We start from the raw sequence: 230686 nt of genomic DNA on the forward strand, positions 1-230686 counted from the left end.
GTGGCCCTGCTGGTCACGACCCCGGACGTGATCGCGGTGCGCGGCGCGAAACGCATCGTACGGATGTGGGAACGGCTCCAGATCCGCAAGGCCGAGGAGACGATCACCCTCGTCAACCGCTTCACCCGCAACACGGAGATCCAGCCGCCGCTGATCCAGAAGATCACCGGCACCCGGGTCGCCTCGGCGGCGATCCCCGCCAACTTCAAGGAACTCCAGGCGTCCATCGACTCCGGACGCCTGCACGAACTGGACGCCAAGAGCACGGTCAAGCAGGCGCTCTGGGGCCTGGCCGGAGAGCTGGGCATCGTCAAGGAGAGCGCGACGGCGAAGAAGAGCGGCAGCGCCCTGGTCAAGCGGAACAGCGGCGCACCGAAGAACGACCGGGGCTCGATCGGACGCCCGCGCCGCCGGCGCGACGGCTCCGGCCGTGGACTCGGAGACTCCGAGGGGACACGTTGAGCGATGACCACCACAAGGACGGCACGAAGCGGCATACGGGGGCGGATCACCGCCCTACATGACCGCCGGTACGGGAACGGGGCCGGGGACCGCTGGCCCGGACCCGGGACCGGTATCCGGATGAGGGACCGGGACCGCGGGCAGACCGCGATCGAGTTCCTGGGCATGACCCCCTTCATCATCCTGATCATGCTCGTGCTCTGGGAGTGCGCCCTGATCGGCTACACCTTCAGCCTCGCGGGCAACGCGGCCGACGTGGGCGCGCGCAAGGGCAGCGGAGCGGAGTACGGAGCGAGGGCGGCGTGCCGGGAAGGTGCGATGGAGGACCTCCCCGACGCCTGGGTGGACGAGGCGTCGGTGCGGTGCGGCGGCGGCAGCGGGCTGTACGAGGCCACCGTGAAGCTGAAGGTCCCGGTGCTGGTGCCAGGCCTGTTCGACCTCGACACCGAGATCACCGGCAAGGCCGGATCCCCGAGGGAGGACCAGCGATGACGACGCAGCCGTACAGCGGGCGCACCCGTTCCGGACGCGCGAGGGGCGACCGGGGCCAGGTCGCCATGGAGTACCTCGGCTTCCTCCCCCTGCTGCTCCTCGTCGCGATGGCGGCCATCCAGCTGGGCCTGGCCGCGTACGCCGCCAACCAGGCGGGCACCGCCGCGCGCGCCGGGGCCCGTACGGAAGCCAGCGTGGACGCCCGGGGCAGCGGGCGGTCCAACGCCCGGGAGGCCGTGAGCGACTGGGTGGAGGAGGGCGGATTCCGCTACCGCAGGAGCGGCGGCCAGGACATCACGGTCACGGTCCGGGTCAAGGTGCCGTCCGTCGTGCCCGGATTGGACGACTGGTGGGCCGAGCGGAGCACGACCATGCCCAACGAGAAGTCCCGGATCGATTTCTGACCCACCCCACCCGACCCCACCCCACCCGACCCCACCCCACCCCACCCCGACCCCGGGGCCGACCTGACTTGACCTGCCGGACCTGCCGGACCTGCCGGACCTGCCGGACCTGCCGGACCCGGACCGTCCGCGAACACCGAGGAGAGCTACGCCGATGAGCCTGCGGGCACGCATGACCGCTCCTGAGGAACAGGGCGGCTCACGGGAGGACGGCCACATGGTGGCCACCTACCGGGCCAAGCTGCTGGAGGAGATCGACCTCGCGGAGATGTCCTCGCTGGCCGCCGCCGACCGGCGGGCCCGGTTGGAGCGCGTCCTCGGCCACATCATCAGCCGCGAGGGCCCGGTCCTCTCCACCGTCGAGCGCTCGCAGCTGATCCGCCGCGTCGTCGACGAGGCGCTCGGACTCGGCATCCTGGAACCGCTCCTGGAGGACGCGTCCATCACCGAGATCATGGTCAACGGCCCCGACCAGATCTTCGTCGAGCGCAACGGCAGGGTCGAACAGCTCCCGATGCGCTTCGGCTCCCACGAACAGCTGATGCAGACCATCGAGCGGATCGTGTCGACCGTCAACCGCCGCGTCGACGAGTCCAACCCGATGGTCGACGCCCGCCTGCCCAGCGGTGAACGTGTCAACGTGATCATCCCGCCGCTCTCGCTGACCGGCGCGACGCTCACCATCCGGCGGTTCCCCCGCTCCTTCACGCTCCAGGAGATGATCGGCTTCGGTTCGCTGGACGAACAGATGCTGGTCCTGCTCGCCGGACTGGTGCAGGCCAAACTCAACATCATCGTCTCCGGGGCCACCGGCACCGGCAAGACGACCCTCCTCAACGCACTGTCCGGACTGATCCCGAACATCGAGCGCATCGTCACCATCGAGGACTCCGCCGAACTCCAGCTCCAGCAGAGCCACGTGATCCGGCTGGAGACCCGCCCGGCGAACGTCGAGGGCAAGGGCCAGATCACCATCCGGGACCTGGTCCGCAACTCGCTGCGTATGCGCCCCGACCGCATCGTCGTCGGTGAGGTCCGAGGCGGCGAGTCCCTCGACATGCTCCAGGCGATGTCCACCGGTCACGACGGTTCGCTGGCCACCGTCCACGCCAACAGCGCCGAGGACGCGCTGATGCGTCTCCAGACCCTCGCCTCGATGTCGGAGGTCGAGATCCCCTTCGAGGCGCTGCACGACCAGATCAACAGCGCCGTCGACGTGATCGTCCAGCTCACCCGGCACGCCGACGGCACCAGGAAGATCACCGAGATCGCCGTCCTCGACTCGCACGGCCGCGACCCGTACCGCATCGTCACGGTCGCGCGGTTCAACGCACAGCCGATGGCCCCCGACGGCCGCATCTACGGCGACTTCCAGTACCTCCCGCTGCCCCGGAAGCTCGCCGAGCGCCTCTACCTGGCCAGTCAGCCCATCCCGCAGGCGTTCGGCGTCGCCCAGTCCGCCGAACAACTCGCCACCCGAGAGGCCAACTAGGTACCGAGCCATGGACAACGTCAACCTCCCCCTGGTGACCGTCGGCGTCACGCTGCTGGCCTGCGTGCTCGGCGTGATCGGCCTGCACGCCTACTCCGGCGGCAAGGCCGACCGCGACGCCCTCGTCGACCGGCTCTCCCACGTCGGGCAGCTCCCGGAGACGGGCCGCCGCCGCCGCTTCAAGCGTTTCGACCGGCAACTGCGCGCCACCGCGCTCGGCCGGAGACTGGAGCTGAAGCTCGCGGCGACCGGCATGGACATCACGCCCGGCGAGTTCTTCGTCTACGCGCTCGCCGCGATGGCGGGGCTCTGGATGATCGCCTCCGCCATGCTCGCCGCGTTCTTCGGCCCGGTCGCCGCCCTGATCGGCCTCTGGGGCACCAACGCGTTCCTCAACTGGCAGCGGGTCAAGCGCACCGAGCGCTTCATCAACCAGCTCCCCGAGCTCTCCCGGATCCTCGCCAACGCCACCCAGGCGGGCCTGGCCCTGCGTACCTCGCTGTCGATGGCGGCCGAGGAACTGGAGGACCCGGCCGGCGAGGAGCTGGCCCGGGTCGCGAGGCGGCTGGCCGTCGGCGAGCCCCTGGAGGACGCCCTCAGCGAGCTGACCGACCGCCTCCCGTCCCGGGAACTCGTGGTCCTCGTGACCACGTTGGTCCTCTCCAACCGGGCCGGCGGTACGGTCGTCAGCTCGCTGCGCAACCTCACCGAGACCCTGGAGGAGCGCAAGGAGACCCGCCGCGAGGTCAAGACCCAGCTCTCCCAGGTCACCGTGACCGCCTACGCGGTACCCCTCTTCGGAATCGGCGCGATGCTGCTGATGAACGCGGTCATGCCCGGCGCGCTGGACCGGATGACCGGGGCGTTCTTCGGCCAGGTGGCGGTGGTCGTGTCCATCGTCCTCTACGCCATCGGTTTCGTCGTCATCCGCCGCTTCTCCCGTATCGATGTCTGAACCGATGTCTGAACCGATGCCTGAACCGATGTCTGAGACCACGACCCAGGAAGAAGGGGGACGGACATGGACCTGCTACTAGCCCTGGTCGTCGGCCTCGCCGTCTACGGGGCCATTCACGGCATCCGGATGTACCGGGCCGACGCCAAACTCCCCGGCGACCTGGCCGTGGCCCTGGAGTCCGGGGCCTCCCGCACCAGCGCGGTCGGCTCCGGTATCGACCGCCTCGGCATCCGCTGGGCCCCCATGGTGCTGCGGATGATGGGCCCCAAGGCCGTCAACAAGAAGCGCCGCCAGATCGACCTGGCGGGTAACCCCGGCGGCCTCACCCTCGACCGTTACGCGGCCCGCCGCGCGGTCTACGGCGCGCTGGGCGTCCTCGGCGCGTTCTCTATGCTCCTGCGCGGCCAGCTGTTCCTGGCCCTCCTGATGGTCGCCTTCGGCCTGTTCTGGGTGGAGGCCGGGATCTGGTCGGCGATCCGGGTGCGCCGCGAGCACATCGAGCGGACCCTGCCGGACTTCCTGGACGTCCTGGCCGTCGTCGTCTCGGCCGGGCTCGGCTTCCGGCAGGCGCTGGACCGGGTCGCGGAGAAGTACGAGGGCCCCTGGTCGGACGAGCTGCGCATCACGCTCCGGCAGATGGACATGGGCGTCAGCCGCCGCCAGGCCTTCGAGGAACTCCGCAGACGCAACGACTCCGAACAGGTCGCCATGTTCGTCACGACGCTCCAGCAGGGCGAGGAGCTGGGCGCGCCGATCGTCGAGACGCTCATCCAGATCGCCAACGACATGCGCCGCACCGACGCCCAGAACGCCCGCCGCAAGGCGGCCAGGGCGGTCCCGAAGGCCACGTTCGCGGTGACCACGTTCCTCCTCCCGGGCACCCTGCTCCTCCTCACCGTCGGATTCGTTTACGGAGCCGACGTCGACCTCACGTCCCTCACGGGCGGATGACATGAACGACGGCCCGGATGGGGACGGAACTCGTACGTTCCGGAACGCCCGCTGAACTGATTGGCCGAAGGAGCGGGCCCTACGGGGATGCGAGCGGTACGGAGCACGAGCGCGACCAGCACGAGCGTTACGGGGTTGAGACGGAGGTGACAGGCGCATGGCATTCCAGCTCAGCGGAGCCCAGCCCGGACTGACGGCGGAACTGACCCGCGCCCACACCGGCGCCCCGGCCCGCCCGGCCTTCGCCATCCAGGTCAACGCCCTCCAGGCGATGTGCCGCCAGGTCTTCGGCTTCCGCCTGGCGATGATCGCGATAGCGACCCCGTACGCGATCGACCGTACAGCTCCCGGCCTGCCCACCTGGTTCATCGGCTCGGCGATCCTGGTCACCTTCATGGGCTCGTACCTGCTGTTCCGGGACTGGGAGCGGTTCGGCCCGGTGCTCCTGCGGCACCCCTGGCTCCTGGCCGTCGACGCGTTCTTCGGCGCGCTGCTGTTGATCACGGCGACCCCCGAGTCGACCCTCGCGTACGTCACCGTCTGCACCCCGCTGCTGGCCGGCCTGGTCCAGGGCTGGCGCGGTGCTGCGGTCTTCGCGGCGCTCCAGGTGGTCATCGTCTTCGGTGTGTACGCGAGCGTCCCGAAACTGGAGCCGGGCGGGGCGCCGGCCCTGCTCCTGCCCGGCTTCTGCGTGATCGCCGGGGCGGTCGGGGTCACCCTGCGCAACCTCCTCCTGCGCTTCGGGACAGCCACCCAGGCGCTCACCGAGACCCGGGCGCGGCTGGCGGTGAACGAGGCGGTGGAGGGCGAGCGCACCCGCCTGGCCCGGGAGATGCACGACTCGGTCGCCAAGACCCTGCACGGTCTGGCGCTGGCCGCCGACGGACTGGCGGGCTCGGCCGGGCGCATGGACCCGCCCACCGTGAAACGCCAGGCGGAACTGGTGGCCCGGGCCGCCCGCCGGGCCGCCGCCGAATCCCGGGAACTGCTCACCGACCTGCGCCGTGAACAGGGCCTGGAGGGAGGCGTCGACCTGGTCGCGGAACTGGCGGCCCACGCCCAGCACTTCACCGACCGTCACCCGGTCACAGCCACCTTCCGCCGCCTCGCCGAGGAGACCCCGGTCCCGCCCGTACCGCAGGCGGTCGCCCGGCAACTCCTCACCGTCGCCTCCGAGGCCCTGGAGAACGCCCACCGCCACGCGGGTCCTTCCTACCTGATCGTCCTCGCGGGCGTGCAGGGCGACATGCTCCGCATCAGCGTGTACGACGACGGGCGCGGCCTTCCCGCCGGAACGACGCTCGACACCCTCCGCAGGGCCGGTCACTTCGGCCTCGTCGGCATGGTGGAGCGGGCCGCCTCCATCGGAGCCCGCATCCGGATCGGCCGCGGGAACGCGGAGAAGGGCACGGAGGTGCGTGTGGAGCTCCCCCTGGCGGCGCTGGCAGGCCCTGCCACCGGGGAGACGACCCCGTCGTCGTCCCCGCCCGCCCCCGTGCCGCAGACCTCACCACCGCTCTCGCCGTCGTTCGCGCCGCCCGAGAACGTCACGACCCCCCACCCATGACTCCGATCCTGAGAGGAGGTCGCAGCATGCCGGACGATGTCTCCCCCGTGCCCAACCGCGTTGGGGCGTCGGCTCACCACGACGCCACCCAGCACACGTCGTCACACATCCCGTTCGCACAGGCCCCCGGCCCCGCCGGCCGGCCCGGCTATCAGCGCACTGCGATCCACCACCCGGCCACCCCGACGCCGCCCCCCGCGCTCGGAGGGCCCACCACGTCCCCCTTCCCATCGACTCCCGCGGTTCCCGAACCGGCCCGGCTCCGGGTGGTGGTCGCGGACGACAACCCGGTGGTCCGGGCGGGGCTGGGCGTCCTTCTCTCCGGCCGCGCCGACATCCAGGTCGTGGCAGAGGCGGCGGACGGCCGCGAGGCCTACGAGAGGACGCTCCAGCACCGCCCCGACGTGGTCCTGCTCGACGTCCGGATGCCCGGCGTGGACGGCATCTCGGCCCTGCCGCACCTGGTCGGACTCGCGCCCGTGCTGATGCTGACGTACAGCCGCGAGAGTGAAATCGTCCACGAGGCGCTGCGCCTGGGCGCGGGCGGCTACCTGGTGCACGGAGAGTTCACGGCGGACCAACTGGTCCGTGCGGTGCGCGACACGAAGGACGGCCGCGCGAACTTCACCGCCACGGCCGCCGACGCCCTGCTGGCCCACATGCGGCTGGGATCGGCTCCGCCCCGGGGCCCCCTGCCGGAGGGGCTCGGATCGGCCCTGACGCCGGAGCTCCTCCCCGCGCACCTGGCGCCACACCTCCGCGAAACCTCGGAAAGTCTTTCGCAACTGCAACCTTCTGTGGGACAGTCTTCTCTGTCCGGGGGCCCGGTACCTGTCCCCAACAGGCGGCAGTACAAGCTGAGTTCGCGGGAGGTGGAGGTTATGGACCTGATTGCGTCCGGAATGAGCAATCAGCAGATCGCCGCCACCTGCTTCATCAGTGAGAAGACGGTCAAGAACCACATCAACCGCATCTTCACGAAGCTCCACAGCACCACCCGCAGCGAGGCGATCGCCCACTGGCTCGGCACCGCGCCCCGGAACACCGGGCGGCAGCCATGACCGAGCGATCGTGCAACGAGGGGGCCCGAGGAGCCTTTTGGGCCCGGGAATGGGCCCACGGGCCCTCTGGGACGGCACCGGTTCCCCCCTATGTTTCTCACGTCGTCAACGGCACCGGCCGGGAGGAAGCCGGTATCGAGGGCGGCACCGCAGGAACGTGCGAGTCGGCCGGCAACCGGTCGGCCGAACCCGGAGGGGAACACCATGTCGGACATCACCCTGAAGACCGTCGTCCGCGTCAACGGCTGGGCCAACACCGCCGTCGGCAGCATCCAGAAGCGCTACGCGGCGAAGGACCGGGGACAGACGGCGTTCGAGTACCTGGGCATCATCCTGGTGGTCGTGGCCATCATCGGTGCGGTCGCCGCCTCGGACATCGGAGACAACATCTCGCAGCGCATCGACGGACTGGTGACCGCCATCGTCTCTGGCTGATGCGTACACGTCCACGCGGCGACGCAGGGCAGGCCTTCCCCATCTACATCATGATGGTGGCGGGCCTGCTCTTCCTTGCGTTCGCCTTCTTCGCTGTCGGCAAGGCCTCGGCCTTGCGCAATGGTTCCCAGGGCGCGGCGGACGCCGCCGCGCTGGCCGCCGCCCAGAAGGCACGCGCCAACTTCGGGCCCGGATTCCTCGGCTCGCTGCCCGGCAACGCGCTGGACGCCTTCCTCCTCGCAGACTTCGCCCCGCCCTGCGCCGAGGCGCAGCGACTTGCCGAGGCCAACGACGCGAAGAGGGAGCTCTGCTATCCGACCTCCGGATACCTGCGCGACAAGATCACGGTCGAGGTCGAGGGGCACGAATCGGTGGACTCGCCGGTGATCCCAGGTTCACAGAACAAGAAGGCCGAGGCCAAGGCCACCGCACTCATCGAGTTCCGCTGCCCCAACCCGACGGCCGTCGACGCCAACAGTGACGGCTCGCCGGAGCTTTTCATCTTCACGTGCCTGAGCGGCGATGTCATCAAGATCGCGACGGCCGAGATCGGGCGGCCCGGACTGTGGGAGAGCGTGAGCAGAACGCTCTTCGACGTGCGGTTGGTCGACCAGTGACAGCGAAGCGAACGACGAGTAGAGGAATCGGACCATGAGCATGCGGCGGATCACGACGACCAGAAGGGCGATGACAGCTGTCTCGGTGACGGCTGCTCTCGCCCTCGCGCTCGCCGGCTGCGGTGACGACGGAGGCGAGGAGCCCGGCAACGAGGGTTCCAGCGCGCCGTCCGCCCCGGCCAGCCCCTCCGCGGAGGACAAGGGAGAGCCGCAGCAGGAGGACACCGCGGCGGGGGCGGCCGTCGACCCAAATGTGAAGCTCGCGGAGGCACGGGGGCAGGGCGGGCTCGTCCTGGTCTTCAATGAGGCCAAGCGGGACTCCGGGGGATTCCTCACAGTCCAGGGCGAGATCACCAACGAGGGAGACAAGGTACGGACCGCGTCGGCTTGGGCCGGTTCCGAGACCAGCATCGTTCAGAAGAACCCCAACTCCGTCGCCGGTGCGACCCTCGTGGACAAGGTGGGGAAGAAGCGCTACTACGTGCTCCGCGACACGGACTCCCGCTGTCTGTGCACGACGGCGATCTCATCCCTCGCCCCGGGCAAGTCCGCGCCGATCTTCATGCAGTTCCCCGCCCCGCCGCAGGGCACGACCGAGGTCGACTTCACTCTCCCGACCTTCGCCACCACCTCGCTGAAGATTTCTGGGTGAGTGCGGCCATGAAGACCACCAAGCGCCCCCGGGGGGCCCGCAGCATGGGGCAGGCCGTCGCGGTCGCCGTGCTGATCGCCGGCACCACGCTGCTCGGAGCCTCGCCCTCGTACGCCGACGACGGGCCGAGCGTCCCGCCCGGGACGGAGGCGACGTCGGAGCCGCCCGTTCCCGTCGACCCGAACGACCCGGACCTGAAGATGCCGGAGGGCGGCACCCTCGCTCCCGGCCGGGTTCTGGACATCGTCCAGGTCGTGGAGGACCTCGGTGGCGAGGAACGCCGCGAGGACAGCAACGCAGACATCAAGTTCGCGCTCCAGGCCGAAGTCCTCTTCGGCAAGGACAGCGCGAAGCTCGGTTCGGCGGCCAACGCCCGTATCGCCGCGATCGCGGCCGAGATCAAGAAGCAGAACGCGACCAAGGTCCGCGTCTTCGGCTTCACCGACAACCTCGGCTCCTCGGCCCACGGCGACGTCCTGTCCAAGCAGCGCGCCGACGCCGTGCACGGGGTCCTCTCGAAGGAGCTCGGCGCCACGATCACGTACGAGATCCGGGGTTACGGCGAGCAGTACCCGATCGCCAGCAACAGCAACGAAGAGGGCCGCAAGAAGAACCGCCGCGTGGAGGTCTCCTTCCCGCGCGGCGCGGGGTCCTGACCTCCTCCGCACCCCACGGGAGACGGCCCGGTCCGGCGCGCGACGACCATCGCGTGCCGGGCCGTTCGTCATTACGGTGGACGGCCTGCCCGAGGGCCCGTCAGGGCCGTAAACCGGCCATATTCCCTCCGAGCCCGTCACCCGAACGGCGGACCGTCGTTTGCGTTGTGGATCAAACGCATCCCCTACGGACAAGAACACGGTGGGCCCGTACGGACAAGAACACGGTGGGCCCGTCGTGCGGCCGGGACGGGATCAGGACCGGCGGCAGGCGCGGCGGGATGCGCCACACAGCGCGCCGCGGAGGCATGGGGTCGGCGGGGGTGCCGGGGTGCACGGACGAACAGGCGTCGAGGAGGGTGTGATGGGTGTGGAGGCCCACGCGACGAACGAGCGGGTGACGGGACGCACATGGACGGTGCGGCTGGACCCTGTCGGCCGCGGTCGGGCGGACGTACGCGTCTCGTGCAGCCGCCCGGCCTGTGCCGCGCAGGTGCTGCCCTCTGCGGCCGTCGGCCGTACGGCGGCGGTCGATCACCTCAAGGCCCACCTGCGCGCGGGCCCGGCCCCCAGCCCGTCGGCGTACTGTGCCTGCCGGGCCGCGGAATGCCACACCCACATCCGCCCCGCCGGACCGCGTGAGCGTCCCACGCCCTGGAGGTGTGGCGGCGCGGTCGTCCTGGCCGTCGTCACGGACCGGGAAGGGCGCTGGTGGCAGGTGATGGAGTGCTGCTCGCGCTGCGCTGCCGCGCATCCCACCGCGAAGATCGCCGCGACCGCCCCGGCTCCCGACCGGACGGCTCCTGCCTCCGCCTCCCGGCCCTCGACGGTCCCCGCGCCGACGGTGTCGGCCGTCGGCCCCCACTTCTCGCACATCGCTTCCGGGGCTTCCGGGGCAGCCGCCCCGCACGAGGTACCGGCTCCCCGGCCCGAGAGGTCCTCGCGGCCCCCGCGGCCGGCACGGCAGCGTGCCCGGCGGGGGAGGATCGCGCAGCGATCCGTCCCGCACGACCTGCGGCCCGTCGCGCTGCGGGACGAACTCACCGAACTCGGCGAGCTCTTCCGCGCCTACCAGCAGCGCGCCGAACCCGACCTCGCGATGCTCGCCGACCTCCACGCCCGCAAGGCGAAGGCCTTCAGCGCCTGGGCCGAAGTCACCGCCGACACCGGACTTCGCCTCGACGCCCAGCGAGCCGAACAGGCCGCCGCCACCGCCCGTCTCCAGCATCTGCACCGCATCGGTGAGGCCCCGGAAGGCGAAGGCCCCGCTGTGGCCCGGCTGCTGACCGCGCCCGCCCAGTGGGATCACGCACGGGCCGTCCTCGCCCACGTTGCCGACCATGCGCCCCTGCCGGGGCCGGAGGCCCGCCTCCTGGTGGTGATGCTGACGCTGCGCACCGCGCAGTCCGGTACCGGCAACCTCGTCGGGCAGGACCTCAAGGGGCTGCCCCTGACGGAACCCGAACACCTGGTGGAGCAACTGCTGGAGTGCGGCTGGCTGAAAATCGCGGGTACGGTCGAGGAGTTGATCGCCTCCCGCCCGGAGAACCCCACCCGTATCGACGTGCCGTCCCTGACGCCTGGCGAGAGCGACCCGGGCCCCTTCACCTTCGGCAGGAAGATGCGCCCCAAGCTCAGCGGCTGGGCCCAGCGAGTCGTCGGCGACAAGAAGCTCCGCAAGGCCAAGACGACGGCCGACGCCCGCCTGCTCGCCCTGGCCCTGGCCACCGGCGTCACAGCCGATGGACGACTGGGGCCCGAGGGCGAGGGTCTCGACGTGGAAGCCCTCTCCTCCTGGTGCGCCATCGCCCCCGGCGACCTCCGTGAGGTGGTGGACCGCCTGATCGCGGCGGACTGGCTGACGGAGGCGGTCCCCACCGACACGGACACCGACACGGACACCGACACGGACACCGACACGGACACCGACACGGACACCGACACGGACACCGACACGGACACCGACACGGACACGGACACCGACACGGACACCGACACCGACACGGACACCGGCACCGGCACAGACGCGGACACCCGCACCCGCACCTGCGCCGACACCGTGCTCACCGGTCAGCTGACCGAACGCGTCCTCCCCCTCACCTGCCCGCTGCTGCCCTGAGAAGCGGGAGGGGAAGCGGAAGGGGAAGCGAGCGATAGCGGCTTGGGGCTTCGGCCACCCCCTAGTCCACCCCGAGCTGCTCCGCCAGATCCGCCAGCCCCTCCGCGTACAGGTCGAACCGGTCCGAGGAGGAGGGCGGGTCGCCGACCGGGCGGGCCACATAGGCCGTGCGCAGGCCCAGCGCCTGCGCGCCGCGCAGGTCCCAGGCGTGGGCGGCGACCATCAACAGGCGCTCCGGCGGCGCCCCGGAGCCGGTGACGGCCAGCCGGTAGACCGCCGGGTCCGGCTTGTAGGCGCGGGCGTCCTCGGCGGACAGCGCCTGGTGCCAGCGCAGTCCCGCGTGGGCGTTCAGCTCCAGCAGCGCCGTCCGGCTCGCGTTGGAGAGGCCGATCAGCGGGAAGCGCCCGCCGATCCGGGCGAGCCCCGCCACGGTGTCGGGCCATGGCGGGAGGCGGCGGGCCGACCGGGCGAGGGTCTCCACCGCAGCCGGATCCTCGACCCCGGCGGCCTCCGCGACGAGCCCGGCGGCCTCCCGGTCGAGGAGATCGCTGGGCAGGTAGGGCCGGTCGCCGTCGAGGACGCGGCGCTGCTCGCGCTCGATGTGCCGCTGCCACAGCAGCAGGAGCCGCTCGGTTCCGGCGGCGCCCGGGCTGTTCGGCGGCTCCGGGGCGTCCTGGCTGCCGGGGATGCCGGGGGTCCCGGGGGCCCCGGGGGACGGGGCGGGCGCGCGGACGCCGGTGCGGAGTCCGGCGGGTTCGTCGACGAGCGCGCGGATGCCGGTGCGGAGTCCGGCGGGTTCGTCGACGAGCGTGCCGAGTACGTCGAACACGACGGCGTCGATCGTCAGGTCTGCCATGGTGAGGGTCTCCTCCAAGGTGGGCGGCGGTCCGAACAACACCACAAGGCCCGCGTCACATCCCCTACTTGACCGTGATCGATGCCACGAGCGCGTCCAGGTCCTCCGCGTCGACCGCGCCCTTCGCCGCGTTCGGACGCCCCACGAGCGGAGCGCCCTTCGCTGCCCAACGCCCGCGACCAGGACCCCGAAGAGGTACGCGAACGGGGCTGTGCCGTTCTGGGAGCCGTCCATCCCCTGTTCGGCCACGCCCTGTGCGGCCACGCCCTGCTTGGCCTCCCTGTTCGGCGACGCCCCGCTTGGCCTCCGTGTCCGCGTCCGGGCCCTTGCCGAAGACGACCGAGTGCGTCACCAAGTCGGCTTCGCCTCGGGGTCCTGGCCGCCGATCGAGCACGGGCCGCCGCCACCGGCCGGCGAGCTGATCGCGCACCGCAGGCGCTCCCCGATCTCTCCGCCGGCCCCGGCCATCGCCATCGCGCCGATGAGCAGGGCGACGAGGGCGACGCGGCCCAGGTACTCCACCGCGGTCGCGCCGCAGTCCCGCCAGTCGTACGTGTACCGGGGCGGCTCCGGGCTTCGGGTGGCGCGCTCCTCCAGGAGCCGGTCCACGGCCACCCCCGATGCCGCACCGGCCGCCAGCGAGACGCCGGGCATGAGGACGGCCTCGATGCCGACGACGTCCCCGGCGACGGCGAAGCCGTACAGCAGCCCGGCCAGCGGTACGGCGAGGGCGGCGAGCAGGTACAGGACGCCGGAGGACTCGCGGTACTCCTCGGGCAGAATCCGGGCCGAGGCCAGGACCGTGAGGAGCGTCAGGACGAGGGCGGGCAGATGGAGCAGGGCCAGCCGCCAGCCGAAGGTCTCCAGGCGCTCCTCGGTGCCCAGCAGATCGAGGAGGACCCGGCGCATGACGAACCCGAGGGCGAGATGGACGAGGCCGCCGGTCACCCAGCTCCGGGTCAACGCGAAGAAGCGGCTGCCCCGGCGGGCGTGGCATGGGGTGCCGTACCCCGCGATGTCGTGGCGTCCCGACGGTGTGCGGCCCGCGCTCCGGTCCCCCCGGCCTCCGTCACCGCTCACGGTTCACCTCTCCTCGACCCCGCGCGTGTTGCCCGACGGCTGGGAGCGTACGGCCGAGAAGCGGCCCCGGCTCGGGCCCCCGGCCCCCAACCCGGGCCCAAGTGCGCGGTGGGTCAGCTGTGTTGTGCCGAGGCGCGCCGACCGCGCCGCTTGGGGCCGCCCGTGGGCCCGTGGGCCCACGCCGCACCGGCCGCGCCTCAGTACCCTCGGATGTGCCGGTGGTCGCCGACCACGACGCCGCGAAGAACCGCGATGGGGGTGGGCGTCGATGGATGCCGGATTCTTCTACTCGTACCACCTGGGCTGGACCCGGCTGGACGCCCGGACCCTGCTGGGCGACCTGGAGGCCGAAGGGCTCCGCCCGACGCACCCGGTGTCGGGCCGCACCGTGCTCGTCAGCCTCGACTCCGCGTCCCTGGACGCCCGTTCGCCCGTCACCCGGGAGCAGCTGCTGTCCATCGCCGGACTCCAGCGGCTCCGCGAGGTGGGGTTCCGGTTGTGGACCGACGGGGGCCTCGACCTCCTGGTACGCATCCGGCAGGCCCGGGCCGGCGTCGTCGCCCTGGAGTTCTCCGTGGGGGAGCTGCCCGAGCCGCAGCGGGAACACGCGGTGAGCGCCATCCGGCGGACCGTCGGACGGGCCTCCGTGCTCTGTATCGGCTTCGTCGTCGACCGGAGCGGGGCGACGGCCGCCACCGACTGGGACGGCGTCGTCATCGAGGGCGACGCGCACCTCCACTCCTGGCCGGACGCCGTCGCCGTACGGGACGAGACGGCCGCCCGCCACCCGCAGCTGGCCGTCATGGACGGGGTGGAGATGTCACCGTGGAAGGTGTACGGGAACGAGGTGCTCGGCGTCTGAGCCGGGCCGCCGCGAACCCCCGGACACCTCCCGGACACGACCCGCACCCCGGCCCCCGGTGCGGAGGGATGCCCGCCGCCGACGTCATAATCGGCCGTATGTCCGATCACCAGCTCCGCGCCCGGCCGCCCGCCGGTCCGGCCCCGGGCCCCCGCGCCCCCGGCTCCCGGGCCGCCGCCGCGCTCCGGGCCGCCGCGCCCGCGCTCGCGGTCTACGCCGGCGCCCGGGCCCTGGGGCTCCTGGCCTTCTGGGCAGCCGCGTCGGCCGCCGGGAAGGATCCCCTGGGGCCGCTCAGCGGACGCTGGGACTCCGTCTGGTACCAGCGCATCGCCGAGAACGGCTACCGCTACACCGTGACCCTCCCGGACGGCTCCGTCCACTCCGACCTGGCGTTCTTCCCCCTGCTCCCGGCCCTGGAACGCTCCCTCTCCGAGGTGACCCCGCTCACCCTCGGCGGCGCCGGACTCCTGGTCGCCTGGACGGCCGGGCTGCTCGCCGCCTGGGGCATCTTCGCCGTCGGCGCCCAGCTGCGCGGACGGCGTACGGGCGTGGTGCTGGCCGCCCTGTGGGGGGTGTACCCGACGGCGTTCGTCCAGTCGATGGCGTACACCGAGACCCTGTTCACCGCGCTCGCCGCCTGGGCGCTGTACGCCGTCCTCAGGGGCCGTTGGATCGTGGCGGGCGCGCTCTGCGTCCTGGCGGGGCTCACCCGGCCCACGGCGGCGGCGCTCATCGCGGCCCTGGCGATCACCGCGGCCGTCACCCTCGTACGGGAGTACCGCGAAGAGCGCCGCGCCGGCCCGGTGCTGCGCCGCAACGCCCGGATGGTCGCGGGCGTGGCGCTCGCACCGCTGGGCTGGCTGGCGTACGTGGTGTTCGTGGCCGTCCGCGAGGGCAGCCCGTTCGCCTACTTCGACGTCCAGGCGCAGTGGGGCAACAACATCGACGGCGGTCGCGCGCTCGCCGCCTTCATCGCCGGCCTCCCGTGGCCCGCCGCCCTCGGCCTCTGCGCGGCGCTCGGGCTCCTGGGGTGGCTGGTGGTGCTGTGCGTACGGCAGCGGCAGCCGCTCCCGGTGCTCGTCTACGCCCTCACGATCGTCGTCATCTCGCTGATCGGCGCCGGGTACTTCGGATCCCGGCCGCGCCTGATGATGCCCGCGTTCCCCTTGCTGCTGCCGCCCGCCGTCGCCCTGCTGCGGCTGCGCACGACCGGGCGTACGGCCGCCGTCCTTGCCGTCCTGGCCTGCGCGTCCGCCGCCTACGGGGCCTGGACCCTGCTGGGCGCGGGCCCGCCGTAGCCCAGTCCCGGCGGCCTCGCCGCGTTCTCAGGCTCCGGAACCCGACGCCCCTGACGCCTTGGGTGCCCCGGAGGCGCGGACCGTCGCTCTCGGCTCCACCCGTACGCCCGGCCGTACCCCCCACCGCTCCATCGCCCCGGCCTCCGCCTCCACCACGTGCCGCGCCCGGAGCCGGGGCAGCCCGAGGCGGCCGGGCTTCATCGTGCGGACGGCCAGGACCGTGAACTTCCGGTCCAGGTACGCCACATCGATGGGGAACCGCATCCGGAAGGTGTGCACACTCCCGCACGGGGTGAGCATCATCGCCCCTTCGATCCCGTCCCGTCCGAGCAGCCCTTTGCTACGGGCCCGGTACGAGGCCGCTATCCGCAGCGGCACCTCCCGGGCCCCGGAGCCCGTGCCGGCCGTGAGCGTCCCGTCGCCATCGCGCCATGTCCTCATGGGCACCGACCGTAGCCCGCGGCGGACCCGTCCGGGGCCGATACGGCCGCGCTTGGGCCCCCGGGCCCAAGACCCCTTTTCTCACGGCCCATTAGGGTCGTTTCGTGGACGCCGTACTGCTCTCCCTCGCCGCGGTCTGGGGTGCCGTCACCGGACTGCTGATCCCGCGCGCCGCGTACCGGTTCGCCGTCGAGCCGGAGGAGCCCTGGCGTACGGCGTGCCCCGCGGGGCATCCGCTCACCGGCCCGGTCCGCGGCTGGCTGGGACCGGCCCGGTGCGCGCCCTGCGTCGCCGCCCCGGGAACGCCGGCCGCGCCCGGGGCCCGCACCGGCACGGACGCCGGGACCGGCCTGCCCGGCGTCGGTCGGCCGGGCGCCGGGTCCGGCGCGGCCTCCGCCGAGGCGGGGTGCGACACGGGGCCTCCCGGCTCCGCCGAGGCGGGGTGCGACACGGGGCCTCCCGGCTCCGCCGAGGCGGGGTGCGACACGGGGCCTCCCGCTTCCGCCGAGGCTGGACGCGACACCGGAGCCCCCGCCCCCGCCCCGTCCGCCGCTTACGCCCCCGGGGCCCTCGCCCCCCTGATCACCGTGGCCGCCTGTGTCGCGCTCGCCGCCGCCACCGGGGCCAGGCCCGAACTCGTCGGATGGCTGGCACTGACCCCCGTCGCCGTGCTCCTCGCCGTCGTCGACCGGCGGGTCCACCGGCTGCCCGACCCGCTCACCCTGCCCCTGGCCGCGGCGGCCGTCCTGCTGCTCGGCGGCGCCGCGCTGCTTCCCGGGCACGCAGGGTCCTGGACCTCCGGACTGCTGGGCGGCCTGGCCCTCGGCGGCTTCTACTTCCTGCTCTTCCTGATCAACCCGAACGGCATGGGCTTCGGGGATGTGAAGCTCGCCCTCGCCCTGGGCGTGGCCCTCGGCTGGTACGGCTGGACCGTGCTGTTCGTGGGCGGGTTCGCCGGGTTCCTGTTCGGGGCGGCGTACGGACTCGCGCTGGTGCTCCTGCGCAGGGCGGGGCGAAGGACCGGCATCCCGTTCGGCCCGTTCATGCTCGGAGGGGCGCTGACCGGTCTGCTGCTGGGGGCTCTGGCCGGGTGAGACCGGGGCCCCTCGTGCGGGCGTCCGCACGGGCGCGGAATCCGTTCGCGTGCTCCGGGTCAGCCTGACACGATTCCCGTATGTCCGAACCATCCGAAGCCGCCCCCGGCCCTGCCCCCGCCCCCGCTCCTGCCCCCGCCCCCCTCCCCTTCGACTCCGCGGCCTCCCGCGACCGGTTCGAGGCCCTCGTCGCCGAGGCCGACACCGTGTCCGTCGACGGCTGGGACTTCTCCTGGCTGGAGGGCCGGGCCACCGAGGAGCGTCCCTCCTGGGGGTACGCCCACGCGATGGCCGACCGCCTCGGCCGGGCCCACGCCGCTCTCGACCTCCAGACCGGGGGCGGCGAGGTCCTGGCCGCCGCGCCGAAGCTCCCTCCGGTCACCGTGGCCACGGAGGCCTGGCCGCCCAACATCGCCCGCGCCACCGCCCTCCTGCACCCGCTCGGGGCGGTCGTCGTCGCCGACGCGGACGAGCCGCCGCTGCCCTTCGGGGACGCCGCCTTCGACCTCGTGGTCAGCCGCCACCCGGTCACCACGTGGTGGGAGGAGATCGCGCGGGTCCTCGCACCCGGCGGCACGTACTTCTCGCAGCAGGTCGGCCCGGCCAGCGTCTTCGAACTCGTCGAGTACTTCCTCGGCCCCCAGCCGCCCGAGGTCCGCCGCGGCCGGCACCCGGAGGACGCGCGGGCCGCCGCGACGGCGGCCGGACTCGACGTGGACGACCTGCGTTCCGAGACCCTGCGCACCGAGTTCCACGACATCGGCGCGGTGGTCTACTTCCTGCGCAAGGTGATCTGGATGGTCCCCGGCTTCACCGTCGAGCGGTACCGGCCCCAACTGGCCGCACTGCACCGGCAGATCGAGGCGGAAGGACCGTTCCGCGCCCGCACCGCCCGCTTCCTGATCGAGGCCCGCAAGCCCCGGTGACGGCGGCGGGGGCCCGTCCGCCGGTCAACCAGCCTCCCCCGTACGCCAGTTCAGCCTTGCCCCCGAGGCAACGGGAACGTGCGGGCGGCCGTCCTACTCGACGGGACGCACGCACAGCGAAGGGCACAGAGAGGGAGGGGGGCGGCCATGACCCTGGAGAGGGAAGACTGCGCGGCGCCTGCCGGGCGCGCGCGGCACGGCAACGCCGACTGGCTCACGGGGGCAAGGATCACCGCGGTCCTCGGGGTCTACTACCGGCCCGAGGGTCGGGCGGGCGAGCCGGAGGCCGTCGAGTTCGTCCTCTCGGACGGCCAGTCCATCCTGCTGACCTGCGCCTCAGACCGGACGCTGCACGTCACCCCGGGCGCCTGGCCGAGGCTGCCCGACTGGTGCGTACCGGCGAGCCGGTGGCAGCACACCCCGCCCGCCCTCCTCCCGCCGGTGCCACCCGGGGGAGCGTGGACGGTCGTGGGCACTCAGGAGACGAGGGACGCCGGCGGGGAGGTGCTCCAGGCCGTCATCCGGTGCGAGGAAGGGGACTTCGTGGTGGTCGCCGGGGACACGATGGCCATCCGCTTCGACCTCCGCCCCTGACCCGCGATCCCTCGTCCCGCCCCCAGGAGCTCCACCCCTGACCCGCGAGCCGCGTCCTGGCCCCGCCCGCGCCATGCACCCCCGTACACCCCGAGTGGCCCCCGGCCCAGCCCCCGGCGCCTACGCGTGCGGCCCCACCGTCACCGGGCCGACCGTCAGTTCCGCCGTCCCCTCCATGATCGCGGCGACCCGCTCCACCTGCTCCTCCAGCGCGCGCAGCCCGGCCGGCGGCAGGGGCTCCAGCGGCTCCACCGTCACCGTGATCCGGCGGCCCGAGCGGCGCAGGTGCCAGACGCCGGCCACCGTGCCGTCCACCAGCAGCACCGGGAAGTTCCCCGCCTGTCCGCCCGCGAGAGCCCGCTCGTACGCCGCCCCCGGGAACAGCCGCTCACGGGGCTGGGAGGCGATGGTGAACGCGTCGAAGTACGGAAGCAGGCGCACGCCGCGCACCGGCGACGCCGGGAAGTCCGTGTCGCCCGCGACCACCCACGCCGGGCCCGCGTCCGCGAAGGCGACCTCCTCGATGGCCCCCGCCGCCGCCAGCGCGGCGAACCGGTCGGCCGCCCAGGGCTTCGGCGCGGCGAGCCAGCGGGCGAAGTGGGCGGAGGTGGCCGGCCCGTACGCGTGCAGATACCGCTCGATCAGCGCGGCTGGCGCCCCGGGGCCGGGCAGTGGGGTGCACCCGGGGTTGGTGTACGTCGCCTTCCGCCCCCGGTTCGGGGCGTAGACGAGGGCGCCGCGATGGCCGGCCAGGTGCAGGACCTGCCGCCAGCGCGGCCACATCGTCCGGAATCCGGGCATCACCAGGTCCCCGGCCCACGGCCCGGTCCGCGCGACGACCTCCTCGGAGAGCTCGTCGATGGTGAGCTCCGCCCCGGTCAGCGCCTCCGCGACGGCCGCGACGACCGCCTCCACCTGGTCCGGGGTCATCCGGGCGTCCTTGGAGAAGGGGTTCTTGCCCGCCGGCACGGCGGACAGGGCCCCGGTCCACAGCGGCAGGTCCGCTGCGGGCAGCAGGTGGACCGTGCCGCGCGGTCCGAACGTCTTGACCAGGGTCCGGTCGGTCCACAGGGCCGTACGGACGTCCGTGCGGGTCAGCCCGTCCCCGCGCAGCCCCACGGACAGCTCGGCCGCCGACAGCACCTGGGCGTGCGCGCCGAGCATCGAGGCCACCGCCGCGCCGGGGGTGGTGGCGCCGGGCGACGCGGTGGCGGCGGCGTCCGGGTGGAGGTGCTGGCGGGCCAGCCTCCGGGCGTTCGCCCCGGTCCAGCTCACGGTCGCAGTCGCACGGGTTCGCGTCGTCATGCCTCGAACCTAGAACCCTCAAAGGTCAGGTTCCGTCCTCTGCCACGTACGGCGTCAAGCCGACGCCGTACCGCACCCCCTCGACACCGAGGCCGACCCCGAGGCCGACCCCGGGGGCGTGCCGGGCGGCTCCGGTGCCCGGAGGGCGTCCGTCGGCCTGCCCGGAGCGCAGTCCCGCGCATCCGGAGAGTAATGGTGGAGTGGCGCGGCACGCGACACTACTTACGAAGGGTTATGGTGGAAACCCCCCCTCGGGCCGGTCCGTATCCCCCCCCACGGACCGGCCCGTTTTTTGCGGGCCGACGGTGGCACCGCCGCGCGGCCCCGGGGCGCTCCCGTTCTTCCCGGCGCGCAGGCCCCGTTGAGCCGACGTCAGCTGCGACCGGCCCAGATGTTCGTGCCCGCCGTGTCCACCGCGAAGGCGTCGATCTCCTTCAGCTCGTCGGCGGTCAGCGCCGGGCCGGCGAGGGCCGCCACGTTCTCCTCCAACTGCTTCACGCTCGACGCGCCGATCAGCGCCGAGGTCATCCGGCTGTCGCGCAGCACCCACGCGATGGCGAGCTGGGCGAGCGACTGGCCGCGGCCGCGCGCGATGTCGTTGAGGCCGTTGAGCCGGCGGACCACCTCGTCGGAGAGCAGACCCGGGTCGAGGGACTTGCCCTGGGTGGCGCGCGAGCCCTCCGGAATGCCCTTCAGGTACTTGTTGGTGAGCAGGCCCTGGGCGAGCGGCACGAAGGAGATGCAGCCCATCCCGGCCGCCTCCAGGGTGTCGAGCAGCCCGTCGTCCTCGATCCAGCGGTTGATCATGGAGTAGGACGGCTGGTGGATCAGCGCGGGCACCCCCATCTCCTTGAGCAGCCCGGCCGCCTCGGCGGTCTGCTCCGCGGTGTACGAGGAGACGCCCACGTACAGCGCCTTGCCCTGCCGCACGGCGGACGCCAGGGCGCCCATCGTCTCCTCCAGCGGGGTGTGCGGGTCGAAGCGGTGCGAGTAGAAGACGTCGACGTAGTCGAGGCCCATCCGCTTCAGGGAGGCGTCGAGCGAGGACAGCAGGTACTTCCGGGAGCCCCACTCGCCGTACGGGCCGGGGTGCATCAGATAACCGGCCTTGGTGGAAATGACCAGCTCGTCGCGGTACGGGGCGAAATCCTGGGCGAAGAGCTTGCCGAAGTTCAGCTCGGCCGAGCCGGGCGGCGGGCCGTAGTTGTTGGCCAGGTCGAAATGGGTGACCCCGAGATCGAAGGCGCGGCGCAGGATCGCCCGCTGGGAGTCCAGGGCCCGGTCGTCGCCGAAGTTGTGCCACAGGCCCAGCGAGAGGGCGGGCAGCTTGAGGCCGCTGCGCCCGGTCCGGCGGTACTCCATGGAGTCGTAGCGCGAACCGGCGGCGCGGTAGTACAGGTCGGGGGAGAGGTAATCAGTCACGTTTCATTCCTTATCACGGAGTTGTGACAGACCGGGTTGGGCCCCCGTGACCCGATCGCAGTAATGTGGCGGCTTCGGGGAATGCCGATGTGCGGCGCGGCGAAGGCCCGCGCGGCCGTGCCAGTGGTAGGGGCGCGGACCGCCGAGGGATCGTGCGGGCGGCGCAGACCGCGCGGCGATCCCCTGCGGGGGACGGCCCCCGGACCCCCGGCGACGGGGAGGGCGGGCCCCGGGCCCGTACGGAACCGAGAGGGTGAACGCAGTGAACTTCCGCGACCTGGTGTACAGGCTCTACGCGCGCCGGGTGGGGGGCCGCCTGGACCACGACCAGGTGCCGAAGCACATCGGGGTCATCCTCGACGGCAACCGACGCTGGGCCAAGGCGTCCGGCGGATCGGCCGTGCAGGGCCACCAGGCCGGTGCGGACAAGATCTCCGAGCTGCTCGGCTGGTGCAGCGAGACCGAGGTCGAGGTCGTCACCCTCTGGATGCTGTCCACGGACAACTTCGACCGGCCCGAGCACGAGCTGAAGCCGCTGCTCGGCATCATCGAGAACACCGTACGCAACCTCGCCGCGGACGGGCGCTGGCGCGTTCACCACGTCGGCACACTCGACCTGCTTCCGCCGGAGACGCAGTCGGTGCTCAAGGAGGCACAGGAGGCGACGTCCGACATCGACGGAATCATCGTCAATGTCGCCGTCGGCTACGGCGGTCGCCAGGAGATCGCGGACGCGGTGCGCTCCCTGCTCCTGGAGCACTCGGAGAAGGGCACGACCTTCGAGGAGCTGGCCGAGGTCGTCTCCACCGACCTGATCTCCGAGCACCTCTACACCCGGGGGCAGCCCGACCCCGACCTGGTGATCCGGACGAGCGGCGAGCAGCGCCTCTCGGGCTTCATGCTCTGGCAGAGCGCCCACTCGGAGTACTACTTCTGCGAGGTGTTCTGGCCGGCCTTCCGCAAGGTCGACTTCCTCCGGGCGCTGCGCGACTACGCCGCCCGCCACCGCCGCTACGGGGCCTGAGGCGTCCTGAGCACCCCTCCCGCCCGCGCGTCCGTCGATGGCTCCCCTATATAGGGGAGCCATCGCGTATGTACGGGGGTCATCGCGCGTCCACCGGGACTTCTCCACACCGTGTCATATGCGGCGGCATGGCTTCGCCGCGAAAAGGGAATACCCCTGTCAGGTCGACGTCCGGTCATCAACCAGGCGGATGTCGCGTCCAAGTGAGCGGTGCCAAGGCCGCTCGCCCGGGAGGCCCTTTGCACACGAAGGACCGTAGACAGTCTGCGGCCGACGCGGTGGCCGCGGTCCGGCCCGCGCACAGGGGCCCGATCCCGGTCCGTCCTCTCCCTTCGGGAAGCTCCGCGACCGTCCGTCGCACTCCCCGACCTCGTCCGAGGGGGTACGTCCTTCCGTGGTGACCAGCAGCAAGCGCCGCATGCCCGACCGGCGCACATACGTTCTCGACACCAGCGTCCTGCTGGCCGATCCCGGTGCCATGGCCCGCTTCGACGAGCACGAAGTCGTGCTCCCGATCGTGGTGGTCACGGAACTGGAGGCCAAACGGCATCACCCCGAGCTCGGGTACTTCGCCCGGCAGGCCCTGCGCCTGCTGGACGACTTCCGGGTCCGGTACGGCCGGCTGGACGCCCCGATCCCGCTCGGGGACCTGGGCGGGACGCTCCGCGTCGAGCTCAACCACTCCGATCCCGGCGTCCTGCCCGCCGGCTACCGGTTGGGGGACAACGACTCACGGATCCTCGCGGTCGCACGCAATCTCCAGGCCGAGGGATATGACGTCACGGTCGTCTCCAAGGACCTGCCGCTCCGCATCAAGGCCTCCTCCGTCGGCCTCCTCGCCGAGGAGTACCGCGCGGAGCTCGCCATCACGGACTCCGGCTGGACCGGCATGAGCGAACTGTCCCTCGCCGGGGAACAGATCGACCTGCTGTTCAGTGAGGAGACGCTGTACGTCCCCGAGGCCGCCGAACTGCCCGTGCACACCGGCCTGGTCCTCCAGTCCGAGCGCGGCAAGGCGCTCGGCCGGGTGACGGCCGAGGGCAACGTACGACTCGTGCGGGGCGACCGGGAGGCCTTCGGTATCCACGGGCGCAGCGCGGAGCAGCGGATCGCCCTCGACCTCCTCCTCGACGCCGACGTCGGCATCGTGTCGCTGGGCGGCCGGGCCGGCACCGGCAAGTCGGCGCTGGCCCTGTGCGCGGGCCTGGAGGCGGTGCTGGAGCGCCAACAGCACAAGAAGGTGATGGTCTTCCGCCCGCTGTACGCGGTGGGCGGACAGGAGCTCGGCTATCTCCCCGGCAGCGAGGCCGAGAAGATGAGCCCCTGGGCGCAGGCGGTCTTCGACACGCTCTCGGCGGTCGCCGGGCGCGAGGTCATCGAGGAGGTGCTCGGGCGCGGGATGCTGGAGGTCCTGCCGCTCACCCACATCCGCGGCCGGTCCCTGCACGACGCGTTCGTGATCGTCGACGAGGCGCAGTCGCTCGAACGGAACGTCCTGCTGACCGTGTTGTCCCGCATCGGGGCGAACTCGCGTGTCGTGCTCACCCACGACGTGGCCCAGCGGGACAACCTCCGGGTCGGCCGGTACGACGGAGTCGTCGCCGTCGTCGAGAAGCTGAAGGGTCATCCGCTGTTCGCCCACGTCACGCTCACGCGGTCGGAGCGCTCGCAGATCGCGGCGCTGGTGACCGAAATGCTGGAGGAAGGCCACATCTGACACGCATGTCCCTTTGATGCCGCCCGGCGAGCCAAGGAGCTTAGCCGGGCGGCATTGTGCTGCGCCGTCATTTCCGGAAAACGGGAGGGCCGAACGGGGTGTGACCTTTCCCACGCGAGACAGAATTGCCTCCCGGCGCTCCCGTCCGGCAGAGTCTTGCTTCCGTCAGGCCCCGCATACGGCACTTGGGCACCTCCAGAGGCGCCACGCACCACACAACTCAACACGAGACGCCCGTATGCCGCCCGCGAGCACCACGCGGCAGCCCCCTCACCGGGGTTGCCCATCGGGCCCGCGCCTCCCGTGACCCACGCAGTAGGGAGGCCAGTGTCAGGGGCACGAACGCGCCCGCGAGGTCACCTAAGCGGGCGATGCTGGAAGGACACCATGTGAGCCGGATCTCGGTCCGGGGGTTCGCCGTGGCATCCGCCACCGCGGTCACCACCGTTGGCGCCGTCGTAGGCGTTGCTGCGGGCGGCACACCTGCCGCCGACGACAACAACAACTTCGAGGCGGCCGCAGCCGACACCACGCTGCTCGCAGACCTCCCCGCGGGCCAGCAGGCCCAGGTCCAGACCGCTTCGCTGACGCAGCAGGCCGATGCCCAGGCCTCCGCCGCCGACGCCGCCGCGAAGAAGTCGGCCGAGGAATCGGCCCGCATCCAGGCCGCCAAGGACGCCAAGTCCAAGAAGCAGGCGGCCGAGGACCGGCTAGAGGCCGAGCGTGCGGCGGAGAAGAAGAAGGCGAAGGAGAAGGAAGACGCCGAGCGCGCCAGCCGTTCTTCCGTCCGCGACGCCGCCTCGTTCTCCGCGCAGGGCTCCTACAGCGTGGCCGACGTCAAGGCAATGGCCCGTCAGATGGTCCCCGCCGACCAGTTCCAGTGCTTCAGCAACATCGTGAACCACGAGTCGACCTGGAACTACCGCGCGACCAACCCGTCCTCCGGGGCGTACGGACTCATGCAGGCGCTCCCGGGCCACAAGATGTCGTCCGCCGGCGCCGACTGGCAGACCAACCCGGCCACCCAGATCAAGTGGGGCCTCAGCTACATGGACGGCCGTTACGGCAGCCCGTGCGGCGCCTGGTCCTTCTGGCAGGCCAACAACTGGTATTAGAGGGAGCGGGCGAAGTCCACGGGCCGCCCTCTCAACCTCGCGAGGCCCCCCACCGTCCAGACGGTGGGGGGCCTCGCGCGTGTACGGTCGCCTTCTGGCGGGGCGGGGGAGCGTGGCGAGAGGCCGCGGAGCGCTGGGTGGCGAAGATGGGGGAAGGAAAGCAAGCATGTCGAAACTACCGGGCTGGCTGGGCCGCTTCGGGTCCGAACTGACGGAGCTGGGTGCGCGACTGGACGAGCGGCGGGCGCGAGCCGCCGCCGACGACGAGGACCCCCTCGTGGCGCGCGGGACCCCCGCCGTCCCGGAGGACGACGACGCCGGGCAGGTGCCCGCGCCGCCCTCGTACGCCCCCTCGGTCGCCGCCAAGCCGGATCCGGTGGCGGCGATCCCGTGGGGGATGCGGGTCGCCGCCGAGGCCGGCTGGCGCCTCCTCGTCCTCGCGGGGACGCTCTGGGTGCTGATGCGGGTGATCAGCGCGGTCCAGCTGGTGGTGCTGGCCTTCGCCGCCGCGCTGCTCGTCACCGCGATGCTCCAGCCGACCGTGGTCCGGCTCAGGCGGTTCGGACTGCCCCACGGGCTCGCCACCGCCGTGACCGCCGTCCTCGGGTTCGTCGTCATCGGACTGGTCGGCTGGTTCGTGGTGTGGCAGGTGATGGAGAACCTCGACACGCTCTCCGACCGGGTCCGCGACGGCATCGACGAGTTGAAGCGCTGGGCGCTCGACAGCCCCTTCCACGTCACCGAGTCGCAGATCAACGACCTCGCCAAGAACCTCAACGACACCATCGGCACCAACACCGAGGAGATCACCTCCGCAGGGCTCCAGGGCGTCACCGTGATGGTGGAGTTCCTCACCGGACTGCTGCTGGCGATGTTCTCCACGCTGTTCCTGCTCTACGACGGCCGGCGCATCTGGGAGTGGTCGCTCAGGCTGGTGCCCGCCGCGGCCCGCCCCGGGGTCGCCGGCGCCGGGCCGCGCGCCTGGCGCACCCTGACCGCGTATGTGCGCGGCACGGTGCTGGTCGCCCTGATCGACGCCATCTTCATCGGGTTCGGCCTCTACGTCCTCAACGTGCCGCTCGCGGTGCCGCTGGCCGTCTTCATCTTCCTGTTCGCCTTCATCCCGCTCGTCGGCGCCGTGGTCTCCGGGGCGCTCGCGGTGGTCGTCGCGCTGGTCACCGAGGGAGTGTGGACCGCGCTGTGGGCGCTGGTGGTGGTCCTGGCGGTGCAGCAGATCGAGGGCCACATCCTGCAGCCGTTCATCCTCGGCCGCGCCGTCCGGGTGCATCCGCTCGCGGTGGTCCTCGCGGTGGCGACCGGCGGTCTGGTCGCGGGCATCGGCGGCGCGGTGGTCGCCGTACCGCTGGTCGCCGTGATCAACACGGTGGTCGGCTATCTGCGCTCGTACGGGGAACCGGGCGAGCGGGGCGGCCACCACGGGGCCACCGCCCTGTCGATGAGCCCGGCGCACGCGGCGCCCGCGCCCCCGGGTCCGCAGGAACCGCCGGGCGAACCCGCGAGGGAGAACAAGCCTCCGCAGGAGTAGGGACACGAAAAGAAGAGCCCCGGGGACGGTCGGTCGTCCTCGGGGCCCTTCTCGTATCAGGGGTGGTGCGGTGTCACTACTCGGCGAGTACGGCCTCGGCGTCGAGGGTCACACCGACCGCCTGGATCACCGAAGCGACCTTGACGGCTTCCTGAATGGTCTCACGGTCCACGCCGGCCTTGCGCAGCACCTGCTCGTGGGAGTCCAGGCACTGGCCGCAGCCGTTGATCGCGGAGACGGCGAGCGACCACAGCTCGAAGTCGACCTTCTCCACGCCCGGGTTGCCGATGACGTTCATCCGCAGGCCCGCGCGGAGCGTGCCGTACTCCGGGTCCGACAGCAGGTGCCGGGTCCGGTAGAAGACGTTGTTCATCGCCATGATCGCGGCCGCCGACTTCGCCGCGGTGTACGCCTCGGCGGAGAGGTTGGCCTTCGCCTCGGGCTCCAGCTCGCGCAGCACCTTCGGCGAACGCGAGGCGATCGCGCAGGCCAGCACGGTGCCCCACAGCTGCTGCTGCGGGAGGTCGCTGTTGCCGATGACCGAGCCGAGGTTCAGCTTCAGGTCCTTGGCGAAATCCGGTATGGCGGACTTCAGTTCGTCGAGAGCCATGTCGGTATCAGCTCACTCGCCCGAGAGGAGCGCGACCGGGTCGAGGGTGTTCTCGCCCTTGGTCCAGTTGCACGGGCACAGCTCGTCGGTCTGGAGGGCGTCGAGGACCCGCAGGACCTCCTTGGGGTTACGGCCCACGGAACCGGCGGTCACCATCGTGAACTGGATCTCGTTGTTCTGGTCGACGATGAAGACGGCGCGCTGCGCGAAGCCGTCCTCGCCCTCGATGCCGAGGTCACGCATGAGCTCGTGCTTCGAGTCGGCCAGCATCGGGAAGGGCAGGTCGGTCAGGTCCGGGTGGTCCTTGCGCCAGGCGTGGTGCACGAACTCGGAGTCACCGGAGAAGCCGAGGACCTGGGCGTCGCGGTCGGCGAACTCCTCGTTCAGCTTGCCGAAGGCGGCGATCTCGGTGGGGCACACGAAGGTGAAGTCCTTCGGCCACGCGAAGACGATCTTCCACTTGCCCTCGTAGGTCTTGTGGTTGATCTGCTCGAACTCCTTGCCGCTCTCCAGCGAAACACAAGCAGTCAGGTCGAACTCGGGGAACTTGTCACCGACAGTGAGCACGCGCTCTCCTTGCAACGTCTGGAATTCCCTTTTTGGGGGCGTTCCTGAGGGTTGGACGGACTCCACCTTGGCACAGAGTGCATTGATCGCGGAAATAGCTACACTCGGTCGAGGTGATCGGAGGTGCCTATCAGTGGGTCAGGGTAATCAGGGCATACGCCCCAAGCAGTCCGGTAAGCAGCCCAGCCTGTCGCAGCTGCGCGCCTTCACGGCGGTCGCGGAGCATCTGCACTTCCGGGACGCGGCGGCAGCAATCGGGATGAGTCAGCCCGCACTCTCCGGAGCGGTCTCCACCCTGGAGGAGGCACTGGGTGTCCAGCTCATCGAGCGTACGACGCGCAAGGTGCTGCTCTCGCCCGCGGGGGAGCGGCTCGCGGTGCGGGCCGGTGCGGTGCTGGAGGCGGTCGCCGCGCTGATGGAGGAGGCGGAGGCGGTCCGGGCCCCGTTCACCGGAGTGCTCCGGCTCGGCGTGATCCCGACCGTCGCCCCGTATCTGCTGCCCACCGTGCTCCGCCTCGTCCACGAGCGGTACGTGGACCTCGACCTCCAGGTCCACGAGGAGCAGACCTCCTCGCTGCTGGAGGGTCTCGCCGCCGGGCGGCTGGACCTGCTGCTGCTCGCCGTGCCGCTCGGCGTGCCGGGCGTCACCGAGATCCCGTTGTTCGACGAGGACTTCGTGCTGGTCATGGAGCAGGACCACTGGCTCGGTGGCCGGGCGGACATCCCGCGGGACGCGCTGCGCGAACTGCCGCTGCTGCTCCTGGACGAGGGGCACTGCCTGCGCGACCAGGCCCTGGACATCTGCCGGGAGGCGGGCCGCACCGAGGGCGCGCCGGTGACCACGACCGCCGCCGGGCTCTCCACCCTGGTCCAGTTGGTGGCCGGCGGGCTCGGGGTGACGCTGCTGCCCCGGACCGCGGTGACGGTGGAGACCGGCCGCAGCGAGGCGCTGGCCACCGGGTACTTCGCTGACCCCGCCCCCACCCGGCGGGTGGCGCTGGCGATGCGGACCGGGTCGGCGCGGGGCGGCGAGTTCGAGGAGTTCGCCGCCGCCCTGCGCGAGGCGATGGAACCCCTGCCGGTGCGGCTGGTGGCGGAGAGCCCGTAGAGCGCCCCCGCACGAAACGCAGGCCGGGGCCCCTGCCCCCGGGAGCCCCGGCCGTACGCGGATCAGGCGGGTGTCACTCGGTGCGCAGCCCGTCCGGGCGCATCATGCGCCACAGCGGCGGCAGCGAGAACAGGGTGACCAGCAGGATCAGCGCGCCCCCGGCCCCTGCCATCGGCCAGAACAGCCACCAGTCGGAGACCTCCTTCTCGATCAGGTGGACGAGCATCGCCCCGAGGCCCAGACCGCCCGCGACCGCCACCGCCAGACCGAGCGCCACCGGCACGGCGGTCTGCCACAGCACCGACCAGCCGAGCGTGGAGCGCCGGGTGCCGAAGGCCACCAGCACCGACAGCAGCCGCCTGCGCTCGCGCAGCTGTTCCAGCTGGGAGACCAGCATCGACAGGGCGATGAGCAGGAGCACCGCGCTCGCGCCCACCTGGAGCCCGGTCTGGATGCTGGCGTACTGGCGGTCGCGTTCCACCGAGTCGATCGTGACGAAGCGCATCCCGGGGTCGACCTTCGCCGCCGTGTTGCGCACGTACTCGGCGACGTCCGGCACGCTCCGGTCGACCCGGATCTGGACGGTGATCGTCGCTCCGGGCAGCTTGCCCGCGTCGACCGCACCGGTGGTGGCCATGATCCCGTAGTGGGTCTCGCCCATCGGGTCCTCGCGGCCCCGCACGGTCGGGGAGTCGGCGGGCAGCGTCCACCGCACCAGCTTGTTCCCGTAGCCGATCTCGACCACCTCGCCCTTGCGGGCGGTCTCGTCGATCCAGGCGGACATGTCCTTGTCGCCCGGCGGGTGGGCGACGAACGTGTCGCCGTCCTCGCAGGCGCCGATCCGGGCCAGCTCGCGCAGGGTCTCGCAGGTGCCGACGGTCAGCGAGGTGGTGGGCTGCACGTCCTCGTCGGCGAAGACGCCGGGCTTGGACGCGTAGGCCGCCACCGATCCGATGACCACCTCCACGCCCTTGGTGGCGCGGAACTGCTCGATGGCCGAGGTGGCCGCCTCGCCGGTGACGTCCTCGGAGTACCCGGCGAACTGGGCCCGCGTCGGGTCCTGGCCCGTCATCCGGTTGAAGTCGGCGTTCATCGAGGCGAACAGCATCTGCAGGGCGATCGCTCCCGCCACCGCCACGGTGACCCCGCTGACCGCGCGGGACGCGGCCCCGCTGCTCAACTGGAGCCTGCGGGTGGCGAGCTGCCAGGGCACCGGGCCGCCGCGCAGCCGGTTCACACAGGCCTCGACCAGCCAGGGCAGCAGCAGGGCCAGCCCGAACAGCACCAGCACGGCGCCCGCGGTGATCGGGAACGGGTTCACCGGGGCGTACTCCTCGACCCGGCCCCAGAGCGCGAGCACCACGAGACCCGCCAGCGGCACCGGCAGCCGCCACCACAGACGGCGTCCCCGCTCGCGACCCCGGCGCACGACGCCGAGCGGCTCGATCACCACGGACCGCATCGCCACCAGGGTGACGAGGACCGCCGTCAGCGGCACGGCCACCGAGATCAGCGAGGCCAGCCGGAGGTCGGGCGCCAGGTCGGCCGGGAACGCGCTGACGTCCCAGATCTCCACCGCGCCGACGAACTGCCGACCCACCAGGAAGAACGCCAGGCCGAACAGCAGCCCGAGCAGCGCGCCGAACAGCGCCTCCCCGGCGGCGATCCGCCGGGTCGTCCGGATGTCCGCGCCGACCAGGCGCAGCGCGGCCAACCGCCGGTCGCGCCGGTCGCCGCCGAAGCGCACGGCGGTGGCGATGAAGATCGCGACCGGGGCCAGCAGGACGACGCAGACCATGATGACGAGCACGATCAGCAGGGGCGGGAGGGGATCGCCCTGGCGGTCGTCGCCGTACGCGGCGATCCGGTGGCCGCCGTTGGCCGGCGTCAGGGTGTCGCTGCCCGCGTAGTAGAGGAGTTCACCCGGGGAGCGCAGCCCGGCATCCCCGATCGTGCCGGTGATCTCGTACGGGAGCCGCTCCCGCAGCAGCTCGTTGCCGGGATCGTCGAGCAGCTCCCGCAGGGCGGGGGAGACGACCATCGTGTCCGGCGCGGGAAAGCGGTCGATGCCCGGCGGCAGGACGGGCTTCGAGCCGTCGGGGCGCATCAGATAGCCCTCGACGGTCCGGTCGTGGTACTCGGTGGTCGTGTTGATCCGCAGCACCGAGCTGTCCGACTTCTTGGCGTTCGCGTCGGGCGAGTCGGAGATCCGGGCCTCGCTGCGGGCCTGCTCGCGCGCGTTCCGCTCGTCGAGCAGATGCGGTACGGAGGAGGCGAGCAGCAGGAGGGCGACGCCGAGGCCGACGCCGACGGCGGTCAGCAGCGTACGGATCCAGCCCTCGCGGCCCCCGGCGGCGGCGAACCGGATGCCGAGACCGAGGTCGCGGAGGGTCACCGCACCCCGCGAGGGCGCTGCCGGACGCGGTGGCGCCACGGGCCGCCTTTCTTCGAGCAGCGTCATACGGCGTGCTCCATGTCGCGGGCCCGGCCGTCGCGCACGGTGACGTCACGGTCCGAGTAGGCGGCGACGCGGGCCTCGTGGGTCACCAGGACCACGGCGACGTTGGCGGAGCGGGCGGCCTCGGTGAGCAGCTCCATCACCCGCTCGCCGTTGAGGGAGTCCAGGGCGCCGGTCGGCTCGTCGGCGAAGATCACCTTCGGCGACGCCGCCAGCGCGCGGGCCACGGCGACCCGCTGGCCCTGTCCGCCGGAGACCTCGCCCGGGCGCTTGGCCCCGAGGTCGTCGACCTCCAGGCGCTCCATCCACTCCAGGGCGGTGCGCTCGGCGGCCTTGCGCCGGACGCCGTTCAGCCGCAGCGGCAGGGCGACGTTCTCCACACAGGTCAGCTCCGGGACGAGCTGGCCGAACTGGAAGACGAAGCCGAAGTCGCTGCGCCGCAGGGCGCTGCGCTCGGCGTCCGACATCGCGGACAGCTCGCGGCCCGCGTAGGTGATGGTGCCGGAGTCGGGCGTGATGATCCCGGCCAGGCAGTGCAGCAGGGTCGACTTGCCGGAGCCGGAGGGACCCATCACGGCGACGACCTCGCCGGGGTGCACGGAGAACGACGCGCCGTCCAGGGCGGGCGTCGAGCCGTAGGTCTTGCGCAGATCGTGCGCGGCGAGAAGGGAGCCTTCGGGAATCACGGAGCCACCACCTTGGCGAGCTGGTCGAGACGGGCAGAGGTCAGTTCCAGCCAGCGCAGATCGGCTTCCAGGTGGAACAGGGCGTGGTCGCAGATCAACTGGTCGGCGAGGTCGCCCTTGCGCTTGCGGTCGGTGAGGACGCGCATCATCCGCAGGTGCGCCGAGCGCTGGGTGTCCAGCAGATCGGCCGCGCTGCGGCCGGTCAGGAGCGCCAGGACGACCTTGGTGTAGAGGGTCGACTGGAGGTAGGGCTCCGGCTTCTCCGGCTGGGCCAGCCAGTGCGAGACATCGGTGATCCCGGCGTCGGTGATGGCGTACCGCTTGCGCTCGGGGCCTCCCTCGCTCTCGACGCCGTCGACCTCGACGAGTCCGTTCTTCAGGAGCCGGGACATCGTCGAATAGACCTGGCCGTAGTGGAGCGGGCGGTCCTGGCCGAACTTCTCGTCGAAGGTCCGCTTCAGGTCGTAGCCGTGTCGGGGGCCGGACTCCAGGAGCCCGAGGAGGGTGTGACCGATAGACATGAGCGGAACTGTACACGGCGTGTATACCTACGGTGTATATGCGTCCGGAAAGCGACCCCGGCCCTGGGAGCGGGCCGGGGTCGCGGTGCTACGGGGCGCCCTGGGCGTCGGCCCCGGGCGGGGGCTACGGCTTGCTCGCCCCCTGCGGCGGTGTGCTCGTCCCGGGGCTACGGTGTGCTCCCCCCGGGCTCCGGCGGGGTTTCCGGTCCCTCCGGCGGCTGCTTGGGCGGCCGCCCCCGGCGGGCGATCGGACGCGCGGCCCCCGGCAGCCGGCCCGCCTCCGCGAGCGCCCGCCGCAGCAGGAACTCGATCTGCGCGTTGGCGCTGCGCAGTTCGTCGGAGGCCCAGCGGGCGAGTGCGTCGTGCACCGCGGGGTCCAGCCGCAGCAGCATCTGCTTGCGCTGCCGCGACCGGGACGCCGGTGTCCGCCGGGGAGGCGTCTGGTCGGTCACTGGTAGAGGGAGCCCGTGTTGAGGACCGGCTGGGCCGCGCGGTCACCGCACAGCACCACCATCAGATTGCTGACCATGGCCGCCTTCCGCTCGGAGTCCAGCTCCACGATGTCCTGCTCGGCGATCCGGGCCAGGGCCATCTCGACCATGCCCACCGCGCCCTCGACGATCTGCTGGCGGGCCGCGACGACCGCGCCGGCCTGCTGGCGCTGGAGCATGGCGGAGGCGATCTCGGGGGCGTACGCGAGGTGGCTGAAGCGCGACTCGATGATCAGGACGCCGGCGGCCTTGACCCGGGCGGTCAGCTCGACGGCCAGCTTCTCGGTGATCTCCTCCGCGTTGCCGCGCAGCGAGAGGCCGTCCTCCTCGTGGGCGTCGTACGGGTACTCGATGGCGATGTGCCGCACGGCCGCCTCGGTCTGGGTGGCGACGAACTCCAGGAAGTCGTCGACCTCGAAGAGCGCCTGGGCGGTGTCCTCGACCTTCCAGACGACGATCGCGGCCAACTCGATCGGGTTGCCGTAGGCGTCGTTGACCTTGAGGACGGCGGTCTCGTGGTTGCGGACGCGGGTGGAGATCTTGCGGCTGGAGGTCAGCGGGTTGACCCAGCGGAGCCCGTCCGTGCGGATGGTGCCGACGTAACGGCCGAAGAGCTGGATCACCCGGGCCTCGCCCGGAGCGACCATCTTCACACCGCTCATGCAGAAGAACGAGACGAGCGCGAGGAGAGGGCCGAGGACGAGGAGCGTGACGCCGAGAGGGCCGGCGCCGCTCCCGTTCAGCACGCCGCCGACGATGACGAGGCCGATGCCGGCGATCACCCCGAGGATCGTCAGCAGCAAGCCGATCCCGCCCCCGATGGAGTGCGCGGTGACCTCCCTGACCTGGGGGGCGGGCATGTCGGGGGCGTCGATCGCGAGGTCGTCGGCCGGGGCGCCCGGGCGGTGGTCGTCCTGGTGTGCGGTCATGGGATCCCCCGTTCGGCGCGGTCTCGTGCCGCGCTATCAATGTGATTACACATTAATGGTTCTCGCAACCTTGTCCACCTCTGGGGAGTCGGTTCCTAGGGAACGGGTGCTGATTCTCACGTCCGTAAAAGACCGGATCGCTTGTCTTTTGTCCCCGTCGGCGGTGTTAGCTGGCAGGTCTGAGCAGACTGAGGAAACCGAGCGAGCCGGTCGAACAGAGAAGCGGGAGCAACACACCAATGGGTCGAGCGGATGCGCGACGAGCCCAGGCGCGGGAGGCGCGCCGGGCCCCGAAGAGCGGCGGCATACGCAGACTCTTCACGTGGAAGAAGCTGCTGGGCGCGTTCTTCGGGATCGTCCTGCTGGGCATGGGAGCCTTCGGGGCGCTCTACGTGTACGTCGACATCCCCGCCGCCAACGCCATGGCGGAGCGGCAGAGCAACGTCTACCAGTACAGCGACGGCACGGTCCTCGCCCGGACCGGCAAGGGCGTCAACCGCCAGATCGTCGACCTGGACGAGGTGCCCAAGGAGGTCCAGCACGCCTTCGTCGCCGCCGAGAACAAGTCCTTCTACAAGGACCAGGGCGTCGACCTGAAGGGCACCACCCGCGCCCTCCTCAACACCGTCAGCGGCAAGGGCAAGCAGGGTGGCTCGACCATCACCCAGCAGTACGTCAAGAACTTCTACCTGACGCAGGACCCCACCGTGAGCCGCAAGCTCAAGGAACTGGTGATCTCGCTCAAGATCGACCAGGAGAAGTCCAAGGACGAGATCCTCGCCGGGTACATCAACACCGCCTACTACGGGCGCGGCGCGAGCGGTATCCAGGCCGCCGCCCAGGCGTACTACGGCATCGACGCCAAGGACCTGGACGCCTCCCAGGGCGCCTACCTCGCCTCCGTCCTCCAGGCCCCCAGCCAGTACGACTGGAACTCCGCCACCGACACCGGCAAGAAGCTCGTCAAGGAGCGCTGGGCCTACACCCTGCGCAACATGGTCGAGATGGAGTGGCTGACCGAGTCCGAGAGGGCCGGCCTGGAGTTCCCCGTCCCCCAGAAGCCCAAGCCCGCCCAGGGCATGGAAGGACAGGCCGGCTACCTCGTCGAGGCCGCCAACAAGGAGCTGGACAAGCAGGGCGTCTCCGCGGCGGACCGCGACGCGGGAGGCTGGACCTTCACCCTCACCGTCGACAAGAAGCGCCAGAAGGCGCTGGAGAAGGCGGTGGACGACCAGCTGGAGTCCAAGCTCGACCGCGAGGGCAACAAGGTCGACGCCACCGTCCAGGCCGGCGCCACCTCCGTCGACCCGAAGACCGGCAAGGTCGTCGCCCTGTACGGCGGCGAGGACTACATCAAGCACTACATCAGCAACGCCACCCGCCAGGACTACCAGCCCGCCTCCACCTTCAAGCCGCTGGTCCTCGCCTCCGCCCTGGAGAACGAGTCGAAGACGCAGGACGGCAGCCTGATCGGGCTCAACACCATCTACGACGGCACCAGCAAGCGGCCCGTCGTCGGCAGCGACACCCCGTTCGCCCCGCAGAACCAGGACGACCGCAGCTACGGTCAGGTCTCCGTCCAGAAGGCCCTGAACAGCTCGGTCAACTCCGTCTTCGCACAGATGATCGTCGACGTGACGCCCGCCGCCGTGAAGGAGACCGCGCTCGCCCTCGGCGTACCGGACAAGAACTTCCCCGAGCGCCCCGCCGTCACCCTCGGCACCATGAACGCCTCGACCTGGGACATGGCCGGTGTGTACGCCACGCTCGACAACCACGGCCGGAAGGTGACCCCGCATATCCTCCAGTCCGCCGAGCACCGCGACCGCACGGTCAACGCCGAGAAGCCCAAGCGGGAGCAGGCCATCAGCCGCGCCTCGGCCGACACCGTGACCAAGGGGCTCACCGGGGTCGTCGACGCCGGTTCCGGTGGAGCGGCCAACAACCCCGCCTACGACGCGGCGGCCAAGACCGGCACCTCCGAGGACAACAAGTCGGCCTGGTTCGCCGGATACACCCCGGAGCTGAGCACGGTCGTGGCCCTCTTCGGCGAGGGCGACGGCGGCCGCAAGCAGGTCTCCCTGACCGGTACGGCCAACTCCGGCCGCGCCAGCGGCAGCGGCTTCCCGGCCAGGATCTGGGCCGACTACACCCTCGGCGCCCTCGGCGGCGGGTCCGACAAGACGTTCGACCTCCAGGACGTGGAGCGCGGCGAGGTGCCCGCCCCGCCGACGCCGTCCGACACTCCCTCCGAGGACCCCACCCCGTCCAAGGACCCGACCCCGTCGGACAGGCCCTCCGAGACGCCGAGCGAGACGCCCAGCGACACCCCGTCGTCGTCGACGCCGCCGCCTCCGCCCAGCAGCACGCCCCCCACCGCGCCCCCCACGAGCCCGGAGGTGCCGCCCCAGCCCGGGGAGGACGACGGTCAGCCGGGTGAACGGCCGGGCGGCAACGGGCTGTTCGGAGAGTGAGGCCGTGACAAGGAGGGGGCGGGCCCGCGGGCCCGCCCCCTCCTTGTCATGTCGCCCGCAGCGGGCCCCTCACTGTCCCCGGGTCGCCATCTCGAACCAGACGACCTTGCCCGTCGAGAGACGCGTCGCCCCCCACCGCCGGGCCAGCCGGTTGACCAGGAACAGCCCGCGCCCGCCCTCGTCCGTCTCCCGCGCCCGGCGCTGCCGGGGCAGCTGCGGGGAGTCGTCGCCGACCTCGCAGCGCAGGACGTCGGTCCGCAGCAGCCGCAACGTCACCGGACGCTCCGCATAGCGCACGGCATTGGTGACGACCTCGCTGACCAGCAGCTCCACCTCGTCGGCCAGGTCGTCCAGACCCCAGCGGCTCAGCGCCCGCCGGGCCAGCCGGCAGGCCCGGCCCGGAGCCGCGTCCTCCGGCTCCAGATACCAGTACGCGACGTCGCTCGGCGCGATCCCGTCGAAGCGGGCGGCGAGCAGCGCGATGTCGTCGTCCCGGTCGCCCGGGCCGAGCATGTCCAGCACGTCGTCGCAGAGGGCCTCCAGCGGCGGTGAGTGGTCCGGGCCGGTGAGCTGCGCGGTCGCCGCGAGGCGCTCCCGCAGCTGCTCGATGCCCGTCCACACGTCCCGCAGCCGCGACTCCACCAGACCGTCGGTGTAGAGGAGCAGCGTGGCGCCGGCCGGGGCGTCCAGCTCGACGGCCTCGAAGTCGACGCCGCCCACCCCGATCGGGGCGCCCGGCGGCACCACCAGCACCTCGGCCCGCCCGCCCAGGTGCAGCAGAACGGGCGGCGGGTGTCCGGCGTTGGCGATGGTGATCCGGTGCGCGACCGGATCGTAGACCGCGTACAGGCAGGTCGCCATCCGGTCGCTGCCCAGGCGCTGCGCCTGCTCGTCCAGGTGGTGCAGGACCTCCTGCGGCGGCAGGTCGAGCTGCGCCAGGGTCTGCGCCGTCGTCCGGAGCTGGCCCATGATCGCCGCCGACGTCATGGAGTGGCCCATCACATCGCCGACGACCAGCGCGACCCGGCTGCCGGGCAGCGGGATCGCGTCGTACCAGTCGCCGCCGACCCGGGCCGTCTCGGCGGCCGGAAGATAGCGCGAGGCGAGCCGGACGCCGGTGGGCTGGGGGAGCGAGTCGGGCAGCATCGTGCGCTGCAGTTCGTCGGCGATGTAGGCCTCGCGTCCGTACAGCACGGCCTTGTCGATGCCGAGCGCGGTGTGTGTCGCCAACTGCGCAGCTACCAGCAGATCGCTGGCCTCGAACGGGGTGCGCTCGGTGCCGCGCACGAAGACCGCGGCCCCGATGACCCGGCGCCGGCCGCGCAGCGGGGCCAGGATCGCCCGGTGCCCGGTGGGGACGGACCGGCCGGGGCCGAGCAGCTCCGGCAGGGCGGCCCGCGCCGCCGCGGAGTCGCCGAAGACCGGCCGCACCCCGCGCAGCACCTCGGCCAGCGCACCGCCCGCCCGCACCTCGCACAGCTCGGCGGCGGGCATCAGGTCGGCCTGCGGGTCGAGGATCAGCGGTCGCAGCCGCTCGGTCTCGGAGCCGGACGCCTCGCCGCCCTCCTCGCCGCTGACGCGCAGCCGGTCGCTGCGGCGCAGCCGCAGGACGAACGGGCTCACCGGGCGCTCGTCGCCCACCGGGAGCGGGTCGCGCAGATAGACCAGGATCGCGTCGGAGAACGTCGGCACGCTGGCCCGGCACAGCCCGAGGACGATCTCGTCCAGGTCTATTCCCCGGGCGATCCGCCGGGTCGCCGCGCCGACGAAGCGCAGCCGGTCGCCCTCGCGGCGGGTGGCCGCCTGCGCCTCGGAGACGGCGGCCGCTCCTGGGCCCGGGTTCGGCGCGGCGGCCGGAGCCGGGACGCCCGCAGCGGCGGCCGCGGCCGCGGCGTCCTGCTGCCGGGGCCGGGTGCGCTCCTGCTGCCGCGCCGCCAGAGGCTGCCGGCCTTCGTGGGAGGTGGGGTGCTCCGTCACGCGTGGGATTCCGTCCGTCCGGGCCGGTTGTATGAGGCAGTCACCTCGTGGGGCGCTACTGTGCCCCGGCAAGCGCGGGAAGAACAACGGCTGTCACCGGATGCCCCCGATGAAGGGGCCGAAACCGAGCGCCTCGGAGATGGCCGACAGGCGACCCCTCCGGCGGCGGACGCGGCGAGAGGGCAGCGGACAGCGTGCACGTCTCCACCCCCTCGTAGTGGCTTGCGCGACCGAGCGGAACGTCCGGGTCCGTGGCCCGTCCCTCCGCGCGACCGGTGTGGTGACTTGTGGTCAGTTCCGGTGTGGTGCCCGCTGGTTGCGGCGATCAGCCCTCCGTGCGACCGGACCTGCCGACCGGGCCGCCCGAGGGGTCTCTCCAGGGTCTCACGACGGCATACGGGCAGGGGTACGGTCCCAGTCATCCGGCAGCGGCGGCACCTGCCACCGCGGATCGGGCCGCCAGTGCTCCCATCCGTCCCGGAACGGCGCCCCCCACCCGGTGATCACCTCGACCGCCGCGCGGCCCGCCTCCCGGACCCGGGCCGCGGTCTCCCGGTCCATCAGACCGACGTGCTGAGCCTGGGCGAACTCGTCCTCGTCGAGCCATTTCCAGCTCCGGTCGGGGTTCACGGAGATGTCGAGAAAGTGATCCTCGGAATCCACCCCTCCGGACCACCGGGTCCGGGGCTCCTCCAGGTTCACGTACCAGTTGCGGAACATCCAGCCCCGGTCCCAGAACAGCCACACCGACCACGGGTCCCCGGGCCGGGCCAGCTTCAGCACCCCGGAGCCGAACCAGGTCGAGCGGGCCGTGGTGCGCGGCGCGGTGTAGCGGGTGGCCAGCGGCTCGGCGTGCACCTGGGTGCCGTCGGCCAGCACCGGCCGCACGCATTCGGTGCCGGGCGCCATCCAGACGGCGAGCAGCTCGTCGGTGTCCTGGACGACGGTCACCGGACGGCAGATGTGCACGGGCGGGACGCCGGCCGTCCGGTGGGCCCGGCCGTTGTCGCGGTAGCGCCAGAGGATGTGATCCCCCGGCGCCCAGCGTGCGTGCTCTCCCGTACCTGTCATGGATAGATCTTACGGAGCGCTCCCACCGCCCCGCTGCGACTCGGATCACCCGGCCCCGGTCCGCCGGGCACCCTCAGGCCTCACGGGGGTGCACCCGGACGGCACCGGGGCCCCGCCCCCCGCTCACGGACGCGTCATCCGCAGCACGTCCAGCGCCTCGTCGAGCTGCTCCATCGTCAGGTCGCCGCGCTCGACGTAGCCCGAGGCCAGGACCGTCTCGCGGATCGTCGTCCCGTCCTTGAGGGACTTCTTGGCGACCTTCGCCGCCTCCTCGTAGCCGATGTACTTGTTGAGGGGGGTCACCACGGACGGCGAGGACTCGGCGTAGGCGCGGGCCCGTTCCACGTCGGCGGTGATGCCGTCGACCGTGCGGTCCGCGAGCAGCCGTGAGGCGTTGGCCAGCAGCCGTACGGACTCCAGCAGGTTCTTCGCGATGACCGGGAGCATCACGTTCAGCTCGAAGTTGCCCGCGGCGCCGGCCGTGGCGACCGTCGCGTCGTTGCCCGTGACCTGGGCGGCGACCATCAGGACCGCCTCGGGGATCACCGGGTTGACCTTGCCCGGCATGATCGACGAGCCGGGCTGGAGGTCGGGCAGCGCGATCTCGGCGAGGCCGGTGCGCGGCCCCGACGCCATCCACCGCAGATCGTTGGAGATCTTGGTCAGGGACACGGCGATGGTCCGCAGCTGGCCGGAGGTCTCCACGAGCCCGTCCCGCGCGCCCTGTGCCTCGAAGTGGTCGCGGGCCTCGGTGAGCGGCAGCCCCGTGGCGTCCGCCACCTCCGCGATCACGGCGGCGGAGAAGCCGGGCGGGGTGTTGATGCCGGTGCCCACCGCCGTACCGCCCAGGGGCAGTTCGGCGAGCCTGGGGAGGGAGGCGCGCAGCCGCTCGACGCCGTAGCGGATCTGGGCCGCGTAGCCGCCGAACTCCTGGCCGAGGGTGACCGGGGTGGCGTCCATCAGATGGGTCCGGCCGGACTTCACGACCTCCGCGAATTCGGCCGATTTCCGCCCCAGGGATTCCGCCAGGTGGTCCAGGGCGGGGATCAGGTCGGCGGTGACGGCGGCGGTGGCGGCGATGTGGATGGAGGACGGGAAGACGTCGTTGGACGACTGGGAGGCGTTCACATGGTCGTTGGGGTGGACCTCGCGGCCGAGGCGCTCGGTGGCGAGGGTGGCGATCACCTCGTTGGTGTTCATGTTCGACGAGGTGCCCGAACCCGTCTGGAACACGTCGACCGGGAAGTGCTCGTCCCAGCGGCCCGAAGCCACCTCGGCGGCGGCCTCCTGGATCGCGGCGGCGATGTCCGGATCCAGTACCTTCAGCTCGGCGTTGACCTTGGCCGCCGCACCCTTGATCCGGGCCAGCGCCTCGATGTGCGCCCGTTCCAGCCGCTGCCCGGAGACGGGGAAGTTCTCCACCGCCCGCTGGGTCTGGGCGCGCCACTTCGCGCCCGCGGGGACCTTCACCTCACCCATCGAGTCGTGCTCGATCCGGAACCCGCTGCCACCGGGCATGTCACCTGACGTGTCGACCATGGTGTTCAAACCTCCTGAAAAAGATGAGCACTTCTCTTGTTCCATGTATTCCCAAGTCGCCTACCGACCAGTAAATACCGGGGGTAACCACTATCGGGAGGCGCAATGAGGCGCACCAGCACCAGACTTCGAGGGCTCGGAAGCCTTCGCCGGCTCCGCTGCACGGTCGCGGCCGCCGTCGCTCTCGCGGCCGCCGTCGGCGGTATGGCCGCCGCCGGACCCGCGGGCGCGACGGAGTCGGGTACCAGCTCTATCGCATCCACCCCTCTCCCACCCGCACTGGAGGCCGTCCGGGCCGCCGAGGCCACCCAGCTGTACGGGAGCCCCGCCGAGCGGCCGCTCGGCGACCGGAAGACCGGGCTGATCTCGCTCGGCGACAGCGAGATCTCCGGCGAGGGCGTCGGCACCTACGACCCCGGCACCAACGGGCCGGACAACTGGTGCCACCGCTCACCGGACGCCGCCATCCACCGCACGGGCATCGCGGCGGACGTCACGTACAACGTCTCGTGTTCCGGCGCCCATACCGGAAACATCAGAATCGGCGGAAACAAGCAGTACGCCGACGAGCTCGTGCAGAGCGACAGCCTCGCGATCAAGGCCCGCAACACCCGGATCAAGATGATCGTCCTGGTCGCCGGGGCCAACGACGACCTCCAGTTCGGCCCGGTCATGACCGACTGCGTGGTCCGCTACATCAGTCTCCAGGGCCCCTGTGAGCCGAAGTACGCGGGCGGCTGGCAGGCCCGCGTCGACGCCCTGGTCCCCAAGGTCGAGCAGACCGTCCGCGACCTGCGCACCGTCATGACGGACGCCGGGTACGGAGACAAGGACTACAAGCTCGTCCTGATGGGCTACCCGAGCCCGATCGGCCCGGACTTCCGCGACAACCCGAAGTTCCCCGGCAAGCTCATCTGCGGCGGACTCGGGTACGACTCCGACACCGTCTGGGGCCGCGACACCGCCGTGCCCGCCTTCCAGGTCGGCATGCGCAAGGCCGCCGCCGCCACCGGGGCCACCTACCTCGACAACTCCCGGCTCTTCCACGGCCACGAGGTCTGCACCGAGAACACCTGGGCGCGCGGGCTCTTCATCGACGTGACCAAGCCGGGCCTGCCCGACGAGAACTCCGTCCGGCAGTCCTTCCACCCCAACGCGGCCGGCCACCGGGCCTTCGCCTCCTGCCTCACCCAGCTGTACGACTCCGGTCTGCGCGAGGCGGGCTGCGCCGACCCCGCGAGCACGGGGAGCCCGGTCCTGACGGGAGCGGCCTTCGACGACCTGTTCGCCCCGCTGAGGAACGAGGCGACCGGGACCTGCGTGGACGTGCCCGCCTCGGTCACCCGTAACGGCACGGCGATCGGCGGCTGGGACTGCCACGGCGGGCGTAACCAGAACTGGTGGTACGACGCCGGTACGCAGACGGCCCGCACCGCGCTCAGCCACGACCGCTGCCTCGACGTGTCCGGCGCCAAGTACGCCCCCGGCGCCACGCTCGTCCTGTGGGACTGCTCGGGCGCGGCCAATCAGAAGTTCGTCCGGCAGGCGGGCACCGTCCGCCCGGCCGCCGCGACCGGCCTGTGTCTGACGCTGGCGGGGGCCAAGGACCCGCTGAAGCTCCAGACGTGCGACGGCGGCGCGAACCAGCGCTTCGTCTAGCCACCGCGTGCGAGGGGGCGGCCGCCGAGGTGGGGGCCGCCCCCTCGTCACGCCTGTCTCGTCACGCCTGCCTTGTCACGTCGGCCTCGTCACGCCTGCCTGGTTACGCCTGTCTCGTCACGTCTCCCGGGCCAGCGCCTCGGACAGCGCCCCCAGCGTCGGCGTCAGGTACAGCTGCCGCAGCGGTATGCCGGGCAGCCCGCGCTCCCGGGCGAGCGTGCCGATCCGGATCGCGTACAGCGAATTGCCGCCCAGGTCCCAGAAGTCGTCGTCCGGGCCGATCTCCTGGACGCCGAGGACGTCCCGCCAGATAGTGGCGAGGACGCCGGCGGCGGCGGTGGCGGGTGCGGTCTCGCGGGGTGGTGCGGCAGGGGTCCGGCGCGCTCCGGGCGGGGGCAGCCGGGCCGGGTCCAGCTTGCCGTTCGCGGTGAGGGGGAGGGCCGGCAGCACGGTCACCGTCGCGGGCACCATGTGCGGTGGGAGCAGCCGGGCCGCCCGCTCCCGTACGGGCCCGGCGTCCTCGCCCGCGCCCGGGGCCGGGACCACGTACGCGTCGATCCGCACGGCCGCCGCGTTCCCGCCCCCGTCGCCCGTCACGGTGACCGCGGCCGCCGACACCGCCGGGTCCTCCAGCAGGACGTGCCGGATCTCGCCCGGCTCGATCCGGAAGCCCCGCACCTTCACCTGGTCGTCGATCCGGCCCAGGTGCTCCAGCGTTCCGTCGGCCAGCAGCCGCCCCAGGTCGCCGCTGCGGTAGAGCCGTCCGGCCGGCTCCAGGGGGTCCGGGACGAAGCGTTCGGCGGTCAGGGCGGGCCGGTGCAGATAGCCCAGCGCCACGCCCGCCCCGCCCACATGGATCTCGCCGGGCGCACCCGGCGGCACCGGCCGCCCGTACGCGTCCAGGACCCGGACCGTCCAGCCCGGCAGGGGCCGCCCCACCGACCGGGAACCCGCGAGGGCCTCGCGGCGGGTCACCGTGGCCGCCGTGACATGGACGGTGGTCTCGGTGATCCCGTACATGTTGACCAGCCGGCAGCGGTCCTCCGGGTGCCGGTCGAACCAGCCCAGCAGCGGGCGGGTGTCCAGCGGCTCGCCGCCCAGCACCACCAGCCGCAGGGCGGACAGGTCACCGCCCGTCCGGTCGGCCGCCGCGAGCTGGGTGAACGCCGACGGCGTCTGGCTCAGCACGCTCACCCGTTCCCGGACCAGCAGCGCGTGGAAGTCCTCCGGCGAGCGCGAGGTCCAGTGGTCCACCAGGACCAGCCGGCCGCCCGTCAGCAGCGGCCCCCAGATCTCCCACACCGAGAAGTCGAACGCCGCCGAGTGGAAGCACGTCCAGGTGTCGTCGGGGGAGAGGCCGAAGTCGTCGCGGACGGCGTCGACCAGGGCCGTGACGTTGGCGTGCGGGACGAGGACCCCCTTGGGGCGGCCGGTCGAGCCCGAGGTGTGGATGACGTACGCGGGGGCGCCGGCCTCCCGCCGTTCCGCGGCGGGGCGGGGCGGGTGGCCGGTCAGGGCGGCCGGGTCCTCGACGGTCAGCCGGACCCCGGCGTCCTGCGCGGTGCGCCCACGCCGGTCCGCCGGATGCTCCGGATCCAGCGGCACGTAGACCGCGTCCGCCTTCAGGACGCCGAGCACCACCGCCACCAGGTCGGCTCCGCGGGGCAGGCAGAGCCCCACGAGATCGCCCGGACGGACGCCGTGGGCGTACAGGCCGTCGGCGAACTCCTCTGCCCGGCGGTCCAGTTCGGCGTACGAGAGGGTGGCGGGCCCGGCGGTGAGCGCGGGGGCGTCCGGCCGGGCGGCGGCCTGGGCGGCGAAGGCCTCGTCGACGCGGCGGGGGGTGGTGGCGGGGGGCTTCCCCGTCGCCCCGAGCATCAGTTGCTCGGTGGACTCCGACTCGCTCAGCGGATCCAGTTCCTGGAGCGGTGTGTTGGGTGGACGGCTCAGCAACTGCTGCCGCACGCGTTCCACTTGATGTGCCGGTACGGGGAGTCCGTCCGGGCCGGTCGGCAGCGTGACCGGTCCGTCCCCGTCGCCCCCCACCAGGCCGAGCGCGGGCGGTTCCTCGCCCCCCACCAGACCGAGCGCGGGCGGTTCCTCGCCCGCGGCCGGGACGAGCGGTTCGGTGGCGAGCAGGTCGGCGACCGTCCGGCCGGGCGACAGGTCCGCCGTGAGCACGGCGTACCCGTCGAGCGCCCCCAGCGCGTAGGGAGGCCGGTCCCGGGCCGGTACGGGGACGGCGACGCGCACCGCGGCCGCGCCCGTGTACCGCCCGGCGGTGAACGCGAGCGCGGCGGCGAGGCTCCGGGTCTCCTCGTCCACGCGCGCGTCCGGGGGGAGCGGCCCGTCGTGCGGCGTCACCGCGTCCGGCGGCACCTCGCCCAGCAGCACCCGGGCGACGATCCGCAACGACCGGGCGTCCAGCGCGGCTCCGTCGGCGGTCAGGACGAGGTCGGCGGGGTGCTCGTCCGCGTACCGCAGCAGCACCGCGCGCAGCCGGTGTCCGGGCGCGACCGGGCGGCGGGCCTCGGCCGCGCGCCGCCGGGCGGCGGCGTCGGACCCGGCCGGGGCGGGCACGGTCTCCGTCCACAGGCGGGGGCGGCGCTCCCCGGGCCACCACAGCTCCGCCGCCGTCGCGAGGGCGGCGGCGAGCGCGGTGTCGGTGAGGGCCGGCGGCAGGCGGACCGTCAGGGCGTGATGGGCAGGCGGCACGTGCACAACTCCTCGTCCAGGGAAGGGAAACGGCTGATGCGGGCGGTCAGCGGGCGGTGAACCCGCCGTCCACGGCGACCACACTGCCGGTCACCTGCCGGGACTCGTCCGAGGCCAGCCAGAGCACCGCGTTCGCCACATCGTCCGGCTCCACCAACGCGTTCATCGGCTGGTCCCGGACGAACGCGGCCTCGTGCTCCGCGACCGGGACCTCCAGCGACCGGGCGATCTCCGCCAGCATCCGGCCCTCCATCGCCTCGTCGTCCCGCACCGAGCCCGGACACACCGCGTTGACCCGGACCTTCCGGGGCGCGTAGTCCAGGGCCACCGCCTTCGTCAGGCCGACGAGGCCGTGCTTGGCCGCGACGTACCCCGCGAAGTGCCGGTAGCCCACCAGGCCCGCCGTCGAGGCGATGTTGACGATCGAACCGGACCCCTGAGCGACCATCCGGCCGCCGACCGCGCGGATCGCCCGCCACGCACCGCCCAGATCCACATCGATCATCAGCTGCCACTCGGCCTCGCTGATCTCGTGCGCCGGGCGGCCCGAAGGGGCGGCGATGCCCGCGTTGTTGACCAGGACGTCGATCCGCCCGAAGCGCTCCTCGGCCGCCTCCGCCGCCGACTCCAGCGCCGCCAGGTCCCGGACGTCGGCCTGCCGGGTCAGCACGGCGGACCCCGCCTCGCGGCAGAGCCGGCCGGTGTGCGCGAGCTGCGAGGCGGAACCGAGCGGATACGGCACCCCGGGCAGCTCGCCCGCCACGTCCAGCAGCACCAGATCCGCGCCCTCGCGGGCGAAGGCCAGCGCACAGGCCCGGCCGAGACCGCGCGCCGCTCCCGTGATCAGCGCCGTCCGCCCGGCGAGCCGGGCCCCGCCGCCGGCCCGGCGCCCCGCGCCACCGCCGTCGGCGACGGGCCCCGGGTGGCCGCCGCCGTCGCCGCCCGTCACCGGCCCCTCGCCGCCCGCACCTCGGCGGCCACCAGCTCCAGCAGCTCGCCCGGCCGCTCGGTGAGATACATGTGCCCGCCGGCCGGCTCGGCCACCGTCAGCTTCCCCGTCGTCGCCCGGCCCCACTCGGCGGCCTCCCCCGCCCCGACCAGGGTGTCCTCCCGCCCCCGCACGGAGATGACCGGAACACCCAACGGCCGTTCCGTGGACGGCACGTACGTCTCGTGGAGCCGGACGTCCGCCCGCAGCGCCGGCAGCAGCAGCTCCCGCATCTCCGGGTCGGCCAGCGCCGGGTGGTCGTACCCGGCGAACGCCCGGACCCGGGCGGCGAACTCCTCGTCCGGCAGCCCGTCCGCCCGGTCCGTGCGCGGTGTCCAGGGGCCGGGCGCACCGCTCACCACGAGCGCGGCCAGGCGGATCGGCCCGCCCGCCCGCTCGATCCGGTGCGCCAGTTCGTACGCGAGGACCGCGCCCATGCTGTGCCCGAACAGCACGACCGGGCCGCCGCTCCCGTCCCTTTCGCCGAGGGCCGCTGTCACCTGCGCGTACGCGTCGTCGACGGCCGGGGCCGCCGAGGTGTGGGCGGGCTCGGGGAACCGCTTCTCGCGGCCCGGCAACGACACCGGGAGGATCCGCAGACCCTCCGGGGCCAGCTTCTGCCAGGGCGTGAAGAAGGAGGGGCCGGCCCCGGCGAAGGGCAGGCAGATGAGGACGGTCTCTTCGTCGGCCACGGTCGTTCCTGTTCTCTTCTCTTCTGTTCTTCCGGATGCCGCGCCCGTCTCCGGGGCCGGGCGGGCCGGTCAGTCCCCGACCATGATCGTGGTGAGGATCGCGGCGAGATAGCTCGGGTCGCGCACTCCGCACAGCTCGCGCGCCGAGTGCATCGACAGGCCGGGCACCCCGACGTCCACCGTGGTGACGCCGAGGCGGGCCGCCGTGAGCGGGCCGATCGACGTACCGCAGGGCATCGCGTTGTTGGAGACGAACGGCTGCCAGGGGGCCCCGGCCCGCTCGGCCGCCGCCGTGAACACCGCGAAGCCGGTGGAGTCGGTGGCATACCGCTGGTTGACGTTCACCTTGACCGTCGGGCCGCCGTTGGGGAGCGGACGGTGGTCGGGGTCGTGCCGCTCCGCGTAGTTGGGGTGCACCGCGTGCGCCATGTCGGCGGAGACGCAGAACGCGCCCGCCAGCGCCCGCGACCAGTCCTCCTCGCTGCCGCCGCGCGCCGAAACGGACCGGGACAGGATCCGCTCCAGCAGCGGGCTCTGCGCACCCGTCTCGGAACCGCTGCCGACCTCCTCGTGGTCGAAGGCGGCCAGCACCGGTACGAAGGAGGGCTGCGTGGCTCCCGTCGCCGCGTCCACCAGGGCGGTCACCCCGGCGTGCACCGAGACCTGGTTGTCCAGCCGGGACGCCACCACGAACTCCTGGTCCACGCCCAGGTATCCGGGCGGCTGGACGTCGTGCAGCATCAGGTCCCAGCCCAGCACGTCCGCCGGGTCCTCCCCGGCGGCCGAGGCGACCCGGCGCAGCAGCTCGCCCTCCCGCGGGTCGCCCAGCGCCCAGATCGGCGCGATGTGCCGCTGCCGGTCCAGGGCCACGCCCTCGTTCACCGAACGGTCCAGGTGAATGGCCAACTGGGGCACTCGCAGCAGGGGTTCGTCGATCTGTACGAGCCGGCTGCGCGGGGCGCCGTCCGGGCCGCGCAGAGCGAGGCGGCCGGAGACGCCGAGGTCCCGGTCGAGCCAGGTGTTCAGCGGGACCCCGCCGTAGATCTCCACGCCGATCTGCCGCCACCCAGAAGTGCCGGTGTCCGGCGCCGGTTTGATCCGCAGGTTCGGGGAGTCGGTGTGGGTGCCGACGATCCGGAACGGGGTGTGGGCGGGCGCGCCCTCGGGGACGTACCAGGCGATCAGCGCACCGGCGCGGCTGACGAAGCAGCCGCCGGTCGCCCCCGTCCAGTCGTCCGTGCCACGCAGTTCGCGGAACCCGGCCTTCTCCAGACGCTGGGCCGCACTGGCCACCACGTGGTACGGGGAAGGGCTGGCGGCGATGAAGGAGAGCAGGTCGTCGGTGTGGCTGCGGTTGGGGGCCGGAGTCATACGGCGTCCGCCTTTCCGGTGTTCGGCAGTGACTGGGAGGGTGACGGTCCACCGGGCCGGTCGGGCCCGGCGCTGGCGTCCCCGGCTGAGCCTCCGGAGCCTCGGCCCGGGGGCCCCTGCCGGGGGCGCTCCCCGAGGAGTTCCCGCACCGGCCGGTCGGGCCGGGCGCTGAACTCCGCGAGCAGGTCGGTGTACGACGCGAGAAGGTCGTGGGCGGTCGTGTGGTCCCACAGGTCGGTGGAGAATTCCAGGAATGTTCGATAACCCTTCGCGGGGTCCCGGCGCGGCGCAAGTCCGAAGCACAGTTCGCTGCGGGAAAGCGGCGGTGCCAGATCGGCCACCTCGACCCGGAGCCCGGGGATCTCGATGTCCGTGTCGACGGAGTTCTGGAACGCCAGGACGTGCGGAACCCGGTCGGGGACGCTGACAGCGCCAGCGTCCCGCATCGCCTGCATGATGCGCGCGGTGGGCAGCACATGCGCCATGGCACCGAGCGCGCCCACGCCCGTACGGACCGCGAGCTCCGCGCAGGTCTCGTCAAGATTGGCTGAATCCAGTCGTACGCGGACCATCACCGCGGTGGACGTCATCGCCACGAGCGACTCCGAGGCGGTGCCCTCGCGGTTGGCGTACGGCACGCTCAGCAAGGTGTCCTCCTCTCCCGACAGCCGGGCCAGGAACACTCCGAGGGCCGCCGCCGCGACCGCGAACGGGGTGGTGTGCCGCTCGGCCGCCAGCTTCTCCACCGCCGCCCGCACCTCACCCGTCGCGACCCCGCGCACGGTGTCCCCGTGCCCGCTCAGCTTCTTCGGGCGCGGCCGGTCCGTCGGTACGGGGACGGCGGACGGCACCCCGTCCAGGTAACGGGCGCAGAACGCGGCCCGCTCCGCCTCGGCGCCGGGATCGTGCCGCTCCCGCTGCCACCGGGCGTACCCGGGCGCCTGCATCGCCGGATCGGGCAGGCCGTGCGGGACACCCGCGGCGGCCGCCGTGTAGAGCGCGGCGATCTCCGCGAGCAGCACGGACAGCGACCAGCCGTCGGCGCAGACGTGGTGCAGGACGAACATCAGCTCCCAGCGGTCCTCCTCGACCCGCAGCAGCCGCGTCCGGGGCTGGAGCGACCGACCCAGGTCGAACGGGGCCGCCGCGTCGGCCCGGCACAGGGCGTCGGCCCGGGGCCGACGCTCCCCGACGGGCAGCCCGGTCAGATCCTCCACCGGCAGCGCCACCGGCTCGGCCGCCAGCACCTCCTGCCACCACGGCCCGTCCGGCGCCCCCTCCCGCGCGAACCTGGTCCGCAGCCCGTCGTGCCGGGCGACCAGCTCGGTCACGGCGGACCGCAGGGCCGCCGGGTCCAGCGCCCCGGTGAAGGTGATGCGCGTGGGCACGTTCCACACGGCGGGGTCGGGCATGGCGTGGTGCCCGGCGATCATCCGGGCCTGCTGGTCGCTGACGGGGGCGCGGTCGACGACGGCCACGACCTCCGTCCCGGGCCCGCCCGTGTCCGGCCCCACCGGCTTCGGCTCCTCCGTCTCCGGGCCGCCCGCCAACTGCTCCGTCATGGCCCGCAGGGTGGCGTCGGCGAAGAAGTCCGCCAGCGGGTAGTCGACGCCCAGCGTGTCCCTGACCCGGTTCACCAGGCGGATCGCGGCGATCGAATTGCCCCCCAGGTCGAAGAAGTTGCTGTCGGCGGCGAAGCCCGGCCGGCCGAGGACGGACTCCCAGACCTCGCGGAGCAGCACGGCGGTGTCGGCGGCCTTCCGCGTCCCCGGCTCCGCCGTGTCGTCCGGATCCGCCGTGCCGGCCCCGGGCGCCGGGTCCGGTGCCGCCGTCGTATCCGATGCGGCCGTGGTGTCCGGTGTGGCGGTGTTCCCGGCGCCCGGTCCGCCCGGTCCGCCCGGTCCGCCCGGTCCGCTCGGTCCGCTCGGTCCGCTCGGTCCGCCCGGGCCGTCCGGTCCGTCCGGGCCTTCCTCGACCGGGTCCGCCATCGCGTCCAACTGCCGGTCCAGCTCGACGAGATACCCCTCCGCGGTCGCCGCGTCGAACAGATCCGCGTCATAGCGCAGCCGCAGCCGCAGGCCCCCGTCCTGAACCTGGACAGCCATCAGGGCCAGCTCCAGCGGCGCCGACTCCGTCCCGGCCGCCACGCCCTCGGCCCGCAGGCCGGGCAGGTCGATTCCGGCCAGCGCCGCCCGGTCGAGGTCGACCGAAACGGTCACCAGCGGGCGCGGATTCCCCGGGTCCGGGTGGACGGCCGCCAGGAGCGCGTCCAGGTCCACCCCCCTGTGCTCGTCCGCCGCGAACAGCGCCCGCCCGGTGGCCCGTACGGCCTCCGGCGACGAGGTCGCGTCGGTGGCGGACAGCGGCAACGGCAGCAGCGCCACGTGGAACCCGACCGTGTCCGCCGTCGCGGGCGACCGCCGCCCGAACGTCGTGCCGAGCAGGAACGCGTCCTGCCCCGACCGCCGTCGCAGCACCAGCTGCCACGCCGTGCACAGCGTGGCGAAGAGGGTCACGCCCTGCTGCCCGCTCCACTCCCGCAGCCGGTCGGCCCGCTCCCGGCCCACGGTCCGGGACACCGCCCCGCCGCGCCCCGCCACCCGGCGACCGCGCGGCCGGTCCGTGGGCAGGACCAGCACCGGCGGCCGGTCGCCCAGGAGCTCGCGCCACCAGGCCAGGTCGGCCGCGTCGGCCGGCGGCTCGGGGGCGCCGACGGTCGTCCCGGCGGGGCGGTCGAAGGCCGGTGGACGTCCGGCACGGGCCGCCGTGTACAGCTCCTGGAGGTCCCCGGCGATCAGCGCGGCCGAGTGCGCGTCCGTGATGATGTGGTGCGTACCGAGCACCAGAACGTGGTCGTCGTCGGCCAGCCGGAGCAGCCGGGGCGTGAACAGCGGCCCCTCGGCCAGGTCGTAGGCCCGGCCGCTCTCCTCGGCGAGCAGCGCCCCGATCGCCCCCTCGGCGTCCTGCCCCCGGGCGTCGGTCACCGCCAGGGGGATGCGGAGCCCGTTCCGCACGACCTGGACGACGCCCGTCTCCTCCTCGGCCCGGAACACCGTGCGGAGCCCCGCGTGCCGCTCGACCAGGCCGTCCACCGCCGCCCGCAGCGCCGCCACGTCCAGCGGACCGCGCAGCCGTACGGCCCCCGTCTCGTTGTAGGCCGCCGAGTTCTCCATCAGCTGCGAAGCCAGCCACAGCCGCCGCTGCGCCGAGGTGGCGGGCGCGACCGTGTCCTCGGGCCGGGCGTCGCGCTCCTCCGTCCGGCGGCGCAGCGCGTCCAGGCGCTCCAGCCCCGACCGCAGCCGCTCCCGGTCCATCCCGAAGTCGACCAGCGCGGCGATCTCGTCCACCCCGGCCCCGTGCAGCGCGTCGACGAACGGGGCGACGCTCTCAGGCGTGCCGATCAGGGCCCGCCGGTCGCAGTAGCGGTCGTACGCGCGGCGGAACAGATAGTCCAGGTCCTCCTCGCCCGCCGCCGCCACGTCCTCGCGCCGGGACCCCGCGGCGGTGGCCGCCGAGCGCATCAGCAGCGATGACCGCAGATACCGCACCATCGGCTCCAGCGCCTCGGCCCGGGCGGTGGCGTGGTCGTCGCCGAGATACGTGTGCACCAGCACCGTCACCCGCCCGGCCGCCGGGTCGAGCCCGCACTCCGCACGCGTACGCCGGTAGTGCGCGATGTTCGCGGCCAGCTCGTCCACGGTCTGGCTCATCAGGTTGGTGACGACCCCGAGGCCGCGCCGGGCCGCCTCCTCGTACGACGCCCGCTGCCCGGAGGTGGCCAGGAAGAACGGCGGCTCCTCCTGAACCGGGCGCGGCCGGATCCGGATCTCCGCCTCCGCGCCCTCGCCCGTGCGCCGCCGCACCGCCTCCCCGCGCCAGAGCCGGCGCACCTCGTCGAGGTGGTCGAAGGCGATCCGCCGCCGGTCCGTGAACCGGTCCGGGTACAGGGCGAAGTCCCGGGCGTGCCAGCCGGTGGCGCAGCCGATGCCGACCCGGCCGCCGGAGAGGTTGTCCACCACCGACCACTCCTCGGCGACCCGCACCGGATCGTGCAGCGGCAGCACGACCGAGCCGGCGTTGATCCGGACGCTCCCGGTCTCCCGGGCCACGGCGGCGGCGAGCACGGCGGGGTTCGGGAAGATACCGCCGAAGGAGTCGAAGTGCCGCTCGGGCAGCCAGACGGAGGAGAAGCCGTGCTCGTCGGCGAAGCGCGCGGTCTCCAGCACGGTGTCGTACGCCTCCGGGGCGCCGCTGCCACCGCCGCTTCCGTCGGCCTCACCGGTCTCCGGATAGTCGCCGAAGAAGTAGACACCGAAGTCGGGTGCGGGACGGCGCGCTGCTGCCCGCCTGACGGGGGTCGGGCGGGCGGACCGGGGGAAGAACCCGCCGTCGCGCAGCTCGCGCAGCGATCCCTCCACCGCCTCCGCGACCCGGTTCACGTCGTCCTCCGTGTGGGCGGTGGAGAGGTAGAAGCTGCGCCACTCCCATACGTACACGCCGCGCAGTTGGAGGTGGTGGTAGAGCAACTCGAGGTCCGCGCGGTGCTTGAAGCGGAACATGGACCCGAAGTGGGCGAGTTCGAGCGGGAATTCCTCGTCGCGGAAGAAGGCGTTGAGCCGGTCCGCGAGCGCCTGGGTGCTGGCGTTCAGGCCGCTCTGGAGGCCGGGCCCCCGCTCGGTGAGGTGGGTGAGCACCGCGCGGGCCGCCGCCATCGACAGCGGGTGCTGCATGTACGTTCCGCCGATGAACGTGGTCTCGCGCGAGGGGCCGCCGGGCTCCCCGTACCGCCAGAACCCGCCGTCCACACCGTCGAGCAGATCCGCCCGCCCCGCCACCGCGCCGATCGGGAAGCCGCCCCCGAGCGCCTTGCCGTACGTGGCGAGGTCCGGCACCACCCCGAAGTGCGCCTGTGCGCCGCGCGGGTGGGGGCGGAGCCCCGTCAGCATCTCGTCGAAGAGCAGCACGATGCCCCGGCGGGCCGTGAGTTCGCGCAGCGCGCGGACGAATTCCACCGGCCGCAGCCCCGGGTTGCGGCACTGCACGGGCTCGACGAGGACGGCCGCGATGCCGTCCCCGAGGGCGTCGATCGTCTCCAGGGACTCCTGGGCCCCGTACTCCAGCACGATCAGCTCCGCGACCGCGCTGGCCGGGATGCCCCGGGAGACGGGCACGGCGTGCTGCCCGGGCCCGCCCGGCCGGCCGAGGACGGAGTCGATGTGCCCGTGGTACGAGCCCCGGAACATGACGACCTTGTCGCGCCCGGTGGCGGCGCGGGCCAGCCGGATCGCGGCCGAGTTCGCCTCCGTGCCGGACGAGGCGAAGGCGACCCGGTCCAGGCCGGTCAGCGAGGCGAGCAGCGCCGCGGCCTCCCCGGTGTCGGGGGACCGGGGGCCGAAGCGCAGCCCGTCCGAGAGGTGGCGGCGCACGGCCTCGGTGACGGGCTCCGCCTCGTGGCCGAGGAGGAGCGCGCCGAACCCCATGGTGATGTCGGTGTAGGTGTTGCCGTCCACGTCGGTGAGCCGGGAGCCGTGCGCCGAGCGGGCCGCGACCGGGTAGAGCATCTCCTTGGTGGCGTCCCGGAACCCGACGACGGCGCGGCTGTCGGCGAGCACCGAACGGTGCCGCTGGGCCAGCTCCTTGGAGGTGCGGGTGCGCTCGGTGAACCGCCGGACCAGGGAGGCGGTGTGGGCCCGCTGGGCCTCGTCGGCCCCCGCCCCGGCCATCCCGCCCGCCGCGTCCACGACGAGACGGGGGCCGTGAGCGGTCTCCCCGGCGGTGGGTTTCGTGTCCTGCGCCGCAACCTGGCGGCGGGCCTCCGCGAGCCGGGCGGTGAGCGCGCGGGACAGCTCCGCCGCCCGGGCCACGGCCTCGGCGGCAGTGGTGGTGGCGGTGGTGGCGGCGCCCCTCCCCGTCCCGGCCTCGGCCTCGGCGGATGCGGGTATCCCCGCGCTCATCGGCCGTCCGTCCCCGTGCTGCGGGCGGTCAGCAGGGCGACGGCCTCGGAGAGCTGGGTGAGCATCGTTGCCTGGGTCTCGGCCAGTTGGCGCAGCTGCTCGGAGAGGGCGGCGACCTCGGCCCGGGTGGCGTACGCGGGCCCGTCGACGGCAGGCGCGGGCGCGGGCACGGAAGCGGGCGCGGAAGCGAGCACGGAAGCAGGCGCGGGCACCGGCACGGACGGCGGCTCCACCGCTGCCGTCGGCGGGGAAGTCCGCCGCCCGGCTATCAGCGCTGCCGTCGACCGGGGTGTGCCCGCCTCCTCCAGGATCTCCCGCATGCTGATCTCGGTGCCGAATTCGGCCTCCAGCTGCCGCACCATCCCGATGAGCTGGAGCGAGTCCGCGCCGAGGCCGACGAAGGTACGGTCGGCGGCAACCTCGTCGGGCCGGTGGCCGAGATGGCGCGCGGTCAGCTCCAGCACTCTGTTCAGTACGGCCTGTGCGGTCATGCGGTCCTCCGTGCGGCGTGGGGATGAGTGAGCGGGCCCGCCGGTCGACGCGGGCAGCTGCGTGAGCGAGGTGAGCGAGGCGGGCGAGGTGGGCGAGGTCGGCGGGCGGGGCAGTGCCGGAGGCGTGTACGCGGCCGGGCCCCGCCAGTGCGAGCGGCGCTGGAAGGGGTACGTGGGCAGCCGCACGCGCCGTCCGCCGCAGCGGTCGAGCAGCGCCGCCCAGTCCACCGCGGCCCCGCCGCAGTGCAGCGCGGCCACCGCGCGCTCCCACCGCCGCGTCGGTACGCAGACCGCGTCCGGCAGCGACCGGCGGACCAGGCCCGTCAGCACGGCGGACGGGCCCAGCTCCAGCAGCAGCGGGGACCCGGCCAGCCGGTCCAGGACGGCGGCGAAGTCCGCCGTGCGGCGGGCCTGCGCGACCAGGTACGCGGCGTCCGGCCGCCACCCGACGGGGCGGACCGTGCCGTCGATGCCGTCCACGAACTCCGTGTGCGTCGGCCGGAGTTCCGCCTTGTCGGCCAGCACCCGGAAATCCTCCAGCGCCGGGTCGAGCAGCGCCGTGTGGAACGCCCGGTCCACCGCCAGCACCTCGTACGCCTCACCCCGCGCGGCCAGCAGCGCCCGTGCCGCGTCCACCGCCTCCGGCGGACCGCCCAGCACGTGGTGCGCGGCGCCGTTGACCACGGCGAGCTCCAGCCCGGGGACGGCGGCCAGCAGCTCCCCCACCCGGGCCCGGGGGACGAACGCGGAGACCATCGCGCCCGGGGCCGACCGCTCCAGCATCAGCCGCCCGCGCCCGCACACCAGCCGCATCGCGTCCCCGGTCTCCAGGGCCCCGGCCACGCACAGCGCCGCGTACGCGCCGACGCTGTGCCCGGCGACCCGGGCCGGGGTGATCCCGAGCCGCTCCCACAGCCGGGCCTGGGCGAGCTGGAGGGCGAACAGGGCGGGCTGCGCGAAGGCGGTGTCCCACCGCTCGGGGCCCCGTCCGCCGACGATCCGGTCCAGGAAGTCGTCCCGCCCGGTCTCCTCCCCGTACACCCGGGCACAGGCGTCGAGCACCTCGGCCACCACCGGGAGACGCGCGGCGAGTTCCGCGCCCATGCCCGGATGCCCGCCGCCCTGGCCGCTGAAGAGGAACACCGGCCGCCGCTCCCGTACGCCGTCGGCGACCCCGGTCGTGTACGCCTCGCCCTCCGGGGCCCCGGACAGGAACGCGTCGAGGCCGGCCACCGGGTCCGCCCCCGTGACGACCAGCCGGTGCGGCAGATGCCGCCGCCCGAGAGCCGTGGTGGTCAGCAGATCGGCGGGGGAGAGGGGCGGCCCGTCCGCCAGGTGGTCCCGCAGGGCGGCGGCGTACGCCCGCAGCGCGTCCCCGTCGGCCGCCGAGAGCGGCAGCAGCGCGGGCGCGGGCACGTCGCCGGAGACCGACGTGGTGCGCGGGGGCTCCGGCGCCTGTTCCAGGATCACATGAGCGTTCGTACCGCCCATGCCGATGGAGTGCACACCGGCTCGCCGCACCCCCGCCAGCGGCCAGGCACTTTCCCGTACCGGCAGCAGGAACGGGCTGTCGTCCACCGCCAGCGCCGGGTTGGGCCGGGAGAAGTTCACCAGCGGCGGGACCACCCCGTGCCGCAGCACCTCGACGGCCTTGATCAGCCCCGCCAGCCCCGCCGCGCTGTCCAGGTGGCCGATGGCCGGTTTCGTCGAGCCGAGCGCGCAGAAGCCGGTCCGGTCGGTGTGCGCGCGGAACGCCTCGGTCAGGGCCGCGAACTCGATCGGGTCGCCCTTCAGCGTGCCGGTGCCGTGCGCCTCCACGTAGCCGATCGACGCCGCGTCCACGTCCGCCGCGCGCAGCGCCCCGAGCACCGCGTCCCGCTGCCCGGCGACCCCGGGGGCGGCGAACCCCCCTCTCCCCGGGCCGTCGCCGGTCGCCTTGTCCGAGCCGTCGTTGGTGACCGCCGAGCCCAGGATCACCGCGTGCACGGTGTCGCCGTCGGCCAGCGCCCGGGCCAGCGGCTTGAGGAGGACGGCGGCGGCCCCGTTGCCCCCGACGGTGCCGTCCGCGTCCGCGTCGAAGGCCCGGACCGTGCCGGTGGGGGAGAGGGTGGAGCCCTTCACCGGGACCTGGCCGGTGACCCCCGGCAGATGCAGGGCGGCGGAGCCCACCAGCATCAGCTCCGCGTCCCCGGCGCGCAGCGCCTGGCAGGCCAGATGGACCGAGACGAGAGCGCTGGAGCAGGCCGTCGAGACGGTCAGCGCGGGACCGGTCAGACCGAGCCGGAAGGCGGCCCGGGTCGCGGTGAAGTCGGGGTAGTTGCCGACCTGGACCTGCTTGGCGGTCATCCAGTCGCCCAAGCCGGCCTCCGCCGCCAGGTTCTCCGCCAGATAGCTGTGCAGCGAGTACAGGCGGTAGCCGGAGCTGCCGTACACCCCGATCCGTACGGAGCCGCCGTCGCCGCCCGCGTAACGGTCCTCGCCGCCCGCGTAACCCCCGTCCTCCAGTGCGTGGAAGCAGCACTCCAGGAACAGCCGCTGCTGCGGATCGGTCAGCTCCGCCTCCCGCCCGCTCATCCCGAAGAACCCGGCGTCGAAACCGTCCACGTCCGCCAGGAGCGCGCTCGCTCCGCCGAACCCCGGTCGCTCGTACTCCGCCGCCGGTACCCCCGCCGCGGCGAACTCGGCCCGAGTGAAACGGCGTACGTGGCCGGTCCCCGCCCGGATGTCGCGCCAGTACGCCTCGGGGGTGTCAGCCCCCGGAAACCTCAGCGCCGTCCCGATCACCGCGATCCGGTCGTCCCTCAACGGCTTCTTCCTTTCGCAGCCCCGCACGCCCCGCACGTTCCGCCCGCCGCACTCCCGCCACCCTCAGCAGGAACACCACGGCGACGACGATGGCGGCGCCGTGGGACCAGCCCACCACGGCCAGCGGGGAGAACCGGTCGAGGGCCGCCGCCACAAGGATCATGCCGACGCCGAAGCCGAGGTTCTCGAAAGTGGCCGAAAGACCGAAGGCATGGCCGCGCAACGTGGCCGGAAGTGTCTGGAGATGCGAGGTGTACGCGACCTCGGTGAGGCCGTCCGCGGCCCCCGCGATCAGCGCGATCACCGCGGTCACGGCCAGCGGGAAGCCGGCGAACGCCGCGATGAACGCCGCCGACATCACCACCGTGCCGTAGCCGAATCCGAGCGCCCCCACAGAGCGTCCGGTGCGCTGCGCGTACCGCTGGATCACCTGCTGGGCCCCGATGTTGCCGAGCGCCCACACGCACCAGAACGCGCTGACGAACACGGCGGGGTTCGACGCGTCGAGCGAGGTGGAGTAGATCGGCAGCGCCGCGTTGTGGGACGAGGAACCGAACGCGTCGACCCCGCGCAGGGCCACCATCAGGCCCATCCCGGGGGCGGCGGCCAGCGCGAGGAAGGCGACGGGCCGCCAGCGCCTGCCGCCCGTCGCGGACGAGGCACCCGAGGCGCCCCGCTCGGCCCCGGAGCCCTCGGAGGCCGTGCCACCCGCTCCCTTGGCATCCGCTCCCTTGCCGCCGGCTCCCCTGCCTCCGGCGATCGGCAGCAGGGCCACCGTCACCGCGCAGGCCACGAACGTCGCCATGTCGACAACGAAGGCCGCCGTGTACCCCACGAGGGACACCACCACGCCCGCCGAGGCGAACCCTGCCACCATGGCCAGCGAACGGCCGGTGATCGAGAGGGAGTTCGCCCAGGCTCTGCGGTCCTCCCCGACCATCTCCGGGATCGAACTGCGCAACGCCACCATGAACAGCGTCCCGCACGCCCCGATCACCACCGAGACGGCCATCAGCGCACCGGTCAGCAGACCGTCCGGCGCCAGGATGAGCACCAGCATCACGGCGCCCTGTCCGACGTTGGCCCACAGCATGATGGTCTTCGCGCTGAAACGGACGAGCAGACCGCCCACGACCAGACCGGCGACGAATCCGGAGGCGAGCCGCACCGCCATGAACAGCCCCATGGCCAGCGCCCGGCCCGTCGTCTCGTAGACGAAGAGATTCAGCGCCACCATATTCAGGAAAGTGCCGTAGGAAGACACCGCGTACCCGGCGACGAGGAATCGGAAACGGCGCTCGGAGACCGCGGCCTCCCGGGCCTCCCGGGAGTTCCGGGCACCGCCGTCCGCCTCGTCCGCCTTCGGCCCGTCCGCACTGCCCATTCCAGTTGTCACCCGGACATAATCGTCGCGCACGGACGCCGGACGGAGGTCTCACGATTGCACAAAGGTAATCTGCATCCTTGTGAAGGACGATCATTCCCCCTCACCGGTATGTGATTGCCGTGAATCACCCTCGGACCGGTCGATACCGGAAGAACCCTGCGAGGCGGCGCTCGCGGCCTATCGTCGTGCGCTGACGGAGGGCCGCCTCCCGGCCGGCGCCGCGCCCCCCTGCCTGCGGTCCCTGCACCTGATGGTGGCCGACCAGGAATCACCCGGCTACCTCGTCCCCGTGCCGCCGGAGACCGCCTCGTTCGCCGCGCTCGCCCCGATCGAGGAGGCGATCGTCGAGCGGCGCCGCACCCTGCGCTCCGCCCGCGCCACCCTCGCCGCCTTCGAGGGGCTCTACGCCGAGATGCACCGGCAGGAACGCCCCGCCCTCACCCGGCTCTCCGGCACGGCCGTCATCGGCAAGGCCCTGGACGCCGGGGTCAGCGGCTGCCGCACCGAGGTCCGCACCGCCCACCCCGGCGGCGGGCGCCCCGCCCACGTCCTGGAGCAGTCGCTCCCGCGCGACCTGGGCAACCTGCGCCGCGGCATCCGGCAGCGCACCCTCTACCAGCACACCGTCCGCTCGGACCGCACCACGCTCGCCTACATCGAGCAGGTGACCGCCGAGGGCGCCGAGGTCAGGACCCTGGCGGAGGTCGCCGACCGGTTCATCGTCTTCGACCGGGACCTCGCCCTCATCCCGTTCTCCGACGAACCGCACACCGCCCTGCGCGTCCAGCACCCGTCGCTGGTCCGCTTCCTGGTCCGCCACTTCGACGAGGCGTGGTCCCGCGCGGTCCCGGTCCGCCCCGAACGCGCGCCGCTGCGCACCCCCGTCGTCACCTCCGACCTCCAGCGCACCATCCTCCAGGCCGTCGTCAACGGCGAGACGGACGCCGCCATCGCCCGCCGGATCGGCATGAGCCGCCGCAGCGTCGCCGAGCACATGCGCAAGGTCTCCGAGCAGCTGGGCAGCAACAGCCGGGCGCAGCTGGGGTATCTGGTCGCGACCTCGGGCCTGCTGGACGGCCGATAACGCGCGGGAGGGCCCGTCCGCACGGACGGGCCCTCCCGGTGACGTCTACGGAACGTGGGTCAGCCGAGACCCGGCCCCCGCACCGGAATGCTGGTGAACGTCGGAGCCGGGGCGGGCTCGGTGAAGAAGTCGTTGCCCTTGTCGTCGACGACGACGAACGCGGGGAAGTCCTCGACCTCGATGCGCCAGACCGCCTCCATGCCGAGCTCCTCGTACTCGACGACCTCGACCTTCTTGATGCAGTCCTGCGCGAGGCGGGCCGCGGGGCCGCCGATCGAGCCGAGGTAGAAGCCGCCGTGGGAGCCGCAGGCGTCGGTGACCTGCTTGCTGCGGTTGCCCTTGGCGAGCATCACCTTCGAGCCGCCCGCCGCCTGGAACTGCTCCACGTACGAGTCCATCCGGCCGGCCGTCGTCGGGCCGAAGGAACCGGAGGCGTACCCCTCGGGAGTCTTCGCCGGGCCCGCGTAGTACACCGGGTGGTCCTTCAGGTACTGCGGCATCTCCTCGCCCGCGTCCAGCCGCTCCTTGATCTTGGCGTGCGCGATGTCGCGGGCCACGACCAGCGGGCCGGTCAGCGAGAGCCGGGTCTTGACCGGGTACTTGGTCAGCTCGGCCAGTACCTCGTCCATCGGCCGGTTGAGGTCGATCTCCACGACGTCTCCGCCCGCCCCGTCGAGGTGCTCGTCGGTGGTGTCGGGGAGGAAGCGCGCCGGGTCCTTCTCCAGCTGCTCCAGGAAGACGCCCTCGGCGGTGATCTTCGCGGTGGCCTGGCGGTCGGCCGAGCAGGACACGGCGATGGCGACGGGCAGCGAGGCCCCGTGCCGGGGCAGCCGCACCACGCGCACGTCGTGGCAGAAGTACTTGCCGCCGAACTGCGCGCCGATGCCGATCCGTTGCGTCAGCTCGAAGACCTTCTCCTCCAGCTCCTTGTCCCGGAAGCCGTGCCCGGTGGGCGAGCCCTCGGCGGGCAGCTCGTCCAGGTAGTGCGCGGAGGCGTACTTGGCGGTCTTCAGCGCGAACTCCGCCGAGGTGCCGCCGACCACGATGGCCAGGTGGTACGGCGGGCAGGCCGCGGTCCCCAGCGAACGGATCTTCTCCTCCAGGAACTTCATCATGGAGGCCTCGTTCAGGACGGCCTTCGTCTCCTGGTAGAGGAACGACTTGTTGGCCGAGCCGCCGCCCTTCGCCATGAAGAGGAACTTGTACGCGCCGCCGTCGGTGGCGTACAGCTCGATCTGGGCCGGCAGGTTGGAACCGGTGTTCTTCTCGTCCCACATGGTCAGCGGGGCCATCTGCGAGTAACGCAGGTTGAGCTTGGTGTACGCGTCGTAGATCCCGTGCGACAGGGCCTCCTCGTCACCGCCCTCGGTCAGCACGTTCTGCCCGCGCTTGCCCATGACGATCGCCGTACCGGTGTCCTGGCACATCGGCAGGACGCCCGCGGCGGCGATGTTGGCGTTCTTCAGGAGGTCCAGTGCCACGAACTTGTCGTTGGAGGACGCCTCCGGGTCGTCGACGATCCGCCGCAGCTGCGCCAGGTGGGCCGGACGCAGGTAGTGGGAGATGTCGTGCATCGCCTCGGCGGCCAGGGTGCGCAGCGCCTCCGGGGCGACCTTGAGGAACGTCCGGCCGTCGGCCTCGAAGGTGGAGACGCCCTCGGCGGTCACCAGACGGTACGGCGTGGTGTCCTCCCCCAGGGGGAGCAGATCGGAGTACGCAAACTCTGCCATGACGGCCATTCCTCACTCGGCGACGGCGGCTGACCTCCCTCGGGCAGCGCATCCACCAGGGTAGAGCGCCGCCCCCGGGACGATCCTGTGAGGTAAGGCTCACCTGGATGCGGCCGCCGGAAGGCGGGTGCGGGGCCGGGGCACGCCGGTTGGAGGGGTAGTCGCGATCTATCGCGTTTGGGTACGCTGGGGCGGTGGACCTAGAGAAGCAGCCCCAGCAGCCCCACGCGCCGGCCGCCCGACCGCCCGCCGAAGCCCTGGACGGCGATGGCATCCGCGCCTCCGACGCCGACCGCGACCGGATCGCGGACATCCTGCGAGAGGCGATGGCCGAGGGGCGTCTGACGGCGGACGAGCACGCGGAGCGGATCGACCTGGTCTACCGGGCCAAGACCGTCGGCGAACTCCAGCCGATGGTCCGGGACCTGCCCGCCGCCTCCGGTTCCACGGCCCGCCCGGACGCCCGGCCGTACGCCTACGGCCCCGAGGCCCCCGACGGCCCCGCTGACAATCTCGTCGCGGTCTTCAGCAGCGCCAACCGCAAGGGCCGTTGGCGGGTCGGCGGCCGGACGAACGCCTTCGCGCTCTTCGGCAGTGTGGAGATCGATCTGACCGAAGCGCTTTTCGGCCAACGCCTCACCGTTATCAACGCGACGTCCATCTTCGGCAGCGTCGACGTCCGGGTGCCGGAGAACATTTCCCTGCGCGGCAGCGGTACGGGCGTCTTCGGCAGCTTCGAAGTGCGGACGCTGGAATCGCCGGACCCGGAAGCACCGGTCGTCGTGGTCAACGGCTATTCCGTGTTCGGCAGCGTGGAAGCCAGGCCGAAGCGGGGGAAGTTCGTCGCGGACCTTCAGCAGCGGCTGCGCAAACATCTCGGCTACTGAATACGACGGGGCGCATGACATACGGCGGGGCGTACGACCTCCGGTAATCGGCCATAAAGCCGCCGGGGCGCATTCGGTGCGCCGCGCGCTGGTGCCACTCAGTGCATAGGCGTACGCACAGCGGGTAGGGAGTGCTGCATCGACTCTCGCTCGCGAAGCCGTAGCCGTCGTCAGGAGTAGACCGTGCTGCAAACGCCGCATCAGCCTCTGCAGGTCGCCGCCGTTCCGGCCCAGCGGACCCCCGCCCGGGAGGACGACGCGGGCCCCTGGCATTCCGATGCGGCCTGCCGCCGCGACGAGGCCGGCCTGTTCTTCGCCCCGTCGAAGGAGCCGACCGCCGCCCGGCTGGCCCGCGAGGAGGCCGCCAAGCGGGTCTGCGCCCGGTGTCCGGTCATGGTGGAGTGCCAGGAGCACGCGCTGATGCAGCCCGAGCCGTACGGGGTGTGGGGCGGGCTCACCGCCGCGGAGCGCCGGGTGGCGCTGGCCCGGCGGCGACGGCGGGCCGGCGAGCTCACGGCCGCCGCGACGACGTCGGAGCACATAGCGGCGGCGGGCTGAACGAGTCCCCGCCCCCGGAAGTCGCGCACATACGTACGGGGGAGGAGTGCGGGGAGCGATGGCCCGCTCCCCGCACCCCTCCCGTTCCGGCGACTGCGCCGGCAGCCGTTCTGGTCGCCGACTACTTCGCGCGGTCGAAGTCGATGGCGCTGTAGGCGCGCAGCTTCGACAGCCGGTGGGTCGAGGAGATCGACCGGATCGTGCCGGACTTGGAACGCATCACGATCGACTCGGTGGTCGCCGTCTCGGCGCGGTACCGCACACCGCGCATCAGCTCACCGTCGGTGATCCCCGTCGCCACGAAGAACACGTTGTCGCCGCTGACCAGGTCGTCGGTCGACAGAACGCGGTCCAGATCGTGGCCCGCGTCCAGTGCCCGCTGCCGCTCCGCCTCGTCCTTGGGCCAGAGCTTGCCCTGGATGACGCCGCCGAGGCACTTTATGGCGCACGCCGAGATGATGCCCTCGGGCGTCCCTCCGATGCCCATCAGCAGGTCGACGCCGGTGCCCTCGCGGGCCGCCATGATCGAGCCCGCGACGTCGCCGTCGGAGATGAACTTGATCCGCGCGCCCGTCTCCCGGATCTCCTTGACGATGCCCTCGTGCCGGGGCCGGTCGAGGATGACGACCGTGACGTCCTCGGGCGTGGAGTTCTTCGCCCGTGCCACACGCCGGATGTTGACCGACACGGGCGCGTTGATGTCGACGAAGTCCGCCGCCTCGGGCCCCGTCACCAACTTGTCCATGTAGAAGACCGCGGACGGGTCGAACATCGCGCCCCGGTCGGCCGCCGCCAGCACGGCGATGGCGTTCGGCATGCCCTTGGCGTTGAGCGTGGTGCCGTCGATCGGGTCGACCGCGATGTCGACCTCGGCACCGGTGCCGTCGCCGACCCGTTCGCCGTTGAACAGCATGGGGGCTTCGTCCTTCTCGCCCTCGCCGATGACGACGACGCCGTTCATCGAGACGGTCGAGACGAGGGTCCGCATGGCCTTCACGGCGGCGCCGTCGGCGCCGATCTTGTCGCCGCGGCCCACCCAGCGCCCGGCAGCCATGGCGGCGGCCTCGGTGACCCGGACCAACTCCAGGGCCAGGTTGCGGTCGGGGGCCTCCGGGGAGACCTCCAGTTGGGACGGCAGATGATGCTCGGACATCGGAGCGCACCTTTCTGTACGGCGACGACCGGATATGAGGGTGCTGTGACTCTATCGGTAGGTCGATAAAATGAGCAGGCCGGGTCACGCATGAGCGCCTCCGGCGTCCAGGCCGTGAGCGGCACCCTGCGGCCGGGCGTGTCAGGCCGCGTGCCACCATGGATGCCGTGGCAAGCAAGCGAGGCAAGCAGACAGTCCGGGACATGCTCCTGTCGACCTTGGTGATCGCCGCCTGCGCGGGCGTCATCTACCTGTTCATCCCGAAGGACGAGAACGCCGATCCCATCAAGGCCGTCGACTTCACCGTGGAGCTGGCGACCGTGCGGACCGCCGCTCCTTACCCGGTGGCCGCGCCCGAGGGTCTGCCGAAGGAGTGGAAGGCGACCTCCGTCCGGTACGACGACGTCGCGGGCGATGCCTGGCACCTGGGCTTCCTCGACGCGGACCGCAGGTACGTCGCGGTCGAGCAGTCCACCGTCGCCGCGGGTACGTACGTCCCCGAGGTCAGCCGGAAGGCCAAGGACACCGGGCGCACCGAGACGGTGGCCGGCCGGGAGTGGCAGTACTGGGAGGGCGCGAAGTACAACGCCCTCGTCCTGCCCGGCAAGGGACACACCACGGTGGTGACCGGCTCGGCTCCGAAGGAGAGCCTGGTCGAGATGGCCGCCGCGCTGAAGACGACGCCGCCCGCCGCACCGGCTTCCTGACGCGCGGTCCGCGCCGAACCCCGTACGCGAAGGGCCCCGGAACACCAGGTGCACTGGTGTTCCGGGGCCCTTCGCGTACGGGCGGCCGGGCTCGGCCGCCAACCCCTGACGGATCCTTCGACTCGGGAGGAGTCGTCGACTCGGGCGGAACCGGGGAGTGGGGCGGAGCCGGGGGCTCAGACGGTCGTGACGACCTCGTCGAAGGAGAGGCGCGGGCTGCGGGGGAACCAGGCGTCCTCGCCCGGCTTGCCGATGTTGACGACCATCAGCGGGGCGTGGTCGTCGTCCAGGAACTCCTTCTGGATGCCCGCGGCGTCATAGCCGGTCATCGGGCCGGCGGCCAGGCCGGCGGCGCGGACGCCGATGATGAAGTAGGCGGCCTGGAGCGCGGCGTTGAGGCCGGCGGCCGACTCGCGGACCGGGCGCTCCGAGAAGAACACGTCCTTGGCCTGCGGGAAGTGCGGGAGCAGCGCCGGGAGCTCCTCGTGGAACTCGTTGTCGGCGGCCAGGATCGCGACCAGCGGGGCCGTGGAGGTCTTCGGCTGGTTACCCTCGGCCATGTGCCGCACCAGGCGCTCGCGACCCTCGGCGGAGCGGACCAGGACGACGCGCAGCGGCGACTGGTTGAAGGCGGTCGGCCCGAACTTGACCAGGTCGTAGATCGCCTGGACCTGCTCGTCGGTCACCGGCTCGTCGGTGAAGGTGTTGGCGGTACGGGCCTCACGGAAGAGGAGGTCCTGGGCGGCGGGGTCGAGAACGAGGGACATCTGGTGCAGACCTTCCGAACGTACGCGGTGGGGAGAAGACCCGAACGTACGCCAGAGATAGGTTAACTTTCAACTAAAGTCGGGCGGGAGTGATCCATTGCACAGAGCATCTGTCTTGCGCGACGGCTCCCGGCCCGAGCACGGACGCCCGTACCGCTCCCGGCCCGTGCACGGGCACCCGCGCCGCACCGAGCCCGGACGCCCGCCCCGCACCGCCGCCACCGCGGACCATCACCGCGGGACCGCTGGGAAGGCGGGCGTTGGCTCACTCAGCCCCGGTCGTCGTCCTCCTGCGGGCGGGCCAGGGCCGCGTCCAGCCGGGCGCGGGCGCCCTCCAGCCAGTGCCGGCAGACCTTCGCCAGCTCCTCGCCCCGCTCCCACAGGGCCAACGACTCCTCCAGCGTCGTGCCGCCCGCCTCCAGTCGGCGTACGACCTCGATCAGCTCGTCCCGCGCCTGCTCGTAGCCGAGCGTGCCCGTGGCGGCAGCCGTCGTCGTCCCGTCGTCGTCCGTCATGTGATCCACCCTAAGCGTGAGCTGTTACGACCATGTGGGCGCTGCGCCCCCTGCGATACGGCCGCCCGGCCGCCCGGTCTTCCGGTCCCGGCGGGCGCGGCTCCCGGGCCGCCCCGCTCTCCGGTCCCTCGCGGGCGCGGCTGTCCGGCCTTCCCCTTCCCTCCGGGCTCATCCATCCACCCGCACCGTGAACTCGCCCTCCGAGACCCGCGCCCGCAGCGGCTCGCCGGGCGCCCCGGCCTCCTCGGGGGAGCGGACCACGTGCCCGTCGGGCCGCTGGAGCACCGCGTAGCCCCGCTCCAGGGTCGCGGCCGGCGACAACGAGACGACCCGGGCGAGCGTGTGCGACAGCTCCGAATCGGCCCGGTCCAGCAGATGGCCCAGCACCCGGCGACCGCGCCCCAGGAGCGCGTCCACCTCGGCCTCGCGCTCGTCCACCAGGCGGTGGGGCCGCTCCATCGCGGGGCGGCCCAGCGCGTGCGCGAGCCCCCGCTCCTCGCGGTCCAGCAGCCCCCGCACGGTCCGCAGCGCCCGGTCCCGCAACTGCTGCACCCGCTCCAGCTCCTCGCCCACGTCGGGGACGACCTTCTTGGCCGCGTCCGTGGGCGTGGACGCACGCAGGTCGGCGACCAGGTCCAGCAGCGGCGAGTCGGGCTCGTGGCCGATCGCGGAGACCACCGGCGTACGGCAGGCGGCCACGGTACGGATCAGCTGCTCGTCGGAGAACGGCAGCAGATCCTCGACGCTGCCGCCGCCCCGCGCCACCACGATCACGTCGACCTCCTCCAGCGCGTCCAGCTCCTCGACCGCCTGCACCACCTGGGCGACCGCGTTCACTCCCTGCACGGCGGTGTTGCGGACCTCGAAGCGCACGGCGGGCCAGCGACGGCGGGCGTTCTCCAGGACGTCGCGCTCGGCGGCGGAAGCACGCCCGCAGACCAGCCCGACGAGCTGCGGCAGGAACGGCAACGGCTTCTTGCGGTCCAGGGCGAAGAGCCCCTCGGCGGCGAGCGACTTCTTCAGCTGCTCCAGCCGCACGAGCAGCTCACCGATGCCGACCGGCCGTATGTCCGTCGCCCGCAGCGACAGCTGCCCCCGGGGCGCGTACCACTCGGGCTTGGCCAGCACGACGACGCGCGCGCCCTCCGTCACGACGTCGGCGATCCGGTCGAAGACCTGTCGGAAACAGGTCACGCTCACCGAGATGTCGTGAGACGGATCGCGCAGCGTCAGGAAGACGACCCCGGCGCCCGGGCGCCGCGACAGCTGGGTGATCTGCCCCTCCACCCAGATGGCGCCGAGCCGGTCGATCCAGCCGCCGATGAGCCGGGACACCTCACCGACGGGCAGCGGCGCTTCCGCGGACGTGTTGAGAGCCATGCGTCCGAGCGTATCCGCAGCCACCGACAGGCCCCCGCCCCGCGCGGAGGCCCGCGTCGTCCGCACACCGCCGACGCCGTACGGGATACGAAGCCGTATGGGACAGGAAGCCGTACGGGATACGAAGCCGTACGGGACGCGAAGCCGCACGGGACACGAACCTGACGGGCCGCGAAGCCGTACAGGCCGCGAAGTCCTGGCAGCCCTACGGGACCGGGGCCCCCTTCCCCGCGCCGCCACCCGGACCGTCCACACCGCCACGCCGGCCCGTTCCCTGGACCGCCAGCACCACGAGCCCCACCCCGAGCCAGCAGACGCCCACCACCTGGGAGGATGCCGTCGCCTCCACGATGACCGCGACCAGCACCCCCGCGCCGACCACCGGGATCAGGACGTGCCGCCACCACACCGGCGGGCCCTCCATCCGGCGTACGGCGAACCAGCCGACCACCGACGCGTGCAGCAGGATGAACGCCGTCAGGGCGCCGATGTCCACGACGGAGACCAGATGGTCCAGGCCGTCGTCGCGCCGGGCCGCCCACACGGCGGCCACCAGCGTCACGATCGCCGCGCACAGGATCGCCACCCGCGGCACACCCGACGACGGATCGACCTTCGCGAGGAAGTGCGGCAGGCGCCGCTCCCGGGCCATCGCGAAGACCAGCCGCCCGGCGGCGGCCTGCCCCGCCAGCGCGGCGAACGCGGCGCCGATCGCCTTGCTGACCGCCACCAGATCGTGCAGCCACGTCCCCACCGAGGCGTCCACCGCGTCGTAGAACGCCGACCCCTGCGCCGCCGGGTCCGCCGCCAGTTCCGCCGAGCTCACGGGCTCCAGCAGCGCCGCGAGATACGACTGCGCCACGAACAGGACACCGGCCAGAACCAGACAGAACAGCACCGCCCGCGCCACCTTCTGCGAGCCGCCCGTCACCTCCTCGGCGAACGAGGCGATGGCGTCGAAGCCCAGATAGGAGAGCACGGCGATCGACACGGCCCCCAGCACCGCGGTCATGGAGAACCCGGAGTCCCCCGTCAGCGGCGTCAGCCAGCCGCGCTGCGCCCCGTCCCGTACGAGGACGACCACGGCCGAGACCACGAAGACCAGCAACACCACGATCTCCATGGCCAGCACCGCGAAGCCGACCCGGGCGGCCGCCCGCACGCCCCGCAGGTTGAGCAGGGTGGTCACGAGCACGGCGATCGCGGTCCACACCCACCGCGAGACCTCCGGGACCAGCGCGTTCATCGCGATCCCGGAGAAGAGGTAGGCGACGGCCGGGATCAGCAGGTAGTCGAGCATGGCCATCCACCCGGCGATGAAACCGGGCCCTTCCCCGAGCCCCTTGCGGGCATACGTGAAGACCGAACCGGCGAACGGAGCGACCCGCACCATCTGGGCGTAACTGAAGGCGGTGAACCCCATGACCACCGTGGCCACCACATAGACGAGCGCGACCGCGCCGTCGGACTTGGCGTCCAGGGTGCCGAACACCCCGACGGGGGCCATCGGGGCGATGAAGAGCAGTCCGTAGACGACCAGATCCCTGAATCCCAGCGTCCGCCGCAGCCTGCCCGGTTCCGTACTGCTGCCCGCACCGCTCCCTGCCCCGCTGCCCGAACCGCTCCCCGAACCGCTCTCCGGCACCGACGTCATCGCCCCTCCAACACCATCAGTCATTCCTCCCGAACGCGCCGTGACCAGTCTCCCGACCCGGCCGTCCTCGCGCCTGTTCGCCACGGCCTTACGATGGGTCGCATGACTGCAACTCCTGCCCGCCGTGTCCTGCTCGCCGCACCCCGTGGCTACTGCGCGGGCGTGGACCGTGCCGTGATCGCCGTGGAGAAGGCCCTGGAGCAGTACGGGGCCCCGATCTACGTCCGCCACGAAATCGTGCACAACAAGTACGTCGTGCAGACCCTGGAGAAGAAGGGCGCGATCTTCGTGGACGTCACCGCGGAGGTGCCCGAGGGCTCCATCGTGATGTTCTCCGCGCACGGAGTCGCGCCCACCGTCCACGCGGAGGCCGCCGAGCGCAAGCTCGCCACCATCGACGCGACCTGCCCGCTGGTCACCAAGGTTCACAAGGAAGCCGTCCGGTACGCCAAGGAGGACTACGACATCCTCCTGATCGGCCACGAGGGGCACGAGGAGGTCATCGGCACCTCCGGCGAGGCCCCCGACCACATCACGCTGGTCGACGGCCCCGAGGACGTCGCGAACGTCGAGGTCCGCGATGAGTCGAAGGTCGTCTGGCTCTCCCAGACCACCCTGTCCGTCGACGAGACGATGGAGACGGTCGACGCCATCAAGGCGAAGTTCCCCAACCTCCTCTCGCCGCCCAGCGACGACATCTGCTACGCCACACAGAACCGCCAGATCGCGGTGAAGAAGCTCGCCGAGGACGCCGAACTGGTCATCGTGGTCGGCTCCAAGAACTCCTCGAACTCCATTCGCATGGTCGAGGTCGCCCTGGACGCCGGAGCCCCCGCCGCCCACCTGGTCGACTTCGCCGACGAGATCGACGAGGCCTGGCTGGAGGGCGTGACCACGGTCGGTCTGACGTCCGGCGCCTCCGTCCCCGACGTTCTCGTCGACGGAGTCCTGGAATGGCTCCAAGAGCGCGGTTACGCGGACGTGGAGACGGTGAAGACGGCCGACGAGTCGATCACGTTCTCCCTCCCCAAGGAGCTGCGCCGCGACCTGCGCGCCGAGGCCGCCGCCCTTTCCGCCGAGTAGCCGGGCAAGGGGCCCGGCCTGCCCGTACCGTGGGTTCCATGGAGATCTTCGGCGTGGACATCGGCGGATCCGGGATCAAGGGCGCTCCCGTGGACCTGGACCGCGGAGACCTGGCGCGGGAGCGCCACAAGGTGCTGACACCGCACCCGGCCACGCCCAAGGGCGTGGCCGACGGCGTTGCCGAGGTCGTAGGTCATTTCGACTGGACGGGCCCCGTCGGCATCACCTTCCCCGGGGTCGTCACGGACGGCATCACGCGTACCGCGGCCAATGTCGACAAGGGCTGGATCGACACGGACGCGCGCACGCTGCTGGGCGAGCGGATCGGTCAGCCCGTCACCATCCTGAACGACGCGGACGCGGCCGGAGTCGCCGAGATGACCTTCGGCGCGGGCAAGGGCCGCGCGGGCACGGTCATCATGCTGACCTTCGGCACAGGCATCGGCAGCGCGGTCTTCACCGACGGCCTGCTCGTCCCCAACACCGAGTTGGGCCACCTGGAACTGCACGGTCACGACGCGGAGAAGCGCGCCTCCACGAAGGCCAAGGAGGACGAGGACCTCAGCTGGCAGCACTGGGCGCACCGGGTCCAGAAGTACCTGCTGCACGTGGAGATGCTGTTCTCGCCCGACCTGTTCATCATCGGCGGCGGGGTGAGCCGCAAGGCGGAGAAGTTCCTGCCGCTGATCGAGAAGGTCCGGGCCGAGATGGTCCCGGCCCAGCTCCAGAACAACGCGGGCATCGTGGGAGCGGCGATGGCGGCGGCGGGCCAGGCACAGAGCAAGGGGTGAACGGGCCGGACGGCACCACGGGCGCCGGCAGCGGAGACGGGCCGACAGCCGCTCAGGGACGCTGAGGGCGACGGGCGACCGCGCCCGCCGCCGGGGCACCGGCCCGTACAGGCTTCGCCGCCGCGGCCCCGGCGGCGGCCCGGGGGGTCCGCTCGGGCGCGGTGCCGCGCCCCTGGGCCAGCACATACCGTCGCCGGGCCCGCATCTCGCGCACCTTGCGCACGGAGGCGATGACCCCCGCGATCAGCGTCCCGCCGTACAGCCAGCCGGCGTGCACGGCGAGGGCGGTGACGAGGCCCATGGTCTGACCGGCGAACCCTTCGGACCCCCCGGAGATCGGAAACACTCCGACGGCGAAGGCGATGGGCACACTGATCGGCGCGGTGACCAGGTCGGCGGGCCGGACCCAGAGGGCGGTCAGCGCGCTGACGGGCAGGAAGAGCAGCCCGTAGACGAGCTCCGAACCATCGAACAGCAGCCGGTCGACGCAGGCGAGCACGAACATGGTGAGGGCGGCGAACAGCCCGGCCCCGATCCCGGTGAGCCGGGGGTTGGGGAACCGCCGCAACGCGAGAACCACGGGCGGCACGCTGCGCACCCGTACGCGGTACACGGCGGAACTCTCGTCGCCCGCCCGGCCCGGCGCGGGCGGGGCGGGCGCGGCCTGCGGGGGCTGCCTGCGCTGCGGGGGACGTGTCCTGTGCTGCTCCACCTGCACAACGTAGGTCGCGGGGGGCGGGGAATCAGGCGTTGGACACGCGCTTTGGCCGACCTTGGCGTTGCGTTCGATGTCACACGGCCGAAAGGCGCGCTGTTCGGGCCGGCGGAAGAGGCCCGGGCGATCGCCCGCTTCGAACCGCAGGAGGGCCCGGCAGTGCCGGGGCAGCGGGCCGGTCCCGCCCAGCGGGAGCCAGTGCGGCCAGCGGGAGCCAGTGGGAAGGACCCGTGAAACCGCACTGTCCGGGCCCGCGGGGCAGGCCCGTAAACTGGAGAATCGGTCCACTCCGGGACCCGGCCGAACAGCCGAGCCGGACCCGGACGCCCATGCCCCCTCCTCACTCCAGGAAGTCGCCAAAGTGTCGCTCACGATCGGAATCGTCGGTCTGCCGAATGTCGGCAAGTCGACCCTGTTCAACGCCCTGACCAAGAACGACGTGCTGGCGGCCAACTACCCGTTCGCCACGATCGAGCCGAACGTCGGCGTGGTCGGCGTCCCGGACCCGCGCCTGAACAAGCTCGCGGAGATCTTCAGCTCCCAGCGGCTCCTCCCGGCGACGGTGGACTTCGTCGACATCGCCGGCATCGTCCGGGGTGCTTCGGAGGGCGAGGGCCTGGGCAACAAGTTCCTCGCGAACATCCGCGAGTCCGACGCGATCTGCCAGGTCATCCGGGCCTTCAAGGACGAGAACGTCGTCCACGTCGACGGCAAGGTCTCGCCGAAGGACGACATCGAGACGATCAACACCGAGCTGATCCTCGCCGACCTCCAGTCCGTCGAGAAGGCCGTCCCGCGCCTGACGAAGGAATCCCGCCTCCAGAAGGAGAAGGTCGCGGTCCTCGCCGCGGTCGAGGAGGCCCAGAAGATCCTGGAGTCCGGCCAGACGCTGTTCGCCGCGGGCATCACGGCGGCCACCGAGAGGGGCCGGCTCCTCCACGAGCTGCACCTGCTCACCGTCAAGCCGTTCCTGTACGTCTTCAACGTCGACGAGGACGAACTGGTCGACGAGGACTTCAAGAACGAGCAGCGCGCCCTGGTCGCCCCGGCCGAGGCGATCTTCCTGAACGCCAAGATCGAATCCGAGCTGATCGAGCTCGCCGACGACGAGGCGCTCGAACTGCTCCAGTCCATGGGCCAGGAAGAGCCCGGCCTCGCCACCCTCGGCCGCGTCGGCTTCGAGACCCTGGGCCTCCAGACCTACCTCACGGCAGGCCCGAAGGAAGCCCGCGCGTGGACCATCAAGAAGGGCGCCACGGCCCCGGAGGCGGCCGGTGTGATCCACACCGACTTCCAGAAGGGCTTCATCAAGGCGGAGATCGTCTCCTTCGCCGACCTGGTGGAGACCGGCTCGGTCGCCGAGGCCCGCGCCAAGGGCAAGGCCCGCATGGAGGGCAAGGACTACGTCATGCAGGACGGGGACGTGGTGGAGTTCCGTTTCAACGTCTGACGGGCAGTCAAGAGATGTGCCCGGCCCTCTCGTTGGTGGGTCGGGCGCAGGTGTACGTCCGCGTGCAGTCCTTGTGCCGCGAAGCGCTGAGGTGTTGGGGACGGGTCTGGTGGGTGCGACTGCGGTCGGCGTTCAGACTTTGACGACCTCTACGGCGGGGCCGCACAGGAGCGTCAGGTCCTCGGGATCGGAGGTCAGGACGGTGACCGGCTGGGGTGCGGTGCGGGCGATGACGGCGAAGGCGGCGTCGATGGCGTACTTGTGGCCATGGAGGCGGTGGCTGCGCAGGAGGGCTGCGGCCCGATCGGTGATCTCCTTGGTGACGTCGTGAACGTCGACGCGGGAGAGGACCCACTTGATCCGGGCGGGGTGAATGCGCTCGTAGTCGGCCTCGAGGGTGGTCATGGCGCTTGTGGCCACGCGGATGCCTTCCTCCGATGCCGCTTGGATCAGGGCCATGACGGTGCGGTCCTTGCGGTAGAGCTTGGAGAGGCCTTCGCTGTCGAGCAGTAGGGTGCCGGGCATCAGGCTGCGGCCCCGCCGACCTGCCGGTGGTCATGGCGCAGCAGCGCGCGGGCGGCTTCGACCTCCTCGCGGGTGAGCTCGTCATTGTCGGTCGCGAAGTCGGCGACGATCTCCCGGAGCTTGTCCACGGCGACCCGTTGTTCGAGGGCTTCGGCGACGTAGGAGGAGAAACCACCGGGCCCGACGTGGGCGCGTACGGCTTCGGCGAGGTCCTCGGGCAGGCTGATCGAGTACTTCTTGCTACTGCTCATGGTGCCCATGCTACCGGTGGTCGTAAGTCTCTGGGTGTACATGGTCGTGGCCGCGCGGACTGTGCGGACGGGTATCCGTCCGGTCCGCAGAGAGTCCGCAGGACACCCGTATGCGCCCGTCGCAGGCCAACGCGAGCCAACGGAGAAATGGCTGGTCAGGGCCTTGGATGGGGCTCCTTCGCAGGTCAGGGTCAGACCGCAGGCATCCCGCTTCAACGTGTAGCCGCTGACGTATCAACACGTCGCTGACCTTGCAAACATGCAGGTCAGGGAAGGCCCGACTCTTCGGAGTCGGGCCCTTTGCTTTTTTGGTGCTGGGATGGTGCTGAGTTACCTGCCGTCATCCCTGGTCATTCGTACCGTGCTGGGTTTGCGCTGGGACGCGGATGCGCCGCCGACGCCAGGGTCCATGCTGATGAGCCCTCCCGAGACTGCGAGCCGATCGTCGCGGGGAGCGCAGTCTGCCGTGCCCGGGTTCGTTCTTGCCGGCTTCCACTGTCGCGGACAACGAAGATGCCCACAATGCCATCGCTGCATACTTCTTCACCGACGAGCCGGCCATCAACGCGATCATTGTCGCCCTCGCGGATGCCTTTTACGAAGCGGCAGTCGATCAGCAGGTGGATTCACCTGAGTAGGCGCTGTGGTCAGACGTCCTTGATCTGTACGCGGTCGCCGCACAGTTTCGGCTCATCCTCACGGTAAGACGTCCGTACGAGGACGGGTGCCGGGGAGCGGAACGCCATCGCGGCTACGAGTGAGTCGATGGCGTACTTGGAGTCATGCAGGCCGCCGGCGTCGCTCAGCAGTTGCACCGTGGTGAGACTTTCCGCCTGGGGCCGGCACGAGGATGGTCACGCCCACGCCCGAGCGGCCTCGATTCGTCCGATCCTGTCGATCAACAGGGAGCGCCGCCCCTGCGAGCAGGGGGTGGGCCGCGCTTTTGCGGGAGCGCTCCGCTCCCGGCAACCCGACTCACCGTATCCGGTCACCGCCAGGAGTCGCACTCGCGCTACGCGCAGCCCTGATCTGCCGCACTCGAACTCATCGGAAGAGGGGGTTACTCGTCGGACGCCGCGTCCGCCGTGGATCGTGCGGTGCTCGGGTGCCGGTCGTGGACCGGGCGGGCCGAACGGTTCCCTGCGGGCCAGAAGGGGTAAATAGCTCAAAAGGTCCCCTTGGGGAGGCTGATTCGATGCCGTGGTTCGCTTGGCTGCTCGCCGCCGCGGCGCTGGGCGCTGCGGAGTTCTTCACTCTCACCCTCGTTTTCGGGTTGCTGGCCGGTGCGGCGCTGGTCGCCGCCGTCGTGGCCGGAGTGGGCATCGGTCTGCTCGGCCAGCTCGTGGCGCTCGGACTGGCGGCGGTGGCCGGCCTCGCCCTCGTCCGTCCTGTCGCGCTGCGGCACATGGCGCAGGGGCCCCTGACCTACGAGGGCACCGACGCGCTGATCGGCAAGCGGGCCGAGGTCATGCAGGAGGTCACCGCGACCCACGGCCTGATCAAGATCTCCGGCGAGGAATGGTCCGCCCGCGCTCTCGACGAAAGTCTGGTGATCCCGGTGGGCGCCCTGGTGGACGTCATGGAGATCGAAGGCGCCACAGCCGTCGTGTATCCCCGCGAGCTCCTTCCGTGAACGGCTGAGCACGCGGGGCGGGAATGTCTGGGAGTCCCTGGGGGGACGTAGGAGGAAGAATGGATCCGGTTGTCATCCCGATTCTTGTGGCGGCGATCGTCGTCGTCTTTCTCGTGGCCGCCACCGTGCGCATCGTTCCGCAGGCGCGCCGCTACAACATCGAGCGTTTCGGCCGGTACCGCCGAACGTTGCAGCCCGGCCTGAACTTCGTCCTGCCGGTGGCGGACCGGGTCAACACCAAACTCGACGTGCGCGAGCAGGTGTATTCGTCCGACCCCAAGCCGGTGATCACCGAGGACAACCTCGTGGTCAACATCGACACCGTGCTCTACTACCAGATCACCGACCCGCGGGCGGCGGCGTACGAGGTCGCCGACTATCTGCAAGCCATCGATCAACTCACCGTGACCACCTTGCGGAACGTCATCGGCAGCATGGACCTGGAAGGGACGCTCACCTCGCGTGAGGAGATCAACGCCCGGCTCCGTGCCGTCCTCGACGACGCGACAGGGAAGTGGGGCATCCGGGTCAACCGCGTCGAGATCAAGGCCATCGATCCGCCGAACACCATCAAAGAGGCGATGGAGAAGCAGATGCGGGCCGAGCGTGACAAGCGCGCGGCCATCCTGCACGCCGAGGGCGAGCGGCAGGCCAAGATCCTCACCGCGGAGGGCACGAAGCAGAAGGACATCCTGGAGGCGCAGGGTACCCAACAGGCCGTGATCCTCCGGGCGGACGGCGAGTCGAAGGCGGTGGAGCTCGTCTTCCAGGCCGTGCACCGCAACAACGCCGACGCGAAGGTCCTGGCCTACAAGTACCTGGAGACGCTCCCGCATCTGGCGCAGAGCGACAACAACACCTTCTGGGTGATTCCGGGCGAGCTGACCGAGGCGATCCGCACCGTCACCAGCGCGTTCGGCGACCAGGCGTCGGGCACCGGGCCCCCGCCGGGTGCGCAGCGCGAGGACGCGACCGAGGCCGACGCCTCGGACAAGGACCATGTCGGGGCCCCGGAGGTCGAGGCGAACTCCACGCTCGCGCTGGACGCCGTCGCGGCCGCCGACGAGGCCGCGAAGCAGGCCGCCGTCGCCGTGAGCGACGCGAAGGCGGAGGCGGAGGCGGCGGGAGAGGCGCGGCGTCCGGGGCGGGGGCCCGCGCCCGGCGGCTGAGCGGCGGGCTCGCCTCCCCGCGGTCCCGGCCCGCTGTGGGGAGCCGGCCCGGCGCCGTCGTACGGTGTCAGGCCCCGTTACGGCGGTGGTGCAGGTCCACCGCCCTCTCGAGGGTGCGGTCGATCCCGGCGGCGACGGTGGTGTCGGTGTTGTTCAGGTGTCGCACGATCGCCGCGCCCGCACCCGAGACCGCCGGGGGAGGGGCCGCGAACGTACGGAAGAGCGGCGGCACCCCGTAGATCTCGCGGAGGACCTCCTCCACGACGAACTCGTTGACCGGTCGCCGCTCGACGCGGTGAGCGGCCGCGACCTCGTCACTGAACGCCGCGAGGTCCTCGATGCCGCACCGGTCGCCCAGTCGCCGCGAGATCATCACGGCGATCACCGAGACGAGGAATCCGTTGAAAGCGATCCGGTCGCTCGGCGACAGCGCCTCGTCGAGCGCCTTCGCCCTGCGGTCCTTGAGGACGAGGCACCTGATCTGGTCGCGGAATCGTGGCTCTACGCGCACTTCCCCACCTCCTGCTCGCTAGCTGGGCTGCTCGGCCGCCGCACGACGCTGCGGCTACTCGACGTGGGTGAAAGACATGAGCACGGCCAGCACGGCGTCCTCGAACGACTCGTACCGGCCGACCTCGTCCGCACGGAAGACACCATGAGGCCGCACGACGGCGAAGGCGCTCCACAGCCCCAGGTAGTGGTCCAGATGGCCGGCGTGCAGCGTCTCCTCGCCGTTGTCCAGGACGAGGTGGACGGTCTCCTCGCCGGGGTCCGTGGCGGGCTGCGCCTGGAGCACGAACCGGTGGCGTCGGAGGGACTGCCCGAGCGCCTCGCTGATTTCGGGGATCGACATGTCGCACTCCCTGTCCTGTGCCGTGCGTTCCATGGGCCGGCCCGGCCGGTTCGGGTCGGCTTGGGCCGCTCCGAAGGTCCGGGTCGGGTTCGGGGTTCGGGGTTCGGGGTTCGGTCAGTTCCGACGGCGGCGGAGTCCGGCCGCGTAGGCGCGGAGGTTTCCCGGGCCGACGGTCCGGTAGTAGCGGCGTGCCGTGCTCGCCAGCTCCGACCTGAGCGGCCGCAGTCCGATGAAGTCGGACAGGACGCAGGCCTGTTCCGCCTCGTCGAGCGTCGACCACTCCCCGTAGGTCCCGCCGCAGGCATCGACCAGGACGTCGAGGCACTGCGCCAGAGCCAGCGACTCCGAGCCGTCCCATGCGGCCGACCAGCGTTCGCGCGGTACGCCGGTCCCGAGCGCGGCCACGGCGGCGAGGACGGCGAGGGTGGGAGCCCGGTCCACCGGATCCGGACGGGCCGGCTCGGCGTGCTCCTCCCCGGGCTGCCCGGGTGGCCCGATTCCCAGGCGGATGCGCTGTTCCAGGCCGGTCAGCCGCTCCTGGGCCGCGGTGTTGCCCCGGCGCGCGGCGAGGGCGTACCAGTACAACGCCCGGTCCTGGTTCCCGTACCGCTCCTCGTAGAGCTGCCCGAGGTGGAGTGGGGCGACCGGATCGCCCGCCTCGGAGGACCGCACGTACCACTGCGTCGCCTCCTGGAGGGCCTTCCCTCCGACCGGCCCCGGCTCGATCCCCTGCATCCTCGCCCGGACCCGGCCCTCGGCGATCTGCCCGAGCCGGTTCATCGACGGCGTGTGCCCGGCCGCGGCGGGACCCTCGTACATCGCCGCGATCGCGGGGAGCCGCTCGACGCCCTCCTTGCTCTCCCGCCGGTACGCCTCGCGGTAGACGGCCTCCGGATCGGCGCCCGGCTCGGGCGGGAGCTCGGGGGCGTTGTTGCGGGCGAACACCCAGCGGGCGGCGTGATTCTCGATGCGGCGGCCCGGTTCGGGGCGTCCGTTCGCGACGAGGTGGTCGGAGACCGCGCCGAAGATGTGGTCGAACGTGAGGCCGGCCGGTGCGCCGCTCAGGCCCTCGTACACGGTGTCCACGAGGGCCTTCGTGAAGTACGTCTGCGCGTCGGCGACCGTCTCCAGCTCGTGCCAGGAGGTCTCGAACGCGCCGCTGCTCATCATCAGGTACGCCCCGGGCCCCGGGGGCAGGTGGTCGACGGAGAGGCGCCCGTACTCCTCCGTGGCGAGCCCGGCGTAGCAGCAGTCGAGCACCGCGACCTTGACCCGGGCGTCGCTGGCGCGGAACGCGTCCCGCACGGCGTCGAACGGGAGTCCCGTGGCGGCCGTGAAGTTCGCGTCCTGCCGGGTGTCGCCCACGGTGAGGCAGAGCCGCTCGCGGTGGTCGTAGATCCCGTGTCCGACGTAGTAGAAGAACGCGACGTCCTCGGCCTCCATGAGCGTGGAGATGAGTTCACGGTGGGTCGTGCCGAGCGTGTCGCGGTTCCGGAAGGTCACGATGGAATCGTCGGGCCAGGGCCCGCACACCGGGTCGCGGAGCAGACCGTCCATCCGGTCGAAGCTGCGCTCCACCGCGGGCACGTCGTTGAAGTCCTCGTCCGCGTACTCCCAGGTGCCCATGAGGACCGCACGTGACCGGGAGTAGTCCCGGTTCGCGGGTTCACTCACGGCGGTTTCCCTCACGGCGGGTTCACTCATCGTCGAGCAGGCGCTCGACGATCTCGAAGACCTTCTGCGGGTCGTCGAGATTCCCGCCGGAGAGCGTGACCGTCCGGTCCCCCCGGGTCAGCTTCACGGTCACGGACGACCTCCGGGACCTGATGAACGCCGGCAGGGTCCGGATCGCGACGGCGAGCACCGCGGAGGAGGGTACGAGCAGCTGGATCACCTCGGCGGCGCCGAGTTCGCCCGCGCCGGGGCGGGAGCGCTGCCGGGTGACGACGGCGCCCGGAACGGCGTCGAGGCGTCGGGAGAGGGGGCCGACACCGGCCGGCTCGGAGAGGGTCAGAACGACTTCGTACCCGGCGTCAGTGGACCTCGCGTCCGGGGGCCCCGATCCTGTGGGCTTCGCGTCCGAGGAACGCGCCTCTGTGGACTCCGCGTCCATGGATCCCGCGTCTGTATAGGGCTCGTGGGGAGAGTTCGGTACGGGCATCGGCCCTCCAAGTCAACAGTCCGCTCGTTCCAGGACCGCCTGTGGCGGCTGTGCAGCCGTCTCAGACCTCTACGCGCCGAACCCGGTTGTAGTACATCCCGACGTCCTCGGGCGCGTGCAGGCGCACGGTCTCGCCGTCGTCGCTCACCATGCAGACCCAGCCGGGCGGTGCGGAATCGGGCTTCGCGAGGGTGAAGGGGCCTTCCCCGTTGATCGCCCACACCGTGCTGCCCAGGCCCACGGTGTGACCGTCCTTCGTGCGAAAGTTTGCGGCCATGCAGCAGTCGTAGCACCCCTCATCTCACCCAGGGGCCTCTTCACGGAACTTCGACAACCTGAAGCCGGGCTACCGGTCACCGGTGCGAAAGGCACGCGGCGACCGGGCCCGGCACGCCCTACCGGCTGTCCGCCTCCACCCGCAGTTCCGCCAGTTCCGCCGGCTTCTCCGGGTCCTCCGAGCGGACCGTCACGCGGACCTTGCGTGCTGTGTCGCCCGAGAGATAGGGACGCCAGAAGCGGCCGTCGAGGGAGGTCTCCACGGTGTGCGAGGCGGGGGCCGTGTCGCCCCAGGCCGGAGTCACGGAGGTGAGCCGCAGGGGCCGCGTGCCGAGGTCCACGGTCAGGGTTCCCTCCGCGCCGTCGGGGGACCAGGACGTCGCCGGGGCCCCGTCGACCGCCGCCTCCGCGTACAGGCCGGGGGCCTCGGACGTCGCCGTCACCGGGCGGCAGCGCGCCGCGTCGGCCGTCGGGGTCAGGTCGGGGCGCCGGGTGGGCAGCTCCAGCGTCGAGGAGAGGCGGCGCGGGCCCTTCGCCGTGTGGACGGTGAACGGGGCGCCGGAGGTCAGGCGGACCGTGGTCGTCCGGGGGCCGACAGTGACCTCGTACCCGGCGTCCCGGTACCGCAGGCCCTTCAGCGTGACGCCCTCGTGCAGTTGGGGCGGCAGCGTCGGATCCAGGCGCACGCCGTCCTCGCGGAGTCTGAGCCCCGTCAGGCCGTGCGTGAACACCTGGAGGAAGCCGCCCTTCCCGGTCAGGAAGTCGTCGGCGGGGAAGCCGGACAGCGGGTCCTCGGCGCCCGCCTTGTCGCCGCGCGCCTCGGAGAACAGCTCGTACGGTCCCCGCATGAACGGGCGCACCGCACGCTGGAGGTAGGTGTACGCCGAGCAGCCCGGCTCCCCGATCGCCGCCGCGTCGATCGCGTGGACCGAGTCCGTCATCGCCGGGCCGTCCGGGTCGGTGCGGGCCGCGTAGTAGTCCAGGGTGGCCGCCGCGGCGCCCGGCTCCATCGGCCATTCCAGCGGGTAGGTCAGCAGGACGGTGTCCGCCTGCTTGATCGTGGAGCCGTTGTAGCCCGCGTACTGGAGGAAGACCTTCTTCTCCGCGTCGTACGGGATGCGCAGGCCGTCCGCCACCTCGTTCCAGGCGGCGGGCGGGCTCTGGCCGAGGAGCCGGGCGGCGCGGGTCGCGTTGCGCAGCGCGGTGGCGGCGACCGCGTTGGTGAAGACGCCGTCGTCGACGCCGTTGCTGTACTCGTCGGGGCCCGCCACGTCGTGGATCGAATAGCTGCCGTCCGCGTTCGCGGTGGCGCGCGACTCCCAGAACTCGGCGATGCCCCGCAACAGGGGCCAGCCCCTCGACGCCAGCCAGTCGCGGTCGCCGGTGGCGAGGTAGTACTGCCAGGCGGCCAGCGAGACGTCGCCCTGGAGGTGGTTCTGGGTCAGGCAGTGCGGCGGGTCCCAGCTCTGGCACTCGGAGTCCATACGGCCCCGGCTCGCGCTGGTCCAGGGGTAGAACAGGCCCCGGTGGCCGTACTTCTCAGCGTTCGCGCGGGCCGCGTCCCGCGTGCGGTAGCGGTATTCGACGACCGAGCGCGCCAGCTCCGGGCGGGTGGCGAGCAGGCCCGGGAACATCCACGTCTCGGCGTCCCAGAACACCATGCCCGCGTAGTTGTCACTGGTCAGACCGGCCGGGGCGATGCTGTCGGAAGAACCGCGCCGGGTGCTCGCCAGCAGCCCGTACTGTGCCGAGCGCAGCCAGCCCTGGAGCCGGCGGTCTCCCGGGACCAGCACATCGGCGGCCCAGGCCTCGCGCCAGGCGGCCTCGTTCGCCGCGAAGACCCGGTCCCAGCCGCGCCGCGCCGCCCGGTGCGCCGCCTCCCGGGCGTCCCCGGCCGGGGCGCGGGAGGTCAGGGCGGTGTCGACGCCGACGTACTTCTCGAACGTGTACGTCCGACCCGCGCGGACCGGGGCCGCCGCCCGGGGCGTACGGGCCCCCGGCCGCAGGGTCTCGACGACGCCCGGGCCGCGCCGCATCGTCTGGGCGACGGCCCCCTCGATCCCGGTGCCCCGTGTCCGGAACGTGCCGTCCGCGCGCAGCGTGATCCGGCGCGCGCCCCGGTCGTCGAGCCGGCCGGTGACGGTCGCGGTGCCGCTCCAGCGCGGCGTCATCCGCAGCCGTACGGCTCCGGTGTGGACGTCGGACCGGTCGGCCAGCACCTCGTAGACGAGGTCGGTGGCCCGGCCGTCGGCCGTCGTCCACCGCAGGGAGGTGCGCACGAGGCCGCAGGAGAGGAAGACCGTCTGCCGGTAGTGCGAGATCCGGCCCGCCGGGGTGTCCGGGCCGAGGGTCTCCTCGCCCACGCCCACATCGATGTTCGTCCAGCTCGGGAGCGCGGCGATCACCTCGCGGCCCTCGGAGACGGCCTGGTCCCGGGCGTAGAGCCCGGAGACGAACGCGCCGTCGTAGCGGGGGGTGTAGAGCGGCCAGCCGGTCTTCTCGCCGGTGGTCGCGTAACCGGCTCCGACCGGGGGGACCCGGTGGCCGAGGTAGCCGTTGCCGATGTACGGGTCGTAGCCGGCGGCCTCCCCGAAGCGGGTGGACGTCGGCGCCCAGGACGTCCCGGGGCCGCCCTGACCGCCCGTCGTGCCGCAGGCGGGCACGGCCTGGCGCGGGTACGGGGGCGGTGCGGGGGAGCCGGACGGGTGGGCCGGACCCGGCAGCGGTACGGGGCCGGGGGGCTCGGAGGCGTCGGCGAGGGGCGGCAGCGGTGCGATCAGGACGGCCGCGACGAGAGGCGCGAGGACGGAGATGCGCGAGAGGCTCACAGGACGAAGGTAAGGACGCGCGGGTGCGGTCGGCCGTCACGGCACGCGCGCCCCGGCACCGGGCCTGCGTCCGACCGCCGGATGGAGCCGGATGGAGCAGGTCCCGCGCCCGTGGTCGCGCCCTCGCGCCGGGCGAGGGGCGTGGCTTCCTCACGCCGTCGTGCCCGTCCTCGGGTCGGGCGAGGGGCGTGGCTTCTTCACCGCCGTCGTGCCCGTCCTCGGGTCGGGCGAGGGCGTGGCCTGCTCACCCCTCCGACACCGTCAGGAACGTGCCGCCCGAGGCCCGTACCGCCGCCAGGATCTGCCGGGTGCGCGGTCGGCGGGGGAGGGCGGTGCCGTCCGCGTGGGTGGAGGAGACCACGGCGGCCGGGTCGGCCGGAGGGAGGTCGTCCGCGCCCGCGTGGAGGGCGGCGGCCAGCGGGGAGACCGCCTCGGCCGGACGCCGATCAGCCTGGACCCCGCGCGCAGTACGCGGCGGTCGACGTGCCGACGTTGCCGGTGCTGTCCGCGACGGCGGGGGGAGACCGGCGGGGCGGCGAGCGGCAGGAATGAATTCCTCGTAACGCCACAATGAATCGGCCCGCCCGGAAAGCCCGTTCGGCGCCACCCCCCGCGCGGGGGTGGAGTCCGGGTCCCAGGGACCACGGCAGACCGGGCAGCACCAGGTCAGGGCGGTGATCCCGGGCCGGGTCCCGTCATCCGGGCAGTGACAGGCCGTCATGTCCGCCGGCGTGTCAGGCGTAGGGCAGGTGAACGACACACGTATGGCACAAGCCAAGGCGCCCTTGTGAGTTCGTCATGGATCGGTCAATCTTTCGCTGGCAGCAGGGCATGCGGCTCACCGGACGACGCAGAAAATGGGGCGTTCGGCCGGCTGATTTGTCATGCCCCTGTCGGGAGTCGTCGTGTGGCTCCGGCACCGCCCCCCACCAGAGCACCGCCTATGAGGAGGACCCCTCAGATGTCAGTGACGCGTCACACCCCCCAGGCCCGTCGAAGACTCGCCGCGGCGACCGTCATAGCCACCGCAGCCGCCGTCGCCCTGGCCACCGCCGCCCTCCCGGCGACCGCGGCCGAGCGCGCGCCCGAAGGCGTGATCCTGAACGCCGACGCCCCCGGCACCATCAGCGACAGCTACATCGTCACGCTGAAGGACTCGGCCGCGAAGTCCGACTCGGCCCAGGGCAGGGCCCTCGCGAAGAAGTACGGCGCGGGCATCGAACGCACCTACCGTTCGGCCCTCAACGGTTACGCGGTCGAGGCCTCGGCCGCCGAGGCGAAGAGGTTCGCCGCCGACCCGGCCGTCGCGTCCGTCTCGCAGAACCGCACCTTCACGGCTTCCGCCACCCAGAACAACCCGCCCTCCTGGGGCCTCGACCGGATCGACCAGCGGAGCCTGCCGCTGGACCAGCGCTACACCTACCCCGACAAGGCCGGCGAGGGCGTCACCGCCTACATCATCGACACCGGGGTGCGCATCAGCCACAGCGACTTCGGCGGCCGGGCCTTCAACGGCTTCGACGCCGTGGACAACGACAACGTGTCGCAGGACGGCAACGGCCACGGCACACACGTGGCGGGCACCGTGGCGGGCACCGCGCACGGCGTGGCCAAGAAGGCCAAGATCGTCGGCGTGCGGGTGCTGAACAACAGCGGCTCCGGCACCACCGCGGGGGTCGTCGCGGGCATCGACTGGGTGACGGCCAACGCCGTCAAGCCGGCCGTCGCCAACATGAGCCTCGGCGGCGGTGCCGACTCGGTGCTCGACGCCGCCGTGCGCCGGTCCATCGCCTCCGGCGTCACCTACGCCGTCGCGGCGGGCAACGAGTCGACCAACGCGAGCACGAAGTCCCCGGCGCGCGTCGCCGAGGCGATCACGGTGGGCTCGACGACCAACACCGACGCCCGCTCCAGCTTCTCCAACTACGGCTCGATCGTGGACATCTTCGCCCCCGGTTCCTCGATCACCTCGTCGTGGCACACCGGCGACACCGCCACGAACACCATCTCCGGCACGTCGATGGCCAGTCCGCACGTGGCCGGCGCGGCCGCGCTCTACCTCGCCGACAACCCGGGCTCGACCCCCGCACAGGTCTCCGCCGGCCTCGTCGCGGCCTCCACGCCCGGGGTCGTCACCAACCCGGGCAGCGGCTCGCCCAACCGGCTGCTGTACGTGGGCGCGGGTGGCACCACGCCGCCTCCGGGCAAGAAGTTCGAGAACACCACCGGTTACGCGATCAACGACAACGCCACCGTCGAGGCGCCGGTCACCGTCACCGGAGTCACCGGTAACGCCCCGGCCGCGCTGAGCGTCCCGGTCAACATCTCGCACACCTACATCGGCGACCTGAAGATCGACCTGGTCGCGCCCGACGGTTCGGTCTACAACCTGAAGGCGTACGGTTCCGGCGGCAGCAGCGACAACGTGGTCACCACGTACACCGTCAACGCCTCCTCCGAGGTCGCCAACGGCACCTGGAAGCTCCGGGTCAGCGACAACGCGAACGCCGACACCGGCCGGATCAACAGCTGGGCGCTCCAGTTCTGACGACGCTCCGGCGCGTTGGTTCCGAACACGCTCCGGCACGCTGAGCCGAAACCACTGAACCACTGAACCGCCGAGTCCCGGAAGTCGGGCCGGGGCGGCCGCGTCACGCGGCCGCCCCGGCCCTTCCGGCGCCGGTGTCAGCGGCGGTTGAGCCCGCGGTCGACCGCGGTGATCAGCTCACCGTTCTCGGTGTCCCCGTCCAGCGACCAGAACATCGCCCCGCCGAGACCCTTGTCCCGGATGTACGAGGCCTTGGCGCGCAGCACCTGAGGGTCGTCGTACGTCCACAGCGTCGTGCCGTCGAACAGCCACGCGTGGCCGTTCTTCACATCACGGTGGACCTTGTACGTCCCCGACGCGGCCAGCTGCTTCAGGACCTTGTAGTCCTCGTAGCCCGCCCCCCAGGTGGCCGGAGCCGGGCCCGTGGCCGGCTGACCCATGCCCGTGCCCCCGCCGCTCACTCCGGTCCAGCCCTGGCCGTAGGTCGGCATGCCCATCACGAGCTTGTGCCTGGGTGCGCCGCGGCGCACCCAGTCGCGCACGGTCTGGTCGACGCTGAAGTCGTTCTTCGCGTACAGGGCTGACTGCTGGGCCGTCTTCTTCTCGCCGGAGACGTGGTAGTCGTAGCCCTGGATGTTGACGAAATCGAAGTCCTTCATGAGGCGCTTCACGTCGAAGCCCGCGTCGATCGCCTTCGGGTTGGCCGCTACGTAGGCCGACAGGTCGTAGTGGATCGGCTTCGGTTTGCCGTGCCCGTGCCCGTGCCCGCCCTTGCCCTTGGCCGCCTTCTCCTTGGCCTTCGCCTGGCTCTTCGCGTAGGCGTCGAGCTGGGTGCGGAACTCGTGGATCAGGGCGGTGAAGTTCTTCTTGTCCTCCGGGCGGAAGACGGTGCCTTCATTGCCCGCCGAGCCGGGCCACTCCCAGTCGACGTCGATGCCGTCGAAGACGCCGGCCGCTGCGCCCTGGCCGCCGCGGGCCCCGTCCACCGGGAGGTTGCCCTTGATGTACAGGTCGAGGCAGGAGGCGACGAGGGCCTTGCGGGAGGCCGCGGTGCGGGCCGCGTCGGAGAAGTGGGTGGAGTAGCTCCAGCCGCCCAGCGAGATCATGACCTTGAGGCCGGGGTGCTTGGCCTTCAGCTCGCGCAGCTGGTTGAAGTTGCCCGCGAGCGGCTGGGTGTCGGTGTCGGCGACGCCGTCGACCGATCCCGCCGCGTCGAGCGGACGGGAGTAGTCCGCCCAGGCGTCGGCCTGGCCGGGGATGTTGCCGGTGAAGCACTTGCCCTCGGCGTTGACGTTGCCGAAGGCGTAGTTGATGTGGGTCAGTTTGGCTGCGGCCCCGCTGGTGTCCAGGTCCTTGACCTGGAAGTCCCGTCCGTAGACGCCCCATTGGGTGAAATAGCCGATGCTCTTGTACGCGGGGCGGTGGTGGCCCTTGTCACGGTCGCCGCCGTTGCTCCGGTCGTGGCCGGCGCTGGCCGTGGCCGCGGGCGCGATGCCCCCCAGCAGGGCCAGGGCGACGCCGGCGGTGGTCATTCGGGACAGGTTTCTTCGGCGCATGAGGCTCGTTCCTGTGCGTGAAGCGGTGCGGAAGGGAGGCGGAAGGAAAGCGGAAGGAAGCGCGGGAGCCGTGCTGTGCACTGGAATGTATTGGTCTGGACCAGAAATGTTCAAGAGTCCGGGAGTTGTCGGCCCTCGGCAGTGGGGTCCCTGTGGGGATGCCGTGAAGTCGGCGCGGCCGTGTCGGCCGGTGCGGCGCTGGGCAGGATGGCGTCGGAGAACGTCCGGTACCGACCTGGTGTCCGCGTCCGATGTATGCGTGGAGCGTCACAAGGTCATCACATTGGGTGAAACTCTGGCCTATGCTTGCGATGCACAACCAACGGTTGTCAGGCTGTCGCAGACTGTCAACCTGTTGGGAGTGGCCTGTGACTTTCGGTGAGCAGCCCGCCTATCTGCGCGTGGCGAGCGATCTCAGGGAGAAGATCGTCAACGGCGCGCTGCCGCCTCATACCCGCCTGCCGTCGCAGGCTCGCATCCGGGAGGAGTACGGGGTCTCGGACACCGTCGCCCTGGAGGCGCGGAAGGTCCTGATGGCGGAGGGGCTGGTCGAGGGGCGCTCCGGCTCCGGCACCTATGTGCGCGAGCGTCCCGTGCCCCGCCTGATCGCCCGCTCCGGCAACCGGCCGGGCAAGGGGGCCAGCCCGTTCCGGCAGGAGCAGACGGCGGAGGGGGCGCGCGGGACCTGGGAGTCCCGCAGTGAGCAGGAGGGGGCGAGCCCCGAGATCGCCGAGCGGCTGGGCGTCGAGCCGGGCGACCGCGTCATGCGCACGCACTACGTCTTCCGGGAGGCGGGGGAGCCGGTCATGCTCTCCACCTCCTGGGAGCCGCTCGCCGTCACCGGCCGGACGCCCGTGATGCTGCCCGAGGAGGGCCCGTTGGGCGGCTGCGGGGTGGTCGACCGGATGGCCGCGATCGACGTCGTCGTGGACAACGTCGCCGAGGAGGTCGGCGCGCGCCCGGGGCTGGCGGAGGAGCTCCTGGCGCTGGGCGGCGTGCCCGGCCATGTGGTCATCGTCATCGGGCGTACGTACTACGCCTCGGGCCGGGCCGTGGAGACGGCCGACGTGGTGGTGCCGGCGGACCGGTACCGGGTCGCGTACCACCTCCCGGTGAGATGAGGTGAGGTGACGCCCCGTCGGGCCGGTCGAAGGGCGTCGACTGGGGTTGTTGGGTCATGAGGGGGGCGCATTTTGCGGGTGCGCCCCTTTCGTGATGGCCGGATGCGTATCTCTTTGTGCAAACCCGCCTGCACTGAGTGAAGGTCAGGCGTACGCTCGGGCATATGCGTACTGCGGTTTCCTGGGGATCCTTAGAGACGTGCACGCCGGTGGGAAGAGGGGCGATATGCGGGGGAGCGACACGATGAGCGACAGCGGCGCCGTGCTCGCTTGGCAGGTGATACGGCAGGACGACGGTGGCAACCGCTATCGCGTGGGCAGGTACGCCACGCAGGCCGAGGCGCAGAAGGTCGCCGACGGCCTCGACGACCGCCATCGCCACCAGGTCTACCGGGTGGAGCGCGTGGGGCAGAGCACCGGCCCCTGACGTGGTGGACGGCCCCGAGGGGCGCCGGGAGGCCGTTCCGCGTCTCCGGAGGCCCCGCGGTCTTCCCCGGTCGCCTTCGGGCTCCCGCGCTTTCTAGCGGCGCGCCCGCCCACCGACGTTCCCGCCGGCGTGCCCGCCCTCGTGACCGCGTTCGGTGCGTCGGCGGGCGGGGCGGTAGGGTCCCGCCCGGACCCGGGGGCGCGAAAGCCGCCGGGGGCGCGGCGAGCGGGGCGGAGCGGTGACGGTGCTGATCGACACGGTGGCGTGGGTGCGGATCGAGGGCGGCAGGATCCTCTGCGCGCGGCCCCGGGGCAAGGACGTCTTCTACATCCCGGGCGGCAAGCGTGAGGGTGCGGAGACGGATCTGCAGACCCTGCTGCGGGAGATCGAGGAGGAGCTGACGGTCGGCCTGATCCGGGAGACCGTCGTCCACGCCGGGACGTATGAGGCCCCCGTGGACGACCGGCCCGACGCCGCCGTCGTGCGGATGAGCTGCTATTACGGCGACTACCGGGGCACGCTCGCCGCGAGCAGCGAGATCGAGGAGATGGCGTGGTTCTGCTTCGCCGACCGGGCCCTCGTGCCGCCCGTGGACCGGTTGCTCTTCGACGACCTCAGGGCGGCGGGGGCGCTGAGCTGATCCCGGCCGTGGCGTGCGTCGGCACGGTCCGGGCCGCTGCACCCGTCTGCATCAAACGGCAGGTTGTGCGGTAGTGAGCAACAAATGGTGGGTATGGGCTGTTTAGTCCCCATTTGCACAAGGGGTGAGGCCGTGGTCGTCCCTGGGAAGTGATCGGCGTGATCGATACCGAAGGCGACTGCGCCGAGTGGGCCTTCCCCGCCGAACCCGGCTCCGTGCGCAGCGCCCGGCACGCCGTCCGGGGCACGCTGGGTTCCTGGGGCCTCGACGCAGCGGTGGGTGACCTGGCTGTCCTGCTCGTCAGCGAGCTGGTGACCAACTCCCTCCGGTACGCCTCCGGGCCCATCGGCGTACGCCTGGCACAGGCACAGGCACAGGCACAGGCACAGGCACAGGCACAGGCACAGGCACAGGCACAGGCGCACGGGGACGCCCCGCTCGCCGACGTCGCGCCCCCGGCCTCGGTACTGCTGGTGGAAGTCTCCGATCCGCTTCCGGATCCACCCACCGAACGCAGTGCGGGACCCGACGACGAAGGCGGCCGGGGCCTCCAGCTCGTGGCCTGTTCCGCACGTCGCTGGGGCACCCGTCGCGGAAAGAGTGGCAAGACGGTGTGGTTCGAGCTGGCTCTCCCTGGTTAGGAGAGTGGGGGACGCACAGCGATCACCAGAGGTCGGGCAGGACCTGGCTGAAAGGGACTGAGACCTTGCTGTGATCGTGAACGCCGTGTCGGTCGGGGCCGTAGTGCTGAATACTGCGGGCAGGACCGGTCCGGTGTGTGAGCTGGAGGGGACGGTCGCGTGAGCGAAATACCTGGGACAACGGGTGATGTCGGCGATGTCGTCGGGACCACGGGCGACGTCGTGTGGCAGAGCAGCCCGCCCGGCTCGATCTACGACTACATCAGAGTCGCCTCCTTCTCGATCGGACCCGACGGTCTGATCGAGCAGTGGAGCAGCCGGGCCGCCGGTCTGTTCGGCATGTCCTCGACCGAGGCGATCGGCCGCGACCCGGTGGAGGCCTTCATGCCCGCCGAACTGCGCGCGGACGGTCAACGCAGGGTCGGCGAGATCCTCGACGGCAAGGAGTGGACGGGCCTCGTCCCCTTCCGGATGCCGGGCGAGGGCGGGGCGCACGGCGTCGCCGAGGTCTATGTGATGCCGAGTCTGACGGGCCGGGGCGAACGGGCCGCTCTCTGTATCGTCGTGGACGTCCGGGCCCTGCGGCGCATCGAGACCGACCTTGCCGCCTCTCAGGCCATATTCGGCCAATCTCCTTTCGGCTTCGTGCTGTTCGGCACGGACTTCGCCGTCGTCCGGGCCAACCAGCGGTTCGCCACGGTCTTCGGCGGTGCGGCCGACGACCACCGCGGCCGCACGGTGGAGGACTATCTGCCGCGGGCCGAGGCCGACCGGCTGTCCGCCACGCTGAAACGGGTCCTGGAGACCGGGGAGTCGGTCACCGACCTCCAGCTCGTCGGCCCCGCGCCCGGCGGCACCGAACGCCGCCACTGGTCCATGAACCTCTACCGGGTGCACAGCGGGGCCGGCCGCCCCGTCGGCGTCGCCGGACTCGCCACCGACGTCACCCGTCGGCACATCGCCGCCCGCGAGGCGGCCAGCGCCCGCCGCAACCTCGCCCTCCTCAACGAGGCCAGCGCCCGCATCGGCAATTCCCTGGACCTGGAGACCACCGCCCGCGAACTCCTCGACGTGGCCGTCCCCGGCTTCTGCGACCTCGCCGCCGTCGACCTCTACCAGGGGCTGCTCACCGGTGAGGAGGCCGCTCCCGGCAGCTGGGCGCCCGCCCACCGCGAATCCGCCGGAGGCTCGGCCGAGCTGCGCCGGGTGGCCCACGCCAGCGCGGTCGCCGACGCCCTGCCCACCGCCGTGGCCGGCAGCGGCCCCCCGGGCCCGGACGATCTGCCGCCCGCGCTCGGCTCCGTCCACCGCTTCCCGTTCGGCTCACCGTGCGCCATGGCACTGCGCTCCGGCCGGGTCGAGGACGTCCCCGGCGACGAGATGGGCTTCGTGCAGTCGACGCTCGCCGTGCCGATGGTCGCGCACGACACCGTCGTCGGCCTCGTCCAGTTCTCCCGTACGAAGGGCAGCGAGCCGTTCGGGGAGCGCGACCGGGCGCTGGCCACCGAACTGGCCGCCCGCGCCGCCGTCTGCATCGACAACGCCCGCCTCTACCGCCGTGAGCACGAGCGCGCCCTGATCCTCCAGCGCAGCCTCCTGCCCCCCGGCGACCCGGAGGCCGCCGGTCTCGACATCGCCTGCCGCTATCTGCCGGGCAACACCGCCACCGAGGTCGGCGGCGACTGGTTCGACGTGATCGAACTGCCCGGCCACCGCACCGCCCTCGTCGTCGGCGACGTCATGGGCCGCGGCCTGCGCGCCGCCGTCGCCATGGGCGAACTGCGCACCGCCGTGCGGACCCTGGCCCTCCTCGACCTGGAGCCCGCCGAAGTGCTCTCCGCCCTCGACGAGGTCGCCCGCGGCCTCGGCTCCCCGGGCGCCGGCGAGCGCAGCGAGGGCCTCGGCGGCAGCGGGGGAGCGCAGTGGCCCTCCCGCGCCGCGCAGAAGTCCCGCGAGGCGGACCTCTCCGAGGTGTATCTCGCGACCTGTGTGTACGCGGTCTACGACCCGGTCACCCGGCGATGTACGTTCGCCAACGCCGGGCACCTCCCCCCGGCCGTCGTCGAGCCCGGCCGGCCCGCCCGGCTCATCGACGTACCGCCGGGCATGCCGCTGGGCGTCGGCGGCGAGCCGTTCGAGGAGGTCGAGGTCGAGCTGGCGGAGAACGCCCTGCTCACTCTCTACACCGACGGCCTCGTGGAGTCCCGCGACCAGCCGCTGGACGAGGGCCTGGACGCGCTGCGGGCTGTCCTCACCGGTCCGCAGATGGAGCTGGAGGACGCCTGCGACCACGTCCTCAGCACCCTCGACACCCGGCACGGCGAGGACGACATCGCCCTGCTCATGGCCCGCATCCAGGGGCTCCCCGGGGAGGCGGTCGGGGACTGGACCCTGCCGCGCGAACCCCGCTCGGTGGGGCGCGCCCGTGAGCTGGCACGCATCCAGCTGGTCGCCTGGGACCTCGACGACCTGGTCGACACCACCGAACTCCTCGTCAGCGAACTGGTGACCAACGCCCTGCGCTACGGCGAGGGCGAGATCCGGCTCCGGCTGCTGCGCGACCGCACCCTGGTCTGCGAGGTGTGGGACGCCGGCCTCGTCCAGCCGCGCCGCCGCCGCGCCCGCGACACCGACGAAGGCGGCCGCGGCCTCCAACTCGTCGGCCTGCTCAGCGCCGCCTGGGGTTCGCGCCGCACTCCGCGCGGCAAGACCGTCTGGTTCGAACTGGCCCTGCCGGACGGGGCCCCGGCCGCCGAACTCTCCGTGGCGCAGCTCCTGAGCATGTACTGAGCCCCGCGCGGTTCGCGAGGGCGCCGGCTGACACGGCATCCGTCCGAGCCGCGAAGGTGCCGACCGCGCCCGGCTCACCGGGCGTCACGCGCCCGTCTTCAGGGCCGCGAGCCGGGCCTCGACCTCCGCACTGTCGCCCAGGCTGTCCAGCTCCTCGAACTGGGCGTCCAGCGAGGAGGCCGCCAGCTCCTGCTTGCCCAGCGCCTTCGCCTCCTCGCGCCGCACCTTGTCCTCGAAGCGGCTCAGCTCGCTCGTCGGGTCCAGGACGTCGATGCTCTTCACGGCGTCCATCATCTGGTTCTGCGCCTGCGCGGACTTGGAACGCGCCACCAACTCGTCGCGCTTGGCCTTCAGCTGGGAGAGCTTGTCCTTCATCTGGTCCAGCCCCGACTTCAGCTTGTCCACCACCTCGCTCTGCGAGGCGATCGTGGGCCCGGCCGCCTCCGCCTCCTGCTCGGACCGGAGCTGGCGGCCCAGCGCGACCTTCGCCAGGTTGTCGAACTTGTCGGCCTCCGCGACCGACCCCGCCCCGCGCAGTTCGTCGGCCTTCCGGCTGGCGGCCAGCGCCTTGCCGCCCCACTCGGCCGCCGCCTCGACGTCCTCCTTGTGGTCCTGCTCCATCAGCCGGAGGTTGCCGATGGTGGCCGCGACCGCCTGCTCGGCCTCCGCGATGTTGTTCGTGTAGTCCCGGATCAGCTGGTCCAGCATCTTCTGCGGGTCCTCGGCCTGATCGATGAGGGCGTTGATGTTGGCCTTCGCGAGCTGGGTGACGCGGCCGAGGATGGTCTGCTTGGACATGGGACGGCTCCTTGGAGATCGAGACGGGTCATGTGGCTGTGGTCCTGTCCTGTCCTGCCGGTCGTTCAGAAGCGGCCGCCCCCGCCCCGGCGGCCCCGCGTTCCGCCCCCGCCGAAACTGCCCGGCCCGCCCCCGAAACCGCCGGACCGGCCGCCGCCGAACCCTCCGCCGAAGCCGCCGCCCAGGCCCCCGCCCCGGCCGCCGCCCCCGAACAGCCCGCCGAGGATGATGCCGCCGAGCACCGCCCCGCCCATGCCGCCGCCTTGCGGGGAGCCGGGCCCCCGCACGGAGCCGAAGCCACGGACGTCCTGCTCGGCCAGGCTCATCGCCTGCCCGGCCAGCGCGTCCGCCTGCCGCACCTCGGTCAGCGCCCCCTGCGCGTCCGCGGCCGACAGCTCCCGGGCCCGCTCCCACCGCCGCTGCGCCTCCGCGAGCCGGGTACGGGCCTGGCTGCCGACCGCACCCCGGTGGGTCGTGATGTAGTCGGCCGCCGCCCCGATCGCGGACCGGGCGGTGAGCATCGCCTGATCGAGGAGGGCGCGGGCCTTCGCCTCGCCCCGCTCCTGGTCCCGGGCCCCCGCCAGCGCCTCGTCCAGGGCCGCGTCCGCCTCCTCGACCCGGCGCAGCGCGTCGATCGGGTCGTACGGTCCCGCGGCCGTCGCGGCCCGGACATCGCCGAGCACGGCCTCGGCGCGGGCGATCCGGCCGCGCAGGTCGGCGGTCGACGCGCCCTCGGCGGTGCCTTCGAGCAGCCCGCCCGCGTCCGCGAGGTCGGTCTCCGTCTCGGTCAGCGCGGCGGGCAGCTTCCGCGCGGCCTCGCCCAGCTCCGCCGCCCGCCGGTCCACCGAGTCCAGCAGCGTGCCCGCCTGGCCCACCGCGCCCTCGGCTCCCCGGATGTACACCGCGGCCCGGGAGTTCTCGCCGGCCTCGACCGCCGTACGGGCCTGCGCCACGGCCGAGGCCGCGAAGACGAGCCGGTCCTTCGCCTGTTCGACGTCGGCCGCCACGGGTGCGGCGGCGCCCTCCCCGTACCGCTCGCGCAGCCCGGCGGCGCCCGACTCGGCCGCCGCGACCCTCCCGGCGAGGTCGCGGTGCGTGGCGTCCACGCTGGCCAGGGCCTCCGGAGCGGTACGTTCCAGAGCGCGCAGCCGGTCGAAGTCCTCGGCGACGGTGTCCAGGCCCTCGTTCGCGGTCGCGCACCGCCGCAGGATCTCCTCCAGCATCCGGCGGCGGGTCGCGTCGTCCTCGGGGAAGGCGTCGTCGAGCTGCTGGCGCAACCGGAACGACTGCGTCAGCTCGTCCTTCGCCCGCGCGACCGCCGCGGTGAAGGGCTTCGCCGCATCCTCGCCGAACTGGGCGGTGGCGAAGCCGAGTTCCTCCTCGCTGGTGCGCACCGCGTCGTCGGTGTCCACCAGCACCTCCTTGGCCCGCCCGTCCAGCTCCGGCAGCGGCGTCGGCGGCTCCGGCGCACCGCCGGCCCCCGCGCCCCGGCCCCACCCGGTGGCCGCCGGGGTGGTGCGGGTCGTCGTGCGCCGTTTGCGCCGGGCGTACGCGTAGGCCCCGACCGCGCCCACGCCCACCACGACGGCCACCGGCAGGACGAAGTCGCGGACGCCGGTGGAGTCGGAACCGCCCGTTCCGGGGTCGGCGGGCCCCGGGGTGATGGCTGGGGCGGTCACCGGGCGACCGGCCAGTACGGAGCCGTAGCCGCCGGCAGCGCCGATCGCGGCCCCCGCCCAGTCGTTCTCCCGCAGCGCGGGTTCGATCGCGGTGCCCGCCACGTCCCGCAGCTGTTCGTCGGTGAGCGGGGAGCCGGCGTCGACGGAGTAGGCGTACTGCCGGTCGTGGGTGGCGACGGAGAGCAGCACGTCGTCCAGGCCCAGGCCGTTGCGGTGGGCGGTCTCGTCACTCCACGTCTGTCCGGACCGGCCGGAGAAGTCACGCACGTACACCACGAAGAGCTGGACGCGCTCGTCGGCGTACAACCGGTCGAGTGCGTCCTCCACCTGCCCCGTCCGGTCGCCCAGCGCCCCCACCCGGTCGGTGATCTGCCCGTCCCGGGACAGCTCGACGGGGTCGTCGGCGCGGGCGGTCGCGGCGGCGGGGAGCACCAGCCAGGACACGGCGGACAGCACGGCGATCAGGCCGGTGAGAGGGCCGGCGATCAGGCCGGTGAGGGGCCCGGCGAGGCGTGGTCCGGCGGGAGACCGGGTGGGAGACCCGGTGGGGGGTCCGGGAGGAGACCCGGCGGGAGATCCGGTGAACCGGCCGGGAAGCCGGGCGCTGCCCGGGGCGGTGCTCCGGATCCTTCGCGGTCGGTGAGATATCACGTTTGTGAGGCTATGTGTGCTTTTTTGCCTCCGCGACCCGGCGTTCCGCCGACTCACGTCGGCTGTTCGCATGAAAGGGCGCGGGAAAGAGACCTCCCCGCGCGTGTACGGAGAGACGGAGGCCGCCGCCCGTCGTCAGATGGGGCGGACGTGGCGCGTTCCGGGGCCCGGTGCCGGAGGCCGACGGTGCCGCGCCGGTGAGGCCCGGCACCCACGAGGGGCCCGGAGTCCGGAGGTGGCGTGTGACTGGGCTTCAGCTGTCGGTCGTCGTGCCGTGTTTCGACGAGGCCGAGGTGATCGAGGCCTTTCACGCCGCCCTGATCGGCGTCCTGGAGCCCCTCGGGGACAGTTTCGAGATCTGTTACGTGGACGACGGCAGCCGGGACCGCACCCGCCTGCTGCTGAGCGCCCTCGCCGCGCGCGACCCACGGGTCCACTACACCGCCTTCAGCCGCAACTTCGGCAAGGAGGCCGCCATGCTCGCCGGCCTCCGCATGGCGCGGGGAGCGGCTGTCGTCATCATGGACGCCGACCTCCAGCACCCGCCCGAGCTGATCCCCCGCATGCTGGAACTGCACCGGCACGGCTACGACCAGGTCATTCCGCGCCGCGACCGCGCGGGCGACGGCGTGCTCCGCAGCACCCTCAGCCACACCTACTACGCGCTCGTCCGCCGCTGCATGGACGTGGAGCTCATCGACGGGTCGGGCGACTTCCGGCTGCTGTCCCGGCGGGCGGTGGAGAGCGTGCTGTCCCTTCCCGAGAGCAACCGCTTCTCCAAGGGGATCTTCTCCTGGATCGGCTTCGACACGGTCACCTTCCGCTACCGCAACAGCGAGCGGGTGGCGGGCCGGTCGAAGTGGGGCAGCAGACGGCTGCTGAACTACGGCATCGACGGACTGCTCTCCTTCAACAACCGGCCGCTCCGCCTCGCGATCTACACCGGCTTCTGGGTCTTCGTCTCGGCCCTGGTCTACGCCCTGTGGACGGTCGTGGGCGTCGTCCTGCACGGCGCGGACACCCCCGGATACGCCACTCTCCTCACCGCCGTCGTCGCCCTCAGCGGCATCCAGCTGGTGACGCTCGGGGTCATCGGCGAGTACGTGGGCCGCATCTACCACGAGGCGAAGCACCGCCCGCCCTACGTCGTGCGGGAGACCGACGCGACCCGGCAGGCGCTGCCGGCGGGCCCGCCGCCGCGCCCGCGACTCACCGGGGGGCCGGGCGAACCCGCCGCCCCCGCCCCGGCCGCCGCGACCGGCACCCCCGCCGCGGTGGCCGAAGCCCCCGCCCCCGCCCCCGCCGCCGGGACCGGTGCCCCCAGCCGGTCCCGTACCGTCCGCCAGTTCGGCAGCTTCGTCCTCATCGGCTGCGTGAACACCGCCGTCTACCTCGGGATCTACGCCTCGCTGAACCGCTGGATCCCCTATCTGACCGCCCATGTCATCGGCTTCGCGGTCAGCATCGTGTGCTCCTTCCTGCTCAACTCCTACGTCACCTGCCGGACGAGGCCGACGTGGCACGCGTTCGTCCGCTATCCCCTCTCCAGCCTGGTCAACCTCATGGCGTCCGGAGCGCTGCTCTACGGGGCGGTGAGCGGCCTCGGGATGGACAAGAACCTCGCCGCGCTGGCAGCGGGCGTCCTCGTCACCCCGGTCTCGTTCCTGCTGGCCCGATGGGCGATCACCTCGGGCCGGTCCAAGGCCGCCACGGCGGCGCCGTGGGCCGAACCGCTGCCCGGCCGCCCGGCACCCGAACCGCTGCCCACCCGCTCGTCCCAGGAGGGGTGACGTCCGCGATGTCCGACGACGTTCCCGTGACCGCCGCCCCGGAGCGACCGCGGAGGGGCGAGGAGACGCCGGACCCGGCCGGGCGTCCGTCGGACCGCCCCTGGACCGCCCTCTGGGTGAGCGCCCTCGCGCTGCCGCCCCTCGCCCTGCTCGCCGCAGCCTCGTGGTTCGGGCGGTGGGTGAGGCCCGGCGCGGACGACTGGTGCTTCCTGCCCGCCGTACGGGACGACGGCGTCACCGGCCTCGTGGGGAAGTTCTACTTCGACGACAACGGGCGGGTCGCCAACGCCCTCCTGGTCGGCGCGTACGCGAAGTTCCAGGTCGCGGGTCACCAGTGGTTCCCCCTGATCAGCGGGGTCCTGGTGCTCGCGGTCCTCTGGGCGGTGGCCGTCCTGGCCCTGCGCCGGGCCCGGCTGCGCACCCCGCGCGGGCTGCCGCTCCTGCTCGCGGCCCTGACCACCGCGCTCTTCCTGTTCGTCACGCCGAACACGTACAAGACGTTCTACTGGCCCGCGGCGTCCGTCTCGCACACCCTGCCGCCCGTCCTGGCCTGCGCCGCCCTGATCCCGTTCCTGCTCGCCCGCTCCCGCCGGGGGCGGGTCATCGCGCTCGCCGTCGCCGCGCTCACGGGCGCCTTCCTCGCCACGCTGTCCGAGGAGACGGCGGTCGTCGTCGTGACGGTGCTCCTGACCGCGCTCCTGCTGTCCGGCCGCGTCGTTCCCGCCCCCGACCGGGGGTTCGTCCGGCGCTGGGGCGCGGCGGGAATCGCCGGGACGGCGGCCGGGGCCGTCGTCCTCATCACCTCACCCGGATCCATGCGCCGCAGGGACCGGTTCGGCGCGGAGACCACCTCCCTGCTCGCCCCCGACTCCCTCACCGCGTCGCTGCGCGCGTTCGCCGAGATCGCCGTCACCGTGGCCACGACCTGGCAGTACGCCGGGGCGGTCGCGGCCGGCGTACTGCTGGGGCTGCTGTGCCGACGGGCGGACGGGACACCGCCCCGCCCGCCCGCGCGCAGCCCCCTGCTCGCCGCCGCCGGAGTGCTCGCGCTCCTCGTCTCCGGCTACCTCTGCACGGTCATCGCCTATCCGGTGTTCGGCGCCCGGGTCAGCGACCCGGGCGCCAACCGGCTGTGGAACGACTACCTCCTGCTGTACGTGATCCTGCTCGTCGGCGCGGGGTCCCTGCTGGGCCTGGCCCTCCGTCGGCACACCCGCCGCACCGCCCCGGCGAAGGCGGTGTGCGCCGCGCTCTGCGTCCTCGTCTGCGTCGGCCCGGCCGTGGCGCTCATCCATCTGGACACCGCGATGCGGGCCCGGGCCGAGAAGTGGGACGCCCAGGACCGCCGGCTCCGCGCGGGGGCGGAGGCCGGGAAGCGGGTCCTGCCGTACGAGCGCCTGGTGATCAGCAACATGCTGGAGCCGTTCAGTCAGGGCGGGCGTTCGTACTGGCCCGGCGGGTGCGTAGCCGACCTGTACAGGCTCGACCGGGTCACCGACGGGTCCAGGGACGCCCCGTGACGAGAACTCAGGCGTACGTGTAGAACTGCGTGTGGTCCAGCATGCTCTGCGGGGTCGTGTTCGGCCAGGGCGGCATGGTGTCGTTCAGATCGATCACATCGACCGTCCCGCCGGCGGGGAGGTACTCGGCGCTCGTCGGATGGAGCGCGTGCCAGTCGGCCCAGAGCTTGTCGACGAACGCGTGGTGCAGCCAGAACACCGGATCGTTCGGGGAGACGCTCGTCTCCATATGGCCCCAGACCCAGGTGTGCACCCGATTGTGCATGCTCATGTATCCCGCGGAGCCCTCCAGCGCGGAACGGAAGCCCGCCGAGCCGTCACGGAAGGGCGGGGAGTCGTACGTGGGCATGGCGAGGGCCGCGTCGACGTCGGACCGGGGCGGGAGCGAGGGAACGCGGTAGGCGAGCTGACGGGCGAGGAAGGCGCGGCTGTCGACCGAGACGTTGATCGTCCAGTCTCCGCCGGAGTGCGCGAAGGGCCCGTCCATCACCTGGTCGTCCAGCGGGCGCCCGGTGCCGCCGAGAAAGTCCGGCGCCCAGAGCGAGGAGCCGACGGTGTTGTCAACGGTCCAGTCCCAGTAGGGGATCGAGACCGACGCGTCGATCTTCTGGAGCTCGTTCTCGAAGTCGATGAGGAACTTGCGGTGCCAGGGCAGGAACGACGGCCCGAAGTGGCCCACGTACACGCCGGAGTTCATGTCTATCGAGAACCGCGTGCGATGGGCGAGGACGAACTCGTCGTACACCCCTAGGCGCTTGACCTCCAGTACCGCGTCGACGAAGGCCTTCTTCTCGGGGGCCGTGAGGTTCGCCTGGTTCTTCCGTACGGTCATGGCTGCTGCTCCCGGCTCAGGCGGTGGGGTCGAACGGAACGACGACGGCGCCCTTGAGCGAGATGACCGCGGTGCGGGCGGCCTCCAGCGGGGTCGCGAATCTCTCGTAGTGGTTGATCGTGCTGCTCCAGCCGCTCTTCCCGTGCTGCATCACGGGAAGCTCGCGGCCGTCGATCAACACGCGGTAGCCGGCGCCGTGCCCGGCGTGCCCGGCGTGTGCGTGCGCGCTCGCGGGGGTCTCGGCGGGCGTGCCCTGGATGCGGCGGCCCTTGAAGACCTCGTCGAAGGAGCCGGATGCTCCGGTTCCGCCGGGTGCGGTGCCGGAGCCTCTGGTTTCGGCCGCCACGGTGTCCGTGGACGCGGCGGCCACACCGACGAGCGCTCCGCTCGCGGCGACGCCGATGACGGCCCCGAGGGCCTGACGACGGGTGGGTCTGAACATGGCGGATGTACCCCCAGAACATGGCGGAGGCGGCCCTCCCTGGTCGTTGTCCGGGGCCGCCGTGACCATGTCTACACGGGGGTGACCGTCCGCATAAGCAGGGAAAAAGGGGTTGGGTCTCATATGGACACGTCTTCATGGACATAGGGCGACCTCAGGGCGGACACAGAGGTGTCATCGGCCTCCCGTGCCGCTCCGCGGCGGTGCGTGAGGCCGCGGAGGGCGCAGGTCTTGCCGCGTAGGCGCCCTACGGGTGAAGGATCTTCGGTATCCGTCGCGCCGTCGCCCAGCGGAACGATCATCTGCGCATGGCCGGAAGTAGAAGTGTGCGCTCGCTCCGGGGCGGGTGACCTCGCCCGCTCACCAGGGCGGTTCCCCGGTCGCGCCCTGAAGGGCCCCGGACGGGCCGTCCGCGTCCAGGAACGGTTCCGTCGCGCCGTCGACGAGCAAGACCTGCTTGCGCGGGCCGCCTCTGTGACCGTGGCCGTGGCCACGGCCGCAGGTCCGGACGACCGGACTCGTTCCGTCCGGTGGGTGATGGTTCTGTGCGGGCCGGGCGACTGCTCGATGACCATGTCCTGGGTCTGTGACAGCGCTGTCCTGGAACGGCACACGGGGACCTCTGCGGCCCTCGACCCCGCATAGTGATCAAGGAATACCCGGGCGGTCGAACTCGCTTCGGTGCCTCGACCACGACCACGACCACGCTTACGACCACCAAGGGGATCTGTCATGTTCGGCAACCGTCGAAAGTCCTTCCTCGTCTCCGCCGCCCTCGTGGGCGGCGCCCTGTTGATGACGGCGTGCCAGGACACGGAGGACGGCGCCGCTGCGGGCCCCTCCGCCACCGACGTGCCCGCCGCGGACGTGTCCGGGGCCGACGCGGCCGGGACCGACGCCTCGAAGGGCGCCGACAAGGGGGCGGAGCAGGGCGCCGAAGTTGGGTCCGACGCGAAGGACGGCGGCAGCGCGGAGGGGTCCGGCGCCGACGCCGGCGACGGCACGAAGGTGCCGGTCCAGCAGACCTGCGGCGCCAACGACATCTCCTGGAGCACCCGGTCCGAGAGCCAGGCCGGCGGCTACATCCTGGTCATGGCGAAGGCCAAGCAGGGGATCACCTGCATCCTGCCGGCCGCGCTCCCGACGGTGGCGTTCGGCTCCGACGGCACCCAGGCGGGCCCCGCCGAGCAGGCGGTCGGCGACGCGGTCACGCTGAGCGGCGGCACCACCGCCTACGCCGGGGTGAACCCGAAGACCACCAACACGGACGGCGGCAAGGAGCTGGACTCCATCATCGTCGGCGTCGGCAACGAGGACCCCGACCCGGTCTCCCTCAAGGTCGGCACCATCACGGTCGACAAGCCGGTCGTCACCAACTGGCACACCGCCCCGGCCGACGCCGTTCCCTCCGCCTGAGAGAACTGACGCCGGGGGCGGTGCGTTGATCGGGAGACGTGGATCCGCTCCGGTCCTATTCGGCGGGCTGGTGGACGCGGGGGAGTCCCAGGTCCGGCAGGTCGAGGTGGAAGCCGCGCCCGCGACCGGTCATGGTCCCGTCGTAGGCGAGGTCGGCCAGGCCGATGCCCAGGTGCCGCAGTTCCTCGACGAGCATGCGGGCCCCCGTCGCGGCGTGCGCGGCTTCGTCCATGGCGTCGGGGAAGCGTCGTTGCCAGACCGAGCGGGAGGCGTCCCAGCCGTTCCGCGCGAGCCGGTCGGGGTCGGCCGCGTCCGGCTGGTGCAGGTAGCCGGTGGCTTCGATGACGAGACCCAGATCCTGGCTCCAGCACTGGACGAAGCGCTGCGGATCGTCGGCGGATCCGAGGTGCAGGATGAATGCGCCGGGGAAGAACGGGGTGTCGTGGTCGAGGGAGCGCAGGGTTTTCGCCAGGCGCTTCTCCACGTCTTCCCATGTCGTGCCGGAAACGGGCGGCACGGTCGGCAGGTCCGCCTGCTCGGCGGCGCGCCAGCGGCCCCAGGAGTAGCCGCTTCCGGCGGCGTCGGCGTCCGCGTCGGGAGGCAGGAGTTCGAGGCTCACCTCGCCCTCGTCGTGCGAGTGCACGAGGAGGCAGGCGCCCGGGAGTCGCCACAGCATCCACGGGCCCGAGTCGCCTCCCCACATCGCGGGCGGGCCCAGCTCCTCCTCCATGACCCACCAGGCGGCGCGGACGAGACCGGCGGCGGAACGTATGTCCTCGGCGGGCAGGTCGACGACGCGGACGTTCAGTTTGCGCACCTGCTCGGGTGTTGAGGCGTCGGCGATCACCGTGCCGTAGCCGCCCCAGGGCCCCTTCCGGGGAGCGAATCTGCGCCAGACCTGGCCCGCGACCTCCTTGGGCTCCCGGAGTTCCCAGCCCAGCTCCGAGGTGGCGTGCTCGAAATCCGTCAGGCTCCACGAGCCGAAGCGGAGCGGAGTGACCTCGCGCACCAGCTTGCGGAAGATGTCGTCGTCGAGCCAGCTGCCCCGGGGGATCCTGTTCTCCATCCGGCAGACAGTAGTGGTCCGGTGGTGACGGGGTTGCGCGGGGCCGATGCCGGCGGACCGGCTCCTGGGGGACGACGCCCACCGTGACCAGGGATGAGAGGTGGAACATGGAGGCACGCGACTCACAACTCGCGTTCGGGCAGCAGGTTCTGGACACCCAGCCCTTCAGTGTCCTGCTCGGCGCGCGGCTGGGGGCCTTCGGTGACGGGGCGGCGGTCCTGGAGCTGGACGGGGGCGGAGGATCGTCCGCAGGCGGACGCCTGTCGCCTTCCCGGTCGAAGGCTTCCCGCGAACCGGTGCACGGAAGAGGGTTGGGGCGGTCGGTCACGCCGAGGACGCGCATGTCCTCACCGGCCGGGGCCTGATGGCGGTAGTACCGGTCGAACTCGTCCTTCAGGTACGCGGACAGCGGACGGCGCACGACGTGCACTCGCCCCACCGTTCGGGTGCGGACCCCGTGCATCCAGTCATCCTCGTAAGGTCCTGGGTAGCGGGCCCCTTCCTTGAACGCTTGAATCTCGTCCGCTTCCTGCGGGACGAGATAGTGAGGCAGTGTTTCCAAGCGCCACGCTTCCGATCGGAAGTCACGGAACTTGGCTGCCCACTCGTCACCAGCCAAGAGCACGGATTGCCTCCCGTAGTACAGCCTCCGGGATCTCGACCAAGCCCTCACCGGACGGCGGGGTGAACGCGTCCGACAGGTCGCCTTGCACGACGAAGGAGCCGGAAGGGGGGCGCTAGACGTTGGGGCAGTCGCCTTGCCCGCAGGGGCCGCCGTTTCCGTTGTCGCCGGTCAGTCGCTGTAATTCTTCGCGAGCCATGCTCGAACCCCCAGGGGTGGTGGAGGGCCCAGGAGGGCCCTGTTGACCATGAAGGTACGGGCGTGGCCTGAGGGCGTCTGTGCGGGATCGCGACTATGCGCGTTGTCGCATGAAGAGGGCCCCGGCCCATGGGACCGGCCGGAGGAACGCGGCAGTCCGGTCAGGCGGAGGGGAGCGGAAGTGCGCCGAGGGCGGGTGGACTGAGGTGAACAGCGCTGAGGACGCACCGACGAAGCCGTCCGACGACACGTGGCGTACTGCTGGCCGTGCTGGTGGGGATGGGCTGGTAGTCCAGGCAGGAGGTACGGGATCGAGCCCGGGGGCCTTCGGTCCGCCGGCCGGAAGGCCTCCCGAGCTTCATGGGCCGCCGGGCCTCAGATCCCGCAGCTGGGCGCGGACCAGAAGCGGCCGCTGCCCCCGGCGACGTGGGTGTGGTCGTTGTGGCCGGGGTAGCCCGGGCCGAGAATCTCGGTGAAGCCGTGGTTGCGCGCCGCCTGGGCGAGGGCGCAGAAGCCCTGGGCGCCCGCGCCGAGGTCCGCCGCGTGCCCGTACATGTGGCGGCTGTTGGCGGCCCCGCCGACCGCGCTGTTGCAGGACACGCTGCGGAAGCCGCCGTTGACGGTGATCGGCCGGTCCCCCATCGCGTGCCGCATGGCCTGGAGCTTCCACATGGTCACCAGGGCGTTGGCGCGTGCCGTGCCGGCGCTGACCTTGCCGCCGGACCAGTCGGAGTTGCAGCGGTTCAGCTCGGCGTAGGTGAAGTTGACGGGGGTGCAGTCGTCGTCCTGCAACGCGTAGATCTTGCTGAACGTCTGGGCGCCGGCGATGCCGTCGGCGGCCAGCCCGTACGCGGCCTGGAAGCGCTGCACGGCCGCCTTCGTGGCCGGGCCGAAGGCTCCGTCGATGGCGATCTGGTTCCCGGTGCCCGGATAGCCGGCGACCCGGATCTGGAGCTGACGTACGGCTTCGCCGCTGGAGCCTTCCCGGAGCGTGCCGCTCCAGGTGTAACAGGCGTCGGCCGTACCGACGTCACCGGCCGACGCGGAACCGGGGGCCGGGGTCGTGGACGGGGTCGCGGAGGCGGTCGGGGTGCCGCCGAACGCGAGGGCCGCGCCCGCGAGGGCCGAGAGGAGGAATCCGATGGGGCGTGATCGCATGGGGGCAACACCTCATTGTCGTCAAGCTGTCCATGGGGGATTCCGAGCCTCGGGCGCAGCGCGGAGAGTGTCAAGGTCATGTCAACATGCTGCCAAGAGTCCGGCCACGTGGCGGGGTGACAGGATGGGAGTATGGCGATAAATCGACCGTGGGCGGGGCTTCACGGCGACCTGCGGCCAGCGAGGTCCTCGGCCCTCGCAGGGCCGCGTCACCCTCGGGAGGACCGTGTGCTCACAGCACAGCAATGGATCGATGCTCTGGGGCTCGAACCGCATGTGGAGGGCGGGTACTTCCGGCGTACCTTCCAGGCGGATCACCGTCCGCCGGTGCGGACCGCGCGAGGCGAACGGCCCCTGCTCACCTCCATCCACTACCTGCTGACCGAGGAGTCACCGATCGGGTACTGGCATCTCAACCGGTCGGACATCCTCCACTTCCACCATTCCGGTGCTCCCCTCACCTACCACCTGATCCACCCCGACGGCCGCGCGGAGTCGATGCTCCTCGGCCAGGATCCGCACCAGGGGCAGGCGCTGACTCTCGCCGTTCCCGGCGGCGTGTGGAAGGCCACCTCTCTCGACGGCGGCGACCACGCGCTGATCAGCGAGGCAGTGGCCCCCGGCTTCGACTACGCGGACATGACGCTCGGGGACCCCGACGACCTGACCGCCCGCTTCCCCCGGCACGCGGCGCTGATCCAGCGTTACTGCCGCCCGGACTCCGCGCGGGGGCCGGCGGATCACGCCGGAGGCTGAGCGACGACGAGCGTCGCACTGCCGGGCCGCCGGCGTCAGGTGAACGGGACGAATGAGTCCAGCGATTCGGGCAGGGTCTGGCCGCCGTCGACGGTGAGCGTCTGACCGGTGACGAACGAGGCTTCGTCGGACGCGAGGAAGAGCACGGCGTGGGCGATGTCGGAGGTCTCGCCGAGCCGGCCGGCCGGGATCGCGGCGGCCATGCGCCGCAGGTAGTCCTCGCCCAGATCGCCCAGCCCCTCGGTGCGGACGTTTCCGGGCAGGACGGCGTTGACGGTGATGCCCGCCGGGGCCAGTTCCAGCGCGGCGCTCCGGAGGAACCCCAGCTGGCCCGCTTTGCTGGCCCCGTAGTGGGACCACCCGCTGTAACCCGTGGTCGGCCCGGTGATCGAGGAGGTGAGCACCACGCGTCCGTGTCCCGAGCGTTCCATGGCCGGCAGGAACGCCTTCGTCGTCAGGATCGTGCCCCGCAGGTTGACGGCGAGGACATCGTCCACATCCGCGGCCGTCATCTCCCTCAGGGACCTCTCGGGGAAGACCCCGGCGTTCGCGCACACCACGTCCACATGCCCGTGGCGCGCCTCGGCCTCGTCGGCCATCGCCTCGATCGCGCTCGGGTCCCGGAGATCCACGCCCAGACCGGCGACCCGGGATCCGGTGGCCCGCGCGAGCTCGTCCGCCACCGCGCGGGCGGCCTCCTCGTCGCGCCCCGTGACGATGACAGCGGCGCCACGACGGGCGAACAGTTCCGCGATGCCCCGCCCGATGCCCCGCGTCGCGCCCGTCACGACCACGGACCGCCGTCGCCAGTCGGTCTCCGTCACCATCAAGCTCCTCCGTACCCCGCGCCCGTACGCCGTGACCCCACGTAGCCACTCCGGCGATGATCGACACGCTAAGTCACTGGTGGTGGATGTGTTCCGAATCGGTGAACTCCGGCCGAATACCGCCCCGGTTCCGGCCGAGAACAGAGAAGCGGGGGACGGGGGGCGGAACCGGGAGGCGGAGGCGGACCGGAGGCTGCGGTTGCACCTTCCGTAGCGGCATGTGGTCCGGTGGACTCACGCCCCGGTCCGGTCCCTGGAGAAAAGGTCCCCGCTCATGCACTCGTCCTTCCTGCCGCCCCGCCGGATCAAGATCGGTGACGCGGCGGCCTTCGCCGGCAGCACTCCGCGGGCGATTCGCCACTACCACGAGATCGGCCTGCTCCCGGAGCCCGAGCGGGGCGGCGACGGCCGCCGCCGGTACGGCTACGAGGACATGATCCGCCTGCTGTGGATTCGCAGGACGGCCGGCGCGGGGATCGCCCTGGACGACATCCGTGACGCCTTCACCACCGGTACGGACGGCGCAGAAGGCATCGCGGGCATCCTGGAACGGTTGGAGGAAGCCCTCGCCGAGCAGGAGGCGGAGCTGCGGCGGCAGCGGGCCGCCGTGCGGCGGATGCGCACCGAAGGCAGCCGGATGGGCCTGCTCTCCGACCTCGTCACCGGCCGCCTCAAGACCCTGCCCGCGGGCTCGCTGCGCCCGGCGGACCTGGACACCCTGCTGGTCACCGAGCGGATCTTCGGCCCGCTCGGCGCGGCTGTCCAGGCCACCCGCTTCGTCGTCCTGGCCACGCATCCCACCCTGCGGGAGGAATCCGACCGCGTCGACGAAGCGGAGGAGGCACTGGACGACAGCGTCGCCGTCGATGACCCACGGGTGGCTCACGTGGCCGCCGAGCGGCACGCCTTCGAAACCGCCCTGCACGCCGCCATCGAGGAGTCGGGTCTGGAGAAGGACGACGACGCCCTCTTCGACGCCTGGGAAGCGGCGCACCCGGCTTCCGCCGATGACGGCGGGGGAGAGGGCGAGGCCGGCCCCGGCCCCGGCAGGCAGGAGGCCGACTCCATGAGCGTGTTGGACGCCGTCGGCAAGATGCCCTACGACTTCTCCCCGGCCCGCCTGCGCTGTATGGAACTGGCCGTTGAGCTCTCCGCGCACGACGCCCCCGGTTCCTAGCGGCACATCAGGCGACGCACGCGCGGTAGTTCACGGCACGCGAACTGATTCCCGCACGGGACGGGCTGGTGGGTCAGCGTCTCGGCGACCTCCACCGGCTTCCGCTCAGCTTCTGGGAGACCCTGGCCACCGCAGCAGAACAGCTGCGACTGGAGAAGAGTGCGGCCTGGTGTCACTGGCGCGGCTACGAGACCCGCCACGGGATCATCCGAGCCGACCTCACCCTCCGCCCGGCCGCTGAAGCACGCCGGCGGACGCCCATCCCGGGCGCCGGAGTCCCGCGACCGATGTGACACATCGGCCACCGAACCGCGACCGGCGAACCCGCTCTCGACATCGCCCGGCTCTGGGTGGAGTCCACGCCCTTGCTGGAGCCCGGGGGACACGCCGCGGTACTACTCGCGCCCCTGGACCCCTCGCGGTGGCAGCACCTTCGGCCCGGCCAGGTGATCACCATGCACGAGGACCGATCCATGGCAGGCACGGCGGTTGTCCTGGAGATCCAGCGTCCCCCGGCCATTTTCACCACATAGGAACAAGCACAGGCGACTCGTGCCGCTGATACAGAGAACGTCCCCGGCCGCCCAGCCGACCACCAGCAGCCCCGCCCGTCAGCTCCCGGTCCTGTTGCCCGCTCGGTCAGGCCGACGGCCCACAGGGCGAACGGTGCCCGATGCGCCACCGGAACAGAGCCTGCCCGCTCTGTGCGGCCCACAGCCACTTCTCGGCGAGGATGGCGAGGAGCCCGGGGGCGGCTCAATCCGTGAGAGGCAGGCGCTGATTCCAGACCAGGGTGTACCGCCAGAACAGCCGCCGACGCAGCCGCGCGCCGGGCAGCACGCGGCGGGCCTCGCGAACGATGTCCGGGAAGGCCGTGGTCGCCGGTCGGGTCGGTGCGGTCATGGCGACGGGTCGGGGTGTTCTGCGCCCCTTGTTCTTGATCCAGGCCATGGCGATGTTCGACGGTACGGCCACGGCGTCGATCAAGTAGTCGCTCGGGGAGTGTGGGCGGTAGAGGCCGACGACGATCAGAGTGCCCCCGGGAGCCAGGCGCTCGCGGAAGCGGGTGAGTGCGTCGGTCAACGGCATGTGGTGGAGGGTGGCGACACAGGTGATGACGTCATAGAGGCCGGCCGGTACGTCCTCCAGTGCGTCCCCGACGGAGAAGGTCACCGGAACCCCGGGAGCGGTGCGTTCCCGCGCGCGTTCGACGACGGCGGGGTCGGCGTCGATGCCCTGCACCGCTTCGGCCCGGGAGGCCAGCAGCCTGGCGAGGTCACCACTGCCTGATCCGACGTCCAGGGCGCCGGCGAAACGTCCGGGGAGCCGGCGCAGGATCCACCGGTGGTAGTGGGCGTTGTGATCCCACGGGTGGGTGGCGTGGAACCGGTCGAGTGCGCGCAGGAGGCGGGGGAGTACGGCCGTCATGACGTGAGTCCATCAGAGCCGAGCCGTCGCCCGTGGTGGGGGAGGGGCGTCAACCGCTCGGCCGGGCACCGGCCGACCCGGGGCGTCGGTAGACGTCAGGAGGTCCTTCGTCGTGGGGCTACGGTTCAAGCCGCGCGACCCCTCCCGTTTCGAGGGCCGCCCACAGAGCGCTGTCGGGACCCAGGGCGATGCCGTGCGGCTCGGACGACGGTGACGGCACGGTGTACTCGGCGATCTCGCCGGTACCGCTGATGTGGCCAATGCGTTGGTCCCCCATGCGGTGAACCAGCAGTCTCCGGTGGAGGCCGCGACGATGGCGTGGGGTCTTGCCGTGCGGTCGGGGAGCGGGAACTCCTCGACCGTGCCGTCCACCGAGATCCTGCCGATCTGGCCTGCCGCGATCTCGACGAACCACAAGGCCGTGCCGTCGCCGGTGATACCCACGGGTGCGGCGCTCGGGGTGGGGAGCGGGTGGATTCCGGTGGTCCTGGGACCGGGTGAACCACAGTGCTCCGTCGGGCCCGGGGGTGATGACCGTAGGGCGACACTCGGGCGATTCCAGGGGGTACTCGGTGAGTTCGCCGTCGAGGGTGAGGCGGGCGATGCGGCCGCTGTGCGCGAAGGTCAGCCACAGTGCGCCGTCAGGTCCGGTTGTGATGCCGTACGGACCAGCGCCCTTGTCTGCCACGGACATCTCGCTCACGGCCACGACAACTCCTTGGAGGGGCGGGGCGGGGATGGGGCGGGGATGGGGGGATGGGGTGGGGATCAATCGACGTTTCCGGACGATGCCGCAGCTCGGTCCGGCAGCAGGTCGAGAATGATCGCGGCGAGGTCGGCGGGCCGGGCCATGGGGATGTTGTGGTTCGAGCTGATGTCGGTCAGCCGGCGGCCGGGGACGGCGTCGACGACGGCACGCACCTCGTCGCGCCGCGAGGCGTAGAAGCCATCCTCGGCCAGCACGATCGTCGTCGGACAGCTGAGGCGGTCGTACACCTCGATGCTCGGGAAGACTTCCGCGTCGGGCTCCACGGCGGTGACGGTCGCGATCTCCTCGATGGCCGGCCGCCGTACCCACCGGTGGCCGCGGCGCAGGAAAGAGCGCCGCGTGACCTCCTCGACGAGTTCGTGCCGTGCTCCGGCGTTGAGCCAGTCCCCTCCGGCCTCCCGCACGCACTGCGCGACATAAGCGCGCATCTGGTCGTCGTCCGCTTCCCAGCCGTAGCGGAACATCGCCCGCAAACGGTCCGCCGCCTCGGTGGTCCGCGCGGCGGCATGCTCGGCGAGTGACGCGTTACGGTCATCGAGCACCACGCCGTCCACGATGCAGAGGGCGGACGGTTCCACGAGGCCACTGGCGGCGGCGGCCGTCACGGCGTACCCGCCGGTGGAATGGCCCACCAGCACGGGGTGGTCCCAGCCCAGCGCGGTGACGACGCCACCGAGGTCTCGCCAGTACTGCTCGGGTCCGGTCGAGTCGAGCCGGGTCTGCCCGTGGCCACGCAGGTCGATGGCGACCGGATGACACGTGCTCACCAGCCGGGACGCCACATCGGCCCAGGCGGCGGCGTTCTGTCCGCTGCCGTGGACCAGCAGGACCCCTTCACCGCGGCCGCCGAAGTCCACACCCGAGAGGATGCCGTCCAGGACGGGGAGTTCGATCTCCGTTCCGATCATCACCGCACCCTTTCTACCGAAAGCCGCCAAGCGCAACCGCATTTCTGGCAGCAGTTCGGCGCGGGGCAGGTTGCCTGCCCGGACAGCGGGACGCCCCACCACGCGGGCACGGTGGGGCGTAGCCAAGCGGAGGAGGCGGTCAGGCGCGGGTGTCGAAGCCACCGGCCTTGACGCCCGCCACGAAGGAGGTGAACGCCTCGATGGCGACGGCCAGGGCCGGGCCGCCCGGGTTCTTCGAGTCGCGTACGGGGACGATGCCGGTGGCGGACGCGGTACGCGGGGCCCACTCGACGCACGATCCGCTGTTGCTGTAGGAGGACTTGACCCACTGCTGGGTCGTGGATTCGGTCGTCACGGGGTGCCCTTTCGACGCTGGTGGATCATGTCCACGGTATCTGTCTGCGACAGAGAAACGGCCTGCAACTGATGGTAGGCCCTCACCATCGGGATGACAGAGCTGAGTTCACGGTCCAGATGGCCCTGCGTCTCGGACTCGACGTAGGAGACCACGGACCGGTCCTGGAGCGTCAGCAGATTCACCAGTCGATCGAAGGGCCGCTGCTCGCCAATGCGGAAAGGGGCGATCTGCAGCATGGTGTGGGACTGCGCGGCGAAGTCGGCCAGGTACTGCAACTGGGCGTCCATCACGGCAGGACTGCCGATCGGCCGGCGGATGCAGCTCTCGTCCAGCACCGCGATCAGCATCGGCGGCACGGTACGTAACAGGGCGCCCTGGCGTTCCATGAGTAGCGAGACGCGCTGATCCGCCTGTTCGGGGGTCATGACGCCCCGGTCGACCGCCCCGCGCGCCAGCGCCTCCGCGTACTCCCGGGTCTGGAGCAGCCCCGGAATGACGCCCACCTCGAACAGCCTGATCTCCGCGGCCCGGCCCTCCAACGTCACGTACTCCGGGAAGCCCTGCAACAGCACCCCGTGCTTGATCTTGCGCCACTCGCGCTCGAACGAATCAGCGGTCCCCGTGTAGCTCATCGCCACGTCAACGGCGATCGAGAACTTGCGAGTTGGGGACTTGTGGCACAATTCCACGCCGGAAACGTGCCGCCCCGTGTAGCCGATGCGCGCGCCGAGGTCGTCCTGTTTCCAGCCCCGTGCTTCGCGCTCCCTACGCAGACGTGCTCCGTAGGCCGCCTCGGGGCCCCCGTCAGGGTTCACATCCTTGCGGTTGACCAACGTATCCCCCAGATTCGAAACGTTGAAGACGTCTCCACGCTAGGCCACGCTGAGTCGCCCCGGTAGTCATTCGACTACAGAGAGGAGCGATCGGTGTACGGCGAGAACGTCAGCTCGAATACGGAGCGATCCCCACACGTCCCGGCCCCCGGGACCCTCCTCGCGGACACCAGTCGCGGTGACCGCGTGGGGGAGTTCCAGGGCGTCGCCGGTCCGTACTGGTCCCTCCGGCCGGTCGGCGGTGGGCGCGAGTGGGAAGTCGAACCGCGCTACGTACGGCCCGCGTTGCTCATGGAGCAGCTTCGGGCCCGTACCGCGCGGCTCAACGCCCGCAGCCGGGGAGAAGTGCTGTGACGGCGGCGACTGCTGCGGTTCGTGGTGGCATGGAGCGTGGCGCGTGAGGAACCTGGACTACGTCGCCGCCGTCACGGCCACGGCCGGCGGCCGGGCTCTCCCGCTCGGCGGAGTCGCCCTGCCGAACCGCCGGCTCGTTCTGCGCTGGCTCCGGCGGCAAGCCCTGCGGCTGGCGGACGGACACGGGCGCGACCCGGCCCGGGCCGCCCCGTGGCTCGCTGCCGGAGACGTCCGGCCGGTCACCTTCCACGGCTCCGACGCCCCCGAGGCGCTCCGGGCGTGGGCGGGCGACCACGGCAGCCAGGACCACGCCATGAGCACGCTGGCCTCCGGACTCCCCGCCCTGCTCACCGTGGTCGACCCCTTCGTCGGGCTGCGCGTCACCCTCGGCGGGTGGCCCGTGGAACTGTGCGGGTGGGCGGCGGCAGCCTCGGCGAACCACCCGTATCCGCCCCGTACGGAAGGGGTCTGAGCCCGTGCTGCAATGCACCGCCGTGACCCAGGTCCCGTACGCCGAAGCGCTGCTGGCGCTCGCCACCATGGAGGGCGGGCCCGTGCACCCACCAGACGTCCTCGACCAGGACGACTTCCTGCTCTGCGAACTGGCCGACCACGACGAGTCGGCCGAGCACGCCGCGCACCTGTGGGCGGCGGACGTGCCGGACGATCGGGACCTGTGGTTCCTCTGGTCGGGGACCGGCGCCCACCGTGTGCACCGGCTCGACACGCTGCGGCTGTGCCCCGCCGTACTGCGCGAACTGGCGACCCGCACGGTCACCACATGCGCGTACTTCGACCACCATGCCGGGCCGCACTCCTTCTCCGTGACCGACCCGCTCGGCGACCTCATCGCCGAGCACGTCCACAGCGAGGTCCGGCGACTCGTCTCCGAGGACGACGCTCCCTGCGCGCCCGATGCCACCGACGTACCCGACACCGACGCGCCGTGACGGCGACCGGAGGTTCCACCCCATGAACCAGTGCACCGCCGTGGCCCTGCTGCCGCCCCCGGAGTTCCTGATCCGGTTCGCCGCTCCGGGCGGCAGCCGCCCGGAGGCCGGCCACCTTCTCTGCGAGCTGGCCGCCGACCACGAAGGCGACGACCACGCGATGGCGCTGTGGGACGACGACGCGAACCGCACCGCCGTCTGGGCCCGCTGGAGTGGCGAGCGGGCGGCTCTGTCGGAGCTGGCCTGGTGCGGGGCGATCGATCCCCGGGACGAGGACGCGTGCGGGCTGTTCGCCGACCACCCCGCCGCCCACGACTGGGACATCGTCGATCCGACGCTCGCGGCGGTGGACGCGGTCCTCGCTCAGGAGTTCCCGCATCTCGCGCGGTGGCGCGGCGGCGCGTGATGAGACGTCATCGTGAGTCACCTCGGATGGAGGTTCCTGCGGCGACGGCCCGGGCCGTGGGGCCGAGGCCGTCGCCGGGTCGGGAAGCAGGGCCGGCTTCGGTGTCAGGCTCGGCCGGTTATCCGGCCGACCCTCTTCTTCATCGCCTTGTCGTCGTAGATGGTGATCGTCACCGTTCTGCCCTCCGGGATGTCCAGGTTCACCTTCTTGACGTCCCAGGCGTTGGACGGCGCCTCACTCGGTGGCCGCGTCCAGTTCCTGGGCCTCGATCAGTTTCCGTAGCTCCGGCAGCGTCTTCTTCGATGCCTGCTCGATGTAGAGGGTTCCGCCCGCCGGATGATCCACGGTCACGGCGTAGACAGGATCCACACCCTCGATCGCGTACACGGTTACCCGCTCCGAAGTCGCTTCCTGCTCACCCTCGTTGGGAGTGTCGTTACATCCGGGGACGGTACCTGCGCCCAGCGGTCTGCCCGCCCTGACCCCGTTGCCGTCGTCTTCTTCATGGGGATAGAGCGCGTGGCCGAGATAGGTGTGACCCTCGTACTCGAGCAGGGCCGCGCAGGAACTGCCCGCACTCCCCTGCGTGGTACCCGCCCCAGCACAGGACGTGGGCATGATCAGGGCCGCCGCCGCGAGCGTCGCCCGCACACTCACCGACCGCGCGAACCTGCCGCGCGCCGTCCGACTGCCCATCTGCTTGCCCGTCATGAACCGACCTCCCTCAGCTGCCGCTACCTGCGGCCTGCCGAGCCTTCGACGGCACAAGGCCGCGAACGGTTCGCTCGTTCTCCAACGGCACGATGAGAGCCACACGTCGGCGTCCACGATCCATGGCCGAGTCGCCCCACACCATGACCGGCCAGATCGTCACACCGGTCCCGCCAGACCAGGACACCTCAGCAAGAGCATGTTACGAGCTCTGTGCGGATTTCTTTCCGGACCTGTACATCAGAACTCCGACGCCCAGAGAAACTACTGGCGCTGCCATCACCGGAACGAACTTCGCGCCATCGGCCAACATGACGACGACTGATATCACCATGACCACAGTCATGGCGAGTATCAGGATCCCGAAGACCTTACTTATTGTTGCCTTCTCGTTGGTCATGCGGCGGCCCCTTCCCTTTTGTCCGAACCGACTTGGCTGTCTGTCAGGCGCGCCCACGCTTCCCTCTTTGAATGAAGAAGCAGCCGATGACGGAAACGCATCCGATGATCGCCAGCAGCCCCCACCCTCCGCCGTTTCCGGAAGCGATCAGGAAAACAGAAAGGGCGACACCTGCGGCGGCGAATGCGGCGGCGAACTGGACATACCGCTTGACGACGGCGCGTTGCTCCATCGTCCATCCGACGTGCGGCTCCGACATCTTCATTCCCCTCGTCTGCCCCCGGGTTCGCGGGTGAATCCCACGTCCACTCCGCCCCCGCAGAAGGCCCGTGGACGCGAATTTCGCGCGACACGACGCGACGACCCTGCCACTCTGCCGCCTGGGGCCTTCCGCCCCGGACAGGCGCGACTTGTGACGGCACAGGGTGGGCGATCGATGAGTTTCACGCTGGAAGGACCGGTTCTGGAGGGCACACGCGTGCGCCTGGAGCCGCTGGGGCGGCGGCACGCGGCGGGCCTGGCCGAGGCGGCCGAGGAGGACCGGAGTTCGTACCGGTTCACCTGGGTGCCCACCACAGCGGAGGCCGAGGAGTACGTCGACCTCCAGCTCGGCCGTGCGGCTGCCGGAAGGATGGCCCCGTACGCGCAGGTGGACCCGACTGCCGGGTGCGGGTCGAACAGCGCATCGCTCGGGGCCCCGCGCACCGGCAGCCGGCCCCCGTGGCGCGGTAGCCCGTCCGGCCGACTGCCGTCATCCGGTCTGTCCTCCGCACGAAGGACAGACCGGCCACAACCTCAGATCGAGAACCGCTCCCGCTCCAGCAGCGGCCGTACCCGGCTCCGGAAGCCACCCGTCCGGAACGGGCGTTGCAGCAGCCCCGGCCGCAGCTCCTGGGCGAGGGCCGCGACGATCATTCCCTGGTCCAGGGCGAGCATGAAGTCGCTGACCCGGCCCGTGGACACGTTCACCGAGTCCCGGAAGCCGAGCCCGTCCCCGTACGCGCCGAAGTCCCGTGCCAGCGCCCGCAGGTTGGCCACCGCCTCCCGGCCCGCGTACGGCAGGGCCAGGAAGGAGGCGTGCGGGGTGACGACGCCGTTGCTGAACGCCGAGGGCGGCGGCAGGGGTTCGCCGTCCGTGGTGTGCGTGCGGTCGGTGTTGGAGGCGTAGCCGTCGACCGCCATGCCGAGCGCGTCGACCCCGTACTCCTGGTAGCCGTCCTCGGGGACGTTGGAGGGGGAGAAACCCCAGTAGCCGTACTCCGCCTCCCGCAGCCCGTGGTCGATCTGGCCGCGTACGTAGCGGTGGTGGGTCACGCCCCACGCGCGCGGCGACCACTGCCGCTCAGGTACGAACAGCGGCACCATCAGCGCCTCGAACATCGAACCGCCCCAGCTGGGGACCACCTTGCGGCCGCGGTGGGTGTAGTGGCCGTTCCAGACGCGTACGCCGTCGACCGTGACGTACCCGCCGCCCGGCTTCTGCTCCTGCTCGTGCTCCGGCAGCATCGTCCGCAACAGGTGCCAGTAGTGGTCGCCGGGGAGGGAGCCGTCCGCGATGCCGAGGTAACTGGCCATGCGGGGCTCGGTGTTGAGCGCCCCGTAGTGGTGCGGGGTCGGCTCGTCCGTGTCGGTCCAGACGCCGCCGCGCAGCTGGCCGGGGCCCGCGACCGGGTCGGCCGGGTCGTACGGGGTGTAGAAGTAGGACCAGTCGGCCGTGGCCAGGACGCGGTGGATGCGGGGGCGTAGCTCCGGGGCCGCGTCGGCGGCTATCCGCAGGCCCGTCACCAGCCAGGCGTTGTCGACGGAGGACAGGAACGGGCGGACCGGGTCGCCGGTGCCCGGCCACCGGGTGAGCACCGAACCGTCGTGCGCGTCGTACCAGTTGAGCCAGAAGCCGTGGTGGCGTTCCAACGTCTCGACGGCGGCGACGGTACGGGTCAGGGCCCGGAGCATCGCGCCTTCGCCGATCACGCCGAGGCCCGCGGCCGCGACCGTCGACCACAGGCCGCAGCCGATGTTGGTCGGCGAGGTCTGGGCGGACTGGGCGGGGGCGCCGGGGCCGCTGAGGTCGATCTTGTCGGTGACGAGGCCGAAGTCGGTCGTCATCGCCTCGATCGAGCGGTACGTGTCGCGGAACCAGGTCTGCAGGAGGCGTGGGTCGGCGGGGGCGGCGACAGCCGCCGGGGCGGTTACGGCTCCGAGCGACAGGGCCGCGGCCCCGGTCCCTGCGGCGGTGAGAAACGTGCGACGGTCCATCGTTCCGGCTCCTGGTGGCAGAAGGGGGAGGGGAGGGGCAAGTCGTGGTGCTCGGCCGTGCGGGGGGAATGCGAGGTCGTGCGGGCGCGTGGGAGGTCGCGCCGGGCGTGCGGTGTTGTGCGGGCGCGTGTGCTGTCGCGCCGGGCGTGCGGGGGCTTGGTGCCGGGGGGTCGGGGGCCGGCGGTCGTCAGGATCCGCCGGCCCCCGGCCCACCCGAGGGAGCCGTCAGGTGGCTCCCCGTGCGGAGGGGCAGCCCCGGGGGTGGATCAGGCTGCCGTGCGCGGGAGTTCGCGGGTGCGGCCGAGCGAGCCCAGCCACTTCGCCGAGTCGCGCGGGGTGCGCTCGAAGGTCTCCCAGTCGATGGCGATCAGGCCGAACGTGGCCTTGTAGGTGCCCCATTCGTAGTTGTCCAGGGCGCTCCACGCCAGGTAGCCCCGGATGTCGATGCCGTCGGCCAGCGCGGCGGCGACCTCGTCCAGCGCGCCCGCGTAGTAGTCGGCGCGGCGGCTGTCGTCGTCGGTGGCGATGCCGTTCTCCGTGACGATCAGCGGGACGTCGCCCACCACCTCGGCCGTGTGGCGCAGCGCCTCGCCGACCGCCGTCGGGTAGTACTCCCACGTCGTCAGCGTCCGCTCGACGTCGTCGGCCGCCGGGATCGGTCCGTCGGGGCCGATCCGCGTACGGGTGTAGGACTGCACGCCGATCCAGTCGTCGCCGCGCGCCGCCTCGATGAAGACGTCCTCGCGCGGGTGGCGGTAGGCGGCGGTGACGTCCTCCGCGCCGGGGAGGGCCTGGTAGACCTGGTTGGCGATGGTCCAGCCGACCTGGATGCCCGCGTCCAGGGCCCGGACCTCCTTGACGGCCGCGTGGTGGGCGGCGATGACGGCCGCGGTCGTCTCGTCGTCGGGGGTGGGCAGGCCGGCGGGCGGGAAGCTGTTGTCGCCGCGCTTGGCCTGGCCCGCCATGACGGCGATCATGTTCGGCTCGTTGATCGTGCAGACGTGGCTGACGCCCTCGGAGATGACGGGGGCGCAGGCCGCCACGTACCGCGCGAACAGCTCCACCGCACCCTCGGCCGTCCAGCCGCCGCGCGCCTCGAACCACTGCGGGACGGTGAAGTGGTGCAGGGTCACCATCGGGCGCAGGCCGCGCTCGATCGCTCCCTCCACCATCCGCCGGTAGTGGGCGAGCTGGGCACGGGAGAAGTGACCTTCGACCGGCTCGATGCGGGCCCACTCGATGGAGAAGCGGTAGTCGGTGAAGCCGAGCGAGGCCAGCAGGTCCATGTCCTCGGGCCAGCGGTGGTAGCTGTCGCAGGCGTCCAGGCTCGGCTCCGCGATGTGGGTGCCGGCGGCGTGCTCCTTGACCCACCAGTCGCAGTCCGTGTTGTTGCCCTCGATCTGGTGGGCGGCCGTGGACGCGCCCCAGAGGAAGCCCTCGGGGAACGGGACGGGTGTCTTCTGGTCCGAAGCAGGGGTGTGGGTCATCGCGACATGTCTTTCTGTGGTGGTGAGGGGTGTGGCCGCGCTCGGTTACGGGGTGGGGTGCGGCCAGTTACGTGAAGTGCCCGGGCGGACGCGTTACTTCATGCCCGCCGTGGCGATGCCCTGCGTGAAGTGCCGTTGCAGCGCGATGAAGACGACCAGCACCGGCAGCACGATCAGGAAGGCCCCGGCCATCAGCATCCCGTTGGAGCCGCCGGCCTTGTTGGGGTCGGTGGCGAAGGTGGCCAGGGCCACCGGGAGGGTGTACTTGTCGGGGTCGTTGGTCGCGATCAGCGGCCAGACGAAGTTGTTCCAGGAACCCAGGAACGTGAAGATCGACAGGGTCGCGAGGGCGGGCTTCACCAGCGGCATCACGATCCGCCAGAAGATGTACCACTCGCTCGCGCCGTCCATCCGGGCCGCTTCCAGCAGCTCGTCCGGGATCGACTGCATGAACTGGCGCATCAGGAAGACCCCGAAGGCCCCGGCGGCGAACGGCAGCACCAGGCCCGCGTAACTGTCGATCAGCTGGAGCTTGCTCATCAGCACGAACAGCGGCAGCAGCATCAGGTTGCCGGGCACCATCAGCGCGCCGAGCACCAGGCCGAAGACCTTGTTGCGGCCGACGAAGTTCAGCTTGGCCAGGGCGTAGCCGAGCATCGAGCAGAAGACCAGGTTCGAGACGGTCACCAGGACCGCCACGATCACCGAGTTCATGAAGTACAGCGGCAGGTCCAGCTTGTCGAGCAGCTGCCGGAAGTTCTCCAGGGTCCACTCGGTGGGGATCCACACCGGCGGGCTGGCCGACAGCTCGCTCTGCGTCTTGAAGGCGGAGAGACCCATCCAGAGGAAGGGCGCCGACATGACCAGCAGGCCGAGCGAGAGCAGGACGTAGACCAGAGGGCGGGAGACGTTCCGCTTTCCGGCAGGCCGCTTCCCGGCGGTGTTCTTCAGGGGCTCGACCGCCGCGTTGCTGCTGTTGGCACTCATTTCGTGTTGTCCTTCAGCAGTCGGAGCTGGAGCACCGTGATGCCCATGATCACCACGAAGAGGACGTACGCCATGGCGCTCGCGTAGCCCATGTGGAAGAAGTTGAACCCTTCGCGGTACATGTTCAGCGAGACCGTGAGGGTCGAGTCGGACGGGCCGCCCTGGGTCATCACGAACGGCTCCTCGAACACGTTGAGATAGCCGATCGTCGTGATCACCGTGGCGTAGAGGAGGGTCGGACGCAGGAGCGGGACCGTGATGCCCCGGAACTCCTGCCAGACGCTCGCGCCGTCGAGCTTCGCGGCCTCCCGCACCTCGGTGGGGATCGCCTGGAGGCCCGCGATGAACAGCACCATCACCGTGCCGACGTTCCGCCAGACCGCCATGACGATCAGCGACGGCATCGCCAGCGTCTCGGAGCCGAGGAAGTCCGGTGCCGTCCAGCCCACTTCGGAGAAGAGGCCCGCGATCAGCCCGTCGCTCGGGTCGAGGACGAACCGCCAGACGACGGCCACCGCGACGATGGTGGTGACCACCGGGGCGTAGAAGCCGACCCGGAAGAAGGTCCGCGCCCGGTCGATGCCGTTGTTCAGCAGAACGGCGACGACCAGGCCGACGCCGATGGTCAGCGGTACGCCGACGACGACGAAGTACCCCGTGTTGAAGAGGGACTTGAGGAACTTCTCGTCGCCGAAGAGGTTGACGTAGTTCTCGAACCCGATGAAGTTCGCTTCCCACGGGCGCGTCACGTTGCGCAGCCCGAAGTCCGTGAAGCTCATCACCAGCGTGGCGAGGATCGGGAACGCCATGAAGACGGTGAACAGGACGAGGAACGGGGTGGAGAACAGCCAGCCCGCCGCGTTCTGCACGCCCATCGACGGCTTGCGTCCCCGGCTGCCCCCGGTGGCCGGGGACGGTGCGACCCCGGCCTTCCGTGGCCCTCGGGCCTTCTCGGTCGTGGTGCTCATGGCTACTGCTTCACGAGGCCTTCGATCTCGGACTGCGCGGTCTTGAGCGCGTCCTCGGCGGAAGCCTTGCCCTGCGTCACCTTGGCGATGGCCTGGTCCACCTTGTCGGTGATCTCGGTCCAGTTGGCCAGGGACGGCGAGGACTTGGCGGTGTCCATCTGCTTCTTGAAGATCTGGAGGTCGGCGTCGTCGGCGAGCGCCCCGGACTCCCACGCGGAGGTGTTGGCTGGCAGGTCCTTCGTCCGCTCGTACCAGTCGGCCTGGCCCTTGGTGTCGGTCAGGTACGTGATGAACTCGGTGGCCGCTGCCTTGTGCTCGCTGTCCTTGGAGACGACGAGGGAGGAGCCGCCGGCCATGGAGGTGGAGGAGGCTTCCGCCGGGACGTTCGCGATGGCCCACTTGCCCTTGAGCTGCGGCTGGCCCTCGTTGAGGAGCGTCACGTGCCAGGGGCCGCCGAAGAACATCGGGACCCGGCCGTTGCCGAAGTCCTTCACCACGTCGTAACCGGGCTGCACGGACTTGTTGGAGAGGCCCTTGTCGAAGTACGAGCCGTACTCCTTCAGCGCCTTGACCGCCTCCGGGCTGTCGACGACGGCCTCGCCCTTGTCGCTGACGATCTCGCCGCCCGCCGAGTACAGGAAGGAGTAGAAGTTCTGCACGGTGTCCAGGCCGCTGGGCTGGATGGACAGCCCCCACTTCGTACCGGCCTTCTCCTGGTACGCGGTGGCCAGGTCCTTCAGCCCCTTCCAGTCGGTCGGAGCCTTGGTCACGCCGGCCTTCTCGGCCAGGTCCGTGCGGTAGTAGAGGACCCGGGTGTCGACGTACCACGGCACGCCGTAAGCCGTGCCGTCCACCTCGCCCTGCTCCCAGCCCGCCGGGAAGAAGTCCTTCTTGTCGAAGACCTTGGTGTCCACCGGCTCCAGCACGCCGAGCTCGGCGAACTCGCCCAGGTAACTGCCGCCCATCTGCGCCACGTCGGGCAGGGTGCCCGCCGCCGCTGCCGAGACGAGCTTCTGGTGGGCGACGTCCCAGCCGATCGGGGTCACCTTCACCGTGATGTTCGGGTTGGCCTTCTCGTAGACCTCGGCCACGTCGGCGAGCTTCTCGCCCTCGGCCCCCATGGCCCACACGGTGAGCGTCTGCTTCTCGTCCGCCGCGACGTCGCCGCCGGAGGAGCCGCAGGCGGAAAGGGTCACGGCGAGCGCGAGCGCTACGCCGGCGGGGGCGGTTCTGGCGATGCGGGACATGGGAGGGCTCCTCCTTGAGCAATCCGGATGCTGCGCGATGTATGCGCTGCCTGTAAGCGCATACATCACTCTGCGCCAGTCTTTCGGGAATCCGCAAGAGGGTGCTGGGTCACACTCGTGCAACGTGCTCGACACCCTGACGCCTTGTGGTTGAACCGTAAACGCACTGTTTGTGGAAGAACAGGCGATGTGACCGATTCGTCGTTGGAGGTCGACGCCGGGGTCACACCCGGCGTCCCTGCGGTCGGCGTCTACCCTCGCGGCATGGCCTCATCCGTCGCCTTCTCCCACGACTTCCCGTTCGATCCGGCCTACGGGTACGGCGCCCCGGACGCCCTGCTGGGCATCCCCGCCCCGCCCGCCCCGGACGGTTTCGACGCCTTCTGGCGGGGCCGGTACGCGCGAGCCCGCGCCGTCGACACGCGGCCGGTCCTCGGCCCGGTCGAGGAGGAGCGCGACGGCCTCCGCATCCACGGCGTGACCTATACCTCCGTGGGCGGCGTCCGGCTCGGCGGCTGGCTCGCCCTGCCCGCCGAGGGGCTCGTGCGGTACGGATTCGTCGTCGGGCACGGCTACGGCGGCCGCCAGGAGCCCGGCCGCGACCTTCCGGCGCCGCTGCCCGGGGCCGCCGTGATCCTGCCGTGCGTACGGGGCATGGGGGAGCGGGGCCGGGTCGACTCCATCCCGGACCTGGCCGCCGAACACGTCCTGCACGGCATCGGCTCCCGCGACACCTACGTCATCGGCGACTGCGCGGCCGACCTGTGGTGCGCCGCCTCCGCCCTCACGGCGCTCGTCCCGGAGCTGGCAAGGGCCGGCCTCCTGGGCGGACCCCGCCTCGGCTACCTGGGCGAGAGCTTCGGCGGCGGGCTCGGGGCCCTCGCGCTGCCCTGGGACGACCGCTTCGGCGCGGCCCAGCTCACGGTCCCGACCTTCGGCAACCACCCGCTGCGCCTGACCCTGCCCTGCGTGGGCAGCGGCGAGGCGGTCCGGGCGCACCACCGCGAGCACCCCGAGGTCACGGATGTCCTCGGCTACTTCGACGCGGCGACGGCGGCGACCCGGCTGACGGTGCCCACGCTGGTCGCGGCCGCGCTGTTCGACCCGGCCGTGCCGCCGCCGGGGCAGTTCGCCGTGCACAACGCGCTGTCCGGCGAGCGTGAACTCCAGGTGCTGACGGCGGGGCACTTCGCGTACCGGGGCATGGTGGCCGAAGCGGCGGAGCTGGACGCGAACCGGACGCGGTTCTTCGGGGAGCGGCTGACGGCGGGGCCGGATCCGGTGGCCTGAGGGCCCGGGCGCCCGGCGGGCCCGGTTGACTCATGGGCCGGTGCGTCGTCCGGTGACGGCCGTCAGCTCGGGCGGCGACCACGAGGGCCGGGCCGTGTCTCCGTGCCGGGCATGGCGGTGCAGTCGCCTGCCGGAGCGCCCCGCAGCTCCGAGCAGCGCCCCGCCGTCACATCACGGACGACAGGAGTCACGGGTTGCGGAAAGTTCGGCTCTTGTGGGTGACTTTGCCCCAGAGAGACAGCGCAGCTGTCAGTGGTCCCTGCTTGACTGAGGCCATCGAACCCAGGGAGCGAGTTATGCCGACTGTGATCCATAGGACGCGCAGCGAGCTTGAGACCCAGCGTGAGCACCTGTTGGCCAGCGTGAACATGACCTACGACGAGCTCGCGGAACGCGCTGCCACCTACAGCCTCAGCATGAACGAGCTGGACGTGTGGCACACGATCGAAGGTCTCGACTACCTTCTCGAAGGTGACTGCTGAAGAGGCCAAGGCCCTCGACGTGTCGGCGGCGGATTTCGCTGACCAACTGACTGCCCTGACGCGGGGTGTCCTCGGAGAGGACACCCCGCGTTTTCATGCGATCAACATGGGTTCCAAGATCAGGGTCTCGCCGATACGGGAGGACGAAGTCCTTCAGCGCATCCCGGTCAGCATCGGTGGGGAGCAGCGTCTCAGCCTCATGGTCCGGTTCTACTGCTGTTGGGACGGGTCCAGTACGTTCATGGCCACCGATCAGGCCGACGTGCACGTCTTCTACGCCGGGAGCCCCGACCCGTTGTTTCGCTTTGAATACGTGCGGCGCAGCAGGGAGCCGCCGGGTGCTCACGTGCAGGTGCACGCGCATCGCGATGAGGTCGCCTACCTTCTGCGGCTGGCGGAGAAGGGGCGTCCGAAGCAGAAGTTCAACAGGCTTCCGCGCTTGGCGGAGTTGCACCTGCCGGTCGGCGGGCACAGGATGCGCCCGGCGCTGGAGGACGTGCTGCTTTTCCTGAAGCGGGAGTTCGCGATCGACACGGTCGACGGCTGGAAGGCCGTGATCGACGAACATCTGCGCAGTTGGCGGCTGATGCAGCTGAAGACGGCAGTCAGGGACGCCCCCGGCTCGGCCGCCCAGGTTCTGCGCAGCCTTGGGTACGCAGTGGTCGAGCCGGTGGTGCCTGGGGCGCGCCAGGCGTCGGACGAGGTCAAGCTGTTCTGGCCCTGACGCTCAGGCATGCCGTGCGGAGCCGGTGAGTACCTGCTCGATCCCAGCCGCCCGCCCCTCCCGCGCGCCGCAGGCCGGCTCAGCCGCAGCCGCAGCTCGCGCGGCGGGTCACGGAGACCGGCAGCTCCAGCGAGACCGGGGCGCGGCCCGGGTCCGCAAGGCGTTGGACCAGCAGCTCCACCGCCTGCTCGCCCAGCTGCCGGATCGGCTGCCGGACGGTCGTCAGGGGCGGGCGGACGATCCGGCTCAGCGGAATCCCGTCGAACCCGGTCACGGCGATGTCCTCGGGCACCCGCACCCCGCGCCGCTCCAGCGCCTGGAGCGCGCCCACCGCCATCTGGTCGTTGGCGAACAGCATCGCCTCCGGCCGCTCCACCCCCGTACCCTCCGACCGGTCCAGCAGGACGCCCGCCGCCCGCGCGCCCTCGGCCTGCGTCATCATCCCGGCGCGCAGCTCCGGCCGGGAGGGCACCGGAAGTCCCGCCTTCCGGCACCCCTCCTGGAAGCCCCGGAACCGGGCCTCGGCGTCCGGTGAGTTCTCCTCGCCGCCGATGAACGCCAGCCTGCGCAGCCCGTGGTCCTCGATCAGGTGGCGGGTCAGTTCGCGCTCGCCCTCGGCGTTGGCCACCACGATGTGGTCCAGGTGGTCGATCTCGCGCGGTCCGGAGAGCATCACCACGGGAAGCCGGCGCGATATCACCTCCAGGTCCTCGGTCGGCACGGTCCGCGCCAGTACGGCGAACCCGTCGACCCGCCCCGCGACCTTCGCCACCAGGCTCTCCGGCCCGCCGTCCAGCGCGGCGGCGATCAGCAGGGCGTAGCCGTGCCGCCGTGCCGCCCGCTCCATGCCCCGGATGATCTGGTCGGAGTAGAGCATGACGGCCTGGTCGTCGTCCGCGTCGCTCGCGGCGGCGGAGATCTCGGCGTCCTGGTCCGCGAAGTCGGGGAAGCACAGCCCGAGCACGCCCGTCGTCCGGCTGGCCAGGCCCCGGGCGCTGCCGGACGGCACGTACCCCAGCTCGCGGGCCGCCTTCATGACCTTCGCGCGGGTCTGGGCGCGTACGGAATCGGGGTTCCGGTACACCCGGGAGACCGTGGCAATGGAGACGCCCGACCGCTCGGCGACGTCGTACACCGTGGGGGCGCTCACTCGACCGACCGTCCGCTTCTTCTTCCGTAGCGCCGCGCCTGGCGCGTGTGCTGGTACCGGGCCGGCGGCCTGCTCGCCGCCCGACGCGCTCACGAGGCTCGTGAAAGCGCATTCACCCTAGATCGTGGGCCGCGGGGGGAGCAAGGCCGCCCGGGGCCGCGCCGAGCGTGCGCCGGGTGTCGTGCGGCCCGCAGGGGCGAAACGTTCCTCCGGCCGAGTGAGCTTGCACCCGCCGCCCGCCGTGTCTGCGCCCCCTCGCGCGAGGGGGCGTTTCAGTGGGCGGAAGGAAGCAGTGTGATCAACTGCAAATGCCACCACATACGCACTATCCGGTCCATTCCGGTACGGGGTGGTCCGGGCCGGCCCCGGAGGTATCAGCCATGTCCCACGTCGGCGTCCCGCGCGGGACGGTTCGAAAGCGTCGATCACTCGCGCTCCTCACGACGGGGGTGCTCACGATCCCGGTGCTGGCCGGCTGCACCTCCGGCGGCGAGGAGACCTCCAGGGGAGCGCCCCAGGACATCGCACCCACCGCCCGTCAGGCGGTCGCCGACGGTTCGACGGTGAACTGGGCGGTCGACGCGCTGCCCGCCACCTTCAACGCCTTCCAGGCCGACGCGGACAGCGCCACCACCCGGATCACCGGAGCCCTGCTCCCGACGCTCTTCCCGATGGACAGGTCCGGGCGGCCGAAGCTCAACCCGGACTACCTGGAGTCCGCGAAGATCATCGAGCGCGAACCGAAGCAGGTCGTGCTCTACAAGCTCAACCAGCAGGCGGTGTGGAGCGACGGACGGGAGATCGGGGCCCCCGACTTCGTCGCCCAGTGGCGGGCACTCGGGGGCAAGGACTCCGCGTTCTGGACCGCCCGCAACTCCGGTTATGAGCGGATCGAGAAGATCGAGCGGGGCGCGGACGACCTCCAGGTGCGGGTCACGTTCTCCAAGCCGTACGGGGACTGGCGCTCGCTCTTCTCACCGCTCTACCCGAAGGAGGTCACCGGCTCGCCGGACGCCTTCAACGACGGCGCGCGCACCACCCTGAAGAACACCGCCGGGCCCTTCGTCCTGCGCGCCGTCAGCAAGACGAAGGGCACCGTCACGCTGGCCCGCAACCCGCGCTGGTGGGGCGACAAGGCCAAACTGGACACCCTCGTCTTCCGGGCCGTCGCCGCCGGGGACCGCACCGAGGCCCTCGCCGACGGCACGGTGGACGTCGCCGACATCGACGCCGCCACCGCCGACCGCATCGCGCTCGCCCGCCGCGACCGGGGCAGCAACGGCCAGCCGCCCGCCCACGGCCCGGGTTCCGCGACCACGCCCGCCGCGGCCCTGCGCTCCTGGGCACTGGCGCACGGCTCCGACGAGGAGGCCGCGGAGATCGCGCAGGCCGCCCGGGAGAAGAACCGCAAGGCCGTCGTCGCGTACACCGCGGAACAGAAGGCCCTGCGCGACTTCGCGGTCCGCAAGTCCCTGGAACCCGCCTACACCCAGCTCGCGCTGAACGGCGAGTCCGGCCCCCTCGCCGACGACCGGGTCCGGCGGGCGGTGGCCCGCGCCCTGGACCGCGAGGAGCTGGCCCGGACGGTGCTGGGGCCGCTGGGCCTTCCGGCGAAGCCGCTCGGCAGCCACCTGGCCCTCGCGGGACAGCCCGGCTACAAGGACGGCAGCGGGGCGCTCGGCGACCAGAACACCAAGGAGGCCCAGGCCCTGCTGGCGGACGCCGGCTGGACGCGGGGCGGCGCGGCGCAGCCGCCCAAGGACACCAAGGCGGGCAGCGAAGCGGAGAAGAAGGGCGACAAGGGCGACAAGGGCGAAGAGAGCGACGCCGAGGGCGCGAAGGAAGACGCGGAGAAGAAGACCGCCGAGGGCGCGAAGAGCGAGAAGGCCGGGCAGGACCCCGAGGAGAAGGCCGAGCAGGCCGAGAAGAAGGAAGCCGGGGGCGAGAAGGCCGAGCAGGCCGAGAAGAAGGAAGCTGAGGGCGAGAAGGCCGACCGGGCCTCCGACGACAGCGCCGCCTCCCGTGACGAGGGCCTCTACATCGTCGGCGAGGACAACAAGCCCGGCGCCCACACCCCCGCGCGGGCCGCCTCCACCGGTGGAGCCTCCGCCATCCACGTCCTGGCTCCCGGCCGGACGGCCGCCGCCCAGAGCGCCGCCCTGCGCCGACAGGCCGGCGCCCTCGGCGAGGACGGCGCCGTCGCCGCCCAGGACAAGCAGCCCGGGGGAGCCGCCGGGGCGTACGCCCCCGTCGGCACCGCGGCCCCGGCGCCCGCCGCGGCCAAGGGGCAGCTCGGCAAGGACGGCAAGGCGCTGACCCTGCGCTTCGTCCTCCCCTCCGGCCCCGGCTCCCAGTCGCTGCGCAGCGTCGGCGACAAGATCGCGGTGATGCTGGAGAAGATCGGCATCGGCACGGAGATCATCAAGGTTCCCGACGAGAGCTACTTCAAGGACCACGTCGCCTCCGGCGCGTACGACCTGGCGCTCTACTCATGGCCCGCCACCGCCTACCCGGCCACCGACGGACGCCCGATCTACGCCAAGCCGGAGCCCGCCACCGACGGGTCGCTCCTCGTGGAGCAGAACTACACCCGGGTCGGCACCGACCACATCGACCAGCTCTTCGACCAGGCGGCCGCCGAACTCGACGAGAAGGCGGCGCGGGAGCTGTTGAAGCAGGCGGACGCCCGGATCTGGGCGGCCGCCGGGTCGATTCCGCTCTTCCAGCGCCCGCAGTTGGTCGCGGTCGACAAGAAGCTCGCGAACGTGGGGGCGTTCGGTTTCGCGGCCCCCCGGTACCAGGACATCGGGTTCAAGAACCGGCAAGCAGCCGGTTCCCCCGCAGACCGCAAGAAGTAGCGGTCAAATACCACACCCTCGCGCCGCCAAGCTCAGATGCACCTCAAAACCCTTGCCCGCCGGTTCCGCCGGCGGGCAGTGTGGTGTCTGCCCTTGACCCGGGCCGTTCATCGCTTCACCGCTCCTCACCCCCACAGCTCCGCCCGCGTTCCGCCCACATTCCGGCCATGCGAATGGCCCGGCAGTACCTTGACAGCGGCTGAATATCGCCTGAATCACACGGGAAGACCGCGTCCGCGGATCGCTCCGGGAAGCCCGTCGGGCCCCGGGCCCGTACGATGGGACGAGCCGTGGCGTGCCGCCCGGCGGGCGTACGAGGACTCGAAGACCGACTGAGACGCCTGATCCCACGATCCGAGAGAAGCGCAAGCCACCCATGCCCACGCGCCACGACATCCGTAACGTAGCCATCGTCGCCCACGTCGACCACGGCAAGACCACGCTGGTCGACGCCATGCTCAAGCAGGCCGGAGCGTTCGCCGCCCACGCCGCCGAGCACCTCGACGACCGCATGATGGACTCGAACGACCTGGAGCGTGAGAAGGGCATCACGATCCTCGCCAAGAACACGGCGGTGAAGTATCACCCCAAGGACGGCGGGGACCCGATCACGATCAACATCATCGACACCCCCGGCCACGCCGACTTCGGCGGCGAGGTCGAGCGCGGTCTGTCGATGGTGGACGCGGTCGTGCTGCTCGTCGACGCCTCCGAGGGTCCGCTGCCCCAGACCCGCTTCGTGCTGCGCAAGGCGCTGGCCGCGAAGATGCCGGTCATCCTGTGCATCAACAAGACGGACCGCCCCGACTCCCGGATCGCCGAGGTCGTCGACGAGACGTACGACCTGTTCCTGGACCTGGACGCGGACGAGGACCAGATCGAGTTCCCGATCGTCTACGCCTGCGCCCGTGACGGCGTCGCCTCGCTGACCAAGCCCGAGGACGGCACCGTCCCGCCGGACAGCGAGAACCTGGAGCCGTTCTTCAACACCATCCTGTCGCACGTCCCGGCCCCGGAGTTCGACGCGGACGCGCCGCTCCAGGCCCACGTCACCAACCTGGACGCCGACAACTTCCTCGGCCGTATCGCGCTCTGCCGCGTCGAGCAGGGCGAGCTGCGCAAGGGCCAGACGGTCACCTGGATCAAGCGCGACGGCACCATGTCCAACGTGCGCATCACCGAGCTGATGATGACCGAGGCGCTCACCCGCAAGCCGGCCGAGGTGGCGGGCCCGGGCGACATCTGCGCCGTCGCCGGATTCCCGGACATCATGATCGGCGAGACGCTGGCCGACCCCGAGAACCCGATCGCGCTCCCGCTGATCACGGTCGACGAGCCGGCCATCTCGATGACCATCGGCACCAACACCTCGCCGCTCGTCGGCAAGGGCGGCAAGGGCCACAAGGTCACCGCCCGCCAGGTGAAGGACCGCCTCGACCGCGAGCTGATCGGTAACGTCTCGCTCCGGGTCCTGGACACCGAGCGGCCCGACGCCTGGGAGGTCCAGGGCCGCGGTGAGCTCGCGCTCGCCATCCTGGTCGAGCAGATGCGCCGCGAGGGCTTCGAGCTGACCGTGGGCAAGCCCGAGGTCGTCACCAAGCAGATCGACGGCAAGACCCACGAGCCGATCGAGCGCATGACGATCGACTCCCCCGAGGAGCACCTCGGCGCCATCACGCAGCTCATGGCGACCCGCAAGGGCCGTATGGAGACCATGACGAACCACGGTTCGGGCTGGGTCCGCATGGAGTGGATCGTGCCTTCCCGCGGCCTCATCGGCTTCCGTACGGAGTTCCTGACGCAGACCCGCGGCACCGGCATCGCGCACTCGATCTTCGAGGGCCACGAGCCGTGGTTCGGCGAGCTGCGGACCCGTCACAACGGCTCGCTGGTGGCCGACCGTTCGGGCTCCGTCACGCCGTTCGCGATGGTCAACCTCCAGGAGCGCGGCGTCATCTTCACTGAGGCCGGCACCGAGGTCTACGAGGGCATGATCGTCGGCGAGAACTCCCGCGCCGACGACATGGACGTGAACATCACCAAGGAGAAGAAGCTCACCAACATGCGTGCGGCCTCCGCGGACACCACGGAGAACGTGGTCCCGGCCCGCAAGCTGTCGCTCGAGCAGTCCCTGGAGTTCTGCCGCGAGGACGAGTGCATCGAGGTGACCCCGGAGACCGTGCGCATCCGCAAGGTCGTCCTGGACGCCAAGCAGCGTGGCCGCACGGCCTCGCGCGCCAAGAACGGCTGACACCACCGGACCGAACGGCTGACGTCAGGCCCGTAGCGAGGCTGACACCCGGTCCGTACGGCTGACACGTGGCCCCCTGGGGCCGTGAGGACCGCCCGGAAGCCCCCGAGGGCTTCCGGGCGGTCCTGTGTGCCCGCCCGGAAGTCCTGGGAGTCCCGGGGGTGTCCGGGGAGCCCCGGGGGTGTCCGGGGAGCCGCGGGGGCACGGAAGGCCCCGCGCGTCCCGGAGCCGCGGACTCCGTATGGGGAGACGGTCGGCGTCCTCCCGGAGTCCGCCGGACGGCCCGTCAGCACAGGCATTGACAGGAGGCCCGGCCCACCACGGACACTGTGGTGGGCCGGGCCTCCGTCAATCTCTTTTTCTGACCAAGGTGTCCGGATATCGGGGGTCGCTCTCCGGAACATGTGTTAACAGTCCGTTTCGGGCGTGTCTGTCTGGGATCGCTTTGTCCGGATTTCGGGCACGCAGAGGGTGCTGATGTTGTCAAACCGAGACCCTTTAAGTGTGGTTTACAGCCCGGCCGTACTCAATAGTTGGCTGCATTGAGCTCGGGTCAATGGGTCACGCACTGTGGGGAGTGCCGACTCACGAGCACACTCGGGGCACTGAACGATCACCGTCAGGGGTGTCGGTGAATCTCTCCAGTGCCCCTCTTGTAGTCAAAAGTGGACTCATGAGGAGGAAACCCATGCGCGGTGCCAAGAGCGCCAAGTGGGTCGCGGGAGCGGCCGTCATCGCCCTGGCCGCGACTGCCTGTGGCGGAAGCGACAGCAGCGACGAAGGCAAGAAGAACACGTCGGGTCAGCCCGCCGGTTACGTCTCGATCGACGTCGGTGAGCCCCAGAAGCCTCTGATGCCGGCCGACACGAACGAGAGCAACGGCTCCTACGTCATCCAGTCGCTGTTCACCCAGCTGCTGGACTTCGACGACAAGGGCGAGATCGTTCTCACGAACGCCGAGTCCGTGGAGTCCGAGGACTCCAAGACCTGGACCGTCAAGCTCAAGGCCGGCTGGAAGTTCCACAACGGTGAGGCCGTGACCTCGCAGTCGTACATCGACGCGTGGAACTGGTACGCCAACGTCGAGAACAAGCAGCAGAACGCGTTCTGGTTCTCCGACATCAAGGGCTACGCGGACGTCCACCCCGAGAAGGGTGCGCCGAAGTCCAAGGAGATGTCGGGTCTGAAGGCCGTGGACGACACCACGTTCACGATCGAGCTGGCGGAGAAGGTTCCGTACTTCAACTACAAGCTCGGCTACGCGACGTTCGCGCCGCTGCCCAAGGTCTTCTACGACGACCCGAAGGCGTTCGGCCAGAAGCCGATCGGCAACGGCCCGTACACGTTCGAGAAGTGGACCCACAAGAAGCTCATCCAGGTCAAGGCCTGGGACGAGTACCAGGGCCCGAACAAGGCTGCCAACAAGGGCATCCAGTTCAAGAACTACTCGACCGTCGAGGCCGCCTACTCGGACGTCATCTCCGGCAACCTGGACATGATCCGCCAGGTCGGCCCGCGCGACCTGCCCAAGTACAAGACGGACCTCGGCGACGGCGCGATCGAGCAGCCCTACGCCGCGATCCAGACGCTGGTCCCGGCGTTCTACAACGCCACGTTCAAGGACATCGACCCCAAGGTCCTCCAGGGCCTGTCCATGGGCATCGACCGTGACACGATCACCAAGACCGTCCTGAACAACACCCGTACCCCCGCGACGAGCTTCACGCCGCCGCAGGTCAAGGGCAACCAGCAGCTCGAGTCGGACTTCCTGAAGTACGACCCGGTCAAGGCCAAGGCCCTCATCAAGGAGGGCGGCGGTGTCCCGCAGAACAAGTTCACCATCCAGTACAACGCCGACGGCGGGCACAAGGAGTGGGTGACCGCGGTCTGCGAGTCCATCCGCAACGCCACCGGGGTCGACTGCGTGGGCGACGCGAAGCCGGACTTCCCGACCGACCTCGAGGCTCGTGACAACAACCAGGTCAAGGGCATGTACCGCGGTGGCTGGGTCGCCGACTACCCGGTCAACGTGAACTTCCTCAAGGAGCTCTACCACTCCAAGGCGGAGTCGAACAACGGTCGCTTCTCCGACAAGGAGATCGACGACCTGATGGCCAAGGGCGACAAGGCGGACTCCCTGGAGGAGTCGGTCGCCGCCTACCAGGAGGTCGAGAAGGCGCTCGTCGAGAAGATGCCGGCGATCCCGCTCTGGTACTACCGCATCAACGGCGGCCACGGAAAGAACGTCGACAACGTCAAGGTCGACTTCCACGGTGACCTCGAACTGACCGGCGTCACCACCAAGTAACGCCTGCGGGTCATTCCCCAACTGGCCGTCATCCGCCCGTGCTGCCCCTCAGCGCGGCCGGAGGCGCGGGGGCCGCCTCTGCGAAGAGGTGGCCCCCGCGCCGCAGTTATCCCCACACGGAGGCACCCATGGGGCGCTATGTCGCACGACGACTGCTCCAGATGATCCCGGTCTTCCTCGGGTCGACCCTGCTGGTCTTCCTGATGATGTACGCACTGCCCGGCGACCCCGTCAGAGCGCTTGCCGGTGAACAGCACGTAGATCCGTCGCAGATCGCCGCTCTGAAGGCCCAGTACGGCCTCGACCAGCCGATCTGGCAGCAGTATTTGAACTACCTGGGCAATCTGTTCCAGGGTGACCTCGGTATTCAGATCGGGACACAGCGTCCGGTCGCCGAAGTCATCTCGGACGCCTACCCGATCACCGTCAGACTGGCGATCTTCGCCTTCGTCTTCACGGTCGTCGCCGGGATCTCGCTCGGCATCGTCGCGGGCCTCAAGGCCGAGTCCCTCCGGGACCGCGGTCTGCTCGGTCTGACGCTGGTGCTGATCTCCATGCCGTCCTTCGTGCTGGGCTTCCTCGTTCAGTACCTCTTCGCGTTCCAGCTCGGCATCGCCAAGCCGAACGTGAGTCTCGAACCGACCAACACCGAGTTGATCATGCCGGCCATCGTGCTGGCATCGCTGTCGCTCGCGTACGTCGCCCGCCTCACCCGTACCTCGGTCGCCGAGAACATGCGCGCCGACTACATGCGTACGGCTGTCGCCAAGGGCCTGCCGCGCCGCCGCGTCATCGGCGTCCACCTGATGCGCAACTCGCTCATCCCGGTCGTCACCTTCCTCGGCACCGACATCGGCGCCCTGATGGGCGGCGCGATCGTGACCGAGGGCATCTTCAACATCAAGGGCGTCGGATCGCTCGTCTTCGAGGCTCTGGGCAAGCGTGAGGGTGCCACCGTCGTCGGCGTCGTGACGCTGCTCGTCGTCGTCTATCTCATCTGCAGCCTGCTCGTCGACCTGCTCTACGCGGTCCTGGACCCGAGGATCCGGTATGCCTGACACCACCGCACTCAAGAGCACCGACGCCTCGGCCGCCCCGGTCGACGCGCCGCCCGCCACGGACGCCGGCCCCGCGCCGGGCAAGCCGCGCAGCCTCTGGTCGGACGCCTGGCACGACCTGCGGCGCAACCCGCTCTTCATCATCTCGATGGTGCTGATCCTGCTGCTCGCCGTGATGTCGATCTTCCCGGGGCTGTTCACCAGCGCCTCGCCGAGGGATGCCAACCTGGCCGAGCACTACCTCCAGCACCCGAACTGGGGCCACTTCTTCGCCCCCGACTGGCTCGGCTACGACGGACAGGGACGCTCGATCTACGCGCGTCTCGTCTACGGCGCCCGCGCCTCGATCACCGTCGGCGTCGTGGTGACCCTCGCGGTCACCATCACCGGCCTGGTCATCGGCATGCTCGCCGGCTACTTCGGCGGCTGGATCGACACGATCCTGTCCCGTATCACCGACGTCTTCTTCGGTGTCCCCTTCATCGTCGGCGCCATGGTCATCCTGACCAGCTTCGAGAAGCGCTCGGTGTGGGTCGTGATCCTTTCGCTGGCCTTCCTCGGCTGGACGTCGATCGCGCGTGTCGCCCGTGGCTCGGTCATCACGATCAAGCAGGCCGACTACGTGGTCGCCGCCAAGGCGCTCGGCGCCTCCACCTTCCGGATCCTGACGCGGCACATCCTGCCGAACGCCATCGCTCCGGTGATCGTGGTCGCCACCATCGCGCTCGGCGGTTACATCGCCGCCGAGGCCACCCTGTCGTTCCTCGGCATCGGTCTCGCCGAGCCGACGGTCTCGTGGGGCATCGATGTGTCCGCTGCGAAGGACCAGCTCCGCAACGCGCCGTACGTCCTGGTCATCCCCTCGGTGATGGTCTCGATCACGGTGCTGTCCTTCCTGATGTTCGGCGATGCGGTCCGCAACGCCCTCGACCCCAAGATGCGCTGAGGGAGGCGTTCGTGACCACCATCGACAAGACGGCTCACGTCCCCGCACCGCGGGAGTCCGTGAGTGGCGACGGTCCACTGCTCGACGTCCGTGACCTGCACGTGGAGTTCCACACCCGCGACGGTGTGGCCAAGGCGGTCAACGGTGTGAACTACACCGTCAGCGCCGGCGAGACGCTCGCGGTGCTCGGCGAGTCCGGCTCCGGCAAGTCCGTGACCGCGCAGACCATCATGGGCATCCTCGACATGCCGCCGGGGAAGATCACGCAGGGCGAGATCCTCTTCCGCGGCCAGGACATGCTCAAGATGTCCAACGAGGAGCGCCGGAAGATCCGCGGCCGCAAGATCGCGATGATCTTCCAGGACGCGCTCTCCTCGCTGAACCCGGTCCTCTCCGTCGGCTACCAGCTCGGCGAGATGTTCCGCGTGCACCAGGGCCTCTCCAAGAAGGAGGCCAAGGCCAAGTCCATCGAGCTGATGGACCAGGTCAAGATCCCGGCGGCGGCGGCCCGTATCTCGGACTTCCCGCACCAGTTCTCCGGCGGCATGCGCCAGCGCATCATGATCGCCATGGCGCTGGCCCTGGAGCCGGACCTGATCATCGCGGACGAGCCGACCACCGCGCTCGACGTGACGGTGCAGGCCCAGGTCATGGACCTGCTGGCCGAGCTCCAGCGCGAGTACAACATGGGGCTCATCCTGATCACCCACGACCTCGGCGTCGTCGCCGACGTCGCGGACAAGATCGCCGTGATGTACGCGGGCCGGATCGTGGAGACGGCCCCGGTCGGCGAGCTGTACAGCCGCCCGGCGCACCCGTACACCAAGGGCCTGCTGGAATCGATCCCGCGCCTGGACCAGAAGGGCCAGGAGCTCTACGCGATCAAGGGCCTCCCGCCCAACCTGACGCGTATCCCCGCGGGCTGTGCCTTCAGCCCGCGCTGCCCCAAGGCACAGGACATCTGCCGCACCGACGTCCCGCCGCTCACCCCGGTGACCGAGCAGGACGGCCTGGAGCTCGTCGGCCGCGGCAGCGCGTGCCACTTCTGGAAGGAGACGATCCATGGCTGAGCTCAAGAAGGAGCCCGTGGACGCCACCCCGAACGTCTCCGACGTGGAGACCGTGGACGCCGCGACCGAGGCGGAGGCCGTGGCCGCCATCGACGCGCCCGTCAGCCAGGGTGAGCCGATCCTCCAGGTGCGGAACCTCGTCAAGCACTTCCCGCTCACCCAGGGCGTCCTCTTCAAGAAGCAGATCGGCGCGGTCAAGGCCGTCGACGGGATCTCCTTCGACCTGTACGCCGGTGAGACCCTCGGCATCGTGGGGGAGTCCGGCTGTGGCAAGTCCACGGTCGCCAAGCTCCTGATGACGCTGGAGCGGGCCACCGCCGGCGAGGTCTTCTACAAGGGCCAGGACATCACCAAGCTGTCCGGCCGCGCGCTGAAGGCCGTGCGCCGCAACATCCAGATGGTGTTCCAGGACCCGTACACCTCGCTGAACCCGCGGATGACGGTCGGCGACATCATCGGTGAGACCTTCGAGATCCACCCCGAGGTGGCCCCGAAGGGCGACCGGCGCCGCCGCGTCCAGGAGCTCCTGGACGTCGTCGGGCTGAACCCGGAGTACATCAACCGGTACCCGCACCAGTTCTCCGGCGGTCAGCGCCAGCGCATCGGCATCGCCCGGGGCCTCGCGCTCAACCCGGAGATCATCATCTGCGACGAGCCGGTCTCCGCGCTCGACGTGTCGGTGCAGGCGCAGGTCATCAACCTGATGGAGAAGCTCCAGGACGAGTTCAACCTGTCCTACCTCTTCATCGCGCACGACCTGTCCATCGTCCGGCACATCTCCGACCGGGTCGGCGTCATGTACCTCGGCAAGATGGCCGAGATCGGCACGGACACGCAGATCTACGACCACCCGACGCACCCCTACACCCAGGCGCTGCTGTCGGCGGTCCCGGTCCCCGACCCGTCGGCCCGTGAGGGGCGCGACCGGATCATCCTGACCGGTGACGTTCCGTCACCGGCGAACCCGCCCTCGGGCTGCCGCTTCCGCACCCGGTGCTGGAAGGCGGAGGAGCGCTGCGCGACGGAGGAGCCCCTGCTGGCGATCCCCGAGCGCTTCGTCGCGGGAACCACTCCCGCCACGCACGAGTCGGCGTGCCACTTCGCCGAGGAGCGCGACGTCGTGCACGCGGCGTGACCGCTTGCGGTTCCTGAACGGCGGATGCCCGGTTCCCCGAGGGGGGCCGGGCATCGTCGCGTCCGCCCGCGCCCCCGCCCGTACGGGGTAAGCCCACATGCGATACCTGGCGTAATGAGGTGATATGAGGCATTGAGCTACTCGATGACTCTAGGAGGCACTTCATGCGCGGAGCCACACAGGTCAGGTGGGCCGCATGTGCGGTGGCCGTCGCCCTGACAGCCACGGCCTGCGGCGGCGGCGGTGGAGGTGGTGACGGCGGCAGCGGCGGCGCCGACGGCATCGTCAGCTCCTCCTGGGGAGACCCGCAGAACCCGCTGGAACCCGCCAACACCAACGAGGTCCAGGGCGGCAAGGTCCTCGACATGGTCTTCCGCGGACTGATCCGCTACGACCCGAAGACCGGGGAGGCCCAGAACATGGTCGCCGAGTCCATCGACTCGAAGGACTCCCAGAACTTCACGATCAAGCTCAAGGACGGCTGGACGTTCTCCAACGGCGAGAAGGTCACCGCCAAGTCCTTCGTCGACGCCTGGAACTACGGCGCCGCGCTGAAGAACAACCAGAAGAACGCCTACTTCTTCCAGTACATCGAGGGCTACGACAAGGTCCACCCGGAGTCCGGCTCCGCCTCCGCCGAGACCCTCTCGGGCCTGAAGGTCGTCGACGACCTGACCTTCACCGCCAAGCTCACCCAGAAGTTCTCCCTGTGGCCCGACACCCTCGGCTACTCCGCCTTCGTCCCCCTGCCCAAGGCGTTCTACGACGACCACGACGCCTGGCTCTCCAAGCCCGTCGGGAACGGCCCGTACACCATCGAGTCGTACGCCAAGGGCTCCTCGATGAAACTGCGCAAGTGGGACGACTACCCGGGCGACGACAAGGCGAAGAACGGCGGCGTCGACCTGAAGGTCTTCACCGACAACAACACCGCCTACACCGACCTGACGTCGGGCAACCTCGACCTCGTCGACGACGTGCCCGCCTCCCAGCTCCGCAACGTCGAGGCGGACCTCGGCGACCGGTACATCAACACCCCCGCCGGCATCATCCAGACCCTGGCCTTCCCCTTCTACGACAAGGAGTGGGACACCGACGACGCCCGCAAGGTCCGCCAGGGCCTCTCGATGGCGATCAACCGGGCGCAGATCACCGACCAGATCTTCCAGAAGACCCGCACCCCCGCCTCCGACTGGACCTCCCCGGTCCTCGGCGACGACGGCGGCTTCAAGAAGGGCCTCTGCGGCAAGGAGTGCACGTACGACAAGGCCGCGGCCAAGAAGCTGATCGACGAGGGCGGCGGCATCCCCGGCGGCCAGCTGAAGATCTCGTACAACGCGGACACCGGCTCCCACAAGGAATGGGTCGACGCCGTCTGCAACAGCATCAACAACGTCATGGGCGACAACAAGTCCTGCGTCGGCGGCCCCGTCGGCACCTTCGCCGACTTCCGTGCCCAGGTCTCCACCCAGAAGCTGAAGAGCGCCTGGCGAGCGGGCTGGCAGATGGACTACCCGCTGATCCAGAACTTCCTCCAGCCGCTCTACTACACCAACGCCCCGTCCAACGACGGCAAGTGGAGCAACAAGGAGTTCGACGGCCTGATCGACAAGGCCAACGCCGAGAGCGACAGGGCGAAGGCGGTCACCACCTTCCAGGACGCGGAGAAGATCCTCGTCACCGAGATGCCGGTCATCCCGCTCTGGTACCAGAACGGCAGCGCCGGCTACTCGGACCGGGTCGACAACGTCGCGCTGAACCCGTTCAGCGTCCCGGTCTACGAAGAGATCACCGTCAAGTGACGCGCTGAGCGACGCCGACGGCCGGGACGCCCGACACCAGCGCCCCGGCCGTCCGCGCACCCGCACCCTTTGCCCGGACCCGCCAGCCCCAACCCCCGGAGCCCCTCATGGGACGTTATGTGATCCGGCGGCTGCTGCAGATGATCCCCGTCTTCTTCGGCACCACGCTGTTGATCTTCCTCATGGTGAACGTGATGGGCGACCCCATCGCGGGCCTCTGCGGCGACCGCCAGTGCGACCCGGCCACCGCCGCCCAGCTGCGCTCCGAGTTCGGCCTCGACAAGCCGGTCTGGCAGCAATACCTCACCTACATGGGCAACGTGTTCACCGGCGACTTCGGCACCGCGTTCAACGGGCAGAAGGTCACCGAGCTGATGGCCACGGCCTTCCCCATCACGATCCGGCTCACCGTCGTCGCGGTCGTCTTCGAGGTCGTCATCGGCATCAGCCTCGGCGTCGTCACCGGCCTGCGGCGCGGCCGCCCCGTCGACACCACCGTCCTCATCCTGACGCTGGTCGTCATCGCCGTCCCGACCTTCGTCACCGGCCTGCTGCTCCAGCTCCTCCTGGGCGTCAAGTGGGGCATCATCAAGCCCTCGGTCTCCGCCGACCCCACCTTCGACGAGCTGCTCGTCCCCGGACTGGTCCTCGCCTCGGTCTCGCTCGCCTACGTCACCCGGCTCACCCGGACCTCGATCGCCGAGAACGCCCGCGCCGACTACGTACGCACCGCCGTCGCCAAGGGCCTGCCCCGCCGACGGGTCGTCGTACGCCACCTGCTGCGCAACTCGCTGATCCCCGTCGTCACCTTCATCGGCACCGACGTGGGAGCCCTGATGGGCGGGGCCATCGTCACCGAACGGATCTTCAACATCCACGGCGTCGGCTACCAGCTCTACCAGGGGATCCTGCGCCAGAACTCCCAGACCGTCGTCGGGTTCGTCACGATCCTCGTCCTCGTCTTCCTGGCCGCCAACCTGATCGTCGACCTCCTGTACGCCGTACTCGACCCGAGGATCCGCTATGCCTGAGCCGCAGTCATCGGACGGAGCGATCTCCCCGGCGGGAGCCGGCGGCCCCACGGACCTCGCCATGGCGGAGGGCGCCAGCCTGGAGAGGAACCCGGCCGGCCCCGACGGCACGGGCCCGGCAGGCAAACCCCGCAGCCTCTGGTCCGACGCCTGGCGCGACCTGCGGCGCAACCCGGTCTTCATCATCTCCGCACTGGTCATCCTCTTCCTGGTGACCATCTCCATCTGGCCCTCGCTCATCGCGAGCGGCGACCCCCTCCAGGCCAACCTGGACGACGCCCAGAAGGGCTCCGAGCCCGGCCACCCCTTCGGCTTCGACCCGCAGGGCCGCGACGTCTACACCCGGGTCGTCCACGGCACCCGCACCTCGGTGACCGTCGGCATCTGCTCCACCCTCGGCGTCGCGATCCTCGGCAGCGTGCTCGGCGGCCTCGCCGGCTTCTTCGGCGGCTGGTGGGACTCGATCCTCTCCCGCCTCACCGACGTCTTCTTCGGCATCCCCGTCGTCCTCGGCGGCCTGGTCTTCCTCTCCGTCGTCACCAGCTCCACCGTCTGGCCCGTCGTCGGCTTCATCGTCCTGCTCGGCTGGCCACAGATCGCCCGCATCGCCCGGGGCTCGGTCATCACCGCCAAGCAGAACGACTACGTCCAGGCGGCCCGCGCGCTCGGCGCCTCCAACTCCCGCATGATGCTGCGCCACATCACCCCGAACGCCATCGCCCCGGTCATCGTCGTGGCGACCATCGCGCTCGGCACCTACATCTCGCTGGAGGCGACCCTCTCCTTCCTCGGGGTCGGCCTGAAGGACCCGGCCGTCTCCTGGGGCATCGACATCTCCGCCGCCGCCAACTACATCCGCAACGCCCCGCACATGCTGCTCTGGCCCGCCGGAGCGCTGGCGGTCACCGTGCTCGCGTTCATCATGCTCGGCGACGCGGTGCGCGACGCCCTCGACCCCAAGCTGCGCTGAGGAGCCGGTTGCCATGTTGCTCGAAGTGCGCGATCTGCACGTGGAGTTCCACACCCGCGAAGGCATCGCCAAGGCCGTCAACGGGGTCGACTACTCGGTGGCCGAGGGCGAGACGCTCGCCGTCCTGGGCGAATCCGGCTCCGGCAAGTCCGTCACCGCCCAGGCGATCATGGGCATCCTCGACATGCCGCCCGGGAAGATCGCCGGCGGGGAGATCCTCTTCAAGGACCGGGACCTGCTGAAGCTCAAGCCGGAGGAGCGGCGGAAGATCCGCGGCCAGGAGATGGCCATGATCTTCCAGGACGCCCTGTCCTCGCTGAACCCGGTCCTCACCGTCGGCGAGCAGCTCGGCGAGATGTTCGTCGTGCACCGCGGCATGTCCCGCAAGGACGCGAAGGCCAGGTCGGTCGAGCTGATGGACCGGGTCCGCATCCCGGCCGCCAAGGACCGGGTCGGCAACTACCCGCACCAGTTCTCCGGCGGGATGCGGCAACGCATCATGATCGCCATGGCGATGGCCCTGGAACCGTCCCTGATCATCGCCGACGAGCCGACCACCGCCCTCGACGTCACCGTCCAGGCCCAGGTCATGGAGCTCCTCGCCGAGCTCCAGCGCGAGCTCAACATGGGCCTCATCCTGATCACCCACGACCTCGGCGTCGTCGCCGACGTCGCCGACAAGATCGCCGTCATGTACGCGGGCCGCATCGTCGAGACCGCCCCCGTGCACGACATCTACAAGGCCCCCGCCCACCCGTACACCAAGGGCCTCCTGCGGTCGATCCCGCGCCTGGACCAGAAGGGCCGCGAGCTCTACGCGATCAAGGGCCTGCCGCCCAACCTCACCCGCATCCCGCCCGGCTGCGCCTTCAACCCCCGCTGCCCGCAGGCCCGGGACGTATGCCGCAGCGACGTGCCGCCGCTCTACGAGGTGGACGAGCGGCGCCGGAGCGCCTGCCACTTCTGGAAGGAGACGCTCGATGCACGCTGACCGCGACGAGAGGGCGGGGACCGGCGGCGGCGCGGCCGGCTCCACCCTGCTGTCCACGGCCCGGGAGGACGCCGTCACGCCGTACACGGAGGGCGACCCGATCCTCCAGGTACGCGGGCTCGCCAAGCACTACCCGCTGACCCGGGGCATCCTCCTCAAGCGGCAGATCGGCGCGGTCCGGGCCGTCGACGGCGTCGACTTCGACCTCTACGCGGGCGAGACGCTGGGCATCGTGGGGGAGTCGGGCTGCGGCAAGTCGACCGTCGCCAAGATGCTCGTCCACCTGGAGCGCCCCACCGCCGGCGCGATCCGCTACAAGGGCGAGGACATCGCGAAGCTGTCCGGCCGTGCGCTGAAGGCCGTGCGCCGCAACATCCAGATGGTGTTCCAGGACCCGTACACCTCGCTGAACCCGCGGATGACGGTCGGCGACATCATCGGTGAGCCGTACGAGATCCACCCCGAGGTCGCCCCGAAGGGCAGCCGTCGGCAGAGGGTGCAGGACCTGCTGGACGTCGTCGGGCTCAACCCGGAGTACATCAACCGCTATCCGCACCAGTTCTCCGGCGGCCAGCGCCAGCGCATCGGCATCGCCCGCGGACTCGCCCTCAACCCGGAGATCATCGTCGCCGACGAACCGGTCTCCGCGCTCGACGTCTCCGTCCAGGCGCAGGTCGTCAACCTCCTGGACCGGCTCCAGGCGGAGTTCAGCCTCAGCTTCGTCTTCATCGCCCACGACCTCTCGATCGTCCGGCACATCTCCGACCGGGTCGGCGTGATGTATCTGGGCCGGATCGTGGAGATCGGCTCCGACGCGGAGATCTACGACCACCCCACCCACCCGTACACCCAGGCGCTGCTCTCCGCCGTCCCCGTACCGGACCCGACGGCCCGCGACCACCGGGAACGGATCATCCTGCACGGCGACGTCCCCTCGCCCGCCAACATCCCCTCGGGCTGCCGCTTCCGCACCCGGTGCTGGAAGGCGCAGGAGCGGTGCGCACTGGAGGTCCCGCTGCTGGCGGTCCCCGCGGAGTTCCGGCTCGTCGACACCCCGGCCCGGCACGACTCGGCGTGCCACTTCGCGGAGGAGAAGCGCGTGGTGCCGCCGGAGGGCGAGCTGGAGGCCCCGGGGCCCGCGCGGCCGGGACCGGAGCCCGAGGAGACGCCGGGGCACTCGGAGCCGGAGCACGAGGGGAAGCCCGGGCGCACCGGGGGCGAAACGTCGTAGAACCGCGTCATACGCGTTAACAAGCAGGCAACTTCGCCGTCGTCGCACCGATATACGAACGTCCCATGCTGAACGGCGTACGGCCGTGCGGGTGCCGTGGTCCGGCCGGAGCGTCGTCCTGCCGCTCCGGCCGGTCGCCCGCCGCCACCGTCCCGTTCCCCACGTCCCGTTCCGTACAGCCGGTGCCGTACGGTCCGTCCCGTACGGCTCCGTCCTGACCCCGTACGGCACCGTCCTGACCCCTGTGCGGGCTTGTTCATCCGTTCGGGGCCATGGAGTATCACCGGGTGACACTTACACGGGGAGCAAGAATCACCGGTGCCGTTCTGTGCGCGGTGCCGGCCCTACTCATCATCGCCTGGCTGGTGCGGGACATCCGGGCCGCCGAAGGGCCGTTGGCGGTCTGGGAGTACTGGTCGGGCACCGCCGACCTCCGGGACGCGCCGCGGACGACCACCTCGGCCACCAGCCTCGTCCTCCTGCTGGCCTACGCCGCCGCCGCGGTGGCGGCCCTCCGATCCGCCTCCGCCGCTTCGGTCCTGATCGTCACCGGCGTCGTCACCTTCGCCCTGCGGCTGCCCGGTGTCTGGACCATCTCCGACGCCTCGGCCCCGGAGGACCTCCGCGACCGGGCGCTGCTCACGACGTACGTCGCCCTGGCGGCCGGGCTCGCTCTGATCGTCGCGGGGGTGGCGGGCCGTCGCCCGGTGCCCGAGGGCGCGGAGCGCCCCGCCGGTCCGGGGCGCGGCGCGGGGGTGGCCGCCTTCCTGCTCCTGGGCTTCCAGGGGGTGCTCGTCGCCGCCTGGGAGATCCGGCAGCCGTTCGTCTATCCTTCCGATCTCTATCCCGGGTGGTTCATCGGCGGGGGACCTCTGACCCTTCCGCTGACCGAGGGGCCGCCCGGCTGGGTCGCCGTGGCGCACGTCCTGATGTTCCTGGTGGCGGCCGTCGGCGCGGTCGCCGGTGCGGCCCACGCGCGACCGCTCGGCCTGATCGCGGGCGGGTTCGTGCTCTCCTCCGGGGTGCTGGGCACGGCGCGCATCGTCCATTACGAGATGTACGAGCAGTTCATCGACATGGACATCGAGGCGCAGCTGAACATGCTGACCTCGATCTCCTCGCTCGTCGCCGGGCCCATCGTGATCCTCGTCCTCGCCCGCAAGGGAGCCGGGCGGACCCCCGCGGGCGGCGCCCCGGGCCCGTGGGGCGGCGACGGACCGTGGGGCGTCCAGCCCCCCGGCCACCCGCCCCCGCAGGCGGTGCCAGGCCAGCAGCCGCCCGTCCCCGGCTTCGGACCCCCGCCCTCCTCCCCGCCGCCCCGCTGGTGAGCGGGTGACGGGGAGGCCGGGCCGGACCGGCCGGAGGCCGCTCAGGCTCCGGTCAGCCCCAGCGACCGCTTGAGGAAGTCCACCTGGAGCAGGAGCAGGTTCTCCGCGACCTGCTCCTGCGGCGTCATGTGCGTCACCCCGCTCAGCGGCAGCACCTCGTGCGGACGCCCGGCGGCCAGGAGCGCGGAGGACAGCCGCAGGGCGTGGGCGACCACCACGTTGTCGTCGGCCAGGCCGTGCACGATCATCATGGGCCGGACCTCTGCGGCGGGCTCGGAGAGACCGTCGTCGGTGAGCAGCGAGTTGTACGCGTACACCTCGGGCTGCGTCGCCGGGTCGCCGAGATAGCGCTCGGTGTAGTGGGTGTCGTACAGCCGCTGGTCGGTCACCGGAGCGCCCACCACCGCCGCGTGGAAGACGTCGGGCCGCCGCAGCACCGCGAGCCCCGCCAGATAGCCGCCGAAGGACCAGCCGCGGATCGCCACCCGGGACAGGTCGAGCGGGAACCGCCCGGCGAGCCCGTGCAACGCCTCGACCTGGTCCTCCATCGTCATCACGAGGTTGTCCCGCACCGCCTTCTCCCAGCCCGGCGAGCGGCCCGGCGCGCCCCGCCCGTCCGCCACGACCACCGCGAAGCCCTGGTCCGCGAACCACTGCGAGGTCAGGTGGGCGTTGTGGGCGGCGACCACCCGGCGGCCGTGCGGACCGCCGTACGGGTCCATCAGGACCGGAAGGGGACCATCCGCCTCCTGGTAGTCCGAGGGGAGCAGCACGGCGCACGGAATCCGCCGTGCGCCCCCCTCGGTGAGCGTCACGCGGGCGGAGAGCACCGGCTCCTGGGCCGAACTCGGGACCCGCGTCAGCCGCTTGCCGTCCCGCACCACCCACGCGGCGGCCCCGGGCTCATCGGGAACGGCCGAGACCAGGACCGCGAGACCGCCCGAGCGGACCGCGGAGTGCACACCCACCCCTTCGGAAATCCGCTCGATTCCCAGCTCGTTCACCCGGTACACATGGATCTGCCCGACCTCCGGCTCGACCGCGTCCTCACCGGCCACCGCCGAGACCAGGATGTCGGACTCCCCGATGTCCAGCACCGACTGGACGTGCAGCTGCGACCCGGTGAGCAGCCGGTCCCCGACCGCCAGCACCCGCGCGCCGCCCTCGTCGACGATCCGCACGAGCCGCCCGTCCGGGGCCCACGCGGGCACCCCGGGGAAAAGATCCAGCCACACGGGGTCCTCGTCGACATGCACGATCCGGGTCGCACCGGCCTCCGGGTCCACCGCCAGGTACTGCTGGCTGCGCTGGTCCCGGGCCTGGACCAGCAGCAGCGGGGCACCCGCGGACGACCAGTGCACCTGGGCCAGGTACGGGAAGGCGGCCCGGTCCCAGACCACTTCCCGGCGGGACCCCTCCAGGTCCATGACGAAGAGCCGCACCTCGGCGTTGGGCGTGCCCGCCGCCGGGTAGGCGATCTCGGCGGGCCGGCGCTCCGGATGCGCGGGATCGGCGATGTACCACCGCTGTACGGGGCTGTCGTCGGCCCGCGCGACCAGCAGCCGGTCCGACTCCGGCGACCACCAGAAACCGCGGTAGCGGTGCATCTCCTCGGCCGCGATGAACTCGGCCAGACCGTAGGTGACATGGGAGTTCTCCGGCTCGGCCAGCGCCCGGTCGCCCTCGCCCCCCGCGCCCACGACCCGCAGCGCGCCCTGGGCGACGTACGCGATGTGCCGGCCGTCGGGGGACGGGCGGGGGTCGATCACCGGGCCCGGCACCGGCAGTGCCCGCGCGGTCCCGGCCCGCAGTTCGGCCACGTACACCTTTCCGGACAGGGCGAACGCGGCCAACTCCGCCGCCGCGTCCACCGCGTAGGAGACGATGCCCGACGACCCCTCCCGGGTCCGCTCGCGCCGGGCCCGCTCCTGCGCCGACAGCTTCTCCGCCGCACCGCCCAGCAGGACTTCGGGATCGGCGGCGACGCGCTCCTCGCCGGTCGCCGGGTCGAGGACCCAGAGCCGGGTGGTGCGGTCGGTTCCGGACATCGACCGGAGGAAGATCACGCGCGTCTCATCCGGTGAGACGGTGAAGGCGCGAGGTGCGCCGAGAGTGAAGCGCTGGGTCCGTGCTTGCTGGCGGGGAAAAGACAGCTTCTGCGAGGTCATGACCCCGAACTTAGCTCCGAACTCCGCTGTGCGGTGCGGTCCGTGCGCCCCTCGTGCTGCTGTGCCCCGATCAATGCGTTGGCACGGATAGTTATGATCCGTAGCGCTAGGTGGGTAGGAACCTGCTGACTTCGCGTACCCCCGTTCCGACCGTCCGAACGTACCGATGGAGGTGAACCGCCGTGGCGCTCTCGATTTCGGCGGTAGTGCTGCTGGCGATCATTGTTTTCCTGCTGATCCGGAAATCCGGACTGAAGGGAGGGCACGCGGTGGTCTGCATGCTGCTCGGGTTCTACATCGCGAGTTCGTCGGTCGCGCCGACCATCTCCGATCTGACGTCCAACGTGGCGGGGATGATCAGCAGCATCAAGTTCTGACCGCGCGCCGGGGGCGGGCCGGGGGGTGAGGAGGCGCGAGGCACGGGGCGCGGGGGCACGGGGGGCCTCCGGGCTCGTAGGGTGGTCCCCATGAAGGACCTCCCCGCCCGCCGTCTGCTGCTGGTGCACGCGCACCCCGACGACGAGTCGATCAACAACGGCGCCACCATGGCCAGGTACGCGGCCGAGGGCGCCCACGTCACCCTGGTGACGTGCACGCTCGGCGAGGAGGGCGAGGTCATCCCGCCCGCGCTCGCCCGCCTCGCCGCCGACCGGGACGACGGGCTGGGCCCCCACCGCGTCGGCGAGCTGGCCGCGGCGATGAGGGAGCTCGGCGTCGACGACCACCGCTTCCTCGGCGGGGCCGGCCGCTACCGGGACTCCGGAATGATGGGCGCCGAGCAGAACGGCCGCCCCGGCTCCCTCTGGTCCACCCCCGTGGACGAGGCGGCGGCCCACCTCGTCGAGGTGATCCGCGAGGTCCGCCCCCAGGTCCTGGTCACCTACGACCCGGACGGCGGCTACGGCCACCCCGACCACATCCAGGCCCACCGCGTCGCGATGCGCGCCGCCGACCTGGCCGCCGACCCGGGGCATGGCACCGACGCGCCGCACGTCGTCGCGAAGATCTACTGGAACCGGGTGGAGCGCGCCGTGGCAGAGGCCGGTTTCGAGCGGCTGCGCACCACCGCCCCCGGTGCCTTCCCCGGCATCGCCTCCGTGGACGACGTCCCGGGCGTGACCGACGGGGAGCTGATCACCGCGGAGATCGACGGATCGGCGTACGCCGGGGCCAAGTCGGCGGCGATGCGCGCCCACGCCACCCAGATCGCGGTCGACGGCCCGTTCTTCGCCCTCTCCAACGGCCTCGGTCAGCCCCTGTTGACGACCGAGTGCTACCAACTGGTGCGGGGCGTACCGGGCGTGCCCGAGGGGGAGCGTGAGAGCGACCTCTTCGCGGGCCTGCCGCCCGCCGCGGACGTTACGGGAGCCACGCGCGCCGCGGGAGGCACCGCGTGAGCGGGAACCCGGGCCAGGGCCGTGGCCGCGCCGGTTCCTCCCACGCGCCGCGGCGGAACGTGCCACCCAGGGAGGCCGGTCCGACCGGTTACGCGGCCCGGCCGAACCCGGCCCGGATCGCCGCCCACTCGGGCCTCGCGGTCCTCGGCGTCCTGGTCGCGATCGCCGGCGCACTCGTCCAAGCCGCCTGGTTCCCGGGCGGGTTGATCATCGCCCTGGCGGCCGCCGCGGGCCTCTTCTACGGCGGCCGGATCCTGACCCGTACCCAGATCGGCGCGCTCGCCCCGGCGGGGGGCTGGTTCGTCACGGTCTTCCTCCTGCTGAGCGGGCGACCGGAGGGCGACTACGTCTTCGGCGACGAACTCGGCCTGGTGCTGTTCATGCTCGGCGGGACGGCCGCCGCTGTGATGTGCGCCACCACCTCCAAAGTGCCGCAATCAGCCATCCGCAACGGCCGGTCCGGTACGTGAAGTGCCAAGTCCGGGTCGGAACAGACCCCCACAGGTGTGATGCACGGGTGGAGGTTTCACCCGGTCGCGGAGTGTCCGACGGCGGCGGCCAGTATGGTGGTGCGCGCGCCGAGCCGTCCCCTGGCCTGCGGCATGGGGGAAGTACGGGCGGCGGAGCCAATCGGGAGAACCTGCTTTGAGTCGTGAAACTGACAGTTCGTCCTCCGGGCCCCAGGGCCGCGGCGGAGCCGCGTATCCCTCGGGTACGCCGCCGTACGGATCCCGCCAGTATCCGTCGCTCCACCCGTCGCAGGACGGCTCTGACGAGAACCCGGAATCCGTGGCTCCGCCCCGGCCCGAGGAACCGAAGACCGAGACGACGCTGACGACGCGCATCCGGATCAATATCCCCGGGTCGCGTCCCATCCCGCCGGTCGTGATGCGTACGCCGATGGCGGAGAGCGACATCGCCGGCGGTCCTTCGGGCGCGGAGCGCACCGGCGCCACCCCGCGCCCCGGCACGCCGCCGCCCGCGCCCGGAGCCGGGCCCGCGGACCGTTCCGCGGGCCCGAACGGCGCGTCCGTCGCGGACCGGCCCCGGGACGGCGGCCCCGCCGCCGACCCGACGCCCGGCGAGAAGCCGGCCCGGGAGAAGAGCGGCAGCGACTGGTTCGCCCCGCGCAAGGCCCCGGCCACCGGCCCGGGAGCAGCCGCTCAGGGCACCGGTGCGCCCGGCGCCCCCGGCGGTGGCGCTCCGTCCGGCCCCGGCGGCGCCCAGGGCCCCGGCGTGGGCGCCCCCGGCGGCCCGAGCGCGGGCGGGTCCGACGGCGACGCGGGCCGCTCGCGCCCCGACCTGCCGTACTTCTCGGACGCCCCGCAGCCCGGCGGCGGACCGGGAGCCCCCGGCCCCGGCCGCAGCTCGCTCGACAGCTACGGCACGGAGCCCCCCGGCGGAGGCCCGCGTTCCACCCCCGGTCTCGGCGTGCGTCCGCCCGGTCCGTCCGGCCCCACCACGGGACCGGTCACCGGCAGCTCCTCGCTCACCCCGAACCTCGACGGCGTCCCGGGCCTCGGCGGCCCCGGCCCCGGTCCCGGCCCGATGGTCCCGGGCGCCCCCGGCGGCGTACCCCCCCGGATGTCCGACGACACCACGATCCTCAGGACGCAGCCCCCGGCGCCCGAGCCCGGCCCCGGCCATGTCTCGGGCGATACGCTGACCAGCGGCATCCCCGTGGTGCCCAGCGAGCCCCGCGTCGCGTTCCCGGGCGGCCCGGGCACCCCCGGCGGCCCGGTGGCCGGCGGACCTCGGGGCAGCTCCGGCGGTCCGGGCGGACCCGGTGTTCCCACGCCCGGCCCCGCCGCCCCGCGTCCCGCGTCCCAGGCCGCCGCTTCCGCCCCCGCGAAGAAGGGCCGCTCCAAGCTGGTCCTCCTCGGAGTGGCCGCGGTCGTGCTGCTCGGCATCGCGTACGGGGCGGGCCTCCTGCTGAACCACTCCGAGGTCCCCAAGGGCACCACGGTGCTCGGCGTCGACATCGGCGGCGGCACGAAGGAGGAGGCGGTCACCAAGCTCGAAGCCGCCCTCGGGGAGCGGGCCAAGACGCCCCTGACGCTGTCGGTGGACGGCAAGGAGGAGAAGCTCGACCCCGAGAAGGCCGGTCTCACCCTGGACAGCCAGGAGACCGTGCGCGGCGCGGCGGGCAGCGACTACAACCCCGTCTCGGTGATCGGTTCGCTGTTCGGCGGGGAACGTCCCGCCGATCCGGTGATCCCGGTCGACGAGGAGAAGCTCGGTGTGGCCCTCACCGACCTGGCCGGCGCTTCCGGCTCGTCCAGTGACGGCACGATCCGCTTCGAGCCGAACAAGGCCGTGGCGGTGCCGGGCAAGCCGGGCAAGGCGCTGGACGCCGGCCAGTCCCTGATCTCGGTCCGGGACGCCTACCGCGCCCAGGTGCAGACCGGGCAGGCCCGGCTGGTCGAACTCCCCGTCACGACCAGCGAGCCCACCATCACCAAGGCCGAACTGGACCGGGCGATGAAGGAGTTCGCCGAGCCCGCCATGTCCGGCCTGATCACGATCAAGGCCGGCCCCAAGGAGATCCAGTTCGGCCCGGCCCGGTCGCTGCCGCAGATCCTCTCCATGAAGCCCGTGGACGGCCGACTGGTCGACGTCTACGACAAGCAGGCGATCGACAAGCTCCTGGACGGCGTCTTCGACGGCATCATGGCGGTCAAGGGCGACGGCAAGAAGCACCAGGTCGGCGCGGACGACGTGGCCCAGGCGATGAAGACCGCCCTGGCCGGGAAGACCCCCGCCGAGCGCACGGTCACCATCGACCTGACCGGCCAGGGCTGACCCCCGCACCGAACAGCGCTCCGCCCTCCGCCCCCGCCCGGGAACGCCCCCGGCCGGGGGCGGAGTCGTCGGTGGGCGGGTTCCGGGCCGGTTCCGGGCGGGGCTTTCCTCCGGCTTCCTCGTCTCGTGAGAACTTTCAGAAGCAACCTGGTGGGTGACCGGTTCCCGGACGGAGTCGCTGACGTGGGCCCGGCCGCGCGGTGAGCCGGTACGGCGCGGCGGACGCGCGGGGTGCCGTCGTCTTCGGGGCGGTGGGCGGTGGGCGCTGCGCGGGTACGACTCGACGGCCCCCCCGCCAAGGTGACCTTTCGTGCGCGCCGCAGTGCTCCGATGGCAGGGCCGTTTGTCCCGTGCTCCCCTAAGCTAATTTTGCTCACTAAAGCTACTATTCGCACAAATAGGCCTTTTCGTTTTCGGCCAAGGAGAGGCGTCGGTGCCCGGAGGGTTCCGGGCCTTCCTCCGGCCTGGGCGCGTGCGTGCGGGGCGGGCTGTCTGGGGTCCTGGTCAGGTTCGGTCACCAGTAGTTCCGCAGTGTCCCAGAGCGCGACCCGGGCACCGGTTCCACGACTTTCCGGAGGACCACGTGAAGAAGAAGGTCGCCGACCGCTCGGCCGAGCCCGTCGTCGCGCCCTCGTTCTCGCCGGTATCGCGTTTCTGGCGGCTGGCCCGTCTGCTGCCCGTCGTCCTCCTGCTCGTCGGGATCGTCTTCCAGTTCCTCACGCCCCTCCGCCTCAACGGTTCGCCGTTCTTCGTGGCCGCGCCGCTGGTCGCGGCACCGATCTTCAGCCTCGGGAGGACTGTCGCCTTCGGAGGTGCGGCCTTCGTCTTCGCCGCCACGCTCCGGTTCGTGGCGGACATCAGGGGAGAGGACTCCGTCGTGCGGAGCATGGCGCCGCAGCTCACCACGATCGCCTTCGCCACAGCCATCGCCGCGCTGGTGAACGTCTTGGTACGCCTGAACAGTGAGCGGCTCACCTCTGCACACGAGGTGGCCGAGGCCGCCCAGCGCGCCGTACTGCCCACTCCGGCCAAGCGCGTGGCAGGGCTGCACGTGGCCGCCCGGTACCAGGCGGCCCAGCGCGAGGCGCTGATCGGCGGCGACCTCTACGGCGCCCGCTCCACCCCTCATGGCATTCGCCTGGTGATGGGCGATGTCCGGGGAAAGGGCATGGCCGCCATCGAGACCGTCTCCGTCGTCCTCGGGGCCTTCCGGGAAGCCTCGGAGCAGGAGGAGACACTGTCCGGGGTGGCGCGGCGGCTGGAGGGAGCTCTCGTGCGGGACCGCGCGGACCGGGACAACACCGATGAGGAAACGTTCGTCACCTGCGTCCTCGTGGAGATCCCCACCGGCCACCAGGTCGTACGCCTCCTCAACTGCGGCCACCCCGCACCACTGCTCCTCGGCGGGGACGGAAGCGTCACCCCCCTCATGCCCAGCACGTTCCGGCTGCCACTGGGCCTACTCGAACTCGCCCCGTCACCCGGCCGGCACGACACCTGGGAGTTTCCCCCGGACAGCACGCTGCTCCTGTACACCGATGGCCTCTCCGAGGCCCGGGACGCGACCGGAACCTTCTACGATCCGGCAGCCAGGCTGACCGGCCGGACCTTCCCGACCCCCGCCCGACTGCTCGGCGACCTTGTCGACGACGTGCAGGACTTCAGCGGCGGACTCACCGAGGACGACATGGCCCTGCTCGCTGTGCACCGCCCGCCGGCGCCGACGGACGGACGAGAGTCACACCTGGTCGCCGGGGTGGACAGGCGGGCACGCCGCACGCGGGGGACCATGGGGCCATGAGTTCCCCCGCCGGTCCGGAGCGCCCGCCCCGTGAAGCCGATCGGATCAAGGTCTGGTTCCGCCTGGCCCCGCGCGAGGGTCGGCCGCCCTACGACACCGAGGGGCTGTGGGCGACGTGCCTCGGCCCGGACACCGCACGGGTGGACAACACGCCCTTCCTCCGGGACGGGGTCGCCGAGGGGGAGACCGTACGGTTCCGCACGGACGACGACGGGGTCCACTGGGCCGTCGGCCGCGTGGCCGACTCGGGCAACTGCACCGTACGGGTGCTGCCGTTGCCGGACGGGCCGCTCGGGCACGACGCCCGGGCCGTGCACGAGCGGTTCGCCGGCTACGGGCTCACCGGCGAGGTCTTCAGCGCCGAGTTCCCGCTGGTCGCCCTGACCGTGCCGGGCGGCGCGGACCTGCGCGGGGTCAAGGAGCTGCTCGCCCGTGGCCGGGACGAGGGCTGGTGGCACTTCGAGGTCTCGTGCGTCACCGACGCCTGGCGGGCCGCGTAGCGCGCTGGGCGTTACGCCCCGCGGACCGCAGGGTCCCGGGGTGCCGCGGTGGCGGGCTGCCCAGCACCTGAGGCGCTACGCCCGGCGGGCCGCGGGCCACCGGAGTGCCGCGCCTGGCGGGACTCAGGCACCCGGCTTGCCGCGTCGGCGGGCTGCGCGCCCCGTCACGCCTCCGCCTCGCCGATCTTCCGGATCACCCGGGCCGGGTTGCCCACCGCCACCACGTTCGCGGGCAGGTCCTTCGTGACGACGGCCCCCGCCCCGACCACGGTGTTCTCACCGATGGTCACCCCGGGGCAGACGATCACCCCGCCGCCCAGCCAGACGTTGTCACCGATGGTGATCGGCTGCGCGGCCTCCCACTTGGCGCGGCGCGGCTCGGGGTCGATCGGGTGGGTCGGGGTGAGCAGCTGGACGTTCGGGCCCATCTGGACGTCCGCGCCGATCGTGATGCGGGCGACGTCCAGGAGGACCGCGCCGAAGTTGATGAACGTCCGGGGGCCGATGGCGGTCTGGTAGCCGTAGTCGACGCGCAGCGGCGGCCGGACCTCGGCGCCCTCGCCCAGCTCACCGAGGAGCTCGGCGAGGGCGGCGCGCCGGGCCTCGGGGTCGGCGGCCGACGTGGCGTTGAAGCGCTCGCTCAGCACGGCCGCGTGCTGCGCCTCCGCCGCCAGTTCGGGGTCGTCGGCGATGTAGAGCTCGCCGGAGAGCATCGCTTCCTTCTGGCTGGGCCTGGCGTTGTCGCTCATGTGGTCTCTTCCGTGCGGGGTGTACGGGACGCCCGAGGTGATCCGTCCGCTTCCGGCAGTCTGCCCCCGACGTCCCCGGACCGGTCACGCAGTCCCGGGGCCAGCGCCAGCGTCACCACCACCGAGAGCCCCGCGACCGCCGCCATGCCCGTCGTGGGGGAGGTCAGCTGGGCGATACCGCCCGCCACGGCCGCCCCCACGCCCTGCATCGCGAGCATCCCCGAAGAGCTGAGCCCGAGCGCCTGGCCGCTCAGCTCCTGCGGGGTGAGGGCCATGAGCCGTTCCTGGAGCAGCAGACTCGCGGCGAAGCCCACGCTCGCCAGGACGACCGCCGCCAGCGCGAGGGGCAGCTCCGGACGCAGCGCGAAGAGCAGATAGGGCGCGGCGAGCAGCAGCCGCAGCGGGGACCCCAGCCGCGCCCGCCACCGTGCCGTGACGAACCGCCCGACCAGCGTGTCCCCGGCCAGCATGCCCAGGGCCCCGCCCGCGAAGAGGAGCCCGGCGTGCCCGGGTGCGTACGCGACGTACAGGGACTCGGCCCCGACGACGAGCCCGTTGGGCACCCACAGGGCCAGGAACACGTACCGGCGCGGCGTGGACGACCAGAGCAGCGCGTTCGTCCGCCGCGTCTCCCGGACCGACGGGCGGCCGGTGGCCCGGGGCGGCCGGGCGGTCAGCCCGAAGCGGGTCACGGCCGCCGCGACGACGTACAGGCCCGCCCCGATCAGCAGTGTGCCGCGCGCCGAGAACACCGCCACCAGCAGCCCGCCCACCGCGAACCCGCAGATCTGCGTCGCGCCGCCCGTCATGTTCAGCACGGAGCGGCCGAGCAGGAATCCCTCGCGCGGAACGATCTCGTTGAGCAGCCCGTACCGTACGCCCCCGCCCGGTGACGCGGCCGCGCCCACCACCAGCAGGACGGCGAACGCGGCCCACAGCGGCAGTCCGGGAGCGGCCTGGACGCAGGCGGCCCCGGCGGAGAGCAGCGCCAGGGCGGTCAGCGCGGCGCGCGGCGGCAGCCGGTCCGCCGCCGACAACAGGGTGAGCGCCCCGGCCACCTGGGCCAGCGACGGGCCGAACATCGCCAGGGCCGACAGCAGGGGCGAGCCCGTCCTCGCGTACACGAGGGTGCCCAGCGCCAGACCGGTCGCGGTCTGGGCGGCCGTCTGCACGGAGACGGCGGCGAAGAAGGGGGAGAACTCCGGGGTCCGGAACAGTTCGCGGTAGGTGCGCATGGGGTGGAGTCTCCGGACACCGTCACCGGGACCGTTACTGTTTCGCGCGGACGCGAAAGCCCGGACGGGCGGGGCGGCGGGGCGGCGGGGTCGGAGGGCCGACGGAGAGCGGGGCGGTGGAGTCCGCGGGCGGCGGAGAGCGGGGCGGCGGGGCGGCGGGGTCGGAGGGGCGACGGAGAGTGAGGCGGTGGGGCGCGTGGGCTGGTGGCAGATCGGTGCGGACACGCTCGCGAACAGCCGGTTCGTCGTCTCGCCCCTCGCCGAGGCCGTCGCGAGCCTGCTGGTCCTGGAGCGGGCCACCGCCGCGCATCCTGGTGAGCGGGCCTGGCTGGAGACCCACCTGCCCGCGTACCGGCGGTGGAAGGCCGATCACCCGGTCTCCGCGCTGGTGATCGGCTCCGCCCTCGCACCCCGCTGGACCGCCGACTTCCTCGTCCCCGCGCCGGCCCCCGCCCCGCCCGGCCAGGCCCCGCCCTCCTTCGCCGCCGAGCTGGCACCGGTCCGGGCCACCCCGCCCGGCCGGGCCCGCGCCGAACTGGCCGAGGCGCTGCGCGGGCCGTTGCCCGCCGCGCTGGACCGGGACGACCTGGCCGAGCGCGCCGCCGACGGCGTGGAGTGGGTCTGGACGCACACCGTGCTGCCCGACTGGCCGAGGCGGCGGCGGATCCTGGAGGCCGATGTGGTGGCCCGTTCCGCACAGTTGGGCCGTGGTGGCTGGGCCGAAGCGGTGAGCGGCATGCGTCCCGGCGTCCGTTGGCTGGGCGGCAGCCGACTCCAGATCAACACCTACGACAACCCGCCCCGCGAACTGGGCCGCGCCCCATTGCTGTTCGTCCCCGTGACCCCGTACCAGTCCTGGGTCTGCTGGGACATCCCCCACAGGTACGGGCTGGTGTACCCGTGCTCCGGCGCGCTCACCGAGGCCGGGCGTGTTCCCGTGCCCGCCGCCCTGGGCGCGCTGATCGGTCCGGCGCGGGCGGCCGTCCTGGCGCTGCTCGCCTCCCCGCTCAGCACGACGCAACTCGTCGCGCTGACCGGGCAGGGACTGGGCTCGGTCGGCCGCCACCTGCGGGTCCTGCTCGACGCCGGACTGGTCCGCCGCCGTCGCGCCGGCCGCTCCGTGCTCTATTTCCGTACGGAGGCCGGCGACGTCCTGGTGCACGGCGCAGGCTGAGGCGGTTGTGAGAGCGCCCCTCTCGCGCCCCCGCACGCCCCCGGCCCGCACCCGTCCCGGCCTGGGCGACAATCGCCTACCCATCAGTACGCCGTGCGCTCCGCGTGGTGGGCGCGCATGTACGAGTCGTGACAACAGTGACTATGGGCACCGCTCATCGTTGTGACAACTTTTCCCTCGCCACGAAAGAACCGAGCGAGGGGGCCGTGCGTGAATCCGGAGTACGCCGCGTACTGCCAGGCGGACCGCCGCTTCTACGACGCACCCCACCGCTCCCCCGGACCGGGCGGAGCCGCCGATGAGGAACGCTCGTTCTACGCTCCGCTCCGTGGCGCCGTACCCGCCGGGTGGACGCGCACCCGGCGCGGGGACTGGCTCGCGTACAGCCCCGACGGGCTGCGACTGCCGCCCCAGGGCTGGAAGATCCACGTCTCGGCCGCCCTCGACAACGCCGCCTCCGTGCTGGAGCGGGTCGTCGCCCACTGTCTTGACCACCGGCTGGCCTTCAAGTGCGTGCCCAGCGCCGGGCTGTTGGCCCTGCGGAACGCCAAGTACGCCGACCGGGCCGGCAGCGGGAAGTTCATCACCGTCTACCCGCCGTCCGACGAGGCGTTCCCCGAGGTGTGCACCGCCCTCATGCGGCTGCTGGAGGGCGAGCACGGCCCGTACATCCTGAGCGACCTGCGGTGCGGGAACGGGCCCGTGCACACCCGGTACGGGGCGTTCGCCGCCCGCTTCTGCTCCGGTCCCGACGGGCGACCCGTGCCCGCCGTCGCCGACCCGCGCGGCCGGCTCGTCCCGGACGACCGGGGCCCGTCCTTCCGCGTCCCCTCCTGGGTGACCCCGCCCGGCTTCCTCACGCCGCACCTCGAAGCCCGCGCCGCCGTGGGCCTCGCGGACCTCCCGTACACCGTGGAGAAGGCGCTGCACTTCTCCAACGGCGGCGGTGTCTACCTCGGCCGCGACACCCGCACCGGCGAACAGGTCGTCCTCAAGGAGGCGCGGCCGTACGCCGGTCTGGCCGCCGACGGGGCGGACGCCGTGGCCCGGCTGGAGCGCGAACGGACCGCACTGGAGCAACTGGCCGGGCTGGACTGCGTGCCCGCCGTCCGGGACGTGTTCGAGGTCGGCGACCACCACTTCCTGGTCCTCCAGTACATCCCCGGCGCCACCCTCAACACGGTCTTCGCCCGCCGCTTCCCGCTCGCCCGGCAGCACCCGTCACCCACACTGCTCGCCGAACACGCTGCCTGGGCCGCGGAGTTGTACAGGCAGGTCGAGCGTGCCGTCGAGGCGGTCCACGACCGCGGCATCGTCATCAGCGACCTGCACATGAGCAACGTCATGGTCGACGAGGAGAACGCGCGCATCGTCCTGCTCGACTTCGAGGCAGCCTCCCCGGCCGCCGAACGCCGCCGCCAGATCGTCGCCAACCCGGCCTTCGTCGCCCCGCCCGACCGGCGCGGTGCCGACATCGACCGCTACGCGCTGGCCTGTCTGCGGCTCGCCCTGTACCTGCCGCTCACCACCCTGTTCGGCATCGACCGCACCAAGGCCGCCGGCCTCGCCCGGGACATCGCCCGGGTCTTCCCGGTCACCGAGGAGGAGCTGCGGCCCGCCGTCGCGGAGATCCTGCGCGACACGGGGCAGCCCGGGGCGGGCGTCACCGCCGTGCCCGCCACCGCGTCCGTTCCCGCCCCCGGCGACTGGCCGCGCAGCCGTGACGCGATGGTCCGGGCCATCACCGCCTCCTGCACACCGGAGCGTGAGGACCGCTGCTTCCCCGGGGACATCGCCCAGTTCGCCACCGCCACCGGAGGCCATTCCTTCGCGTACGGGACGGCCGGAGTGCTCTACGCCCTCCACGAGACGGGCGCCCCGCCGTGCGAGGAGGCCGAGGACCGGCTCCTGCGGCACGCCAAGGACCCGGCGTCCGGCAGCCCCCTCGGCTTCTACGACGGGCTCACCGGCATCGCCTGGACCCTGCACCGGATCGGCCGCACCGCAGAGGCCGCCGACCTCCTCCGGATCATCCTCGACCAGCCCCTGGAAGGGCTCGCGCCCGGCCTCCACAACGGGTACGCGGGCATCGGCCTCGCCCTCGACGACCTGGCCCGCACCGCCTCCGCGACGGACGCCCCGGCGCTGTCCGCCGCGGCCGCCCGCTGCACCGCCCTCGCCGTGCGCGCGCTCGCCGACGGTCCGCCGTCGCCCCGCACCGGGCTGCTGCACGGCGCGAGCGGCATCGCCCTGCTCCTGGTGCGCCGGTACGCGACCACCGGGGAACCCGCCCTGCTCGACCTGGCGGCCACCGCCCTGCACCGCGACCTGGAACGCTGCCGGACCGGCGACGACGGCGAACTCCTCGTCGTCGAGGGCAAGCGGCTGATGCCGTACCTCGGTTCGGGCAGCGCCGGCATCGCGGCCGTCATCGACGCCTACCTGGCCCACCGCCCGGACCCCGCGCTCGAAGCGGCCGGACGGGCCCTCCTGCCCGCCGCGCTCTCCGCCTTCTACGTCCAGCCCGGACTACTCCGGGGCTCCGCGGGCCTCCTGCTGCACCTCGCGGCCACCCCGCTGTGCGACGAGGCCGACCGGCAGCGTGCGATCGCCCGCCACACCGACCTGCTGGGCAGTCACGCCCTCGCGTACGGAGACGGACTGGCCTTCCCCGGCGAGCAGTTGATGCGCCTGTCGATGGACCTGGCCACCGGGACCGCCGGCGCTCTCCTCGCCCTGGGCGCCGCGCTCGGCGGCTCCACCGGACTTCCCTTCCTGCCCGCCGCTCCGGCGGCGCCCCCCGGCCGCGCGAGCGGCCCCACGGACCGGCCCCGCCAGGGGTCGTAGCAACACACCGTTCAGCACCACCAACGTCCCCGAAAGGACACATCATGGCGCTTCTCGACCTTCAGGCGATGGACACCCCGGCCGAGGACTCCTTCGGCGAGCTCGCCACGGGCAGCCAGGTCTCGCTGCTGGTCTGTGAGTACAGCTCGCTCAGCGTGGTCCTCTGCACCCCGTGACCCGCACCGGCCGGCCCATCGGTGTTCCTCACCGGTGGGCCGGCCGGCCCACGTGCGCGCAGAAAGGCCACCCCGTGCGGCTGCACCCACGCCCGGGCACGGAGTCCGGCATCCGGCGGCTCGCCCGGCAGCACCCGGCGGCCCTTCTCTGGCTCCTCCTCTGCTCCACCGGCGGGGCCCTCGCCGCCCTCGCCCTGCCCGCCGCCCTGGGCCACACCGTCGACCGGCTCGTCGCCGGCGGCCCCGTCCCCTGGTCGGGACTGCTGCTCTGCGCGGCCCTGACCCTCGCGGAGACCGGGTTCGACGCGGCGTCCGCCGTGACCGGCACCAGCACCACCGCCCGGCTCACCGCGTCCCTGCGCACCCGCACCGCCGCCCAAATCCTGGCCGCCGAACCCCGCCGCGCCCTCGCCCTGCCCACCGGCGACCTCACGGCCCGGCTCACCGCCCGCACCGCCGACGCCGCCTCCGCGCCCGTCACCGCCGCCGGAGCCGTCTCCGGCGTCCTGCTGCCGCTCGGCGCACTCGTCGGCCTCCTCCTCATCGACGTCTGGACGGCCGCCGCCCTCCTCCTCGGCGCCCCCCTCCTCGTCGCCCTGCTGCGCGCCTTCACCCGCCGGACCGCCGACGCCGGGGCCGACTACCAGCGCGCCCAGTCGCTCATCGCCCACCGGCTCACCGAGGCCCTCGACGGAGCCGACACCATCCGTGCCGCCCGCACCGGCGCACGTGAGCACCGCCGCGTCCTGGAACCCTTGACCGCCCTCGCCGAACACGGCAGGCGCACCTGGTCCGTGTACGGGCGGGCCGTCGGCACCAGCGGCCTCCTGCTGCCCCTGCTCATGCTGCTGGTCCTGGCGGTCGCCGGCCTCCGGCTCGGCGCGGGCGCGATCGGCGTCGGCGACCTGGTCGCCGCCTCCCGCTACGCGAGCCTCGCCGTCGGCATCGGCGCCCTGACCGGCGCGCTCGGCGCCCTCGCCCGCAGCCGCGCCGCCGCCCGGAGCCTGGAGCCCCTGCTCACCCTCGCACCGCTGCCGCACCGAGGCCTGGGCCCGGCGCCCGACGCCCCCGGACACCTCGAACTCCGGGACATCGGCGTCGAACAGGACGGCGGCCCGCTGCTGGCCGGCATCCACCTCACCGTTCCCGGCGGCACCTCCCTGGCGGTCGTCGGGCGCTCCGGCTCCGGAAAGTCGGTGCTCGCCGCGGTCGCCGGGCGGCTGCTCGACCCGGACACCGGAAGCGTGCTGCTGGACGGCGTCCCGATGGACGGCATGGAACCGGCCCGGCTGCGCCGCGAGGTGGCGTACGCCTTCGCCCGCCCGGCCCTTCTCGGCGGCACCGTCGAGGACACGATCGCCTACGGCCCCTGGACCGCGTCGCCCGAAGCCGTACGCGACGCCGCCCGGGCGGCCCGCGCCGACGGGTTCCTCGCGCTGCTCCCGTACGGCTACGCCACGCCGGTCGCCGACGCCCCGCTGTCCGGAGGCGAACGCCAACGCCTCGGCCTGGCGCGCGCGTTCGCCCACCCCGGCCGGCTGCTGATCCTCGACGACGCGCTGTCCAGCCTCGACACCGTGACCGAGCACCACGTCCGGCGCGCACTCGACGCGCGGGCCGGACACTGCACCCGCGTCATCGTCGCCCACCGGCTGTCCTCGGCAGCGCGGGCGGACCGGGTCGCCTGGCTGGAGGACGGCAGGATCCGCGCGACCGGCCGCCACGACGAACTCTGGGCGGACCCGGACTACCGGGCGGTCTTCCGCACGGACAGCAGCACGGACACCCCCGCCGAGGACGCCGCGCCCGCGAGCCGTACGCCCGCGAGCCGTACGCCGGCCAGCCGTACGCCCGTGACGCCGACCGCCGGAGCGGAGGCCCGGTGAAGGCCGACAGGGCTCACCCCCGGCCCGACGGGCGACCTGAGGCTCGCCCGCAGCGCGCCGCCCAGGACGAGGCCCGCCCCGGGAGCGTCGCGCCGGAGCGCGGAGGACAATCCCGGCGCGGCGGGCAGCGGCACGGCGCTCGCCCCCGCCGCGACACGTCGCTGCGGCGGGTCGGCCGTGCGGCCCGGCCCTTCCTGCGGGCGCGGACCGGTGTGATCCTGCGGCTGGCGGGCTGGTCCCTGCTGGAGTTCGCCCAGACCTTCCTCGGCGGATTCGGCGTCGCCCGCGCTCTCGACGACGGCTTCCTCGCCGGAAGCCCGCGGACCGGCCTCCTCTGGCTGGCCGTCGCCGCGCTCGCCGTGCTGCCGTCCGTGCCCGCCGCCCGCGGGGTGTTCGGCCGGCTCGCGGACCTCGTGGAGCCGCTGCGTGACGGACTGGTCCGGCGCGCGGTGTCCCGGGCGCTGTCCGGCGCGCTCGACCGGGCCGGCGACGTCAGCACCAGGTCCCTGTCGCAGGTCACTCATCAGAGTGAGATCGCGCGCGACGGCTGGGCCGGGCTCGTCCTGACGCTCCGCTCGTTCGTCTTCACGGCGGCCGGGGCCGTCACCGGCCTGCTGGCCCTCTCGCCCGCCCTCCTGCTGATCGTGCTGCCCCCGCTGGTCCTCGGGGCCGCCCTGTTCCTCGGCACCCTGCCGCCGATGGCCGCCCGCCAGCGCGACTACCTCGCCGCCGACGAGGCGTTCGCCGCCCACGCGGGCCTGCTCGCCGCCTCCGTACGCGACATCGCGGCCGCCGGGGCCGCCGGGCGGACGGTGGCCGAGTCCCGGACCCTCGCGGAGGCGCAGCTCGCCGCCTCCCGTTCGTTGGCCCGCTGGTCGGGCGTACGGGTGCTGGCCCTCGCGGTCTGTGGCCGGTTTCCGCCGCTCCTGCTGCTCCTGGGCGCGCCCTGGCTGCTGCGGAACGGGCTCACGCCGGGCGCGCTGGTCGGTGCGCTGACCTACCTCACCCAGGCGCTCGCCCCCGCCGTACAGGCGCTGATGACCATGCTGGGCACCGCCGGGGGCCGGCTCGTCGTGGTCCTGGACCGGTTCACGGACGCGCCGCCGCCGCCCGCCGACGACCCGCCACCGCCCGCCCGGAAGGCCGCCCCACCGCCACGCGGGACCCCGGTCGCCGAGCTCCGCGCGGTCAGCTTCGCGTACGGGCCGGGCGCCGAGCCCGTCCTGGACCGGCTCTCCCTGACGATCGGGGCGGGGGAGCACCTCGCGGTCGTCGGCCCCAGCGGCAGCGGCAAGTCGACCCTGGCCGCCGTCCTCGCCGGGACCGAGCGGCCCACCGGGGGAGCGGTGCGGTGGCGGGGGCGGCCGGCGCGCCCGGCCGACGCCACCTCCGTACGCGTCCTGCTGCCCCAGCACGCCTACGTGTTCAGCGGCTCGCTGCGGGACAACCTCCGCTACCTCCGCCCCGACGCCCGGGACCGGGAGATCGCGGCCATGGCGGACGCGCTCGGCCTGGACGCGCTGCTCTCCCGGCTCGGCTCCCTCGACGCGGCCGTCGAACCGGACCGGCTCTCCCAGGGCGAACGGCAGCTGATCGCCCTGGGCCGGGCCTACCTCGCCGCCCCGCCGCTGCTGATCCTCGACGAGGCGACCAGCCGGCTCGACCCGGCCGCCGAGACCCGCGCCGAGCTGGCGTTCGGGGCCCTGCCGGGCGCGCTCGTCGTCGTCGCCCACCGGCTCAGCTCGGCCCGCCGCGCCGGACGGACCCTGGTGATGGACGGCCCGCGCACCCAGTGCGGCACCCACGGTGAACTCCTGGGATCCTGCGCCCTCTACCGTGACCTGGCCGGCCTCTGGGAGCCGGAGGACGAGGAAGGGAAGGGGCGGCGCGGCATCAGATCCACCCCGCCTCCTTCGCCCGTCTGATCGCGTCCAGCCGATTGCGCGCCCCGGACTTCCGTATGGCGGCGGCCAGATAGTTGCGGACCGTCCCCGGCGTCAGGTGCAGCCGACCGGCGATCCCGGCCACGGTGTCGCCCCCCTCGGCCATCGAGAGCACACTCAACTCCCTCGGCGACAACGGCATGTCGGCCACCTGCAGAAGACTGAAAGCCAGCGACTCGTCGATATGCCGTCCCCCGTCCGCCAGTTTGTGCATCACCTCGGACAGGTCGTCCACCGGGCGGTACTTGTCGATGTAGCCGAGCGCTCCCGCCTCGTACGCCCGTCGCAGGCCGCTCGGCCGGTCGCTACGGGTGAGCACGGCGAGCGGGAACGGCTCGCCGTGCGGTGTGGTCATCGTCTTCACTTCGTCGAGGACGTCCATGACGCCCGGACAGTCGAGGTCGGTGAGGAGCACATCGGGACCCGGCGCGCTCAGCGCGGCACGTATCGCACCGCGTTCGGCGGTGCGGACCTCGATCCCCCGCCCCGTGCCGAGGAGCGACGCCAGCGACGCGCGCCACAACGGCACGGTGTGGACCAGCAGCACGGTTGTCATCAGTCTGCCCTCAGCTTCTCTCTTCCGGCCCCGCCCGGCGCGGGACGCGACGGGCCGTAAGCATCCGGTGACGGGTATCCAGTTGAGCGCATGGGCATTCGCGTACGCCGACAAACGGGCTGAATACCGCCCCCGTTGGGCGCGGAAGGGGGCGTTCGGATGCAAGACGGGAGCGCACATCGCTCGCGGACCCGTCCGTCTCGCCACCCCACGGGCACCGGAAGGGCGGCGAAGGGACGTCGGCGGGGCGGATTTTGGCCGCGCTCCCGCCGGACGGCCGGTTCAGTTCAGCAGGGCGCGCGCGGCGTGGGCCTTGCGCCGGATGTTCTCGGCCGTCGTCGGCTCGATCCCGTCGAGGATCTCCGCATACTCCTCCATCTCCGCCGCCCCGCGCAGGAATTCACCGCGCTGGACCAGGAGCTGGGCGCGCTCGAAGCGGAGTCGGGCCGGATGCGAGGGCAGGAGCAGCGACAGCTCCACCGCCCACAGGGCCACGTCCGTGCGCTCGGGCCGGGCCGCCGCCCACGCCCGGACGTTGTTCAGGATCCGCAGCACGATCTCCAGCGGCCGCGCGGGCGTCATCATCGACGGCTCCAGGGCCGCTCCGGTGGCCCCCGCGACCAGCAGCTCCGCGTCCTGCCCGGTCAGCGGCGCGCCCCCGGCGAACGGATCGGCCAGCACCGGGTGTTCCCGATCGCCGAAACCGACCACGAAGTGACCGGGCAGCGCCACCCCGTACACCGGTGCGCCCGCCCTCCTGGCGACCTCGATCCAGACGACCGACAAGAGGATCGGCAGGCCCCTGCGGCGGCGCAGCACCTGCTGGAGCAGCGAGGAGTCCAGCCGCTGGTAGTCGACGGAGGAGCCGCCGAAGCCGCAGCGCCCGCCCAGCAGTCCGGCCAGCGCCGAGGCCCAGGCGGCGGGGGAGCGGGAACCGTACGGCAGCAGCCCGGCCAGCCGGTCCAGCTCGATCTGCGCGGCGTCGATGCCGTACGGGTCGGGGACGGCCTCCCCCGGAGTCACCGGGCGGACCTCGGCCGGGCCCACCGGTCCGGCCTCCGCGCCCAGCAGCAGACAGAGGAGGGCGAGGTCCGGCCGCTCGGACCGGGCCTCCTCGGCGAACTGCCGCCGCCGCTCGGCCGTTCCGGGATCCAGCGCGCTCATATGCGACCCATGTTCCTGTCCCTGCTCACGTGCGTCGATCCGCCGGAGGACCCGGCGCGGGGCCACCGGCGCCCGTCACGCCGAGCGGTAGTGGTGGTAGCGGTGGTGGGCCGCGAAGCCCATGCCGTCGTACAGCGCCCGCGCGCCCTCGTTGTCCTCCTCGACCTGGAGCCAGGCCGCCGAAGCGCCCTCTTCCAGTGCCCGGCGCGCCAGCGCGGCCATCACGCTGGTGGCGAGACCACGCCGCCGCTGCTCCGGAGCGACCTCGACCGCCATGAACCCCGCCCAACGGCCGTCCACGACACACCGCCCGATCGCGGCCGGCGGGGCGGCCGGATCCGCGTCCGGGGTTGCTGCGTCCCCGGGGTACCCCGGCACCGTGGCGAACCAGACCGAAGGGCCGCTGCCCAGCACCCGCAGCACAGGGGGGCCGGGGGTGGAGAAACGCTGGTAGCGGGCGAGCCAGGCCGCGTCCGGTTCGCGGGTCAGACGGACCGCCCGCACCTCCGCCCGAAGGTCACCGACCGGCGCCAGCGCGGCGATCCGCACCTCCGCCGAGACCTCGCGCCGCCAGCCGTGCCGCTCCAACTCCGTGCACAGCAGCTCCTGCGTGCCCTCGGCCCCGGTCGCCGCCTGGACGTACGCGGGCAGGCCCCGCTCCTCGTACCAGTCCCGGACCCGTTCGAGTGCCTCGCCGAGCGGCAGCCCCGGATCGCCGAGCGGCAGCGCGGAGTTGGCACGCCGGGTGAAGCCCCCGGCGGCGCGCAGCCGCCAGTCGCCCAGCGCCTCGCTCTCCACGGGCTGCCAGGCGCGCGCGGTGACGGAGGCCAGCTCCCCGAAGGAGGCGGCGGGACCGCGACGGCGGGCCGGGGCGGCGGGAACGACCTTGCCCGCGACCAAGGAGGATTCCACGATGTGGACGGATTCGCCGCTCTTTCGTGTGATCGAGAGCACATCGTCGTTCCATGATGTGAGCACCCCGACCACGTCGGTGAACTGCGCGCCCGTGCCCCCGCCGTCCGTCCGGCGCCGAACGGACACCCGTTTGCCCACGTCAGCGGGTGTGATGCTGACTTCCAGCCGTCCGCCGATGGTGAATTCCACAGCTCTGTCCGCCCCTCCTGTTCGGATCGTGCCCGAGAACGGAGATACTAGAGGCGGGCATCGACGACGCCGCGCTCCCGCGCGAGAGCCAACGCCCTACCGAGGAGGAACGACAGCGTGACCTACGTCATCGCGCAGCCTTGTGTCGACGTGAAGGACAAGGCCTGCATCGAAGAGTGCCCCGTCGACTGTATCTACGAGGGCCAGCGGTCCTTGTACATCCACCCGGACGAGTGCGTCGACTGTGGAGCCTGTGAGCCGGTCTGCCCGGTCGAGGCGATCTTCTACGAGGACGACACTCCGGAGGAGTGGAAGGACTACTACAAGGCGAACGTCGAGTTCTTCGACGACCTCGGCTCTCCGGGCGGTGCTTCGAAGCTCGGTCTCATCGAGCGCGACCACGCGTTCATCGCCGCACTGCCGCCGCAGAACCAGTAAACGGCGGCACCACGCGCGCGGCCCGGTCCCGTACGGCTTGTCACCGTGCGGGGCCGAGGCGTTTCCCGTACCTCCGGGACCACCAGCGGCCCCGGTGGCGCGGGGGCCGCCATCGGGCCCCGGCAGCGCCGGGGCCGTCAGCGGGTCTCCGTACCGGGGGCCCGTCACCGCGCGCCCGTTCCGCCGCCCCGTAGAGAACACCCGAGAAAGCAGAGCGCCGTGTCCGCAGTCTCCTCCCGCCTCCCGGTCTTCCCCTGGGACAGGCTCGCGCCCTACAAGTCGACGGCCCAGGCCCACCCGGACGGCCTCGTGGACCTGTCCGTCGGCACCCCGGTCGACCCGGTTCCCGAGCTGATCCGGCGGGCGCTCGTCGCCGCCGCGGACAGCCCCGGCTATCCGACGGTGTGGGGTACCGAGGCCCTGCGGGACGCGCTCACCGGCTGGGTGGAGCGCCGCCTCGGCGCGGTCGGCGTGACCCACGCCAACGTACTGCCGGTCGTCGGTTCCAAGGAGTTGGTTGCCTGGCTGCCGACGCAGCTCGGGCTCGGAGCGGGCGACAGGGTGGCCTACCCCCGGCTCGCCTACCCGACGTACGAGGTCGGCGCCCGGCTCTGCGGCGCGGAGCCCGTCGTCTACGACGACCCGACCGAGCTGGACCCGGCGGGGCTGAAGCTGCTCTGGCTCAACTCGCCCTCCAACCCGACGGGCAAGGTGCTGCCCAAGGACGAGCTGACCCGGATCGTCGCCTGGGCGCGCGAGCACGGCGTGCTGGTCTTCAGCGACGAGTGCTACCTGGAGCTGGGCTGGGACGCCGAGCCGGTATCCGTGCTCCACCCGGACGTCTGCGGCGGCCACCACGACGGCATCGTCGCCGTCCACTCGCTCTCCAAGCGCTCCAACCTGGCCGGATACCGGGCCGCGTTCATCGCGGGCGACGCGGCCGTCCTGGGCGAGCTGCTGCTCATCCGCAAGCACGGCGGGATGATGACGCCCGCTCCCGTCCAGGCTGCCACCGTCGCCGCGCTCGGCGACGACGTGCACGTGTCCGAACAGCGCGCCCGCTACGCGGACCGGCGCCTCGCCCTGCGCGCGGCGCTGGAGGCGCACGGCTTCCGGATCGAGCACAGCGAGGCGAGCCTCTACCTGTGGGCGACCCGCGACGAGCCGTGCTGGGAGACCGTGGCGTACCTCGCGGAGCTCGGCATCCTGGTCGCGCCCGGCGACTTCTACGGCCCGGCGGGCGCGCGTTTCGTCCGGGTGGCGTTCACCGCGACCGACGAGCGGGTGGCGGCGGCGGTCAAGCGCCTGTCCTGACTCAGGGCGTGGCCTGGCGACGCGACGCGCCGAGGGCCTCGGGAGTGCGCACTCCCGAGGCCCTCGGCGCGTTTCTGGTGCTGCGATGACGCGGTGCCGCGATACTGCGGTGCTGCGGTGCCGCGGTGGAGATCAGCCGCCGATCGGCAGACCGCCCAGCGGGAGGCCGCCCTTGGTCAGGGAGTCGGTGGGCAGGCCACCGCCGAGCGCGTCGGTGGGCAGACCGCCCCGGGTGACCGCGTCGGTCGGGAGGCCGCCGCCGGCGGCCTCGGCCACGCCGCCCACGGCCCGGCCCGCGTTGCCCGCGGCCTGGCCGACGGTCTCCTGGGCGGCCGGGATGGCCACCCCGGCGGACGTGCCGACGGTCTTGCCCGCGGCCGGGAGCGCCGTGCCGACGAGGCGGCCGCCGGTTTCGCCGGCCGCCTGGGTGCCCTGCTGGACGGCGCCGTCCACGGTGTCGCCGAGACCGGCGCCGTCCAGCGCGGTCAGTCCGCCCAGGTCCGGGGTCGCCGGGAGATCTGCGGCGCTCGCGACGCCGGCCGCACCGACCACGGGGGCCGCGCCTGCGGCGATCAGCAGCGCGGCACGAGCGATCCGACGGGTCAGGGGGAGGGACATGATGCTCCTTCAGCGGGTGGTGCACGAATCTGTCTGTCCGGTGATCGGACGCACTGACAACCGCTTCGGGGGAGGGGGAGGTTGCGGTGGGCGAAGGTAAAGACTGAGTAAGGGGTCCGATTATCCGCATCGGAAGAACCCGGGCAAACGATCCATACCGCCGCTGCCCGATGAACCGTAACTTCCCTTGGGCGGCAAGGGAATCGGAGCAGGCCCCCGACGTTGCGAGGAGGCCCGCGGAAAGCGTCCGGAGTCATGCCCCCGGGGCCCGTACGGGTGACGGGGCGTACTACTGAACGACCTGGATCCTGACCGCCGTCGTGCCCGATTCCTTACCCTTCGCGCGTTCCGTCCGCCAGCCCGAACCGGCCTCCCAGACCCGGTCCGCGTAGCTCACACGCTCGATCCGCAGGGCCTCGGACTGCGCCACTGCCCAGTGCGCCAGCTCCCAGCCGCGCTGCGGAGCGCCCTTGCCCCCGGACCGCGCCGCGGCCGCCGGGACCGGCACCGAGACGGTCGACGCCGCGGACGCGCCCGCGGCCACCGCGCCGGGCAGCACGTCCTTGCCGAAGGCGCGCACCAGCTCGGTCCGCACCCGCGCGGCGTCCCCCGGGCCGTCCGCCGTGGCCGTCGACGGGGTGCAGTTCAGCGAGGCCGGCCCGCGGCCGGTCAGCGCGGCGGCCAGCAGCGCGGCGTCCGGCTCGTGCTTCGCGTACGCCTGCGGGAACCCACTGCGCTGCACGCGCTGCGCGGCCACGGTCAGCGGGAGGCGCGAATAGCCCGGCACCTCGGCCAGGCCCTCGTAGAACTTCTCCGACGAGTACACCGGGTCCATGATCTGCTCCACGGTGCCCCAGCCCTGCGAGGGCCGCTGCTGGAACAGGCCCACCGAGTCCCGGTCGCCGTAGTCGATGTTGCGGAGCGTGGACTCCTGGAGCGCGGTCGCCAGCGCGATGGTCACCGCCCGCTCGGGCATGCCCCGGGTGGTGCCCACCGCGGAGATCGTCGCCGCGTTGACGGCCTGGGCGAGGCTCATCTCGTAACGCTGCGTCCCGTCCCCGTCCCCGTCCTTCGCCTCCACCACACAGCGCGGCGGATTCTTCGACCCGGACGAGTCGTACTGCACGGCCAGATATCCGCCCAGCGCCGCGAGCACGGCGAGGGCGGCCCCGTAGCGGAGGAGGCGTCGTCGGCGAGGGCTGGCTGTCCTGGGCACGGGCCCACCGTACTGGAGGGTACGGCCGGGGGCCGATACCCCAGTCCCTTAGGGTCGGGTCCATGGCCGACAGCACCCTTGACCTCACCCTGGACGGACCGGCGCTCACCGCCCGGCTCGTCGACCTCCCCTCGGTCAGCGGGGAGGAGACGGCCCTCGCCGACGCGATCGAATCGGCCCTGCGCGCCCTGCCCCACCTCACCGTCGACCGCCACGGCAACAACGTCGTAGCCCGCACGGACCTGGGCCGCGCCGAGCGCGTCGTCCTGGCCGGGCACATCGACACCGTGCCGATCGCCGACAACGTCCCCTCCCGCCTCGACGGGAACGGGATCCTCTGGGGCTGCGGGACCTCCGACATGAAGTCCGGCGTCGCCGTCCAGCTCCGGATCGCCGCGACGGTCCCCGAGCCCAACCGCGACCTGACCTTCATCTTCTACGACAACGAAGAGGTCGCCGCTCACCTCAACGGCCTCGGCCACATCGCCGACGCCCACCCCGAGTGGCTCGTCGGGGACTTCGCCGTCCTGCTGGAGCCCTCCGACGGCGAGGTCGAGGGCGGCTGCCAGGGCACCCTGCGGGTCCACCTCCGTACGACGGGGGAGCGGGCGCACTCCGCACGCAGCTGGATGGGGTCCAACGCGATCCACGCCACCGCCCCGATCCTGGCGAAGCTCGCCGCGTACGAGCCCCGCCGCCCGGTCATCGACGGCCTCGAATACCGCGAGGGCCTCAACGCGGTCGGCATCGAGGGCGGCGTCGCCACCAACGTCATCCCGGACGCCTGCACCGTCGTCGTCAACTACCGCTACGCCCCCGACCGCACCGAGGAGGAGGCCATCGCCCACGTCCGCGAGGTCTTCGCCGACTGCGGCGTGGCCGAGATCGTCATCGACGACCACTCCGGCGCCGCCATGCCCGGCCTGTCCCACCCCGCCGCCCAGGCGTTCATGACAGCCGTCGGCGGCACCGCCCGGCCCAAGTTCGGCTGGACCGACGTCTCCCGCTTCGGCGCGCTCGGCGTCCCCGCGGTGAACTACGGACCCGGTGACCCGATGTACGCCCACAAGCGCGACGAGCACGTGGCGGTCGCGAAGATCACCCACTGCGAGGACCGGCTGCGCTCCTGGCTGACCGGCTGACCGCCCGACGTACGGCATTCCCCCGTACGTAACCTCCGCCGATCTAGGCTGGCCGTACGCAGTACGACACGACCCAGCGCGACGCGGGTCGGTGGAGGGAGCGGAACATGGGCAACGCCGAAGACGCACGGATCCCCGAGGGTGCGGAGGTTCCCGAGGGCGCGGTCAGCCCCGAGGAACAGTGGCTGGGCCCGGTCCTGCGCCGCAGGGAGCAGGTCCAGCCCGGCACGACCGACCAGCGGCTGCTGGACTCCGAGGGCGACTCCGAGTGGGTGCACACCGACCCCTGGCGGGTGATGCGCATCCAGTCGGAGTTCGTCGAGGGCTTCGGCGCGCTCGCCGAACTGCCGAGCGCGATCAGCGTCTTCGGCTCGGCCCGGACCCCGGACGGATCGCCGGAGTACGAGGCCGGCGTCCAGCTCGGCAAGGCGCTGGTCGACGCGGGCTTCGCGGTGATCACCGGCGGCGGCCCGGGCGCGATGGAGGCCGCCAACAAGGGCGCCCGGGAGGCCAAGGGCGTCTCGGTCGGCCTCGGCATCGAGCTGCCCTTCGAGTCGGGCCTCAACCCGCACGTCGACATCGGCGTCAACTTCCGCTACTTCTTCGTCCGCAAGACGATGTTCGTGAAGTACGCCCAGGGCTTCGTGGTTCTGCCCGGCGGCCTCGGCACCCTGGACGAACTCTTCGAGGCGCTGACCCTCGTCCAGACAGGCAAGGTCACCCGCTTCCCGATCGTCCTGTTCGGCACGGCCTACTGGGGCGGCCTGATCGACTGGCTCCGCGACACGGTGGTGGCCCAGGGCAAGGCCTCGGAGAAGGACCTGTTGCTCTTCCACGTGACGGACGACGTGGAGGAGGCGGTGACGCTGGTCACGAAGGAGGTCGGCCGCTAGCCGCTTTCAGGCCCGCCCTCCCCTTCGAGCCTGCCAGGCCACCTCGGACCCGCCCGGCAACTTCGAGCCCGTCCGGCGATTCCCGTCCGGCGATTGAGGACGTCTTTGACGTGAGGGGCCTCCGGGCCGGTCGGAACACTCGGCCGGCCCGGCCACCCCGAGCCCGCCCGGCGTTTGAGGGCATCGGCACCAGCCCCTCCGGCGCTTGAGGAGCGGGGGCCGGGGACAGCGCCCCGGCCCCCACCCGCCGCGGGCAGGCGGCGACCTACGCCAACCCCCTCCGCGCCACGGCAGGCGCCCGGTGCCCGGCGACGGACGCCACCATGTCCAGGACCTGCCGCGTCTCCGCCACCTCATGCACCCGGTACACCCGCGCCCCCAGCCACGCCGAGACCGCCGTCGTCGCCAGCGTGCCGATGACGCGTTCCTTCACCGGCCGGTCCAGCGTCTCGCCCACGAAGTCCTTGTTGGACAGGGACACCAGCACCGGCCACCCGGTCTCCGCCATCTCCCCGAGCCGCCGCGTCGCCTCCAGCGAGTGCCGGGTGTTCTTCCCGAAGTCGTGCCCCGGATCGATCATGATCCCGTCCGGTCGCACCCCGAGCTCCACCGCCCGCTCGGCCAGCCCCACGGTCACCCGCAGGATGTCCGCCATGACGTCCTCGTACGCGATCCGGTGCGGCCGGGTCCGCGGCTCCGCGCCGCCCGCGTGCGTGCACACGAGGCCGGCCCCGTACCGCGCGGCGACCTCCGCCAGCTTCGGGTCGACCCCGCCCCACGCGTCGTTCAGCAGGTCGGCCCCGGCTTCGCAGACCGCCTCGCCGACATCGTGCCGCCAGGTGTCCACGCTGATCACCACGGACGGGTGGCGGCGGCGGACCTCGGCGACGAACCCGACCGTACGGCGCGCCTCCTCCTCGGCGCTCACCTCCTCGCCGGGACCTGCCTTCACCCCGCCGATGTCGATGATTGCGGCGCCCTCGGCCACCGCCCGGTCGACCCGGGCCAGCGCCGGCTCGTCCCCGAAGGTGGCGCCCTGGTCGTAGAAGGAGTCCGGGGTCCGGTTCACGATCGCCATGATCACCGGCTCGTGCGGTCCGAATTCCCGCCGCCCCAGCCTGAGTGCACCGCTTCGCATCCCGTTCTTCCTCCTCAGATAGCCCGCCTGCGACCCTAAGGCCTTGTCGGGCCGGCCCCGACTTGTCCGTGCCGCATGGCACGATCGGAGCCGGACGAGGTTTCCGCCCCCGGGGAGATGCGCGTGTTCTGGTTCTTGCTGCTCACGATGGTCGTGGTCGTCACCGCGGTCACCCTCGCGGTGGTCGGAGGCGGTGGGAGCGCCGTGCTCCAGGACGTCCCGCCCGACCGGTTCACCGATCCGCTGCCCGCGACCCGCCCGGTCGGCCGCGCGGACATCGAGGCGCTGCGCCTGCCGATGGCCCCCCGTGGCTACCGGATGGTGGACGTCGACGAGGCGCTGTCCCGGCTCGGCGCCGAACTGGCCGAGCGCGACGCCCGGATCGCCGAGCTGGAATCCGCCCTGGCCGGGGTGCAGGCGGCCGCGGTGACGACGGGCACGGACCTGTTCGAGCAGCCGGGCGACCGCCCCGCCGAACGGGCCGGCCGGGAAGGCGTCCAGGACCGTGCCGAGGAGGACGGGCGATGAGCGGCGCTGCCGTGGCCGCACCCGACGGCGGGCTGCGCTGCCCCTGGGGCCTGTCCGCCGAGGACTACCTCGCCTACCACGACACCGAGTGGGGCCGGGCGGTCCACGGGGACGACGCCCTGTTCGAACGGCTCTGCCTGGAGGCCTTCCAGTCCGGGCTCTCCTGGATCACGATCCTGCGTCGCCGCGAGACCTTCCGTACCGCGTTCGAGGGATTCCGGATCGAGGCGGTCGCGAAGTTCACCGAGGCCGACCGGGAGCGGCTCCTGGCCGACCCGGGGATCATCCGCAACAAGGCCAAGGTCGACGCGACCCTCGCCAACGCCAAGGTGCTCGCCGAGTGGCGGGAAGGGGAGCTGGACGAGCTGATCTGGTCGTACGCCCCCGATCCGGCCGGCCGGCCCGCCCCGCGCAGCCTCTCGGACGTCCCGGCCGTCACTCCGGAGTCCACCGCGCTCGCCAAGGCCTTGAAGAAGCGCTCGATCCGCTTCGTCGGCCCCACCACCGCCTACGCGCTGATGCAGGCCTGCGGACTGGTCGACGACCACCTCGCGGACTGCGTGGCGCGCGGCGGCGGGGCGGCGCCGCGCTGAGCCGCGGCTACTTCCCCAGGTAGACCGGCTTCTCCTTGGCCAGGAACGCCTCCACCGCGATGGTGTGGTCCTGCGACGCGCCCGCCCGGGTCTGGAGTTCGTCCTCCTTCTCCAGCGCCTCGGCGAGCGTGTGCCCGGCGCCGTACGCCATCGACTCCTTCAACGCCGCGTACGCCACCGTGGGGCCGTCCGCCAGGGCCCGGGCCGCCGCCGCCGCCTGCTCGGCGAGCTCGGCCGCTGGGACGACCCGGTTGACGATCCCCAGCTCCAGCGCGTCCTGCGCGGAGATCGACCGCGGGAAGAACAGCAGATCGGCGGCGCGGCTCTGCCCGACCAGCCGGGGCAGCGTCCAGGACACGCCCGAGTCCGCCGTGAGTGCGACGCCCGCGAACGAGGTGTTGAAGGAGGCGGTGTCGGCGACCACCCGGTAGTCGGCCGCGAGCGCGAATCCGAACCCGGCCCCCGCCGCGACGCCGTTCACCCCGGCGACGACGGGCTTCGCCATCTCCGTGATCGCCCGCACGATCGGGTTGTAGTGCTCCCGCACCGTGCTCAGCGCGTTCCCGCCGCCCGCCTCGCGGGTGGCCGAGAGCGTGGCGACGTGCTCCTTGAGGTCCTGGCCGACGCAGAAGGCGCGCCCGGTGGCCGTGAGCAGCACCGCCCTGACCCCCGCGTCCGCCGATGCCGCCAGCAGCGCGTCCCTCAGCGCGACCTTCGCCGCGGTGTTCATGGCGTTCATCGCACCGGGTCGGTTGATCGTGATCGTCGCGAGACCTTCGCTCACGTCGTACAGGACGGTGTTCGTCGGCTCGTCGGCCATTCCGGTATCCCCTCGCTGCGCGGGCATCGTTGCCACTGCAGGCAAGCATGGCCGATCCGGAGCTGGGCAGAGATGTGACCTGCGTCTAACAATTGGCTCTCCCCCGGGGGTCCGGGGCGGCGCAGTATCGCAGCCGGATCGCCGAATTGGGTGGTTTTGAGAGAGCGCGTTGCGCAAGCGATGCAGACCGATGTTGGTCATCGGGGTCATTGATGCGGGATAATGGCGAAGAAGCAATGTGTTCGATGCCGGTGAGGCAGCGCCTGTCATGGGGCCGCCGGTTGCGATGAGCTGGTTTCAGGAAGGGGAACGAGCATGGCGGCCATGAAGCCGCGGACGGGCGACGGCCCGCTCGAGGTGACAAAGGAGGGGCGGGGCATCGTCATGCGCGTTCCGCTCGAAGGCGGCGGTCGGCTTGTCGTCGAGCTGACTCCGGACGAGGCCGATGCGCTCGGCGACGCGCTGAAGAAGGTCGTCGGCTGACGCGGAACGCCCATCACCTGCACCACTGCCCGGTACGGAATCCGTAGATTCCGTACCGGGCAGTGGTGCGTCCTGACGGGGATCTCCGCGCTCACGGGGGTTCTCCGTGCTCACCACGGAGTTCCCCGCGCTCATCACGGGCTCTTCGCGCTCAGCCGCGCCGGACCGCGCAGAGCAGGCCGTCGCCGACCGGCAACAGGGTCGACATCAGCTCCTGGCTCTCGCGCACCGCCCGCAGCAGATCCCGCAGCCGCAGCACCTCGGCCGGCTGGGCCGCGGAGTCGACCGTGCGGCCGTCGGCGAAGACGCCCTCGAAGCAGACCAGCCCGCCGGGGCGCAGCAGGCGCAACGATTCAGCGAGCACGTCGAGACTCTCCAGCCGGTCGCCGTCGCAGAAGACGAGGTCGTAACCGCCGTCCGCGAGCCGGGGCAGGACGTCCAGGGCGCGGCCGGGGATGAACCGGGCCCGGTTGGTGGCGAAGCCCGCCTCCCGGAACGCCGCCCGGGCGAACTGCTGACGCTCGGGTTCGGGGTCCACCGTGGTCAGGACCCCGTCCGGCCGCATCCCGTGCAGGAGATACATGCCGGACACGCCGGTGCCCGTGCCGATCTCCGCCACCGCTTTGGCGTCCGCTGCGGCTGCCAGCAGGCGCAGCGCAGCGCCGGTGCCCGGTGACACCGAGCGAAGCCCCAGCTCGCGGGCCCGCTCCCGGGCCCCGTGCAGTGCTTCGTCCTCGGCGACAAAGGCGTCGGCGAACGCCCAGCTCGTCTGCCGGTTGGCGGTAATGACCCTCTCCTGACCCCGTAGTTGGCGCAACGGTGACTGTATCCGCTGGACCCGGGAACCCGCAGATGGGACCGGGCGTTGTGCATGACGTGGGGAAAGCGCAGTGACCGGGTCCGCGGATCGGACCGGCGAGCTGCGGGAAGTCCCGGGCTGACGCCCGGCCCCAGCAGGGAAAAAGGCTTATCCGGAGCTAACGGGCGAGGTGGCTATGGTAGGGGCTCCACTGGACACCACCAGAGCCGATAGGGGAGGTGCGGCTGCGCCTGTGGACCGGGGAGGGATGCTGCGGCGTCTCCTCAGGTCGGCCGGTGAGCCGAAATCCGTGACCAACATTGCTGACCGTTCTTCCGAAGACTCCGCAACGACCGCGACCTTCGCCTCTGATGCGGATTCTCAGGCGTGGACCCCGCCCTCATGGGAAGAGATCGTCAGCACGCACAGCGGCCGCGTGTACCGCCTCGCCTACCGGCTGACGGGAAACCAGCACGACGCCGAGGACCTGACCCAGGAGGTCTTCGTCCGGGTGTTCCGCTCGCTGTCGACGTACACACCCGGCACCTTCGAGGGCTGGCTGCACCGCATCACGACCAATCTCTTCCTGGACATGGTCCGGCGCAAGCAGCGCATCCGCTTCGACTCGCTCGGCGACGACGCGGCCGAGCGCCTGCCGAGCCGTGAGCCGTCCCCGCAGCAGGTCTTCAACGACACCCACTTCGACGCCGACGTGCAGCAGGCGCTGGACACCCTCGCGCCCGAGTTCCGTGCGGCCGTGGTCCTCTGCGACATCGAGGGTCTCAGCTACGAGGAGATCGCCGCCACTCTCGGGGTGAAGCTCGGCACCGTCCGCAGCCGCATCCACCGCGGCCGCTCGCACCTGCGCAAGGCGCTCAAGCACCGTTCGCCCGAGGCCCGCGCCGAGCAGCGCTCCCTGGCGGACGCGGTTTTGGCAGGGGAGGGCGGAACGGCGTGAGCGGCACAGGACCCACCCCCGCGGAAGCGCATCTGGGGGACCGACTCGCCGCGCTGGTCGACGGCGAGCTGAAACACGACGCCCGTGAGCGGGTCCTGGCCCACCTGGCGACCTGCGCCAAGTGCAAGGCCGAGGCCGATGCCCAGCGCCGCCTCAAGAGCGCCTTTGCCACGTCGGCCTCACCCTCGCCCTCCGAGGGCTTCCTGGCCCGGCTACAGGGCCTTCCCGGGGGGCCGGGCGGTGACGACGCCGGTTCCTCCGGGCCGTTCGGCGGCCGGGGGCCCTTCGCCGACGAGTTCTTCCCCGGGCTGCGGCCCTCCGGCGGCAGCACCCGCGCCGACACCGCACCCTCCTCCCTGGACGGCTTCGGATACCTCCCCGCCCCCCACGGCTCCACCGCCGTGCTGCCCGGCGGCCCCGCTTCCGGTTCGGTCTTCCGCATACACGAGGTGGCCCGCGACGCGGACCGCTCGCCCTGGCGCGGGCGGCGCTTCGCGTTCGCCGCGGCCAGCGCCGTCTCCCTCGCGGCCATCGCGCTGGGCGGCACCCTGCCGCTGGACTCCGGCCCCGAATCCTCCCTGCGCGCCGAGGGCGCCGGGAACAACGCCACCCCGCTCGACGCCGCGACCCGCGCCGAGAACGGCGCGAAGGCGGTCAGCCGCCGGGGCGGCGGCGCCCTCGTGGTGACCGGCGACGGCCGGGCGGCCGAGCGGCCCGCGTCCGGCACGGCCTCCGCCGGGACGAACCGGGTGCCCTCGACACTCACCGGTGCGACACCGATGGTTCCGGCCGGCTCCCCTCCGGCGAACCGGCAGGGGCCGTCGACCGCCCCGCCGCTGTTCGGCGTCCAGACCTCGGGCGGGCACCCCTCCACCTTCCCCGTGCTGAACGTGTCCGTGTCGCCGCTGATACGCCCGGCGGCGCCCGGTACCCCGCTGCTGGCGGCAGCCCTCGGCACCGGTGCGGCGCCGACGACGGGCCCCTCCCCGGTTCCCTCGGGGCCGCCCGCCAACGATCTGGCGAGCCCGCTTTCCCCCCGGCCCTGACCGGACCCTGCGCGGGGATTCGCAAACCTGGTTGAATTCCGGTGAGGGACGCCTCGGTGGGGCGTACAGAGGCCAGTTGCGGGGAGAGCATGGACGACGGAAAGCCCACCGGACCGCAGGCGAAGTGGTGGAGCCGCCCCCCGGCGGGGCGCGCCGACCACACGGAGCCGGACAGCGGGCCGGCCCCGTCGGACGCTCCGCCGACCGAGGACCGGGAGCCGACGCCCCCGGCCACGCCCCCGGACGCCGCCTCGACCCCGGCTCCGGACAGCGCGACCCCGGCTCCGCCTTCCGACGCCGTCGGCCGGGCGGCGGTCCACGGCAGCCAGGACGTTCCGGGGCCCCGCCCGTCCGGGACCCCGCTGCACGAGCCCGACGAGTACAGCACCCCGCCCTACGGCGGCCCCGGCCCCTGGGCGCCCGCCCCGCCGGTGCAGCGGCCCACCCCCGCCCACGGCACCGTCGTACCGCCGGGCGCCGGAGCACCGGCCCCGCAGTACGCCGCGACGAACGGCGGCGGAATCCCGGCAGCCCCCGCGTCGGCGTCCGCCCCGGCGCCGCGATCCGTGCCCGCCGACGGTTTCCCGCCCCCGCACGCCCAGTCCGCCGACGGTTTCCCGCCCCCGGGGCCCCACGCGCAGCACCAGGCGCCCGCCGCCCACGCACAGCACCCGCCGCAAGGAGCCCCCGGACTGCCCCAGGGAGCCCCCGAGCACCCGGGGCAGCACCCCGTACCGCAACCGCACGCGCAGCAGCACACGCAGTGGCTCCAGTACGACCCGTGGGGCGCTCCGGGGCAGCCGCTGACCCGGCCCGGGCCCCCCGAGGGCAGCGAACCCGGCCGCGGGAAGAAGCGCCGGGGCGGTGCGCTCATGGGCGTGCTCCTGCTGACCCTGGTCGCCAGTGGCGTCGGCGGCGGCGTCGGCGCGTACATCGAGCGCAACGGCGGCCTGACCACCGTCGAGCTGCCCCAGGCGGGCCGCGACAACGGTGACCGGCCCCCCGAGAGCGTCGCCGGCATCGCCGCCAGCGCCCTGCCCAGCGTGGTCACCCTGCACGTCAGCGGCACCGCCGAGTCCGGCACGGGCACCGGTTTCGTCCTCGACGGCCGGGGTCACATCCTCACCAACAACCACGTCGTCGCTCCCGCCGGGGCGAGCGGGGACATCACCGTGACGTTCAGCAGCGGCGAGACGGCCTCCGCCGAGCTCGTCGGCAAGGACAGCGGCTACGACCTCGCGGTCGTCCGGGTCCGCGGGGTCTCCGGGCTCAAGCCCCTGCCCCTGGGCAACTCCGACAACGTCCAGGTCGGCGACCCGGTGGTGGCCATCGGCGCCCCCTTCGACCTGTCCAACACGGTGACCTCGGGCATCATCAGCGCCAAGCAGCGGCCGATCACCGCGGGTGGTGAGAAGGGCGACGGCAGCGACATCAGCTACGTCGACGCCCTCCAGACCGACGCCCCGATCAACCCGGGCAACTCCGGCGGGCCGCTGGTCGACACCCAGGCCCACGTGATCGGCATCAACAGCGCCATCCGCGCGGCCGACAGCGCCCGGGGCCCCGAGGCGGGCGGCCAGTCCGGCTCCATCGGCCTCGGCTTCGCGATACCCATCAACCAGGGCAAGCGCGTCGCCGAGGAACTGATCAGCACCGGCAGGGCCACCCATCCGGTCATCGGCGTCACGCTGGACATGAAGTACACCGGCGACGGCGCCAAGGTCGGCACGGAGGGCGCAGACGGCGCGCCCGCCGTAGCGAAGGACGGCCCCGCGGCCAAGGCGGGGATCCGCTCCGGCGACGTCATCACCCAGGTCGAGGGAGAGCGGGTGCACAGCGGCGAGGAGCTGATCGTGAAGATCCGGGCCCACCGCCCCGGCGACGAGCTCGACCTCAAGCTGACCCGCGGCGGCGACGAGCGGACGGTGACCCTGACGCTCGGCTCGGCGAGCGGCACGTGACGTCCACCGCGAGGTACCGCCCGGACACCTTCGGCAGGTACCTTTGAGCGGTCCGGGCGGCTGGGAGGCCCGGGCCGCGATCGCACGGAGAGCACGCGGAGAACACGAGGAGCAACAAGGTGTTCAATGACATTGGCGCACTGGAGCTGTTGACGCTCGGGGTGCTGGCCGTGCTGGTCTTCGGCCCGGACAAGCTGCCCAAGCTGATCCAGGACGTGACGCGTACCATCCGCAAGATCCGCGAGTTCTCGGACAGCGCGAAGGAAGACATCCGCTCGGAGCTGGGCCCGCAGTTCAAGGACTTCGAGTTCGAGGATCTCAACCCCAAGACGTTCGTCCGCAAGCAGCTGATGGACGGCAACGACGACCTGGGGCTGAAGGAGATCCGCGAGAGCTTCGACCTGCGCAAGGAGATCTCCGACGTCACCGACGCGGTCAACGGGCGCACCCCGACGACGTCCGATACCGCCAACAGTGCGGCGAACGGCTCGGCGGACGGTGCGGTGACCAGCCTCACCAAAACCGGCGACACCGCCCCTGACCTGCTGAAGAAGACCCCGCAGCAGACGCAGCCCGAGCGCCCGCCGTTCGATGCGGACGCCACCTGACCCCTGGTCAATCCCGACTCGTCCGGACCGTATGGCTATTCTCCATCTGTCCGGTTGCGAGGATGCCCAAGCCCGCGGGGGGCGGGCCGCTCCGGATCATGACTGATCGAGGAGGCGGCCGCGCAGATGGAGACGACGAGTCGGATTGATACGGACGGTGTCCCGGGCACGGCCACGGCGGAGGAAGGGCCGGCGAAGCGGCGTACCGTCGACGGCTACCGGGACGCGACCTTCCCCTGGTACGGCCTGGACGAGGCCTTCACCGGCCCGCGCTGGCTGATGCAGGTCGGCGTCGCGGCGGACGGCACGGTCCAGCACGGCGCGACCGGGCACGGCGACGAGCCGTCGGTGAAGTCGGACGGCTCCACCGACAAGGAGAGGTTCGCGGCGGTGATCACCGTGGCGGCGAGCCCGGTGAGACGCAGCGGTGACGGTACGGGCGTGCTGGACGCCACCACGGTGTCCTCGGCGGCCTGGCTCGCGGGCTCCGGCCTGCTGGCGTACACCTGGCCGCCCCAGATGGACCACACCCTGCGCGACGACTGGCTGGACCAGCAGACCGAGACGGCGTTCACCCTCGCCGACGACCTCGGCAGCGCGCCCTGGTCGACGCTCTCCCTCCCGGTGGACGGCGTGCCGGTGGAGTTCCACTACCGCGAGTCCGAGTTCGGCTGGATCCTCGCCGGATCCGCCCACGAGGGCGTGCACATCGGGGCGTACGGACGCGGGATGAGCGCGTACGGCCTCGGCTTCGCGGCCATCAAGGACATCGGGACGTACGCGTAGCAACGCGACAGGGCGGGCCGGATGACCACCGGCCCGCCCTGTGCTGCCGCGACGAACGTCAGAACTTGTTGCGCGGGGTGATGCCCAGCGACATGCCCGACAGACCGCGCTGACGGCCGCCCAGCTTCTCCGCGATCGAGCGCAGCGCGCTGCCCGCCGGGGAGTCGGGGTCCGACAGGACGACCGGCTTGCCCTCGTCGCCGCCCTCGCGCAGCCGTACGTCGATCGGGATCGAGCCGAGCACCGGCACCTCGGCGCCGACCGTGCGGGTCAGCCCCTCGGCGACCCGTGCGCCGCCGCCCGAGCCGAACACGTCGACCATCTCGTCGCAGTGCGGGCACGGCATGCCCGACATGTTCTCCACCACGCCGACGATCTTCTGGTGGGTCTGTACGGCGATCGAGCCGGCCCGCTCGGCCACCTCGGCCGCCGCCTGCTGCGGAGTCGTGACGACCAGGATCTCCGCGTTCGGCACGAGCTGCGCGACCGAGATCGCGATGTCGCCGGTGCCCGGCGGCAGGTCCAGCAGCAGGACGTCCAGGTCGCCCCAGTACACATCGGCGAGGAACTGCTGGAGCGCCCGGTGCAGCATCGGACCGCGCCAGACCACGGGCGCGTTGCCCGGGGTGAACATGCCGATGGAGATGACCTTCACGCCGTGCGCGGACGGCGGCATGATCATGTTCTCGACCTGGGTGGGCTTGCCGTCCGCGCCGAGCATCCGGGGCACGCTGTGCCCGTAGATGTCCGCGTCCACGACGCCGACCTTCAGTCCGTCGGCCGCCATCGCCGCGGCGAGGTTCACCGTCACCGAGGACTTGCCGACGCCGCCCTTGCCGGAGGCGACCGCGTACACCCGGGTCAGCGAGCCGGGCTGGGCGAACGGCACCTCCCGCTCGGCGGTGCCGCCGCGCAGCGAGCTCGCCAGGTCCTTGCGCTGTTCGTCGCTCATGACGTCGAGGGTCACCTCGACCCGCGAGACGCCCTCGACCCGGGCGACCGCCTCGGTCACGTTCCGGGTGATCGTCTCGCGCATCGGACAACCGGAGACCGTGAGATACACCGTGACAGCGACTACACCGTCAGGATCGATCTCGACCGATTTCACCATGCCCAGCTCGGTGATCGGGCGGTGGATCTCCGGGTCGTTCACTGTCGCCAGTGCCTCAAGCACCGCGTCTTCCGTAGCCATACCGACGATGTTACGGCGCGGAGGGCTACGGGCGGGTAGCCCTTCAGCGGTCGCCTTCGTCACTCTCGGCCGGGGACAGCACCTGCCGGTCCTCCATGTCCCTCACCATGTCCTGGAGTTCCGAGCGGATCCAGTCCCGGGTGGCGACCTCGCCCAGGCCCATGCGCAGGGCCGCGATCTCCCGCGTCAGGTACTCGGTGTCGGCGATGGAGCGCTCGTTCTGCTTCCGGTCCTGCTCGTGCGTGACCCGGTCGCGGTCGTCCTGCCGGTTCTGCGCGAGGAGGATCAGCGGCGCGGCGTAGGAGGCCTGGAGCGACAGCATCAGCGTCAGGAAGATGAACGGGTACTGGTCGAAGCGCAGGTCCTTGGGCGCGAAGATGTTCCACAGCACCCAGATGATGATGATCAGAGTCATCCAGACGATGAACCGCCCGGTCCCCAGGAACCGCGCGATCCGCTCCGAGAACCGGCCGAACGCCTCCGGGTCGTACTCCGGCAACAGCCGCCGGCGCGGGTCCTTCGGCTGGTCCAGCCGGGTGCGCGGGGGCCGCACCAGGCCCGAGGCGCCGGTCGACACCGCCTTCGCCCGATCGTCACCCGCCATGGCCGATCCCCTCCTCCCCGTGCAGATCCGTCTCGCGCCAGTCGTCCGGCAGCAGGTGGTCCAGGACGTCGTCCACGGTCACCGCGCCCAGCAGCGAACCGGTCTCGTCCACGACGGGCACCGAGACCATGTTGTACGCGGCCAGGTAGCTGGTGACCGTCGGCAGCGGGGTGTCCGGCGACAGCGGCACCAGGTCGCTGTCGACGATCGAGCTGACCAGGGTGAACGGCGGGTCGCGCAGCAGCCGCTGGAAGTGCACCGTGCCCAGGTACTTCCCGGTCGGGGTGTCGTCGGGGGAGCGGCACACGTACACCTGCGCGGCGAGCGCCGGGGACAGGTCCGCCTGCCGCACCCGGGCCAGCGCGTCGGCCACCGTGGCGTCGGGCAGCAGCACGATCGGCTCGGTCGTCATCAGACCGCCCGCCGTCCGCTCCTCGTACGACATCAGACGGCGGACATCGGCGGCGTCGTCCGGCCGCATCAGCGCCAGCAGCCGCTCCTTGTCCTCCTCCGGCAGCTCGGAGAGCAGGTCGGCCGCGTCGTCGGGGTCCATCGCCTCCAGGACGTCGGCGGCCCGCTCCTCCGCGAGCTTGCCGATGATCTCCACCTGGTCGTCCTCGGGCAGCTCCTCCAGGACGTCGGCGAGCCGGTCGTCGTCCAGGGCGGCGGCGACCTCCGCCCGCCGCTTCGGCGAGAGGTGGTGCAGGGCGTTCGCCACATCGGTGGGCCGCAGCCGCTCGAACGTGGCGACCAGACTCTCCGCACCCTGGCCGTGCTCGTCCAGCGAGAAACCGCTGACCGCCGACCACTCCACCGTCAGGGTCTCGCCCTTGCGGCGCAGCGCCCCGCCGCGCCCCTTGCGGACGAAGTACTTGTCGATCTCCCAGTCGCGGCGGGCCGGCAGCTGCTGGATGGCCACGTCCAGGACGGTGACCTCCTCACCGTCCTGGACGTGGCCCTCCACCAGCCGCACCCGCCGGTCCAGGAACTCGCCGAGGACGAGACGTTCGGTGGGCCGCTGTTCGAAGCGCCGCATGTTGACGACGCCGGTCGTGATGACCTGGCCGGACTCGACGCCCGTCACCCGGGTCATCGGCAGGAAGATCCGCCGGCGGCTGATCACCTCGACCACCAGGCCCAGGATGCGCGGCGGGCGTCCGCCGACCCGCAGCATCGCCACCAGATCACGGACCCGGCCGACCTGGTCCCCGTTCGGGTCAAAAACGGGTACGCCGGACAGATGCGAGACGAAGACCCTGGGGGTGACCGCCGCCATCCTCGGCCTCCTTCGTCCGTCCGTGTCCACCGTGTCGTCATGTTCCGCGGGACGGCCCTCGCCCGGCCGTCCCGGCCCGACACCGCCGGCCAGCGGATTTCGCCGGTACGCCGGGATCAGGCTAGCCCTTAACCCCGCACCGCGCCCCGGCGGACCGGTCCGTACGGCTGGCTGCCGGGAGGCACGCGCCTCCCGGGTACGCTGCCGTCTGCCACCCCCGATCGCCGTTGAGAGGCAGTGCGCCCGTGACCTCTTTCGCCCCGGCCGTGCGGAACCATCGCCGGACCGCCCTCGCTCTCGTGCTGTGCGGAGGGCTCACCGCGGCCCTGGCCGCCTGCGGCACGGAGGAGGACCCGGACAAGGGGACCAACGGCGTCGCCAGACTCTCCGCCACCGAGATCGACGAGAAGGCCAGAGCGGCGGCCGAGGCGGCGAGCGCCGTACGGCTGTCGGGCACGCTCGTCAGCAAGGGCGGCACCTACCGGCTGGAGATGAGGCTCAACGCCGAGGGCGGCATGGGCTCGGTGACCTCCAAGAAGCAGAGCTTCGCCCTGCTGCGGGTGGACGACGAGCTCTACCTGAAGGCGCCCGCGGAGTTCTGGACCCACGAGGAGAGCGGTGGCGGCGAGGGCGGGTCCTCCGACGTGGCGGCCGCCGACAAGCTGGGCGGCAAGTACGTGAAGGTCCCCGAAGGTGACCCCAGCTACCGTCAGCTGCGCGGCTTCACGGACAAGAAGGTCCTGCTCGACGGGCTCCTCGCGCTGAACGGAAAGATCAGCAAGGGCGGCCGGGACACGGTCGCCGGGCAGCGCACCATCCAGATCCTGGGCGGCAAGGGCGAGGGCGGGGCGTTCGACGTGTCGCTGGAGGACCAGCCGTACCCGGTCCGGGTGGCCCGGGGCGGCGGCGGGGGCACGGTCACGCTGGCCGACTGGGGGCAGGCCTTCCCGCTGGAGGCGCCCCAGGAGGACGACACCGTCGACTACGGCGGCCAGCTCCCCAAGTCCTCCGGCTGAGCGACCCGGACCGCGTGCCCCGGCTCAGCGCTTCCCGCGACGCTTCAGCAGTAGCCGGGGGAGCGCCGCCGGGGCCGGCCGACGGGTGGTGGCCCCGGTCGGCAGCGGAACGGCCGCCAGCGAGGTGTCCGGCAGCGCGGTGCTGACGGTGTCGGGCGTCAGCCGCACCACGGTGCACTCGCGCGCCCACCGCTCCGTCATCGACTCGGCGTCCGGCGCGTTCAGCCGCTTGCCCTTCAGCTCGGCGACCGCCGCCTCCCACTCCTCGGAGCGCGGCGGGAGGAAACGGCACACCGCACTCCAGGCGACGATCCGGCCGCCCTTGTCCTTGCTCCGTACGGTCACCCCGGCGCGGCCGCCGTCGGCCAGGCCCTCGGGCAGCGGCTGCTCGCCGGGGCCGCCGCCGACCAGGTGCGCCGCGCCGTCGTGCCACACGTGCCAGACGGCACGGGCCGGCCCGTCGCCCCGCACCCAGACGAGACCGGACTTCTTCGTGGCCTCCTCGACGAGGGCCCTCTCCAGCAGGTCGGCGGCGGCATCGGGTGCGGCGGCGTCAGTCATGGGCGCGAGCTTACTCAGCGACCGGCGCGGGGCTCAGAGCCAGCCGTTGCGCTTGAGGATGCGGTGGATGGAGAAACAGACCACCCCGATGACGCCGAGCACCAGCGGATAGCCGTACTTCCACTGGAGCTCGGGCATGTGGTCGAAGTTCATGCCGTAGACACCGCAGATCATCGTCGGCACGGCGATGATCGCCGCCCAGGAGGTGATCTTGCGCATGTCCTCGTTCTGCGTGACGGTCGCCTGCGCCAGATTCGCCTGGAGGATCGAGTTCAGCAGTTCGTCGAAGCCGAGGACCTCTTCCTGGACCCGAGCGAGGTGGTCGGCGACGTCGCGGAAGTACTTCTGGATGTCGGGGTCGATCAGCCGCATCGGGCGCTCGCTCAGCAGCTGCATCGGCCGCAGCAGCGGCGAGACGGCCCGCTTGAACTCCAGCACCTCGCGCTTGAGCTGGTAGATGCGGCCCGCGTCCGAACCGCGCGGACTGCCCTTGGCCGGGGTGGAGAAGACATCGATCTCCACCTCGTCGATGTCGTCCTGCACCGCCTCGGCCACCGCGATGTACCCGTCGACCACGTGGTCGGCGATGGCGTGCAGCACGGCGGAGGGGCCCTTGGCGAGCAGCTCCGGATCGTCCTGGAGGCGGTGGCGCAGCGCGCGCAGGGAGCCCTGGCCGCCGTGCCGGACGGTGATGACGAAGTCCCGCCCGGTGAAGCACATCACCTCGCCGGTCTCCACGACCTCGCTGGTCGCGGTCAGTTCGGCGTGCTCCACGTAGTGGATCGTCTTGAAGACGGTGAACAGCGTGTCGTCGTAGCGCTCCAGCTTGGGCCGCTGGTGGGCGTGGACGGCGTCCTCGACGGCCAGCGGGTGCAGCCCGAACTCCCGGGCGATGCCCGCGAACTCGGCCTCGGTCGGCTCGTGCAGACCGATCCACGCGAAGCCGCCCTCCTCCCGCACCTGGAGCATCGCCTCGTGCGGGGTCGGGGCCGTGGGCGTCGCCAGCCGGCGGCCGTCGCGGTAGACGGCGCAGTCGACGACGGCGCTGGAGGCGGACGGGTCGCGGGTGGTGTCGTACGCGCTGTAGGGGGCGCTGTTCTTACGGAGGGACGGGCGCAGGGACGGGCGCACGGCGGCGCGCAGGTCACGGATCATCGACATGGCTGGCTCCTTCACGGAGGGCCGTCGGCGAGGGCGTGGAACAGCCCGGAACGAGGACGTGTGCTCACGTCCGCAAAGCGGGCGGCACCGCGCGGGCGCGATGACGGCGTTCGCTACAGACAGGCAAAAACGAAGGGCTCTTCCGTCGCGCGAACTGCTGTCGAGGAGTCATCCGGACACGACGGCGATGTCGGCACCGGGCGACCGACTAGGCGTCGGATCAACGGGAAATACGAGGCGCGGAAGAGCGGTTGGTACTGCACGGTCGACTTGGATCCATAGCAGTCCCCACCTCCTCCGGCCGGTCCCCCGTGGGGGACGACATGTCGTCGGGACGAAGAAGAGCGACGCTTCTGCGTGCTGTCCCGACCGGCGGCCAGGCTATCAGCCGCCCAAGGCCCAATCCCGTACTTTGCCCGTTCCCTACGCGATCTATGCTCGCGGGATGGCAGAAATTCTCGCTCTGGTCGAGGCCCGGCTCATCTCCGCCCTCGGGGAACCGGACGCCCGCGCCGACGTGACGTTCCTGGGCACCGACCGCATCGAGGTGCTGCGCTTCCTCGACGGCGACGTGGTGCGCTACGCGACGCTCGGCATGTCCGGTCAGCCGATGGCCGACCCCACCTCCCCGCTCGCCGACCCGGTGAAGGGCCCCCGCGCCGAGTTGATCCTCTCCGTACGGGGCGGAATCGCCGACACCGACCAGGTGCTGCGCCCGCTCGCCGTGCTGGCCGCGTCCCCGCAGGTCGAGGGGTTGATCGTGGCCGCCGGAGCCTCGCTGGACCTGGGGGAGCCGCTGTGGACCGGGGCGCCGTTCACCTCGGTCCTGGTCGCGGAGTCCGGTGGTCTGGTGGAGGACCTGGAGCTGGACGAGCCGATGGACCCGGTGCGCTTCCTGCCGCTGCTGCCGATGACGCACAACGAGGCCGCCTGGAAGCGGGTGCGCGGCGCGCAGGAGCTCCAGGAGCGGTGGCTGACGCACGGTACGGACCTGCGCGACCCGCTGCGCACCTCCGTAGTCCTGGACTAGCGCGAAGAATCCGCGGGTTCGGCCTCATCGCTCGTCTTCGTGGGTGATCTGACCGGCCGCTGACTCGCAGCCGGACGGGGACGGGCTCCCGCTGTGACACTCGCCCGGCCCGAGCCACGCTGCGGACGGGTGATCGTCCTTGACGCGAGGACCGGCGGGGAGGACGGTTGGTCTCTATGAGGGGCGAACCCAGTTGCCCGAAGTGCGGTGGCCGGGTCAGGGCGCCCGGTCTCTTCGCCGACGCCTGGCAGTGCTCCGTGCACGGCCAGGTCCACCCGATGCAGCCGGTCATCCCGCCGAGCGTCGAAGGTCTCGGCGTCGTGGTGCACCGCGCTCAGGTTCCCGTCTGGATGCCCTGGCCGCTCCCCGTGGGCTGGCTGTTCACCGGGGTAGCCAGCGCGGGCGACGACCGCAGCGGCGGCCGCGCGAGCGCCGTGGCCTGCTCCGGGCCCGGACCGCTGGGCGGGATGGGCGAACTGCTGCTGGTCGCCGAGGAACTGGGCGTAGGGCTCGGCGCACGGTACGCCGGGATCGACGGCCCGGACCCCGGCCGCCACCTGGACGTCGACTCCGCCCCCGACGCCAAGGTCCACGCCGCCGGCCGCCCCACCCCCCTCTGGCACGTCAGGAACGCTCCGTCGGACCGCGCCGTCTTCGCGGGCGAGGCACGGGGGCTGTGGCTGTGGGCGATCCTGTGGCCCGAGCAGTCGGGGCTGCTGATGTACGACGAGCTGGTCCTCACCGACCTGCGGGACGCCGGGGGAGAGGTGGATCTCCTCCCCTGCGGAGCGCTCACCCCCCGCCTGCTCACCGTCCCCGAGGCGCCGCCCCGGCAGGCGACGGGCGAACGGTAGCGGCGGCGAGCGCGGCTCCGGCGCGGGCCGGGAGCCCGGCCGTGGGCGGCCGGAGGCCGGACGCGCGGCGGTTATCCTTGAGCGGTCCCCCGTCCGCCCGCGAGCCCTGGAGTCAAGCGTCGTGCGCATCGACCTGCACACCCACTCCACCGCGTCGGACGGCACGGACACCCCCGCCGAACTGGTCGCGAACGCGGCCGCCGCGGGGCTGGACGTCGTCGCGCTCACCGACCACGACACCGTGGGCGGCCACAAGCAGGCCATCGACGCGCTGCCCGAGGGGCTCACCCTCGTCACCGGCGCCGAGCTCTCCTGCCGCGTCGACGGCGTGGGCCTGCACATGCTGGCCTACCTCTTCGACCCCGCCGACGCGGAGCTGGAGCGTGCCCGGGAACTCGTCCGCGACGACCGGGTGCCGCGCGCCCAGGAGATGGTCCGCAAGCTCCGCGCCCTCGACGTCCCCATCACCTGGGAGCAGGTCGCCCGCATCGCCGGGGACGGTTCGGTCGGTCGCCCGCACGTCGCCGCGGCCCTCGTCGAACTCGGCGTCGTACCCACGGTCTCGGACGCCTTCACGCCCGACTGGCTGGGTACCGGCGGCAGGGCGTACGCGGAGAAGCACGAGTTCGACCCCTTCGAGGCGATCCGCCTGGTGAAGGCGGCGGGCGGGGTCACCGTCTTCGCCCACCCGGCCGCCGTGAAACGCGGCGCGGTGGTCCCCGAGTCCACGATCGCCGCCCTCGCCGAAGCCGGCCTCGACGGCGTCGAGGTCGACCACATGGACCACGACGGGCCGACCCGGGCCCGGCTGCGCGGCCTCGCCCGCGAACTGGGGCTGCTCACGACCGGCTCCAGCGACTACCACGGCACCCGGAAATCCGTCGAGCTCGGCGCGTGCACCACCGATCCCGAGATCTACGGCGAGATCACCCGGCGCGCCACGGGAGCCTTCCCGGTGCCGGGCGCCGGCGGAGCCGGTCTCCGCTAGGCGGCTCTGCCGGGTCACGCCCGGACAGCTCCTGGGCCCCGCCCACTCTCACCGCACCACCTTCCGCACTTCCCGCGCGCCCCTGTGCGTACCGCCGCGTGCCCGACCGGGCGCCGACCACCGCCCGGACCCCGCGCCCCCCTTACCGCCCGCTCTTCTCTCGCAAGGCTCACTGTGTTCGACGTCGCTGTCTTCGGATCCCTTTTTCTCACCCTATTTGTGATCATGGACCCGCCCGGGATCACGCCGATCTTCCTCGCGCTCACCGCGGGCCGCCCCGCCAAGGTGCAGCGCAGGATGGCGCTCCAGGCGGTCATGGTCGCGTTCGGCGTGATCGCCGTCTTCGGTCTGCTCGGTCAGCAGATCCTCGACTATCTGCATGTCTCCGTGCCCGCCCTGATGATCGCGGGCGGACTCCTGCTGCTGCTCATCGCGCTCGACCTGCTCACCGGCAAGACGGACGAGCCGACGCAGACGAAGGACGTCAACGTGGCGCTCGTACCGCTGGGCATGCCGCTGCTGGCCGGGCCCGGCGCGATCGTCTCGGTCATCCTCGCGGTGCAGCACGCCGACGGCGTGGGCGGCCAGCTCTCGGTGTGGTCCGCGATCGTCGCCATGCACGTGGTGCTCTGGCTGGCCATGCGCTACTCGCTGGTCATCATCCGCGTGATCAAGGACGGCGGCGTGGTCCTGGTGACCCGGCTCGCCGGCATGATGCTCTCCGCCATCGCCGTCCAGCAGATCATCAACGGCGTCACCCAGGTCATCCGGACCTCCTGACCCCTCCCACGCACCACAGCGCCCCCGCACGGACGTTCCGTGCGGGGGCGCTTCGTCTTTAGCGGCGCAATGCGATGAGGCGCGCGGCCTCGTCAGGCGTCATGAGCCCATGAGCGTTACGAAGCCGAGCCGTCGGCCGGCCGGATGTAGAGGCGCCGGCCCGTCGCTGCGGCCTGCTGCACGATCCGGTTGACGGAGGCGGCGTCCACGACGGTGCTGTCCACGGCGGTACCGTCGACGTCGTCGAGTCGCATGATCTCGAAGCGCATAGGGCTTCCCTTCGTCTGATCCTCCTGCTGGAGAACTGCTGGCACCGGTGGGGCGTCCCACCGGCAAGACTGGGAACGCGAGGCTTCCCTCGCGTTCCACGTGGGTGACAACGCATTGCCTCCAGCAAACATTCCCTACGCTAAGGAAATTTTTTGGATGTCTAAGTACCCGTCGGTAGTCACATCACCACAGACCATGAGGTTCGCATGAACGAGGCGGACCCGCGGTCCATCGACGGAGCCGGTCTCGGCGCCCGCCTGGACCGCACCAACGAGCTGCTCCAGCGCATGCTCATCGAGGTCTCCAAGACCCCGTCGACGCACGCCATCTTCGTGGACGCCGGCTATGTGTACGCCGCGGCCGGGCTGCTCGTCACCGGGACCGAGGACCGGCGCTCCTTCGACCTCGACGCCGAAGGGCTGATCGAGGCCTTCATCGACAAGGCCCGCACGATCTTCGCGGACAGCAGGCTGCTGCGCGTCTACTGGTACGACGGGGCCCGCCGCCGCATCCACACCACCGAGCAGCAGGCCATCGCCGAACTCCCCGACGTCAAGGTGCGGCTCGGCAACCTCAACGCCAACAACCAGCAGAAGGGCGTCGACTCGCTCATCCGCACCGACCTCGAATCCCTCGCCCGGCACCGCGCCATCAGCGACGCGGCGCTCGTCGGCGGTGACGAGGACCTGGTCTCGGCGGTCGAGGCCGCTCAGGGCTACGGGGCGCGTGTGCACCTCTGGGGCATCGAGGCCGCCGAAGGACGCAACCAGGCCGAACCGCTGCTCTGGGAGGTCGACAGCCAGCGCACCTTCGAGCTCGACTTCTGCCGCCCCTACGTCACACGGCGGCCCGTCACCACGTACGAGGACGACAGCCCCGCCCCCTCCCGGGAGGACGTCCGCTTCGTCGGCGCACAGATCGCCGCCGCCTGGCTCGCCGCGCGCGGCCGGGAGTCCCTGGCCGACCTGCTGCCCGGCCACCCCTATCTGCCGGGCTCCGTCGACCAGGACCTGCTGGTGGAGGCGGAACGCCTGCTCCAGCACTCGCTGCGCGGCCACGCGCACCTGCGACGGGCGCTCCGGGACGGCTTCTGGCAGCACCTGCAGTCGCAGTACTGACGGAAGCGGGGCGGCCGGTGGCGGCGCCTCCGGCGGTCGGCGGGACGCGGCGGGGGGCGCCGCCGGCGCGTCAGACGGCCGGCAGACCGTCCCAGAAAGCGGCCAGCGCCTTCGCCGTCTCCGACGGGCGGGCGGTGTTGGGGGAGTGCTCGGCGCCCGCGATCGTGGTGCGGCGGGCGCCGAGACGCCGCGCCATGGAGTCGAACAGCTCCACCGGCCACACGTCGTCGCGCTCCCCGGACAGCACGTGGACGGGCAGGCCGACGGCGGCCAGCTCGTCCACCCGGTCCGGTTCGGCGGCCAGCTGGGCCCCGGTGGCGATCAACTGGGCCGGGTCGTGGGCGAGCCAGCGGTGGCGCATGTCCGCACCGTCGCCGGTGTCCGCGTCCTGCGGCGGATCGAGCGCCCGCATCGCCTCCCACACCTCGTCCATGGACAGCACGGACAACGCGTCGCTCAGCATCTTCACCTTGTCCCGCTGGGCCGCGACGACCTCAGCGGGCCCCGAGGACATCAACGTCAGCGAGCGGAACGGGGTGGCGTCCAGCAGCACGGCGGCGCGGGCGATCTGACCGCCGAGCGAGTGCCCGAGCAGATGCAGCCGACCCTCCCCGCCGCCCAGGGCCGCCGCCTGGGCCAGCACATCGAGGGCCAACTCGGCCTGGGCGTAATGCTCCTGGCGGCCCGTCCCCTTCGATGCGTACTGCCCCCGGCCGTCCACCGCGACCACTCGGTAGCCCGCCGCGCACAGCGGCTCCAGCAGCGCGATGAAGTCCTCCTTGCTGCCGGTGTATCCGGGCAGCAGCAGGGCGGTGGCCCGTTCGGGGGTACGCGGTACGGCGTCCAGGACGGCGAAGTCGCCGCGCTCGGTCTCCAGGACACGGGCGCGGGCGCAGGGCGGCGGGGCGAAGGTGGGCGGGCGGCTCATGCGACGAGGCTATCCCCGTCGCACGCGTCCACGCCTCACCGGGCAGCTCATCCGGCGCGAGCGCCGGGAGCCCCTCACGGCGGCACGGGGCAGCGGAAACGGCTCCGGCCCCCGCGTGTGCGGGGGCCGGAGCCGTAGGTGGTGCTGGGTCGCCGTGAGCGTCAGCTCTCGGTCGTCGTCGCCGACGCCTGGCCCGCCGGGCGGGTGGCGCGACGGCGGCGCGGCTTGGCGTCCGCCTCGGCGGCCTCGCTCACCACGGCCTCGGCCTCGGAGACCACTGCGGCCTCCTGGGTCGCGGTCGAGGTGACGCTGCGGGTGGCACGGCGGCGGCGCGGCTTGGCGTCCGCCTCGACGGCCGGGGCCTCGACGGCGGGCTGCTCGGAGGCGACCACCTTCGCGGTGGCCTTCTTCGCCGAGGCCTTCGTGGCGACCTTCGCGGTGACCTTCTCCGTGGTCTCCGTGGTCTCCGTGGTCTTCTCCGGCTCCGCCTTCGCCCGGGACTTCGTCGTCCTGGTCGCCCGGGCCTTCGGCTCGGCCGACGCGGCCGTGGTCCTCGGCTCCGACGTGGCCTTCGTCGTGGCGCGGGCCGGACGACGACGCGTCTTCACCTCCGGCTCAGGCTCGGCGGCCGGGGCGATCTGGAAGTCGACCTCGTCGGCCGGCTTCACGATCCGGGTGCGGCGGCGCGGCTTGAGCGCCTTCGGCTCGGCGACCGGCTCCGTGACGCCCGCGGCGACGGCCACGGTCTGGAACTCGGCCGGGGCCGGCGTGGCCGGAGCCGCGGCGACGGGCGAAGCCGTCTCCTCGGCCACCGGCTTCACGGCGGCGCGGCTGCGACGGCGGCGCGGCTTGGTCTCCGGCTCGGCCTCCGCGACCGGCTCGGCCACCGGTGCGGCCTCGATCACGGGCGCGGCCTCGGCCACCGGAGCGGGAACCACCGGAGCCTCGGCGACCGCCACGGCCGCCTCGGTGACGGCCTCAGGGGCGCTGACGCGGGTACGGCGGCGACGACGCGGCGTACGCGGTGCGTCGTCGGACGCCTCGGCCTCGGCGCCGGCCGGTGCGACCGCGGCGACCGGGGAGGTCTCCTTGGCCGGTGCGGGCACCGTCGCGGAGGCCTCCTCCGCCGCGGAGCCGCCACGGGTGCGGCGGCGCTGACGCGGCGTACGGGTGCGGGGCTCGCGCTCCTCACGGGCCGGGGCCGGTGCGGCGGCCTTGCGGCCGCGGCCGCCGGTCTCGCCGAGGTCCTCGACCTCCTCCGCCCGCAGACCGGCACGGGTCCGCTCGGCGCGCGGCAGCACACCCTTGGTGCCCGCCGGGATGCCGAGATCCTCGAAGAGGTGCGGCGAGGTGGAGTACGTCTCGGGCGGGTCCGGGAACTTCAGGTCCAAGGCCTTGTTGATCAGCTGCCAGCGCGGGATGTCGTCCCAGTCCACCAGCGTGATCGCGATGCCCTTGGCGCCCGCGCGGCCGGTGCGGCCGATGCGGTGGAGGTAGGTCTTCTCGTCCTCCGGCGACTGGTAGTTGACGACGTGGGTCACACCCTCGACGTCGATACCGCGCGCGGCGACGTCGGTGCAGACCAGCACGTCGACCTTGCCGTTGCGGAAGGCGCGCAGCGCCTGCTCGCGGGCGCCCTGGCCGAGGTCGCCGTGGACCGCGCCGGAGGCGAAGCCGCGCTTCTCCAGCTGCTCGGCGATGTCGGCCGCCGTGCGCTTCGTACGGCAGAAGACCATCGCGAGCCCGCGGCCGTCGGCCTGGAGGATGCGGGAGAGCAGCTCCGGCTTGTCCATGTTGTGGGCGCGGTAGACGTGCTGGACCGTGTTCTTCACGGTCGTGCCCTCGTCGTCGGGCGACGTGGCGTTGATGTGCGTCGGCTGCGACATGTAGCGGCGCGCGAGGCTGATGACGGCACCGGGCATGGTGGCCGAGAACAGCATCGTCTGACGCTTGGGCGGCAGCATCGTGATGATGCGTTCGACGTCGGGCAGGAAGCCCAGGTCCAGCATCTCGTCGGCCTCGTCGAGGACGAGCCCGCGGATGTGGGAGAGGTCGAGCTTGCGCTGGCCCGCCAGGTCCAGGAGACGGCCCGGGGTGCCGACGATCACGTCGACGCCCTTCTTGAGGGCCTCGACCTGGGGCTCGTACGCCCGGCCGCCGTAGATCGCGAGAACGCGGACGTTACGGACCTTGCCGGCCGTGAGCAGGTCGTTGGTGACCTGCTGGCACAGCTCGCGGGTGGGGACGACGACGAGCGCCTGCGGCGCGTCGGTCAGCTGCTCGGGCTTGGCGCGGCCCGCCTCGACGTCGGCGGGGACGGTCACACGCTCCAGGAGCGGAAGACCGAAGCCGAGCGTCTTGCCGGTGCCGGTCTTGGCCTGGCCGATGACGTCGGAGCCGGAGAGCGCTACGGGGAGCGTCATCTCCTGGATGGGGAAGGGGGATGTGATGCCGACAGCCTCAAGGGCTTCGGCCGTCTCGGAAAGAATACCGAGGTCGCGGAACGTAGTCAGGGTGCTGCCTCTTCTGTGAGACGCGGTCCGAGGCGAACGCTGGGGGTCGTACCGTGCCGGGGTTGGTCATCCGGCCTTGGATGGGCCGGGTGGCGCGGGACCACTGCCGTCGCTCGAGCGCTCGTGCCGCTGAGGGGGCCCCTCAGCTGCGGTCGTACGTGTCGTACGCACCGCGTGGAGGGCTGTCGGGTCGGAGCCGATCGGGCCACCGACCGGGCATCCTCATTCAAGGGCGCGCCTCTGGCACAGCACAGTGCTCAGTAAGCGCAATACCACTGTACCCCGGATTCGCGCATGTGTGTTGGACGAATTCATCGGAACGGTATGAGGTCCCCGGCTGACCAGGCCCTTCCGCCCTGCGTGGAGCGGGCTATCGTTCCGTTCATGGAGACGCCTGACCACGCCACTGAGACCCCCGCCGAAGCTTCCGCAGCCACCGGGATCGCCGCCCAGGACTGGGCCACCGCGGCAGCCGACCCGCAGTACCGCGCCGCGGTCGTGGACCTGCTCGGCGCCCTCGCCTACGGAGAGCTGGCGGCCTTCGAGCGGCTGGCGGAGGACGCGAAGCTCGCGCCGACACTCGGCGACAAGGCGGAGCTGGCGAAGATGGCCGCTGCCGAGTTCCACCACTTCGAGCAGCTCAACCAGCGGCTCACCGCCGTGGACGAGGACCCCACCGCCGCGATGGAGCCGTTCGCCAAGGCGCTCGACGACTTCCACCGCCAGACGGCGCCGTCCGACTGGCTGGAGGGCCTGGTCAAGGCGTACGTTGGCGACTCGATCGCGAGCGACTTCTACCGCGAGGTCGCGGCCCGGCTCGACACCGACACCCGGTCCCTGGTGCTGTCCGTGCTCGACGACACGGGCCACGGGAACTTCGCCGTGGAGAAGGTGCGCGCCGCGATCGAGGCCGACCCGCGGCTCGGCGGACGGCTCGCCCTGTGGGCGCGCCGGCTGATGGGCGAGGCGCTGTCGCAGGCCCAGCGGGTGGTCGCCGACCGCGACGCCCTCTCGACGATGCTGGTGGGCGGCGTCGCGGACGGCTTCGACCTGGCCGAGGTGGGCCGGATGTTCTCCCGGATCACCGAGGCCCACACCAAGCGGATGGCCGCGCTGGGACTGGCCGCGTAACACCTCGCTACTGGGCCGCCGCCGCAGACCGGGAGAGGCGGCGGCCGCGTGGTCGGATCAGGAGCGACAGCGTCACCGCCCCGACGGACACGGCTCCGATCAGTGTCGTCAGGACATGGCCGGTACCCAGCGCGGCATGCGTCAGATACGCGCCGAACAGGGCGCCCAGCGCGCCCGTGAGATATACCGCACGGCCGGTCGGCAGTCGGTCGGCCAGTGATCGGAGCGCCGCCCAGGACAGGGCGAGTCCGAGGACGGCGGCGCCGAAGGATTCCCAGATCACAGAGGATCACCTCGCGAGGGGTGTGCGGGGCGGGCAAATCGGTCGTAGGCGGTACTACCCCCAGCCTGTGAAAAGCAACCCTCCGGCGGACCGTTGCGACCCGTACGGGATCCGGGACGGACGGGCAGAGCGACCGGCGGACGACACAGGAGCGGCCCGGCGGGGACATCCCCGCCGGGCCGCTCCTGTGATCAACGCGTCCGGTGGACTACAGCGTCCCGAACCCCACCCGCCGGGTGGTCGGCTCACCGATCTCCACATACGCGATCCGGTCGGCCGGCACCAGGACCTTGCGGCCCTTGTCGTCCGTGAGGCTGAGCAGCTCCGCCTTGCCGCCCAGTGCCGCGGCGACCGCGCTCTCGACGTCCTCGGCGGAAAGCCCGCTCTCCAGAACGATCTCGCGGGGCGTGTGCTGCACCCCGATCTTGACCTCCACGGCTATGTCCCTCCGACGGTCAGTCCTTGCGCGGCGAACCGCGCCGTACGCAGCCACATTAGCCCGGCGGAAGCGGGCCTCATGGCCCGGTCGGCAACGCCCGCAGCGAACACGGCGTCGGACCGTTCCCCGCCGGAGGGCTCAGGTCTGCTCGGCGCCGTGCAGCGGGAAGCCCGCGATGCCCCGCCAGGCCAGCGAGGTGAGGAGCTGGACGGCGGTGTCGCGGGGGATGGTGGACCGGCTGGAGAGCCAGTAGCGCGCCACCACCTGGGAGACGCCGCCGAGGCCCACGGCCAGCAGCATGGACTCGTCCTTGGACAGGCCGGTGTCCCCGGCGATCACGTCGGAGATGGCCTCGGCGCACTGGAGGGACACCCGGTCGACCCGCTCGCGCACGGCGGGCTCGTTGGTCAGGTCGGACTCGAAGACCAGCCGGAACGCGCCGCCCTCGTCCTCCACGTACGCGAAGTAGGCGTCCATCGTCGCCTCGACGCGCAGCTTGTTGTCCGTCGTGGAGGCCAGCGCCGTGCGCACGGCCTGGAGCAGGGACTCGCAGTGCTGGTCGAGCAGGGCCAGGTAGAGCTCCAGCTTTCCGGGGAAGTGCTGGTAGAGCACCGGCTTGCTGACTCCGGCCCGCTCGGCGATGTCGTCCATCGCGGCGGAGTGGTAGCCCTGCGCGACGAAGACCTCCTGTGCGGCGCCCAGCAGCTGATTGCGCCGGGCGCGGCGGGGAAGGCGTGTACCCCGCGGGCGCGCGGCCTCTGTCTGCTCGATGGCTGTCACGCCGCCTCCCAAATATGTGTTCCAGCACAGCCGGTCCGTGCACGCTGCGCCGTACAGCCATCGTACTTTTGGGTAACCCGGGTATGCGCGGCGCGGACGCAGAATTTCATGGACCGGACGGCTGTGGAAGCCACAGTTCTCCCTGGTCGTGAGCAAACCGGGGCGTACTACCGGTAATCGTCCTCGTCCAAGGGGATCACCCTGCGCTGTTCCGCCGCATCGGCCTCATTGGCGGTGTCCGGATCGACGCTCTCCGCCGGTTCGTCGTCCTCGGGCCGGACATCCGTACGCTGCTCGGCGGCGTCGGCCTCCGGGGCCTCGGGCCCCGCCTCGTCCGGTTCGGCGTTCTCGAAGGTGTCCGGGTCGCTCGGGTCGACCGTCATGGCGCAGCTCCCTTCCTTCCCTGAAGCGTAGGAGCTACCCGCCTGCCCCGCGATGCGACCTGTGACGGCGAACACATGAAGGGGGACGTGATCGTCTCGTAACATTGCCGTATGTCTTCGACCGAGCTGCCGGGTGTCCAGGCCGCCGCCGCCGCGGTGGCTCCCACGGTCAGTGCCGTCCGGGTCGCCGACGGCGAACGGCTGCGCTCCGTGTCGCTGGCGGGGATCGGCCTGAACGTCCGCTGCCGGCCGGGCGACCGGACCGGACTGCCCCCCGCGCTGTACGTGCACGGGCTCGGCGGCTCGTCGCAGAACTGGTCCGCGCTGATGCCGCTGCTGTCCGACCTGGTCGACGGCGAGGCGGTCGACCTGCCCGGATTCGGGGACTCGCCGCCGCCGGACGACGGTGACTACTCGGTGACCGGACACGCGCGCGCGGTGATCCGGCTGCTGGACGCGGAGGAGCGGGGGCCCGTCCACCTGTTCGGCAATTCGCTGGGCGGCGCCGTCGCCACCCGGGTCGCCGCGGTCCGCCCCGATCTGGTGCGCACCCTCACCCTGATCTCGCCCGCCCTGCCGGAGTGGCGGGTGCAGCGACCCGCCGTCCCGACCGGCCTCCTCGCGGTGCCGGGAGTCGCATCCCTGTTCGCCCGGCTGACGAAGGGCTGGACGGCGGAGCAGCGGACGCGCGGAGTCATGGCACTCTGTTACGGCGATCCGGCACGGGTCTCCGACGAATCCTTCCGCAACGCGGTGGCCGAGATGGAGCGACGGCTGGAGCTGCCGTACTTCTGGGACGCGATGACGCGTTCGGCCCGGGGCATCGTCGACGCGTACACCCTGGGCGGCCAGCACGGACTGTGGCGCCAGGCCGAGCGGGTGCTCGCACCGACCCAGCTCGTGTACGGCGGACGGGACCAGCTCGTCTCGTACCGGATGGCACGCAGGGCGTCCGCGGCCTTCCGCGACGCCCGGCTGCTGACGCTGCCCGACGCGGGGCACGTGGCGATGATGGAGTACCCGGAGGCGGTCGCCCAGGCGTTCCGGGAACTGCTGGACGATTGCGGCGGGAGCTGATCCGGGGCGTGGGACGACACAGTCGAAAAGGCTCCGGGGCGATCCGCCCGGACGCGGCCGGAACGGAACCGGGCGGCGAGCGCGCCGCGGCGAGGCCCGCGCCCGGCGGCGGCCGGCGCAGACGGGCCGCTCCCGCGCCGACCGGTGACGGGCGGGGCCCGTTCTCCGCCGACGCCCCGCAGGTGCGCGGCGGCCACCCCGAACAGCGTGAGCAGGGTGGCGGCTGGGGCACCGGACCGGTGCCCCGCTACGACCAGGGGTCCGGCGCCCCCGCGCCCCACAACGCCCCCCATCCCCAGCCGCCCCACCCGTACCCGGGCCGGTACTCCGGTCCGGACAACCGGCCCGCCGACGCCCGGCCGTATCCCGGCGGGCCCGCCGGGCCCCAGGACGCCGCCGCCCGGCAGCAGGCCGTGGCGCGCCAGGTGTCCGCCCAGCGCGCGGCCCAGCGCGCCGCGGACGGCCGGGCGGCGCAGCAGCCGACGCCCGCCGGGGCCTCGGTGCCGGGCCCGCGCCGGGAGTTCGTCGACGCCTTCGACGCCGACGCCACGCCCGGCGCCCCCGCCGCGCCGCCGACCGAAACCCCGGACGGCGTGGACGACACCGACATCGACACCGACCCCGAGGCCGGGGAGCCGGACGAACGCGCCGCGCCCCGGGGCGGCAGGGGGCGGACGTTCACCGGCATCGCCGCCGCCGCGGTGACCACCGTGCTCGCGGTCGTGGTGGCCGGACAGGTCGCCGAGGACTCCGGCGACCGTGCGGCCGCCGCGCGCGCCGCCGAGGTGGAGCGGCAGGGCCCGGGCGACGACGCCTCGCGCTCCGACGCCCGCCCGACCCCGAAGGAGCCCTCGGCGAAGCCCGAGGTCAAACCTCTCTCGTACGCGGACAAAATGGCGCAGCCGTTTCCGCTCGCCGCGGACCTGAGGGCCAGCGGCACGTTCGAGGCGGTGCCCGGACTCGCGAAGGCCCCGGGAAAGGGGCAGAAGCACCGCTACCGTGTCGATGTGGAGAAGGGCCTCGGCCTCGACGCCGGCCTGTTCGCCGAAGCCGTGCAGAAGACGCTCAACGACGACCGGAGCTGGGCGCACAACGGCGCTATGACCTTCGAGCGCATCTCGTCGGGGACCCCGGACTTCGTGATCACGCTCGCCAGCCCCGGGACCACCGCCGACTGGTGTGCCCAGTCCGGTCTCGACACCACGGTCGACAACGTCTCCTGTGATTCCGCCTCGACCGACCGCGTCATGATCAACGCCTATCGCTGGGCGCAGGGCGCCGCCACCTTCGGCCCGGACAAACTGCTGCCCTACCGTCAGATGCTCATCAACCACGAGGTCGGCCACCGCCTGCGCAACAACCATGTGAACTGCCGCACCCCCGGTGCCCCGGCTCCGGTCATGCAGCAGCAGACCAAGACCCTCGAGATCGACGGCATCAAGTGCAAGCCCAACCCCTGGGTGTATCCCACCGGTTGACCCCGGCCCGCGCGGCCCGCAAGGGGCTGGCCCGGGCCTGACTCCCCGTAACGAGCGACCGCTGTACCGCGACGGAACGCGACCGGGGCGGGAAAGTTACGACGGTTCACCCCTTTCGGTGGCGCGACGGACAACCGTCCGTCGCGCCACCGACGTATCCGCTTACGGTCGTCCCGCTGCAAGTCGCCATTCAACGGCGGCTGCCCACAAGGGAGATCGGGGGTGTATTCGTGCGGATCGGACTGCTCACCGACGGTGGTTATCCGTATGCGACCGGTGAGTCCAGACTCTGGTGCGACCGACTGGTGCGCGGGCTGCCGCAGCACGAGTTCGACCTGTTCGCCCTGAGCCGCTCCGCCCACCAGGAGGACCAGGGCTGGGTCCGGCTGCCGCCCCGGGTCAGCCGGGTGCGCACCGCGCCGCTGTGGACCCCCGAGGACGGCACCCTGCGCGGCAGCGGGGAACGCGGCCTGCTGGCCCGGCTGGTGACCGGGGGCGAACGGTCCTACGGGCGGCGCGACCGCAGGCGGTTCACCGACCGCCTCACCGCCCTCGCCACCGCGATCTGCACCGCCGAAGAGGCCGGTACGGGGGCGGTCGGGGGCCCCGGCGCGGAGCTGTTCGCCGAAGGGCTCTACGGCCTCGCCGAGCTGGCCCGCGAGCGCGGCGGACTCCATCTCGCCCTGCGCTCCGAGGACACCGTCCGGATCCTGGAGGCCGCCTCTCGCGCCCGGGGCGCCGGCCGCACCGTGCAGAGCGCCACCGTCCCCGACCTCCTCGCCTTCGCCGCCGAGCTGGAACGCGCGCTGCGACCGCTCTCGCTGGACTGGTACGACCAGGAGAGCCTCGGGGCGGTCGACCTCTGCCATGCGGCCTCCGGTGGAGCGGCCGCGCTCCCGGGGCTCCTGGCCAAACGCTTCTTCGGCGTGCCGCTGCTGGTCACCGAGCACGGCGTCCCGCTGCGCGCGCACTACCTGGCCACCTGCGACACCCCGTACGGAACACCCGCGCGCGCCCTCCTCGCCGGATTCCACGGCCGCCTCACCACCGAGGTCTACCGGCAGGCCGCGATCGTCACCCCCGCCAACACCCACGTCAGCCGCTGGCAGCGGCGCTGCGGAGCTGACCCCGCCAAGCAGCGCACGGTCTACCCGGGCATGGCGGCCGAGCGCTTCGGCCAGGTCGGCGAGGCCGCCGAGCGCCTCGCCGCGGCCGTCGGGGGCGAAGGCGCGGGCGGTCCCGACACGCTGGTCTGGGTCGGCCGGATCGAGCCCGCCAAGGACCTGATCGCCCTCCTCCACGCCTTCGCCGAGGTCCGCCGCGCCGAGCCCGGCGTCCGGCTGCGCGTCTTCGGCGCCCCGGCGGACGGCGACGAGGCCACCACCTACCTCGCCCACTGCGAGGCCCTGGCCGCCCAGTTGTTCCCGGATGAGGCCACCGGCGCGCAGACCGAGGGCGTCAGCCCGGTCACCTTCGAGGAGATCGGCGGTCCCGAAATCCCCGACCTCGCCGAGGCCTACGGAGCGGGCGGCGTGATCGTGCTGTCCAGCGTCGTCGAGGGCTTCCCGGTCAGCCTCGTCGAAGCCATGTTCTGCGGTCGGGCCACCGTCTCCACCGACGTGGGAGCGGTCGTCGAAGTCGTCGGCGGCACCGGCCTGGTAGTGCCCCCGCGCAACCCCAAGGCCCTCGCCGACGCCTGCGTCGCACTGCTGCGCGACCCCGAGCGTCGAGCACGCCTGGGGGCCGCCGCGAGGGCCCGCGCGCTCGAACTCTTCAGCGTCGAACAGAACCTCGCGGCATTTCACGGCATTTACCTGGAGCTGATCTCGCACACTCCGGTGCGCCGCGAGGCCGACACCGTGGACGCCCACGGCGACCCGCTGCCCTTCGCCACCCCGCCGGAAGCCCGCCTCCTCGGCCACTGGACCCAGCCCGGACCGCACCACCGTCCACAGCCGGACCCCGAGCAGTGCGACGCCTCCGTACCGAGCCGGGCGTCCGCGGCCGGGAGCCGGCCGCCGGCCCGGCCCGGGGAACCGGAGCCGGGGCACACGCGGGGGCCGGAGTCCGAGGGCGTCTGCGCGATCGCGTCCGGACCGGCGGGGGACGGCGATGCGTGACCACCCGGCCTTTAACGAACCGGCCTTTAACGAACCGGCCTTCCACGAACCGGCCTTCCACGAACCGGCCTTCAACGAAGCGAGCTTCCCCGGCTCCGGACGCCGCCCCGACCACGGAGACCCCTCGATGACCCGTCCGGACAACCCGGCGACCCCCGCTGCCGCCCCGCAACGCCCCGCGGAGATCCGGCCCCGCACCACGGCGCGTCGGGCGTCGGGCGCCGCCGTCCGCCGGGGCCCGGCCGACCCGGTGAAGTCCCTCCTGCACCACCACCGCGACCTGTGCGAACGGGCCGTGGGCCCCCTGGAGATCGCCGCCGGACTGGAGGCGCACGGCCTCACCGACCGCACCGCCGCCCGCTACCGCCACCGGGACGTCTTCGCCCTCGCCGAGGAGCTGTACGCCCGTGTGCCGCCCCGTACGCGGGAGCGCGCCGCCGACGGGCCTCCCGGCCCCGGTCCCGACACCGACGCGCGGGCCGCGTGGACGCTCCTCGCCCTGCTCCCGGGCGCCGCCTGCCTGGCGACCGCCGGGGTGCTCCGGGCCACCGAGGGCGTCCTGGGCGACGGGGCACGGGCCCTCGTCACCGCCGTCGGGGCCGTCCTGGCCTGCCTGGCGCTCCGGGCGTGCCTGGGCCGGGGCCCTCTGCGTGCCCCCGATGGAGCGGGCCGCGCCGGCATGTACGGCTGCTGGCTGCTGAGCTACGCGGTGTACGGCGAGGAACTGCTCGCCCAGGTCATGACCGGCGGCCCGGACGGTCCGTGGGACGGCACCCCGGCCCCGCTGCTCGGTCTCGCCGCCGCTGTCGCCCCGGCCGCCTGGTGCATCCATCTCTTCACCGTCCACGCCCACCGCAAACTGACCGGCAGCCGCGCCCTGGAGGAGTTCGGTGCGGGCGTGCGCCCCCTGCTTCTGACGGCCGTCGCCCTCTTTCTCGGCGCGCTGCTGCCCTTGCTGTACCTGGCCCACATCGGCCTCGGCGGAGGCACGCCCGTCGCGGCCGCCGCCCTCGGGGTCCTGTTCTTCGTGGCCCGGCTGCTCGCGGCGCACGGGCTGCCCGAGCCGGGCACCGTCGCGCTCGCCGCCGCCTGCGCCGTCGAGGCCGGGGCCCCGGCCCTCGTCCTCGCCGCCCGGCTCCCGGGGCTCGAACCCCTCGCCCGGCCCGTGAACGCCCTCGTCTCGGCGGGCGGGACCGGAGCCGTGTCCGCCCTCGCCTGCGGCGGGGCCGCCGTCGGCCTCCTGCTGCACGCGGCGTTCGCGCTCTCCCGCGCCTCCGCCCACACCCGGACCTGAGCCGGCCCCACCGACGTACCACCGCACGCCCCACCCACGAACCACCGCACGACCCGCCTACCGACCGCCGCACCAGCCACCCCACCCCGACCGTTCCACCGCTTCACCGCCCCACTCCCGCGGAGCCGACGCCGCGGGCTCGTCCAGCACCGCACGACCGACTCGATGACCTAGGAGAAACCCGCCATGACGCCCCAATCCCCCGCACCGGCAGTGAGCCGTCGGCACCGAGGCGGTGCGCGATGAGGGTGCTGCTGCTCGGAGCCAACGGATTCCTCGGCCGCTTCGTCGCCGACCGTCTGCTCGCCGATCCGGCCGTCCATCTCACGGCTCTGGGCCGCGGCGACGACGCCGACGTCCGGTTCGATCTCGCGGGCGGCAGCCCCGGGGCGCTCACCCGCTTCCTCGACGCCGTCCATCCCGGAGTCGTCGTCAACTGCGCGGGCGCCACGCGCGGCGGCGCCCGTGACCTCACCCGGCACAACACCGTCGCCGTCGCCACCGTCTGCGAGGCCCTGCGCCGCAGCGGCTGCGGGGCGCGGCTCGTCCAGGTCGGCTGCGCCTCGGAGTACGGGCCCTCGCAGCCCGGGTCCTCCACCGCCGAGGACGCGGTCCCGCGCCCCGGCGGCCCGTACGGCGTCAGCAAGCTCGCCGCCACCGAACTGGTCCTCGGCTCCGGACTCGACGCCGTCGTCCTGCGGGTCTTCTCGCCCGTCGGCCCCGGCACCCCCGCCGGCTCCCCGCTCGGCCGGCTCGCCGAGGCGATGCGCCGGGCCATGCAGTCCGGCGACGGCGAGCTGAAGCTCAGCGGTCTCGGCGTGCAGCGGGACTTCGTCGACGTACGGGACGTGGCACGGGCCGTCCACGCAGCCTCGCTCTCCGCCGCCCAGGGCGTCGTCAACATCGGCACCGGGCGGGCCGTCCGCCTCCGCGACGCCGCCGCCGTCCTGGCGCGAGTCGCCGGGTACGCGGGCGCGCTCCACGAGCTGGACACGCCCCCCCGCCTGCCCATCGGGGCTCCGCGCACCTCCGCCGAGTCCGTCATGGAGCACCTCGCCGCCACTCCGTCCCCGTATCCCGACGGCTGCGGCGCCTGGCAGCAGGCCGACGTCCGTACCGCGCGGGACCGGCTCGGCTGGCGGCCCCGGATCAATCTGGAGGAGTCCCTGGCGGACATCTGGATGGAGGCGGCGTGCCGTATCTGACCGCTCCCGCCGACGCCCGCCGCACCGCGGGCGGCGAGCAGCTCGGCTTCGGCGTCCCCGGCTACGCCCACCCGCTGCTCGCCCCCGCCGAATGGGCCGAACTGGCCCGCCCCGGCACCCCGCTGCACTGGGCCGTCCTCAACATCGCGGACGGCCCCGGCTCCCGGCCCGACCCGCACTGCCTGGAGGCGGCGGGCAGGCTGCGCAACGCCCGCGAACGCGCCCTGCACGGCGGCTCCCCGGACGACACCGTCCGGGCCTCCGGCGGGAGACTGCTCGGCCACCTCGACCTGGCCTGGGGCGAGCGGCCGTTCGAGGAGCTGATCGCGGACGCCCGGTCCTTCATCGACTGGTACCGGACCGGCGGCTTCTACCTCGCCCGCTGCCCCGCCGAGCGGGCCGAGCTGCCGGCCGTCCGCAGGCTCACCGGTACGCTCCACGCCCTGCTGGCGGAGAGCGACAGCGCCGACGACGGGGGCCGCCTGGTGCTGGGCCACGGCACGCACCCGTATCCCGGGTACGCGGAGGCGGCCGACCAGTTGGTCACCTTCCAGGGCCCGTGGACCGACTACCGCTGGTCCCAGGTGGCGGAGTGGACGGCCGACTATCCACCGGAGCGGTTCGCCCACCTCGTCCACGGGGTGCCGCGCACCCACCTGGAGGAGGCCATGCGCATCGCCCGCTGGCAGGGCGCCGGGACGATCTTCTTCACGGACCGGAACGACCGGAACGACCGCGACGAGCGAAGCGGACAAAGCGATCCATTCGCGGCGCTGCCCAGTTACTGGGACGAAATCGTCTCGCGGATCGGACCTGGTATCTCGGAATGAGAAGGGGCGTGGCAGTGTTACGGGGAGAACAACCGTACGTAGTCGACCGTAAGAAGCCGGTCTACGTAGAATCCGACCACCTGCATTGTTGAGGTTCCTGTGTCGCTGCCACCCCTGGTCGAGCCAGCTGCTGAGCTCACCGTCGACGAGGTCCGCAGGTACTCCCGCCACCTGATCATCCCGGATGTCGGGATGGACGGGCAGAAGCGCCTGAAGAACGCCAAGGTGCTGTGTGTCGGTGCCGGCGGCCTCGGCTCGCCGGCCCTGATGTATCTGGCCGCGGCCGGTGTCGGCACGCTCGGCATCGTGGAGTTCGACGAGGTCGACGAGTCGAACCTGCAGCGCCAGATCATCCACAGCCAGGCCGACATCGGCCGGTCCAAGGCCGAGTCCGCCAAGGACTCGGTGCTGGGCATCAATCCGTACGTCAACGTGGTCCTTCACGAAGAGCGGCTCGAAGCCGAGAACGTGATGGAGATCTTCGCGCAGTACGACCTGATCGTGGACGGCACGGACAACTTCGCCACCCGCTATCTCGTCAACGACGCCGCGGTGCTGCTGAACAAGCCGTACGTCTGGGGCTCGATCTACCGCTTCGACGGCCAGGCCTCCGTGTTCTGGTCCGAGCACGGGCCCTGCTACCGCTGCCTCTACCCGGAGCCCCCGCCGCCGGGCATGGTCCCCTCCTGCGCCGAAGGCGGCGTACTGGGTGTGCTCTGCGCCTCCGTCGGCTCCATCCAGGTCACCGAGGCCATCAAGCTGCTCGCCGGGGTCGGCGACCCGCTGGTCGGCCGCCTGATGATCTACGACGCCCTGGAGATGCAGTACCGCCAGGTCAAGGTCCGCAAGGACCCCGACTGCGCGGTCTGCGGCGAGAACCCCACCGTCACCGAGCTCATCGACTACGAGGCCTTCTGCGGCGTCGTGTCCGAGGAGGCGCAGGAGGCTGCGCTCGGCGCGACGATCACTCCCAAGCAGCTCAAGGAGTGGATCGACGGCGACGAGAAGATCGAGATCATCGACGTCCGCGAGAAGAACGAGTACGAGATCGTCTCGATCCCCGGCGCGAAGCTGATCCCGAAGAACGAGTTCCTCATGGGTACCGCCCTCCAGGACCTCCCGCAGGACAAGCGCATCGTCCTGCACTGCAAGACGGGCGTCCGCAGCGCCGAGGTCCTCGCGGTCCTCAAGTCCGCGGGCTTCGCCGACGCGGTGCACGTCGGCGGCGGCGTGATCGGCTGGGTCAACCAGATCGAGCCCGGGAAGCCGGTGTACTAGGGCATTCCGTACCGATGCCGTACGGAAGGGGCCGGTCCGCGCACGCGCGGGTCGGCCCCTTCCGTGTGCCCGGACTCCCGGGCCCCTCCTACGAGCAGGTCGTGCCGTCCTCCGGGACCTTCCCGTCCAGGAAGTAGGCGTCGATCGCCGAGGTCACACAGTCGTTGCCGCCGTAGGCCCCGTGCCCCTCGCCCTTGTTGGTCAGCAGAACTCCGACGCCCTTGCCCAGCTCGTCCGCCATCCGCCGCGCCCCCTCGTACGGGGTCGCCGGGTCGCCGGTCGTCCCGACGACCAGGACCGGACCCGCGCCCGGCGCGCTGGTCTCCGGCGTCTCGTGCTCCCCCTCGACCGGCCACTGGGCGCACCAGCCCGCGGTGTCCCAGGCCAGGAACGGGCCGAAGACCGGTGACAGCTTCCGGAATTCCGGCAGCAGCGCACGGGCCTCGTCGACGGTGGGACGGGACGCCGAGTCGGCGCAGGAGATCGCCCGCTGCGCGTGGTTCTGGGTGTCGTAACGCCCCTGCTCGTCCCGGCCGTTGTACGAGTCCGCGAGCCGGAGCAGACCATTGCCCGTTCCGGCGTTCTCCGCCTCGTCGAGCGCGGCCGTCAGGGCGGGCCAGTCCGATGCGGAGTACAGCGGGGTGACGATGCCGGTGATGGCGAGCGACTCGCTCAGTTCGCGGCCCGAATCGGTCGGCAGCGGGCTGCGGTCGATGCGGGCCAGCAGCCGGGCGATGCGCTCGGAGCCCGCCTCCGGGTCCTGGCCGCGGTCCTCGAGGTAGTTCTCCAGGGCGCGCTGGAATCCCGTGGCCTGGTTGCGGGCGTGCCCGGTCCCGTCGGCCGTCGGGTCGACGACCGCGTCCAGCACGGTGCGTCCCACCTTGCGCGGGAAGAGGTGCGCGTACGTTCCGCCCAGCTCCGTACCGTAGGAGAAGCCGAAGTAGGACAGCTTCTCGTCGCCCAGGACCTCGCGGATCAGGTCCAGGTCGCGGGCGGCGTCGACCGTCCCGACGTGCGGCAGGATCGCGCCCGAGCGACGTTCGCAGCCGGCGCCGAAGTCCGCGGCGTCCTCGATGAACGCCGTCTCCTCGGCCGCCGTGTCCGGAGTCAGGTCGACGTTCCGGTGGGCCTGCTCCTGCTCCTTGTCGGTGCGGCACCGGACCCCGGAACTGGCCGCGACGCCACGCGGGTCGAAACTCACCAGGTCGTAGCGGGAGTTGAGCTTCGCGTAAGCGTCGGCCGAGCGCGGCAGTATTCCGACGCCGGATCCGCCGGGCCCGCCGAAGTTGAAGAGCAGCGAGCCGAGCCGCCGCCCCTTGTCCCGGGCCTCCTTGCGGACCAGTGCGACGGAGAGCGTCTCCCCGGACGGCTCCGCGTAGTCCAGCGGTACGTCCACGTTCGCGCAACGCCAGGCGGACCCGGGGGCCTCGCCGGCCCCCGGGTCCGGGCAACGCTTCCAGTCGAGGCGCTGCGAGGTGAGGGCCGAGGGCAGCCTCGGCGTCCTGGGGGAGTCCTCGGTGTCCGTCGGCGTGGGCGCGGCGGAGGCGTCGGCCGGGCGGCCGTGGGCCGGCTCACTCACGTCCGGCTCCGTTCTCAACAGGCCGCAGCCGGCGAGCAGTCCCGCCACGAGGAGAGCTGCTCCTGTCCTGACGGCGGCCCGCTGGACACGACGGTGCGCACGCATGATCCGGCTCCCCTGGGGTGGTGACGCGTCGGGCGGCTGAGCTGTGTGGTCATGCTAACCGCCGTGCACAGCAGGGGAGTCGTGGGCCGGAGTCAGCCGCAGACGGTGCCGGACTTCGGCACCGTACCGTTCAACAGATAGCCGTCGACCGCCCGTTGCACACACGCGTCCTTGCTGTTGTACGCCCCGTGCCCCTCGCCCTCGTAGGTGAGCTCGACGCCGACGCCCTTGCCCAGCTTCTCCACCATCGCCTTCGCGCCCGCGTACGGGGTCGCCGGGTCGCCGGTGTTGCCGATGACCAGGATCGGGGCGGAGCCGGGGGCGCTGACATCCGGGGTCTTCCAGGCACCCGCCACCGGCCAGCCGGTGCAGCTCATCAGGCCCCAGCCCAGGTAGTCCCCGAACAGCGGGGACGCCTTGCGGAACGCGGGCAGCGCCGCCTTCGTCTGTTCCAGGGAGAACCGCTGCGAGCTGTCCGCGCAGTTGATGGAGATGTTGGCGGCGTTGGAGTTGTCGTACTGCCCGTCCTCCGAGCGGCCGTTCAGCGAATCGGCCAGGGCGAGGAGCAGCCCGCCGTTCCCGCCGCCCGCCTCGTCCAGGCCCTGCTCCAGCAGGGGCCAGGTCTCCTTCGAGTACAGCGCGGACGCGATGCCGGTGGTGGCCAGTGTCTGCGTCAGCGCCCGGTCGCCGAGCCCGTCGACGGGCTCCTTCTCCAGCTCGGCCAGCAGATCGGCGATGCCCTGCTCGACCTCCTGCCGGGTGGCCCCGGGCAGCGCGCAGTCGTCACGCTCCGCGCAGTCCTCCGTGAAGTTGTCCAGGGCCAACTGGAACCCCTGGGCCTGACCGATGGCGGACTGCTCGGCGTCCTTCGTGGGGTCGACCACCGCGTCGAAGACCGCCCGGCCGACCTTGTCGGGGAAGAGGTGGGCGTAGACGCCGCCCAGCTCGGTGCCGTACGAGATGCCGAAGTAGTGCAGCTTGTCGTCGCCCAGCACCGTGCGCATCAGGTCCATGTCGCGGGCGGCGTTCGTCGTGCCCACGAAGGGGAGTTCGGGGCCGGAGTTCTCCTCGCAGTCCGCGATGTAGTCCTTCTGCCCCTGGACGAACTGCTTCTCCTCGGCCGCGTCGTCCGGGGTGGAGTCCTCCTGGTAGAAGGCGTCGAGCTGGGCGTCGTCGGCGCACTCGACGCCTTCGCTGCGGCCGACCCCGCGCGGGTCGAAGCTCACCAGGTCGTACCGGGTGCGGAGCTTGTCGTACTCGGTGCCGAACGCGGGCAGCGTCGCGACGCCGGACGCGCCGGGTCCGCCGAAGTTGAAGACCAGCGAGCCGATCCGCCGCTTCGGCTCCTTGGCCTTCGCGCGCACCAGCGCCAGTTCGATCGTGCGGCCGTCCGGCTCCGCGTAGTCGAGGGGTACGTCCATGAAGGAGCACTCCCACACCACTCCGCCGGGCAGCGGCGACGGCGACTCGCCGCCGCCCTGGGCCGAGTTCGGGGGCGGGCACGGGGACCATTCGAGCTGCTGGGACGCCAGGTCGTCGGCGGTGGAGGACGGAGAGGCGGTCGAGGCCCCGGTGGGCGTCGTGGACCCCTCCCCGTCACCGTCGTCCGAACAGGCGGCCAGCGGCAGCAGCATGGTGGCGGTGGCGGCGAGGGCGGCGGCACGCAGAGCGGGGGAAGTCCTCATGCTCCCATCGTGCGGCGGGGCGCCGGGGAGCGCGGCCGGGCGCGGTCCATGCGGGTGGCGGTGGCCCCTGCCACCGCCGGGCCCCCGCTCGCCCGCAGGGGCCCGGCGGCGGGCCTGCTCGCCCGGCCCGGGGCTCCGGCTACAGCTCGCCCTTGCGGGTGAGCTGGTTGAAGGCGATCCACCCCGGCAGCACCGGCAGCCACAGCGTCATCACGCGGTAGAGCAGCACCGCGGGCGCCGCGACCTCCGCCGGCAGACCGACCGCGATCAGGCCCAGTGTGAGCGCGCCCTCGACCGCGCCCATTCCGCCCGGCGTCGGGGCCGCCGAGCCGATCGCGTTCCCCGCGAGGAAGACCACCGCGATGCTCGCGTAACTCAGCTGGGGGACGCCCGGGCCGCTGAACGCCCGGATCGAGGCGTCCAGGCAGAGCACGAACAGGCCGGTCAGCAACAGCATGCCGCTGATGCCCGTCAGCAGCTTCTGCGGCCGCTGCACCACGTCCAGCATGCGCGGCACGACCCCGGCGAACAGCGAGCGCACCCGCGTGACCACGAACTTCCGCAGGAACGGGACCGCCGTCACCACCAGCACCAGCACCGCGACCGTCAGCAGACCGGCGATCACCGTCCGGGACGGGGTCAGCGAGTCCGGAGTCCGCTCCGTACCGGTGAGATAACCGAACAGCGCCAGCAGCATGATGTGGGCGCCGAGCCCGAAGAGCTGCGAGGCCCCGACGCTCGCCACCGCGAGCCCGGGGCGCACCCCGGCGCGCTGGAGGAAGCGGGTGTTCAGGGCCACGCCCCCGATGGCGGCCGGCGCGACGATCTTCACGAACGAGCCGGCCACCTGCGCCTGCACGGTCTTCGAGAACGGCACCCGCTCCGGCACGAAGCCCAGCAGGCTCATCGCCGCCGCCACGTAGCTCAGCGCCGAGAATCCGAGGGCGGCCGCCACCCAGCCCCACTCCGCCTGCTCCACGACCACCCCGAAGTTCGCCTGGGTGACCTGCGAGATCAGGAAGTACGCGGCGATGGCCCCGGCGATGAAGCTGAACAGGGTGCGCGGTTTGATGCGCTCCAGGCGTACCGGTTCGACCGGGGCCTGCGGGCGGATCAGCAGCACCTGACGCCGGATCTGGGCGAGCAGATCCTCCTCGCGGGCCTCCTCCAGCGCGTCGTCCATGGCGCGCTTCTCGGCCTGCTTCTCGGTGCGCAGCGACTTGCGCTCCGCCTTGGGGCTTGTCCTGGGGCCCGCCTTCTGTTCGGTCGTCCGGTCCGCGCCGTGATCCGGGAGCGTCCCCCCGGTGGACTCCTCGGTGGCCCGCGTCTTCGCCTGCTTGGCCGCCTGCGAGGCCTCCACCACCGCTTCCCGCTCGCGCTGCGAACGCTCGCGGGCGATCCGGCGCAACGTCGCCCGGGTGGAGCGGCTCAGCGCGATCGGCTGGAGCAGCGGCAGACAGTCCGCCACCGCGTCCGGGCCCAGCACGGCCAGCGCCCCGGCGACCGACCGCTCGGCCCCCACCCGCAGCCCCAGCGTGGTCAGCAACTGGGCCACGTCCATCCGCAGCACCAGATCACCGGCGGCGATCTCGCCGCCGCGCAGATCCGTCACGAACGCCCTGCCGGAGCGATCCACCAGGAGCGCGTCACCGGTCAGCCTGCGGTGCGCGATCCGGCGCGACTGGAGGGCCTTCACCTGACGCCAGGTGCCACGCACCAGATCGTCGGTGATCTCCTCGTCCTCCATCGAGTCCAGCGTCCGGCCGCCGATGTGCTCGTAGACGAGCATCACCGCGTCGGGGCCCAGCTCCGAGGTGGCGATCAGCTTGGGCGCGTTCGCCCCGGCGGCGATGGCCGCGTACGCGAGCAGCGCCTCCTGCTCCAGCGCCTGGCGCAAGGACTGGATCGAGCGCCGCTGGGTGATCCCGCGCAGTGTGAGCCGCCGCCAGGCCCGGTAGAAGAACCCCTGGGCCTGCTGTTCCCGGTCGACGACGGTGACGTCCAGCGGGGGGCCGTCCTCCAGGGTGACCAGATAGCGCCGCCCCCGGTCGCTCTGGTCGGCGTGGTCCGGGGCGTCCTCGGTGCGCATCGCCGCGACCGGGCGGAAGCCCACGTGCCGCAGCCCCGCCATCAGGTGCTGGCCGGTGGGGCGGACGTTCGGCGAGCCGACCGCGTACAGCGTCCCGTACGCCACGGTCCAGCCGATCAGCACGGTGAGGATGATCGAGAACGGGGTGGTGTACCCGCCCACCAGCATCGCGAACGCGTCGAGCAGCAGCACCACCCACAGCACCACGCGCCAGCGCGGTCGCCGTGCCATCCCGACCGCCGTCATGTACGCGATGACCGGCGCGAGGTAGCCGTGCACCGGGTCGGTCAGACCGCCGGCCGTCTGCGGCTGGGTCAGCGCGTCCTGGATGGTGCCGGGCGCGGACCGCGAGACCCACAGGTCGGTGGCGAGCGTCACCCCGTGGGCGAGCACGGCCGCGAGCACACCGTCCGCGATGCGCAGCCCGTCGCGTTTGATGAGGCGTTCGATGGCGAAGGCGACGGGCACCAGCAGCACGGCGATGCTGGACACCAGACCGGCGATCTTGATCAACAGATCGGGCGCCTGTTCGGTGCCCTTGGAGATGTCGTCCTCCAGGCCGGTGGTGGTGCCCTGGGCGAACGCGGCGATCGAGAACAGGACCGCGATCGCGAGCACCCCGATGAGCAGCCGCATCAGGTCGGAGGGGCGGTGCACCCGGGCGGGGAGCAGCGGCTCGTCGCCGGAGACGCGGTCGGTCAGAGCGGCCTCGGCCGAGGCCAGGGTGGAGCCGGCCGGATGTCCGGTGGTGGACGTCGTGGGGCCGTCGGCACGGGGCGCTCCGGAGGACTCGGAATCGCCGTGCGGGCGCTCCCCGGCATCGGAGGCGTCCGCCGCCTTCGGTGGCTGCACGCCCTGCTCCTTCATCGCCTCTGGTCCGTCTTCGTGTTCTGGTATCACCGGTCACCGCCCGCATGATGGTGGCACGGCCCGTAGACGGAGGAGGGCATCAGGGTGCATCGCACGGGCGCGGGAAGCGCAACATACGCTCGTTTCCACCCGTGTGCACGCGGTGTGCCCGGACGGATACCGTTTCGGCCGGGCTGTCGGTGGCGTACGGCAGGATGGGACGGATGAGCCAGGACCAGACGGACGAGGGCGGGTCCGGCACCGCCCCGACCGGCGCCGAGCTGCCGGAGTACGCGGAGCGCGTCCTCGATGTGACCGACCTGATCCCGCCCGGCCGGGTGATGACCTACGGCGACATCGCGGAGTGGCTGGGCGAGGGAGGACCCCGCCAGGTCGGCCGGGTCATGGCGCTGTACGGATCGGCCGTGCCGTGGTGGCGCGTCGTCCGCTCCGACGGGACCCTGCTCCCCGCCCACGAGCTGCGGGCGCTGGACCACTACCGCGCCGAGGGCACCCCGCTGCGCGAGGCGTCGCACCGGGCGGAGGGGCACATTCCGCGCATCGACATGCGGCGTGCCCGCTGGGACGGTGGCGTGCGACCGGACGACGGCGGCGGTGAGGGCGGACAGACGGGAGCCGCGCGTGACGCGCGCGGTGGGGACGGTGACGCGCGCGGTGCGGGCGGTGACGCGCGCGGTGCGGGCGGTCTCCCCGACCGTGCGGACGGTCGGGGGGACCGTGCGGACGGTCGGGGCGAGAAAGCTCACACCTGACAGCTTCCGCCATCGGCCCCCCGTCGATACGGCCCCACACGACAGCGCACGTGACGGCGGCAGCGCACGTGACGAGCGACGCGGCACAGCCGCTGCCGCCCGTGCCGTCGCTGGCGTAGCGTCGTCATCGCGCGGCACGCGCCGCCCCTTTCCTCTTACCCGTCCGCACCGACCCCGTCCCCGTCCCTCATTACCCGTACACCCGCGTACACCCACCAGGACCGGCGATCCACGTGAGTTCCTCCTCCACCCGGCACAGTCCGCACCGTGAGTCACGGCCGCGGACCACGGGCGCGTACCGCCTGGTCCGCACTCCGCCGGGTTCCGTGGATCCCCCTCTCCTGGACGCAGGCCAGCGCGCGGTGGTTGACCACCCGGGCGGTCCGCTGCTGGTCCTCGCCGGGCCCGGCACCGGGAAGACCACCACCCTCGTCGAATCCGTCGCAGCGCGGGTCGACCGGGGCACCGACCCCGCCCGCGTCCTCGTCCTCACCTTCAGCCGCAAGGCCGCCGTCGAGCTGCGTGACCGGATGGCCGCCCGCCTCGGGGCGGCCCGGGGCCCGCAGGCCACCACGTTCCACTCGTACTGCTACGCCCTGGTCCGGGCCCACCAGGACGCCGACCTGTTCGCCGATCCGCTGCGCCTGCTGTCCGGACCCGAACAGGACGTCACCGTCCGCGAGCTCCTCGCGGGCCAGCTCGACCTGGAGAAGGAGGGCCTGGCCCACGTCCGCTGGCCGGACGAGCTGCGGTCCTGCCTGACCACCCGCGGCTTCGCCGACGAGGTGCGGGCCGTGCTCGCCCGCAGCCGTGAACTGGGCCTCGGTCCGGACGCGCTGGCCGCCTTCGCCCGTCGCACCGGACGCCCGGACTGGACGGCGGCGGCCCAGTTCCTCGCCGAGTACCTCGACATCCTCGACGCCCAGGGCGTCCTGGACTACGCCGAGCTGGTGCACCGCGCGGTCCTGCTCGCCGAGCGCCCCGAGGTGGCGGAGCGGCTGGCCGGGAGTTACGACGCGGTGTACGTCGACGAGTACCAGGACACCGACCCGTCCCAGGTGCGCCTGCTGCACGCCCTGGCGGGCAACCGGGGGCGCGCGCCGGGGTACGCCGAGGAGCCCGGGGCGGCAGCGCGCGGCGGGCGGACGCTGATCGCCTTCGGCGACCCCGACCAGTCGATCTACACGTTCCGGGGCGCCGACGTGAACGGCATCCTCGACTTCCCGGACACTTTCCGCCGGGCGGACGGGGGCCCCGCGCCCGTGGGCGTCCTCACCACCTCCCGCCGCTCCGGGGCCGGACTTCTCGCGGCGACCCGGCTGCTCACCCGCCGGATGCCGCTGACCCGGCTGCCCGCCGACACGGTCCGTGCCCACCGCGATCCCGCCGCCGTCCGGGACGGGGGCGAGGTCGAGACGTACACCTACCCGACCGCGTCCACGGAGCTGGAGAACATCGCGGACCTGCTGCGCCGCGCCCACCTGGAGGACGGGGTGCCGTGGCAGGAGATGGCCGTGCTGGTACGGGCCGGAGGCCGCTCGCTGCCCGCCGTCCGCCGCGCCCTCACCTCCGCCGGAGTCCCCCTGGAGGTCGACGGCGACGACCTGCCGCTGCGCCACGAACCGGCCGTCGCCCCCCTGCTGACGGCGCTGCGGACGGTGGCCGCGGCCGCGCTGCACACCGCCCGTGCCGACGAGGAGCCGGACGCCGCCGGTGCCGACGAGGAGCCGGACGCCGCTGGTGCCGACGAGGAGCCGGACGAGGCGGCGGCCCCCTGGCTCGACTCCGAGACCGCCCTCACCCTTCTCACCTCCCCGCTCGGCTCCATGGACGCCGCCGACCTGCGCCGCCTCGGCCGGGCCCTGCGCGACGAGGAGCGCGCGGCCGGGATCCGGGTCCCCGCACCCTCCGACGCACTGCTGGCCCGCGCCCTCGCCGAGCCCGAACGGCTCGTCACGCACGACCCGGCGTACGCCCACGGCGCGCAGCGCCTCGGCATGCTCCTGCGCAAGGCCCGCGAACTCCTCGAAGGCGGCGGCACCGCCGAGGAGGCCCTGTGGACCCTGTGGAACGGCACCCCCTGGCCCGGCAGGCTGGAGCGGGCCGCGCTGCGCGGCGGGGCTGGCGGGCGCAACGCCGACCGCGATCTCGACGCGGTGTGCGCCCTGTTCGAGACGGCGGCCCGCGCCGAGGAGCGCACCGGCGGGCGCGGGGCCCTCAACTTCCTCGAAGAGGTCGACGCCCAGGACATCGCCGCGGACACCCTCTCGCGGCGGACCGCCCGCCCCGACGCCGTACGCCTGATGACCGCCCACCGTTCCAAGGGCCTGGAGTGGCGGCTCGTCGTCGTCGCCGGGGTCCAGGAAGGGCTCTGGCCCGACCTGCGCCGCCGGGGCTCCCTCCTGGAGGCCGACCGGATCGGCCGGGACGGACTCGCCGAACCCCTCACGCCCGGGGCCCTCCTCGCCGAGGAGCGCCGGCTCTTCTACGTCGCCGCCACCCGCGCCCGCGACCGCCTCGTCGTCACCGCCGTGAAGGCCCCCGCCGACGACGGCGACCAGCCCTCCCGCTTCCTGACCGAGCTGGGCGTCGAACCCCGCGACGTCACCGGCCGCCCGCGCCGCCCCCTCGCCGTCGCCGCGCTCGTCGCCGAGCTGCGCGCCACCACGGTCGACCCGGCCGCCTCCGACGCGCTGCGTGAGGCCGCCGCCCACCGCCTCGCCCGGCTCGCCGCGCTCACCGACGACGAGGGGCAGCCGCTGGTGCCCGCGGCCCACCCGTACCGCTGGTGGGGCCTGGAGGAGCCGACCCGCTCCGCCGTCCCCCTCCGCGACCGCGACCAGCCCGTCACCCTCTCCGGCTCCGCGCTGGACCAGCTCGCCAACACCTGCGCCCTCCAGTGGTTCCTGGGCCGCGAGGTGAAGGCCGACGCCCCGGCCACCGCCGCCCAGGGGTTCGGCAACGTCGTCCACGTACTCGCCGACGAGGTGGCCTCCTCCCGGACCCCCGCAGACCTGGACGTCCTCATGGAACGCCTGGACTCGGTGTGGAACGGCCTCGCCTTCGACGCCCCCTGGAAGTCCGAGCAGGAGAAGGAGCACGCCCGCGCCGCCCTGGAACGCTTCCTGCACTGGCACGTCCTGGACCGGGGCGGCCGCACCCCCGCCGCGAGCGAGCACGGCTTCGACGTGACCCTGGAGGCGGGCGAGTACGCCGTCCGCATCCGGGGCTCGATGGACCGGGTCGAACAGGACGCCGAGGGCCGGGCGTACGTCGTCGACTTCAAGACCGGCAAGGGCGCGCCCACCAAGGACGAGGTCGCCGCCCACCCCCAGCTCGCCGTCTACCAGCTCGCCGTCCGCGAGGGCGCGGTCGACGAGGTCTTCGACGGCCGGCGACCGGAGCCGGGCGGGGCCGAGCTGGTCCAGCTCCGCCAGCCCGCGCCCAAGAAGGAGGGCGGTGACGCTTTCCCCAAGGTCCAGGCCCAGGAGCCGCTGGCGGGGGAGTGGGTCTCCGGGCTGCTCGCCACCGCCGCCGGAAAGGTCCTGGACGAACGCTTCACACCCACCACCGGTACCCACTGCGCCCACTGCGCCTTCCGCGCGTCGTGCAGCGCGCAGCCGGAGGGGCGCCAGGTGGTCGAGTAGGGCCTTTCGTGGGCATCGGCCCGGGTTGTCAGTGGCTCCGGTTACCGTTTCTCACGTGTCCCCGCGCCTCACCGATCCCGAGCAGCTCAAGGAGCTCCTCGGGATCCCGTTCACCCCGGAGCAGATGGCCTGCGTCACCGCGCCGCCCGCCCCGCAGGTGATCGTGGCCGGAGCCGGGTCGGGCAAGACCACCGTGATGGCCGCCCGGGTCGTCTGGCTCGTCGGCACCGGACAGGTCGCGCCGGAGCAGGTCCTCGGCCTCACCTTCACCAACAAGGCGGCGGGCGAGCTGGCCGAGCGCGTCCGCAGGGCACTGATCGCCGCCGGGGTCACCGACCCCGACGTCATCGACCCGGACAACCCCCCGGGCGAGCCCGCCATCTCCACGTACCACGCCTTCGCCGGCCGCCTCCTCACCGAGCACGGCCTGCGCATCGGCCTGGAGCCGACCACCCGCCTCCTCGCCGACGCCACCCGCTACCAGCTCGCCGCGAAGGTGCTGCGCGAGGCCCCGGGCCCCTACCCGGCGCTCACCCGGTCCTTCCCCACCCTGGTCAGCGATCTTCTGGCGCTCGACGGGGAGCTCTCCGAACACCTCGTACGGCCCGGCGCGCTCGACACGTACGACACCGAGCTGCTGAGCGCCCTGGAGCACACCAAACTCAGCAACGCCGACCTGCGCAAGATCCCCGAGACCGCCGAGGCCCGCCGCTCCCTCCTCGCCCTCACCGAGCGCTACCGGGCCGCCAAGCGCAGCCGGGACCTGGTGGACTTCGGCGACCAGATCGCCCTCTCCGCCGAGCTGGCCCTGACCCGGCCCGAGGTCGGGAGGATCCTGCGCGAGGAGTTCCGGGTCGTCCTCCTCGACGAGTACCAGGACACCTCGGTGGCCCAGCGACTGCTCCTCTCCGCGCTGTTCGGCAGCGGTACGGAGTCCGGGGAGGGCGGCCGCACGCCCACCGGCCACGCGGTGACCGCCGTGGGCGACCCCTGCCAGGCGATCTACGGCTGGCGCGGCGCGTCCGTCGCCAACCTCGACGACTTCCCCGAGCACTTCCCCCACGCCGACGGCACCCCCGCCACCCGATACAGCCTCAGTGAGAACCGGCGCAGCGGCGGCCGTCTCCTCCAGCTCGCCAACGGCCTCGCCGAACCCCTGCGGGCGATGCACGAGGGCGTCGAGGCGCTTCGCCCCGCCCCTGGGGCCGAGCGGGACGGCATGGTCCGCTGCGCCCTGCTGACCACGCACACCGAGGAGATCGACTGGCTCGCCGACTCCCTCGCCCACCTCGTGCGCACCGGCACCCCGCCGGGCGAGATCGCCGTTCTGTGCCGCACGGCCGGGGACTTTCCCGCGATCCAGGCGGCGCTGGTCGCCCGGGACGTCCCGGTCGAGGTCGTCGGCCTCGCCGGGCTGCTCCACCTGCCCGAGGTGGCGGACCTGGTCGCCGTCTGCGAGGTCCTCCAGGACCCGGGGGCCAACGCCTCCCTGGTCCGCCTCCTCACCGGACCGCGCTGGCGCATCGGCCCCCGCGACCTCGCGCTCCTGGGCCGCCGCGCCCGCCTCCTCGTGCACCGGGCGGGCCACGCGGACGACGCCGACGCGGACCAGCGGCTCGCGGAGGCGGTCGAGGGCACGGACCCGGCCGAGGTGATATCGCTCGCGGACGCGCTGGACACCTTCCTGGTCGTGGGGGACGCGGCCGACGACGGGCTGCCGTTCTCCGCCGAGGCCCGCGTCCGCTTCGCCCGCCTCGCCCGGGAGCTGCGCGACCTGCGCCGCTCGCTCGCGGACCCCCTGATGGACGTCCTGCACCGGGTCCTGGCCACCACCGGCCTGGAGGTCGAGCTGTCCGCGTCCCCGCAGGCGCTGGCCGCCCGCCGCCGGGAGACCCTCGCCAACTTCCTGGACACCGCGGCCCGGTTCGCCTCCCTGGACGGCGAGGCGACCCTGCTCGCCTTCCTCGGCTTCCTGCGGACCGCCGCACAGTACGAGAAAGGCCTCGACAACGCGCTGCCCGGCGGCGAGAACACCGTCAAGGTCCTCACCGCCCACAAGTCCAAGGGCCTGGAGTGGGACGTCGTCGCCGTACCCGGACTGGTCACGGGCCAGTTCCCGAGCGACCGGGCCCGGGAGGCGTGGACCGCCCAGGCCCAGGTGCTCCCGCACGCCCTGCGCGGCGACGCGGAGACGCTCCCGGCCCTCGACACGCACGACGGCCTCGACGCCAAGGGGATCAAGGCGTTCAAGGTGGAGATGAAGGAGCATCAGCACACGGAGGAGCTGCGGCTCGGGTACGTCACCTTCACCCGCCCCCGCTCCCTGCTCCTCGGCTCCGGCCACTGGTGGGGCCCGTCCCAGAAGCGGACGCGCGGCCCGTCCGCCTTCCTCGAAGCGCTGTACGAGCACTGCGCTGCGGGCCACGGGGAGATCGAGGCCTGGGCGGACGAGCCCGCCGAGGACGAGGAGAACCCGGCCCTCGCAGAGCGGGACGCCGACCTGGCCTGGCCGCTCCCGCTCGACGCCGACGCCCTCGCCCGCCGCCGCGCCGCCCGGGACACGGTGCTGGCCCACCTGGAGCGGCTGGCCACCGGTGAGCCTCCGCACGAGCCCGATGCCCCACGGGTCGACGAGGAACTGTTTGACCCTGAGCCGTTCGACGGGGAGCCGTCCGACCCTGAGCCGTTCGACGGGGAGCCGTTCGACAGGGACTGGGACTGGGACGCGCTCCCCACCGAACGACCCCCAGGTGCACCCGGGACGGCACCGGACCCGGCCCCGGCCCCGGCACCCGATACCGCACCGCACCCACCCCCACACATCCCGGCCGCCCGCCACCCCCAGGAGGCCGGTGCCGCGGAACGGCTCACCCCCGAGGAGGCCCGCACCCTCGCCTCCTGGGACCGGGACCTGGACTCCCTGGCCGGGGAGCTGCGCCGCGCCCGCGCCACCGTGCGCGAGGTCCTCGTGCCCGCCGCGCTCTCCGCCACCCAGTTGCTGCGGCTGGCCGAGGACCCCGACGCCTTCGCCCGGGAGCTCGCCCGGCCCATGCCCCGTCCGCCCCAGCCCGCCGCCCGCCGGGGCACCCGGTTCCACGCCTGGGTGGAGTCGCGGTACGAGGAACTGCCGCTGCCCATGCTCGGCCCCGACGAACTGCCGGGGGGCGACGAGAGCGATGCGGAGATCGCCGACGAGCGGGACCTCGCCGAGCTGAAGGAGGCGTTCGAGCGCACCGCGTACGCCCGGCGCACGCCGTACCGGGTGGAGACCCCGTTCCAGATCACCCTGGCGGGCCGCGTGATCCGGGGCCGGATCGACGCCGTCTACCGCACGGGCGACCGGTACGAGATCGTCGACTGGAAGACCACCCGCCACCGCACCGCCGACCCGCTCCAGCTCGCCGTCTACCGGCTGGCCTGGGCCGAACTGCACGATCTGCCGCTCGAAGAGGTCACCGCCACCTTCCTCTACGTACGCAGCGGGGAGACCGTCCAGCCGCGGGGACTGCCCGGCCGGGCCGAGCTGGAGCGGATCCTGCTGGACGAGCCGGCCCCCGAGGACGGATAGGCTCAAGAGCATGAGCGAGACCCCGGACAGCGCCGTCCGTACGTACACCGAACAGCACCGCGCAGCCTTCCTCGACGACCTCGCGGAGTGGCTGCGCATCCCGTCCGTGTCCGCGCAGCCGGAGCACGACGGGGACGTACGGCGCAGCGCGGAGTGGCTGAGCGCCAAGCTCAAGGAGACCGGCTTCCCGGTCGCCGAGATCTGGGAGACCCCCGGGGCGCCTGCGGTCTTCGCCGAGTGGTCCAGCGAGGACCCGGACGCCCCGACGGTCCTGGTCTACGGCCACCACGACGTGCAGCCCGCCGCCCGGGAGGACGGCTGGGCGACGGATCCGTTCGAGCCGGTGATCCGGGACGGCCGGATGTACGGGCGCGGCGCGGCCGACGACAAGGGCCAGGTGTTCTTCCACACCCTCGGGGTCCGCGCCCACCTCGCCGCGACCGGCCGCACCACCCCCGCCGTGAACCTCAAGCTGCTGATCGAGGGCGAGGAGGAGTCGGGCTCCCCGCACTTCCGCGCCCTGGCCGAGCAGCGGGCGGACCGACTCGCCGCCGACGCGGTGATCGTCTCGGACACCGGCATGTGGGACGAGGACACCCCGACCGTCTGCACGGGCATGCGCGGCCTCGCCGAGTGCGAGATCGAGCTGTACGGCCCCGCCCAGGACATCCACTCCGGATCGTTCGGCGGAGCCGTCCCCAACCCGGCCACCGAGATCGCCCGCCTCGTCGCCGCCCTCCACGACGCGGACGGCAAGGTCGCGATCCCCGGCTTCTACGACGGGGTCACCGACCTCACCGACACCGAGCGGGCCCTCTTCGCCGAGCTGCCCTTCGACGAGGCCACCTGGCTGCGCACCGCGAAGTCGGAGGCCGCGGCCGGCGAGGCCGGGTACTCCACGCTGGAGCGCGTCTGGGCCCGCCCCACCGCCGAGGTCAACGGCATCGGCGGCGGCTACCAGGGCGTCGGCAGCAAGACGATCATCCCCTCCTCGGCCCTGGTGAAGATCAGCTTCCGGCTGGTCGACGGCCAGGAGCCCGACCGCGTCCAGCAGGCCGTGCGGAGCTGGGCCGAGGCCCGTATGCCGGCGGGCGTCCGCCAGCGGATCGCCTTCCAGCCGGCCACCCGGCCCTGCCTGACCCCGCTGGACCACCCCGCCCTCCAGGCGGTGGCCCGCGCGATGGGCCGGGCCTTCGGGAAGAAGATCCTCTTCACCCGCGAAGGAGGATCCGGCCCCGCCGCCGACCTCAGGGACGTGCTCGGCGCACCCGTTCTCTTCCTCGGCATCTCCGTACCCTCCGACGGCTGGCACGCCCCCGACGAGAAGGTCGAGCTCGACCTGCTGCTCAAGGGTGTGGAGACGACCGCCCACCTGTGGAGCGAGCTGGCCACGGCACTGCGCTGAACGCCGTACCTGCTGACCGCCCGTATTTGCTGAATGCCCGCGACCACTGCACGCCCGGAATCGGAACTCCGCTGAATCCTCTGCACACCCTCCACGTATCTGTGCACACCCGATCCACCCAGGGGGAGTAGGAAGCACCTGTGAGCACCTTCGACAACGCCACCGCAGACCGCCCGATCGGCCTCACCTCGCCGAGCGGCATCGACCGCGCGGCACACCACCGCCTCGACGAGGCGTGGCTGGCCGTGGCGTGGAGCCACCCGACGACCCGCGTCTTCGTCGTCTCCGGCGGGCAGGTGCTGATCGACGACACCCCCGACGGGGGCACCGAGATCGTCATGACCCAGGCCTTCGAGGCCCCGGTCACCGAGACCCACCGGTATTTCCTCGGCACCGACGAGGACGGCGTCAGCTACTTCGCGCTCCAGAAGGACTCGCTGCCCGGCCGCATGGACCAGTCGGCCCGGCCCGCCGGGCTCCGCGAGGCGGGGCTTCTCCTCGGCCCCCGCGACGCGGGCCTGATGGCGCACGCCGTCGCCCTGGAGAACTGGCAGCGGCTGCACCGTTTCTGCTCCCGTTGCGGCGAGCGCACCGTCATCGCGGCGGCCGGCCACATCCGCCGCTGCCAGGCCTGCGGCGCCGAGCACTACCCGCGCACCGACCCGGCGGTCATCATGCTGGTCACCGACGACCGGGACCGGGCCCTCCTGGGCCGCCAGGTTCACTGGCCGGAGGGCCGCTTCTCCACGCTCGCCGGATTCGTCGAGCCGGGGGAGTCGATCGAGCAGTCCGTGGCCCGCGAGGTCTACGAGGAGGCCGGGGTCACCGTCGGCGAGGTCGAGTACATCGCCAGCCAGCCCTGGCCGTTCCCCTCCAGCCTGATGCTCGGCTTCATGGCGCGGGCGACCACCTTCGACATCACCGTCGACGGCGAGGAGATCGAGGAGGCCCGCTGGTTCTCCCGCGAGGACCTCACCGCGGCCTTCGAATCCGGCGAGGTCATGCCCCCGTTCGGCATCTCGATCGCGGCCCGCCTGATCGAGCTCTGGTACGGAAAGCCGCTCCCGAGGCCCGGCAGCGCGAAGCGGACCGACTGAGCACTCCCGGACGCACCGCTGCCCCCGGCGGTGCCGGGGGCAGCGGTGTGCGCGACGGGCGGTCGTCCATCGGCCGGGATCAGGCGGCGAGCGCCTGCTTCACCTGGGCGAGCGACGGGTTCGTCATGACCGACTCGGTGCCCGACGGGGCCACGATCAGCAGCGTGGGGACCGTCTGGTTTCCGCCATTCGCCTTCTCGACGAACGCGGCCGACTCCGGGTCGTGCTCGATGTTGACCTCGTTGTACGCGATGCCCTCGCGGTCCATCTGGCTCTTCAGCCGACGGCAGTAGCCGCACCAGGTGGTGCTGTACATCGTCACAGTGCCCGCCATGTCGCTGGCGCTCCTTCGTCTCGTCCGTACGCTGCGCGGCCGGCAGCGTCACCAACGGTCGGGCCGCTGTCGAGGCCCTTCCGCATGGATAGGGAACGCACGGGACGCGGCCACCATTCCCACCACGCCCCGTGTCGGCCCCGTCTCGGCCCCGGTCCCGGCCCCGTGCCGCGCTGGCCGGTACGACGAATACCTCACCCCTGTGGACAACCGCCGCATCCGCCCCGTGGGACCTGGCAGCATGGCGGGGTGACAGCAGCAACGCACTCCACCCTCTTCCCCCAGGTTCCCGAGACCCCGGACGCCGTGCTCGACGGGCTCGACCCCGAGCAGCGCGAGGTGGCTCTGGCCCTGCACGGACCGGTGTGCGTGCTGGCCGGAGCGGGTACGGGCAAGACCCGCGCGATCACGCACCGCATCGCGTACGGGGTGCGTGCGGGCATTCTCCAGCCGGCCACGGTGCTTGCCGTCACCTTCACCAACCGGGCCGCCGGAGAGATGCGCGGCCGGCTGCGACAGCTCGGCGCGACCGGCGTCCAGGCACGGACCTTCCACTCCGCCGCCCTCCGCCAGCTCCAGTACTTCTGGCCGAAAGCCGTCGGTGGCGAGCTGCCCCGGCTGCTGGAGCGGAAGGTGCAGCTGGTCGCCGAGGCCGCCGCCCGCTGCGAGCTCCGGCTCGACCGCAACGAGCTGCGGGACGTCACCAGCGAGATCGAGTGGGCCAAGGTCACCCAGACCGTCCCCGCCGATTATCCGGCGGCCGTCGCCAAGACCCAGCGGGACGCCCCCCGCGATCCGGCGGTCCTCTCGCAGATCTACTCCACGTACGAACAGCTCAAGCGCGACCGCTCGGTGATCGACTTCGAGGACGTGCTGCTGCTCACCGTCGGCATCCTCCAGGACCGGACCGACATCGCCGACCACGTGCGCGGCCAGTACCAGCACTTCGTCGTCGACGAGTACCAGGACGTGAGCCCGCTCCAGCAGCGGCTGCTCGATCTCTGGGTCGGGGACCGGGACGATCTCTGCGTCGTCGGCGACGCCAGCCAGACGATCTACTCCTTCACCGGCGCCACCCCCGACCACCTGTTGAACTTCCGCACCCGCCACCCGGGGGCGACCGTGGTCAAGCTGGTGCGGGACTACCGCTCCACGCCCCAGGTCGTCCACCTCGCCAACGGCCTGCTGAGCCAGGCCCACGGCAAGGCGGCCGACCACCGGCTGGAGCTGGTGTCGCAGCGTGACAAGGGGCCCGAGCCCGTCTACGCGGAGTATTCCGACGAGCCCACGGAGGCCGAGGGCACCGCCCGGCGGATCCGCGATCTCGTCGCCGCGGGCGTGCCGGCCGGTGAGATCGCCGTCCTCTATCGCGTCAACTCCCAGTCCGAGGTCTACGAGCAGGCACTCGCGGACGCCGGGGTGCCTTACCAGCTGCGCGGCGCCGAGCGGTTCTTCGAGCGGGCCGAGGTCCGCGAGGCGGGCACCGCCCTGCGCGGCGCGGCCCGCGCCGGAGGCAACGACTCGCTCCTCGACGGGGCGGAGGACCTGGCCGCCCAGGTGCGGGCGGTGCTCTCCACCAAGGGCTGGACCAGCCGGCCGCCCGCCGGGTCGGGAGCCGTGCGTGACCGCTGGGAGTCACTGGCCGCGCTGGTGCGCCTCGCGGAGGACTTCGAGACGGCGAGACCGGGGGCGACCCTGACCGACCTGGTCCGTGAGCTGGACGAGCGGGCCGCCTCGCAGCACGCCCCGACGGTGCAGGGCGTGACGCTGGCCTCGCTGCACTCGGCGAAGGGCCTCGAATGGGACGCCGTGTTCCTGGTCGGCCTGACCGAGGGCATGATGCCGATCGCCTACGCCAAGACCGACGAGCAGGTCGAGGAGGAGCGGCGCCTGATGTACGTCGGAATCACCCGCGCCCGCGTCCACCTCTCGCTCTCCTGGGCCCTGTCCCGGTCACCGGGCGGCCGGGCGAGCCGACGGCCGACCCGTTTCCTGAACGGGCTGCGCCCGGGCTCGACGGCCTCGGGCTCGCGGAGCGGCGTCGGCGGCGGCGGAGGGATCGACCGGGGATCCGGCCGGGCCGCCGTCGAGCGGACCCCGGCCGTCGAGCGCAAGCCCAGGAGCCCGGTGCGCTGCCGGGTCTGCGGACGCACGCTCACCGACGCGGGCGAGATGAAGCTGATGCGCTGCGAGGAGTGCCCCTCGGACATGGACGAGGCGCTGTACGGGCGGCTGTACGACTGGCGTGCCGCCCAGGCGGCCCTGCTGGGGCAGCCTGACTTCTGCGTGTTCACCGAGAAGACGCTCATGGCGATCGCCGAGGCGGTGCCGTCCACCGCGGGCGAGTTGGTCGTCATCGCCGGCGTCGGCAACCGGAAGTTGAGCCGCTTCGGCACCGATGTTCTGGCCATCTGCGCAGGTGAGGCGATTGATGGCGGGTCCGAGGAGGGTGCGGACGAGAGCTGAGGAAAACTCGTCGAGAAAATAGTTTGCGCCCGCCCCAGTCGTCACCATAGGTTCTTAACCACGGGAACAGCGACTTCTCTGAAGCCCTGATTCCGTGCTGTACTTATCCGAATACGCAGGACCGGTCCCGGCCGGTCCCCCTGAGACGCCGAGAGGAGGCGATTGAAGTGATCAGCATCATCGAAACCCAGAAAATGACCGATCTCTCGGTCGTCTCCGCCTGCTCGCTCGGCCTCACCCGCTCCTCGGTTGCCTCGCTTCGCGCCACCGGTCTGTCCGGCGTCTCCGCCGTCCGTCCGCTGTCCCTGGTGAGCCTCCCCGTGACGCGGGAGCGTAATGAGCGACCGATCGAGGCACCGGCGGCAGCAGTAGCGAAGGCAGCACAGGCTCAGGCCTATGCCTTTGCGGCAGCCGGTGCCGGAGCCGAGAAGCAGACGCAGCACCACCACACGATGTGGGCCTTCCGTGGGCCTGAACCCTGGAGCGATCCAGCCTGATCCAGCATCAGGCCGGCGCCTTCAGGGCCGCGGAACCCCACTCGGGATCCGCGGCCCTTTTGTTTTGTCCGAACGGACAGGACAGAGCGAAGGAGCCTCGGGACAAGCAGGACCTGGTACCAGCAGCCGCCAACCGGCCAACAGGCCGGCACGACCAGACGAGGACACCACCCACCGTGCACATCGAAACGCACGCCCCGTCAGTACCGCTTTCCACCCCGATCTCGCCGCCCGGCTCCACGGAGGACTCCGCCTTGACCCCGCTCACCACGCTCACCGCGCTCGACGACGCCATCGAGAACCTCGGCGTACCCGTCCCCTGCCGTTCCTACGACCCGGAGGTCTTCTTCGCCGAGTCGCCCGCCGACGTCGAGTACGCCAAGTCCCTCTGCCGTACCTGCCCGCTCGTCGAGGCCTGCCTCGCCGGGGCGAAGGACCGCCGCGAGCCGTGGGGTGTCTGGGGCGGCGAGCTCTTCGTCCAGGGCGTCGTCGTGGCTCGCAAGCGTCCGCGTGGCCGTCCGCGCAAGAACCCGGTCGCAGCGTGATCGCGACCCGTGGGGTCCCCGCCCCCACGCGCAGGCTCCGCCTCGGAACGATCGACCGTCCCCAGACCCATGACCCCCGGAATCAGGCACCGATGATCACCCCCACGAAGGAGCCCGTCGGCTCCGCCACCCCCGACGTCACCATCATCGGCGCGAACGACTCGCGTCAGAACAGGACCCGCGAAATGCAACTCATCCCAGAAGCCATGGCGCGTGCGCATATGCGCGACCGCCTGCGGGAGGCCCAGGAGGACCGCCAGTCGGCCCGCCTCATCGCCGCCCGCCGGATGCAGCGCCGAGCGGAGCGCGCCTCGCTGCGCGCCCGCCGCGCGCTGGCCATGGCGGTCATGCACTGACCGTGCACCCATCACCGCACCGCGGGGCCGTCCGGACACGGACGGCCCCGCGGTGCGGTGTACCGCCGCCCATCAGGTCACGGGGATATCGTCAGAAGGTGGACGAGGAGACCCATCCCCCCGAACAACCCACCGAGCACAGCGTGGTGTGCGCCCGCTGCGGCACCGCCGCCGAGGGCGACCCAGCCCCTCCGACCTGGCTCTGTTCCGTGGAGGACGGACGACGTCTCCTCTTCTGCGAGGGCTGTGCCCGCCTCCACATCCGCGCCATCGAGAGCCGCCTCGACTCACTCTGGTGGTAACCGATGCTCCCTGATCTCTCCTACGCCTGGACGGGCTTTCCCTCCGGCTCGCCCTCCTCCTCGGCGTACTCCGTCTCCTCCACCTCGGTGTCCTCGACGTCCTCGGCGTCCTCCGCGAGGAACCCCGGCAGCCACGCCTCGAGCTCGTCGCGCAGCCGGACCGTCGCGCCCAGCTGGCACAGCACCCCGATCGTGCTGAGCGTCACCCGGTGGATGAGGACGTAGGACGGCGGGAGATTCAGCTGCCGGCCGAGCTGATGGGCGGGGGAGCGCGGATCGGCTATGCGGGCCGCCTGTTCACGGATCCAGCCCCGGCTGAAGGTGAACTCCTCCACCTGCGTGGGCTCGATGATCGGGAGCAGGTAGTCGAGCACCGCGTCCGGGTCCAGGTCGATCGACTCCTTCACGAAGCCCTCTTCGCGCAGCAGCCCGTACACTCCCGCCGCGTCGCCCTCCAGCGTCAGCCGCAGGGAGTCGCCGATGTTCCGTGGCAGCCCGCCCGGCAGCCGGTCGACCGTGCCGAAGTCCAGCACCCCCAGCCGCCACGACCCGAACGAACCGCCGTCCTCCTCCGCGAGCGCCGCGTCGTCCGAGAGCTCCGCGTTCTCGGGACGCTCCGCGTTCTCGGGACGATCCGCGTTCTCCGGTGCCGGGGGCAGCAGCCGGAAGTTGCCCGGGTGCGGGTCGGCGTGCAGCAGACCGGTGCGTGCCGGGCCGGAGAAGAGGAAGCGGGCCAGCAACTGTCCCGCACGGTCCCGCTGTTCCGCCGTTCCCTCCGCGATGACCTCGGACAGCGGTATCCCGTC

At 72.1% G+C, this 230686-nt stretch carries 198 protein-coding genes and 7 pseudogenes (2 of these 205 cut by a window edge); 115 read left to right on the top strand and 90 right to left on the bottom strand.

The window, feature by feature from the left end; translation table 11 throughout:
- The 13 genes from ACH4RG_RS07125 to ACH4RG_RS07185 form a co-directional block, all read left to right on the top strand.
- A protein-coding gene (locus tag ACH4RG_RS07125) for a CpaE family protein (protein WP_397920339.1) crosses the window boundary here: on the top strand, positions 1–462 show its final stretch. 852 nt of this gene lie to the left of the window's left edge; 462 of the gene's 1314 nt are visible here — the last part of the coding sequence; the start codon falls outside the window, past its left edge; it ends in the stop codon at positions 460–462.
- Between the two features lie 3 nt (positions 463–465).
- A complete protein-coding gene (locus tag ACH4RG_RS07130) occupies positions 466–954 on the top strand; it encodes a TadE family protein (protein WP_397920340.1) in 489 nt (162 codons plus the stop codon).
- Entirely contained in the window at positions 951–1358 is a 408-nt protein-coding gene (locus ACH4RG_RS07135) for a TadE/TadG family type IV pilus assembly protein (protein ID WP_397920341.1), read from the top strand. Before ACH4RG_RS07130 ends, ACH4RG_RS07135 begins: the two co-directional genes overlap by 4 nt.
- A 154-nt stretch (positions 1359–1512) precedes the next feature.
- Positions 1513–2850, top strand: a complete 1338-nt coding sequence (locus ACH4RG_RS07140; RefSeq protein WP_397920343.1) for a CpaF family protein — start codon at positions 1513–1515, stop codon at positions 2848–2850.
- A gap of 10 nt (positions 2851–2860) precedes the next feature.
- Positions 2861–3805, top strand: coding sequence for a type II secretion system F family protein (locus tag ACH4RG_RS07145; RefSeq protein ID WP_398539218.1), 945 nt, complete (start codon positions 2861–2863; stop codon positions 3803–3805).
- 66 nt (positions 3806–3871) lie between these two features.
- Positions 3872–4759 carry a type II secretion system F family protein gene (locus ACH4RG_RS07150; protein WP_018956136.1) on the top strand — a complete coding sequence of 296 codons (888 nt, stop codon included), beginning with the start codon at positions 3872–3874 and terminating at the stop codon, positions 4757–4759.
- 157 nt (positions 4760–4916) lie between these two features.
- Entirely contained in the window at positions 4917–6326 is a 1410-nt protein-coding gene (locus ACH4RG_RS07155; RefSeq protein ID WP_398539219.1) for a sensor histidine kinase, read from the top strand.
- Between the two features lie 26 nt (positions 6327–6352).
- The gene (locus ACH4RG_RS07160) at positions 6353–7387 is read left to right on the top strand and encodes a response regulator (protein ID WP_398539220.1); all 1035 of its coding nucleotides are present in this window, start codon (positions 6353–6355) and stop codon (positions 7385–7387) included.
- A gap of 204 nt (positions 7388–7591) precedes the next feature.
- The gene (locus tag ACH4RG_RS07165) at positions 7592–7822 is read left to right on the top strand and encodes a hypothetical protein (protein ID WP_398539221.1); all 231 of its coding nucleotides are present in this window, start codon (positions 7592–7594) and stop codon (positions 7820–7822) included.
- Positions 7822–8439 (top strand): pilus assembly protein TadG-related protein, encoded by a 618-nt coding sequence (locus ACH4RG_RS07170; protein WP_398539222.1) that lies wholly within the window; start codon positions 7822–7824, stop codon positions 8437–8439. Before ACH4RG_RS07165 ends, ACH4RG_RS07170 begins: the two co-directional genes overlap by 1 nt.
- 34 nt (positions 8440–8473) lie before the next feature.
- Complete coding sequence (locus tag ACH4RG_RS07175) at positions 8474–9091, top strand: hypothetical protein (RefSeq protein WP_398539223.1); 618 nt, start codon at positions 8474–8476, stop codon at positions 9089–9091.
- Between the two features lie 8 nt (positions 9092–9099).
- On the top strand, positions 9100–9747 hold the full coding sequence (locus ACH4RG_RS07180; RefSeq protein ID WP_398539224.1) for an OmpA family protein: 648 nt from the start codon (positions 9100–9102) through the stop codon (positions 9745–9747).
- Between the two features lie 364 nt (positions 9748–10111).
- Positions 10112–11866, top strand: coding sequence for a hypothetical protein (locus tag ACH4RG_RS07185; protein WP_398539225.1), 1755 nt, complete (start codon positions 10112–10114; stop codon positions 11864–11866).
- A 61-nt stretch (positions 11867–11927) separates the two neighbouring features.
- On the opposite strand, the gene ACH4RG_RS07190 is transcribed toward ACH4RG_RS07185, so the two are convergent.
- Together ACH4RG_RS07190 and ACH4RG_RS07195 are read right to left on the bottom strand one after the other, a co-directional pair.
- Positions 11928–12722: a haloacid dehalogenase type II gene (locus ACH4RG_RS07190; protein ID WP_398161355.1), complete on the bottom strand. Its 795-nt coding sequence runs from the start codon at positions 12720–12722 to the stop codon at positions 11928–11930.
- A 357-nt stretch (positions 12723–13079) separates the two neighbouring features.
- Positions 13080–13802, bottom strand: a pseudogene (locus tag ACH4RG_RS07195) (hypothetical protein); the annotation flags it as partial.
- 268 nt (positions 13803–14070) lie between these two features.
- On the opposite strand from ACH4RG_RS07195, the gene ACH4RG_RS07200 reads away from it, so the two are divergent.
- Positions 14071–14664, top strand: a complete 594-nt coding sequence (locus ACH4RG_RS07200) for a hypothetical protein (RefSeq protein ID WP_398539226.1) — start codon at positions 14071–14073, stop codon at positions 14662–14664.
- Positions 14665–14762: 98 nt separating this feature from the next.
- On the top strand, positions 14763–15962 hold the full coding sequence (locus ACH4RG_RS07205) for a hypothetical protein (protein WP_398161353.1): 1200 nt from the start codon (positions 14763–14765) through the stop codon (positions 15960–15962).
- 27 nt (positions 15963–15989) lie between these two features.
- Here the strand turns inward: ACH4RG_RS07205 and ACH4RG_RS07210 are convergent, their stop codons facing one another.
- Positions 15990–16403, bottom strand: a complete 414-nt coding sequence (locus ACH4RG_RS07210; protein ID WP_397920367.1) for a DUF192 domain-containing protein — start codon at positions 16401–16403, stop codon at positions 15990–15992.
- Positions 16404–16507: 104 nt separating this feature from the next.
- Between ACH4RG_RS07210 and ACH4RG_RS07215 the strand changes: the two genes are divergently transcribed.
- The 3 genes from ACH4RG_RS07215 (at position 16508) to ACH4RG_RS07225 (ending at position 19017) form a co-directional block, all read left to right on the top strand.
- The gene (locus ACH4RG_RS07215; protein ID WP_397929854.1) at positions 16508–17497 is read left to right on the top strand and encodes a prepilin peptidase; all 990 of its coding nucleotides are present in this window, start codon (positions 16508–16510) and stop codon (positions 17495–17497) included.
- Between the two features lie 80 nt (positions 17498–17577).
- The gene (locus tag ACH4RG_RS07220; RefSeq protein ID WP_397920371.1) at positions 17578–18423 is read left to right on the top strand and encodes a class I SAM-dependent methyltransferase; all 846 of its coding nucleotides are present in this window, start codon (positions 17578–17580) and stop codon (positions 18421–18423) included.
- A gap of 147 nt (positions 18424–18570) precedes the next feature.
- Positions 18571–19017 (top strand): hypothetical protein, encoded by a 447-nt coding sequence (locus ACH4RG_RS07225; RefSeq protein WP_397920373.1) that lies wholly within the window; start codon positions 18571–18573, stop codon positions 19015–19017.
- Between the two features lie 120 nt (positions 19018–19137).
- On the opposite strand, the gene ACH4RG_RS07230 is transcribed toward ACH4RG_RS07225, so the two are convergent.
- Positions 19138–20322, bottom strand: coding sequence for a winged helix DNA-binding domain-containing protein (locus ACH4RG_RS07230; protein WP_398539227.1), 1185 nt, complete (start codon positions 20320–20322; stop codon positions 19138–19140).
- Positions 20323–20694: 372 nt separating this feature from the next.
- The gene (gene mgrA, locus ACH4RG_RS07235; protein WP_397920377.1) at positions 20695–21744 is read right to left on the bottom strand and encodes an L-glyceraldehyde 3-phosphate reductase; all 1050 of its coding nucleotides are present in this window, start codon (positions 21742–21744) and stop codon (positions 20695–20697) included.
- 262 nt (positions 21745–22006) lie between these two features.
- On the opposite strand from mgrA, the gene ACH4RG_RS07240 reads away from it, so the two are divergent.
- The 4 genes from ACH4RG_RS07240 to ACH4RG_RS07255 all read left to right on the top strand — a co-directional run bounded on the left by ACH4RG_RS07240 (position 22007) and on the right by ACH4RG_RS07255 (position 27146).
- On the top strand, positions 22007–22768 hold the full coding sequence (locus ACH4RG_RS07240) for an isoprenyl transferase (RefSeq protein ID WP_397920598.1): 762 nt from the start codon (positions 22007–22009) through the stop codon (positions 22766–22768).
- Positions 22769–23162: 394 nt separating this feature from the next.
- A complete protein-coding gene (locus ACH4RG_RS07245; protein ID WP_361874286.1) occupies positions 23163–24485 on the top strand; it encodes a PhoH family protein in 1323 nt (440 codons plus the stop codon).
- 389 nt (positions 24486–24874) lie between these two features.
- Positions 24875–25600: a transglycosylase SLT domain-containing protein gene (locus ACH4RG_RS07250; protein WP_397920379.1), complete on the top strand. Its 726-nt coding sequence runs from the start codon at positions 24875–24877 to the stop codon at positions 25598–25600.
- A 166-nt stretch (positions 25601–25766) separates the two neighbouring features.
- Positions 25767–27146 (top strand): AI-2E family transporter, encoded by a 1380-nt coding sequence (locus ACH4RG_RS07255; protein ID WP_397920381.1) that lies wholly within the window; start codon positions 25767–25769, stop codon positions 27144–27146.
- Positions 27147–27222: 76 nt separating this feature from the next.
- Here the strand turns inward: ACH4RG_RS07255 and ACH4RG_RS07260 are convergent, their stop codons facing one another.
- Positions 27223–27756 carry an alkyl hydroperoxide reductase gene (locus ACH4RG_RS07260; protein WP_003966620.1) on the bottom strand — a complete coding sequence of 178 codons (534 nt, stop codon included), beginning with the start codon at positions 27754–27756 and terminating at the stop codon, positions 27223–27225.
- A gap of 12 nt (positions 27757–27768) precedes the next feature.
- Positions 27769–28323, bottom strand: coding sequence for a peroxiredoxin (locus ACH4RG_RS07265; RefSeq protein ID WP_007452441.1), 555 nt, complete (start codon positions 28321–28323; stop codon positions 27769–27771).
- Positions 28324–28456: 133 nt separating this feature from the next.
- Between ACH4RG_RS07265 and ACH4RG_RS07270 the strand changes: the two genes are divergently transcribed.
- Positions 28457–29431: a LysR substrate-binding domain-containing protein gene (locus tag ACH4RG_RS07270; protein ID WP_398539228.1), complete on the top strand. Its 975-nt coding sequence runs from the start codon at positions 28457–28459 to the stop codon at positions 29429–29431.
- 73 nt (positions 29432–29504) lie between these two features.
- Here ACH4RG_RS07270 and ACH4RG_RS07275 read toward each other — a convergent pair whose 3' ends face one another.
- From ACH4RG_RS07275 to ACH4RG_RS07295, 5 genes are all read right to left on the bottom strand, one after another.
- Entirely contained in the window at positions 29505–31892 is a 2388-nt protein-coding gene (locus ACH4RG_RS07275) for an FtsX-like permease family protein (protein WP_397920385.1), read from the bottom strand.
- Complete coding sequence (locus tag ACH4RG_RS07280) at positions 31889–32575, bottom strand: ABC transporter ATP-binding protein (RefSeq protein ID WP_097964847.1); 687 nt, start codon at positions 32573–32575, stop codon at positions 31889–31891. The genes ACH4RG_RS07275 and ACH4RG_RS07280 overlap by 4 nt, the downstream gene beginning before the upstream one ends.
- The gene (locus tag ACH4RG_RS07285; protein WP_018956160.1) at positions 32572–33096 is read right to left on the bottom strand and encodes a PadR family transcriptional regulator; all 525 of its coding nucleotides are present in this window, start codon (positions 33094–33096) and stop codon (positions 32572–32574) included. The genes ACH4RG_RS07280 and ACH4RG_RS07285 overlap by 4 nt, the downstream gene beginning before the upstream one ends.
- A 167-nt stretch (positions 33097–33263) precedes the next feature.
- Positions 33264–33548, bottom strand: a complete 285-nt coding sequence (locus tag ACH4RG_RS07290) for a hypothetical protein (RefSeq protein WP_397920387.1) — start codon at positions 33546–33548, stop codon at positions 33264–33266.
- A complete protein-coding gene (locus tag ACH4RG_RS07295) occupies positions 33545–34516 on the bottom strand; it encodes an SPFH domain-containing protein (protein WP_398161343.1) in 972 nt (323 codons plus the stop codon). Before ACH4RG_RS07295 ends, ACH4RG_RS07290 begins: the two co-directional genes overlap by 4 nt.
- A 239-nt stretch (positions 34517–34755) precedes the next feature.
- Here ACH4RG_RS07295 and ACH4RG_RS07300 point away from each other — a divergent pair, with 239 nt between their 5' ends.
- Complete coding sequence (locus ACH4RG_RS07300; RefSeq protein ID WP_398539229.1) at positions 34756–36990, top strand: transglycosylase domain-containing protein; 2235 nt, start codon at positions 34756–34758, stop codon at positions 36988–36990.
- A 69-nt stretch (positions 36991–37059) separates the two neighbouring features.
- Here ACH4RG_RS07300 and ACH4RG_RS07305 read toward each other — a convergent pair whose 3' ends face one another.
- From ACH4RG_RS07305 to ACH4RG_RS07315, 3 genes are all read right to left on the bottom strand, one after another.
- Positions 37060–38967, bottom strand: a complete 1908-nt coding sequence (locus ACH4RG_RS07305; RefSeq protein ID WP_398539230.1) for a SpoIIE family protein phosphatase — start codon at positions 38965–38967, stop codon at positions 37060–37062.
- A gap of 384 nt (positions 38968–39351) precedes the next feature.
- On the bottom strand, positions 39352–40038 hold the full coding sequence (locus tag ACH4RG_RS07310; RefSeq protein WP_398161339.1) for a DUF402 domain-containing protein: 687 nt from the start codon (positions 40036–40038) through the stop codon (positions 39352–39354).
- A gap of 123 nt (positions 40039–40161) precedes the next feature.
- Entirely contained in the window at positions 40162–41577 is a 1416-nt protein-coding gene (locus ACH4RG_RS07315) for a class II fumarate hydratase (RefSeq protein ID WP_397920397.1), read from the bottom strand.
- Positions 41578–41682: 105 nt separating this feature from the next.
- Between ACH4RG_RS07315 and ACH4RG_RS07320 the strand changes: the two genes are divergently transcribed.
- Complete coding sequence (locus ACH4RG_RS07320; RefSeq protein ID WP_397929869.1) at positions 41683–43236, top strand: ricin-type beta-trefoil lectin domain protein; 1554 nt, start codon at positions 41683–41685, stop codon at positions 43234–43236.
- 117 nt (positions 43237–43353) lie between these two features.
- On the opposite strand, the gene ACH4RG_RS07325 is transcribed toward ACH4RG_RS07320, so the two are convergent.
- The 7 genes from ACH4RG_RS07325 to ACH4RG_RS07355 form a co-directional block, all read right to left on the bottom strand.
- Positions 43354–45951, bottom strand: a complete 2598-nt coding sequence (locus ACH4RG_RS07325; protein ID WP_398539231.1) for an amino acid adenylation domain-containing protein — start codon at positions 45949–45951, stop codon at positions 43354–43356.
- Positions 45952–45997: 46 nt separating this feature from the next.
- Positions 45998–46798, bottom strand: coding sequence for an SDR family oxidoreductase (locus ACH4RG_RS07330; protein WP_397929980.1), 801 nt, complete (start codon positions 46796–46798; stop codon positions 45998–46000).
- A 98-nt stretch (positions 46799–46896) separates the two neighbouring features.
- Positions 46897–47631 carry a thioesterase II family protein gene (locus ACH4RG_RS07335; RefSeq protein ID WP_398161335.1) on the bottom strand — a complete coding sequence of 245 codons (735 nt, stop codon included), beginning with the start codon at positions 47629–47631 and terminating at the stop codon, positions 46897–46899.
- Between the two features lie 69 nt (positions 47632–47700).
- Entirely contained in the window at positions 47701–49002 is a 1302-nt protein-coding gene (locus tag ACH4RG_RS07340; protein WP_398161333.1) for a M18 family aminopeptidase, read from the bottom strand.
- On the bottom strand, positions 48999–54956 hold the full coding sequence (locus ACH4RG_RS07345) for a MupA/Atu3671 family FMN-dependent luciferase-like monooxygenase (protein WP_398539232.1): 5958 nt from the start codon (positions 54954–54956) through the stop codon (positions 48999–49001). The genes ACH4RG_RS07340 and ACH4RG_RS07345 overlap by 4 nt, the downstream gene beginning before the upstream one ends.
- Entirely contained in the window at positions 54953–58252 is a 3300-nt protein-coding gene (locus tag ACH4RG_RS07350; protein WP_398539233.1) for a type I polyketide synthase, read from the bottom strand. Before ACH4RG_RS07350 ends, ACH4RG_RS07345 begins: the two co-directional genes overlap by 4 nt.
- The gene (locus tag ACH4RG_RS07355) at positions 58197–59636 is read right to left on the bottom strand and encodes an MFS transporter (protein ID WP_397920602.1); all 1440 of its coding nucleotides are present in this window, start codon (positions 59634–59636) and stop codon (positions 58197–58199) included. The genes ACH4RG_RS07350 and ACH4RG_RS07355 overlap by 56 nt, the downstream gene beginning before the upstream one ends.
- An 82-nt stretch (positions 59637–59718) precedes the next feature.
- Between ACH4RG_RS07355 and ACH4RG_RS07360 the strand changes: the two genes are divergently transcribed.
- Positions 59719–60723: a LuxR C-terminal-related transcriptional regulator gene (locus ACH4RG_RS07360; RefSeq protein WP_397920411.1), complete on the top strand. Its 1005-nt coding sequence runs from the start codon at positions 59719–59721 to the stop codon at positions 60721–60723.
- A 59-nt stretch (positions 60724–60782) separates the two neighbouring features.
- Here ACH4RG_RS07360 and ACH4RG_RS07365 read toward each other — a convergent pair whose 3' ends face one another.
- Positions 60783–62453: a fumarate hydratase gene (locus tag ACH4RG_RS07365; RefSeq protein ID WP_397920413.1), complete on the bottom strand. Its 1671-nt coding sequence runs from the start codon at positions 62451–62453 to the stop codon at positions 60783–60785.
- Between the two features lie 194 nt (positions 62454–62647).
- Here ACH4RG_RS07365 and ACH4RG_RS07370 point away from each other — a divergent pair, with 194 nt between their 5' ends.
- Positions 62648–63340, top strand: coding sequence for a DUF1707 domain-containing protein (locus ACH4RG_RS07370; protein ID WP_397920415.1), 693 nt, complete (start codon positions 62648–62650; stop codon positions 63338–63340).
- Between the two features lie 183 nt (positions 63341–63523).
- Positions 63524–63898 carry a WhiB family transcriptional regulator gene (locus tag ACH4RG_RS07375; RefSeq protein WP_397920417.1) on the top strand — a complete coding sequence of 125 codons (375 nt, stop codon included), beginning with the start codon at positions 63524–63526 and terminating at the stop codon, positions 63896–63898.
- Between the two features lie 121 nt (positions 63899–64019).
- Here the strand turns inward: ACH4RG_RS07375 and glpX are convergent, their stop codons facing one another.
- Positions 64020–65051 carry a class II fructose-bisphosphatase gene (glpX, locus tag ACH4RG_RS07380; protein WP_018956177.1) on the bottom strand — a complete coding sequence of 344 codons (1032 nt, stop codon included), beginning with the start codon at positions 65049–65051 and terminating at the stop codon, positions 64020–64022.
- 158 nt (positions 65052–65209) lie between these two features.
- Here glpX and ACH4RG_RS07385 point away from each other — a divergent pair, with 158 nt between their 5' ends.
- Positions 65210–65758 carry a DUF4245 domain-containing protein gene (locus ACH4RG_RS07385; RefSeq protein ID WP_397929890.1) on the top strand — a complete coding sequence of 183 codons (549 nt, stop codon included), beginning with the start codon at positions 65210–65212 and terminating at the stop codon, positions 65756–65758.
- 176 nt (positions 65759–65934) lie between these two features.
- Here ACH4RG_RS07385 and ACH4RG_RS07390 read toward each other — a convergent pair whose 3' ends face one another.
- The 4 genes from ACH4RG_RS07390 to ACH4RG_RS07405 all read right to left on the bottom strand — a co-directional run bounded on the left by ACH4RG_RS07390 (position 65935) and on the right by ACH4RG_RS07405 (position 70074).
- Positions 65935–66525 (bottom strand): malonic semialdehyde reductase, encoded by a 591-nt coding sequence (locus tag ACH4RG_RS07390; protein ID WP_397920421.1) that lies wholly within the window; start codon positions 66523–66525, stop codon positions 65935–65937.
- A 269-nt stretch (positions 66526–66794) separates the two neighbouring features.
- Positions 66795–67040 (bottom strand): exodeoxyribonuclease VII small subunit, encoded by a 246-nt coding sequence (locus ACH4RG_RS07395; protein ID WP_397920423.1) that lies wholly within the window; start codon positions 67038–67040, stop codon positions 66795–66797.
- A gap of 168 nt (positions 67041–67208) precedes the next feature.
- Complete coding sequence (gene xseA, locus ACH4RG_RS07400) at positions 67209–68420, bottom strand: exodeoxyribonuclease VII large subunit (protein WP_397920425.1); 1212 nt, start codon at positions 68418–68420, stop codon at positions 67209–67211.
- Between the two features lie 205 nt (positions 68421–68625).
- Positions 68626–70074, bottom strand: a complete 1449-nt coding sequence (locus ACH4RG_RS07405) for an APC family permease (protein ID WP_398539234.1) — start codon at positions 70072–70074, stop codon at positions 68626–68628.
- A 93-nt stretch (positions 70075–70167) separates the two neighbouring features.
- Between ACH4RG_RS07405 and ACH4RG_RS07410 the strand changes: the two genes are divergently transcribed.
- Both ACH4RG_RS07410 and ppgK read left to right on the top strand, forming a co-directional pair.
- A complete protein-coding gene (locus tag ACH4RG_RS07410; RefSeq protein ID WP_199787771.1) occupies positions 70168–71157 on the top strand; it encodes a 4-hydroxy-3-methylbut-2-enyl diphosphate reductase in 990 nt (329 codons plus the stop codon).
- 38 nt (positions 71158–71195) lie between these two features.
- Positions 71196–71948, top strand: a complete 753-nt coding sequence (gene ppgK / locus ACH4RG_RS07415; RefSeq protein ID WP_397920429.1) for a polyphosphate--glucose phosphotransferase — start codon at positions 71196–71198, stop codon at positions 71946–71948.
- Positions 71949–72000: 52 nt separating this feature from the next.
- Here the strand turns inward: ppgK and ACH4RG_RS07420 are convergent, their stop codons facing one another.
- Entirely contained in the window at positions 72001–72561 is a 561-nt protein-coding gene (locus ACH4RG_RS07420) for a DUF6542 domain-containing protein (protein WP_398161704.1), read from the bottom strand.
- Between the two features lie 463 nt (positions 72562–73024).
- Here ACH4RG_RS07420 and ychF point away from each other — a divergent pair, with 463 nt between their 5' ends.
- Positions 73025–74113 (top strand): redox-regulated ATPase YchF, encoded by a 1089-nt coding sequence (ychF, locus tag ACH4RG_RS07425; protein ID WP_397929896.1) that lies wholly within the window; start codon positions 73025–73027, stop codon positions 74111–74113.
- Positions 74114–74245: 132 nt separating this feature from the next.
- Here ychF and ACH4RG_RS07430 read toward each other — a convergent pair whose 3' ends face one another.
- Entirely contained in the window at positions 74246–74638 is a 393-nt protein-coding gene (locus ACH4RG_RS07430; RefSeq protein ID WP_397920433.1) for a DNA-binding protein, read from the bottom strand.
- Positions 74638–74889, bottom strand: coding sequence for a hypothetical protein (locus ACH4RG_RS07435; protein WP_397920435.1), 252 nt, complete (start codon positions 74887–74889; stop codon positions 74638–74640). Before ACH4RG_RS07435 ends, ACH4RG_RS07430 begins: the two co-directional genes overlap by 1 nt.
- 482 nt (positions 74890–75371) lie before the next feature.
- Between ACH4RG_RS07435 and ACH4RG_RS07440 the strand changes: the two genes are divergently transcribed.
- Positions 75372–75527, top strand: a complete 156-nt coding sequence (locus ACH4RG_RS07440; protein WP_397920437.1) for a hypothetical protein — start codon at positions 75372–75374, stop codon at positions 75525–75527.
- A gap of 9 nt (positions 75528–75536) precedes the next feature.
- Here ACH4RG_RS07440 and ACH4RG_RS07445 read toward each other — a convergent pair.
- Positions 75537–75725, bottom strand: a pseudogene (locus ACH4RG_RS07445) (DNA-binding protein); the annotation flags it as partial.
- A 359-nt stretch (positions 75726–76084) separates the two neighbouring features.
- Between ACH4RG_RS07445 and ACH4RG_RS07450 the strand changes: the two are divergent.
- Together ACH4RG_RS07450 and ACH4RG_RS07455 are read left to right on the top strand one after the other, a co-directional pair.
- The gene (locus ACH4RG_RS07450; RefSeq protein ID WP_397920439.1) at positions 76085–76522 is read left to right on the top strand and encodes an NfeD family protein; all 438 of its coding nucleotides are present in this window, start codon (positions 76085–76087) and stop codon (positions 76520–76522) included.
- A gap of 59 nt (positions 76523–76581) precedes the next feature.
- Positions 76582–77691 carry an SPFH domain-containing protein gene (locus ACH4RG_RS07455; protein ID WP_398539235.1) on the top strand — a complete coding sequence of 370 codons (1110 nt, stop codon included), beginning with the start codon at positions 76582–76584 and terminating at the stop codon, positions 77689–77691.
- A gap of 67 nt (positions 77692–77758) precedes the next feature.
- Here ACH4RG_RS07455 and ACH4RG_RS07460 read toward each other — a convergent pair whose 3' ends face one another.
- From ACH4RG_RS07460 to ACH4RG_RS07485, 6 genes are all read right to left on the bottom strand, one after another.
- The gene (locus ACH4RG_RS07460) at positions 77759–78202 is read right to left on the bottom strand and encodes a hypothetical protein (RefSeq protein ID WP_397920443.1); all 444 of its coding nucleotides are present in this window, start codon (positions 78200–78202) and stop codon (positions 77759–77761) included.
- A 54-nt stretch (positions 78203–78256) separates the two neighbouring features.
- Entirely contained in the window at positions 78257–78544 is a 288-nt protein-coding gene (locus ACH4RG_RS07465) for a hypothetical protein (RefSeq protein WP_397920445.1), read from the bottom strand.
- Between the two features lie 114 nt (positions 78545–78658).
- Positions 78659–80218, bottom strand: a complete 1560-nt coding sequence (locus ACH4RG_RS07470) for a peptidase C14 caspase catalytic subunit p20 (RefSeq protein ID WP_398539236.1) — start codon at positions 80216–80218, stop codon at positions 78659–78661.
- Between the two features lie 22 nt (positions 80219–80240).
- Positions 80241–80705 carry a hypothetical protein gene (locus tag ACH4RG_RS07475; protein ID WP_397929908.1) on the bottom strand — a complete coding sequence of 155 codons (465 nt, stop codon included), beginning with the start codon at positions 80703–80705 and terminating at the stop codon, positions 80241–80243.
- A 61-nt stretch (positions 80706–80766) separates the two neighbouring features.
- The gene (locus ACH4RG_RS07480) at positions 80767–80982 is read right to left on the bottom strand and encodes a hypothetical protein (protein WP_397929911.1); all 216 of its coding nucleotides are present in this window, start codon (positions 80980–80982) and stop codon (positions 80767–80769) included.
- A 118-nt stretch (positions 80983–81100) separates the two neighbouring features.
- On the bottom strand, positions 81101–83809 hold the full coding sequence (locus ACH4RG_RS07485; RefSeq protein WP_398539237.1) for a discoidin domain-containing protein: 2709 nt from the start codon (positions 83807–83809) through the stop codon (positions 81101–81103).
- A gap of 961 nt (positions 83810–84770) precedes the next feature.
- Between ACH4RG_RS07485 and ACH4RG_RS07490 the strand changes: the two genes are divergently transcribed.
- Positions 84771–86357 (top strand): S8 family peptidase, encoded by a 1587-nt coding sequence (locus ACH4RG_RS07490; protein ID WP_397920455.1) that lies wholly within the window; start codon positions 84771–84773, stop codon positions 86355–86357.
- Between the two features lie 137 nt (positions 86358–86494).
- On the opposite strand, the gene ACH4RG_RS07495 is transcribed toward ACH4RG_RS07490, so the two are convergent.
- Positions 86495–87913, bottom strand: a complete 1419-nt coding sequence (locus ACH4RG_RS07495; protein WP_397920457.1) for a glycoside hydrolase family 18 protein — start codon at positions 87911–87913, stop codon at positions 86495–86497.
- A 368-nt stretch (positions 87914–88281) separates the two neighbouring features.
- Between ACH4RG_RS07495 and ACH4RG_RS07500 the strand changes: the two genes are divergently transcribed.
- The 5 genes from ACH4RG_RS07500 (at position 88282) to ACH4RG_RS07520 (ending at position 93532) form a co-directional block, all read left to right on the top strand.
- A complete protein-coding gene (locus ACH4RG_RS07500; RefSeq protein ID WP_397929920.1) occupies positions 88282–89034 on the top strand; it encodes a GntR family transcriptional regulator in 753 nt (250 codons plus the stop codon).
- A gap of 226 nt (positions 89035–89260) precedes the next feature.
- Positions 89261–89461, top strand: a complete 201-nt coding sequence (locus ACH4RG_RS07505) for an SPOR domain-containing protein (RefSeq protein ID WP_397920461.1) — start codon at positions 89261–89263, stop codon at positions 89459–89461.
- Between the two features lie 238 nt (positions 89462–89699).
- A complete protein-coding gene (locus tag ACH4RG_RS07510; RefSeq protein WP_397920463.1) occupies positions 89700–90101 on the top strand; it encodes an NUDIX domain-containing protein in 402 nt (133 codons plus the stop codon).
- Positions 90102–90250: 149 nt separating this feature from the next.
- Positions 90251–90742: an ATP-binding protein gene (locus ACH4RG_RS07515; RefSeq protein WP_398539238.1), complete on the top strand. Its 492-nt coding sequence runs from the start codon at positions 90251–90253 to the stop codon at positions 90740–90742.
- Positions 90743–90964: 222 nt separating this feature from the next.
- Positions 90965–93532 (top strand): SpoIIE family protein phosphatase, encoded by a 2568-nt coding sequence (locus ACH4RG_RS07520; RefSeq protein WP_397920606.1) that lies wholly within the window; start codon positions 90965–90967, stop codon positions 93530–93532.
- An 84-nt stretch (positions 93533–93616) separates the two neighbouring features.
- Here the strand turns inward: ACH4RG_RS07520 and ACH4RG_RS07525 are convergent, their stop codons facing one another.
- Both ACH4RG_RS07525 and ACH4RG_RS07530 read right to left on the bottom strand, forming a co-directional pair.
- Positions 93617–94330 carry a PspA/IM30 family protein gene (locus ACH4RG_RS07525; RefSeq protein ID WP_398539239.1) on the bottom strand — a complete coding sequence of 238 codons (714 nt, stop codon included), beginning with the start codon at positions 94328–94330 and terminating at the stop codon, positions 93617–93619.
- Between the two features lie 65 nt (positions 94331–94395).
- Positions 94396–96465 carry a TPM domain-containing protein gene (locus ACH4RG_RS07530; protein ID WP_397920469.1) on the bottom strand — a complete coding sequence of 690 codons (2070 nt, stop codon included), beginning with the start codon at positions 96463–96465 and terminating at the stop codon, positions 94396–94398.
- 437 nt (positions 96466–96902) lie between these two features.
- Between ACH4RG_RS07530 and ACH4RG_RS07535 the strand changes: the two genes are divergently transcribed.
- Both ACH4RG_RS07535 and ACH4RG_RS07540 read left to right on the top strand, forming a co-directional pair.
- Positions 96903–98450, top strand: coding sequence for a glycosyltransferase (locus tag ACH4RG_RS07535; RefSeq protein WP_398539240.1), 1548 nt, complete (start codon positions 96903–96905; stop codon positions 98448–98450).
- Between the two features lie 8 nt (positions 98451–98458).
- The gene (locus tag ACH4RG_RS07540; protein WP_397929929.1) at positions 98459–99970 is read left to right on the top strand and encodes a DUF6056 family protein; all 1512 of its coding nucleotides are present in this window, start codon (positions 98459–98461) and stop codon (positions 99968–99970) included.
- Between the two features lie 7 nt (positions 99971–99977).
- Here the strand turns inward: ACH4RG_RS07540 and ACH4RG_RS07545 are convergent, their stop codons facing one another.
- Both ACH4RG_RS07545 and ACH4RG_RS07550 read right to left on the bottom strand, forming a co-directional pair.
- A complete protein-coding gene (locus ACH4RG_RS07545) occupies positions 99978–100802 on the bottom strand; it encodes a tyrosinase family protein (RefSeq protein WP_397920475.1) in 825 nt (274 codons plus the stop codon).
- A gap of 16 nt (positions 100803–100818) precedes the next feature.
- Positions 100819–101244 carry a tyrosinase family oxidase copper chaperone gene (locus tag ACH4RG_RS07550; RefSeq protein WP_397920477.1) on the bottom strand — a complete coding sequence of 142 codons (426 nt, stop codon included), beginning with the start codon at positions 101242–101244 and terminating at the stop codon, positions 100819–100821.
- A gap of 732 nt (positions 101245–101976) precedes the next feature.
- Between ACH4RG_RS07550 and ACH4RG_RS07555 the strand changes: the two genes are divergently transcribed.
- The gene (locus tag ACH4RG_RS07555) at positions 101977–102660 is read left to right on the top strand and encodes a DUF4232 domain-containing protein (protein WP_398539241.1); all 684 of its coding nucleotides are present in this window, start codon (positions 101977–101979) and stop codon (positions 102658–102660) included.
- A gap of 55 nt (positions 102661–102715) precedes the next feature.
- On the opposite strand, the gene ACH4RG_RS07560 is transcribed toward ACH4RG_RS07555, so the two are convergent.
- Positions 102716–103726, bottom strand: a complete 1011-nt coding sequence (locus ACH4RG_RS07560; RefSeq protein WP_398539242.1) for a TY-Chap domain-containing protein — start codon at positions 103724–103726, stop codon at positions 102716–102718.
- A gap of 107 nt (positions 103727–103833) precedes the next feature.
- Here ACH4RG_RS07560 and ACH4RG_RS07565 point away from each other — a divergent pair.
- A pseudogene (locus ACH4RG_RS07565) lies at positions 103834–103956 on the top strand (thioesterase); the annotation flags it as partial.
- Positions 103957–104051: 95 nt separating this feature from the next.
- Here the strand turns inward: ACH4RG_RS07565 and ACH4RG_RS07570 are convergent.
- From ACH4RG_RS07570 to ACH4RG_RS07580, 3 genes and pseudogenes are all read right to left on the bottom strand, one after another.
- Positions 104052–104399 (bottom strand): annotated as a pseudogene (locus ACH4RG_RS07570) (DUF6879 family protein); the annotation flags it as partial.
- Positions 104335–104547: pseudogene (locus tag ACH4RG_RS07575) on the bottom strand (hypothetical protein). The pseudogenes ACH4RG_RS07570 and ACH4RG_RS07575, both read right to left, overlap by 65 nt.
- A gap of 374 nt (positions 104548–104921) precedes the next feature.
- Entirely contained in the window at positions 104922–105704 is a 783-nt protein-coding gene (locus ACH4RG_RS07580; protein ID WP_398539243.1) for a D-Ala-D-Ala carboxypeptidase family metallohydrolase, read from the bottom strand.
- 228 nt (positions 105705–105932) lie between these two features.
- Between ACH4RG_RS07580 and ACH4RG_RS07585 the strand changes: the two genes are divergently transcribed.
- Positions 105933–106460: a cupin domain-containing protein gene (locus ACH4RG_RS07585; RefSeq protein ID WP_397920485.1), complete on the top strand. Its 528-nt coding sequence runs from the start codon at positions 105933–105935 to the stop codon at positions 106458–106460.
- A gap of 35 nt (positions 106461–106495) precedes the next feature.
- On the opposite strand, the gene fabG is transcribed toward ACH4RG_RS07585, so the two are convergent.
- Positions 106496–107287 carry a 3-oxoacyl-ACP reductase FabG gene (gene fabG / locus ACH4RG_RS07590; protein ID WP_361874446.1) on the bottom strand — a complete coding sequence of 264 codons (792 nt, stop codon included), beginning with the start codon at positions 107285–107287 and terminating at the stop codon, positions 106496–106498.
- Positions 107288–107561: 274 nt separating this feature from the next.
- On the opposite strand from fabG, the gene ACH4RG_RS07595 reads away from it, so the two are divergent.
- The gene (locus tag ACH4RG_RS07595; RefSeq protein ID WP_397920489.1) at positions 107562–108464 is read left to right on the top strand and encodes a MerR family DNA-binding transcriptional regulator; all 903 of its coding nucleotides are present in this window, start codon (positions 107562–107564) and stop codon (positions 108462–108464) included.
- Between the two features lie 74 nt (positions 108465–108538).
- Positions 108539–108997: pseudogene (locus ACH4RG_RS07600) on the top strand (hypothetical protein); the annotation flags it as partial.
- 223 nt (positions 108998–109220) lie between these two features.
- Here ACH4RG_RS07600 and ACH4RG_RS07605 read toward each other — a convergent pair.
- The 5 genes and pseudogenes from ACH4RG_RS07605 to ACH4RG_RS07625 form a co-directional block, all read right to left on the bottom strand.
- Entirely contained in the window at positions 109221–109892 is a 672-nt protein-coding gene (locus ACH4RG_RS07605; protein WP_397929938.1) for a class I SAM-dependent methyltransferase, read from the bottom strand.
- A gap of 118 nt (positions 109893–110010) precedes the next feature.
- A pseudogene (locus ACH4RG_RS07610) lies at positions 110011–110601 on the bottom strand (hypothetical protein).
- Between the two features lie 59 nt (positions 110602–110660).
- Entirely contained in the window at positions 110661–111569 is a 909-nt protein-coding gene (locus tag ACH4RG_RS07615) for an alpha/beta fold hydrolase (protein ID WP_397920493.1), read from the bottom strand.
- 139 nt (positions 111570–111708) lie between these two features.
- Positions 111709–111924: a DUF397 domain-containing protein gene (locus tag ACH4RG_RS07620; protein WP_397920495.1), complete on the bottom strand. Its 216-nt coding sequence runs from the start codon at positions 111922–111924 to the stop codon at positions 111709–111711.
- The gene (locus ACH4RG_RS07625; RefSeq protein ID WP_398539244.1) at positions 111921–112760 is read right to left on the bottom strand and encodes a DUF5753 domain-containing protein; all 840 of its coding nucleotides are present in this window, start codon (positions 112758–112760) and stop codon (positions 111921–111923) included. The genes ACH4RG_RS07620 and ACH4RG_RS07625 overlap by 4 nt, the downstream gene beginning before the upstream one ends.
- 93 nt (positions 112761–112853) lie before the next feature.
- Between ACH4RG_RS07625 and ACH4RG_RS07630 the strand changes: the two genes are divergently transcribed.
- Genes ACH4RG_RS07630 through ACH4RG_RS07645 form a run of 4 tightly spaced genes read left to right on the top strand, consistent with a single transcriptional unit; the run spans position 112854 to position 114470 of the window.
- Positions 112854–113114, top strand: a complete 261-nt coding sequence (locus ACH4RG_RS07630; protein WP_397920499.1) for a hypothetical protein — start codon at positions 112854–112856, stop codon at positions 113112–113114.
- Positions 113115–113157: 43 nt separating this feature from the next.
- Positions 113158–113586: a hypothetical protein gene (locus ACH4RG_RS07635; protein WP_397920501.1), complete on the top strand. Its 429-nt coding sequence runs from the start codon at positions 113158–113160 to the stop codon at positions 113584–113586.
- Between the two features lie 4 nt (positions 113587–113590).
- A complete protein-coding gene (locus ACH4RG_RS07640; RefSeq protein ID WP_397929948.1) occupies positions 113591–114064 on the top strand; it encodes a hypothetical protein in 474 nt (157 codons plus the stop codon).
- A gap of 22 nt (positions 114065–114086) precedes the next feature.
- The gene (locus tag ACH4RG_RS07645; protein WP_397929950.1) at positions 114087–114470 is read left to right on the top strand and encodes a hypothetical protein; all 384 of its coding nucleotides are present in this window, start codon (positions 114087–114089) and stop codon (positions 114468–114470) included.
- Between the two features lie 234 nt (positions 114471–114704).
- Here the strand turns inward: ACH4RG_RS07645 and ACH4RG_RS07650 are convergent, their stop codons facing one another.
- The 8 genes from ACH4RG_RS07650 to ACH4RG_RS07685 form a co-directional block, all read right to left on the bottom strand.
- On the bottom strand, positions 114705–115181 hold the full coding sequence (locus ACH4RG_RS07650) for a DUF6281 family protein (protein WP_398539245.1): 477 nt from the start codon (positions 115179–115181) through the stop codon (positions 114705–114707).
- 202 nt (positions 115182–115383) lie between these two features.
- A complete protein-coding gene (locus tag ACH4RG_RS07655; protein ID WP_397920509.1) occupies positions 115384–115581 on the bottom strand; it encodes a hypothetical protein in 198 nt (65 codons plus the stop codon).
- A 43-nt stretch (positions 115582–115624) separates the two neighbouring features.
- Positions 115625–115840, bottom strand: coding sequence for a hypothetical protein (locus tag ACH4RG_RS07660; protein ID WP_397920511.1), 216 nt, complete (start codon positions 115838–115840; stop codon positions 115625–115627).
- Positions 115841–116376: 536 nt separating this feature from the next.
- On the bottom strand, positions 116377–117837 hold the full coding sequence (locus ACH4RG_RS07665) for a glucoamylase family protein (RefSeq protein WP_398539246.1): 1461 nt from the start codon (positions 117835–117837) through the stop codon (positions 116377–116379).
- Between the two features lie 266 nt (positions 117838–118103).
- On the bottom strand, positions 118104–119324 hold the full coding sequence (locus ACH4RG_RS07670) for a glycoside hydrolase family 1 protein (RefSeq protein WP_397921725.1): 1221 nt from the start codon (positions 119322–119324) through the stop codon (positions 118104–118106).
- Positions 119325–119417: 93 nt separating this feature from the next.
- Positions 119418–120311: a carbohydrate ABC transporter permease gene (locus ACH4RG_RS07675; protein WP_397929090.1), complete on the bottom strand. Its 894-nt coding sequence runs from the start codon at positions 120309–120311 to the stop codon at positions 119418–119420.
- Complete coding sequence (locus tag ACH4RG_RS07680; protein ID WP_398161286.1) at positions 120308–121279, bottom strand: carbohydrate ABC transporter permease; 972 nt, start codon at positions 121277–121279, stop codon at positions 120308–120310. Before ACH4RG_RS07680 ends, ACH4RG_RS07675 begins: the two co-directional genes overlap by 4 nt.
- A gap of 2 nt (positions 121280–121281) precedes the next feature.
- The gene (locus ACH4RG_RS07685; RefSeq protein ID WP_398539247.1) at positions 121282–122526 is read right to left on the bottom strand and encodes a sugar ABC transporter substrate-binding protein; all 1245 of its coding nucleotides are present in this window, start codon (positions 122524–122526) and stop codon (positions 121282–121284) included.
- A gap of 264 nt (positions 122527–122790) precedes the next feature.
- Here ACH4RG_RS07685 and ACH4RG_RS07690 point away from each other — a divergent pair, with 264 nt between their 5' ends.
- From ACH4RG_RS07690 to ACH4RG_RS07700, 3 genes are all read left to right on the top strand, one after another.
- Positions 122791–123816: an acetylxylan esterase gene (locus ACH4RG_RS07690; RefSeq protein WP_397921715.1), complete on the top strand. Its 1026-nt coding sequence runs from the start codon at positions 122791–122793 to the stop codon at positions 123814–123816.
- Positions 123817–124112: 296 nt separating this feature from the next.
- Complete coding sequence (locus ACH4RG_RS07695) at positions 124113–124298, top strand: hypothetical protein (RefSeq protein ID WP_397921713.1); 186 nt, start codon at positions 124113–124115, stop codon at positions 124296–124298.
- Positions 124288–125022, top strand: coding sequence for a hypothetical protein (locus ACH4RG_RS07700; protein ID WP_397921711.1), 735 nt, complete (start codon positions 124288–124290; stop codon positions 125020–125022). Before ACH4RG_RS07695 ends, ACH4RG_RS07700 begins: the two co-directional genes overlap by 11 nt.
- A 79-nt stretch (positions 125023–125101) precedes the next feature.
- Here the strand turns inward: ACH4RG_RS07700 and ACH4RG_RS07705 are convergent, their stop codons facing one another.
- Positions 125102–126172 carry a LacI family DNA-binding transcriptional regulator gene (locus ACH4RG_RS07705; protein ID WP_397921708.1) on the bottom strand — a complete coding sequence of 357 codons (1071 nt, stop codon included), beginning with the start codon at positions 126170–126172 and terminating at the stop codon, positions 125102–125104.
- Positions 126173–126552: 380 nt separating this feature from the next.
- On the opposite strand from ACH4RG_RS07705, the gene ACH4RG_RS07710 reads away from it, so the two are divergent.
- From ACH4RG_RS07710 to ACH4RG_RS07770, 13 genes are all read left to right on the top strand, one after another.
- A complete protein-coding gene (locus ACH4RG_RS07710; RefSeq protein ID WP_398539248.1) occupies positions 126553–129030 on the top strand; it encodes an ABC transporter substrate-binding protein in 2478 nt (825 codons plus the stop codon).
- A 376-nt stretch (positions 129031–129406) separates the two neighbouring features.
- Positions 129407–131281, top strand: a complete 1875-nt coding sequence (typA, locus tag ACH4RG_RS07715) for a translational GTPase TypA (protein WP_397921703.1) — start codon at positions 129407–129409, stop codon at positions 131279–131281.
- Between the two features lie 688 nt (positions 131282–131969).
- Complete coding sequence (locus ACH4RG_RS07720) at positions 131970–133589, top strand: ABC transporter substrate-binding protein (protein WP_397921701.1); 1620 nt, start codon at positions 131970–131972, stop codon at positions 133587–133589.
- Between the two features lie 128 nt (positions 133590–133717).
- Positions 133718–134647 carry an ABC transporter permease gene (locus ACH4RG_RS07725; RefSeq protein WP_397921699.1) on the top strand — a complete coding sequence of 310 codons (930 nt, stop codon included), beginning with the start codon at positions 133718–133720 and terminating at the stop codon, positions 134645–134647.
- Positions 134640–135593 carry an ABC transporter permease gene (locus tag ACH4RG_RS07730; protein WP_397921696.1) on the top strand — a complete coding sequence of 318 codons (954 nt, stop codon included), beginning with the start codon at positions 134640–134642 and terminating at the stop codon, positions 135591–135593. The genes ACH4RG_RS07725 and ACH4RG_RS07730 overlap by 8 nt, the downstream gene beginning before the upstream one ends.
- A gap of 11 nt (positions 135594–135604) precedes the next feature.
- Positions 135605–136663: an ABC transporter ATP-binding protein gene (locus ACH4RG_RS07735; RefSeq protein WP_397929105.1), complete on the top strand. Its 1059-nt coding sequence runs from the start codon at positions 135605–135607 to the stop codon at positions 136661–136663.
- On the top strand, positions 136656–137798 hold the full coding sequence (locus ACH4RG_RS07740; RefSeq protein WP_397921691.1) for an ABC transporter ATP-binding protein: 1143 nt from the start codon (positions 136656–136658) through the stop codon (positions 137796–137798). The genes ACH4RG_RS07735 and ACH4RG_RS07740 overlap by 8 nt, the downstream gene beginning before the upstream one ends.
- A 164-nt stretch (positions 137799–137962) precedes the next feature.
- Positions 137963–139600: an ABC transporter substrate-binding protein gene (locus tag ACH4RG_RS07745; RefSeq protein WP_398539249.1), complete on the top strand. Its 1638-nt coding sequence runs from the start codon at positions 137963–137965 to the stop codon at positions 139598–139600.
- Between the two features lie 107 nt (positions 139601–139707).
- Positions 139708–140631 (top strand): ABC transporter permease, encoded by a 924-nt coding sequence (locus ACH4RG_RS07750; RefSeq protein WP_018956260.1) that lies wholly within the window; start codon positions 139708–139710, stop codon positions 140629–140631.
- A complete protein-coding gene (locus ACH4RG_RS07755) occupies positions 140624–141601 on the top strand; it encodes an ABC transporter permease (RefSeq protein WP_397921685.1) in 978 nt (325 codons plus the stop codon). The genes ACH4RG_RS07750 and ACH4RG_RS07755 overlap by 8 nt, the downstream gene beginning before the upstream one ends.
- Before the next feature lie 13 nt (positions 141602–141614).
- Positions 141615–142592, top strand: coding sequence for an ABC transporter ATP-binding protein (locus ACH4RG_RS07760; protein WP_397921683.1), 978 nt, complete (start codon positions 141615–141617; stop codon positions 142590–142592).
- Complete coding sequence (locus ACH4RG_RS07765) at positions 142582–143823, top strand: ABC transporter ATP-binding protein (RefSeq protein ID WP_397921681.1); 1242 nt, start codon at positions 142582–142584, stop codon at positions 143821–143823. Before ACH4RG_RS07760 ends, ACH4RG_RS07765 begins: the two co-directional genes overlap by 11 nt.
- 335 nt (positions 143824–144158) lie before the next feature.
- Positions 144159–145151: a hypothetical protein gene (locus tag ACH4RG_RS07770; RefSeq protein ID WP_398539250.1), complete on the top strand. Its 993-nt coding sequence runs from the start codon at positions 144159–144161 to the stop codon at positions 145149–145151.
- 41 nt (positions 145152–145192) lie between these two features.
- Here ACH4RG_RS07770 and ACH4RG_RS07775 read toward each other — a convergent pair whose 3' ends face one another.
- On the bottom strand, positions 145193–147319 hold the full coding sequence (locus ACH4RG_RS07775; protein WP_398161269.1) for a prolyl oligopeptidase family serine peptidase: 2127 nt from the start codon (positions 147317–147319) through the stop codon (positions 145193–145195).
- Between the two features lie 182 nt (positions 147320–147501).
- On the opposite strand from ACH4RG_RS07775, the gene ACH4RG_RS07780 reads away from it, so the two are divergent.
- From ACH4RG_RS07780 to ACH4RG_RS07805, 6 genes are all read left to right on the top strand, one after another.
- Entirely contained in the window at positions 147502–147696 is a 195-nt protein-coding gene (locus ACH4RG_RS07780; protein WP_026290246.1) for a hypothetical protein, read from the top strand.
- A gap of 90 nt (positions 147697–147786) precedes the next feature.
- Positions 147787–148716 (top strand): N-acetyl-1-D-myo-inositol-2-amino-2-deoxy-alpha-D-glucopyranoside deacetylase, encoded by a 930-nt coding sequence (gene mshB, locus ACH4RG_RS07785; protein ID WP_397921674.1) that lies wholly within the window; start codon positions 147787–147789, stop codon positions 148714–148716.
- Positions 148713–149186 (top strand): DUF6113 family protein, encoded by a 474-nt coding sequence (locus ACH4RG_RS07790; protein ID WP_397921672.1) that lies wholly within the window; start codon positions 148713–148715, stop codon positions 149184–149186. The genes mshB and ACH4RG_RS07790 overlap by 4 nt, the downstream gene beginning before the upstream one ends.
- Before the next feature lie 175 nt (positions 149187–149361).
- On the top strand, positions 149362–151518 hold the full coding sequence (locus tag ACH4RG_RS07795; RefSeq protein ID WP_397921670.1) for a hypothetical protein: 2157 nt from the start codon (positions 149362–149364) through the stop codon (positions 151516–151518).
- Positions 151519–152101: 583 nt separating this feature from the next.
- Positions 152102–153319, top strand: a complete 1218-nt coding sequence (locus ACH4RG_RS07800) for a PP2C family protein-serine/threonine phosphatase (RefSeq protein WP_397921667.1) — start codon at positions 152102–152104, stop codon at positions 153317–153319.
- Positions 153316–153819 carry a DUF4265 domain-containing protein gene (locus tag ACH4RG_RS07805; protein WP_397921664.1) on the top strand — a complete coding sequence of 168 codons (504 nt, stop codon included), beginning with the start codon at positions 153316–153318 and terminating at the stop codon, positions 153817–153819. Before ACH4RG_RS07800 ends, ACH4RG_RS07805 begins: the two co-directional genes overlap by 4 nt.
- 164 nt (positions 153820–153983) lie before the next feature.
- On the opposite strand, the gene ACH4RG_RS07810 is transcribed toward ACH4RG_RS07805, so the two are convergent.
- Both ACH4RG_RS07810 and ACH4RG_RS07815 read right to left on the bottom strand, forming a co-directional pair.
- The gene (locus ACH4RG_RS07810; RefSeq protein ID WP_397921662.1) at positions 153984–154568 is read right to left on the bottom strand and encodes a sugar O-acetyltransferase; all 585 of its coding nucleotides are present in this window, start codon (positions 154566–154568) and stop codon (positions 153984–153986) included.
- Positions 154565–155803 (bottom strand): MFS transporter, encoded by a 1239-nt coding sequence (locus tag ACH4RG_RS07815; RefSeq protein WP_398539251.1) that lies wholly within the window; start codon positions 155801–155803, stop codon positions 154565–154567. Before ACH4RG_RS07815 ends, ACH4RG_RS07810 begins: the two co-directional genes overlap by 4 nt.
- A 196-nt stretch (positions 155804–155999) precedes the next feature.
- On the opposite strand from ACH4RG_RS07815, the gene ACH4RG_RS07820 reads away from it, so the two are divergent.
- The 5 genes from ACH4RG_RS07820 to ACH4RG_RS07840 all read left to right on the top strand — a co-directional run bounded on the left by ACH4RG_RS07820 (position 156000) and on the right by ACH4RG_RS07840 (position 163811).
- Positions 156000–156977 (top strand): winged helix-turn-helix domain-containing protein, encoded by a 978-nt coding sequence (locus tag ACH4RG_RS07820; RefSeq protein ID WP_397929122.1) that lies wholly within the window; start codon positions 156000–156002, stop codon positions 156975–156977.
- A gap of 210 nt (positions 156978–157187) precedes the next feature.
- Entirely contained in the window at positions 157188–159824 is a 2637-nt protein-coding gene (lanKC, locus tag ACH4RG_RS07825) for a class III lanthionine synthetase LanKC (RefSeq protein WP_398539252.1), read from the top strand.
- Between the two features lie 44 nt (positions 159825–159868).
- Positions 159869–160000, top strand: coding sequence for a SapB/AmfS family lanthipeptide (locus ACH4RG_RS07830; protein WP_003966507.1), 132 nt, complete (start codon positions 159869–159871; stop codon positions 159998–160000).
- Positions 160001–160074: 74 nt separating this feature from the next.
- Positions 160075–161886, top strand: coding sequence for an ATP-binding cassette domain-containing protein (locus tag ACH4RG_RS07835; protein ID WP_398161261.1), 1812 nt, complete (start codon positions 160075–160077; stop codon positions 161884–161886).
- On the top strand, positions 161883–163811 hold the full coding sequence (locus tag ACH4RG_RS07840; RefSeq protein WP_398161259.1) for an ATP-binding cassette domain-containing protein: 1929 nt from the start codon (positions 161883–161885) through the stop codon (positions 163809–163811). The genes ACH4RG_RS07835 and ACH4RG_RS07840 overlap by 4 nt, the downstream gene beginning before the upstream one ends.
- Here the strand turns inward: ACH4RG_RS07840 and ACH4RG_RS07845 are convergent.
- The 3 genes from ACH4RG_RS07845 to ACH4RG_RS07855 form a co-directional block, all read right to left on the bottom strand.
- On the bottom strand, positions 163780–164385 hold the full coding sequence (locus ACH4RG_RS07845) for a LuxR C-terminal-related transcriptional regulator (protein WP_397921649.1): 606 nt from the start codon (positions 164383–164385) through the stop codon (positions 163780–163782). The two genes, ACH4RG_RS07840 and ACH4RG_RS07845, sit on opposite strands and share 32 nt — an antisense overlap.
- A gap of 282 nt (positions 164386–164667) precedes the next feature.
- Entirely contained in the window at positions 164668–165549 is an 882-nt protein-coding gene (locus ACH4RG_RS07850; RefSeq protein ID WP_397921647.1) for a tetratricopeptide repeat protein, read from the bottom strand.
- A 75-nt stretch (positions 165550–165624) separates the two neighbouring features.
- Positions 165625–166653, bottom strand: coding sequence for a GNAT family N-acetyltransferase (locus ACH4RG_RS07855; RefSeq protein ID WP_398539253.1), 1029 nt, complete (start codon positions 166651–166653; stop codon positions 165625–165627).
- 117 nt (positions 166654–166770) lie between these two features.
- On the opposite strand from ACH4RG_RS07855, the gene fdxA reads away from it, so the two are divergent.
- Together fdxA and dapC are read left to right on the top strand one after the other, a co-directional pair.
- Positions 166771–167091 (top strand): ferredoxin, encoded by a 321-nt coding sequence (fdxA, locus tag ACH4RG_RS07860; protein WP_018956287.1) that lies wholly within the window; start codon positions 166771–166773, stop codon positions 167089–167091.
- Positions 167092–167310: 219 nt separating this feature from the next.
- Positions 167311–168405 (top strand): succinyldiaminopimelate transaminase, encoded by a 1095-nt coding sequence (gene dapC, locus ACH4RG_RS07865; RefSeq protein ID WP_397921643.1) that lies wholly within the window; start codon positions 167311–167313, stop codon positions 168403–168405.
- A 132-nt stretch (positions 168406–168537) separates the two neighbouring features.
- Here dapC and ACH4RG_RS07870 read toward each other — a convergent pair whose 3' ends face one another.
- Both ACH4RG_RS07870 and ACH4RG_RS07875 read right to left on the bottom strand, forming a co-directional pair.
- The gene (locus tag ACH4RG_RS07870; RefSeq protein WP_397921641.1) at positions 168538–169023 is read right to left on the bottom strand and encodes an ATP-binding protein; all 486 of its coding nucleotides are present in this window, start codon (positions 169021–169023) and stop codon (positions 168538–168540) included.
- A gap of 289 nt (positions 169024–169312) precedes the next feature.
- Positions 169313–170239, bottom strand: coding sequence for a hypothetical protein (locus ACH4RG_RS07875; protein WP_398539254.1), 927 nt, complete (start codon positions 170237–170239; stop codon positions 169313–169315).
- A gap of 62 nt (positions 170240–170301) precedes the next feature.
- On the opposite strand from ACH4RG_RS07875, the gene dapE reads away from it, so the two are divergent.
- Both dapE and ACH4RG_RS07885 read left to right on the top strand, forming a co-directional pair.
- Positions 170302–171381, top strand: coding sequence for a succinyl-diaminopimelate desuccinylase (dapE, locus tag ACH4RG_RS07880; protein ID WP_398539255.1), 1080 nt, complete (start codon positions 170302–170304; stop codon positions 171379–171381).
- Positions 171382–171488: 107 nt separating this feature from the next.
- Entirely contained in the window at positions 171489–172274 is a 786-nt protein-coding gene (locus tag ACH4RG_RS07885) for a TIGR00730 family Rossman fold protein (RefSeq protein ID WP_265599499.1), read from the top strand.
- Positions 172275–172539: 265 nt separating this feature from the next.
- Here the strand turns inward: ACH4RG_RS07885 and folP are convergent, their stop codons facing one another.
- Positions 172540–173412 (bottom strand): dihydropteroate synthase, encoded by an 873-nt coding sequence (folP, locus tag ACH4RG_RS07890; RefSeq protein ID WP_397921634.1) that lies wholly within the window; start codon positions 173410–173412, stop codon positions 172540–172542.
- A gap of 75 nt (positions 173413–173487) precedes the next feature.
- Between folP and ACH4RG_RS07895 the strand changes: the two genes are divergently transcribed.
- A complete protein-coding gene (locus tag ACH4RG_RS07895; RefSeq protein WP_398539256.1) occupies positions 173488–173940 on the top strand; it encodes a cell division protein DivIVA in 453 nt (150 codons plus the stop codon).
- On the top strand, positions 173937–174533 hold the full coding sequence (locus tag ACH4RG_RS07900; RefSeq protein WP_397921630.1) for a DNA-3-methyladenine glycosylase I: 597 nt from the start codon (positions 173937–173939) through the stop codon (positions 174531–174533). Before ACH4RG_RS07895 ends, ACH4RG_RS07900 begins: the two co-directional genes overlap by 4 nt.
- A 7-nt stretch (positions 174534–174540) precedes the next feature.
- On the opposite strand, the gene ACH4RG_RS07905 is transcribed toward ACH4RG_RS07900, so the two are convergent.
- The gene (locus ACH4RG_RS07905) at positions 174541–175353 is read right to left on the bottom strand and encodes an enoyl-CoA hydratase/isomerase family protein (RefSeq protein WP_398539257.1); all 813 of its coding nucleotides are present in this window, start codon (positions 175351–175353) and stop codon (positions 174541–174543) included.
- A gap of 315 nt (positions 175354–175668) precedes the next feature.
- Between ACH4RG_RS07905 and ACH4RG_RS07910 the strand changes: the two genes are divergently transcribed.
- Complete coding sequence (locus ACH4RG_RS07910; RefSeq protein WP_003966491.1) at positions 175669–175836, top strand: DUF3117 domain-containing protein; 168 nt, start codon at positions 175669–175671, stop codon at positions 175834–175836.
- A 151-nt stretch (positions 175837–175987) separates the two neighbouring features.
- Here the strand turns inward: ACH4RG_RS07910 and ACH4RG_RS07915 are convergent, their stop codons facing one another.
- Positions 175988–176653 (bottom strand): O-methyltransferase, encoded by a 666-nt coding sequence (locus ACH4RG_RS07915; protein ID WP_397921626.1) that lies wholly within the window; start codon positions 176651–176653, stop codon positions 175988–175990.
- A gap of 178 nt (positions 176654–176831) precedes the next feature.
- Here ACH4RG_RS07915 and sigE point away from each other — a divergent pair, with 178 nt between their 5' ends.
- The 5 genes from sigE (at position 176832) to ACH4RG_RS07940 (ending at position 181994) form a co-directional block, all read left to right on the top strand.
- Entirely contained in the window at positions 176832–177593 is a 762-nt protein-coding gene (gene sigE / locus ACH4RG_RS07920; RefSeq protein WP_329355902.1) for an RNA polymerase sigma factor SigE, read from the top strand.
- Positions 177590–178639 carry a zf-HC2 domain-containing protein gene (locus ACH4RG_RS07925; protein WP_398539258.1) on the top strand — a complete coding sequence of 350 codons (1050 nt, stop codon included), beginning with the start codon at positions 177590–177592 and terminating at the stop codon, positions 178637–178639. Before sigE ends, ACH4RG_RS07925 begins: the two co-directional genes overlap by 4 nt.
- Before the next feature lie 89 nt (positions 178640–178728).
- Entirely contained in the window at positions 178729–180600 is a 1872-nt protein-coding gene (locus tag ACH4RG_RS07930) for a trypsin-like peptidase domain-containing protein (RefSeq protein WP_398539259.1), read from the top strand.
- Between the two features lie 119 nt (positions 180601–180719).
- Positions 180720–181208 carry a sec-independent translocase gene (locus tag ACH4RG_RS07935; protein ID WP_397921620.1) on the top strand — a complete coding sequence of 163 codons (489 nt, stop codon included), beginning with the start codon at positions 180720–180722 and terminating at the stop codon, positions 181206–181208.
- A 126-nt stretch (positions 181209–181334) separates the two neighbouring features.
- Positions 181335–181994, top strand: coding sequence for a hypothetical protein (locus tag ACH4RG_RS07940; RefSeq protein WP_397921618.1), 660 nt, complete (start codon positions 181335–181337; stop codon positions 181992–181994).
- 58 nt (positions 181995–182052) lie between these two features.
- On the opposite strand, the gene ACH4RG_RS07945 is transcribed toward ACH4RG_RS07940, so the two are convergent.
- Genes ACH4RG_RS07945 through ACH4RG_RS07955 form a run of 3 tightly spaced genes read right to left on the bottom strand, consistent with a single transcriptional unit; the run spans position 182053 to position 185066 of the window.
- The gene (locus ACH4RG_RS07945) at positions 182053–183186 is read right to left on the bottom strand and encodes an Mrp/NBP35 family ATP-binding protein (RefSeq protein ID WP_397921616.1); all 1134 of its coding nucleotides are present in this window, start codon (positions 183184–183186) and stop codon (positions 182053–182055) included.
- A 43-nt stretch (positions 183187–183229) separates the two neighbouring features.
- The gene (locus ACH4RG_RS07950; protein ID WP_397921614.1) at positions 183230–183790 is read right to left on the bottom strand and encodes a DUF1003 domain-containing protein; all 561 of its coding nucleotides are present in this window, start codon (positions 183788–183790) and stop codon (positions 183230–183232) included.
- Positions 183780–185066 (bottom strand): magnesium transporter MgtE N-terminal domain-containing protein, encoded by a 1287-nt coding sequence (locus ACH4RG_RS07955; RefSeq protein WP_398539260.1) that lies wholly within the window; start codon positions 185064–185066, stop codon positions 183780–183782. Before ACH4RG_RS07955 ends, ACH4RG_RS07950 begins: the two co-directional genes overlap by 11 nt.
- A 245-nt stretch (positions 185067–185311) precedes the next feature.
- Between ACH4RG_RS07955 and ACH4RG_RS07960 the strand changes: the two genes are divergently transcribed.
- The gene (locus tag ACH4RG_RS07960; RefSeq protein WP_397921609.1) at positions 185312–186082 is read left to right on the top strand and encodes a hypothetical protein; all 771 of its coding nucleotides are present in this window, start codon (positions 185312–185314) and stop codon (positions 186080–186082) included.
- Positions 186083–186106: 24 nt separating this feature from the next.
- On the opposite strand, the gene ACH4RG_RS07965 is transcribed toward ACH4RG_RS07960, so the two are convergent.
- Both ACH4RG_RS07965 and ACH4RG_RS07970 read right to left on the bottom strand, forming a co-directional pair.
- Positions 186107–186643, bottom strand: a complete 537-nt coding sequence (locus tag ACH4RG_RS07965) for a hypothetical protein (RefSeq protein ID WP_398539261.1) — start codon at positions 186641–186643, stop codon at positions 186107–186109.
- Positions 186644–186676: 33 nt separating this feature from the next.
- On the bottom strand, positions 186677–187804 hold the full coding sequence (locus ACH4RG_RS07970; RefSeq protein WP_397921605.1) for a magnesium and cobalt transport protein CorA: 1128 nt from the start codon (positions 187802–187804) through the stop codon (positions 186677–186679).
- Between the two features lie 445 nt (positions 187805–188249).
- Between ACH4RG_RS07970 and ACH4RG_RS07975 the strand changes: the two genes are divergently transcribed.
- The 4 genes from ACH4RG_RS07975 to ACH4RG_RS07990 all read left to right on the top strand — a co-directional run bounded on the left by ACH4RG_RS07975 (position 188250) and on the right by ACH4RG_RS07990 (position 191456).
- Positions 188250–188834, top strand: a complete 585-nt coding sequence (locus tag ACH4RG_RS07975; RefSeq protein WP_398161245.1) for a suppressor of fused domain protein — start codon at positions 188250–188252, stop codon at positions 188832–188834.
- A gap of 176 nt (positions 188835–189010) precedes the next feature.
- Positions 189011–189688, top strand: a complete 678-nt coding sequence (locus ACH4RG_RS07980; RefSeq protein ID WP_397921601.1) for a DUF6758 family protein — start codon at positions 189011–189013, stop codon at positions 189686–189688.
- Between the two features lie 121 nt (positions 189689–189809).
- Positions 189810–190676 carry a PHP domain-containing protein gene (locus ACH4RG_RS07985; RefSeq protein ID WP_397921599.1) on the top strand — a complete coding sequence of 289 codons (867 nt, stop codon included), beginning with the start codon at positions 189810–189812 and terminating at the stop codon, positions 190674–190676.
- Positions 190677–190850: 174 nt separating this feature from the next.
- Positions 190851–191456: a MarC family protein gene (locus ACH4RG_RS07990; protein WP_397921597.1), complete on the top strand. Its 606-nt coding sequence runs from the start codon at positions 190851–190853 to the stop codon at positions 191454–191456.
- 116 nt (positions 191457–191572) lie between these two features.
- Here the strand turns inward: ACH4RG_RS07990 and ACH4RG_RS07995 are convergent, their stop codons facing one another.
- A complete protein-coding gene (locus ACH4RG_RS07995; RefSeq protein ID WP_397921595.1) occupies positions 191573–191725 on the bottom strand; it encodes a hypothetical protein in 153 nt (50 codons plus the stop codon).
- Between the two features lie 207 nt (positions 191726–191932).
- Between ACH4RG_RS07995 and ACH4RG_RS08000 the strand changes: the two genes are divergently transcribed.
- Positions 191933–192844, top strand: a complete 912-nt coding sequence (locus ACH4RG_RS08000) for an NYN domain-containing protein (RefSeq protein ID WP_397929142.1) — start codon at positions 191933–191935, stop codon at positions 192842–192844.
- Positions 192845–192914: 70 nt separating this feature from the next.
- Here ACH4RG_RS08000 and ACH4RG_RS08005 read toward each other — a convergent pair whose 3' ends face one another.
- Both ACH4RG_RS08005 and ACH4RG_RS08010 read right to left on the bottom strand, forming a co-directional pair.
- Positions 192915–193772: an alpha/beta fold hydrolase gene (locus ACH4RG_RS08005; RefSeq protein ID WP_397921590.1), complete on the bottom strand. Its 858-nt coding sequence runs from the start codon at positions 193770–193772 to the stop codon at positions 192915–192917.
- Between the two features lie 161 nt (positions 193773–193933).
- Positions 193934–196195 (bottom strand): DEAD/DEAH box helicase, encoded by a 2262-nt coding sequence (locus ACH4RG_RS08010; RefSeq protein ID WP_398539262.1) that lies wholly within the window; start codon positions 196193–196195, stop codon positions 193934–193936.
- A 474-nt stretch (positions 196196–196669) separates the two neighbouring features.
- Here ACH4RG_RS08010 and ACH4RG_RS08015 point away from each other — a divergent pair, with 474 nt between their 5' ends.
- Complete coding sequence (locus ACH4RG_RS08015; RefSeq protein ID WP_007446800.1) at positions 196670–197416, top strand: ferritin-like fold-containing protein; 747 nt, start codon at positions 196670–196672, stop codon at positions 197414–197416.
- A gap of 7 nt (positions 197417–197423) precedes the next feature.
- Here ACH4RG_RS08015 and ACH4RG_RS08020 read toward each other — a convergent pair whose 3' ends face one another.
- The 4 genes from ACH4RG_RS08020 to ACH4RG_RS08035 form a co-directional block, all read right to left on the bottom strand.
- The gene (locus ACH4RG_RS08020) at positions 197424–197699 is read right to left on the bottom strand and encodes a hypothetical protein (RefSeq protein ID WP_397921585.1); all 276 of its coding nucleotides are present in this window, start codon (positions 197697–197699) and stop codon (positions 197424–197426) included.
- Between the two features lie 208 nt (positions 197700–197907).
- The gene (locus ACH4RG_RS08025; protein WP_003966467.1) at positions 197908–198135 is read right to left on the bottom strand and encodes a DUF3107 domain-containing protein; all 228 of its coding nucleotides are present in this window, start codon (positions 198133–198135) and stop codon (positions 197908–197910) included.
- Between the two features lie 141 nt (positions 198136–198276).
- Positions 198277–198918 carry a TetR/AcrR family transcriptional regulator gene (locus tag ACH4RG_RS08030; RefSeq protein ID WP_018956316.1) on the bottom strand — a complete coding sequence of 214 codons (642 nt, stop codon included), beginning with the start codon at positions 198916–198918 and terminating at the stop codon, positions 198277–198279.
- Between the two features lie 167 nt (positions 198919–199085).
- Complete coding sequence (locus ACH4RG_RS08035) at positions 199086–199301, bottom strand: hypothetical protein (RefSeq protein ID WP_397921583.1); 216 nt, start codon at positions 199299–199301, stop codon at positions 199086–199088.
- A 111-nt stretch (positions 199302–199412) separates the two neighbouring features.
- Between ACH4RG_RS08035 and ACH4RG_RS08040 the strand changes: the two genes are divergently transcribed.
- From ACH4RG_RS08040 to moeZ, 7 genes are all read left to right on the top strand, one after another.
- Complete coding sequence (locus ACH4RG_RS08040; protein ID WP_398161239.1) at positions 199413–200378, top strand: alpha/beta fold hydrolase; 966 nt, start codon at positions 199413–199415, stop codon at positions 200376–200378.
- Between the two features lie 8 nt (positions 200379–200386).
- Positions 200387–201856, top strand: coding sequence for a DUF3152 domain-containing protein (locus tag ACH4RG_RS08045; RefSeq protein ID WP_398539263.1), 1470 nt, complete (start codon positions 200387–200389; stop codon positions 201854–201856).
- 230 nt (positions 201857–202086) lie between these two features.
- Entirely contained in the window at positions 202087–203976 is a 1890-nt protein-coding gene (locus ACH4RG_RS08050; protein ID WP_397921576.1) for a DUF3492 domain-containing protein, read from the top strand.
- Positions 203969–205270 carry a hypothetical protein gene (locus ACH4RG_RS08055; RefSeq protein ID WP_398539264.1) on the top strand — a complete coding sequence of 434 codons (1302 nt, stop codon included), beginning with the start codon at positions 203969–203971 and terminating at the stop codon, positions 205268–205270. Before ACH4RG_RS08050 ends, ACH4RG_RS08055 begins: the two co-directional genes overlap by 8 nt.
- 242 nt (positions 205271–205512) lie before the next feature.
- Positions 205513–206475, top strand: coding sequence for an NAD-dependent epimerase/dehydratase family protein (locus ACH4RG_RS08060; RefSeq protein ID WP_397921572.1), 963 nt, complete (start codon positions 205513–205515; stop codon positions 206473–206475).
- Positions 206463–207305 (top strand): spherulation-specific family 4 protein, encoded by an 843-nt coding sequence (locus ACH4RG_RS08065; RefSeq protein ID WP_397921570.1) that lies wholly within the window; start codon positions 206463–206465, stop codon positions 207303–207305. The genes ACH4RG_RS08060 and ACH4RG_RS08065 overlap by 13 nt, the downstream gene beginning before the upstream one ends.
- Before the next feature lie 99 nt (positions 207306–207404).
- Positions 207405–208583 (top strand): adenylyltransferase/sulfurtransferase MoeZ, encoded by a 1179-nt coding sequence (gene moeZ, locus ACH4RG_RS08070; RefSeq protein WP_397921568.1) that lies wholly within the window; start codon positions 207405–207407, stop codon positions 208581–208583.
- 88 nt (positions 208584–208671) lie between these two features.
- Here the strand turns inward: moeZ and ACH4RG_RS08075 are convergent, their stop codons facing one another.
- The 3 genes from ACH4RG_RS08075 to ACH4RG_RS08085 form a co-directional block, all read right to left on the bottom strand.
- Positions 208672–210267: an alpha/beta hydrolase gene (locus tag ACH4RG_RS08075; RefSeq protein ID WP_398539265.1), complete on the bottom strand. Its 1596-nt coding sequence runs from the start codon at positions 210265–210267 to the stop codon at positions 208672–208674.
- 92 nt (positions 210268–210359) lie between these two features.
- Positions 210360–211952 (bottom strand): alpha/beta hydrolase, encoded by a 1593-nt coding sequence (locus ACH4RG_RS08080; RefSeq protein WP_397929158.1) that lies wholly within the window; start codon positions 211950–211952, stop codon positions 210360–210362.
- 139 nt (positions 211953–212091) lie between these two features.
- Entirely contained in the window at positions 212092–214893 is a 2802-nt protein-coding gene (locus tag ACH4RG_RS08085; RefSeq protein ID WP_398539266.1) for a lysylphosphatidylglycerol synthase domain-containing protein, read from the bottom strand.
- A 221-nt stretch (positions 214894–215114) separates the two neighbouring features.
- Between ACH4RG_RS08085 and ACH4RG_RS08090 the strand changes: the two genes are divergently transcribed.
- The 5 genes from ACH4RG_RS08090 (at position 215115) to nudC (ending at position 225380) form a co-directional block, all read left to right on the top strand.
- On the top strand, positions 215115–215663 hold the full coding sequence (locus ACH4RG_RS08090) for an MGMT family protein (RefSeq protein WP_398539267.1): 549 nt from the start codon (positions 215115–215117) through the stop codon (positions 215661–215663).
- 233 nt (positions 215664–215896) lie between these two features.
- Positions 215897–219310: an ATP-dependent helicase gene (locus tag ACH4RG_RS08095; protein ID WP_397929164.1), complete on the top strand. Its 3414-nt coding sequence runs from the start codon at positions 215897–215899 to the stop codon at positions 219308–219310.
- 55 nt (positions 219311–219365) lie between these two features.
- The gene (locus ACH4RG_RS08100) at positions 219366–222878 is read left to right on the top strand and encodes a UvrD-helicase domain-containing protein (RefSeq protein WP_397929166.1); all 3513 of its coding nucleotides are present in this window, start codon (positions 219366–219368) and stop codon (positions 222876–222878) included.
- Between the two features lie 10 nt (positions 222879–222888).
- A complete protein-coding gene (locus ACH4RG_RS08105; RefSeq protein WP_397929169.1) occupies positions 222889–224283 on the top strand; it encodes a dipeptidase in 1395 nt (464 codons plus the stop codon).
- A gap of 140 nt (positions 224284–224423) precedes the next feature.
- Positions 224424–225380: an NAD(+) diphosphatase gene (gene nudC, locus ACH4RG_RS08110; RefSeq protein ID WP_397921554.1), complete on the top strand. Its 957-nt coding sequence runs from the start codon at positions 224424–224426 to the stop codon at positions 225378–225380.
- Positions 225381–225459: 79 nt separating this feature from the next.
- On the opposite strand, the gene ACH4RG_RS08115 is transcribed toward nudC, so the two are convergent.
- Positions 225460–225714: a glutaredoxin domain-containing protein gene (locus tag ACH4RG_RS08115; protein WP_006127421.1), complete on the bottom strand. Its 255-nt coding sequence runs from the start codon at positions 225712–225714 to the stop codon at positions 225460–225462.
- A gap of 249 nt (positions 225715–225963) precedes the next feature.
- Here ACH4RG_RS08115 and ACH4RG_RS08120 point away from each other — a divergent pair, with 249 nt between their 5' ends.
- The 5 genes from ACH4RG_RS08120 (at position 225964) to ACH4RG_RS08140 (ending at position 229880) form a co-directional block, all read left to right on the top strand.
- Entirely contained in the window at positions 225964–228180 is a 2217-nt protein-coding gene (locus ACH4RG_RS08120) for an ATP-dependent DNA helicase UvrD2 (protein WP_397921552.1), read from the top strand.
- Between the two features lie 167 nt (positions 228181–228347).
- The gene (locus ACH4RG_RS08125; RefSeq protein ID WP_361879145.1) at positions 228348–228677 is read left to right on the top strand and encodes a hypothetical protein; all 330 of its coding nucleotides are present in this window, start codon (positions 228348–228350) and stop codon (positions 228675–228677) included.
- Positions 228678–228853: 176 nt separating this feature from the next.
- A complete protein-coding gene (locus ACH4RG_RS08130; protein ID WP_007460056.1) occupies positions 228854–229222 on the top strand; it encodes a WhiB family transcriptional regulator in 369 nt (122 codons plus the stop codon).
- Positions 229219–229578 carry a hypothetical protein gene (locus ACH4RG_RS08135; RefSeq protein ID WP_397921550.1) on the top strand — a complete coding sequence of 120 codons (360 nt, stop codon included), beginning with the start codon at positions 229219–229221 and terminating at the stop codon, positions 229576–229578. The genes ACH4RG_RS08130 and ACH4RG_RS08135 overlap by 4 nt, the downstream gene beginning before the upstream one ends.
- Before the next feature lie 98 nt (positions 229579–229676).
- Positions 229677–229880 carry a hypothetical protein gene (locus ACH4RG_RS08140; protein ID WP_397921548.1) on the top strand — a complete coding sequence of 68 codons (204 nt, stop codon included), beginning with the start codon at positions 229677–229679 and terminating at the stop codon, positions 229878–229880.
- A gap of 20 nt (positions 229881–229900) precedes the next feature.
- Here ACH4RG_RS08140 and ACH4RG_RS08145 read toward each other — a convergent pair whose 3' ends face one another.
- Positions 229901–230686: the 3' portion of an ABC1 kinase family protein gene (locus tag ACH4RG_RS08145; RefSeq protein ID WP_397921546.1), read on the bottom strand. It continues 720 nt past the right edge of the window; 786 of the gene's 1506 nt are visible here — the last part of the coding sequence; its start codon lies off the right edge, out of view; the stop codon is at positions 229901–229903.

Source organism: Streptomyces sp. NPDC021019, assembly GCF_044333295.1.
In the GTDB taxonomy this organism is placed as follows: domain Bacteria; phylum Actinomycetota; class Actinomycetes; order Streptomycetales; family Streptomycetaceae; genus Streptomyces.

Bases quoted from the DNA above. Each gene is read 5' to 3' on its own strand.
- ACH4RG_RS08000 (WP_397929142.1), top strand. From the start codon at position 191,933: ATGAACGAGGCGGACCCGCGGTCCATCGACGGAGCCGGTCTCGGCGCC.
- ACH4RG_RS07170 (WP_398539222.1), top strand. From the start codon at position 7,822: ATGCGTACACGTCCACGCGGCGACGCAGGGCAGGCCTTCCCCATCTAC.
- ACH4RG_RS07655 (WP_397920509.1), bottom strand. From the start codon at position 115,581: ATGACCAACGAGAAGGCAACAATAAGTAAGGTCTTCGGGATCCTGATA.
- ACH4RG_RS07475 (WP_397929908.1), bottom strand. From the start codon at position 80,705: ATGCCCGTACCGAACTCTCCCCACGAGCCCTATACAGACGCGGGATCC.
- ACH4RG_RS07275 (WP_397920385.1), bottom strand. From the start codon at position 31,892: ATGACGCTGCTCGAAGAAAGGCGGCCCGTGGCGCCACCGCGTCCGGCA.
- ACH4RG_RS07965 (WP_398539261.1), bottom strand. From the start codon at position 186,643: ATGACTGACGCCGCCGCACCCGATGCCGCCGCCGACCTGCTGGAGAGG.
- ACH4RG_RS07260 (WP_003966620.1), bottom strand. From the start codon at position 27,756: ATGGCTCTCGACGAACTGAAGTCCGCCATACCGGATTTCGCCAAGGAC.
- ACH4RG_RS07595 (WP_397920489.1), top strand. From the start codon at position 107,562: ATGCACTCGTCCTTCCTGCCGCCCCGCCGGATCAAGATCGGTGACGCG.
- ACH4RG_RS07300 (WP_398539229.1), top strand. From the start codon at position 34,756: ATGGGTCGAGCGGATGCGCGACGAGCCCAGGCGCGGGAGGCGCGCCGG.
- dapE (WP_398539255.1), top strand. From the start codon at position 170,302: ATGGCCGACAGCACCCTTGACCTCACCCTGGACGGACCGGCGCTCACC.
- ACH4RG_RS07910 (WP_003966491.1), top strand. From the start codon at position 175,669: ATGGCGGCCATGAAGCCGCGGACGGGCGACGGCCCGCTCGAGGTGACA.
- ACH4RG_RS07755 (WP_397921685.1), top strand. From the start codon at position 140,624: ATGCCTGAGCCGCAGTCATCGGACGGAGCGATCTCCCCGGCGGGAGCC.
- ACH4RG_RS07955 (WP_398539260.1), bottom strand. From the start codon at position 185,066: ATGGCGGCGGTCACCCCCAGGGTCTTCGTCTCGCATCTGTCCGGCGTA.
- ACH4RG_RS07710 (WP_398539248.1), top strand. From the start codon at position 126,553: ATGTCCCACGTCGGCGTCCCGCGCGGGACGGTTCGAAAGCGTCGATCA.
- ACH4RG_RS07225 (WP_397920373.1), top strand. From the start codon at position 18,571: ATGACCCTGGAGAGGGAAGACTGCGCGGCGCCTGCCGGGCGCGCGCGG.
- ACH4RG_RS07450 (WP_397920439.1), top strand. From the start codon at position 76,085: ATGCCGTGGTTCGCTTGGCTGCTCGCCGCCGCGGCGCTGGGCGCTGCG.
- sigE (WP_329355902.1), top strand. From the start codon at position 176,832: ATGGTAGGGGCTCCACTGGACACCACCAGAGCCGATAGGGGAGGTGCG.
- ACH4RG_RS07505 (WP_397920461.1), top strand. From the start codon at position 89,261: ATGCGGGGGAGCGACACGATGAGCGACAGCGGCGCCGTGCTCGCTTGG.
- ACH4RG_RS07320 (WP_397929869.1), top strand. From the start codon at position 41,683: ATGAGGCGCACCAGCACCAGACTTCGAGGGCTCGGAAGCCTTCGCCGG.
- ACH4RG_RS07145 (WP_398539218.1), top strand. From the start codon at position 2,861: ATGGACAACGTCAACCTCCCCCTGGTGACCGTCGGCGTCACGCTGCTG.
- ACH4RG_RS07345 (WP_398539232.1), bottom strand. From the start codon at position 54,956: ATGAGCGCGGGGATACCCGCATCCGCCGAGGCCGAGGCCGGGACGGGG.
- ACH4RG_RS07810 (WP_397921662.1), bottom strand. From the start codon at position 154,568: ATGAGCGACAACGCCAGGCCCAGCCAGAAGGAAGCGATGCTCTCCGGC.
- ACH4RG_RS07165 (WP_398539221.1), top strand. From the start codon at position 7,592: ATGTCGGACATCACCCTGAAGACCGTCGTCCGCGTCAACGGCTGGGCC.
- ACH4RG_RS08115 (WP_006127421.1), bottom strand. From the start codon at position 225,714: ATGGCGGGCACTGTGACGATGTACAGCACCACCTGGTGCGGCTACTGC.
- ACH4RG_RS07775 (WP_398161269.1), bottom strand. From the start codon at position 147,319: ATGACCTCGCAGAAGCTGTCTTTTCCCCGCCAGCAAGCACGGACCCAG.
- ACH4RG_RS07315 (WP_397920397.1), bottom strand. From the start codon at position 41,577: ATGGTCGACACGTCAGGTGACATGCCCGGTGGCAGCGGGTTCCGGATC.
- ACH4RG_RS08080 (WP_397929158.1), bottom strand. From the start codon at position 211,952: ATGAGGACTTCCCCCGCTCTGCGTGCCGCCGCCCTCGCCGCCACCGCC.
- ACH4RG_RS07465 (WP_397920445.1), bottom strand. From the start codon at position 78,544: ATGTCGATCCCCGAAATCAGCGAGGCGCTCGGGCAGTCCCTCCGACGC.
- ACH4RG_RS07670 (WP_397921725.1), bottom strand. From the start codon at position 119,324: ATGACCCACACCCCTGCTTCGGACCAGAAGACACCCGTCCCGTTCCCC.
- ACH4RG_RS08105 (WP_397929169.1), top strand. From the start codon at position 222,889: ATGAGCGAGACCCCGGACAGCGCCGTCCGTACGTACACCGAACAGCAC.
- ACH4RG_RS08040 (WP_398161239.1), top strand. From the start codon at position 199,413: ATGTCTTCGACCGAGCTGCCGGGTGTCCAGGCCGCCGCCGCCGCGGTG.
- ACH4RG_RS07495 (WP_397920457.1), bottom strand. From the start codon at position 87,913: ATGCGCCGAAGAAACCTGTCCCGAATGACCACCGCCGGCGTCGCCCTG.
- ACH4RG_RS07185 (WP_398539225.1), top strand. From the start codon at position 10,112: ATGGGTGTGGAGGCCCACGCGACGAACGAGCGGGTGACGGGACGCACA.
- ACH4RG_RS07850 (WP_397921647.1), bottom strand. From the start codon at position 165,549: ATGAGCGCGCTGGATCCCGGAACGGCCGAGCGGCGGCGGCAGTTCGCC.
- xseA (WP_397920425.1), bottom strand. From the start codon at position 68,420: ATGGCTCTCAACACGTCCGCGGAAGCGCCGCTGCCCGTCGGTGAGGTG.
- ACH4RG_RS07685 (WP_398539247.1), bottom strand. From the start codon at position 122,526: ATGTCCCGCATCGCCAGAACCGCCCCCGCCGGCGTAGCGCTCGCGCTC.
- ACH4RG_RS07580 (WP_398539243.1), bottom strand. From the start codon at position 105,704: ATGCGATCACGCCCCATCGGATTCCTCCTCTCGGCCCTCGCGGGCGCG.
- mshB (WP_397921674.1), top strand. From the start codon at position 147,787: ATGAAGGACCTCCCCGCCCGCCGTCTGCTGCTGGTGCACGCGCACCCC.
- ACH4RG_RS07430 (WP_397920433.1), bottom strand. From the start codon at position 74,638: ATGCCCGGCACCCTACTGCTCGACAGCGAAGGCCTCTCCAAGCTCTAC.
- ACH4RG_RS07805 (WP_397921664.1), top strand. From the start codon at position 153,316: ATGAGTTCCCCCGCCGGTCCGGAGCGCCCGCCCCGTGAAGCCGATCGG.
- ACH4RG_RS07390 (WP_397920421.1), bottom strand. From the start codon at position 66,525: ATGTCCCTCGTTCTCGACCCCGCCGCCCAGGACCTCCTCTTCCGTGAG.
- ACH4RG_RS08035 (WP_397921583.1), bottom strand. From the start codon at position 199,301: ATGACGGTCGACCCGAGCGACCCGGACACCTTCGAGAACGCCGAACCG.
- ACH4RG_RS07665 (WP_398539246.1), bottom strand. From the start codon at position 117,837: ATGGACCGTCGCACGTTTCTCACCGCCGCAGGGACCGGGGCCGCGGCC.
- ACH4RG_RS07455 (WP_398539235.1), top strand. From the start codon at position 76,582: ATGGATCCGGTTGTCATCCCGATTCTTGTGGCGGCGATCGTCGTCGTC.
- ACH4RG_RS07405 (WP_398539234.1), bottom strand. From the start codon at position 70,074: ATGACGTCGGTGCCGGAGAGCGGTTCGGGGAGCGGTTCGGGCAGCGGG.
- ACH4RG_RS07205 (WP_398161353.1), top strand. From the start codon at position 14,763: ATGTCCGATCACCAGCTCCGCGCCCGGCCGCCCGCCGGTCCGGCCCCG.
- ACH4RG_RS08075 (WP_398539265.1), bottom strand. From the start codon at position 210,267: ATGCGTGCGCACCGTCGTGTCCAGCGGGCCGCCGTCAGGACAGGAGCA.
- ACH4RG_RS07555 (WP_398539241.1), top strand. From the start codon at position 101,977: ATGTTCGGCAACCGTCGAAAGTCCTTCCTCGTCTCCGCCGCCCTCGTG.
- ACH4RG_RS07970 (WP_397921605.1), bottom strand. From the start codon at position 187,804: ATGTCGATGATCCGTGACCTGCGCGCCGCCGTGCGCCCGTCCCTGCGC.
- ACH4RG_RS07950 (WP_397921614.1), bottom strand. From the start codon at position 183,790: ATGGCGGGTGACGATCGGGCGAAGGCGGTGTCGACCGGCGCCTCGGGC.
- typA (WP_397921703.1), top strand. From the start codon at position 129,407: ATGCCCACGCGCCACGACATCCGTAACGTAGCCATCGTCGCCCACGTC.
- ACH4RG_RS07895 (WP_398539256.1), top strand. From the start codon at position 173,488: ATGGCACGATCGGAGCCGGACGAGGTTTCCGCCCCCGGGGAGATGCGC.
- ACH4RG_RS07150 (WP_018956136.1), top strand. From the start codon at position 3,872: ATGGACCTGCTACTAGCCCTGGTCGTCGGCCTCGCCGTCTACGGGGCC.
- ACH4RG_RS07945 (WP_397921616.1), bottom strand. From the start codon at position 183,186: ATGGCTACGGAAGACGCGGTGCTTGAGGCACTGGCGACAGTGAACGAC.
- ACH4RG_RS07690 (WP_397921715.1), top strand. From the start codon at position 122,791: ATGGCCTCATCCGTCGCCTTCTCCCACGACTTCCCGTTCGATCCGGCC.
- ACH4RG_RS08060 (WP_397921572.1), top strand. From the start codon at position 205,513: ATGAGGGTGCTGCTGCTCGGAGCCAACGGATTCCTCGGCCGCTTCGTC.
- ACH4RG_RS07395 (WP_397920423.1), bottom strand. From the start codon at position 67,040: ATGACGGACGACGACGGGACGACGACGGCTGCCGCCACGGGCACGCTC.
- ACH4RG_RS08090 (WP_398539267.1), top strand. From the start codon at position 215,115: ATGAGCCAGGACCAGACGGACGAGGGCGGGTCCGGCACCGCCCCGACC.
- ACH4RG_RS07285 (WP_018956160.1), bottom strand. From the start codon at position 33,096: ATGTCTATCGGTCACACCCTCCTCGGGCTCCTGGAGTCCGGCCCCCGA.
- ACH4RG_RS07540 (WP_397929929.1), top strand. From the start codon at position 98,459: ATGTCCGACGACGTTCCCGTGACCGCCGCCCCGGAGCGACCGCGGAGG.
- ACH4RG_RS07180 (WP_398539224.1), top strand. From the start codon at position 9,100: ATGAAGACCACCAAGCGCCCCCGGGGGGCCCGCAGCATGGGGCAGGCC.
- ACH4RG_RS08015 (WP_007446800.1), top strand. From the start codon at position 196,670: ATGGAGACGCCTGACCACGCCACTGAGACCCCCGCCGAAGCTTCCGCA.
- ACH4RG_RS07310 (WP_398161339.1), bottom strand. From the start codon at position 40,038: ATGACAGGTACGGGAGAGCACGCACGCTGGGCGCCGGGGGATCACATC.
- ACH4RG_RS07650 (WP_398539245.1), bottom strand. From the start codon at position 115,181: ATGACGGGCAAGCAGATGGGCAGTCGGACGGCGCGCGGCAGGTTCGCG.
- ACH4RG_RS07140 (WP_397920343.1), top strand. From the start codon at position 1,513: ATGAGCCTGCGGGCACGCATGACCGCTCCTGAGGAACAGGGCGGCTCA.
- ACH4RG_RS07870 (WP_397921641.1), bottom strand. From the start codon at position 169,023: ATGTCCCTCCCCCTGACCCGTCGGATCGCTCGTGCCGCGCTGCTGATC.
- ACH4RG_RS07605 (WP_397929938.1), bottom strand. From the start codon at position 109,892: ATGACGGCCGTACTCCCCCGCCTCCTGCGCGCACTCGACCGGTTCCAC.
- ACH4RG_RS07155 (WP_398539219.1), top strand. From the start codon at position 4,917: ATGGCATTCCAGCTCAGCGGAGCCCAGCCCGGACTGACGGCGGAACTG.
- ACH4RG_RS08005 (WP_397921590.1), bottom strand. From the start codon at position 193,772: ATGAGCCGCCCGCCCACCTTCGCCCCGCCGCCCTGCGCCCGCGCCCGT.
- ACH4RG_RS07730 (WP_397921696.1), top strand. From the start codon at position 134,640: ATGCCTGACACCACCGCACTCAAGAGCACCGACGCCTCGGCCGCCCCG.
- folP (WP_397921634.1), bottom strand. From the start codon at position 173,412: ATGCGAAGCGGTGCACTCAGGCTGGGGCGGCGGGAATTCGGACCGCAC.
- ACH4RG_RS07525 (WP_398539239.1), bottom strand. From the start codon at position 94,330: ATGTCCAAGCAGACCATCCTCGGCCGCGTCACCCAGCTCGCGAAGGCC.
- ACH4RG_RS07190 (WP_398161355.1), bottom strand. From the start codon at position 12,722: ATGGCAGACCTGACGATCGACGCCGTCGTGTTCGACGTACTCGGCACG.
- ACH4RG_RS07175 (WP_398539223.1), top strand. From the start codon at position 8,474: ATGAGCATGCGGCGGATCACGACGACCAGAAGGGCGATGACAGCTGTC.
- ACH4RG_RS07355 (WP_397920602.1), bottom strand. From the start codon at position 59,636: ATGGGCAGTGCGGACGGGCCGAAGGCGGACGAGGCGGACGGCGGTGCC.
- ACH4RG_RS07980 (WP_397921601.1), top strand. From the start codon at position 189,011: ATGAGGGGCGAACCCAGTTGCCCGAAGTGCGGTGGCCGGGTCAGGGCG.
- ACH4RG_RS07615 (WP_397920493.1), bottom strand. From the start codon at position 111,569: ATGATCGGAACGGAGATCGAACTCCCCGTCCTGGACGGCATCCTCTCG.
- ACH4RG_RS07830 (WP_003966507.1), top strand. From the start codon at position 159,869: ATGGCGCTTCTCGACCTTCAGGCGATGGACACCCCGGCCGAGGACTCC.
- ACH4RG_RS07930 (WP_398539259.1), top strand. From the start codon at position 178,729: ATGGACGACGGAAAGCCCACCGGACCGCAGGCGAAGTGGTGGAGCCGC.
- ACH4RG_RS07545 (WP_397920475.1), bottom strand. From the start codon at position 100,802: ATGACCGTACGGAAGAACCAGGCGAACCTCACGGCCCCCGAGAAGAAG.
- ACH4RG_RS07365 (WP_397920413.1), bottom strand. From the start codon at position 62,453: ATGGCAGAGTTTGCGTACTCCGATCTGCTCCCCCTGGGGGAGGACACC.
- ACH4RG_RS07200 (WP_398539226.1), top strand. From the start codon at position 14,071: ATGGATGCCGGATTCTTCTACTCGTACCACCTGGGCTGGACCCGGCTG.
- ACH4RG_RS07480 (WP_397929911.1), bottom strand. From the start codon at position 80,982: ATGGCCGCAAACTTTCGCACGAAGGACGGTCACACCGTGGGCCTGGGC.
- ACH4RG_RS07740 (WP_397921691.1), top strand. From the start codon at position 136,656: ATGGCTGAGCTCAAGAAGGAGCCCGTGGACGCCACCCCGAACGTCTCC.
- ACH4RG_RS07230 (WP_398539227.1), bottom strand. From the start codon at position 20,322: ATGACGACGCGAACCCGTGCGACTGCGACCGTGAGCTGGACCGGGGCG.
- ACH4RG_RS07560 (WP_398539242.1), bottom strand. From the start codon at position 103,726: ATGGAGAACAGGATCCCCCGGGGCAGCTGGCTCGACGACGACATCTTC.
- ACH4RG_RS07845 (WP_397921649.1), bottom strand. From the start codon at position 164,385: ATGACAACCGTGCTGCTGGTCCACACCGTGCCGTTGTGGCGCGCGTCG.
- ppgK (WP_397920429.1), top strand. From the start codon at position 71,196: ATGGAGATCTTCGGCGTGGACATCGGCGGATCCGGGATCAAGGGCGCT.
- ACH4RG_RS07975 (WP_398161245.1), top strand. From the start codon at position 188,250: ATGGCAGAAATTCTCGCTCTGGTCGAGGCCCGGCTCATCTCCGCCCTC.
- ACH4RG_RS07340 (WP_398161333.1), bottom strand. From the start codon at position 49,002: ATGACTCCGGCCCCCAACCGCAGCCACACCGACGACCTGCTCTCCTTC.
- ACH4RG_RS07765 (WP_397921681.1), top strand. From the start codon at position 142,582: ATGCACGCTGACCGCGACGAGAGGGCGGGGACCGGCGGCGGCGCGGCC.
- ACH4RG_RS07435 (WP_397920435.1), bottom strand. From the start codon at position 74,889: ATGAGCAGTAGCAAGAAGTACTCGATCAGCCTGCCCGAGGACCTCGCC.
- ACH4RG_RS07645 (WP_397929950.1), top strand. From the start codon at position 114,087: ATGAACCAGTGCACCGCCGTGGCCCTGCTGCCGCCCCCGGAGTTCCTG.
- ACH4RG_RS07900 (WP_397921630.1), top strand. From the start codon at position 173,937: ATGAGCGGCGCTGCCGTGGCCGCACCCGACGGCGGGCTGCGCTGCCCC.
- fabG (WP_361874446.1), bottom strand. From the start codon at position 107,287: ATGGTGACGGAGACCGACTGGCGACGGCGGTCCGTGGTCGTGACGGGC.
- ACH4RG_RS07695 (WP_397921713.1), top strand. From the start codon at position 124,113: ATGCCGACTGTGATCCATAGGACGCGCAGCGAGCTTGAGACCCAGCGT.
- ACH4RG_RS07210 (WP_397920367.1), bottom strand. From the start codon at position 16,403: ATGAGGACATGGCGCGATGGCGACGGGACGCTCACGGCCGGCACGGGC.
- glpX (WP_018956177.1), bottom strand. From the start codon at position 65,051: ATGTCCGAGCATCATCTGCCGTCCCAACTGGAGGTCTCCCCGGAGGCC.
- ACH4RG_RS07490 (WP_397920455.1), top strand. From the start codon at position 84,771: ATGTCAGTGACGCGTCACACCCCCCAGGCCCGTCGAAGACTCGCCGCG.
- ACH4RG_RS07720 (WP_397921701.1), top strand. From the start codon at position 131,970: ATGCGCGGTGCCAAGAGCGCCAAGTGGGTCGCGGGAGCGGCCGTCATC.
- ACH4RG_RS08010 (WP_398539262.1), bottom strand. From the start codon at position 196,195: ATGACGCTCCCCGTAGCGCTCTCCGGCTCCGACGTCATCGGCCAGGCC.
- ACH4RG_RS07385 (WP_397929890.1), top strand. From the start codon at position 65,210: ATGGATGCCGTGGCAAGCAAGCGAGGCAAGCAGACAGTCCGGGACATG.
- ACH4RG_RS07725 (WP_397921699.1), top strand. From the start codon at position 133,718: ATGGGGCGCTATGTCGCACGACGACTGCTCCAGATGATCCCGGTCTTC.
- ACH4RG_RS07410 (WP_199787771.1), top strand. From the start codon at position 70,168: ATGGGTCGCATGACTGCAACTCCTGCCCGCCGTGTCCTGCTCGCCGCA.
- ACH4RG_RS07675 (WP_397929090.1), bottom strand. From the start codon at position 120,311: ATGAGTGCCAACAGCAGCAACGCGGCGGTCGAGCCCCTGAAGAACACC.
- ACH4RG_RS07160 (WP_398539220.1), top strand. From the start codon at position 6,353: ATGCCGGACGATGTCTCCCCCGTGCCCAACCGCGTTGGGGCGTCGGCT.
- ACH4RG_RS07220 (WP_397920371.1), top strand. From the start codon at position 17,578: ATGTCCGAACCATCCGAAGCCGCCCCCGGCCCTGCCCCCGCCCCCGCT.
- ACH4RG_RS07885 (WP_265599499.1), top strand. From the start codon at position 171,489: ATGGGCAACGCCGAAGACGCACGGATCCCCGAGGGTGCGGAGGTTCCC.
- ACH4RG_RS07750 (WP_018956260.1), top strand. From the start codon at position 139,708: ATGGGACGTTATGTGATCCGGCGGCTGCTGCAGATGATCCCCGTCTTC.
- ACH4RG_RS07745 (WP_398539249.1), top strand. From the start codon at position 137,963: ATGCGCGGAGCCACACAGGTCAGGTGGGCCGCATGTGCGGTGGCCGTC.
- ACH4RG_RS07760 (WP_397921683.1), top strand. From the start codon at position 141,615: ATGTTGCTCGAAGTGCGCGATCTGCACGTGGAGTTCCACACCCGCGAA.
- ACH4RG_RS07660 (WP_397920511.1), bottom strand. From the start codon at position 115,840: ATGTCGGAGCCGCACGTCGGATGGACGATGGAGCAACGCGCCGTCGTC.
- ACH4RG_RS07255 (WP_397920381.1), top strand. From the start codon at position 25,767: ATGTCGAAACTACCGGGCTGGCTGGGCCGCTTCGGGTCCGAACTGACG.
- ACH4RG_RS07550 (WP_397920477.1), bottom strand. From the start codon at position 101,244: ATGTTCAGACCCACCCGTCGTCAGGCCCTCGGGGCCGTCATCGGCGTC.
- ACH4RG_RS07130 (WP_397920340.1), top strand. From the start codon at position 466: ATGACCACCACAAGGACGGCACGAAGCGGCATACGGGGGCGGATCACC.
- ACH4RG_RS07815 (WP_398539251.1), bottom strand. From the start codon at position 155,803: ATGCGCACCTACCGCGAACTGTTCCGGACCCCGGAGTTCTCCCCCTTC.
- ACH4RG_RS07680 (WP_398161286.1), bottom strand. From the start codon at position 121,279: ATGAGCACCACGACCGAGAAGGCCCGAGGGCCACGGAAGGCCGGGGTC.
- ACH4RG_RS08055 (WP_398539264.1), top strand. From the start codon at position 203,969: ATGCGTGACCACCCGGCCTTTAACGAACCGGCCTTTAACGAACCGGCC.
- ACH4RG_RS07995 (WP_397921595.1), bottom strand. From the start codon at position 191,725: ATGCGCTTCGAGATCATGCGACTCGACGACGTCGACGGTACCGCCGTG.
- ACH4RG_RS07940 (WP_397921618.1), top strand. From the start codon at position 181,335: ATGGAGACGACGAGTCGGATTGATACGGACGGTGTCCCGGGCACGGCC.
- ACH4RG_RS07295 (WP_398161343.1), bottom strand. From the start codon at position 34,516: ATGACCGCACACCAGGACGACCACCGCCCGGGCGCCCCGGCCGACGAC.
- ACH4RG_RS07135 (WP_397920341.1), top strand. From the start codon at position 951: ATGACGACGCAGCCGTACAGCGGGCGCACCCGTTCCGGACGCGCGAGG.
- ACH4RG_RS07905 (WP_398539257.1), bottom strand. From the start codon at position 175,353: ATGGCCGACGAGCCGACGAACACCGTCCTGTACGACGTGAGCGAAGGT.